Annotated in this window: 210 protein-coding genes, 2 tRNA genes, 1 other RNA gene and 1 pseudogene; 81 read left to right on the top strand and 133 right to left on the bottom strand. The window is 56.3% G+C overall.

What is annotated here, in order from left to right:
- On the top strand, positions 1-549 hold a 549-nt coding region (locus GJV78_RS04920; RefSeq protein WP_330998784.1), incomplete at its 5' end, for a DUF6622 family protein.
- 283 nt (positions 550-832) lie between these two features.
- Here the strand turns inward: GJV78_RS04920 and GJV78_RS24105 are convergent.
- From GJV78_RS24105 to GJV78_RS04885, 8 genes and pseudogenes are all read right to left on the bottom strand, one after another.
- Positions 833-910: pseudogene (locus GJV78_RS24105) on the bottom strand (TA system toxin CbtA family protein); the annotation flags it as partial.
- Positions 911-1,254: 344 nt separating this feature from the next.
- Positions 1,255-3,588, bottom strand: coding sequence for a primase-helicase zinc-binding domain-containing protein (locus tag GJV78_RS04915; protein ID WP_155107263.1), 2,334 nt, complete (start codon positions 3,586-3,588; stop codon positions 1,255-1,257).
- Positions 3,589-3,599: 11 nt separating this feature from the next.
- A complete protein-coding gene (locus GJV78_RS04910; RefSeq protein WP_016151192.1) occupies positions 3,600-3,920 on the bottom strand; it encodes a DUF5375 domain-containing protein in 321 nt (106 codons plus the stop codon).
- Positions 3,917-4,177 (bottom strand): hypothetical protein, encoded by a 261-nt coding sequence (locus tag GJV78_RS04905; RefSeq protein WP_052160487.1) that lies wholly within the window; start codon positions 4,175-4,177, stop codon positions 3,917-3,919. The genes GJV78_RS04910 and GJV78_RS04905 overlap by 4 nt, the downstream gene beginning before the upstream one ends.
- Before the next feature lie 72 nt (positions 4,178-4,249).
- Positions 4,250-4,699, bottom strand: coding sequence for a hypothetical protein (locus GJV78_RS04900; protein ID WP_155107262.1), 450 nt, complete (start codon positions 4,697-4,699; stop codon positions 4,250-4,252).
- Positions 4,692-4,991, bottom strand: coding sequence for a derepression protein (locus tag GJV78_RS04895; protein ID WP_096879244.1), 300 nt, complete (start codon positions 4,989-4,991; stop codon positions 4,692-4,694). Before GJV78_RS04895 ends, GJV78_RS04900 begins: the two co-directional genes overlap by 8 nt.
- Positions 4,984-5,583 (bottom strand): host cell division inhibitor Icd-like protein, encoded by a 600-nt coding sequence (locus tag GJV78_RS04890; RefSeq protein WP_096879243.1) that lies wholly within the window; start codon positions 5,581-5,583, stop codon positions 4,984-4,986. The genes GJV78_RS04895 and GJV78_RS04890 overlap by 8 nt, the downstream gene beginning before the upstream one ends.
- On the bottom strand, positions 5,580-5,846 hold the full coding sequence (locus GJV78_RS04885) for a helix-turn-helix transcriptional regulator (RefSeq protein ID WP_096879252.1): 267 nt from the start codon (positions 5,844-5,846) through the stop codon (positions 5,580-5,582). The genes GJV78_RS04890 and GJV78_RS04885 overlap by 4 nt, the downstream gene beginning before the upstream one ends.
- A gap of 548 nt (positions 5,847-6,394) precedes the next feature.
- On the opposite strand from GJV78_RS04885, the gene GJV78_RS04880 reads away from it, so the two are divergent.
- The 3 genes from GJV78_RS04880 to GJV78_RS04870 are packed head-to-tail and all read left to right on the top strand — an operon-like array spanning position 6,395 to position 8,030.
- Positions 6,395-7,198, top strand: coding sequence for a capsid protein (locus GJV78_RS04880; RefSeq protein WP_155107261.1), 804 nt, complete (start codon positions 6,395-6,397; stop codon positions 7,196-7,198).
- Positions 7,195-7,437, top strand: coding sequence for an ogr/Delta-like zinc finger family protein (locus GJV78_RS04875; RefSeq protein ID WP_000984214.1), 243 nt, complete (start codon positions 7,195-7,197; stop codon positions 7,435-7,437). The genes GJV78_RS04880 and GJV78_RS04875 overlap by 4 nt, the downstream gene beginning before the upstream one ends.
- A 17-nt stretch (positions 7,438-7,454) precedes the next feature.
- Positions 7,455-8,030: a phage polarity suppression protein gene (locus tag GJV78_RS04870; RefSeq protein WP_155107260.1), complete on the top strand. Its 576-nt coding sequence runs from the start codon at positions 7,455-7,457 to the stop codon at positions 8,028-8,030.
- Positions 8,031-8,403: 373 nt separating this feature from the next.
- Here GJV78_RS04870 and GJV78_RS04865 read toward each other — a convergent pair whose 3' ends face one another.
- The 6 genes from GJV78_RS04865 to GJV78_RS04840 all read right to left on the bottom strand — a co-directional run bounded on the left by GJV78_RS04865 (position 8,404) and on the right by GJV78_RS04840 (position 15,624).
- Positions 8,404-8,826 (bottom strand): hypothetical protein, encoded by a 423-nt coding sequence (locus GJV78_RS04865; RefSeq protein ID WP_155107259.1) that lies wholly within the window; start codon positions 8,824-8,826, stop codon positions 8,404-8,406.
- Positions 8,823-10,682: a DEAD/DEAH box helicase gene (locus GJV78_RS04860; protein ID WP_155107258.1), complete on the bottom strand. Its 1,860-nt coding sequence runs from the start codon at positions 10,680-10,682 to the stop codon at positions 8,823-8,825. The genes GJV78_RS04865 and GJV78_RS04860 overlap by 4 nt, the downstream gene beginning before the upstream one ends.
- A gap of 19 nt (positions 10,683-10,701) precedes the next feature.
- A complete protein-coding gene (locus tag GJV78_RS04855; RefSeq protein WP_155107257.1) occupies positions 10,702-11,880 on the bottom strand; it encodes a tyrosine-type recombinase/integrase in 1,179 nt (392 codons plus the stop codon).
- A gap of 161 nt (positions 11,881-12,041) precedes the next feature.
- A tRNA-Sec gene (locus GJV78_RS04850) sits at positions 12,042-12,136 on the bottom strand.
- A gap of 152 nt (positions 12,137-12,288) precedes the next feature.
- A complete protein-coding gene (locus GJV78_RS04845) occupies positions 12,289-14,022 on the bottom strand; it encodes an AsmA family protein (RefSeq protein WP_155107256.1) in 1,734 nt (577 codons plus the stop codon).
- Positions 14,023-14,232: 210 nt separating this feature from the next.
- The gene (locus GJV78_RS04840) at positions 14,233-15,624 is read right to left on the bottom strand and encodes a nucleobase:cation symporter-2 family protein (protein WP_155107255.1); all 1,392 of its coding nucleotides are present in this window, start codon (positions 15,622-15,624) and stop codon (positions 14,233-14,235) included.
- A 16-nt stretch (positions 15,625-15,640) separates the two neighbouring features.
- On the opposite strand from GJV78_RS04840, the gene GJV78_RS04835 reads away from it, so the two are divergent.
- Together GJV78_RS04835 and GJV78_RS04830 are read left to right on the top strand one after the other, a co-directional pair.
- Positions 15,641-15,922 (top strand): hypothetical protein, encoded by a 282-nt coding sequence (locus GJV78_RS04835; protein ID WP_155107254.1) that lies wholly within the window; start codon positions 15,641-15,643, stop codon positions 15,920-15,922.
- Between the two features lie 68 nt (positions 15,923-15,990).
- On the top strand, positions 15,991-16,866 hold the full coding sequence (locus GJV78_RS04830; RefSeq protein WP_155107253.1) for a hypothetical protein: 876 nt from the start codon (positions 15,991-15,993) through the stop codon (positions 16,864-16,866).
- Here the strand turns inward: GJV78_RS04830 and recG are convergent.
- The 5 genes from recG to gmk all read right to left on the bottom strand — a co-directional run bounded on the left by recG (position 16,851) and on the right by gmk (position 22,897).
- A complete protein-coding gene (gene recG / locus GJV78_RS04825; RefSeq protein ID WP_155107252.1) occupies positions 16,851-18,932 on the bottom strand; it encodes an ATP-dependent DNA helicase RecG in 2,082 nt (693 codons plus the stop codon). The two genes, GJV78_RS04830 and recG, sit on opposite strands and share 16 nt — an antisense overlap.
- A 5-nt stretch (positions 18,933-18,937) precedes the next feature.
- The gene (gene trmH, locus GJV78_RS04820; RefSeq protein WP_155107251.1) at positions 18,938-19,627 is read right to left on the bottom strand and encodes a tRNA (guanosine(18)-2'-O)-methyltransferase TrmH; all 690 of its coding nucleotides are present in this window, start codon (positions 19,625-19,627) and stop codon (positions 18,938-18,940) included.
- A 187-nt stretch (positions 19,628-19,814) separates the two neighbouring features.
- On the bottom strand, positions 19,815-21,926 hold the full coding sequence (gene spoT / locus GJV78_RS04815) for a bifunctional GTP diphosphokinase/guanosine-3',5'-bis pyrophosphate 3'-pyrophosphohydrolase (RefSeq protein WP_155107250.1): 2,112 nt from the start codon (positions 21,924-21,926) through the stop codon (positions 19,815-19,817).
- A gap of 18 nt (positions 21,927-21,944) precedes the next feature.
- Positions 21,945-22,220 (bottom strand): DNA-directed RNA polymerase subunit omega, encoded by a 276-nt coding sequence (gene rpoZ, locus GJV78_RS04810; RefSeq protein ID WP_000135058.1) that lies wholly within the window; start codon positions 22,218-22,220, stop codon positions 21,945-21,947.
- Between the two features lie 53 nt (positions 22,221-22,273).
- Entirely contained in the window at positions 22,274-22,897 is a 624-nt protein-coding gene (gene gmk / locus GJV78_RS04805; protein WP_155107249.1) for a guanylate kinase, read from the bottom strand.
- A 257-nt stretch (positions 22,898-23,154) separates the two neighbouring features.
- Between gmk and ligB the strand changes: the two genes are divergently transcribed.
- Positions 23,155-24,837: an NAD-dependent DNA ligase LigB gene (gene ligB / locus GJV78_RS04800; protein WP_155107248.1), complete on the top strand. Its 1,683-nt coding sequence runs from the start codon at positions 23,155-23,157 to the stop codon at positions 24,835-24,837.
- Here ligB and GJV78_RS04795 read toward each other — a convergent pair.
- On the bottom strand, positions 24,834-25,451 hold the full coding sequence (locus GJV78_RS04795) for a trimeric intracellular cation channel family protein (RefSeq protein WP_155107247.1): 618 nt from the start codon (positions 25,449-25,451) through the stop codon (positions 24,834-24,836). The two genes, ligB and GJV78_RS04795, sit on opposite strands and share 4 nt — an antisense overlap.
- A 1,233-nt stretch (positions 25,452-26,684) precedes the next feature.
- On the opposite strand from GJV78_RS04795, the gene GJV78_RS04790 reads away from it, so the two are divergent.
- Both GJV78_RS04790 and GJV78_RS04785 read left to right on the top strand, forming a co-directional pair.
- Positions 26,685-27,653 (top strand): winged helix-turn-helix domain-containing protein, encoded by a 969-nt coding sequence (locus GJV78_RS04790; protein ID WP_155107246.1) that lies wholly within the window; start codon positions 26,685-26,687, stop codon positions 27,651-27,653.
- A 10-nt stretch (positions 27,654-27,663) separates the two neighbouring features.
- The gene (locus GJV78_RS04785) at positions 27,664-28,107 is read left to right on the top strand and encodes a hypothetical protein (protein ID WP_167519374.1); all 444 of its coding nucleotides are present in this window, start codon (positions 27,664-27,666) and stop codon (positions 28,105-28,107) included.
- Between the two features lie 459 nt (positions 28,108-28,566).
- On the opposite strand, the gene GJV78_RS04780 is transcribed toward GJV78_RS04785, so the two are convergent.
- The 21 genes from GJV78_RS04780 to GJV78_RS04680 all read right to left on the bottom strand — a co-directional run bounded on the left by GJV78_RS04780 (position 28,567) and on the right by GJV78_RS04680 (position 46,331).
- Positions 28,567-29,073: a hypothetical protein gene (locus GJV78_RS04780; protein ID WP_155107244.1), complete on the bottom strand. Its 507-nt coding sequence runs from the start codon at positions 29,071-29,073 to the stop codon at positions 28,567-28,569.
- Positions 29,074-29,086: 13 nt separating this feature from the next.
- Positions 29,087-29,977, bottom strand: coding sequence for a hypothetical protein (locus GJV78_RS04775; RefSeq protein ID WP_155107243.1), 891 nt, complete (start codon positions 29,975-29,977; stop codon positions 29,087-29,089).
- Between the two features lie 3 nt (positions 29,978-29,980).
- Complete coding sequence (locus GJV78_RS04770) at positions 29,981-30,691, bottom strand: hypothetical protein (protein WP_230979069.1); 711 nt, start codon at positions 30,689-30,691, stop codon at positions 29,981-29,983.
- Positions 30,678-33,236, bottom strand: a complete 2,559-nt coding sequence (locus GJV78_RS04765; protein ID WP_155107242.1) for a TcfC E-set like domain-containing protein — start codon at positions 33,234-33,236, stop codon at positions 30,678-30,680. The genes GJV78_RS04770 and GJV78_RS04765 overlap by 14 nt, the downstream gene beginning before the upstream one ends.
- A gap of 16 nt (positions 33,237-33,252) precedes the next feature.
- The gene (locus GJV78_RS04760) at positions 33,253-33,765 is read right to left on the bottom strand and encodes a hypothetical protein (protein WP_155107241.1); all 513 of its coding nucleotides are present in this window, start codon (positions 33,763-33,765) and stop codon (positions 33,253-33,255) included.
- Positions 33,766-33,813: 48 nt separating this feature from the next.
- Positions 33,814-34,353, bottom strand: coding sequence for a hypothetical protein (locus GJV78_RS04755; RefSeq protein ID WP_155107240.1), 540 nt, complete (start codon positions 34,351-34,353; stop codon positions 33,814-33,816).
- Positions 34,354-34,615: 262 nt separating this feature from the next.
- On the bottom strand, positions 34,616-35,863 hold the full coding sequence (locus tag GJV78_RS04750; protein ID WP_155107239.1) for a TadE/TadG family type IV pilus assembly protein: 1,248 nt from the start codon (positions 35,861-35,863) through the stop codon (positions 34,616-34,618).
- A complete protein-coding gene (locus tag GJV78_RS04745) occupies positions 35,839-36,198 on the bottom strand; it encodes a hypothetical protein (RefSeq protein ID WP_155107238.1) in 360 nt (119 codons plus the stop codon). Before GJV78_RS04745 ends, GJV78_RS04750 begins: the two co-directional genes overlap by 25 nt.
- Before the next feature lie 3 nt (positions 36,199-36,201).
- Positions 36,202-36,780, bottom strand: a complete 579-nt coding sequence (gene tadF, locus GJV78_RS04740) for a tight adherence pilus pseudopilin TadF (protein WP_155107237.1) — start codon at positions 36,778-36,780, stop codon at positions 36,202-36,204.
- Positions 36,755-37,207 carry a TadE/TadG family type IV pilus assembly protein gene (locus GJV78_RS04735; RefSeq protein ID WP_330998783.1) on the bottom strand — a complete coding sequence of 151 codons (453 nt, stop codon included), beginning with the start codon at positions 37,205-37,207 and terminating at the stop codon, positions 36,755-36,757. Before GJV78_RS04735 ends, tadF begins: the two co-directional genes overlap by 26 nt.
- Before the next feature lie 49 nt (positions 37,208-37,256).
- Positions 37,257-37,997, bottom strand: a complete 741-nt coding sequence (locus tag GJV78_RS04730) for a tetratricopeptide repeat protein (protein ID WP_155107236.1) — start codon at positions 37,995-37,997, stop codon at positions 37,257-37,259.
- Positions 37,984-38,820 (bottom strand): type II secretion system F family protein, encoded by an 837-nt coding sequence (locus GJV78_RS04725; RefSeq protein ID WP_155107235.1) that lies wholly within the window; start codon positions 38,818-38,820, stop codon positions 37,984-37,986. The genes GJV78_RS04730 and GJV78_RS04725 overlap by 14 nt, the downstream gene beginning before the upstream one ends.
- Positions 38,820-39,692 carry a type II secretion system F family protein gene (locus tag GJV78_RS04720; RefSeq protein ID WP_155107234.1) on the bottom strand — a complete coding sequence of 291 codons (873 nt, stop codon included), beginning with the start codon at positions 39,690-39,692 and terminating at the stop codon, positions 38,820-38,822. Before GJV78_RS04720 ends, GJV78_RS04725 begins: the two co-directional genes overlap by 1 nt.
- A gap of 3 nt (positions 39,693-39,695) precedes the next feature.
- Positions 39,696-40,979 carry a CpaF family protein gene (locus GJV78_RS04715; RefSeq protein ID WP_155107233.1) on the bottom strand — a complete coding sequence of 428 codons (1,284 nt, stop codon included), beginning with the start codon at positions 40,977-40,979 and terminating at the stop codon, positions 39,696-39,698.
- A 6-nt stretch (positions 40,980-40,985) separates the two neighbouring features.
- A complete protein-coding gene (locus GJV78_RS04710) occupies positions 40,986-42,023 on the bottom strand; it encodes a tight adherance operon protein (protein ID WP_155107232.1) in 1,038 nt (345 codons plus the stop codon).
- Positions 42,024-42,092: 69 nt separating this feature from the next.
- Positions 42,093-42,581 carry a hypothetical protein gene (locus GJV78_RS04705; protein ID WP_155107231.1) on the bottom strand — a complete coding sequence of 163 codons (489 nt, stop codon included), beginning with the start codon at positions 42,579-42,581 and terminating at the stop codon, positions 42,093-42,095.
- Positions 42,578-43,987: a type II and III secretion system protein family protein gene (locus tag GJV78_RS04700; protein ID WP_330998782.1), complete on the bottom strand. Its 1,410-nt coding sequence runs from the start codon at positions 43,985-43,987 to the stop codon at positions 42,578-42,580. The genes GJV78_RS04705 and GJV78_RS04700 overlap by 4 nt, the downstream gene beginning before the upstream one ends.
- Complete coding sequence (locus tag GJV78_RS04695; protein ID WP_230979068.1) at positions 43,984-44,811, bottom strand: pilus assembly protein CpaB; 828 nt, start codon at positions 44,809-44,811, stop codon at positions 43,984-43,986. Before GJV78_RS04695 ends, GJV78_RS04700 begins: the two co-directional genes overlap by 4 nt.
- Positions 44,812-44,830: 19 nt before the next feature.
- Positions 44,831-45,271, bottom strand: a complete 441-nt coding sequence (locus GJV78_RS04690) for an A24 family peptidase (RefSeq protein ID WP_155107229.1) — start codon at positions 45,269-45,271, stop codon at positions 44,831-44,833.
- A gap of 91 nt (positions 45,272-45,362) precedes the next feature.
- Positions 45,363-45,599, bottom strand: coding sequence for a Flp family type IVb pilin (locus tag GJV78_RS04685; RefSeq protein WP_155107228.1), 237 nt, complete (start codon positions 45,597-45,599; stop codon positions 45,363-45,365).
- A 168-nt stretch (positions 45,600-45,767) separates the two neighbouring features.
- On the bottom strand, positions 45,768-46,331 hold the full coding sequence (locus GJV78_RS04680) for a winged helix-turn-helix domain-containing protein (RefSeq protein WP_155107227.1): 564 nt from the start codon (positions 46,329-46,331) through the stop codon (positions 45,768-45,770).
- Positions 46,332-46,734: 403 nt separating this feature from the next.
- On the opposite strand from GJV78_RS04680, the gene GJV78_RS23995 reads away from it, so the two are divergent.
- On the top strand, positions 46,735-47,307 hold the full coding sequence (locus GJV78_RS23995) for a LuxR C-terminal-related transcriptional regulator (protein ID WP_209439231.1): 573 nt from the start codon (positions 46,735-46,737) through the stop codon (positions 47,305-47,307).
- Positions 47,308-47,783: 476 nt separating this feature from the next.
- Here the strand turns inward: GJV78_RS23995 and GJV78_RS23490 are convergent, their stop codons facing one another.
- The 17 genes from GJV78_RS23490 to GJV78_RS23480 all read right to left on the bottom strand — a co-directional run bounded on the left by GJV78_RS23490 (position 47,784) and on the right by GJV78_RS23480 (position 59,324).
- Complete coding sequence (locus tag GJV78_RS23490; RefSeq protein WP_230979067.1) at positions 47,784-47,975, bottom strand: hypothetical protein; 192 nt, start codon at positions 47,973-47,975, stop codon at positions 47,784-47,786.
- 6 nt (positions 47,976-47,981) lie between these two features.
- Positions 47,982-48,581, bottom strand: coding sequence for a tail assembly protein (locus GJV78_RS04670; RefSeq protein ID WP_209439230.1), 600 nt, complete (start codon positions 48,579-48,581; stop codon positions 47,982-47,984).
- Positions 48,582-48,594: 13 nt separating this feature from the next.
- The gene (locus GJV78_RS04665; protein WP_155107225.1) at positions 48,595-50,256 is read right to left on the bottom strand and encodes a terminase large subunit; all 1,662 of its coding nucleotides are present in this window, start codon (positions 50,254-50,256) and stop codon (positions 48,595-48,597) included.
- Positions 50,240-50,596, bottom strand: a complete 357-nt coding sequence (locus GJV78_RS04660) for a phage terminase small subunit P27 family (protein WP_047351789.1) — start codon at positions 50,594-50,596, stop codon at positions 50,240-50,242. Before GJV78_RS04660 ends, GJV78_RS04665 begins: the two co-directional genes overlap by 17 nt.
- 128 nt (positions 50,597-50,724) lie before the next feature.
- Positions 50,725-50,877 carry a hypothetical protein gene (locus GJV78_RS23485; protein ID WP_224085195.1) on the bottom strand — a complete coding sequence of 51 codons (153 nt, stop codon included), beginning with the start codon at positions 50,875-50,877 and terminating at the stop codon, positions 50,725-50,727.
- Positions 50,870-51,313, bottom strand: a complete 444-nt coding sequence (locus tag GJV78_RS04655) for an HNH endonuclease signature motif containing protein (protein WP_108168748.1) — start codon at positions 51,311-51,313, stop codon at positions 50,870-50,872. Before GJV78_RS04655 ends, GJV78_RS23485 begins: the two co-directional genes overlap by 8 nt.
- Positions 51,313-51,606 (bottom strand): head-tail connector protein, encoded by a 294-nt coding sequence (locus tag GJV78_RS04650; RefSeq protein ID WP_155107224.1) that lies wholly within the window; start codon positions 51,604-51,606, stop codon positions 51,313-51,315. The genes GJV78_RS04655 and GJV78_RS04650 overlap by 1 nt, the downstream gene beginning before the upstream one ends.
- Positions 51,599-51,937, bottom strand: coding sequence for a phage head closure protein (locus GJV78_RS04645; RefSeq protein WP_155107223.1), 339 nt, complete (start codon positions 51,935-51,937; stop codon positions 51,599-51,601). Before GJV78_RS04645 ends, GJV78_RS04650 begins: the two co-directional genes overlap by 8 nt.
- Positions 51,934-53,169 carry a phage portal protein gene (locus GJV78_RS04640; protein ID WP_154054367.1) on the bottom strand — a complete coding sequence of 412 codons (1,236 nt, stop codon included), beginning with the start codon at positions 53,167-53,169 and terminating at the stop codon, positions 51,934-51,936. Before GJV78_RS04640 ends, GJV78_RS04645 begins: the two co-directional genes overlap by 4 nt.
- Position 53,170: 1 nt before the next feature.
- The gene (locus GJV78_RS04635; protein WP_155107222.1) at positions 53,171-53,731 is read right to left on the bottom strand and encodes an HK97 family phage prohead protease; all 561 of its coding nucleotides are present in this window, start codon (positions 53,729-53,731) and stop codon (positions 53,171-53,173) included.
- Positions 53,732-53,782: 51 nt separating this feature from the next.
- Positions 53,783-54,949, bottom strand: coding sequence for a phage major capsid protein (locus GJV78_RS04630; RefSeq protein WP_019077814.1), 1,167 nt, complete (start codon positions 54,947-54,949; stop codon positions 53,783-53,785).
- A 233-nt stretch (positions 54,950-55,182) separates the two neighbouring features.
- A complete protein-coding gene (locus tag GJV78_RS04625; protein WP_044245750.1) occupies positions 55,183-55,446 on the bottom strand; it encodes a hypothetical protein in 264 nt (87 codons plus the stop codon).
- A gap of 59 nt (positions 55,447-55,505) precedes the next feature.
- Positions 55,506-55,799: a hypothetical protein gene (locus GJV78_RS04620; RefSeq protein WP_063619706.1), complete on the bottom strand. Its 294-nt coding sequence runs from the start codon at positions 55,797-55,799 to the stop codon at positions 55,506-55,508.
- A 293-nt stretch (positions 55,800-56,092) separates the two neighbouring features.
- Positions 56,093-58,753 (bottom strand): DUF927 domain-containing protein, encoded by a 2,661-nt coding sequence (locus GJV78_RS04615; protein ID WP_167519373.1) that lies wholly within the window; start codon positions 58,751-58,753, stop codon positions 56,093-56,095.
- Positions 58,743-58,889 (bottom strand): hypothetical protein, encoded by a 147-nt coding sequence (locus GJV78_RS04610; protein ID WP_227794302.1) that lies wholly within the window; start codon positions 58,887-58,889, stop codon positions 58,743-58,745. Before GJV78_RS04610 ends, GJV78_RS04615 begins: the two co-directional genes overlap by 11 nt.
- A gap of 62 nt (positions 58,890-58,951) precedes the next feature.
- Positions 58,952-59,146, bottom strand: a complete 195-nt coding sequence (locus GJV78_RS04605) for a hypothetical protein (protein WP_155107221.1) — start codon at positions 59,144-59,146, stop codon at positions 58,952-58,954.
- The gene (locus GJV78_RS23480; RefSeq protein ID WP_230979066.1) at positions 59,139-59,324 is read right to left on the bottom strand and encodes a host cell division inhibitor Icd-like protein; all 186 of its coding nucleotides are present in this window, start codon (positions 59,322-59,324) and stop codon (positions 59,139-59,141) included. Before GJV78_RS23480 ends, GJV78_RS04605 begins: the two co-directional genes overlap by 8 nt.
- 190 nt (positions 59,325-59,514) lie before the next feature.
- Here GJV78_RS23480 and GJV78_RS23475 point away from each other — a divergent pair, with 190 nt between their 5' ends.
- Positions 59,515-59,700, top strand: coding sequence for a type II toxin-antitoxin system HicB family antitoxin (locus GJV78_RS23475; protein WP_230979065.1), 186 nt, complete (start codon positions 59,515-59,517; stop codon positions 59,698-59,700).
- Positions 59,701-60,136: 436 nt separating this feature from the next.
- Here the strand turns inward: GJV78_RS23475 and GJV78_RS23470 are convergent, their stop codons facing one another.
- From GJV78_RS23470 to GJV78_RS04565, 6 genes are all read right to left on the bottom strand, one after another.
- Positions 60,137-60,829 carry a hypothetical protein gene (locus GJV78_RS23470; RefSeq protein ID WP_224253882.1) on the bottom strand — a complete coding sequence of 231 codons (693 nt, stop codon included), beginning with the start codon at positions 60,827-60,829 and terminating at the stop codon, positions 60,137-60,139.
- A 20-nt stretch (positions 60,830-60,849) separates the two neighbouring features.
- A complete protein-coding gene (locus GJV78_RS04585; RefSeq protein WP_155107219.1) occupies positions 60,850-61,128 on the bottom strand; it encodes a helix-turn-helix transcriptional regulator in 279 nt (92 codons plus the stop codon).
- Positions 61,125-61,334, bottom strand: a complete 210-nt coding sequence (locus GJV78_RS04580; RefSeq protein WP_079911532.1) for a helix-turn-helix transcriptional regulator — start codon at positions 61,332-61,334, stop codon at positions 61,125-61,127. Before GJV78_RS04580 ends, GJV78_RS04585 begins: the two co-directional genes overlap by 4 nt.
- Positions 61,335-61,445: 111 nt before the next feature.
- Positions 61,446-62,402 carry a hypothetical protein gene (locus GJV78_RS23465; RefSeq protein WP_230979064.1) on the bottom strand — a complete coding sequence of 319 codons (957 nt, stop codon included), beginning with the start codon at positions 62,400-62,402 and terminating at the stop codon, positions 61,446-61,448.
- A 93-nt stretch (positions 62,403-62,495) separates the two neighbouring features.
- Positions 62,496-63,764, bottom strand: a complete 1,269-nt coding sequence (locus GJV78_RS04570) for a tyrosine-type recombinase/integrase (RefSeq protein ID WP_155107218.1) — start codon at positions 63,762-63,764, stop codon at positions 62,496-62,498.
- Positions 63,765-63,953: 189 nt separating this feature from the next.
- Positions 63,954-64,817, bottom strand: a complete 864-nt coding sequence (locus GJV78_RS04565; RefSeq protein WP_155107217.1) for a YicC/YloC family endoribonuclease — start codon at positions 64,815-64,817, stop codon at positions 63,954-63,956.
- Positions 64,818-64,944: 127 nt separating this feature from the next.
- Between GJV78_RS04565 and rph the strand changes: the two genes are divergently transcribed.
- Entirely contained in the window at positions 64,945-65,661 is a 717-nt protein-coding gene (rph, locus tag GJV78_RS04560) for a ribonuclease PH (RefSeq protein WP_155107216.1), read from the top strand.
- A gap of 78 nt (positions 65,662-65,739) precedes the next feature.
- Positions 65,740-66,381, top strand: a complete 642-nt coding sequence (gene pyrE, locus GJV78_RS04555) for an orotate phosphoribosyltransferase (RefSeq protein ID WP_155107215.1) — start codon at positions 65,740-65,742, stop codon at positions 66,379-66,381.
- 32 nt (positions 66,382-66,413) lie between these two features.
- On the opposite strand, the gene GJV78_RS04550 is transcribed toward pyrE, so the two are convergent.
- The 4 genes from GJV78_RS04550 to coaBC form a co-directional block, all read right to left on the bottom strand.
- Positions 66,414-67,430, bottom strand: coding sequence for an SMP-30/gluconolactonase/LRE family protein (locus tag GJV78_RS04550; RefSeq protein ID WP_155107214.1), 1,017 nt, complete (start codon positions 67,428-67,430; stop codon positions 66,414-66,416).
- 160 nt (positions 67,431-67,590) lie between these two features.
- The gene (gene slmA, locus GJV78_RS04545) at positions 67,591-68,187 is read right to left on the bottom strand and encodes a nucleoid occlusion factor SlmA (RefSeq protein ID WP_155107213.1); all 597 of its coding nucleotides are present in this window, start codon (positions 68,185-68,187) and stop codon (positions 67,591-67,593) included.
- A gap of 120 nt (positions 68,188-68,307) precedes the next feature.
- On the bottom strand, positions 68,308-68,766 hold the full coding sequence (gene dut / locus GJV78_RS04540) for a dUTP diphosphatase (RefSeq protein ID WP_167519372.1): 459 nt from the start codon (positions 68,764-68,766) through the stop codon (positions 68,308-68,310).
- On the bottom strand, positions 68,744-69,964 hold the full coding sequence (gene coaBC / locus GJV78_RS04535) for a bifunctional phosphopantothenoylcysteine decarboxylase/phosphopantothenate--cysteine ligase CoaBC (protein ID WP_155107212.1): 1,221 nt from the start codon (positions 69,962-69,964) through the stop codon (positions 68,744-68,746). Before coaBC ends, dut begins: the two co-directional genes overlap by 23 nt.
- A gap of 171 nt (positions 69,965-70,135) precedes the next feature.
- On the opposite strand from coaBC, the gene radC reads away from it, so the two are divergent.
- The 4 genes from radC to mutM all read left to right on the top strand — a co-directional run bounded on the left by radC (position 70,136) and on the right by mutM (position 72,614).
- The gene (gene radC, locus GJV78_RS04530) at positions 70,136-70,801 is read left to right on the top strand and encodes a RadC family protein (protein WP_155107211.1); all 666 of its coding nucleotides are present in this window, start codon (positions 70,136-70,138) and stop codon (positions 70,799-70,801) included.
- 217 nt (positions 70,802-71,018) lie between these two features.
- Positions 71,019-71,255: a 50S ribosomal protein L28 gene (gene rpmB / locus GJV78_RS04525; RefSeq protein WP_002436699.1), complete on the top strand. Its 237-nt coding sequence runs from the start codon at positions 71,019-71,021 to the stop codon at positions 71,253-71,255.
- Positions 71,256-71,275: 20 nt separating this feature from the next.
- A complete protein-coding gene (gene rpmG / locus GJV78_RS04520; RefSeq protein WP_155107210.1) occupies positions 71,276-71,443 on the top strand; it encodes a 50S ribosomal protein L33 in 168 nt (55 codons plus the stop codon).
- Positions 71,444-71,804: 361 nt separating this feature from the next.
- Positions 71,805-72,614, top strand: a complete 810-nt coding sequence (mutM, locus tag GJV78_RS04515) for a bifunctional DNA-formamidopyrimidine glycosylase/DNA-(apurinic or apyrimidinic site) lyase (protein ID WP_155107209.1) — start codon at positions 71,805-71,807, stop codon at positions 72,612-72,614.
- A gap of 9 nt (positions 72,615-72,623) precedes the next feature.
- Here the strand turns inward: mutM and coaD are convergent, their stop codons facing one another.
- Positions 72,624-73,103, bottom strand: coding sequence for a pantetheine-phosphate adenylyltransferase (gene coaD / locus GJV78_RS04510; RefSeq protein ID WP_155107208.1), 480 nt, complete (start codon positions 73,101-73,103; stop codon positions 72,624-72,626).
- Positions 73,104-73,110: 7 nt separating this feature from the next.
- Positions 73,111-74,388: a lipid IV(A) 3-deoxy-D-manno-octulosonic acid transferase gene (gene waaA, locus GJV78_RS04505; RefSeq protein WP_155107207.1), complete on the bottom strand. Its 1,278-nt coding sequence runs from the start codon at positions 74,386-74,388 to the stop codon at positions 73,111-73,113.
- Between the two features lie 410 nt (positions 74,389-74,798).
- Between waaA and rfaQ the strand changes: the two genes are divergently transcribed.
- The 9 genes from rfaQ to GJV78_RS04460 all read left to right on the top strand — a co-directional run bounded on the left by rfaQ (position 74,799) and on the right by GJV78_RS04460 (position 83,961).
- Entirely contained in the window at positions 74,799-75,869 is a 1,071-nt protein-coding gene (rfaQ, locus tag GJV78_RS04500; protein ID WP_167519371.1) for a lipopolysaccharide core heptosyltransferase RfaQ, read from the top strand.
- On the top strand, positions 75,866-76,990 hold the full coding sequence (locus GJV78_RS04495; RefSeq protein ID WP_155107206.1) for a glycosyltransferase family 4 protein: 1,125 nt from the start codon (positions 75,866-75,868) through the stop codon (positions 76,988-76,990). Before rfaQ ends, GJV78_RS04495 begins: the two co-directional genes overlap by 4 nt.
- Complete coding sequence (rfaP, locus tag GJV78_RS04490; RefSeq protein ID WP_155107205.1) at positions 76,983-77,780, top strand: lipopolysaccharide core heptose(I) kinase RfaP; 798 nt, start codon at positions 76,983-76,985, stop codon at positions 77,778-77,780. The genes GJV78_RS04495 and rfaP overlap by 8 nt, the downstream gene beginning before the upstream one ends.
- A 142-nt stretch (positions 77,781-77,922) precedes the next feature.
- On the top strand, positions 77,923-79,002 hold the full coding sequence (gene waaB, locus GJV78_RS04485; RefSeq protein WP_155107204.1) for a lipopolysaccharide 1,6-galactosyltransferase: 1,080 nt from the start codon (positions 77,923-77,925) through the stop codon (positions 79,000-79,002).
- Positions 79,003-79,007: 5 nt separating this feature from the next.
- A complete protein-coding gene (gene waaO / locus GJV78_RS04480) occupies positions 79,008-80,021 on the top strand; it encodes a lipopolysaccharide 3-alpha-galactosyltransferase (RefSeq protein ID WP_155107203.1) in 1,014 nt (337 codons plus the stop codon).
- Positions 80,022-80,041: 20 nt separating this feature from the next.
- Positions 80,042-81,055: a glycosyltransferase family 8 protein gene (locus GJV78_RS04475; protein ID WP_167519376.1), complete on the top strand. Its 1,014-nt coding sequence runs from the start codon at positions 80,042-80,044 to the stop codon at positions 81,053-81,055.
- A gap of 23 nt (positions 81,056-81,078) precedes the next feature.
- Entirely contained in the window at positions 81,079-81,777 is a 699-nt protein-coding gene (rfaY, locus tag GJV78_RS04470; protein WP_155107201.1) for a lipopolysaccharide core heptose(II) kinase RfaY, read from the top strand.
- 177 nt (positions 81,778-81,954) lie between these two features.
- Positions 81,955-82,809 (top strand): 3-deoxy-D-manno-oct-2-ulosonate III transferase WaaZ, encoded by an 855-nt coding sequence (waaZ, locus tag GJV78_RS04465; RefSeq protein ID WP_155107200.1) that lies wholly within the window; start codon positions 81,955-81,957, stop codon positions 82,807-82,809.
- A gap of 348 nt (positions 82,810-83,157) precedes the next feature.
- Positions 83,158-83,961, top strand: a complete 804-nt coding sequence (locus GJV78_RS04460) for a glycosyltransferase family 9 protein (protein ID WP_230979063.1) — start codon at positions 83,158-83,160, stop codon at positions 83,959-83,961.
- Between the two features lie 36 nt (positions 83,962-83,997).
- Here the strand turns inward: GJV78_RS04460 and GJV78_RS04455 are convergent, their stop codons facing one another.
- From GJV78_RS04455 to rfaD, 4 genes are all read right to left on the bottom strand, one after another.
- Positions 83,998-85,266: an O-antigen ligase family protein gene (locus GJV78_RS04455; protein WP_155107198.1), complete on the bottom strand. Its 1,269-nt coding sequence runs from the start codon at positions 85,264-85,266 to the stop codon at positions 83,998-84,000.
- Between the two features lie 10 nt (positions 85,267-85,276).
- Positions 85,277-86,236 (bottom strand): lipopolysaccharide heptosyltransferase RfaC, encoded by a 960-nt coding sequence (gene rfaC / locus GJV78_RS04450; RefSeq protein WP_155107197.1) that lies wholly within the window; start codon positions 86,234-86,236, stop codon positions 85,277-85,279.
- Between the two features lie 3 nt (positions 86,237-86,239).
- Positions 86,240-87,286, bottom strand: a complete 1,047-nt coding sequence (gene rfaF, locus GJV78_RS04445; protein WP_155107196.1) for an ADP-heptose--LPS heptosyltransferase RfaF — start codon at positions 87,284-87,286, stop codon at positions 86,240-86,242.
- Between the two features lie 145 nt (positions 87,287-87,431).
- The gene (gene rfaD / locus GJV78_RS04440) at positions 87,432-88,376 is read right to left on the bottom strand and encodes an ADP-glyceromanno-heptose 6-epimerase (RefSeq protein WP_155107195.1); all 945 of its coding nucleotides are present in this window, start codon (positions 88,374-88,376) and stop codon (positions 87,432-87,434) included.
- A 216-nt stretch (positions 88,377-88,592) separates the two neighbouring features.
- On the opposite strand from rfaD, the gene kbl reads away from it, so the two are divergent.
- Both kbl and tdh read left to right on the top strand, forming a co-directional pair.
- The gene (gene kbl, locus GJV78_RS04435; protein ID WP_155107194.1) at positions 88,593-89,789 is read left to right on the top strand and encodes a glycine C-acetyltransferase; all 1,197 of its coding nucleotides are present in this window, start codon (positions 88,593-88,595) and stop codon (positions 89,787-89,789) included.
- 9 nt (positions 89,790-89,798) lie between these two features.
- Positions 89,799-90,824: an L-threonine 3-dehydrogenase gene (gene tdh / locus GJV78_RS04430; RefSeq protein ID WP_155107193.1), complete on the top strand. Its 1,026-nt coding sequence runs from the start codon at positions 89,799-89,801 to the stop codon at positions 90,822-90,824.
- 65 nt (positions 90,825-90,889) lie between these two features.
- On the opposite strand, the gene GJV78_RS04425 is transcribed toward tdh, so the two are convergent.
- The 3 genes from GJV78_RS04425 to gpmM are packed head-to-tail and all read right to left on the bottom strand — an operon-like array spanning position 90,890 to position 94,705.
- The gene (locus GJV78_RS04425; RefSeq protein WP_155107192.1) at positions 90,890-91,864 is read right to left on the bottom strand and encodes a divergent polysaccharide deacetylase family protein; all 975 of its coding nucleotides are present in this window, start codon (positions 91,862-91,864) and stop codon (positions 90,890-90,892) included.
- 3 nt (positions 91,865-91,867) lie between these two features.
- Positions 91,868-93,127 carry a murein hydrolase activator EnvC gene (envC, locus tag GJV78_RS04420; RefSeq protein WP_330998781.1) on the bottom strand — a complete coding sequence of 420 codons (1,260 nt, stop codon included), beginning with the start codon at positions 93,125-93,127 and terminating at the stop codon, positions 91,868-91,870.
- A gap of 33 nt (positions 93,128-93,160) precedes the next feature.
- Entirely contained in the window at positions 93,161-94,705 is a 1,545-nt protein-coding gene (gene gpmM / locus GJV78_RS04415; protein WP_155107190.1) for a 2,3-bisphosphoglycerate-independent phosphoglycerate mutase, read from the bottom strand.
- Positions 94,706-94,952: 247 nt separating this feature from the next.
- Between gpmM and GJV78_RS04410 the strand changes: the two genes are divergently transcribed.
- The 5 genes from GJV78_RS04410 to cysE all read left to right on the top strand — a co-directional run bounded on the left by GJV78_RS04410 (position 94,953) and on the right by cysE (position 98,201).
- The gene (locus GJV78_RS04410; protein WP_155107189.1) at positions 94,953-95,384 is read left to right on the top strand and encodes a rhodanese-like domain-containing protein; all 432 of its coding nucleotides are present in this window, start codon (positions 94,953-94,955) and stop codon (positions 95,382-95,384) included.
- A gap of 135 nt (positions 95,385-95,519) precedes the next feature.
- Entirely contained in the window at positions 95,520-95,771 is a 252-nt protein-coding gene (gene grxC / locus GJV78_RS04405) for a glutaredoxin 3 (protein WP_155107188.1), read from the top strand.
- A 52-nt stretch (positions 95,772-95,823) separates the two neighbouring features.
- The gene (gene secB / locus GJV78_RS04400; RefSeq protein ID WP_155107187.1) at positions 95,824-96,291 is read left to right on the top strand and encodes a protein-export chaperone SecB; all 468 of its coding nucleotides are present in this window, start codon (positions 95,824-95,826) and stop codon (positions 96,289-96,291) included.
- The gene (gpsA, locus tag GJV78_RS04395; RefSeq protein WP_155107186.1) at positions 96,291-97,310 is read left to right on the top strand and encodes an NAD(P)H-dependent glycerol-3-phosphate dehydrogenase; all 1,020 of its coding nucleotides are present in this window, start codon (positions 96,291-96,293) and stop codon (positions 97,308-97,310) included. The genes secB and gpsA overlap by 1 nt, the downstream gene beginning before the upstream one ends.
- A 69-nt stretch (positions 97,311-97,379) precedes the next feature.
- Positions 97,380-98,201, top strand: coding sequence for a serine O-acetyltransferase (gene cysE / locus GJV78_RS04390; protein ID WP_155107185.1), 822 nt, complete (start codon positions 97,380-97,382; stop codon positions 98,199-98,201).
- Positions 98,202-98,232: 31 nt separating this feature from the next.
- On the opposite strand, the gene trmL is transcribed toward cysE, so the two are convergent.
- From trmL to lldP, 7 genes are all read right to left on the bottom strand, one after another.
- Complete coding sequence (gene trmL, locus GJV78_RS04385; RefSeq protein WP_155107184.1) at positions 98,233-98,706, bottom strand: tRNA (uridine(34)/cytosine(34)/5-carboxymethylaminomethyluridine(34)-2'-O)-methyltransferase TrmL; 474 nt, start codon at positions 98,704-98,706, stop codon at positions 98,233-98,235.
- A 233-nt stretch (positions 98,707-98,939) separates the two neighbouring features.
- A complete protein-coding gene (locus GJV78_RS04380) occupies positions 98,940-99,329 on the bottom strand; it encodes a hypothetical protein (protein WP_155107183.1) in 390 nt (129 codons plus the stop codon).
- 334 nt (positions 99,330-99,663) lie between these two features.
- Positions 99,664-99,876, bottom strand: a complete 213-nt coding sequence (locus GJV78_RS04375) for a helix-turn-helix domain-containing protein (protein ID WP_155107182.1) — start codon at positions 99,874-99,876, stop codon at positions 99,664-99,666.
- Between the two features lie 8 nt (positions 99,877-99,884).
- Positions 99,885-100,469 (bottom strand): hypothetical protein, encoded by a 585-nt coding sequence (locus tag GJV78_RS04370; protein WP_155107181.1) that lies wholly within the window; start codon positions 100,467-100,469, stop codon positions 99,885-99,887.
- Between the two features lie 238 nt (positions 100,470-100,707).
- On the bottom strand, positions 100,708-101,898 hold the full coding sequence (gene lldD / locus GJV78_RS04365) for an FMN-dependent L-lactate dehydrogenase LldD (protein ID WP_155107180.1): 1,191 nt from the start codon (positions 101,896-101,898) through the stop codon (positions 100,708-100,710).
- Positions 101,895-102,668, bottom strand: a complete 774-nt coding sequence (gene lldR, locus GJV78_RS04360; RefSeq protein ID WP_155107179.1) for a transcriptional regulator LldR — start codon at positions 102,666-102,668, stop codon at positions 101,895-101,897. The genes lldD and lldR overlap by 4 nt, the downstream gene beginning before the upstream one ends.
- Positions 102,668-104,314, bottom strand: coding sequence for an L-lactate permease (lldP, locus tag GJV78_RS04355; protein WP_155107178.1), 1,647 nt, complete (start codon positions 104,312-104,314; stop codon positions 102,668-102,670). Before lldP ends, lldR begins: the two co-directional genes overlap by 1 nt.
- A gap of 1,074 nt (positions 104,315-105,388) precedes the next feature.
- Here lldP and GJV78_RS04350 point away from each other — a divergent pair.
- The 4 genes from GJV78_RS04350 to GJV78_RS04335 all read left to right on the top strand — a co-directional run bounded on the left by GJV78_RS04350 (position 105,389) and on the right by GJV78_RS04335 (position 110,279).
- Positions 105,389-105,967, top strand: coding sequence for a fimbrial protein (locus tag GJV78_RS04350; protein ID WP_155107177.1), 579 nt, complete (start codon positions 105,389-105,391; stop codon positions 105,965-105,967).
- A gap of 33 nt (positions 105,968-106,000) precedes the next feature.
- Positions 106,001-106,675: a fimbrial biogenesis chaperone gene (locus tag GJV78_RS04345; protein ID WP_456237470.1), complete on the top strand. Its 675-nt coding sequence runs from the start codon at positions 106,001-106,003 to the stop codon at positions 106,673-106,675.
- A gap of 62 nt (positions 106,676-106,737) precedes the next feature.
- A complete protein-coding gene (locus tag GJV78_RS04340) occupies positions 106,738-109,176 on the top strand; it encodes a fimbria/pilus outer membrane usher protein (RefSeq protein ID WP_230979062.1) in 2,439 nt (812 codons plus the stop codon).
- An 8-nt stretch (positions 109,177-109,184) separates the two neighbouring features.
- Positions 109,185-110,279 (top strand): fimbrial protein, encoded by a 1,095-nt coding sequence (locus tag GJV78_RS04335; RefSeq protein ID WP_155107174.1) that lies wholly within the window; start codon positions 109,185-109,187, stop codon positions 110,277-110,279.
- Between the two features lie 158 nt (positions 110,280-110,437).
- On the opposite strand, the gene GJV78_RS04330 is transcribed toward GJV78_RS04335, so the two are convergent.
- Positions 110,438-110,800, bottom strand: a complete 363-nt coding sequence (locus GJV78_RS04330; RefSeq protein WP_155107173.1) for a YibL family ribosome-associated protein — start codon at positions 110,798-110,800, stop codon at positions 110,438-110,440.
- Positions 110,801-111,141: 341 nt separating this feature from the next.
- On the opposite strand from GJV78_RS04330, the gene GJV78_RS04325 reads away from it, so the two are divergent.
- The 4 genes from GJV78_RS04325 (at position 111,142) to yiaY (ending at position 116,408) form a co-directional block, all read left to right on the top strand.
- On the top strand, positions 111,142-111,759 hold the full coding sequence (locus tag GJV78_RS04325) for a glutathione S-transferase (RefSeq protein WP_155107172.1): 618 nt from the start codon (positions 111,142-111,144) through the stop codon (positions 111,757-111,759).
- A 78-nt stretch (positions 111,760-111,837) separates the two neighbouring features.
- Positions 111,838-113,229 (top strand): L-seryl-tRNA(Sec) selenium transferase, encoded by a 1,392-nt coding sequence (selA, locus tag GJV78_RS04320; protein ID WP_155107171.1) that lies wholly within the window; start codon positions 111,838-111,840, stop codon positions 113,227-113,229.
- Entirely contained in the window at positions 113,226-115,073 is a 1,848-nt protein-coding gene (selB, locus tag GJV78_RS04315) for a selenocysteine-specific translation elongation factor (protein ID WP_155107170.1), read from the top strand. Before selA ends, selB begins: the two co-directional genes overlap by 4 nt.
- A gap of 183 nt (positions 115,074-115,256) precedes the next feature.
- Positions 115,257-116,408 (top strand): L-threonine dehydrogenase, encoded by a 1,152-nt coding sequence (gene yiaY / locus GJV78_RS04310; RefSeq protein ID WP_155107169.1) that lies wholly within the window; start codon positions 115,257-115,259, stop codon positions 116,406-116,408.
- 40 nt (positions 116,409-116,448) lie between these two features.
- On the opposite strand, the gene GJV78_RS04305 is transcribed toward yiaY, so the two are convergent.
- Positions 116,449-116,895, bottom strand: coding sequence for a VOC family protein (locus GJV78_RS04305; protein WP_155107168.1), 447 nt, complete (start codon positions 116,893-116,895; stop codon positions 116,449-116,451).
- A gap of 308 nt (positions 116,896-117,203) precedes the next feature.
- Here GJV78_RS04305 and exaC point away from each other — a divergent pair, with 308 nt between their 5' ends.
- The 3 genes from exaC (at position 117,204) to GJV78_RS04290 (ending at position 120,531) form a co-directional block, all read left to right on the top strand.
- Positions 117,204-118,742 carry an acetaldehyde dehydrogenase ExaC gene (exaC, locus tag GJV78_RS04300; protein ID WP_155107167.1) on the top strand — a complete coding sequence of 513 codons (1,539 nt, stop codon included), beginning with the start codon at positions 117,204-117,206 and terminating at the stop codon, positions 118,740-118,742.
- A 382-nt stretch (positions 118,743-119,124) separates the two neighbouring features.
- Positions 119,125-119,952 carry an IclR family transcriptional regulator gene (locus GJV78_RS04295; protein ID WP_167519370.1) on the top strand — a complete coding sequence of 276 codons (828 nt, stop codon included), beginning with the start codon at positions 119,125-119,127 and terminating at the stop codon, positions 119,950-119,952.
- Positions 119,953-120,057: 105 nt separating this feature from the next.
- Positions 120,058-120,531: a 4Fe-4S binding protein gene (locus GJV78_RS04290; RefSeq protein WP_155107166.1), complete on the top strand. Its 474-nt coding sequence runs from the start codon at positions 120,058-120,060 to the stop codon at positions 120,529-120,531.
- Between the two features lie 19 nt (positions 120,532-120,550).
- Here GJV78_RS04290 and avtA read toward each other — a convergent pair whose 3' ends face one another.
- A complete protein-coding gene (gene avtA / locus GJV78_RS04285; RefSeq protein ID WP_155107165.1) occupies positions 120,551-121,804 on the bottom strand; it encodes a valine--pyruvate transaminase in 1,254 nt (417 codons plus the stop codon).
- A gap of 659 nt (positions 121,805-122,463) precedes the next feature.
- Here avtA and GJV78_RS04280 point away from each other — a divergent pair.
- Positions 122,464-123,288, top strand: coding sequence for a protein bax (locus tag GJV78_RS04280; RefSeq protein ID WP_155107164.1), 825 nt, complete (start codon positions 122,464-122,466; stop codon positions 123,286-123,288).
- A gap of 80 nt (positions 123,289-123,368) precedes the next feature.
- Here the strand turns inward: GJV78_RS04280 and xylR are convergent, their stop codons facing one another.
- A complete protein-coding gene (gene xylR / locus GJV78_RS04275; protein WP_155107163.1) occupies positions 123,369-124,547 on the bottom strand; it encodes a D-xylose utilization transcriptional activator XylR in 1,179 nt (392 codons plus the stop codon).
- A 308-nt stretch (positions 124,548-124,855) separates the two neighbouring features.
- On the opposite strand from xylR, the gene xylA reads away from it, so the two are divergent.
- From xylA to yiaA, 3 genes are all read left to right on the top strand, one after another.
- Positions 124,856-126,178: a xylose isomerase gene (gene xylA / locus GJV78_RS04270; RefSeq protein WP_155107162.1), complete on the top strand. Its 1,323-nt coding sequence runs from the start codon at positions 124,856-124,858 to the stop codon at positions 126,176-126,178.
- A gap of 71 nt (positions 126,179-126,249) precedes the next feature.
- The gene (gene xylB, locus GJV78_RS04265) at positions 126,250-127,704 is read left to right on the top strand and encodes a xylulokinase (protein ID WP_155107161.1); all 1,455 of its coding nucleotides are present in this window, start codon (positions 126,250-126,252) and stop codon (positions 127,702-127,704) included.
- Between the two features lie 371 nt (positions 127,705-128,075).
- Positions 128,076-128,519 (top strand): inner membrane protein YiaA, encoded by a 444-nt coding sequence (yiaA, locus tag GJV78_RS04260; protein ID WP_155107160.1) that lies wholly within the window; start codon positions 128,076-128,078, stop codon positions 128,517-128,519.
- 268 nt (positions 128,520-128,787) lie between these two features.
- Here the strand turns inward: yiaA and GJV78_RS04255 are convergent, their stop codons facing one another.
- Entirely contained in the window at positions 128,788-129,783 is a 996-nt protein-coding gene (locus tag GJV78_RS04255) for an acyltransferase (protein WP_155107159.1), read from the bottom strand.
- 369 nt (positions 129,784-130,152) lie between these two features.
- On the opposite strand from GJV78_RS04255, the gene glyQ reads away from it, so the two are divergent.
- Positions 130,153-131,064 (top strand): glycine--tRNA ligase subunit alpha, encoded by a 912-nt coding sequence (gene glyQ / locus GJV78_RS04250; protein ID WP_155107158.1) that lies wholly within the window; start codon positions 130,153-130,155, stop codon positions 131,062-131,064.
- Between the two features lie 9 nt (positions 131,065-131,073).
- On the top strand, positions 131,074-133,143 hold the full coding sequence (gene glyS, locus GJV78_RS04245; protein ID WP_155107157.1) for a glycine--tRNA ligase subunit beta: 2,070 nt from the start codon (positions 131,074-131,076) through the stop codon (positions 133,141-133,143).
- 110 nt (positions 133,144-133,253) lie between these two features.
- On the opposite strand, the gene cueP is transcribed toward glyS, so the two are convergent.
- The 4 genes from cueP to GJV78_RS04225 form a co-directional block, all read right to left on the bottom strand.
- Positions 133,254-133,793: a copper-binding periplasmic metallochaperone CueP gene (gene cueP, locus GJV78_RS04240; RefSeq protein WP_155107156.1), complete on the bottom strand. Its 540-nt coding sequence runs from the start codon at positions 133,791-133,793 to the stop codon at positions 133,254-133,256.
- 156 nt (positions 133,794-133,949) lie between these two features.
- A complete protein-coding gene (gene cspE, locus GJV78_RS04235) occupies positions 133,950-134,162 on the bottom strand; it encodes a transcription antiterminator/RNA stability regulator CspE (RefSeq protein ID WP_000014594.1) in 213 nt (70 codons plus the stop codon).
- Positions 134,163-134,435: 273 nt separating this feature from the next.
- On the bottom strand, positions 134,436-134,726 hold the full coding sequence (locus GJV78_RS04230) for an HTH-type transcriptional regulator (protein ID WP_155107155.1): 291 nt from the start codon (positions 134,724-134,726) through the stop codon (positions 134,436-134,438).
- A 248-nt stretch (positions 134,727-134,974) separates the two neighbouring features.
- Complete coding sequence (locus GJV78_RS04225) at positions 134,975-136,342, bottom strand: MFS transporter (protein ID WP_155107154.1); 1,368 nt, start codon at positions 136,340-136,342, stop codon at positions 134,975-134,977.
- Between the two features lie 439 nt (positions 136,343-136,781).
- Here GJV78_RS04225 and GJV78_RS04220 point away from each other — a divergent pair, with 439 nt between their 5' ends.
- Positions 136,782-137,492, top strand: a complete 711-nt coding sequence (locus tag GJV78_RS04220; protein ID WP_155107153.1) for a DUF3053 domain-containing protein — start codon at positions 136,782-136,784, stop codon at positions 137,490-137,492.
- Between the two features lie 85 nt (positions 137,493-137,577).
- Here the strand turns inward: GJV78_RS04220 and ghrB are convergent, their stop codons facing one another.
- The 4 genes from ghrB to tag form a co-directional block, all read right to left on the bottom strand.
- Positions 137,578-138,552, bottom strand: coding sequence for a glyoxylate/hydroxypyruvate reductase GhrB (gene ghrB / locus GJV78_RS04215; RefSeq protein ID WP_155107152.1), 975 nt, complete (start codon positions 138,550-138,552; stop codon positions 137,578-137,580).
- 102 nt (positions 138,553-138,654) lie between these two features.
- Positions 138,655-139,317, bottom strand: coding sequence for an OmpA family lipoprotein (locus GJV78_RS04210; protein WP_155107151.1), 663 nt, complete (start codon positions 139,315-139,317; stop codon positions 138,655-138,657).
- Between the two features lie 307 nt (positions 139,318-139,624).
- Positions 139,625-140,065 (bottom strand): N-acetyltransferase, encoded by a 441-nt coding sequence (locus GJV78_RS04205; protein ID WP_167519369.1) that lies wholly within the window; start codon positions 140,063-140,065, stop codon positions 139,625-139,627.
- Positions 140,046-140,624, bottom strand: coding sequence for a DNA-3-methyladenine glycosylase I (tag, locus tag GJV78_RS22915; protein ID WP_167519368.1), 579 nt, complete (start codon positions 140,622-140,624; stop codon positions 140,046-140,048). The genes GJV78_RS04205 and tag overlap by 20 nt, the downstream gene beginning before the upstream one ends.
- A 244-nt stretch (positions 140,625-140,868) precedes the next feature.
- Here tag and GJV78_RS04200 point away from each other — a divergent pair, with 244 nt between their 5' ends.
- The 9 genes from GJV78_RS04200 to dppF all read left to right on the top strand — a co-directional run bounded on the left by GJV78_RS04200 (position 140,869) and on the right by dppF (position 150,897).
- Entirely contained in the window at positions 140,869-142,071 is a 1,203-nt protein-coding gene (locus tag GJV78_RS04200) for an L-lactate MFS transporter (protein WP_155107149.1), read from the top strand.
- A 464-nt stretch (positions 142,072-142,535) separates the two neighbouring features.
- A complete protein-coding gene (gene eptB, locus GJV78_RS04195) occupies positions 142,536-144,227 on the top strand; it encodes a kdo(2)-lipid A phosphoethanolamine 7''-transferase (protein ID WP_155107148.1) in 1,692 nt (563 codons plus the stop codon).
- A 90-nt stretch (positions 144,228-144,317) separates the two neighbouring features.
- Positions 144,318-144,394, top strand: a tRNA-Pro gene (locus GJV78_RS04190).
- A 33-nt stretch (positions 144,395-144,427) separates the two neighbouring features.
- Positions 144,428-144,560: non-coding RNA, RtT sRNA (locus GJV78_RS04185), on the top strand.
- Between the two features lie 631 nt (positions 144,561-145,191).
- The gene (gene dppA, locus GJV78_RS04180) at positions 145,192-146,799 is read left to right on the top strand and encodes a dipeptide ABC transporter periplasmic-binding protein DppA (RefSeq protein WP_155107147.1); all 1,608 of its coding nucleotides are present in this window, start codon (positions 145,192-145,194) and stop codon (positions 146,797-146,799) included.
- Between the two features lie 162 nt (positions 146,800-146,961).
- Entirely contained in the window at positions 146,962-147,981 is a 1,020-nt protein-coding gene (gene dppB, locus GJV78_RS04175) for a dipeptide ABC transporter permease DppB (protein WP_155107146.1), read from the top strand.
- 9 nt (positions 147,982-147,990) lie between these two features.
- Complete coding sequence (gene dppC, locus GJV78_RS04170; RefSeq protein WP_155107145.1) at positions 147,991-148,893, top strand: dipeptide ABC transporter permease DppC; 903 nt, start codon at positions 147,991-147,993, stop codon at positions 148,891-148,893.
- 10 nt (positions 148,894-148,903) lie between these two features.
- Positions 148,904-149,887, top strand: a complete 984-nt coding sequence (gene dppD / locus GJV78_RS04165; protein WP_155107144.1) for a dipeptide ABC transporter ATP-binding protein — start codon at positions 148,904-148,906, stop codon at positions 149,885-149,887.
- A complete protein-coding gene (dppF, locus tag GJV78_RS04160) occupies positions 149,884-150,897 on the top strand; it encodes a dipeptide ABC transporter ATP-binding subunit DppF (protein WP_155107143.1) in 1,014 nt (337 codons plus the stop codon). Before dppD ends, dppF begins: the two co-directional genes overlap by 4 nt.
- A 32-nt stretch (positions 150,898-150,929) precedes the next feature.
- Here dppF and GJV78_RS04155 read toward each other — a convergent pair whose 3' ends face one another.
- From GJV78_RS04155 to GJV78_RS04145, 3 genes are all read right to left on the bottom strand, one after another.
- Positions 150,930-152,222: an aromatic amino acid transport family protein gene (locus GJV78_RS04155; protein WP_155107272.1), complete on the bottom strand. Its 1,293-nt coding sequence runs from the start codon at positions 152,220-152,222 to the stop codon at positions 150,930-150,932.
- A 481-nt stretch (positions 152,223-152,703) separates the two neighbouring features.
- Positions 152,704-153,909, bottom strand: a complete 1,206-nt coding sequence (locus GJV78_RS04150; protein ID WP_155107142.1) for an MFS transporter — start codon at positions 153,907-153,909, stop codon at positions 152,704-152,706.
- A gap of 178 nt (positions 153,910-154,087) precedes the next feature.
- The gene (locus GJV78_RS04145) at positions 154,088-154,855 is read right to left on the bottom strand and encodes an AraC family transcriptional regulator (protein ID WP_167519367.1); all 768 of its coding nucleotides are present in this window, start codon (positions 154,853-154,855) and stop codon (positions 154,088-154,090) included.
- A gap of 110 nt (positions 154,856-154,965) precedes the next feature.
- Here GJV78_RS04145 and GJV78_RS04140 point away from each other — a divergent pair, with 110 nt between their 5' ends.
- From GJV78_RS04140 to GJV78_RS04120, 5 genes are all read left to right on the top strand, one after another.
- Positions 154,966-155,754 (top strand): sulfite exporter TauE/SafE family protein, encoded by a 789-nt coding sequence (locus GJV78_RS04140; protein ID WP_155107141.1) that lies wholly within the window; start codon positions 154,966-154,968, stop codon positions 155,752-155,754.
- A 145-nt stretch (positions 155,755-155,899) separates the two neighbouring features.
- Positions 155,900-156,724 (top strand): alpha/beta hydrolase, encoded by an 825-nt coding sequence (locus tag GJV78_RS04135; RefSeq protein WP_209439229.1) that lies wholly within the window; start codon positions 155,900-155,902, stop codon positions 156,722-156,724.
- Positions 156,725-157,032: 308 nt separating this feature from the next.
- On the top strand, positions 157,033-159,015 hold the full coding sequence (gene hmsP / locus GJV78_RS04130; RefSeq protein WP_155107269.1) for a biofilm formation regulator HmsP: 1,983 nt from the start codon (positions 157,033-157,035) through the stop codon (positions 159,013-159,015).
- Positions 159,016-159,185: 170 nt separating this feature from the next.
- Positions 159,186-160,472, top strand: coding sequence for a dicarboxylate/amino acid:cation symporter (locus GJV78_RS04125; protein ID WP_155107140.1), 1,287 nt, complete (start codon positions 159,186-159,188; stop codon positions 160,470-160,472).
- A 217-nt stretch (positions 160,473-160,689) separates the two neighbouring features.
- Entirely contained in the window at positions 160,690-162,153 is a 1,464-nt protein-coding gene (locus tag GJV78_RS04120; protein ID WP_155107139.1) for a M16 family metallopeptidase, read from the top strand.
- Positions 162,154-162,194: 41 nt separating this feature from the next.
- Here GJV78_RS04120 and kdgK read toward each other — a convergent pair whose 3' ends face one another.
- A complete protein-coding gene (gene kdgK / locus GJV78_RS04115; protein WP_155107138.1) occupies positions 162,195-163,124 on the bottom strand; it encodes a 2-dehydro-3-deoxygluconokinase in 930 nt (309 codons plus the stop codon).
- Positions 163,125-163,362: 238 nt separating this feature from the next.
- Here kdgK and GJV78_RS04110 point away from each other — a divergent pair, with 238 nt between their 5' ends.
- Positions 163,363-165,423, top strand: a complete 2,061-nt coding sequence (locus GJV78_RS04110; RefSeq protein WP_155107137.1) for an AsmA family protein — start codon at positions 163,363-163,365, stop codon at positions 165,421-165,423.
- A 45-nt stretch (positions 165,424-165,468) separates the two neighbouring features.
- Here the strand turns inward: GJV78_RS04110 and GJV78_RS04105 are convergent, their stop codons facing one another.
- The 3 genes from GJV78_RS04105 to GJV78_RS04095 all read right to left on the bottom strand — a co-directional run bounded on the left by GJV78_RS04105 (position 165,469) and on the right by GJV78_RS04095 (position 169,196).
- On the bottom strand, positions 165,469-166,791 hold the full coding sequence (locus GJV78_RS04105) for an MFS transporter (RefSeq protein WP_155107136.1): 1,323 nt from the start codon (positions 166,789-166,791) through the stop codon (positions 165,469-165,471).
- 389 nt (positions 166,792-167,180) lie between these two features.
- A complete protein-coding gene (gene yhjD / locus GJV78_RS04100; RefSeq protein WP_155107135.1) occupies positions 167,181-168,215 on the bottom strand; it encodes an inner membrane protein YhjD in 1,035 nt (344 codons plus the stop codon).
- Positions 168,216-168,296: 81 nt separating this feature from the next.
- Positions 168,297-169,196 carry a LysR family transcriptional regulator gene (locus GJV78_RS04095; protein WP_155107134.1) on the bottom strand — a complete coding sequence of 300 codons (900 nt, stop codon included), beginning with the start codon at positions 169,194-169,196 and terminating at the stop codon, positions 168,297-168,299.
- An 898-nt stretch (positions 169,197-170,094) separates the two neighbouring features.
- Between GJV78_RS04095 and GJV78_RS04090 the strand changes: the two genes are divergently transcribed.
- Positions 170,095-170,697, top strand: a complete 603-nt coding sequence (locus tag GJV78_RS04090) for a response regulator transcription factor (protein ID WP_155107133.1) — start codon at positions 170,095-170,097, stop codon at positions 170,695-170,697.
- Between the two features lie 90 nt (positions 170,698-170,787).
- On the opposite strand, the gene GJV78_RS04085 is transcribed toward GJV78_RS04090, so the two are convergent.
- The 4 genes from GJV78_RS04085 to GJV78_RS04070 all read right to left on the bottom strand — a co-directional run bounded on the left by GJV78_RS04085 (position 170,788) and on the right by GJV78_RS04070 (position 175,417).
- Complete coding sequence (locus tag GJV78_RS04085) at positions 170,788-172,437, bottom strand: alpha,alpha-trehalase (protein WP_155107132.1); 1,650 nt, start codon at positions 172,435-172,437, stop codon at positions 170,788-170,790.
- A gap of 372 nt (positions 172,438-172,809) precedes the next feature.
- Positions 172,810-173,022: a hypothetical protein gene (locus GJV78_RS04080; protein WP_155107131.1), complete on the bottom strand. Its 213-nt coding sequence runs from the start codon at positions 173,020-173,022 to the stop codon at positions 172,810-172,812.
- Positions 173,023-173,048: 26 nt separating this feature from the next.
- The gene (gorA, locus tag GJV78_RS04075; protein ID WP_155107130.1) at positions 173,049-174,401 is read right to left on the bottom strand and encodes a glutathione-disulfide reductase; all 1,353 of its coding nucleotides are present in this window, start codon (positions 174,399-174,401) and stop codon (positions 173,049-173,051) included.
- Between the two features lie 173 nt (positions 174,402-174,574).
- Positions 174,575-175,417 (bottom strand): 23S rRNA (adenine(2030)-N(6))-methyltransferase RlmJ, encoded by an 843-nt coding sequence (locus GJV78_RS04070; RefSeq protein ID WP_155107129.1) that lies wholly within the window; start codon positions 175,415-175,417, stop codon positions 174,575-174,577.
- A 220-nt stretch (positions 175,418-175,637) separates the two neighbouring features.
- Between GJV78_RS04070 and prlC the strand changes: the two genes are divergently transcribed.
- Both prlC and rsmJ read left to right on the top strand, forming a co-directional pair.
- Entirely contained in the window at positions 175,638-177,683 is a 2,046-nt protein-coding gene (gene prlC, locus GJV78_RS04065) for an oligopeptidase A (protein WP_155107128.1), read from the top strand.
- A complete protein-coding gene (gene rsmJ, locus GJV78_RS04060; protein ID WP_167519366.1) occupies positions 177,680-178,432 on the top strand; it encodes a 16S rRNA (guanine(1516)-N(2))-methyltransferase RsmJ in 753 nt (250 codons plus the stop codon). Before prlC ends, rsmJ begins: the two co-directional genes overlap by 4 nt.
- A 360-nt stretch (positions 178,433-178,792) precedes the next feature.
- Here rsmJ and uspA read toward each other — a convergent pair whose 3' ends face one another.
- Complete coding sequence (gene uspA, locus GJV78_RS04055) at positions 178,793-179,230, bottom strand: universal stress protein UspA (protein ID WP_155107127.1); 438 nt, start codon at positions 179,228-179,230, stop codon at positions 178,793-178,795.
- A gap of 391 nt (positions 179,231-179,621) precedes the next feature.
- Between uspA and uspB the strand changes: the two genes are divergently transcribed.
- Positions 179,622-179,957, top strand: a complete 336-nt coding sequence (gene uspB / locus GJV78_RS04050; RefSeq protein WP_155107268.1) for a universal stress protein UspB — start codon at positions 179,622-179,624, stop codon at positions 179,955-179,957.
- Between the two features lie 81 nt (positions 179,958-180,038).
- Here the strand turns inward: uspB and pitA are convergent, their stop codons facing one another.
- Complete coding sequence (gene pitA, locus GJV78_RS04045; RefSeq protein WP_155107126.1) at positions 180,039-181,538, bottom strand: inorganic phosphate transporter PitA; 1,500 nt, start codon at positions 181,536-181,538, stop codon at positions 180,039-180,041.
- 230 nt (positions 181,539-181,768) lie between these two features.
- Between pitA and GJV78_RS04040 the strand changes: the two genes are divergently transcribed.
- Complete coding sequence (locus tag GJV78_RS04040) at positions 181,769-182,965, top strand: BaiN/RdsA family NAD(P)/FAD-dependent oxidoreductase (RefSeq protein WP_167519365.1); 1,197 nt, start codon at positions 181,769-181,771, stop codon at positions 182,963-182,965.
- 323 nt (positions 182,966-183,288) lie between these two features.
- On the opposite strand, the gene GJV78_RS04030 is transcribed toward GJV78_RS04040, so the two are convergent.
- From GJV78_RS04030 to GJV78_RS03960, 16 genes are all read right to left on the bottom strand, one after another.
- Entirely contained in the window at positions 183,289-183,657 is a 369-nt protein-coding gene (locus GJV78_RS04030; protein WP_155107266.1) for a hypothetical protein, read from the bottom strand.
- Positions 183,658-183,691: 34 nt separating this feature from the next.
- Positions 183,692-184,171 carry an RHS repeat-associated core domain-containing protein gene (locus GJV78_RS04025; protein ID WP_330998780.1) on the bottom strand — a complete coding sequence of 160 codons (480 nt, stop codon included), beginning with the start codon at positions 184,169-184,171 and terminating at the stop codon, positions 183,692-183,694.
- Positions 184,150-184,296, bottom strand: a complete 147-nt coding sequence (locus GJV78_RS23460; RefSeq protein ID WP_230979061.1) for a hypothetical protein — start codon at positions 184,294-184,296, stop codon at positions 184,150-184,152. The genes GJV78_RS04025 and GJV78_RS23460 overlap by 22 nt, the downstream gene beginning before the upstream one ends.
- An 87-nt stretch (positions 184,297-184,383) precedes the next feature.
- Entirely contained in the window at positions 184,384-186,267 is a 1,884-nt protein-coding gene (locus GJV78_RS04020; protein ID WP_155107124.1) for a sigma 54-interacting transcriptional regulator, read from the bottom strand.
- Between the two features lie 266 nt (positions 186,268-186,533).
- Positions 186,534-187,697, bottom strand: a complete 1,164-nt coding sequence (locus GJV78_RS04015; RefSeq protein ID WP_155107123.1) for a metallo-dependent hydrolase — start codon at positions 187,695-187,697, stop codon at positions 186,534-186,536.
- A gap of 10 nt (positions 187,698-187,707) precedes the next feature.
- Complete coding sequence (locus GJV78_RS04010; RefSeq protein ID WP_155107122.1) at positions 187,708-189,102, bottom strand: DASS family sodium-coupled anion symporter; 1,395 nt, start codon at positions 189,100-189,102, stop codon at positions 187,708-187,710.
- A gap of 66 nt (positions 189,103-189,168) precedes the next feature.
- Positions 189,169-189,867 (bottom strand): RraA family protein, encoded by a 699-nt coding sequence (locus GJV78_RS04005; protein ID WP_155107265.1) that lies wholly within the window; start codon positions 189,865-189,867, stop codon positions 189,169-189,171.
- Between the two features lie 2 nt (positions 189,868-189,869).
- Positions 189,870-190,832: a hydroxyacid dehydrogenase gene (locus GJV78_RS04000; RefSeq protein WP_155107121.1), complete on the bottom strand. Its 963-nt coding sequence runs from the start codon at positions 190,830-190,832 to the stop codon at positions 189,870-189,872.
- Between the two features lie 125 nt (positions 190,833-190,957).
- Entirely contained in the window at positions 190,958-191,110 is a 153-nt protein-coding gene (locus tag GJV78_RS03995; protein WP_155107120.1) for a hypothetical protein, read from the bottom strand.
- A 228-nt stretch (positions 191,111-191,338) separates the two neighbouring features.
- On the bottom strand, positions 191,339-191,740 hold the full coding sequence (nikR, locus tag GJV78_RS03990) for a nickel-responsive transcriptional regulator NikR (RefSeq protein ID WP_155107119.1): 402 nt from the start codon (positions 191,738-191,740) through the stop codon (positions 191,339-191,341).
- Positions 191,741-191,752: 12 nt separating this feature from the next.
- The gene (nikE, locus tag GJV78_RS03985) at positions 191,753-192,553 is read right to left on the bottom strand and encodes a nickel import ATP-binding protein NikE (RefSeq protein WP_155107118.1); all 801 of its coding nucleotides are present in this window, start codon (positions 192,551-192,553) and stop codon (positions 191,753-191,755) included.
- Positions 192,550-193,314, bottom strand: coding sequence for a nickel import ATP-binding protein NikD (nikD, locus tag GJV78_RS03980; protein WP_155107117.1), 765 nt, complete (start codon positions 193,312-193,314; stop codon positions 192,550-192,552). Before nikD ends, nikE begins: the two co-directional genes overlap by 4 nt.
- The gene (gene nikC, locus GJV78_RS03975) at positions 193,314-194,147 is read right to left on the bottom strand and encodes a nickel ABC transporter permease subunit NikC (RefSeq protein WP_167519364.1); all 834 of its coding nucleotides are present in this window, start codon (positions 194,145-194,147) and stop codon (positions 193,314-193,316) included. The genes nikD and nikC overlap by 1 nt, the downstream gene beginning before the upstream one ends.
- Positions 194,144-195,088 carry a nickel ABC transporter permease subunit NikB gene (gene nikB / locus GJV78_RS03970; RefSeq protein ID WP_155107115.1) on the bottom strand — a complete coding sequence of 315 codons (945 nt, stop codon included), beginning with the start codon at positions 195,086-195,088 and terminating at the stop codon, positions 194,144-194,146. Before nikB ends, nikC begins: the two co-directional genes overlap by 4 nt.
- The gene (nikA, locus tag GJV78_RS03965) at positions 195,088-196,662 is read right to left on the bottom strand and encodes a nickel ABC transporter substrate-binding protein (protein ID WP_155107114.1); all 1,575 of its coding nucleotides are present in this window, start codon (positions 196,660-196,662) and stop codon (positions 195,088-195,090) included. Before nikA ends, nikB begins: the two co-directional genes overlap by 1 nt.
- Positions 196,663-196,866: 204 nt before the next feature.
- A complete protein-coding gene (locus GJV78_RS03960; RefSeq protein ID WP_155107113.1) occupies positions 196,867-197,727 on the bottom strand; it encodes a LysR family transcriptional regulator in 861 nt (286 codons plus the stop codon).
- 96 nt (positions 197,728-197,823) lie between these two features.
- Here GJV78_RS03960 and GJV78_RS03955 point away from each other — a divergent pair, with 96 nt between their 5' ends.
- Complete coding sequence (locus GJV78_RS03955) at positions 197,824-198,333, top strand: phenolic acid decarboxylase (protein WP_167519375.1); 510 nt, start codon at positions 197,824-197,826, stop codon at positions 198,331-198,333.
- Positions 198,334-198,429: 96 nt separating this feature from the next.
- Here the strand turns inward: GJV78_RS03955 and GJV78_RS03950 are convergent, their stop codons facing one another.
- Positions 198,430-199,479 (bottom strand): AI-2E family transporter, encoded by a 1,050-nt coding sequence (locus tag GJV78_RS03950; protein WP_155107111.1) that lies wholly within the window; start codon positions 199,477-199,479, stop codon positions 198,430-198,432.
- Between the two features lie 219 nt (positions 199,480-199,698).
- Between GJV78_RS03950 and GJV78_RS03945 the strand changes: the two genes are divergently transcribed.
- Positions 199,699-200,913 carry an MFS transporter gene (locus tag GJV78_RS03945; protein ID WP_155107110.1) on the top strand — a complete coding sequence of 405 codons (1,215 nt, stop codon included), beginning with the start codon at positions 199,699-199,701 and terminating at the stop codon, positions 200,911-200,913.
- A gap of 62 nt (positions 200,914-200,975) precedes the next feature.
- Here GJV78_RS03945 and GJV78_RS03940 read toward each other — a convergent pair whose 3' ends face one another.
- Together GJV78_RS03940 and GJV78_RS03935 are read right to left on the bottom strand one after the other, a co-directional pair.
- Positions 200,976-201,533 (bottom strand): DcrB family lipoprotein, encoded by a 558-nt coding sequence (locus tag GJV78_RS03940; RefSeq protein WP_155107109.1) that lies wholly within the window; start codon positions 201,531-201,533, stop codon positions 200,976-200,978.
- Between the two features lie 72 nt (positions 201,534-201,605).
- Positions 201,606-202,271, bottom strand: coding sequence for a 7-cyano-7-deazaguanine/7-aminomethyl-7-deazaguanine transporter (locus GJV78_RS03935; RefSeq protein ID WP_155107108.1), 666 nt, complete (start codon positions 202,269-202,271; stop codon positions 201,606-201,608).
- A 292-nt stretch (positions 202,272-202,563) separates the two neighbouring features.
- On the opposite strand from GJV78_RS03935, the gene tusA reads away from it, so the two are divergent.
- Positions 202,564-202,809 carry a sulfurtransferase TusA gene (gene tusA / locus GJV78_RS03930; protein ID WP_155107107.1) on the top strand — a complete coding sequence of 82 codons (246 nt, stop codon included), beginning with the start codon at positions 202,564-202,566 and terminating at the stop codon, positions 202,807-202,809.
- 174 nt (positions 202,810-202,983) lie between these two features.
- Positions 202,984-203,967, top strand: coding sequence for a TRAP transporter substrate-binding protein (locus GJV78_RS03925; RefSeq protein ID WP_155107106.1), 984 nt, complete (start codon positions 202,984-202,986; stop codon positions 203,965-203,967).
- Positions 203,968-203,985: 18 nt separating this feature from the next.
- On the opposite strand, the gene zntA is transcribed toward GJV78_RS03925, so the two are convergent.
- Complete coding sequence (zntA, locus tag GJV78_RS03920) at positions 203,986-206,184, bottom strand: Zn(II)/Cd(II)/Pb(II) translocating P-type ATPase ZntA (RefSeq protein WP_155107105.1); 2,199 nt, start codon at positions 206,182-206,184, stop codon at positions 203,986-203,988.
- A 76-nt stretch (positions 206,185-206,260) separates the two neighbouring features.
- Entirely contained in the window at positions 206,261-206,887 is a 627-nt protein-coding gene (locus GJV78_RS03915; RefSeq protein ID WP_155107104.1) for a lysoplasmalogenase, read from the bottom strand.
- 141 nt (positions 206,888-207,028) lie between these two features.
- On the opposite strand from GJV78_RS03915, the gene GJV78_RS03910 reads away from it, so the two are divergent.
- Complete coding sequence (locus tag GJV78_RS03910) at positions 207,029-207,388, top strand: DUF2500 domain-containing protein (protein ID WP_155107103.1); 360 nt, start codon at positions 207,029-207,031, stop codon at positions 207,386-207,388.
- Between the two features lie 24 nt (positions 207,389-207,412).
- On the opposite strand, the gene GJV78_RS03905 is transcribed toward GJV78_RS03910, so the two are convergent.
- On the bottom strand, positions 207,413-207,682 hold the full coding sequence (locus GJV78_RS03905) for a DUF1145 family protein (protein WP_155107102.1): 270 nt from the start codon (positions 207,680-207,682) through the stop codon (positions 207,413-207,415).
- On the bottom strand, positions 207,672-208,268 hold the full coding sequence (gene rsmD, locus GJV78_RS03900) for a 16S rRNA (guanine(966)-N(2))-methyltransferase (RefSeq protein ID WP_155107101.1): 597 nt from the start codon (positions 208,266-208,268) through the stop codon (positions 207,672-207,674). The genes GJV78_RS03905 and rsmD overlap by 11 nt, the downstream gene beginning before the upstream one ends.
- A gap of 259 nt (positions 208,269-208,527) precedes the next feature.
- Between rsmD and ftsY the strand changes: the two genes are divergently transcribed.
- From ftsY to GJV78_RS03875, 5 genes are all read left to right on the top strand, one after another.
- A complete protein-coding gene (ftsY, locus tag GJV78_RS03895) occupies positions 208,528-209,985 on the top strand; it encodes a signal recognition particle-docking protein FtsY (protein ID WP_155107100.1) in 1,458 nt (485 codons plus the stop codon).
- A 2-nt stretch (positions 209,986-209,987) separates the two neighbouring features.
- Positions 209,988-210,656 carry a cell division ATP-binding protein FtsE gene (gene ftsE / locus GJV78_RS03890; RefSeq protein WP_155107099.1) on the top strand — a complete coding sequence of 223 codons (669 nt, stop codon included), beginning with the start codon at positions 209,988-209,990 and terminating at the stop codon, positions 210,654-210,656.
- Positions 210,649-211,689, top strand: a complete 1,041-nt coding sequence (ftsX, locus tag GJV78_RS03885; RefSeq protein ID WP_167519363.1) for a permease-like cell division protein FtsX — start codon at positions 210,649-210,651, stop codon at positions 211,687-211,689. The genes ftsE and ftsX overlap by 8 nt, the downstream gene beginning before the upstream one ends.
- 251 nt (positions 211,690-211,940) lie before the next feature.
- Positions 211,941-212,795: an RNA polymerase sigma factor RpoH gene (gene rpoH / locus GJV78_RS03880; RefSeq protein ID WP_155107097.1), complete on the top strand. Its 855-nt coding sequence runs from the start codon at positions 211,941-211,943 to the stop codon at positions 212,793-212,795.
- Between the two features lie 618 nt (positions 212,796-213,413).
- A complete protein-coding gene (locus GJV78_RS03875) occupies positions 213,414-214,517 on the top strand; it encodes a branched-chain amino acid ABC transporter substrate-binding protein (protein WP_155107096.1) in 1,104 nt (367 codons plus the stop codon).
- Positions 214,518-214,572 lie beyond the last annotated feature (55 nt).

Below are 214,572 nucleotides of genomic sequence, written 5' to 3'. Positions count from 1 at the left end.
AGCTTCACTTCGTCAATACGGTTCTCGCTGTACGCTTACGGACAACTTATGGATATTGCACACTTTTTAAGAAATACCCCCGTCTGGGTATGGGTCCTGCTGGCTTTTTTACTGCGACGCGGCTTTGCTGCTCTTTATGACCGGGAGATGACAATCGGGCGGTTATTTTTTCTCCCTGTGCTTTTTCTTGTCTGGGGGGCGTATGGTGTTATCACTGAGACAACACTTGCTGGCGCAGGCCTTTCAGTGATGGCAGCAGGTCTGCTCGCAGGCACAGCTCTTGGATACAGGTTGTGGCGCTCACAGCCACCACTGAGAAATTCAGATAATCCGGGCATGATTATCAGGGCCGGGACGCCGCTGACCCTGGGGCTGATTGTGATTACTTTTTGCATGAAGTTTATACTGACCTCAGCCATTTATCTGCAACCGGAATTACGGTCATCCGCAAGTTTTTGTATGTTGTTTGGCGGTGTGACAGGACTTGTTGATGGCGTATTCTGGGGGGGAACCCTGAGACTTTTCATACCCTGGTACAGCAGAAGATGATTAACTTTAACTACCTGTGATCGAAACCCCCACCGACTTGTTATCCATTGTTGTTGGCTCACGCCAGATGAAACTGAAATTTTCTCCTGTGGTAAGCGATGGTCGCACAATTAGGGTAATGATTAATCAGTACTACAGTGCATCCAGCGCTGCGTTCGGGGACATATGGAGTCGCATTTGTTGGTTAATCATGTTGAATTTATTGATTATTTCCATATGCGCTTTACTGACATGCCCCCGATTATGCCCCCACATATTTTTCCTTAATGATCAGTTGGCTGATTTATGAGCGTTTCAAGCCAAGGTTGAACTGTGCCCGATGAACATCCAAAGATGTTATCCAAGGTTCTTGATCCTGCCAGGGGATTTACTTGAGACAGTGGAGTTCAGTAGAGGCAAATTGGCGGAAGATCACAGGAGTCAAAAAACACGAGTAACGTAATGTTTTTATTGATTTAAAAATATATAACACATCAATAATATACACATCGCTATACACATGAGCGGATGTGCTCATTTTTCGCACAAGCTCAAACTACGAAAAAAACTTTTTTTACGGAAAACTGTTCACACTGTTCACTCGCCATTATTTGTGTTTATTTTCAATGCGATATACAGTGAACAGTCCGTGAACAGTGAACACTTTACTGTTCACTTTCCGGGATTTCAGGTAAAAAAAGACCGGCTGATGCCGGTCCGGGTAGGTTATGTCGCGGTGGTTTCATCACACCGGGGTAGCCAGTCGGCGTTGCTTTCCTCCCTGAGCGCAAGATTCGTCTGCATCCCCTGATTCGTTCGCCGCCTGGCGTAATTCAGCCCGTACTCTTTCAGCATCGATGACAGCCCTTTGCCGAACATGGTCAGGCTGAGTGTGTTCTTGTAGCCGTGTGCCTCCATGTACACCAGATAGGCGTGATACAGGTACAGACGCGGCTGTCGCGGGATGATATTCGCATTCCCCATATACATACCGTCAGGCTCGGGCAGCGCCTCCAGATAACCGCAAAAATCGAACGTAGGGTCGGCGTCGCGCTTGATGCTGAGTGCCTCGTCGGAGTTCTGCTGCGACTGGAGCAGTGCGCGCGCGGTCATCGGGTCGCTGAATGTCTGCATGAGCTGGCGCACGATGACGGCCAGCTCCCGGGCGATTTTATCTTTCAGCTTCGGGTCACGCTCTTCCGGCGCAATCTGTTCCGGGAAGTGCATTATCACCCGACGACGCGACACCCCGCCGCTGCGGTCGGTGAAGCGCATAGGGTTGTTGTTTACGGCCAGTATCACCGCCGGAATATGGGTGGAGTACGCATCGCGGTATTTCGGATCAACGGAGACCGCATCCCCGCCGGTAATGGCCTTGAGTCCTGCCCCGTCACCGCTCCATTTCTCCTGGTCAGGCAGACGTATCAGCGAGAAGCCAATCAGCGCCGCGCGTTCGCGGGGGGATTCCAGCGTCTCGATGGTCGCCGACGTGGCGTTATCTTCCCCGGCGAGCATCGTCGCAATTTCGGCCAGAATACTTTTCCCGCTGCCGCCGGGACCGGTCACTTCGAGGAAGAGCTGCCAGTCGTAACGGTTCGCCAGTACCATAAACAGCGCGGCGAGTATCACGTCACGTTTATCGGCACGTGAACCGGCGGCGCGGTCGAGCCAGCGCCAGAAATTCGGCGCGTGCGTCTCCAGCGTTTCCCCCTCCACCGGCGGGGTGAAATCCACATCGCACAGCGTGCGCAGCCAGTGCGCTTTGCTGTGCGGGCTGAATATACCGCTTTTGGTATCGAGCACGCCGTTGCGAAAGCCAATCAGCCGCCGCGCCGGGGCGTCCTGCTGGGGAATAATCAGTTTCAGGGTGTCCACCACCGAGGCAATTTTCCCCGATGAGAACGGGGCGCGCAGGCGCTGGAACAGCCCGGCCACGTCGCGCGCAAAGTCCGACGGCGGAATGATTTTCCAGATTCCCGCCTCATAGCGGGACAGGAGCTGGCCGTTCGCATCCACGGCCAGCGCTTCGCCGTAATGCTCATGCACCCGCATGGCTTTCTCACTGGTACTCATGGCGGTAAATTCCGCCTCGCTCATGGTAGAGAAAGGGCTGTCAGCCGGTGGCCGGATGGCGTCATACATGGCTTTACGCGTGGCCTCCCCGCCGTGCTGTGTATACGCATCATTCCAGTCACCGAACACCGGCGGCAGGGCGACCACGCCCTCACAGGACTCTGCGGCCGCAGACGCTTTGGTCTGGCCGTCGCCGTTAAGGTCACGGTCGGCGGCCAGCACAATCCGGCAGGCCGGATATTTGTGACGGGCAAGGCTCGCCAGAGAAAGGAGGTTCACCGACGACAGCGCCACCATGACGGTTTCGCCGGTCAGGTGATGCACGGTGAGCGCGGTCGCGTAGCCCTCCGCTATCCACAGCCGTTTTCCCGCCTCTTTTCTCCCGTCGAGAATATGACACGCCCCTTTCACCTGACCGCCTTTCAGGGTGCGCTTGAGACCGTCTGCATTAATGAGCTGGACGTTAACCAGTGCGCCGCTATCGTCATAAAGCGGGACAACCACATCACCGGCGCGGTACGTCACGCCGCCGGTTTTATGCAGGGTGGTGAGCGTCAGACATTCCCGACCGGGGAAGCCCTTGCGGGTGAGGTAGGCGTTGCCGGTGGCCGGGCGGGCTTTCTCCGTCAGTCTGGCGGCCAGCGCGGCCGCCGCTTTGCGGTCGGCCTCTGTTTCAGCGTCTGCGGCCACAGTCACCGCCGGGGAAACCGGCGGCAGGTTGCCGGTCACGGCGTTCACCTTTCCGGCCGCCTCTGACGGGGTCACGCCGAACACTTTCTCAACCAGTTTCAGACCGTCCCCCGCACCGCACTGGTTACAGAACCACGTCCCGCGCCCCTCTTTATCGTCAAAGCGGAAGCGGTCGGAGCCGCCACACACCGGACAGGCCTGATGGCGGTTTTTGATGACCGTTACCCCCAGCGCCGGGAGAATGCGCGGCCAGTGGCCGCACGCCTGTTTTACGGTGTCCGTTACGTTCATTTTCATGGTGCTTTCCCTCAGTGCAGTGCCGGTGCGGTGATATGACGGGCGCAGAGTTCATCCATCACAGCCAGCCCGAGAAAGGACAGCGACGGGGCGGCCTTGAGTGGTCCGGCTTCCATTAAATCTTCGAGCAGGGCGCATGCAATCTGACGGCCTTTTTCCTCGCCGTGCTGGCGCAGATAGAAGCCCTCCAGCTCGGCGGCAATGGCGCTTTCCAGCGTACTGAGCGTGAGCTGCGGGTAGCGGTGCTGACGTTCGCACAGGGTCAGCCAGGCACAGGCGACCGCCCGGCGGTAAAGTGCAGCGCGCAGAACGGGAGATAATGCGGTTTTCATACACTGCCCTCCCCGGTCAGCCAGCGCTGATTGCAGCGGTCGACCACGCCGTCGAGCCGGGCAGTCATGAGGTAAATCACCGAGGTGAGCTGTAGCTGCTGCGCCGGATTGTGGCGCAAAGAGGTGCAGCCCTGCACCTGCATCAGGTCGCCGACAAGCTGGCCGACATTGCGAAGATGTTCGAGACATTCAAGGTCTGCCCGGCTGATGGTGGGCTGGTTTATATTCTGCGGCCGTTCCGTACTGTTAACAGGCATTATTTCGTCTCCTGAGGACGTGCGTATCCCTGCGCAGATACGCACATTTTATTTTTTGGGTGTCATTTTTAATTACAGATAATGGCGGTAGCTGTTATCCGGTTTTATTTCCGTTTCCGGCCTGAAATTATTCCGCCATTTATGCGCCACCGGCGCCGGGCGTTTAACCGGGGGAATATCGTCAGGATAGTTATCGATATTCCGCGCCCGGTATTGCTGTAATGCCGGGTCAGCCGCTATTTCGCGTAATACGACGTGGCGGTTTTCAGGGTTGCGCTTAAATACATCGGGATGCTCACAGGTAAAGTCCCGCAAAAAACGACCGAGCGGAATTTCTGCCATACGGCCACCGGCAATTATACGAATGAGGATGGTGTAGGTGCGCCGGTACGGATTCCAGACCAGCCCCGGACAGCGGTACGGCATTTCCCACGGAATACCATCGGCCAGCACGCCCGACACCACCACATCAGGAAATCCTGTACAGCGATATGTTTCGCCCGGCTGAGGGAAATCAAACATGGTGCTCCCCTCCGTTTCCCGACGTCGTGGCGAGAAAGTCACGGCACAGGCCTTTGGCCTTGAGTTCTTCGAGCACATGGCTGATGTCCTCATGCACATAACTCAGGATTTGCGGGGTATAAAGCTGGCTGAGTCCGTTGATTTCATGGCGTCGTAAATCACTGCCGAAATACTGCAGGGTTTCACAGGCACGGTTGAGTTTATGGAATGATTCGAGGCTCAGGTGTTCACTGATGGCGTTGAGGTCATCACGACGCGCTGAGACGGTCTGAGGGGTGTTTTTATTATGCATGTGACACCTCCACAACCGGCAGACGGGCGGCAAGGGAAAGCACGTATTCGCGGACAAGGGTGCGGCGGGCGGCCAGTTCGTCACCGGCAACGGTGCGGAGCATACAGATACGGGGCTTACGGTCTGCGCGACGGACGGCGGCAAACACAAAGACAAACTGCGGGTGTGACGGGGTGAGGATCGTAGCCATAAGGCAACCTCCGATGGATAGCTGACAATTGCTATCGCCGGAGTTCTCACGCTCAGTGGCGATAGCCCAGACGGGGGTGAGAATACCGGCTCCATCGAGTACCGGCCAGCCCGAAGGCTGCCCCGCCTGAGCTACCATTGACATGACAGCATAATGTACGAATACGAACAGGGGACAAAGAGTCGCACCTGAACAAATGTTCGCACACCACACCATTATCTGGTGCTCTGTGGCGTTAATTGCGACACAAAAAAAGACGCATGGCGCGTCTGGTATCGCCGATGGATTGCTCGGGTTCTCACGCCCGGTTACCGATTTTGCGGCAACAGCAAAACTGTACCAGGAAACACACAACGGATGCAAGCCAGAAAAAGGGGCTTTGTGAAAACGGCTCTGATTCATGCGTCGTATTTCCGGTTGCGGTGCGCGACACGTTCTTCCATCCACGCCGTGATTTCAGACTGTAGCCAGGCGACATTTTTACCCCCGAGGGAAACCTGCGCCGGGAAAGCGTTACGGGCAATTAAATCGTAGAGCGTGGAGCGGGACAGGCCGCACTGATGAATGACTTCCGGGAGACGTAAAAAACGTTCCTGAGCCGGGGCTGAAACCGGCATCAGGTGCGCGGTGGTGGGGGACGATGGTACTGATGAAACTGTGTGCATAACGCTACCTCGTTAATATCCGCAGAGATCCGGACGTGTCCATCCGGTATCAGGTAGCGCTCTATTTTGTGAATATTTTTCTTCAATGCAACAGAGGCATGTTGTGTCGTGGAGCAGTTTTGTCTGTTATTTAAGCAGTGACCTGAAAATATGAAAAATAATTGCCACATGACGCGCTGAGAAGTTCATAAATCACAGTTAATTGATATCGCCTATCAATAGATAAAAATATAATTATTAAAACAATGATTCTCTAAAAGGAGCTTGCCGAAACCAGTGAACAGTAGTGAACAGTTGGTGAACACTTCACTCTCAACTGTTCACTCTTTAATTTATTGTTTTACTTAGATTTTTATACTGAGTGAACAGTAGTGAATAGTTATTAGTAAAAAAACAAACAGAGAGAGGGGTTTCCCTGCGACCTTTCTCTGGCCAGCCGGGTTTTGAAGTCCTGTTTGTGCCATGACTGCTACAACGGCAATGAATCGAGTTGTTGTCTGAGGGACGGCAGAATGGCGTCAGGTTGAAAACACAGAGAGAACCCGACGATGAAACCAGATTTGTTTACCGCAGTAATGAAAACCATTGGCAGCACGCAGGATGAGAACATCCGCACGGCCATTGACAGCGCACTGGATACCCTTAACGAGAAAGCAAACCAGAACGCAGAGGCCACGATAAATAACGCTCTTGATGCGTTCAGCAAGGCCAAATCCGCGCACACGGAAAATATGCTGAAACTGAATGATATTGATGCCGCCATTACCCGTAGCGAGAAAGAGCGTCAGAACGCCCTGAATGAAAGTGCCGAAGCCGAACAGAACTGGCGTACCCGTTTTCGCGAACTGCGCGGCATGATGACCCCGGAACTGAAAGCCGAACACAGTCAGCGAGTGGCCGGTCGGGAGCTGGCAGAGGAATTCACCGCCCTGATTGATGAACTCAACGATGATAAAGCCAGTACCATGCTGGCCGCCTGTACATCAGGAGATAAGTACGTCGGCACGCATTTTACGGTGTTCTCTGCCTACTCCCGGAATGAGTGGGCGACCGTGATGAAAGACATCCCTCCCTCACTGGTGCGCGCATTTGCGTTACGTCTGCGTGAACTCGAAATGAAAGGAGAAGAACACCCTCACAACGTTCTCATTCAGGAGCTGGGTGAGAATGTACTGGCGCAAAGCAGGTACTACACATTCAACATGGCGCAGGAGCCGGTAATTTCAAAAATTGGGCTTCACCGTCCGGCACTCACCGGCGTGGACATGAAGCTCTTTAAAAGCCCTGTTCTCAGAATGGCGCGGGCTAAGGAGCTGGCACAGAAGAAAAAATCGCGGGGGGTTAAGCCATGATGCGCTGCCCGTACTGCAAACAGGCTGCCCATGTCCGTACCAGCCGTTACCTGTCGGATAACGTCAAACAAAGCTACCTCCAGTGCGTGAATGTCTTTTGCTCCGCAACCTTTCGCACCACCGAGTCTATCGACGAGGTGATACGGCCACCGGCAGAAGAAAAGCCCGAACCACCACAGACAGTACCAGAAACACCACCCCGAATTCTGGACTGCGCCCGCTCATCGCTGCGCCACTGATTTCAGGAGAAAAGACAATGGCACGAGCACTACTGGAACAGGCCTTTGAAACCTGTCAGAAGAATAAATCGGACTGGATGAGCAGCAAGTCAGCACTGGCGCGGGCTGAAATGGCGCTGAAAGAGCTGGAGCTGACCTGCACCCGTTATGAACCGGAGGCCGCACAGGCGCTGCGGGATGATATTGACCTGAAAAAATGGGCGGTAAATCAGTCGGCCGGGCAGTACATCCGGTCACATGAGGCCGTGCAGCGTATCAGTATCCGGCGTCAGCTCCACGCTTTTATGCAGGTAAGCGGCGATGCGCTGGCCGCCGCTCTGGCACCGGAATTAATGCATCTCTGCGAACAACCTGACATCGTCAGAGAACGGGCTCTCGACCGGGCGGCCGCCAGTGTTCGCGAAGCGCTGTCCGTTCATGTAACCCGCGGAGGAAATATTGATTACGCAGAGGAAGATTGCGACATTCTGACAACCATCGGTTTCCGGCCTGACAGAGCATCGAGAGACGACAACCGGGCAAAATATACGCCTGAACAGAGTCAGATTTTCATGCGCCGACAGGCCGCGCAGACCCGCAAAAAATCCGCATAAAACGTCCCGAAAATACCCGTCTTTTTAATAAAAATAGCCATGCATGCCTACGCTGCATGGCTTTGCATGTAAAAACCTGAATTTTCCACACCCCGCCGCACCAGTACTGGCGCGGCCTGAGCCACTTCATGCACCTGCATTAAAAGCGCCCCGGGAAGCGGGCAGGCGTGGCGGGGAGAGCATTGCGCGCCAGCGGTGGTGTTTAATATTAAAAATTATCGTCTGAGAGCGTCGTAACGGTGCAGGCGGGGGGTGATGTTGGGCTGTTAGTGGTTGGGTGTGATCATGCGGGTGTGGTGCGTCTGAGGTGTGATGGTGGAGGGGTATGAAAAAGCCGCCTACTGGCGGCTTTGATATGAAGGAACTAGAACTATCAGGCAACTTTTAAAACTGGATAAAAAATAGTTTTAAAATCATCAGGAATCGCATCTCTAAGTTGACTGATAATCGAACTGTTCTGAGGCAACTGCGATGCTAAATTACTGAGCAGCGCATCAAGCTTTTCACTGCGATCCCATTGGATCTTATAGCTTGAGGAATCAATTTTTTGAGCAATCGATAGCAATTGTTGTCTATCGTTATAGACATATTTCATTTTAATTAAATTGACACCATCATCATGAATGTCTGAATAAGTTAAAATGAAATGAACTAGCTCACCTTTCTTATAAGTTTCGATGTGTTGATATTCACGCTCAAAAATAGATGTAACTAACTCATGAGGCTGTACACCTTTTACCATGCAAAAAGAAATTATTTTATTAATCTCTTTCATGATTTGAGTATAGTTTGTCATTTAATCATCCTCTCAACTTCTGCGAGAACCTTGTCTAAATCATTAATCGATTGGAGAAGGGCTTTGTTATCTCGCTTATCAACTGGGCCATAAGCTTTGGCTAGCTTTATAAAAACATATCTAACTAATATAGCATCATTAGCCTCAGTTGTCTTTATATATGGCATGTAACGGTTAAAAATCGCATAAAGCTCTGAGCTTTTCTCACCAATACCATTATCAATCAGTAAATTAGATACCGCATCTTGAGTGCGTTTTTTAAGAATATCCCTCATTAATTTTCTTGCTTGATGGGGTCTTTTATCAATTAACTCAGGATCAATGTATTCAGCAGCTTTCTGAACTTCTTTTTCTGCTAATTTCTGGCGTAACTCTTCTAATGTATCCTCTGGAAGGTCTAGGCCAGCCAGTCTAATTTTTTCTATTTGTTGGTTTACTGAGTCGCTTATCTCATGGCGTTTTTGTTCGAATAACGCATTGAAATCAATGTCATTTAAGTAAGAATCTTTATCGCTGACATAAGCGCTTTCACTTTCTACTCCTGCTAATTCGTTGCCTCTTTCGACATAGTCTCTGTCAGTGAACGTATACTCGCGTACAGTTGCTCTACGAGCTTTTTCTACCTCATTCTGGAAATTTTCCCACATTACATTTAGGCCTATTTCCTCATGAAATATCACTATGCCATTATTATCAATTTCGAAATGTGTTATTTCAGATGAAGGTATGGCTCGTAAGATCCTTCCAACTACTTGAGCGAAAGCGTTAAGACTTCTATAGGGGCGGAATATTGCTAGGATTGTGAGGTACTTATGGTCATAGCCTTCCATTAACATATTAACCGATATCACTACATCACATTGGTGATTATCTACTTTCATCAAAGCGTCAGAAAGATCACTAGGATCCATCTCACTGTGTACTATGACAGAAGTCATACCTCTTTCTTTATACCAACTGAATAAATCTTCTGCGTGAGCTATACTACAACCCACTGCTAAAATTTTATGCGGAACCTTTTGAGAGGTGTTCTTTAGTTCTTTAAGTTTTGAAATGCTATGGTCAATGACATCTAAAGAGCATTCTTTGGATAGAGCGATACTTTTTTCAATCCACTCTTTATCTTTGAGCATTAATATTTGCTCTTTAGAAAGCTTTGTTCCTGGTTGTTCCGGAGTTGTAAAAAACAGCTCATGCGCATTGACGGTTTCTTTTCTTAACCATTTTACATATTTATCTCTCATAACCTCAGATAAAGGTGTTTCATGGATTCTTATACCAGGAATTTCCTGATTATCTCCTCGGTAGGGCGTTCCTGTAACATGAAGTATTTTCGCATTAGAGAAATAACGGAGCGTGTCGCGCCAGCTTTGAGCAGGTGCATGATGAGCCTCATCAATGATAATTAAATCAAAGAAATCCGAAGGAACTCTATTGATTAATGCGTTATCTCTGCTTGACGCAACTTTTTGTATATTAGAATAAACAATGTGGCTACTTAGAAGATGTTCGTTTGACAAATCGGAGGAATATTCATTAACAATGGGTATGTCTTTACTGCTAAATACAATGTCGAAGTTTACCCAGAAATTATCAGCAAGAACCTCTTGGGTTTTTCTTATGCTATCTTTTGTAATAAGTCCTGGGGTGATAATTAGAACTTTTTTATGCGCAACACCAAACGGGGCTATTGAGATAAGACCACTCTTGCCTGTACCTGTTGGTAATACAACTAGAGCCTCTTTATTTTCTTCATCACTGAAAAAGTCTTTTATTTTTATATAGGCCTCAATCTGTGGAGCTCTAAGTTTAGTATTGCCTTCGATATTTACTGCCGTGTCAAAAAAATAAGACATAATGATCGCTCTTAATTAGTTAATAATTACTTTTGGGGTACAGTTGGTCGGCATAAAATTGAAGCATGCGAGCCCTGCCATCAAGATACTGAGCATGGTTATAGACACCACGTATACTGTTCTTATCCACATGGGCAAGCTGTGTTTCGATCCATGTACTATCGAAACCCTCTTCATGCAGTATCGTTGACATTGTGTGTCTGAAACCATGTCCAGTGGCTCTCCCTTTATAACCTAACAACTCAATCACTTGGTTGACGCTTTCCTTACTTATAGGCTTTTTACGGTTATTCCGTCCAATAAAAATGTAGGGATAGTGACCAGTGATGGGTTTTAGCTGTTGAAACAAATCGATTACCTGTTTTGAAAGCGGTACTAAATGAGGTCGGCGCATCTTCATTCGCTCCGCTGGTATCTCCCAAACCCCCTTATCCAAATCAACCTCTTCCCACGTAGCAAAGCGCATCTCCTGCGTTCTTACACCAGTTAGCATGACTATCTTTGTAGCATTTTTGGTGATTATGCTACCGGTGTAGGCTTCGAGATCCCGAATAAAATGAGGCAATTCTTCGGCAGATAGAAATGGATGATGTTTTTGCTTAGGAACGGCCAGAGCGATGGCTAAATCAGGCGCAGGATTGTATTCAGCGCGGCCAGTTATGATTGCGTAGCGATAAACCTCACCGCATCTCTGACGCACCTTACGTGTTTTCTCTAGTGCTCCACGCTTCTCTATTCGTCGCAATACTTCAAGTAGTTCTAACGGTTTGATTTCACTGATAGGACGTTTACCAATGAACGGGAAAATATCTTGCTCAAATGTTTTAATGATTTCTTCGCGGTAGGCCACTGTCCAGCGATCGGCTTTATTTGAGTGCCACTCCCGACATATAGCTTCGAATGAATTTTCTGTTGAGAGCTGCTGTGCCAGCTTTTGGGCTTTGCGTTCTTCCACTGGGTCTATGCCGTTTGCAACCTGCTTACGAGCCGTATCGCGTTTCTCACGTGCTTCTGCGAGGCTCACAAGGTCGTAGCTACCGAATGACATTAACCGCGCTTTCCCAGCAAAGCGGAAACGGAAACGCCAGCCCTTCGAACCATCGGGATTGATAAGCATTGACAGACCTTGCCCGTCGTTCAATGTGTACGGCTTGTCTTGGGGCTTTGCTCGTTTGATTTGTATGTCTGTAAGTGCCATGTGTATAAGCCAAAAATGTGTATAAAAAATCTATACACATCACTATACATATTTTTCACGGATTCAGGGAGATCTTGTCGGACGGTTACGGATGAGTTATTCACTATGAATATTGAAAATAAAGGATTTTTAGACTTTCTCGGACGGCTGCGGAGGGATTTTGGCGGAAGATCACAGGAGTCGAACCTGCCCGGGACCGCTGGCGGCCCCAACTGGATTTGAAGTCCAGCCGCCTCACCGGAGACGACGATCTTCCGCACCCGCACTGCTACATGGAGGCGGGCGCATTATAGCTACTTTCTGAAGCTTTCCCCATCCCCTGGCACACTTTTTTCCCTTCCGTGGGTGTTTCCTTTTATTCACGGCGATTAATTCGCCATTTTCTTCCGCCTAAGCGCCGGATGGACGTCAGGGGGGCGCGGCATCCTCCTGCTGTTCTGCCGGTTCGCCCGACGCCTCTTCCAGGGTTGATACCTCTCCCGCCTGCATCTTCTGCGTGAGCTGCTGTTTATCGGTATTGATCGCGTGCAGCTGGCCGTTAACCGTTGGTTTCAGCGGCGCTTCGGCCTGTATCAGCCCGCTGGCGGTCAGCTGGATGTTACCATCTCCGGAAAGAGGCAGAGCGGGCCAGCCCCAGCGCTGCAGAGCGTTCACCGGCACGCCGCGCCCGCTCAGGCTCACCTGCGCCCGATGCGGCGACTGCTGCGAAATGCTGGCGGTCGCCTCCAGCAGCCCTTTCTCCATAAAGGCGCTCAGTTCGCTGATGTTAATCTCGCTGGCGTCAGCCGCCAGCGCCAGCGAGGGTCGGCGTACGTCCATATGATTAAAGGTGGCGGCGGCGGCGTTTAGCCTGACGCTGCCGCCCCAGACACCCCACTGGCGATCCTGCACCAGTTGGAGATCGGCACCGTAGCCATCCAGCGCGGTAAGCTGCCACGGGAAGGCCGGGTCGATATCAATCAGCAGATTGCGGCTGGCGCTGAATTTCTTCAGCGTCAGGTCGCTGAGCCACGAGGGCAGCGGCTGTGTCCACCGCTGCTTCCAGTTTTCCGGCAGAGTGTACTCCAGCCCGACAATGGCGGTGTCGTCCAGAAGCAGCGCCCTGCTGCTACGTGACCAGCTGCCGGAGGTTCTGACCATCCCGCCTTCCCAGCGGGTGGTGAACTGGCGCAGGGCTATGCCCTCAGTTGAAAACCCGGCGTTGAGGATCGGATCGAAAAGGTGTAGCGAACCGTAAATAACTTCATTAGCGTTCATCGACAGCTTGCCATCCGCCGTTTGCCACTCTCCGTGGCTGAAGTTCAGATTGCGCAGGCTAAGATCGAGATCGGTTACCGCCCAGTCCGGACCCTGCAGATGGGCATCGGTTACTTCAAGGCGGCCAATTTGCAGCGAGGGGAGAGCCTTCAGCGGTGAGAAGAGGTCGGCCAGCGACCTGTCGCTTTGCAGACGAATATCGTTCAGGCGCAGCTCCTCTACCTCCCAGCAACCGTCAGCATGGCGTCTGACGACGCCGGTCAGCGCGCCGCGCGCAATATCTGCCCCGATGGTGCTTAGCGCTATCCTCTCTTTATCAATACTTCCCTCAATTAACACGTTGCTGGCGGGAATGTCGTTAAGCGTTAGCGAGCCTGCGCTAAGCCGGAGGTGGGCCTTGTCACCCAGTATCCTGCCCGCCTCCGGACGCCAGGGAATAATGCCGCCGTTAACGCGCCGGGCGCTCAGACGCCATTCGCTCTCAGGCGCGTTAAACGCCATCTCCTTTAGCTGCAGGCGATTGGCCTGAAAAGGGAAAGGGGCGGGCGGTGGAGAAACGTTCAGCGTACCGTCCTGCAGGAGAATGCTGTCGGCATGCAGCGGATCGACCAGCTGACGCGCGCTCAGGCCAATGTCCACCTTTTTTGCCACCAGCAGCGCGGGCCGGGCATCCCGGCCAAAGGTCACGTTCTCCAGCAGAATATGGGATGGAGAGGACCAGCGGTGCTCTATAACGTCAAAAGAGAGATGATAGCCGCTGTGATCCGTGATCCATCTGCTGATGTAATCCGCGCTCCAGCGGGTCTGCAGCAGAAAATAGAGGCCGAGCAGCGCCAGCAAAAGGGCAGTCAGCACATAGAGAAGTAGCTTTCCTGTAAGTTTCATGGTCCTCCCGTCCCGCAAAGTGTCTGGAAGAAATAGGGATCTTTTCATTAGCTGCGCATGCTTCCGTTAGCGCTGTTTGCGGAGCTTCTCAGGCTTGCCGCCTTGATGCAACTCAAATTATTTGAGATCCATGCCCGCGTTATGGACAGCCTTCAGGGCAGGTGGACCGGGTGGCGGCGGCGATAACAGGGCGTTAGCGCCGCCTGCGGCTTACTCTTTTTCCGGTGGGAAAATCAGATTCAGTACGATAGCGGTGATGCCGCCTGCGGCAATCCCGGAGGAGAGCAGATTTTTCACCCAGTCCGGCGCGAACTGCAGGATTTGAGGCTGCTGGGAGACGCCCAGGCCGACCGCCAGCGACAGGGCGATAATCAGGATCGCGCGGCGGTTGAGCGGTTCCCGTGACACGATGCGCACGCCGGAAGCGGCAATGGTGCCGAACATAACCAGCGTGGCACCGCCGAGCACCGGCTCCGGAATATGCTGCACAAAGCCGCTTACCGCCGGGAACAGGCCGAGCAGGATCAGCATCAGTGCCACCACAAAGCCGACGTAGCGGCTGGCCACGCCGGTCAGTTGGATCACCCCGTTGTTCTGCCCGAAGCAGGAGTTAGGGAAGGTGTTAAAAATGGCGGAGACGAATGAATTCAGGCCGTTAGCCAGCACGCCGCCCTTCAGGCGCTTCATATACAGCGGGCCGGAAACCGGCTGTTCGGAAACGTCGGAGGTGGCGGTGATGTCGCCGATGGTTTCCAGCGAGGTGATCATAAAGACCAGCATCAGCGGCAGCAGCAGGTTCCAGTCGATACCGAGGCCGTAGTAAAGTGGCGTCGGCACCATAATCAGGCTCTGGGGAGCGGGATCGCTGTTTTCCGGCAGCATGCCCATAGCCCAGGCCAGCGCATAGCCCGCCGCCATGGCGATCACCAGCGAGGCGATGCGCAGATAAGGGTTACGCTGGCGGTTAAGCAGAATAATCAGCCCCAGCACCACCCCGGCCAGCAGCAGGTTTTTCGGGGCACCAAAGGTGTGGCTGCTTATCGCCGCGTAGCCGCCGCCAATGGAGGTCAGCCCGACCTGGATCAGCGACAGGCCGATAATCATCACCACCACGCCGGAGACCAGCGGAGTAATAATGCGCCGTGCCAGATGCAGCACCCTGGAGAGCACCATCTCCGTACAGCTTGCCAGCATCAATGTGCCGAACAGCGCCGCCATCATCGTCGGCACGTCGGCACCGCCGGCTTTAAGCGCCGTGCCGCCCATAATCAGCGGCGCGACAAAGTTAAAGCTGGTGCCCTGAATGGATAACAGCCCTGAGCCGACCGGCCCCCACGCTTTAATCTGGATAATTGAGGCGACCCCGGAAGCAAACAGCGACATGCTGATAATGTGCTGCGTATCCTGAGCTGGCAGCCCCAGCGCCTGGCAGATCAGCAGCGCGGGCGTGATCACCGCGACGAACATGGCCAGCAGATGTTGAAAGGCGGCGAAAAGCGTCTGAGGAAGCGGCGGGCGATCTTCGAGGCGGTAAATCAGTTCGCTGTTTGAGGGGCGCGCAACCGGTTGCGCCTTCTCCGATTGCAGGGTGTTAACAGACATCTGAGGCAATCCCGTGGTGAAAAGCGGGCATTTTAACCGACCACCAGGTAAAAGCAAACGATTGCCGGTGAGGAAAAGAATATTTAAAACCGACAGGGCATGGTTTAAAGGTGATGAAGTTCAGAGAATGCCAGGGCGACGCACGCGCATCCCGCTTTACCTGGCGTGTCAGCGCGCCGACGGTGAATTTTCAGGAACAGCGCTGAATATTCGTTGTCTGCATATGATGCCTCCTTTCCTCGCAAAAGCTGTTTATGCCGGGACAAAGCAAAGCGCGCACACTCAAAAAGGAATTTGATATGTATTATCCCCATAGCACGATTAATATCAGCTTCTACGCCCGGTCTGGCGTTAAGCGCGTAACCGATGGTTAAGCGCCGCCGAAAGCCGGGACCACAGACCCTTCATGAGCGCTGCCGCCTTATTTTTAATGAGGAGCCTCCCGTGCAGCGCGTATGGGAGCCGGAGTTCGATTATGCTGACGATGAATTACGCGCTTTAGCGGCTACCGACTGGCGGCTGATTACGTCTCATCAGCTTAGCTGCTATTACGTGCTGAACCTTGTTTATCATGATTCGCTGCAGCCAGAGCTGTTTCGCTATCTGTTTCCGCTGTGCCTGGCGGAATGGCATGAAAGCGTGATGTTATCCAGCGAAAAAGGGGATTATTTAGCAGAAAACCTGCTTATGGCGCTGCGCCGACCATACTTATGGCGACAGATGATGGATGCCGGACAGCGGCGGCAGGTCCGGGCCTTTCTGACTGAGACGATGCTCTGCCGGATCGACAGCCAGCGCGGCTTTGATTCGCAAATGACGTGGTTGCCGGTGTGGAACGCGCTGGGGGGAACGGCTCCCATAATGCGCGCCCTCTGGCAGCAATGGTGGTCCTTGACCTCTCCGGGCAAAGCAATTTGCGCGCTCCAGTACGCCGCACATCTTATCTACCCGCCGGAGCATAACCCGCTGTGGCCCGCGGGAAGAGGTACTTTCTGCTATCCACTAAGCTGTAGCGAAGCGTGGACGGCGGAAAATCTGGAGTTTTTGCGCAAAGAGCTTGTGCCGGAGACGCTGCTGATAAACGTGCGGAAGGCAGCCCGTCTTCTCCATAACGAGCCGGAGGCCGGGCTGGCGGAGCGTATTGCGCGGGACGCAAAAGCGGCGGGCGAGATTATCGAAATTCAGGTCGAGGAGCTGCTTAACGGGCTGGCGTCGGATAGCCGGGGTCAGGCGTTAGAGTAGCGCTCTGTTTCCGGCATCCAGCGTTCGATCAGCGCCTGGGCCTGCTGTGGATATCTTTCATGAATGTGGCGGGCGATACGCTGAACTTCGGGAATTATCGCGCTATCGCGGAGCAAATCCGCCACTTTGAACTCCGCGTTGCCGGTCTGCCGCGTTCCCAGCAGCTCGCCAGGCCCGCGGATCTCCAGATCCTTTTGCGCAATCACAAAGCCGTCGCTGCTGTCGCGCAGCACCTGCAGGCGCTTCTGCGCTGTCTTTGACAGCGGTGATTTGTAGAGCAGCACGCAGTGGGAGGCGGTCGCGCCGCGGCCCACGCGCCCGCGCAGCTGGTGCAGCTGCGCCAGGCCCAGCCTTTCAGGGTTTTCGATAATCATCAGGCTGGCGTTTGGGACGTCCACCCCGACCTCAATCACCGTGGTGGCGACCAGCAGATGCAGCTCGCCCTGCTTAAAGGCGGCCATGACCGCCTGCTTTTCAGCGGGCTTCATTCTGCCGTGAACCAGGCCGACGTTCAGCTCCGGCAGGGCTAATTTCAGCTCTTCCCAGGTCGCTTCCGCCGCCTGGGCTTCTAATAAATCAGACTCTTCAATCAGCGTGCAGACCCAGTAGGCCTGGCGGCTCTCGGCGATGCAGGCGTTGCGCACGCGGTCAATAATATCGCTGCGGCGGGTGTCCGGAATGGCGACGGTAGTGACCGGCGTGCGGCCCGGCGGCAGCTCGTCGATAACCGACGTGTCCAGATCGGCATAGGCGGTCATCGCCAGGGTTCGCGGAATTGGCGTGGCGGTCATGATCAGCTGATGCGGATGAAAGCCCTGCTGCTGGCCCTTCTCCCACAGCGCCAGGCGCTGGTGGACGCCGAAGCGGTGCTGCTCGTCAATAATAACCAGCGCCAGGCCGCTAAACTGCACCTGCTCCTGGAAAATGGCGTGGGTGCCGACCACCATCTGCACCCGGCCGCTGGCGATGGCCTCCTGCTGCGCCAGCCGCGCTTTACCCTTCTGCTTACCCGCCAGCCAGCCAACCTCAATTCCCAGCGGAGCAAACCAGCTGCGGAAGTTATTCGCGTGCTGTTCGGCCAGCAGTTCGGTAGGGGCCATCATCGCCACCTGCCTGCCGTGGGCGATGGCGCGCAGCGCGGCAAGGGCGGCCACCAGGGTTTTCCCGGAGCCAACGTCGCCCTGGACCAGGCGCATCATCGGCACGTCCAGCGCCATATCGTGCTCAATTTCAGCCGTTACGCGCGCCTGGGCGTCGGTGGGCTTAAACGGCAGAGAGGCCAGCAGCTGATGCTTTAACGTATCGTCGGTGCCGAGGGGCAGGGCGCGATAGCGCTGTGCGCCGGCGCGCAGCGCCAGCATGCTCAGGTTATGGGCCAGCAGCTCTTCCAGAATAAGGCGTCGCTGCGCCGGATGCTGGCCGGTTTCCAGATCGCTTAACCGCAGCGTCGGTGGCGGGCGGTGCAGGGTACGCAGCGCCTCTGGCAGGCTCATCATTCCCTGCGCCAGCTCCGGCGGCAGCAGCTCGGCAATGGCGCAGGTATCCAGCAGATCCAGCGCCTGGTCGGTGAGTTTGCGTAGCGTCGCCTGCTTAACGCCTTCGGTGGTCGGGTAAACCGGAGTCAGGGTCTCCTGTAGCGCCGGCGCGCTGAGATCGCCCTGCACGCGGTATTCCGGATGGATCATCTCTGCGCCGTACTTCCCGCGCTTCGCTTCGCCATAGGCCAGCACCCGACGCCCGGCGGCGAGGCTGTTTTTCATCGCCGCGCTGAAGTTGAAAAAGCGCAGGGTGAGAATGCCGGAGCCGTCGCTTATCTGGCAGGTCATCATCCGGCGGCCGCCGAAGGTGATGTTGCTGTTCAGCACTTCGCCCTCGACGGTGGCGTAAATCCCCGGCAGCAGCTCGCCGATGGGGTAGAGCTGGGTGCGGTCCTCGTAGCGCAGGGGAAGGTGCAAAAGCAGATCCTGCACGGTGTGCAGGCCAATTTTTGCCAGCTTGCTGCTCTGCGCCGCGCCAACGCCAGTAAGTGAACTGAGCGGAACAGCGTCTAACAGGCGGCCCGACATCGACGTTACCCCGCGGCCTGCATGGTGGACCACCAGGCGGCATCGGCTTCGATTTCGCCCTGCTGATTGACGTGCGGAAAGGGCAGGCCTTTGCGCTTCGCCACCCTTGCCAGCACCGGATAGCCGCCCTCAAACAGCAGGCGCTGCTGCTCCTCTTCTGCCAGCATACTGTTTTCGCGCTGGTACATGCCGGCGTTCTGCCGCTGGCGCTGCGCTTCGTAGAGGATCAGCGCCGAGGCGACGGAGACATTTAACGACTGCACCATGCCGATCATCGGGATGATGATCTCCTGGTCCGCTAAATCCAGCGCCTCGCGGGTTATGCCGGTTTTTTCCTGCCCCATCAGGATGCAGGTCGGGCGCGTATAGTCGATCTCGCGGAAATCAACGGCGCTGTCCGAAAGGTGGGTGGCCAGAATCTGCATTCCCCGGCCCTTAAGCTGAGCGACCGCATCGCCAATGGCACGGTGGGTTTTCACCTGCACCCAGCTGTTGCTGCCCGCCGCCGCCGAGGCCATGGTGCGCATGCGGCTCCCCGGCCAGACGGCGTGAACTTCATGGACGCCAACGGCGTCCGCGGTTCGAATAATTGCCGAAACATTATGAGGTTTATGGACCTGTTCCATGCAGACGGTCAGATCGGGCTGACGTCTGGCAAGCATTTCGCAGATACGCGCATAACGCTGTGTATTCATACACACTTTATCCTTCAAATTACCCAGGCGTTGGCTGCTGGCTTTTCGGCGCATTCGCCAACGGGCTACCGCTCTGCGGCGTGTAAACCGGTTCCTGACCGATTTCCGCTTACCCTGGCCGCGCTTTCGCCTTTTTCGGGACTGGCGCAAGCGCCGGGCGTTTTATGGCGTAGCCTGAATGAGGTCGCTAGTTTCGGTTACGGGTGACTTTTATTACGTCCGGCATTACGCGGATTTTGCGCATGATATTCGCCAGATGCACCCGGTCCCGGGCGGTAAGACGAATAAAGGCGCTGTAGACGCGGCCGTCTCTTTCTTCCGTGTTCAGGCTCTGGATATTGGACGTGGTGTTGTTGATCGCCGCGGTCAGGTTCGCCAGCGCCCCCTGATGGTTGAACATATCAACCTTGATTTCGGTGATAAATTCCTGCTCCGTCTCTTTATCCCACTCCACGGCCATAAACTTCTCCGGCTCTTTCTGGTAGCCGCGAATGTTACGACAGGACTCATGGTGGATAACCAGCCCCTTGCCGGGGCTGATGTGTGCGATGATCGGATCGCCAGGGAGCGGACGACAGCATTTGGCAAAGGTAATCAGCACGCCGTCTGCGCCTTTAATCGGCAGGTGGCCGTGGCTCTGCGTTGTCGACGGCGCGGCGGACCCGTCCCCCTGCTGCAGATTCTTCGCCACCACGACGCTCATGGCGTTGCCGAGGCCGATTTCCGCCAGCAGATCGTCGAGCGTTGCTAGCTTCATGCGCTCAAGCTCGCGCTGGATGCTCTCCTGAGGGATTTCGGCCAGCCTGCGGCTGCCGCCTAAGGCGTGGTTGAGCAGGCGACGGCCCAGGCTGACGGAGTCGTCGCGCTTGAGATTCTTTAGCAGCTGGCGGATCTTGGCGCGCGCCTTCGAGCTGACGACAAAGTTCAGCCACGCGGCGTTCGGGCGTGCTCCCGGCGCGGTAATGATCTCCACCGTCTGACCGCTGGCGAGCGGTTGGGAAAGCGGGTAGGGCTGCCTGTCTACGCGCGCGCCGACGCAGGCGTGACCGATATCGGTATGCACCGCATAGGCGAAGTCGACGGGCGTAGCGCCGGCGGGCAGCTCGACGATGCGCCCCTCCGGCGTGAAAACGTAAATCTCATCCGGGAAAAGATCGGATTTAACGCTCTCGATAAATTCAAAGGAGCTGCCGGCGCTCTGCTGCAGCTCCAGCAGGCTCTGCATCCAGCGCTGGGCGCGGATCTGCGCGGTGGTGCTGGTTTCACCGTGCTCTTTATACGCCCAGTGCGCGGCGACCCCCATTTCGGCCATCTGATCCATGTCCTCGGTGCGGATCTGCACCTCGACCGGCACGCCGTGCGGGCCGATCATTGAGGTGTGCAGGGACTGGTAGCCGTTCGCCTTCGGAATGGCGATATAATCTTTCACTCGGCCCGGACGCGGCTTATAGAGGCTGTGCATCTGGCCGAGCACCCGGTAGCAGGTGTCGGAATCATGAACGATGACCCGAAAGGCGTAAATGTCCATGATCGAGTGAAAACGCTGCTCTTTCAGCACCATCTTGCAGTAGATAGAGTAGAGGTGCTTTTCGCGACCGCTGACGCGACACGGAATTCCCGCCTCCTGCAGACGCCCTTCGATTTCAGAGAGGATCTTCTGGATCATCTCCTTACGGTTGCCGCGCGCGGCTTTTACCACCTCTTTGATCACCCGGTAGCGGTTCGGATACAGCGCCTCAAAACCCAGCTCTTCCAGCTCGGTTTTAATGTGATGGATGCCTAAACGGTGCGCCAGCGGGCTGTAGATTTCGAGGGTTTCACGGGCGATGCGCCGCCGCTTATCCGGGCGCAGAGAGCCCAGCGTGCGCATGTTGTGGGTGCGGTCGGCGAGCTTGATGAGGATAACGCGAATATCCTGCACCATCGCCATAATCATCTTGCGAAAGTTTTCGGCCTGCGCCTCTTTCTTATCGCGGAATTTAAGCTTATCAAGCTTTGACACCCCCTCCACCAGCTCGGCAACGCTTTTGCCAAACAGCTGCTCCATGTCCTGGTAGGTGGCGGGGGTATCTTCAATCACGTCGTGCAGCAGCGCGGCCATTAGCGTTTCATGGTCGAGCTTCATCTCGGCCAGGATGCAGGCCACCGCAACCGGGTGCGTGATATAAGGTTCACCGCTTGAACGTGTCTGGCCCTCGTGAGCGTCACGTGCAACGAGATACGCCTGCCGAAGACGTTTAATCTGTTCTTCCGGCAGGTAGTGTTGAATCAGCTGATTCAGGCTTTCAAACAGATACAAGGGCGACCCGCTCTGTCATTAACGACGACCTTCAGCAATGGCGGTAACGGCCTGTAACTCAGCGGCTTCCTGCTCTTGCTGCTCCTGGCGTTCGCGCACGTCGAGGATCTGATTATTAATCAGGCCTTCTTCGATTTCGCGCAGCGCGATTACGGTAGTTTTATCGTTTTCTTCCGGTACAAGCGGATCCTTGCCGCCTACCTGCATCTGACGAGCGCGACGCGCGGCGACCAGCACCAGGTCAAAACGGTTACCAATTTTCTCTACAGCGTCCTGAACAGTTACGCGTGCCATACTTAAAATGCTCCACAGGTGATGATGGACTGGGCATGATACTGAAAGTGGATTCAGTCTGCCAACAGTTTGCTGATTAAAGCGTCATGTCGCTGCTTCTGGCGGCGCATGCGCAGACGTTCGGCGCGGATGATGGTCTTCAGATCCCCAAGGGCGGTATTGAAGTCGTCATTCACAATAAGATAATCATACTCGGCGTAATGGCTCATTTCCGCAACGGCCTGAGCCATACGTTTAGCAATAACCTCTTCGCTGTCCTGGCCGCGGCCGCGCAGGCGGCGGTCAAGCTCCTCCTTCGACGGCGGCAGAATAAAGATGCTGCGCGCCTGCGGCATTTTTTGACGGATCTGCTGCGCGCCCTGCCAGTCGATGTCCAGAAAAACATCCACGCCGGAGGCGAGCACCTGCTCAATGGCTTCGCGCGAGGTGCCGTAGTAATTGCCGAAAACCTCCGCGTGCTCCAGAAACGCATCGTTGCCGATCATGATTCTGAATTCATCATGGTTAACAAAGAAATAGTGTTCGCCATGCACCTCGCCCGGACGCGGGGCGCGGGTGGTGTGTGAAACAGAAACCTGGGTGTCGTACAACGGTTGGGTTTTTAATAACGCCTGAATCAGGCTGGATTTACCCGCGCCACTGGGGGCTGAAACAATATAAAGCGTGCCTTGAGCCATGAGTATCTTTGTGTATGTGATTATCGAAAGAGAACTTACATACGGGCTTATTATACACATCCCCGCATTGTGACGTAGACCTCCGCCGTACTTTTTGCGCAAATTATTGCGTTTTGCGTACCTGATTCCCGTTTAATCGGACATTTTCTGCAACGGAAGCGATTCTCTGGAACCCTGTTCGCAGGCCGTTAATTTTCCGCTCGGCTTTGCTAAGGCGACGCGCTATTTCTGCAAGGCAACGTACAGCGGAGGTGGCGATGAGAAAGTGGTCGGGAGTGTGGTTAGGGCTATGGCTGTGGCACGCCCAGGTCGGCGCGGTGTGCCCGGTCTGGCCGCCGGCAAGAGCGGATGAAGAGATTGCCCGGCTTCGCCAGCAGATTGCGCGCTGGAATGAGGACTACTGGCGGCAGGGCGTCAGTACGGTGGAGGATGAGGTCTACGATCGGCTCAGCGCGCGGCTGGCGCAGTGGCAGCGCTGCTTTGGCCACGCAGAGTCCGATCTCGCCGCGCCGCCGGTAAGCGGCGCGGCGCGTCATCCGGTTGCCCATACCGGTGTACGCAAGCTGGCGGATAAACGGGCGCTACAGGCGTGGATGCAAGGGCGTAGCGATCTGTGGGTGCAGCCAAAGGTTGACGGCGTGGCGGTTACGTTGGTCTATCGGGAGGGCAGGCTGGCGCAGGCGATCAGCCGCGGCAACGGCCTGCAGGGAGAGGAGTGGACGCACAAGGTTCGCCGGATCCCCGCAGTGCCGCAGAGGACCACCGGGGCGCTGGCTAACGCCGTCCTGCAGGGGGAGCTTTTCTGGCGGCTGGCGGGGCATATTCAGCGGCAGCAGGGGGGCGTTAACGCCCGCTCAAAGGCGGCGGGCGTGATGATGCGGCACGAGAATCCCGGAACCCTTGACGCCCTTGACGTATTCATCTGGGGCTGGCCGGACGGTCCGGCGACCCAGACGGCAAGGCTGGAACTGCTCGCCGCCGCCGGGTTTTCCCATATCCGTGAGTATACCCGGCCGGTGAAAAGCGCAGAGGAGGTGGCGAAGGCCCGCGAGCGGTGGTGGCGATCGGAACTGCCGTTTGCCACGGACGGCGTGGTGATACGAAGCGGCAGGGAGCCGGCGTCGCGCTACTGGCTACCGGGGCAGGGGGAGTGGCTGGCTGCGTGGAAATATCCGCCGGTGGCGCAGGTAGCGGAGGTTGCCGGCATACATTTTACCGTGGGAAAGAGCGGTAAAATTGCCGTGGTGGCCTCGCTCGAGCCGGTGATGGTGGATGATAAACGGGTGCGGCGGGTAAACGTTGGCTCTGTCAGGCGCTGGGAGGAGTGGGATATTGCGCCGGGCGATCAGATCCAGGTAAGCCTGGCCGGCCAGGGGATCCCGCGTATTGATAACGTTGTCTGGCGGGGAACGGAGCGCACGAAGCCTGAGCCGCCCCCGGACCGGTTTACTCCCCTGACCTGCTATTTCGCCTCGCCGGCCTGTCAGGAACAGTTTATCTCCCGGTTAGTCTGGCTGAGTTCGAAATCCGTACTGGGACTGGAGGGGATCGGAGAAGCGGGATGGCGGGCGCTGCATCAGACCCATCATCTGGAGCATATCTTCGCCTGGCTGACCCTGAGCGAGGAACAGCTGCGCAGCATCCCCGGCTTTGCCGGGGAGAAGAGTGCGCGGCTGTGGCATCAGTTTAACCTGGCGCGCCGCCAGCCGTTCACCCGCTGGCTGATGGCGATGGGGATCCCGCTGACGCAGGCGGCCCTGAATGCCAGCGGCAGCGGAGGCTGGCAGCAACTACAGGCCATGAACGAGCAGGAATGGCTGCGGCTGCCGGCCACCGGGCCTCGGCGCGTCAGGCAGATCGCCGAATGGCTGAATAATCCGCAGATCCAGGCGCTGAGCCGCTGGCTTGCCGCTCAGCGGATTGCGGGATTCGTTCCCTAGTGGCTTTCATGGCGGTAGTAAAAGACCGGCAGGCCCAGCTTAAGGCGCAGCGCCATCAGCCGGGCGGTAAAGCCAAACAGCAGGGTGGAGATCACGACGACGTCGTGGCTGGAGACATAATACTGCAGGGCGATGTACAGCACGGCGGAGGCAAATGAAACGCCGGCATACAGCTCTTTTTGAAAGACCAGCGGGATGCGCTTGCAGAATATGTCGCGCAGTACGCCACCAAAGACGCCGGTGATCACCGCCGCTACTGTCGCGATAACTGGGCTGTGTCCCATATCAAGGGCGACCTGTGCGCCGATAATAGAAAAAACCACCAGGCCCAGCGCGTCGAGTACCAGGAACAGCCTGCGTAAATAGGGCATAACGGGAGCAACGAGGGTCGTCAGTACCGCCGCAGTAGCGACAATAACCACATATTCCGGATGCTTCACCCAGCCGAGAGGATAGTGCCCAAGAAGCATATCGCGCACCGAACCGCCGCCGATGGCCGTTGCGGTGGCGATAATAATCACGCCAAAGGTATCCATCCGCCGACGGCCCGCCGCCAGCGCGCCGGTCATCGCTTCAGCAGTGATTCCGATTAAATACAGAGCCTGTAACAGCATAATCTTCCCCTTAAATAAGTTGGCGCAGAGAGTAGCGATTTGCTGATAGCGTCACGATTGAGATTTTCTAAGGTGAGCGGTTTCGGATGAATTAATTTCATGCGAAGTTTAACACCTTACCTGGTTGATACCCTAAATCAATCGGGTTGCAGGAGGGCGGCGACACAGTGACAAATTGGTCAGAAACGAATTTGAACAACCGCCGGCTGCCTCTGGTGAGAGACAGGGATGTCTCTCATTAACCCCCGGCCGCTTACTGTAGTCAGTGACCGGGATAAGTGAGGGCAAGCCGGCCTGGCCGATTTGAACGCCGCTGGCGGCGGCCCTTCAGGGTGAGGCGCTCAGGGCCGGGTAAAGTCAACGCATATGCAATTTGTAGTATGGCGGGTATAGGGGGTAATAGAATTTAAATTAATAATCACAACACGCATAATTAACATTTATAGTATTATTCTTTTGAATTTTAATCCTGTGCCATTTATTTATTGCGATATAAAACTCTAAAATGATTTATGTTTACAGATTTGAATGGTATTAAAATCGTTAAATATCAATGGGTTGCTTTTTTGGGTTGTTAATTGTTTGTTTTTATCCATAGAAAACAGAGTGTTAAATATAATAAATGCAAAAATATTATAGATTTGACTGCGATCATTTTTTTTATAAAATGAGCGACTTAAGAATACCTGTGTGTAAAAATAGCTAAACAGGTAGTTTACTATTTTTTTATAAGTTAAGGAGCCATAACCGACTGGTGACGTTAATCACATCAAGGATAAATTGTTATACGGTAATAAATTATAATTCCTAAGGAATATAGCTTAATGGGGGGGCTTCCGGCATCATTGTAGCTATCATAATAAGAATTATATACCCTAAATAATTTGAGTTGCAGGACAAAACGCAGTGCGTTTTGAACAGTCCCAGGGCTGGCCCCGAAGGGGGGAGGCCCTCAGGCCGAATCATGCGGCGACGCTTGTTCGTGCCGGTCACATCGTTTGCTATGCTTCTGGAGATAAAGTCAGGGATATCTTTTTGTTGCTCAACAAAGACAGCCTGCAGCTGGGCGAAATCATGCCTGGTTAATTTGCCGGTTGCTTGCTGCCTGCATGTGACTCAAATTATTTAGAGTGTGGTCTATTTTTTATTTTTATTTGCTTATTTTGATTTGTGCGTATTTTCAGGATGTGTGAGTCGGTATTTATAATATTTCTATGATTAAGGATTGAGCTAATGATTCAGCAATATTTTTTAGATGAACGCATTAAATTTATACCTGCTGACAGTAGTCTTACTTATAGTCATGAGATGGACGACAGGCAGCGTTGTTTTTCACTTCCAGTACCAGCCTCCAGGCTTTTACAGGTATTGCTCGAACGAAGCCCGGAGATTATTTCCAGAGATGAGCTTCTGCTGGTGGTGTGGGAAAAGTATGGAATGAAAGGTTCTAAGCATAATCTTGCCCATTATACGATGATTCTGCGTAAAGTATTTAAGAGTATGCATATGCAAAAACAGGTGATCGTAACCGTGCATAAGCAAGGACTGAAGATTAATCCACTTGTTAACGTGAGGATGGCGGACACAGATACTGAAGGCTGTTTGCATAGCGCTCCCTCTTTGGTTACCAGTCGTCCGCCATATGCCGCTATTAAAGAAGCTTTTTCGCCATCGGATGCTTCTTTAAGGATAAGTTTTTCTAATATGAGGTCATGTAAACCTCATGACAAGCCAGGAGATAACGATCAGTTAGTACAAAAAAACACTTCATCGCCTCATCATCGGTCCTTTTGCCGTGCGATTCAGTATCGTTGTAACCGATGGTATATTTTAATCCTCATTATTGCGGCGATATTCTTGATAGCTGGTACAATCATGGGATTCAATCACTCAGGATATCCTGGCAGGTATTCAGAAAATAATTTGCGTCTGCTTACCGACCTCGAGCGTTGTAAGATATATACATTTAACTCCCGGAATAATGACGATCTGCTTATTAAAGATGTTCTTGGTAAGGTGAGATATTTTAGCTCGTCGACGCAAAAAGTTAATTGTAAGGAAGATCGGGTGCTTATTTACTCAACCGATGTGGTGTCTGAGGTTAATATAAATGATAAAAAGGAACATGCCAGCCTGACGTTGTGTACACCGTCCAGCAGCCTGGATGATCTTAATTCCTGCATTTCTCATTATTTTAACTAAGGAATGGAAAATGAAGATTCTATTATTGCTGTTGCTCTTAATAAAAGCATGCTGCGCTCAGTCGACAGAACTCGTTGGGCACTGCCGGGCTAAACTTCGTGTAAACAAAGAGGCGATGGATAAGCGAGAGGATACGCTGGCTCTGGATATTGCTATCGAATTTCTGGATGGGCAGCAGATGTTGTTTTTTATTGAAGGAATGACCGCCGTAGAAGGAAAAGAATATACCATATCACGTTACATTAATTTTAATTATAAAAGGGTGGGGGCTGATTTTTACCTGCTTCACAGAAGGGCAAGTGAGAAACTTAATTCTGATACTTATCCCGATAATGGTCTCATTGATTATTTTGGCGTTGAGTTTGAAAACCCTAAATACCATATATTAAAGTTTTATAATGGCTATCTTTTTGCTAATGTGTTCTCTCCGCTTTTTATATGTCAGAATTTATAACTTAATATCACCACGTAAGTCGGATCTGGATGGCCGGGAGCGTTTATACCCGTCATACTTCAAGCTGCATGTGTGTTGGCTGCGCTTGCTCACCCCGGTCACATAGTTCGCTATGCTCTCGGGGATTCGCTAGCTTGCCGCCTTCATGCAACTTGAATTATTTAGGGTATATACTCGTCATACTCCAGGTTGTATGTGCGTTGGCTTTATTTNTATACTCGTCATACTCCAGGTTGTATGTGCGTTGGCTTTATTTACCCTGAAGGGCCGCCGCCAGCGGCGTTCAAATCGGCCAGGCCGGCTTGTCCTCACTTATCCCGGTCATTGGCGACAGTAAACGTCCGGGAATTAATGAGGGGATACAGGAATGGTCGGTCAAAAATAACCCTCGCCGATGTGGATATACCTGGCCTGGGGAACGTCAACGGCTGATAATTCCCCTCCAGAGGAGGGGACGGGTCATACCTTAGGCCTTACGGTAATGGTATAGGTTCCGCTATATGTCCCTAAAGGAAAGGTTTCACTTCTGGCCGCTGATTTGAAGTTTAGCTTGACCCCTTTTTGCATATCCGGCACATCCTGTAAGGTCGGGTAAACCACATCGCTGAAGGGGTAAGAAGTTGAAACCTCGCCGCCGGTCTTGGGATTATACCAGGAGGTATTCAGCGCCATTACCGTATTATCCGGGCCGGTTAAACCTTTGGCAGGCGGTTCGCTAAGCGAGAGATCGACGGAGCTGGCATTTCCTATAAAATGGATTGGCGGCGTGCTGCCCTGCATATAGCCCGAGGCTTCCTGCATGGTTACGCCAATGGATTTGTTCGTTACATCGTGCCCATTTATATAAACGCTAACGACAGTGCTGATTTCTGCCTGCACATCAATAGAGGTTGTCACCGATACAGCGGCGTGTGCCTGGCTACAGAATGTCGCTATCAGCAGAGAGGGTAATATCGCTGTTTTCATTTTTTTCTCCAGTTTAACTTTCCGGGGTTACTACTGCCGTCACCGTATCTAATAAATGTGCTCCGGCGGTTAAACCGCGAACGGCCCTGCCCGGCAGGCTAAATTTCACGGTAAGCAGCTGCGAGGTTGCTATCCCTTCCGGTAATTCGCCCTGATAAGGCTGTGAAGGCGTAACTTCTACGTCTGACACATAGATTTGATAGGGAATAAACTTCCGATCGATTGAGGAAAGTAGCCGATAGCGATTCTCCTGTCGCTGGGAGGATTCAAAGGCGACTTTATACAGTATTGCCTCTTTACCTGCCTGTTGCGTTTTGCCTATGCGTAAATTTGCCGTGGCCGTCGTGTCGCGATGGGGGTCCACCATGCCGAGCTGCAGCGTTGGTTTGTCAAAGGCGGCGGTAATCGTTACCGCCTGCTGTTGTAAAAGCAGCAGATCCAGATAGACGGGAATAATACTGCTCTCGCTTCCCTGCCGACTAAAACGCACGCTACCTATTTGCTGGCGTACCGCGCCTGTTTGCCGCATCAATGACGAAAAATTATGAGCCGACGCGGCGTTTTTAAACTGCAGCCGGACGCGGCCGCTATCGGCAAGGTCTTCGATAACCTGCGGAATAGCGCAGGATAACGATTGGTTTTCCGGTAGGAGATTAACGGAGAGCTTAAGTTCTTCCAGCGCCAGAAATCCATTTTCACAACGGCCATTTCCGGCGGGCGTTAGTAAAACGGTCAAGGGCTTATCTGCGCGATATGGCGCGGTAATGATATCGTTTCCGCCCGAATTTAGCCCCTGAGTGTAAAAGCGGAGGGTGCCATTAGCCTGCGGTTGAACAATCAGCTCACCTTCGGCGAGCGCCGCGCAGGGGAGGAGTAAAATCAATAGAGATATCCATGAACGCATAGCTTACTCCTTACGCTGACACTGTTCATAAACCTGCATTTTGCCATCCATCTCGAAGGCGAGGCGATGATTGACCTTGAGCGTTCTGCTGTGCTCCGGGTAGACGTTGAAGCTGCCGGTCTGTATGCGGCCATCAATAACCATTTTACGCAGCTCGCTTCTGACATTACCGGTAGCCTTCAGGTGCCATTGATTTTTATCGCAGCTAATCTCGAGTTTTTGAGTATGTTTGCCCGCTGGCAGGTAACGAATTAATACATCATAACCAATCGCAAAACGGACCTTTCCTTTTTCAAGAGCCTGCTCCGGATAGCTTGGGCGAACGCGCAGCCGATAAACAGTCTCATGATCGACAGAACGCATAGGCATAATGCGTATCTTGCGTTCTTCGCCGTAAGGAATAATTAACTTAGTTGGTGAAAATACCAGCTCCGGATTCTCTGCGGCCAATACTTTCTCCATATCCTCTTTTGCTTCGCCAGGGTTTTTAATATGAAAAAGATCGATGGTGACAAATTCATATTGCTGGCTTTCTGAGCTGTTGTCCTCAGCGCGATCGTCATGGTGAAACATCGACTTAACTGTAATATAATTGTCCCGGGGCGTTTCTTCCTTAATGTCTTTAATAATTGGGAAAACCTCAATAGCTCTTGCAATGGTGGAATAGCCTGCTGTAATGCTGAGTAATAATACTAACCATTTACTGAATTTCACAATTAACCTCACGAATTTGCATAATGCCTTTAGTGACTTTTATGTTTTGTTGTAACAGCGGACAGGTAAAATCTTGTCCCTCTTTTTTAACCGTCAATGAAGTTAAATGCTCATTTGTTTGCAGCGTAAAGTCTGCGACAAATAAACCATCTTCATCTGACATTGAGTTACCGCCCACCACTCTGGCATTACTCAGCGGCTGGCCGTCAGAATAGAGACGTCCTGTGACGGTTTGATTTTGGGTGGCTGAGAGTTTGACCTGATATACCTGGCCGGGTTTGGCCCAGGTGGAGGTTGACTGAGTCTTAAGGTTATAGAATGCATCCGTTTTGTCGCTAAATACCTGTTCGGCTTCTGGCGCTATTTTTTGATAGGGCTGCATTGATAAGGTCGTTTTCTGGCCGCCTTTTACGATAGTTGGTGCCGAACTGCGGTTACGGATCTCAAAGTATTGATCTTTCGGCAGGTCGGTAGCGTCGACAATGAGTGCGGCATCATTATCCATTCGCCCCCACGCCGCGCCGTCAGCGCCAATAGCGAACCCGCTGCGCTGAGATAAATACTGCTGCTGATATTTGGCATCGCCAAATGATTTTGCTATGCCCGCTGAGGTATAGCCCAGGGCGTTATCAACGGTAATGGATGCGCCAGCGTTGTTTTCCTTTTGAGGCCCGTGCGCCATATCGGCTGTAACAGTATATTTTCCGCTCCGATCGAAATCCGGATTATCAAGATTTAACGCATAGTTTGCCGCATATGTATTATTCTGTAAGCCATCATCGCCGGACCGGGCGCGTAAATAGAGGGACTGTGAGTGGTTATAGCTACGCTCATGCATACCGAGGGTCATCTGAGCAAACAGCCGATCCTCGGTTATACTATAGGAATTTTTTGCATATGAAGTTTCACTAACGCCTCGATGATAGCCGAGATCGATTCGCATATTCAGCATATCGGAAAGGGTAAAATCACGGCTCAGGTTAATATCCCAGGTATTAAACTGGCTCTTATTACTGTGGCCGTAATCCTGATAAACCGTATTCAGACCATAGTTAACGCCCAGACCCACGTTCCAGGGGAGAAAAGTATTAAGCCCAAGCTGGAGGTAGTTAAAGTCATACGCAGGAACGATACCGAAGTGACGATAGTTTTTTTTATCGCCCCGGTAGCGGTTATCGCGATAGCTCAGGTTGAGGCCAACGGAGGCAAGATTTTTCATCAGGCCAATCTGATAGCCGCTGCTGCCATCCCGTCCATAGATGCCGTCGGCAAACAGGCGTTCAGCAATCCAGCTGTTAACGGGAATATCCAGACTGGTATTGGCGTATAACTGGGTATTATCAAGAAGCGCGCCGGCACCCGCTGATAGTGCGGATTCGGTTGTGTAGGCGAGCGAGGCGCTGGCGAGGTTATTATCGCGGGCCGTATTGAACGTATCGCTGTTGCACTGTGAACAACTCTTGCTGTTGGTGCGTAACTTAATGTCGTCCCGGCGGGGATCGTAGCGGCCCAGCTGCAGTAAGTATTCTATGTCTCCGGAGTGGAAGGTCCCGGTACGCTTAAAAAACGGTTGCGTTTTCTCCTCACGGCTGCCGTTGGTGAGTTTGGTAACCAGCTGGACGTCATAGCCGCCCGTTGGCCAGCTCTGGGTGTCAAGGGTCTGGAGACCGGCGGAGAGTTGTTGAATGTCTAATAATCGCCCGTTACGGTAAATTTCCACCGTTCCCGCCATCGGCATATAAAGGGTCACAGGGGATGCCGCACCTGTACCGGGAGCAATATAGTTATCCGTCATATAACCCAGCGATATACCGTCGAAACTCATGGCGTTATAAAAGCTATAGGCCATTGAGGGCGTGCTTCCCGACAGATTGTCGTGCAGGCGCTGACGACCTAATTTGAACCGGTTACTATTTTCTTCAAGATAGAAGGCCAGCTCATCAAGTTCAAAATTAATTGTGTCGGCATAGCTCCATGTCCCTTTCACATAGCTGCTACCGGTAAGATTTAAGGTCTCAGTGGAATAAACGCTAAGGCTGTTGCCATATGTATCATCCAGATAATTTATATTATGGCTGTGGACAAAGCCGCTATTATTTTTAAATGGAATGTATTTTCTGGCGGCCTTTTTACTGTCGTTATTAAATAGTGCGGCCGGAAATAAAAGCTGTAGCGTGGTGTTTGACTCATCAAGGTAGACAACGATTTTCTGTTTGGCAAAGCCTGCCTTATTAACGCGCGGTAAAGGAGATGAAAGTTGTGACAGCAGCGCCTGTCTGGAAATGTTCAGGGCCGGCATATCCGGAGCGGTAAGTCGATCCACAATAACCCGCGGTGAAAGCAGTTTGGCTTCATGTTGATCATATTCAATGCCGATGGAGCCTAACGATTCATCATCGAAAAGGATGTCATAAATAGCATTTTGTTTAGCATTAAAGATGTCCTCAAAACCTGCCGGTAAAAATGGCTCAGAAGCCATTAGTGGTGAAATACTGCCAACCCCAATTCCGAGCATAATCATGCTGATTTTTATTTTTGAGTTCATGATTTCCCTTAACTTTTTAAATGACAGGTGCAACGGTCAGCGTAAACGTATTGGCATAGTCGCCTTTTTTATAGAAGCCGGCAGTTTTTTGGGAAATAAATTTTATTTTTATACCGTTGCGTATAGTTCCCTGTGAGATATTATTGATAACCGGAATGCGTAGCGGTGTCGTTGCATCACTCTCTTTTTGGTTAAAAATAAAACTACCTGTTAGTATGATTTTATCATCGCCGCCAATCGTTTGCGGAAGTACAAATTGGTTATCACTAAATACGATATTAGCCTGGGGAACATTTCCTACAACATAGAAAAATGTGGAGGTTTTCTCAAATTTTTGAGAATTCCCGTTGATCGGTAATGGGAAATCTATCTGATCGCCATCAACCGGTTTCCCTTCATAGTAAAGCGCGACCCTGGCTACAGATTCGGCAGCGATATCTAACGAGACCTGAGAATTAGGAATGCAGAACGCCATCTGACTCCATAACAGAACGACCATACCGCTACCGACAATAAAGTTATTCTTCATAGTCTATTTAACGGGGCTACCGGAGTAGCCCCTTCCGATTAAAGAGTATTAAACTTTAGCAACCACATTGGCGTAGACAACGCCGGTGTAATTACCCTGACCAATATCGGTATAATTGGCGTCAGAGACAAATTTAAAGCGTACCGGCATTTCACCGTGAGTGCCGTTTGCTTTCAGCGAGAAGTCTTTGCTATCGCCGGATTTAGTAAACTGCTGGGCACCATCAGCGGTAATGCTGCTGATTTGATAAGTCATGTTATTAAGAACATCGCCCTGAGTGCTGTAAAGCGTGAAGGGGCTACCTGTTGCAACGGCGCTATCATCCAGCGTCAGTGAGACGTCCAGTTTGCTGACATCGTTATTCCACAGCGCCAGCTGTTCAGTCTGGGCCTCCATTTTTCCACTGGCTGCCGGCGTCAGGACTACATCAAGATCGGTGATTGGACGGCCGCTTGGATCGGTAATCATCGCGCTGTCCGGTACATTTGCGCTGACGTTGAATTTCGTATCATAGTTTGACGGCGAGGCTGCCAGCGCCGATGCGGAAACAGCCATCACTGCGATTGCGGATAATACTTTTGCTTTCATTGATTAAAAATTCCTATGTGCTGCTACAACTTGTAAAGAGAAGCGCTATATATTAGTAACTTCTCCTCTCTTTTATAGTTTAGTCACATGATTGCCTATAAAAGTTTCTCTGGCCGGCCCTTTAATAGGTTGAGTCTAAACTATACCGCCAAGAGTACCTGCTGAGGATAATGAAATCTTCAACCGTAGTCTCACTTAGTCTCAAGAAAACTTATAATAATACATTTGTTATTATCGCTATCTCAAGAGTGGCGTTTTCCGCTTATTTATCTTTTAAAATATTATGTCCCACTTCCTCAAATACCGCTCTGCGCAAGTCATCCTCCAGCTCTTTGATATTTTGTGGGAGGTAGAAATTTTTCTCGCCAACGCAGCGTTTCCAGTCGAAGGTGGGATTATAATTAATGCCGATAAAAGATATTTTACCTACGGAATCTTTAGTGGTAATAACTTCACGAATCTTATCACACATGCCTGCGTTAATAAGATTAGGCGTGAGGCGAATAGTTTCAGGATCGTCCGTACCATCAGAAACAATCACCATCACTTTACGCGATGCCGTACCTGAGGCCAGATAAGGAACGCCAAGCAGCACGCCGGAACTGACCAGCGTGCCACCGTTGGCGGTCATGGATGCTATCTGATTAATGGCGGCAGGAGAATCGGTAAGCGGCACTTTGTGAGAGCCACTGGTTTTCAGACAGGTGCTATCATTGACATTTTCCAGCGGGATCTGGATATCGCTGACTTTATTAGGGATGGCGGCAATCGTGCCGGCAATATCAACATAATGTTCCAGGTTACTATAGTCACCGCCGGCAAGAATATCTGGAGGAACAACGGTGGAACTGGCAAATGGAAAATCACAGGAGTCGCCTTCTTTACCCCCCCAGCCAAAAGGGACGAATCCTACCTTATTATCTATATTGTAAGAAAATAGCTCATCGGAAAGTTGAAGTACGATTCGCTTTAGCTCAGCAAGCTTAGTGCTGCCGCCAAAACTCTCATTCATAGAGCCGGAAAAGTCGGTGACAAAGATAACGTCCATGTTAGAGCGGTATTTCCGCGCCGCGCCGTTGTCGCCAATCGTCACCTCTTTGCCAAAACCGGGGAACAGTCCTGAGGAAAACCAGGAGTTTTGTTCAGTGCGATCGCTGACCCGATATTCCACATAGGTCAGGTTTTTATTGTCGGGCGAAACGCCGTGCAATATCTTAACCGTAGGCGTCGCCACCGCGGTGGCATGGCGCATATAGGCCGCGAAATAGGCTTTTGAAAGTTCTTCGTTGCGCGGTGAGGGGCCATTATCCTCGGCCGTCAGGGCCAGCGCCGCCTGCTCCATTGAATCGGATAATCGGGCACGTTCAGTAATATAGCGCGATCCTTCCAGACCGAAGGCTGCCATACCGAGCAGAAAACCGGACATCATAACGAAGCTAATGGCAAAAGCTCCGCGCCTGTCGGTGCAAAAACGCACCCATGGCCTCAGCATTTTTTGACACACAGACATAGTTGCTCCTTATTTTTTAATGCGATACGCAGCTGCTCTGTTTTTTCATTCAGGCAAATAAGATAGGGAAGCCCCTGGGGACGATATTGCGATATCGCCTTGCCGGCGCTGTCGCGCACGTAGCGGAGTGTTCCTGAAAAAGGAAAGCTCTGCTTATTAATGTCAAATACCTGAACGCTTAAATCCGCACGAAGCGTGGGGCTAAAAAACAGCATCTTATTAACGTCTGCTACCAGGCGAGCCTGGAGAGGCTGTGAGGAATCAATAAAGATCACAGCCTGTGATTGCGCTGCCAGGAGTTGGGACCAGAACAGCAGTAGAATTAACCAACGCATCGTTCAGCGCAGCATCACGATGGCAAAAGACGACATTGTCGGCGTTTGCTCAGTGGAGGTCAGACGGGTAAACCAGCTGATCGTCGGCAGGCAGACCGTAACCTGATACAGAGGCACCCAGCGTCCATAGCTGCCCTTGGGGGTTAGCTGCGTCAGCTGATTGAGCGGCTGCGGCGGAGAGCATTGGGCCTTACCGCTGCCGCTTCTCCAGCTTTTATATATTTTGATGACCTTACTGGTGTCTCCCAGGCGAACAGGATCGTCAAAATGCAGCTCCTCAACCACCATCTGGAGCTGGCTCAGGTCGGCGCTCTCCGTCATATCCTTTAACATGCGTTTCGCGAGGCCGAGTGCGGCATCAATATCGTTTTGCTGAAGCTCCTCCCGCCCCTCAAAAAGCTGAATTCGCTCGCGAAGTACCCCGGAGACAGAGTAAGAAACCCTGTCCAGCTTCCCGATCATCGCCTGGCGCAGCACCAGATCGCTCAGGAAAAAGAGAAATAAAAATAGCGCGATAGAAATCAGGACAAACTCAACGGCGACGGCAGCTTTGCGGTCAGTCCATAAATTTTGAACGTTCATATTCCTGAACAAAGATCACCTCACGATTCAAAAAGTTATTAGCCCAAAAGCCGGGGAAGGGAAAAAACATCGGGTGGTAGTGATACTTAACCTGATAGCGGGCAAGGGGCATATTGGTAACGTTCGCGGTTTGACCTCCGCTGGCCGTCATATCGGCGATCGTAGGCGCGAATGAAATGTTTATTTCAGTCGCATCAGCGCGCGTCAGAAATGACCAGAGGTGGCCGCCCTGATTCAGTAAACGTGTCTCAAAGCGGGTGCGATAATCCTGTAAGCCGCTATCCGCTGGGGCATTTTTCGCCTCTTTTGCGGCTTCTGAAGTGGCCAGATCGAGAACCGAGGAGATATAGGCCAGGCGCGCTGTCTCCGCAACGAAGAGCACCAGAAAAATAAATATGATAACGGTCAGAGCAAATTCTACCGTCACCGCGCCGCTGCGGCAGCGACGCAGACGATGGATAAGGCGAGCAGAGGTTTTAAGCATTAATATCCTCTCCGGTAGCGGTGATGCGTGCCAGGGCATCAATAAGTTCATCCGGATGGCTGGAGAGGTTTTCACTTTGAATAATGCTTCTGGCGTAGCGAATATCACCAACCTTGACCAAAGAAAAAACTAAGTTGCGCAGCAACTGCGCCTGTTTTCTGCCGCGCAAATATTGCGGTAATAAAATACCTACCGCATCCTGGTAACGCTTATCAAGCAGGTTGATCATCGCCTGATTATTTAAGGCGACATCGTCGGCAATAAACAGGGTGCGTGATTGATCAATCGCCGCGGTGGCCTCAGATAATTTTCCGGATAGCGCCAGCGCAATGCCTTTCAGGTTATAGGCTTCAGCGCTTTGCGGCTGGGTCTGCAGTATCCTGTCGGTCACTCTGATCGCCGGAGCGTAGTCGCCAAGAGCAATCATATTTTGCGCCTGCAGAGTATAAACGCGGATATCCGCTTTTTTATATAAGGGCTGTAGATAATAGAGGGATGATTTATAGTCACCGGCCTGATAATAAAAGCGTGATAATTTTAATCGTGCCTCTGGATCCTCCTTCTTGCGTAACCAGCTGCGATAGAGGCTGATTAAGCCGCTATAATTTTTAGCTTTAAGTAGGATATCTTCCCGGTAGTTCATTTCGGCCGTCGTCGCGGGAGCCCGGGCAGCGCATCCGATGAGTACCGTGGAGCAAAGTACAATTATACAGCCTGCTTTAAAAAATCGCATTTTTCATTATCCTCAAAATACCCGGTGCGGCAATTAATATGGTGATAGGAAACATAATAAACAGGATCAGCGGTACGCTCATTTTCGCGGACAGCTTGCCGATTTTTTCTTCTGATTCCAGAAGCTGCATCATGCGAATATCTTTTGATAGCTCCATTAAATTTTCATACAGGGAGGTTCCGTAATGGACGCTCTGCTGCAGGGTCGAACAGAACATGCGTAATTCCGTTTGATCCATGGAGCGATATATTTCCATTAACGCATCTTCAAGGCCGCTTACCTCCGCGCGTTTTATTAAATGACGCATCAGGCTGCCCAGGTTAATATCCAGTTCATCCGATCTTTCGGCAATAAATTTTATGGCGCTTTCAACGGTCATCCCTGCCTGTACGCATACCGCAGTCAGGTCAACGAAATAGGGCAGCGCATCCAGCATAAGCTTGATTTTTGTTTTGATTACCGGTCCTGTCAGCAGGGCCGGCAGAACAATTATCGCAACCAGAAACAGCATGGTACATACGGCGACAGAGGGCAGACTAATCGACAGTAAATGGGTAAAGCTGCCCACCAGCAGGCCGCCAGCAAAAAAGGCGCAAATGCGCAGCTTCAACGTTAAATCTTCATCAAGCCGTCGAAGAAACCGCAACCATTGGCTGTTATCGATAATCATCTCCCGGTAGTCCAACTGCGTCTGGATAACCTGGGAATCATTCGTTTCTGAAGAAATAAACTGCTGATTTTTCTTCCACAGCAGCAGCTGGCGAACAGCCAGAGCAATAAGAATGACGCCCAATAATAGCAGACTCAAATAAAATAAATTCATCAGGTTGCCTTTCTGAGTAGATACCAGATAATCGCCATGCCTATAAGCTCGCTGGCGATGACATAGTAAAGAATTAACCTGCCAATGCTGTCGTGAATAATAAAATCAAAATTTTCCGGACTAAAATACTTCATGCCACAAAAAAATAGTAGCGGAATCGCTGCGACAATCTTTGCCGAGGTTCGCGCTTCGGACGTCAGCGCGGCTTTTCTGCGGGCCATATTTTTACTGTTTGTAATAATCCTTGACAGGCGTCCAATCAGAACCCGAAGTTGTCCTCCCAGCTGCATACTGACCAGCATAACAATATTAAAAAAGTAAAATTCACGGTATTGATACTCTTTCCAGGCGTCGTTAAAAACACGTTCAGGCTCCTCGCCGAGATTAAGCCGCTGATTAATGCGTTTAAATACCAGGCCGATATCGCCATCAATACCGGAACCGCATCGGTGGAGCGCCTGATGAATACTGTTGCCTGCTGAGACTGCGGAGTTCATTACTGATAACACTTCCGGAAAACTTGCTTCGAAATACCTTCGACGAAGACTTCTGCCAATTCTGATCTGCAGAATAAATGCGCTCGCCATTAGCATGACTAAGAACATTGGCCAGTTAAACTTAAACCAGTTACCGTTGACGACCAGTAAAGCCACAATGAGAACCGCAGTGATAATCGCCCCTTTCATCCCTTTAAGGCTGTAGTCGCCAAAAGCGTACTGTTGCCACTCGTTCCAGTACGCTCTGGCATAGACATAGGGGAGAAAATCTTTTTTTAATGAGGTTTCTGACGCTACGCTGCGAATTATTTTGTGCCACCGCAGATAGTTCATTATCAATAGTGCGGCACCAATAGAAATGATGATGTAGAACATAGATCACTCCTTCAAGCCAAATATCTGCTTAAGCTCATCGACAAGATCAAACATAACCGCGTTATGCATAACTGCGGAACGCATCAGAATACCGTGATTGATAAAATCTCCTTTGATTTTACCATCCTCACCGCGTTCGCTCTGGCTGGCGAATGAGAAAATATCTTGCAGGATGACGCGATCGCCTTCAATGCCCATAACCTCACTAATGTTCATTATTTTACGGCTACCATCATTAAGTCTCGAAACCTGAACGACGATATTAATCGCGGAAACGATATTACGCCTGATGGATTCCATAGGAATATTCATCCCGGCCATCATGACCATATTCTCAAGACGAGAAATGGCGTCTCGCGGGCTGTTGGCGTGAAGCGTTGACATGGAGCCGTCATGGCCGGTATTCATCGCCTGGAGCATTTCAAACGCTTCTTCGCCGCGACATTCCCCAACGATGATACGGTCAGGACGCATACGCAATGAGTTAATGAGTAATGAGCGCATGGTGATTTGCCCGGTATTTTCTACGCCGGCCAGCCGTGTTTCCATACGCAGGACGTGGGGCTGCATCAGCCGTAGCTCGGCGGCGTCCTCCATGGTAATAATACGCTCGGTAGGATCGATATATTTGGACAGAGCGTTAAGCAGCGTTGTTTTCCCGGAGCCGGTCCCGCCGGAGATAATAATATTAAGACGCACGCGGGCGGCGATGATCAGGAAGTTTGCCATCTGGCCGCTTAGCGCGCCAAAGTGAATGAGATCCTGCAGCTCAATATTACTTTTACCAAATTTTCGAATGGATATTGCCGTGCCGTCCAGAGAGACAGGAGGAATCGCCACGTTCAGTCGGCTGCCGTCAGGCAGACGGGCGTCGACCAGCGGTTGTCCTTCATCCAGCCGGCGACCTACCCGCTGGACGAGACGTTTCGCAATATCCGTTAATTGGGCGTTGTTAATAAATTTCTGCTCGGTCAGCTCCAGCTTACCGCGGCGTTCGATAAATATTTTATAAGGCCCGTTAACCAAAATATCATTGACGCTATCATCCTCCAGCAGAGGTCTGAGCGGACCATAACCGATAATTTCATCGGCCATAATTTCAGCCATCTGGCGTTGGGCATGGCTGTTCAAATAAATATTTTGCTGCTCAATAACCTTTTCGATCAGTCGGCCCATTTCAATCAGCAGCAGTGAACGATCGTTAATAAGCCCCTCGATCTTGTTAATCTCAATGGTCTTAAGAACATCATCACGAATTTTTTCTTGCAGAGCGGTATTCATATCCATTTATCGTTACGATTTCTGAGTCAGGCGGATGAGAAAACGTGAAGAAGCTGGCGCGGGAGCGCCTAATACACGTTGAGTAAGTAAATCAATAGGCGATAAGCTCTTGCGCAGCTTAAAGGCCGGCAGGCCGGTCGATTTTTTATAGGGAAAGACGATATCTAACTGGCGTTCGAGCAGGGATTGCAGCTCCTCAATGCTTAACATGCCCGGCATAACGGGACGGCTGTCGCTAAGGCACAGGATCAACCGCCGCGGCGTGGACTGAGAACGGTTCAGCGAGTCGAGAATGCCTGTTATGGTGTGCACAATACGCACCGATGCCATCGATCTGTCGAGGACGAGGATCAGGCAGGTTGTATTTTCGACCAGCTGGCGCAGCGTTTCTTTGCTGGAAGCGTTAATCGTCTCTTCGAATAGCACAAAATTGTACTTATCGTAGGTATTTTGCTTGAGGTCGGGCAGGCTTTCCGCATCCAGCTGCATGGCATCCAGGTGCTTATTGACCGGGGTGATATCCTGTACCAGTTTTTTACCTATAAGCAGATCCAGATCGTGTGAACCCGTCAGCCCCTGAATAAACAGGGTTGGCATCGATCGGCGTTGGACCATTTGCTGCGCCAGCTGCCAGGCAATTTGTGTATTGCCGATACCGCCTTTACAGCCGAGTACGCTGATACAGACCGTATTACGCGGAGAGTGTGCCAATGTGCCGGCTGTTGCCGCGGCGATCAGCGCTTCTGACTGCGCCTTCAGGTTGAAGTAGAAGATGCCCTGACGGGAAAAAGATTGAGCGAGCGTAATAGAGTCGCTGTCGCCGACGACACAGCACCAGATATCGCGGGGAATAACCGTCTGGATTCGGGTAATCACAGCCTCTGGATCGACACATTGACCAATATCGAAGATAACGCCGGCAGCGTTAGCCGGAAGCGAGAGTTCGCTATGAGTCATCAGATCCTGCGAAAATGAGCCAACGTCGCTAAAACCCGCCGTGCGCAGCATCTCGCTCAGCGATGTATTAACGCTCTCCCTTGCGGAGTACACTAAGAATATTCTCTCTTGAACAATATTCTTATCGTCTTTTTGCGGAAAGAGTAACATTACTGTTAAGCCTTAAAAATTAAAATGATAGGGATTAATTATTGAGGAGCTACGTGTATTATTAATGGCACAGCCCATCTCATCATGGTAATCAAAGTTATAACGCTGAGCGCGGTAACTACATTCAGGTAGCCGGAGAATTATTTCCTGAATGATAACTTTGATGCCATTGACCGCGTTGTTTGTAAAACCTCCGCTGGCATACTCAATCTGGATCCGCTCAGGCGCAACGCCTCCGGTTATTAATCGTTGGCGCAAGATTTTGCTTATATCTGAGAATTCATCATTAGCCCAGTATATCTTTATGGTGCCCGTAAAGTTTGCATTTACTTTGGATAAAAGTTCTCCCACCAGAACTTCAGTTTCTATTTTTCCTGGATCGTTTAAAGTAAATTGTTGTTCGCGTATTTCAGGTTGACCATAGGTTTCTGCACGGCACAGGCCGGGAATAAACAGCATCACGCACAATAATGTACTGAATATTTTGTTAGGTAAACTCATTTGATAAACCCTCCCTGCTCCATAAAATCCAGGGCCTGTTTGCGGTTGTGAGAATCGCTAATATTGCTAAAGTTGAGAAAACGCGCCCAGGTCGACGTCCGCTGAAAATCAGGGATCACGACGTCATGAATACCAACCGGCTTCACCAGGTTTACCGTCGCGACGACCATCAGTTCGCCGCGGGTGCGTTCGGTGGTGGCATTGCGAAATAACGCGCCGAGGATGGGGACATCGCCAATAAAGGGGATTTTGGCCAGCGCCTCTCGCTCGTTATTACTGATTAAACCGCCCAGCAGGAAACTTTCGCCGTCGGCAAGCTCTACGGTCGTGCGCGCCCGCCGCGTCTGGAAGGTGGGGAAGCTATCGCCGCTTGTGGTATCGAATTTATCATCCACATTGCTTACCTCTTCGCCGAGGGTAATGCGAATTTTTTTGGTGCTGTTCACCTTGGCACCCACGTTCAGCTTAATGCCGAACTCCTTATACTGGACGTTGGTGCCGTTATTGCCTGAGCTGGTCACCACGGGAACTTCGCCGCCGACGAGAAACTCTGCGGTTTCACCGGAGAGGACGGAAAGATTGGGTTCGGCTAATACTCTGGCAACGGAATCATTACTGATGGCATGTACCAGCCCGGTGAGCGTATCGGCATCAAACTTGATAAAGCGGAACGTGCCCGGCGAGGCCCCAACGGAACCCCAGTCGATACCCACGTTGTCGGTAAATGTCTTCGTCACCTCAACCACAGAGAGTTTGACGTTAACCTGATTAGTGACGGGCAGCTGAAGTTTATTAATGACGTTTTCATAGATAACTTCATCAAGCCACGAGGCGCTGTTATTTTGTCCCCCACCGCTGTCGCTTCCACCGCCGGAGCCTCCTAACGAGGCGATCTGTTTTTTATTGACGACCTTTTTAGCGCCGGTTCCTTCGCCTACGAGCTGATAGATCCTGTCCCGGTCATCCTCTGTGGGAACGGTGCCGCTGATAATATAAGTTTCGCCCATTTTCTGAATCGAAACATGGCTGTCAGGAGAGATCTGCGCAATTTGCTTCTGGACGGCGCTAAGCGTCGGGTCAACGATAATTGTACTCTTAATAAGCCGATCGCCATTTTTATCAAATGCAATCAGGTCGGTACGTCCAGGATCGCGCGCGTAAACCATCACGCTGCGATTGCTGATGATTTCATAATCAGCAACTTCAGGTGCTGAAATAAACACGGTATCAATATCGCCCTGCGTCTGGATGACTTCGGAATCGCCCGTATTCATATACAGCTCTGCTGCGAACGCATTCGCGCAGAAGCTTAATCCGATGACCCAAAGCAGGAATCGGATAGTGATACGCAGATTCCGATATCGTTGAAATAAAATGAGCAATTTTGAGCCGGAATGCTTAATCACTTGCCACCTCTCAATTCTTTAACGGAGCGGAGTTGGGGTAAAACTTCATCCATTTTTACCGTTACGTTGTCTTGATCGCGGGTAACGGGAAACAGCAAAATGTCCCCGGCTTTTTCAACTACGCGCAGGTTTGCTAATTGTTTTCGATTCATACGCAGCACTATCGTACCTACTATATTTTTTTGTCCGTACGCGCGACCTGCGGTTGACAGTTTCTTTTGTTCATTGACTTGCAAAATACTTATGGGGTCGGAGATTCTGTTCAGCGTATATTTTTTCATCTGAGCGTCTGGATTAATACTCCCTTCAGGAACAAGGCCAATTTTATCTTTCTTATCTTTTTCAACTTCAATGAGTCTGATATATAAGGAGACGCGATCGCCGACTGCGAGTGAGGAGAGGAGATAGGCATCGTCCTCGCCTACCTGATATCCATAGGGCAGTTCATCCGCTTTCAGGCTATGAATTACAAACGTTTTACTGGTCGGTGCCTCAATGAACGTGGGCAAAATAGATGAATCCTGAGATATATTGTTGCGTACCAGATAACCTGTGAGATTCTTTGTACCTAATAAAGAAATGTCGCGAATATCTTTTTGATTATCATCGATCTCGATTGTTCTTAATTTATAGTCTTCTGCCCGTAAGATCTCTCTGGGAGTAAGGCTGTGCGTTGCCTCAGCGATAACAATGGTCTTTTTTGCAGCCTTTGTTTGTTTGATTGAGGTTTCATGAGGTGTTGCAGTATTCTTTTGAGTAATAATGCCTATAACCCCAACAGCTATCACAATAATTGAAAGAAAAAAAAGCATTCTATGATTCATTCATTCTGTCCTTTTAAGTTCAAAAAGTGAGCAGGGATATAGGATATGTAAAAAGAAAAGCCAATGAAATCGGTACGGCATAAGGCACACCGCTTTGGCGTATAGCGGTACGAAAAAAAATAAGGCCGATCAATACGACAAATCCTCCCCAAAAAGCCATCGTAATAAAGAAATTAACCAGAATATGGCTATTCATTGACAGCGAAAGAACGGTCAGCAGCTTTACGTCACCGCCGCCGATAGCGCCAAGCGAAAAAAATAAAAAACCAGAGAGCAGCACCGTTCCCGCAGCAGCAAAGTTAGGCATTTTATGCTGTAATAATATAAAAGGGATCAGGAGGCCGAGCAGTATCAACAGGGTTCGATGTGAAATGAGGCGCAGCAGAATATCCTCCCACGCAATAAATACGAGGAGTAGAGTTATCAATAAAAAATCAATTCTTAGCACCCATGTCGCCATTATCTTTCCAGCCTGCCGTTTATAGAAATCATAAATGCTGTAAGAACATAATCCATTACGCCCTTACAGCCTCTAGAGAGTAATCGTTTTATTATGGATTCGACGAAGAGATCGTTACCTGAGAAATCGCCTGCGCAATTGCATCAAAGGCTTTTTTCAGTTCGCCCAGGAAGCCGCTGTTTTGATCGCCTAAAATATAGGCCAGCAGGGTAGCCATTGCGACCCCAATCAGGGCATATTCAATTGCCGTTACGCCGCGACGATCCTTTCCAAACTGCTCAAGACGAATGAGAGTCGCAACATAGCATTTGGTAATTAAGTTATTCATGTTTTTCCTTTCAATGATATATGTAACCCAGTATCCCGTGTTTCATTAGGCTACTTGCGGATGATTAATTGTCTGTAATTTAATGTCTCAGTTGCTCTGAGACGTCGCTATAGTTGCCGTATTTTAAATTTTTGTCCTCATTCGTATCATAGTTACTATCAGATTTTCTCAATGAAGAAGTATAAAGAGCATCACAATCAACGTTATTAACCAGCACATCGCTAAAGCGGCAAGGATACTTATAAAAAGATTCCATTGTTTTGTTTTGTACCATTCTATATGAGTATCGTCGTGATCTATCAGCGTCTGTAACTCGCCTTCGGTTGAATCTGATAAGCGTTCCTCAAGCTCAAACATATGGATATCAGCGCTCCGAACTTCTGTATTCTTGCTAATGTCGCTACTATGCTTTTCAATTTTTCCCATATATTTAACGCCCTTGCGTGGGATAGTTTTGATTAGCGAACCGGGCAAACCAGCCATATCGAGAGCCTTTCTTAGCATATAAATTTGACCATAATAGCTGCTATCACTTACCGAGCCGCGCTGTTCTCGCCAGACCTGGTTTATGATATTCTGCTTATCGGTTTCACCCTGCAAGAGCAGTAACAAGAAGCGATAGCTATTTTCTGACAAGCTGATTGTGCTGCCTGTGGCTGTGATAATGCATCGTAACTCCGGGAGGAATCTAACTCCTTGATCTAAAGAGAAAAATATATTTTCATCGCTCATTTGCTAAACTCCAGTTCCTGTTTACATACTACCCAAATAAGCGTATGAGGCCAGTCAGTTAGCACTATATAATAGTTACCGCGAATATAAACCAGGTCTTATAAGAAAAGAAAGTGTTTTACTCTCTTTTTCTCTTTTTATTTTCACTAAACTTCTTAGTGAGAATTTTTATAAATTTATATTTTGCCGATAAATATAAAACTAAGATCTATAATGTAGATACACTTATACTAAACAGGGCGTGATTTATGTATTTTTCTGAATAATATTTATAAATTTGTATTTTTATTCCAATGAGTTTTTTTGAGAGTTGTTATTGTATTTATGAGGACATTGTTTAATGTGATGTTTTAACTTTATAGCTGAGGGTGGTGTCTTTTAGAGTGAGAGGTGGAGTATGATCGTGAGGAACTTCTTTTATATAGGGGATAATGCTTTTTGTAAACTATCGATTGAGTATCTGCTTCATAAAATTACGTGGGGAACTTATATTGGTGAAGCTATTTTTGTGATTGAAAGCCATAAATTTCAGACCTTATCTGTTTTGCAACATAAACTTCTTTTAATCAAAAAAATCTATCCAGCGGCAAACGTCTTGTTTATCAATACCAGGCGTAATTTTCTCCCGCTGGATGCAAAATACTGCATTAACATTGAGGCGTCTTTACTGCTCTGGAAGAACAAGCTGAGCCGCTTTTTTATGAGTAAAAGTAATATTGATGAAGTTATCGGAATCTGTTCGCTTAGCTATTATGTATCAACCTTATCTCCGATGGCCCTTAGAGTGACGATTCTCCTGGCGAAAGGATACACGGTATCTGATATTGCAAAATATATCTCAGTTACTGAGAAATCAATTTACGCCTACGCGACCAAGATCCGCTATAAGCTCAATCTGGCCTCATTGGTACAACTCTGTTTTTATCTTGAGAAAGAGTTCGATGCCGAAAACCCTGCGCTTTGCCTGCCTGAGTGATTGCGACAGCCCATCGTTAACAAAACATATGGCAGGATTGTCTGCTGGCGCTGGAACCACTATACACAAACACGCGCTGTAGCGATGCCTCATGAGACTCTGTAAAAAGAAAAAGGCCATTAATTTACAATGGCCTCAGGTTGATGACAAAGAGGGAAAAAACGTGGTTTTTCCCTCTTTGTGGTTAGCAGCCGAAAATCAATGAATTGCTTTTCCTTGTTTATTTTTGTGGTGATTATGGCCGAACGAGTTCGGCCTGGGGTTTGTCATCAGTCTCAGGCCATTAATGTACAATGGCCTTTTTATCCTGATAAGACTTAGTGAGACTACGCGAGATCGCGTGAAACCTGAATCTGCTCATTGAGTATCATATTTATCATCATGATTTATAATATTATTTTATTTTTGATTTTTTCAATGGGTACACCCTTGTGTACACACAATTTAAAGGTGTTACGTAGAGCATCTCATAACGATCAACGGCGTACCCGTTCCGGCTTTCTCCATTGATACGGTTCGGCATCCATCCTTTGCCGGTGACGTTCTTTCGCAGCCAGGCAAGCGGCAACGCGATTGCGCACCATAAGACGATCACGCCCGTTAAGTTCATGGCCTTGCAGACTGGCCATTTCTGTTATTACCGCCTCGATAGTCTCTCGCTTCATCATGCATACTTACAGCTGGTCTTCGACGTAAATCCCGGCAGAAATGATTGCACCACCAATTCGGCGCTTACCGTAAAGCAACGGTACCGGGTAGCCTTGGGCGGCAGTGTTGGTGACACCTCCAAACGCATACGAGGCTTTATTATCGGCACTTTGCTTGCTGGCAAGGCCTTGCACCTGCGGAGATATCATTTGCATTACACCGCCTACTGCCATTGCTGAACCAGCAGCAAACATCATGTTACTGGCTGCAATGCCAATGCCAGGCATCCAGATTGACGCCGCCACCAGCACCGCGCCGAGAATAGTTTGCATCACCCCCTGCTTTTTGCTCCCGATTATGACGGGAACAATTCGAATCGTCCTGTTGCCGTTCGGAAAATCGAGATCATCCTGAGTTACGTTCTTTTTGTCCACGAATACAGCGAACGTAAGTCCTCGGGCTTTGCTGGTATTCATGAATTTCTGAAAGCCGGGAATGGTGGCGGATAACGCAGTAAACGCCTCACGTGTCGGGCCAATAAGCCGCTGGTGAGTACGGCCAAAAAGTTTAGCCAGCGAGCCGCTCAGAAGGATCGTGCTCATGGTTTCATGGTTTGCTGTATTCATAGTTTTACTCCAGTCAGATACCGTTAAATGTCGCCAGCCGTTGTTTGTGGCTGTCGCTCATATCGAAAGCAAAATCCTCATGCTCAGCCTGGAAGGTGCCGAACGCCATCAGCGCAGATACCGCAGGGTCTATCTTGTTAGAGGATTTCTTTTTATTGGGCTTAATGTTGGCGTTGGCATCCGTCTCCATCACCACGTTACCAATCGCCCAGGACAAAACAGGATCGCCGCGATGGCGCACTACCTTACGGTTAACGAACACCTCAAAGGATTTCGCCACCGGACTGAACTTGAGATAGGTTTGCGGGAAAGGCTCCACATCAAGCCCTGCTCCCTGTAACTGGGTGCGCAGGTGCGTGGCGTTCCACGTATCGAAACCCACCAGCCGGATATTGAAGGTTTCAGCGTCGCGCAGAATATCGTCACGGATGCGGTCATAGTCGATGCAGTCGCCGGGTGTGGTGCGTATCCATCCCGCTTTTACCCACTGTCGGTAGATGGCGCGGTTTTTGTTGGCGACGTTAAGTAGCTGCGCTTCCGGCAGATAATGACGGGTAAGGAGTCTGATCTCCCTGTCTAACGGGAACGCATAGCTTACGCTGGTGATGTCGCTGGTAGAGGACAGGTCAAACCCGGCATAACACTCCATTCCGGCCAGATCGTCTTCGGTATAGTCGAGCGCACAGGCATCCCATGCCCCGGCACCCATCCACGGCGTGGAGCCCTGACACCAGATATTGAAACGCTTGGTCAGCATCTCCACCCACTGCGACGGTATGCCCCGCGCTTTCTGGATGGTGGACTCCAGTTTCGCCGCGTCAACGGACACATGCAGGTTAGGGTTGGCCTTGATCCACATTTCAGGCTGCTCAACCTCGCTTTCGTCGTCCAGCTCGTAGATCAGGACAAACAGCGAATCGTTGCTCTCTTCCCCGGCAAGAATCTGGCAGCAGTAGTCGTAATGCTGTTTACAGGCGGAGACAACGTTACTCCCGGCGGTCGTGATGGCGAACAGAATCGCCTCAGGACGTGCGCCCATACCCAGCTCAAGCGCGGAATAAACGCCGTTATCCGGGTGAAGGTGGTATTCATCGACAATTGCCAGGCTGGGGTTAGTCCCCTCAATGGTGGCCGCTTTCGCCGCCAGCGGCTTTAACAGGCTGTTGCTCTTCGGGAAAATGACCTTATGCGCCTGGATATTGACGCGCTTTTTCAGCGGTTTTGACAGCAGGCACATCTGGCGGGCATCGTCGAACACGATTCGGGCCTGATCCCGGCTTACCGCCGCCGTGTAGATATCCTGCTGGCCCTTCTCCATTACCAGAAACCAGTTAGCCAGCATGGCGGCCACGGTGGATTTTGCATTCTTGCGCGGCACTTCAATAAAGGCACTGCTGTACTTCCGGCGGCCTGACTCCCTGACCTTAAAGCCCAGCAGGTTAGCAAAGGCGAACTGCTGCCAGGGCTCAAGCTCGATAGGCTGGCCCCGCAGCGGGCCTTTGACGTGTGGACAGAGCCGGGAGAAGGCAATAAACCGCTCCACGGTCGCCGTATCGAACTCATAACGGGGGTCATTCAGGTCTGAAAAGTACCTCTCTACGGCCTGTTTTACGCGCTTACAGGCCGGAATTTCACCCGATTTAATGGCGTTTGCGTAATCATTCCAGACGGTCAAGCTCGTCCTCCTCTTCCGTTTCTACCGGATTGCGGCGGCGGCTTACCGGATCAAAGCCCAGTAGCGACGACATTTTTATGAGAATTTTTTCGGCATCCGATTTTGCGCTCAGTGCCGGGTTACGGCTCTCACCGCCCTGGCTGTTCACTATGCTAAATCCCCGCGTGGCAAGGTCTTCCACGGCTTTGCGGTACATCGAGTAATTGACGCAATATAGCTCAAGGTTGTTCCAGTCGGCAGGCGTCAGATCCCCGCGCTCCGCCAGCTGCTTCGCCTTTGCTTTCCACTGCTGCGCCGCGATTTCATCAAGGTAGGCGGGCGGTTTGGGTGGTCTTGCCATAACTTACTGTTTTCCTGTCTGTTTTATTTTCAAAAAAATCACCGTGCGTAAAAATTTGAGGGGGCAGGCGGTGCCTTGCAGCAGGGGGTTTGTCTTTAAAACCTCCCCCACCCCGTCCATGCGGCCTGTCAGCGGTTGCGGAAGCATTCCATAAGCTCCCGGTCACGCTGGCTCATGCGCTTTGCTACGGGCTTCGTGTGCGCTCTCTGTCTGGATGGTTGCCATGCCTCGCGCTGCTTTATCAGCCCACTTATCAGCCGCTGCTGTTCCTGCTCAGTCATTGTCAGCCTCATACATCCAGTCATTGCGATGGGCTGCACGATCTTCCTGCTCACGGTACAGCCCTGCTTTGCGCTTCGCTTTGGTGGTTGGGTCTTGCTGTGTGGTCTTCTGGTTATGATGCGCCTGGCATAACGGTTGGTGATTCCACTCAGGCCAGAACAGAACATCATCACCGCCATTGATAGGGATGATGTGATCGACAATCTTTGCAGGGACGTAGAGGCCCAGCTTCTGGCACTCAATGCACAACGGATAGCGCTTAAGGTACTGAGCGCGATACTTCTCCCATGAGGCTGAATAACCACGGGCGCGACGGTGACCGCGTCTGGCATCCTCTGCCCGCCACGCTTCCCGCTTATGCTCGTCACACTTGCCAGACTTCACCCGTTTATTGCATCCCGGCTCTGTGCACCGGCGTAGTGGTTGCCACGGCATCAGTACACCCCCACATCTCGGTAGACAGACCACAACGCAGAGACAGCCATCGGTATCTCTTTGGCGTCGGTGTCACCAATCATCGTGCGATACTCGTACAACTGAGAAACGTACATCAGACAGCCAATCTTGATGGCGGCGGTAAACTCCAGACCGTTATCAAAGCGCTTGCCTATGTGCTTCTGGCAGACCTCCAGCGCCGCTTCGATGTACGCCTGAATCAACGTATCTTCGTAATCATCGTCAATTCGACAATGCAGCTTTGCTTCTTCCAGACCGATTAGCTCACTCATTGAAAATGCCTCCCTTGCACAGCAGCTCAAGCCGGGTGTGATCAACGTCAGGAATGACGGCCACAAGGGTGTATACCTGCCCCCGGACATTCGATGAACGGTACAGAATGCGGTTGCCGGTGGTGATATCGTCGCGGTAGCGCGTCCAGATACGCACGGTGGCCTCAGAGTAAATGGCACCCGACGACATACGCTCGCGCCCGCTGATAGTCCGAATCTCAGCCCAGACGGTGGCGAGATCAGACCATTCATAAATAATCTCGCCGGTAGGGCCACGATGAGATTCTGACTTCTGGAAGGTAACGCGGCGTTTCATCTTTCCGGCTCTCATGCGTCACCTTCCTTGCCGTCCTTACTGATCTTCACTTCCTGCTTCCATGCCTGGCTAAATTCGTCACCACCTTCACGCGGCGGCATCCCCTCACGTTCACGGGCTTCGTTCGGGTTCATGATCCCGTTCTTAATGCCGCGCTCATAAGTGGCATAACGTTCGGTTGGCGTGGCGCGGAGAAGGTCAGCAGAGTCAAATTCCACCTGATAGCGGGTTCCCGGAACCGGAGAGGCCACCAGCAGCGCAGATTTGATTTGTTGTTCGAAGTTTGCCAGCCACGGGCGCATCGTCATGGTGAGAAAGGCGCGGCTCGCTTCGCTGAAATTGCTGTAGGTGCTGTTGCTGTATTCCTGCAGGAAGATAGGCGACACGTTGAACATGCGGGCAATGTCTTCAATGGTGAAGCGACGGGAGGCCAGCCATTCGGCATCCTGATTGCTCATACCCAGTTGCTTGTAGTCCATGCCACCTTCAAGGATCGGCGTTTTCCCGGCGTTTCTGGCACCTTTGTAGCGCTCCAGTGCGTCCAGAGCCTGTTTGCCCTTCACGCTGTCGAGCCACTCAGCAGTAGTGACCACGCCAGCCGCCATCATGCCATCTTTCATAATGCTGGCACCGTGGCGCTGCTGGGCCAGACCTAACCCCAGAGCCTCACGGCAGGTGGTGATCGGCGAGCGCCCCAGAAAACCATCATCGGTCGAGTAACGCAGGTGCAGGATCTCTTCTTGCAAGTAGGTGCGCACAGCCCCGGTAAACGGTTCAGTAATGGTGTATTTGTATTTATGCTGGCCGATACGCTCAGGAACAACCGCTCCCGGCGCATACGGGTGCAGGGATTGCGGCTGGCCGTCGCGGCCCCACTGGATCACCGCATAGGCGTTACCATTCAGCAGACAATGGCGCATCATCGTGCGTTTGAACTGGTAAGGTGTCTGGCAGTCGTTCGGCTGCTCGTTCAGCAGAAAATCCACCGGGTGATTGCTCAGCCATTCCCGCGCCTCTCGCCCGTTATCGTTGCGCACGCGGTAGAGATAGCAGGGCATTGTTGCCACCGCCTCACTGATAACTGATACGGCGTTCATGACCGCCGGCAGAGATTCCGCAGTACCCGCAGACACATACTCGCCTGATCCGGTATTTGGAATCCCTGCCATCGCCAGCCACTCATCAATGGTCATACTGCGCTGTTCGGAGGGTTCAGACTTACGGCCAAACGGCCAGATATTCCACATATCAAAGCCCCGCTAATTCAGCCCAGCGGCGGCGGTTATCGCCAGCGCGGCGCAGTTCAGGATGTTGGGAGAAAAGCGAACGATGCGCGATTTCCACGCCAGACTCAGGATAAGCAGGCATAGAGGTAACGGTAATCTCCCGCAGTTCGGCAGCGGTAACAGTGCGCAGATATGGAGACTGAGCAATATCCCACGCCTCTTTCAGCGCACGGAAACCAAAGCTCATGCCGGAGATATCCCCGCGCTCCACCAGCTCCAGCACATCGTTGCCAAGCTGGGTATTCGGCGGGCTAAGCTCGAAGCGCAGCCCGGTATCGTCTTCGGACAGCACCAGCGTGCCGGATTTAGTGCGGCCCAGCAGCTGGGTATAGTTATGCTCGTACAGCGCACGCACATCGCTACCGGATGCCAGGCTGTCTTTAAACGCCCCCGGCGCGAATTGCTCGCGGAACTCATCCCAGATAACTTCTGACAGACTGTTCCAGCGCACGGCATAGCCCACCAGCTTTTTGTCGCTGGCGCTCACTTCGGAGGTACGGATTTCAAAATCGATTGTTTTCATTACTGGACTCCACAGAGGGCAAAAAGGGGCCGCAGCCCCTTAAACGTCAAATCAGGAACCGGAGCCGGAAAGCTCAAGCACCTTGATGGCGTTGGAGTCCACCACGCCGCCGCCCAGGTATTTATCGGTATGCACCTTGTAGAAACCCGGTTCGGTGATGTTGTCAGGGCGGGTACGCACGCCAGTGGTGTGATCAACGATGAAATAGCCGCGCTTGAAGTCGCCTACCGCGAGGAATGCTTTACCTGCCTCCGCATCCGGCATGGTTTCCAGATACTGAACAGGACGGCCCAGCAGCGTATCGGGAGAACCGGCAACCAGACGATCGCGCCAGATGTAATCCCCGTTGCCGTTTTTCAGCTTTTGCAGTTTGGCTGCGGTGTTGGAGTTCATCACCCATACGGCGTTTTTGCGGTATTTGGCTTTCAGCTTATACAGCAGGTCGATCAGGCCATCAGAGGAAACGTCAGCCGCTTCCATCTTCTCCAGCGTACCGAACGGACGGGTTTTGTCGGCAGTGGCCGCGCGAGGGTAAGAAAGGAAGCCTTTGGATTTTTTATCACCGTCGCCGTTCACAAAGTCGCTTTCTTCGGTAGCGGTGAAGGTGTCTGCAATTTCAGAAGACAGCCAGCCCAGAATATCCACCTCGGAGAAGTCGAGAATCTCCTGAGTGGTTTTCGGGTAGGCGTAGATCGGGTTGAGTTTGATATCAACGCGCTCCATCTTCGGCGTACTGGTTTCGGTACGTGCCTCTCCTTCGGTACCACGATTAACGGTAGTGCCGCCCACAGATACCAGCTTCTGGTATTCGTTGGTTTTGGTGGTCTTCACCGTTGCGATGGAGCGCATCACGCTATCATCCTGCAACTGGCGCATAATCTCTTTGTCCAGCTCAGGGATAACGGTATAGCCGCCGTCAGCCTGCACCAGCGTGGAGAGAGAACGGGTATCACCTGTCATGATGTAGTGGCGCAGCTCGTCGTTGCTTACTGGCTCACCTTCGACGGAAGTACCAGGCAGATTGCGCTGATCGTCGGCGACGGCTTCAAGACGGGTGATTTCAACTTCAAGCGCATCAGCCTGGGCGCGGAGTTCGTCGAACTTTTTGCCCTCTTCTTCGTTCAGGCTGCGCTTTTCAGTATCGGCCTTGTCCAGCATGGAACGCATCTGAGTTTTGAGTGCGGCTTTCTGCTGGCGTAATTCGAGTAGTTTCTTCATGGAGTGGTTTCCGTATCAATTAACGTAGAGACGTGAAACCAGCGCTTGGAGGGGAGGCCGTTAAATCTTTTTCTGCCTCTCGCAGGCTGTACTCGCTACAGCTTGACTTAACGGCCAGTGGCGGCTCACGTCTGAGTGCCACTCTTCAAGATATACATGAAAAATATAAAGAAAACCCCCGTCAGAGACAGGGGCAATCACGGGTAAACATGAGTACGAATAATTTACAAAATTTATTTATTCAGCAAATCCCGCATGTTCTTTTCCGGCATATCCTTACGCATTTTCTCCAGATGCGCTATGAGGAGGTCCAACTGTTCGCCATCAGCAGCCAGAGCCATTCCCGTGAACGAATCCACAATGAAGCCGTGAGAATCAATCATCACCACCGCATCTTTATCAAGCGCAGCAGCGTACTCATTAACTCCCATATCCTGTACGGCATTCTCAATGCCATGCACCTTGCGATGTTCCAGAACATCCTTATAAGTAAACATTTTCTTTGCTCCTGTCAGTCAGAAATCATCTTCATTTTGCTGGCCGTCGTATGCTGAATTTAAAAATTCCTGTCACGAAAAGTGCCATCGCCATTCGGGCTTAACCACTCGTGAAAAACAAACATCACATCCCCGCCAATCTCGGATGATGCTTTCCCCGTCATTCCGCAAGGAAGCACAGGAACCAATACTCCATCAGACAACAACCCCGTTCCGGCACACTCCCGCCAAGCCATCACCGGATGATAAACATTCTCACCTGCACTATTCTGTTCACGCAAATACCAGCCAGGCGATGCGGGTACATATCCACCCAGACTGGCATTGAATTTATCGGTCAACTTCTCACTCATTACTTTCATCCTTCTGATTGTATATATGCAAAAAACGAAAAATCTTTGGGATAACGGGATAAGTTGTATATTTTTCAATTAAATCAAGTAACTGCATAACCCAAATGCTAACCAAACTTATCCCAAGCCCGTTATTTTTGGGATAAGTTGTACAATTCATTAACAATTGTCTGGGATAACTTGGGTTAAGTTGGGATAAGAATGTATATATTAATATAATGATTTATATATGTTTTTTATTACTTATCCCGTTATCCCGCTTAACCCAGCGATTTTAACTCATCACGGAAAAATCAGTCTTCGCCATCAATAAGAACGATAAAGCGCTGCTGGCTGCCATTAACAGAAATGGTCTTTCCGTCGATTCTTCCGGGTTCCCGCCTTACCAGCATTCCTACCTCTTCTAGTGCTTCAGCACCGAGTTTCTTCTGAATCCCGCACAGGATTTCACTCTCAAATACCGAAGGGATGATGTGATACTCATTACATCCGTCTTCACGTCTGCCACTGACAAGATACCCCGCCAGATTGGTGATGCGGGAAGCGCTCAGATTATCCATGTCGCCATTGCGCTTACCGAACGTGTAAGGTTGGAAACGGTTGAGCGCATAGCGCTGGATAAAGTCTCTGGCACGGCTGACAACCTGATATTTCTCCCTGTTCCCGGTGCCGTAGTTATCAAGCCACTCATCAAAGCTGCTTTTGATATGCGCTCTGGTTTCTTCCAGGCTCCATCCGGTAAGGGGCATGGAAAGTTCTGCTGCTGCATCGAGCAGGGCAAAGCGAATTGCCACGCGCTTTGCCTGTGGGGATAAATCCTCTGGCAGGTTTGACAGCCAGGCGTTTTCCCGTTCGCTGACCTTCTGGCAGGCTGATTCACGGTCTGCGGCCAGCATTGCAATCCACTCCCGGCCCACTGCGCCACAGTATTTCGATGAAGCCCGCTTGATGGCGCGGGAATGCTGATCGCCATCGTCCAGATCGTGAAACTCTGTCGTGTCTGAGAATGGCACACTCACCAGGCGCACCAGTTGCCCGGCCTTGGGCGTCAGTCCGTTTCTCAGCAGGTAGGTTTCAAAATCTTCTTCGCCCGTAGACAGCGCCACAATCGCCCAGCGGAGCACGGCGCGGTTCCCTCCGTCTTTGTGACCCTGAATGCGCCCGGTGCCGTTAAACAGGCTATAGGCGCTGCCTGCCACGTCTTTGGCGTTATTACCCTGCCCGATCTCATCAATCGGCATAAATCCATCGTTGCGTGAAGCCGCCTCAATGGTAAGCCCGTACTTTGTCGCATCCCATGTCAGTTTAAGCTCATCGGGCACGCCGTAGATGCTGGATGCAGCCTCGACAGTGGTTGTCTTACCCGCCGATGACTGAGCGAACAGATGAATACCGAAACAGCTACCACCTGCCAGAGAATTCAGCGGTGCGGCAAAAGCCACCAGCGCCCCAAGCACCATTGATTTGTTGCCACGCATCAGTGAGGCCACATTACTGCGCCATTCTGCCGCCGTTCCGCGAACAACATAGCCGGTTACAGCAGACGTGCCGCCACAGAAAGCCACAGGCCGCTCAGGTTTGCCGATAATATGCCCGTCTGGCATAACGTAAGCTCCCTCGTGCCAGCCAGCGGTATGCGTGATCGTCCACTGTTCACGGTCTCCGTGAAGTTGCAGGTGATTGGTCAGCAAGTCAAGGTGTGCCCGTCTGGCGGTAATATTTACCCCCCTTGAACGGAGACGGCCCCAGCCCTGCGGCGAGCCCAGCTCACGGCGCGGCATGGCTTCATAAAGCAAAGTGCCGGTGCCCTCTTGTCTCATGCGGATCACAATGTAACCGTCCTTCCCATCGCTGCCGATCCCAACGGTTTCCATTTCGTCAGAAACCCACGTTTCCCGCTCATCAACCGCGCCGGTGTCCTGATTCTGTTTCCTCTCGATGTAATACAGTCCACCTTTGCGCTTGTCGAAGTAAGGCTTGAGGTCTTCTCCGCCGTCACTGGCAGTCTGTTTCCCGCCCTCGATGGCTTTAAGCTGAACAGGCATATTTCCCCCTGGCTGATAAAGTGAATCATTAAATGCTGCTGCCGCTGCTTCCGGCCCGTGTTGCTGGTGAAAATCATTCCAGTCGGCCTTTTCCTCAGACTGAGGTAAAGCCACCCGGCCAGAGACAGCTTTAGCGGCTTTTTCTGCGGCTGATTTACCCGTGTTTGGTTCGCCAGGCTTAATATCGTTATCAGCAGCGATGATGATCTGCGCATCCGGGTAACGCTGTCGCATCACCTGCGCAACTGGCAGCAGGTTCCCGGCGTCAATCGCTGCGATAATTATCGCATCAGGGCGGAACTGCTGAACTGAAAGCGCCGTTGCCAGCCCTTCGGCGATAATCACCGTCTCCGGCGTTTCACCGGAATTAACCACGCAAAAAGAGCCTTTCTTCACCGTTCCGGCCACCAGCCGCTTACTGCCATCTGGCTTAATCACCTGTGCGCCTGTCGTCGCGCCAGCACCGTTTTTCAGCACCAGCAGCAGCGACCCATCGGACAGCATCGGGAAGGGGCATTGAAGCCCCTTTGATCCAAGGTAAGCAGACTGCCCCGGAGAGGCTTTAGCAGCCAACGCCGCAACTTTCCCGGCGATATCCGTCTGAGGCTTCTCTCTGGCTGGCTTCGGTTCCGGCATAGGCAGCGCCATCGCTTCGGCCACCAGCTCAGCCGCTTCTCTCGCACCGCACTGATTGACCTTCATCACCAGATCCAGCCCGGTACCCGCGCCACAGTGCGAACAGAAATAGGTTCCCCGGTTATCTTTATTGTCGAACCGGTAGCGGGTTTTGCCGCCGCACGCCGGACACGGCCCCTCACCGCGATTCGTCGGAATCGCCAGGCGCTCCAGTATTGACGGCCAGTAGCCGTTTGCCTTGCTGCGTACATCGCTTACAAAGTCATTTTGCACTGTAAGCCTCCCGCGCTTTCACCAGCTCGCCGATAGATTTATGCAGCAGAGACATAATCGCCCCGACACGGCAGGCTTCTTCACGGTGTTCGTCACCGTCGGGAATGCTGTCAATCCACATGCTCAGTACAGACATTGCGCACTCACTCTCTGAAAGTGCATTTTCAGCGTGCATCAGGACTTCAAAAGGAACCTGTCTCATTTTGTCTCTCCCATGTGCAGCTCGGCGATTAATGCCCGGTGAATTTCCTGATTAAAATCACACGCAATAGAAATCAGATTCAGCAGGGTTTCAGAACACTCAGCACAGGCTTTTTCCAAAATGGTTTCGAAGAGTGAAGCGGCCAGCGCTGATTTGTATTCTGCCTGGTCTAAGCTGATTGGCTCACGCATGGCGCACCTCCACAGGCAGACGGCCAGCGAATACCATCACGCATCCAGCCGGTGATTGCTCACGGGCTTCGCACTCAGTGCTAGCGGTGATGTGAATGACGATGCGCCCGATGGCGCTCAGCGCGAGAAAACGATACTGATATTTGGGGCGAGTTTGGGTATGCTGTAATTCAGCCATAATGTTACTCCATCTAACGTTGTGGTTAGACGCCTCGGTAGTGTTCCCGCACTCCGGGGCGTTGCCATTTTTGTACCTTGAATCAATCAAGGTGCTATTCACCTTATTACTAGGTGCATAGCACGTCAAGTATTGAATCTGTTTTTTTTTCGCGTATAGTGAATAGCACCAAGCGCATGGAGACTCAGTAATGGCAACAGGTTCAGTAAACAACAAATCAAAACAAGTAAATGTTCGAGTTCCACATGAAGTATTAGAAGAAATTGAATCTGTAAAAAATAATGGTGAGAGCACGGCTGGTTTTCTTATCACCGCGGCCATAGGCGAGATCAAACGCCGCCAGCGCAAGAAAGCCAGATCGGAACCTGAAAGCTGAACAGGGTTACTCCCCGTAATGCTGTGAACTGCCCCTCTTAAAGAGGGGTTGTTTTGCGAGTGACTTTTAGTTACCTGCAAATTTTGCGCAGGACGTAATGACCCGCACAAACGCTGAGCCTCCCCTCTTAAAGAGGGTTGGTTATCTTCGCAGCTCTCTACGTTATTCGTCGGAACCTCTGAACCACGTTTAACGTTGTTTTGCCATGAACCCGAATACTGTTCGTGTTTGTTGCCAGCCGATTCTAACGATTCGTTATAATCAAGTTCCTTCAATGGATTGCGATGTCCGTACGTTAAACGTACGCGGTTAATTTGTGCGTACGGATTTCGTTGGCTCAAGGTTTGACCACCAGCGGCAAGCCTGGTAATCTGGCGATGTTTCAGTAAAGCGTTGAGACTCAGGCGGCCCGGCATGGCCGCCTTTGTTTTGCCTGTCATACAATAGCCTCCACTTTCAGCCCGCCAGCGGTATACCCCTGAACCCGAACACCATCGACGCGATGACGCTTTTTAGTCAGAAAGCGGATGTGATCTGCGTAGACGTACTGCCATTTACCATCGAGTGCCACACGCTTAAACCACGGATGAGGCTTAGATATGGTCTGGACAACTGGCGCGCAAGCCTTGTGTGGCGCGGATTCTGCTGCGACAACCCCCTTATCATTGCCCGTTACACGGTACAGCCAAAAACGAGCATCCTTTCCGGTCAGTTTGCGAGTGCGCACCGGAACATAACCAGCCTCACGCATTGCCTTACTGAATGCGGCATCGTCCGGGTAATACTGGCGCCGTAGTTCCGTAGATACTGAAACGGCAAAGCTGCGTTTAGTCGGGTATTCCTGCCACTGGCCGACAAATTCAAAAGGAAGGCCGTTAACCCTTCCTTTGGTCTTGTCCTTGCCGCTTATCCCTGCATCATGGTCTGCCTCATGCACGGACACGCCGGAACGCAGCCACACCAGCCCGTTACCGTTGTGGCGCAACCCCAGATCGGCAAGCGTAAATTCACCGCGATTAATGGGCGACCAGTCACCGGAAATAACCTGTTTACGGTTCGCTGAAATATCGTGCTGGCTGGCTACAGGGTGAGCGAATCCCTGCCCGTGGAGGGCATTAATCTTTTTCATCTCAGATTACCTGTGGTTAATTAAGCAGATTTACGGCTGTATGGGTTATTGACGTTCTCTACTGCTGGCGGATTACGAACCCACCAGAGCACATCCGAAAGAAGCCAAGCACAGCTATTGCGGCCAAAGTGACAGCGCGGAGGGAAGCGCCCCTGCTGTTCCATCTTCCAGCGGCTGGAACGGGAAAGACTGGTGATCTCGCTGCATTCTTCTTCACGGATTCGACGGTCGAACTTGAAGCCGTACTCCTCCAGAATCAAGCGACGTTGCTCTGGTGTTGGTTGGGTAAATTTTGTCATTGCGCAGCATCTCCACGACGTTTTGCCAGCCAGTGGTTAATCTCCACGGCATCAAATGCAGTAACGTTATTGGTGAGTTTAACTGGACGCGGCAATGTGCCATTTTTAACCCAGCGATCTATGGTTGGCATTGAGACACCCAACAGCCCCGGCAGCCGGAAGCGGCGGATATACCCAGTAGTAGGAATTGTTGATTGTTCAGTCATGTTCCCGTAACTCCTGTTGATAGCGGTTGACGTTACGGGAACAAAGTTAGCGATTTGATAGGTGATGGATAAGGCACAGTAGTTCTACTGTACCTGTACAGTTAAGTTACTCTACACCTTGCCGTTAGCGGCGGATCTTAAGTGTTTTAGAATTACGTCTTCGTTAGTAATGGTTAGCGGTGGTATCTCATCTTTATGAGCGAGAATACAATCCCGCCACTTCTCAGGACTTATCTCTTTGCGTTCACCCCGGCACTCATCTGGGTATTTTGATAGCAAGCATATTGCAGATTTAAATAGCTTTTCTCTGTTAGTTGCGTGGTGCTCAGCAATGTGATTAACCTTTTTTATTTCCTGCATCAAGTCAGGATTGGAGGAAATACCACGTCGAGCGCTATCTGGGAGGTCGCTGTAATCACCATTATATTTTAGCAATTCTCTTACTTGGTCAGAGGTTATCCATAAATCATTTTCAGTTATTTCGATGTCTGGATATTTCTCTTCATAATGTTCGTCATCTTCTTCGCTATCGCAAATATCATCATGATTTAGCGATAAAGGAATTAAACATAGAGCGGGCGTGCTTTCGTCAGTACGATAAAGACCCAAAGACCCCCATAAAAGAGAAGATTTCCCATAGTTCAAAACCGAGTTTATTACTGGCAGTTGGGGAACCCATAAGCCAAAGGCTCTGCCTTGATGGCTTTGTGATTTTTCACTAGAGGTACTCCCGTCAGCCAGCTGAGACTGATAGAACCACGGATGAAAAATGGTGTCATCGTTTTCTTCATCGTAAGAAACTCGATCAATAGCGAATGATGTATATTTTGATATATTGTGGGCAAATGCCAGAGCGCTATTGTTAGTGCTTAAAGATAAATACCAATCGCTAAGTTCAGTTGCGTTACCTTCAATCCATAGGACTGATTTTAATCCATCTAACCTAACGCATAGAGTTATTTTCTCAGAGACAGCAAGGCTTAGTAAATCATCAGTGCTAACACCTAAAAAATCAGCAGCCCTTTTTATGCGGCAAAATGAAAATGGTATTTTTGTAGTGTCAGACATATGCCACCTTTAAGCATTTCACCTTAAAAAATGAATGAGCCAGGCGGTAAGGTTTTCCACTCTTCACCCCGTCGGGCTAGGCTCAGTCTGTTCCTATGATAGCTTATGCGCTTTCTTGATTGGCGTCACGTTGTAATCTTCGCCCTGTTCCAGAGTGAGCAGTAGATCAGCCCAAAGGTTCAGTGCCGCTTTGCGCTCATTGAAATACTGGTGACGATTATAAATACCCTCGACGCCCTTTATCTTATGATTGAGGCATCGTTCAGCAACAACTGGATCAACACCTAGAGCCGCTAAATGAGTTCGCGCTGTTCGCCTAAAATCGTGGATTGTGAAGTTTGGCACGTCTGGCATTTCAGCCCTTACTTTTGCCAGCGCTACTGGTAATGTGCTTTCCTGAATGTGGGGGATCATCCGATGTTGCATTTTTCTGGCAGGTAGCACCCATGCACTGTTACATGAAAATGTGAGTAACTCCTTCAACCATTCCACTGCGGCCAGTGGGAGCGGTATGTCAATGGCATCGCCGTTCTTGCTGCGTTCTTCTGGCAAGTGCCAGATGGCAGCATCCAAATCAAACTCTTCCCAGCGAGCGGCGCATAGCTCCATTTTTCGAACACACAACGCCAGCAATAACTTAAATGTAAGCTCGTTCTGTCGACTGAACCCTTTTGCTTTACGCATGGCCTGAAATAGCTTGATGAGTTCGCTACGGTTTAACCAGCGATCACGGGCAATTTCTTTCCCGCCGGCGTCTGATACCTCAAAAGCGGAACACGGATTTATCTCCAGTGCGTGGCGTTTAATTCCATAGTCAAAGATCCGGCGAGTCCAGCGCAGCACATCGGTTGCTATAGTTGGCGCTCCACGGTCAACAATACCTTTCAGCATGTCATCAATATGGCGGGGTTTTACATCTTCGACTCTCATTCGACCAATGCAGGGGTTTATGTCTTTATCAATGCGTCTGCGTAGTATGTCTGGGTGTTTCCATCGGGGGAGTATCTGGCGTTCAAAATATTCAGCAGCGAGCTCAGACACATACAGAGCGCTTTTTTTTGCCTCTATTTTTGCTAATGCTTCGGCTTTTCGCTCCTGCTTTTCTCCTGCCACATCGTACCCTAGCGCAACACGAGCAGAGAGTTCCTTCGCTGTCTCTCTGGCTCTCGCCAATGATAGTTCTGCATACGAGCCAATCAACATAACCCGTGACTTTCCCGCGAATTTATATCTAAAGCGCCAGACAGGTGTTTTGTAGTTTTCACGGTAGGAGAGATAAAGTCCGTTTCCATCTGAACGGCCCTCGAATCGCTCACCAGCCTTAATCCACGCCCGGATCTGCATGTCTGTTAGTTTTGGCATTAGGAAAGTCCATATGTTTATTGGTGCATGTACACCTAGCGTGTGTACATCTTACCGCAGAGGTACACCTCTGTGTACACGGTAAAGGTGCGCTTTGTTGATTTCCTATGATAGTCGATAATAACAAAAAAGCCCGCAATAAAGCGGGCTTGGAGGTTGTTTTGATAGTGCGTGATATCTTGTGATTATTTACTCGATATTCTGAATCTGCTCGCGCATCTGTTCGATCAGAACCTTCAGCTCAATGGCGGAATTGGTCACGTCGGCATTAATGGATTTAGATGCCAGGGTATTCGACTCGCGGTTAAACTCCTGCATCATAAAGTCCAGGCGACGGCCGACCGCCTCTTTTTTCTTCAGTATGTTCCAGGTCTCTTTAACGTGCGCTTCCAGCCGGTCCAGCTCCTCTGCGACGTCGATACGCTGCGCCATCAGCACCAGCTCCTGCTCCAGACGGTTGTTTTCCAGCTGCACCTGGGCATCTTCCAGTTTGGCGATCAGGCGCTCGCGCTGCCACTGCAGGATTTCCGGCATATGGGCGCGAACCTTTGCCACTTCGGCGCTGACGCCTTCCAGACGCTGCTCGATCAGGGTTTTCAGCGCCTGGCCTTCGGTTTCGCGGGCGATGATAAAGTCGGTCAGCGTATCGTCGAGGGCGGCGAGGATCTCCGCGGCGATGGCGTCCAGATCCTGCTCCTGGGCGGCCATGACGCCCGGCCAGCGCAGAATATCAACCGGGTTGATTTCCCCCTCGTCGCTCTGCATTTTGACCCAGTTGGCGGCGTTTACCAGCTGCTTCGCCAGCTTCTCGTTCAGGATCAGCTCGCCCTGGACGCTGGCGTCAGGCTCGAAACGCAGCGAGCATTCGACTTTGCCGCGCGTCAGGCGGGCGCGGATGCGCTCGCGGACCACCGGCTCGAGGCTGCGGAACTGTTCCGGCAGGCGGAAATAGGTTTCCAGATAACGCTGGTTTACCGAGCGCATTTCCCATGTGGCGCTACCCCATTCACCCTTGATTTCACGCCGGGCGTAGGCGGTCATGCTGCGGATCATAGACGTTCCCGTTTTGAAAGGAGAGATCGGTCGATTATAGCCACCCGCTCCCCGTCAGGATAGGAATAACCGCGGGAAGTCCGTATAATGCGCAGCCACATTCTCGTTTTAAGCCGGAGATCTCAATATGCGTCCAGCAGGCCGTAGCGCTAATCAGGTGCGTCCCGTAACCCTGACTCGTCATTATACAAAACACGCTGAAGGCTCGGTGCTGGTGGAATTTGGCGATACCAAAGTGCTGTGCACCGCCTCTATTGATGAAGGCGTGCCGCGCTTTCTGAAAGGGCAGGGCCAGGGCTGGATCACCGCCGAGTACGGTATGCTGCCGAGAGCGACCCACACCCGCAACGCGCGCGAGGCGGCGAAAGGCAAGCAGGGTGGGCGTACCATGGAAATTCAGCGGCTGATTGCCCGGGCCCTGCGCGCGGCGGTGGATCTGAAAGCGCTGGGTGAATTTACCATCACCCTGGACTGCGACGTTATCCAGGCCGACGGCGGCACGCGGACGGCATCCATTACCGGAGCCTGCGTGGCCCTGGCCGACGCGCTGAGAAAGCTGGTGGCCAGCGGCAAGCTGAAAACCAACCCGCTGAAGGGCATGGTGGCGGCGGTCTCCGTCGGGATCGTCAACGGTGAAGCGCTCTGCGATCTTGAATATGTGGAAGACTCCGCGGCCGAAACCGATATGAACGTGGTGATGACCGAAGACGGGCGCATGATTGAAGTTCAGGGAACGGCGGAGGGCGAGCCGTTCAGCCATGAGGAGCTTCTCACCCTGCTGGCGCTGGCCAGGGGGGGCATCGAATCCATTGTCGCGTCGCAGAAGGCGGCGTTAGAAAACTAGTTTTAAGGCGACTGAGAGGTCGCCTTTTTTTTGTCTGTAAATGTTGTACATAATGAAAATGCCATAAGGAGCGAATCCATGAAGCCGTATCAGCGCCAGTTTATTGAGTTTGCGCTTAACAAGCAGGTACTTAAGTTTGGCGAATTCACCCTGAAATCCGGGCGTAAAAGCCCCTATTTCTTCAACGCCGGGCTGTTTAATACCGGGCGCGACCTGGCGCTGTTAGGCCGGTTCTATGCCGAAGCGCTGGTGGATTCCGCAATCGCGTTCGATCTGCTGTTTGGCCCGGCCTACAAGGGCATTCCTATCGCTACTACCACCGCGGTTGCCTTGGCGGAACATCACGATCGGGACCTTCCGTACTGCTTCAACCGCAAAGAGGCGAAGGATCACGGCGAGGGGGGCAGCCTGGTCGGCAGCCCGCTGCAGGGCCGCGTGATGCTGGTGGATGACGTGATCACCGCAGGCACCGCGATTCGTGAATCGATGGAGATTATTCAGGCCAACGGGGCATCCCTCGCCGGCGTGCTGATCTCTCTGGATCGGCAGGAGCGCGGGCGCAACGAAATCTCCGCGATTCAGGAAGTGGAGCGCGACTACGGCTGCAAAGTGATTTCCATCATCACCCTGACGGATCTGATCGCTTATCTTGAGGAGAAGCCCGATATGGCGGATCGCCTGGCGGCGGTGCGCGCCTACCGGGAGGCGTACGGCGTATAATGGTTCGCCCGGCCTTCGCTGCCGGGCATCTGTCAGACGAGGCTGGCACCCTGCGTATTCACGTACAGTGAATAGACAGAGGTGCTGGAGGCCATAAACAGCCGGTTGCGCTGTTCGCCGCCGAAGCAGAGATTGGCGCAGCGCTCCGGCAGATGAATCACGCCGATGTTTTTTCCCTGCGGATTGAATATCCGCACGCCGTCAAGCTCTTCGCTGCCGCTTCCCCAGCCGCACCACAGGTTGCCGTCCACGTCGCAGGCAATGCCGTCCGCCGTGCCGCTGCCGCAGTCAATATGCACCCGCCTGTTGGTCAGCGTAGTGTTCACCACGTCCCAGGCCAGAATCAGGCGATTCGGCGTCGCGCGGCTCTCCACCACGTAGAGAATTTTTTCATCAGGCGAGAAGCACAGGCCGTTCGGCCCCTTAATGTCGCCCAGCGCCACGCTCAGTTCGCGGCTTTCCGGATCAAGGCGATAGACGTTCTGCGGCAGCTCCGGCGTCGCTTTATGTCCCTCATAAAAGCCGCTGATGCCGAAGGGGGGATCGGTAAACCAGATGGAGCCGTCCGCTTTGACCACGATATCGTTGGGCGAATTAAGCGGTTTGCCGGCAAAGCGGTCGGCCAGCACGGTAATGCTGCCGTCGTACTCTGTGCGCGTGACGCGCCGGGTATCGTGTTCGCAGCTGATAAGACGCCCCTGGCGATCGCGGGCGTGGCCGTTTGCATAATGGGCGGGATGGCGAAATACGCGGGTTTCGCCAGTAGATTCATCCCAGCGCATCACGGCGTTGTTAGGAATATCGCTCCATAACAGCATACCCATGTCGCCAAACCAGACCGGCCCTTCCGCCCAGCGAAAGCCGGTGGCGATCTGCTCCACCTTCGCGCTGGCCAGCATATAGCGGCGAAAGCTCTCGTCCAGCGCCACGATGCGCGGATCGGGATAGCGCTCAGACGGTGCCCATGCCGCCGCGCTGGTTTTGCTCAACAGCAGTGATGCAGCCGTCAGGCCGCCCAGTTTTAACAGCTCCCGCCGTGATGTCGCCATGTGCTCTCTCCTTTGCTGAAATTATGACCTGATGGAGGGATGGTAGGGGAGCGGGCGGAGGGGAACATCTGGCAAAGTAACGAATTGCCCTGGGCTTTTTAACAGATCGCGCTACCGGCAATCTTAAAAAGGCGCACCGCCTGGTGCGCCAGGATAGCCATTACCGCAGCTGAGCGAGCAGCAGCGGCCAGCGGGCGTCGAAGTCGTCGGTCGGGCGATATCTGAACTCGCTGCGCACAAAGCGCGACAGCATCCCCTCGCAGAAAGCTAACAGCTGACCCGCCAGCAGCGTCTCATCCGTGGCGTAGCCTTCGCCTTCGCGCATTCGCTTTTCCCGCAATACCTGGCGCAGCTGGGCTTCGATACGTTCGAAAAGCTGATTGATGCGCCCCTGCAGGCGGTCCTGTTCAAACATCAGCGCGTGGCCGGTGAGAATGCGCGTCAGCCCGGGATTGCGCTCGCCGAAGCCGAGGATCAGCAGCACGATCAGGCGCAGGCGCGCGGCGGTGTCTTTTTCATCGCTCAGGATCAGATTAATACGGGAGGTAAGGCTGTCTTCGATAAATTCGATCAGGCTATCGAACATTTTGGTTTTGCTGGGAAAGTGGCGATACAGCGCCGCTTCGGAAACGCCGACGGAGGCCGCCAGCTTTGCTGTGGTAATTCGCTGGCTCCCGTCGCTGGATTCAAGCATCAGCGCCAGAGACTGAAGTATTTCTTCGCGACGGTTCCTTTTCGCAGTTTGTTTTTCTGCCATGTTACAAAATACTCCTGAAAATAAGCACTTGCCGGGCTAACATCCACGCTACGGCCGCAAACGTCGCGTTTGCGGCAATGTTATAGCGTTATGACGAGGCGTGGAATGCGGTAACGGTTCTTATCGACGGCCGGAATGGCCAAAACCGCCTTCGCCACGGTCGGTGGCGTCAAAGGTTTCCACCAGGTTAAATTCGGCCTGAACTACCGGCACAAAGACCATCTGGGCGACGCGCTCGCCGGGTTCGATGGTGAAGCTCTGCTGGCCGCGGTTCCAGACGGATACCATCAGCTGGCCCTGGTAGTCAGAGTCGATCAGGCCGACCAGATTACCCAGCACGATGCCGTGTTTATGGCCAAGGCCGGAGCGTGGCAGAATCACCGCCGCCAGCGAGGGATCGGCGATGTGAACGGCAATGCCGGTTGGCAGCAGCGTCGTGGTGCCCGGCGCAAGCTCTACGGCGTCATCAAGACAGGCGCGCAGGTCAAGCCCGGCGGAGCCGGCGGTGGCATAGGTCGGCAGCGGAAACTGGTTGCCGACACGCGGGTCCAGAATTTTAACGTCGATTTTTTTCATCATAACGGGCTACGATCTCGTCGAGTAATAATTGGCCAAGGAGTGCTTTTCGCTCAAGCGGTAAGACTTTATCTCCATCCTGCCAGAAAAGGTGTAAAGCGTTGCTGTCGCTGTTAAAACCCTGCGTCGAAAGCGAAACGTCGTTTGCGCAGATCAGATCGAGGTTTTTACGGATACGCTTTTGCCGGGCGTATTCTTCCACATTATTTGTTTCCGCAGCAAACCCAACGACGTAGGGCCGGTTGTCCGTAAGCGCGGCGACGCCGGCGATAATGTCCGGGTTTTTGACCATTTTTACTGTTAATTCATCGCCCTGGGTCGCCTGTTTTTTTATTTTTTCACCGGCGACGGCGGCCGCGCGGTAGTCCGCCACCGCCGCGCAGCCGATAAAAATATGCTGCTGCTGAACGGCGGATCGCACCGCCGCTTCCATCTCCAGCGCTGTCATCACGTCGATACGCCGCACGGCGGGCGGAGTCGGCAGCGCTACCGGACCGGAGACCAGCGTGACGCTGGCACCGCGCCGGGCGGCGGCGGCGGCAATGGCGAAGCCCATTTTGCCCGAGCTGTGGTTGGAGATATAGCGTACCGGATCGAGCGGTTCCCGGGTGGGGCCTGCGGTAATCATGATGTTGAGGTGCTGCAAATCGTTGACAGAGGTGAAATGTGCCACCGCCCTGTCCACGATCGTTAAGGGATCCAGCATACGGCCGGGGCCAATATCGCCGCACGCCTGGCTGCCGCTGTCCGGCCCCCAGATAAGCAGCCCACGAGAGGCCAGCACGCTAAGGTTGTGCTGCGTCGCGGCGGCGCGGTACATCTGCTGGTTCATGGCCGGCAGCACCGCGACCGGAGCGGGCGTCGCCAGGCAGATCGTCGAAACCAGATCGTTGGCCATGCCGGCGGCGACGCGGGCGATCAGGTCCGCCGTGGCGGGGGCGAGAATAACCAGATCGGCCCATTTCCCCAGCTCGATGTGGCCCATGGCGGCTTCGGCCGCCGGGTCAAGCAGGCTGTCGGCAACGGGATAACCCGACACTGCCTGCAGGCTCAGAGGGGTAATAAACGCTTTTGCCGCTTCGGTCATTGCCACGCGGACGTCGGCACCGCGTTCGCGCAGGCGACGTACCAGCTCGGGGGTCTTGTAGGCGGCAATGCCGCCGCTGACGCCGAGAACGATTTTTTTACCGGCCAGGCTCATGTTGATCTTTCCTGTTGGGGGACACCAGAAGGCGGCTATTTTATCACAATCCGTCCTTTGTCGTGCTTTTGCCCGGCCCCGTTTTGCGAGGCGCTACGCAGGCGCGACGGCCGGGCGTCGCGCCTTGTGCCGGGCTGTGCCACTATGCGCTCTGCATAAGGAGGTGACCTGATGGACAAAACGGAGCATTTGCTACCGAGGGAAAAAATGCTGGCCCAGGGGATCGACGCGCTGTCCGACGTCGAGCTGCTGGCGCTGTTTTTGCGCACCGGGTCGCGGGGCAAAGATGTCTTTACCCTGGCCCGGGAGCTGCTGGCGCATTTCGGCTCCCTTTACGGCCTGCTGACGGCGGATTTTTCGCAGTTTGTCTCGCTGCCCGGCATCGGCGTGGCGAAGTACGCGCAGATTAAGGGGATCGCCGAGCTGGCCAGGCGCTACTATGACGTGCGAATCATGGAGGAAAGCCCGCTGCTGAGTCCGGAAATGACCCGGGCTTTTCTGCGCAGCCAGTTTGCCGGCGAGGAGCGGGAGATCTTTCTGGTGATCTTTCTGGATGCGCAGCATCGGGTTATCCGACACAGCCGGCTTTTTTCCGGCACGCTCAGCCACGTTGAGGTGCATCCGCGTGAAATCGTCCGGGAGGCGATAAAAATGAACGCCTCGGCGCTGATCCTTGCCCATAATCACCCCTCGGGGTGTGCAGAGCCGAGCAAAGCGGATAAACTCATCACCGAGCGTGTGGTGAAATGCTGTCAGTTCATGGATGTCCGGGTGCTCGACCACCTCGTGATTGGCCGGGGCGAATACGTTTCTTTTGCCGAGCGCGGCTGGATTTAGCCTGATTTGCGCGATCCACCGGGATCTTTGTCTGTTCGGGACTTGAGCACATCGCCGACACAGCGTATACTACGCCACCTTTGAGAATCTCGGGTTTGGCATTTGGGCCTGGCAATCGGGAGTTCACACTGAACTAGCGACAACCAGGCTGAGAAGCCTGACGAGGCGCCAATACCCCATACGAAGCTCGAGCTAATTTGATTTTTGGAGAATAGACATGTCCCGAGTCTGCCAAGTTACTGGCAAGCGTCCGGTGACCGGTAACAACCGTTCCCACGCACTGAACGCGACTAAACGCCGTTTCCTGCCTAACCTGCACTCTCACCGTTTCTGGGTTGAGAGCGAGAAGCGTTTTGTCACCCTGCGCGTATCTGCTAAAGGTATGCGTGTTATTGATAAGAAAGGCATCGATACAGTTCTGTCCGAACTGCGTGCCCGTGGCGAAAAGTACTAAGTACTTAGAGGAAATAAATCATGGCTAAAGGTATTCGTGAGAAAATCAAGCTGGTTTCTTCTGCTGGTACTGGTCACTTCTATACCACCACGAAGAACAAGCGTACTAAGCCGGAAAAACTGGAACTGAAAAAGTTCGATCCGGTTATCCGTCAGCACGTACTCTACAAAGAAGCGAAAATTAAATAATTGTCGCTTTGATGTAACAAAAACCCTGCCCCGGCGGGGTTTTTTGTTTTCTGGCCGTCCCCATATTAGGCTGTGTCCCTTAACCGTTCGTGAGCGTCGCTGGCGGTCATTCAGGTCCGGGGCAAGGCGCGAGCCGTAAAGTCTGGTTATTCCAGATGCACGGCGAGCAACGCAGCAGCGGAGCTGAATGGCCCCAGCCCTGCGGGACGCGAGCCAGAAGCGCGTACTCTGTGTTGTCGGGCTTGAACGTAGTTCACTACGTCCTGCGCCCTCCGCCTTGATTACGCGCTTGTGGCTCAGCGTCGACGCCACGCCCGGTTAAGGGACACAGCCTTGAGAGAGTTCACACCCCGGAGACGCTATGCCAGAATTACCTGAAGTTGAAACCAGCCGCCGCGGCATTGAGCCGCACCTGGCTGGCGCAACCATCCTCCATGCCGTCGTGCGCAACGGTCGCCTGCGCTGGCCGGTTTCCGAAGAGATCTACCGCCTGAGCGATGTGCCGGTGCTGAGCGTGCGCCGCCGCGCCAAGTACCTGCTGCTGGAGCTGCCGGACGGCTGGATCATTATTCATCTGGGCATGTCGGGCAGCCTGCGCATCCTGACGGAGGAGCTGCCGGCGGAAAAGCACGACCACGTCGATCTGGTGATGAGCAACGGCAAGGTGCTGCGCTATACCGATCCCCGCCGCTTCGGTGCCTGGCTGTGGACGGCCTCGCTGGAAGGGCACAACGTGCTGGCGCATCTTGGCCCAGAGCCGCTGGACGATGCTTTTAACGGCGCTTACCTGCAGCAGAAATGCGCAAAGAAGAAGACGGCGATCAAGCCCTGGCTGATGGATAACCGGCTGGTGGTGGGCGTCGGGAATATCTACGCCAGCGAGTCGCTGTTTGCGGCGGGTATCCACCCCGATCGTCTGGCCTCGTCGCTGTCGCTGGCCGAATGCGAACTGCTGGCGCGCGTGATTAAGGCGGTGCTGCTGCGCTCCATCGAGCAGGGCGGCACCACCCTGAAGGACTTTCTGCAAAGCGACGGCAGGCCGGGCTACTTTGCCCAGCAGCTGCAGGTGTACGGGCGGAAAGGCGAGCCGTGTCGGGTCTGCGGGACGCCGATAAGCGCGGCGAAGCACGCCCAGCGGGCGACGTTTTACTGTCGGCAGTGCCAGAAGTAGCGGTCCGGATTAGCCGAGCTTCTTCAGCAGCGCCTGGTGTACATTCGCGGGCAGAAAGTGAGAGACATCGCCCTGATGGCGCGCCACCTCTTTCACCAGCGAGGAGGAGATAAACGACCACTCTTGGGAGGGCATCAGAAAAACGCTTTCCAGCTCCGGCATCAGGTGGCGGTTCATATGCGCCAGCTGCATTTCGTATTCAAAGTCGGCCACCGCCCGCAGGCCGCGTATCAGGATATTCACCCGCTGGGCGCGGGCAAAGTTCGCCATCAGATCGCTGAAGCCCAGCACCTCCACGTTATCCAGATGCGCCGTTGCGCGCCGGGCCAGCGCAACGCGCTCCTCCAGGGGAAACAGCGGTTTTTTGCCGGGGCTGGCGGCAATGGCCAGAATGATGCTGTCGAACATCGTCGCGGCGCGGCTGACAATATCCATATGACCATTGGTAATGGGATCGAAGGTTCCCGGATAAATCGCCCGTTTTTGCATAGCGGCCTCAATGCGTTTTCGGTGGCAGGTAGGGTTCCAGCAGCTGTAGCAGACGCTGCAGCGCGCCCTGATTCTGGTAGAGCACTTCAACAGCATGACGGCCGTAGAAGTTACGATAGTCGGCGTCGGTGAGCAGGGAGGCCACTTCTTTTGACAGGGAACCGGCGTCGGTAATGGTAATCAGCCCGTTCGCCTGCTCCAGACGGGTGCAGATATCCTTAAAGTTAAAGGTGTGCGGACCCATCAATACCGGAATGGCATGCGCCGCGGCCTCCAGTGGGTTATGTCCGCCGCGCTCGACCAGCGAGCCGCCGACAAAGGCGAGGTCCGCAATACCGTACAGCAGCATCAGTTCGCCCATCGTATCGCCGACCACCACCTGGGTGTCGGCGGTGGGCACCGCGCCGGAGGAGCGTGTTGTATAGCTTAGCCCCGCCGCGCGCACAAGGTTAATGGCGTCCGGGAAGCGTTCGGGATGGCGGGGCACCAGAATCAGCAGCAGATCCGGGAACTGTTGCAGCAGCGTCTGGTGGGCGCTGATAACCTCGCTCTCTTCGCCGTCGTGGGTGCTGGTGGCGATCCACACCGGGCGATGCGGAGCCCACTGACGACGCAGAGTCACCGCTTTCGCCGCCAGCTGGGGCGTTACCGAGATGTCGAACTTTAGGCTGCCGGTGATGGTAACCTGGCCGTTCTTCGCGCCCAGCGTCACAAAGCGCGCGCCATCCTCTTCATTTTGCGCCGCGATCAGCGTAATACGTTGCAGCAGGCGGCGAACAAACTTACCCAGCTTTGCGTAACCGGCCGCCGAGCGGGCGGAAAGCCGCGCGTTGGCGATAACCAACGGGATGCGGCGCTGGTGCAGCGCGGCGATCAGGTTCGGCCACAGCTCGGTTTCCATAATTAGCACCAGCTTCGGATCAACCTTATTCAGGAAGCGATGAAGGGCGTCGGGAAGATCGTAAGGCAGATAAACATGCTGGACGTCATTGCCGAACGCTGACTGTACGCGCTCAGAGCCGGTGGGCGTCATGGTGGTGACCGTAATCGGCAGATCCGGATAGCGGTGGCGCAGCGCGCGAACTAAAGGAATGGCCGCCAGCGTTTCCCCGACCGAAACGGAGTGCAGCATAATCCCGCCGGGCTTCAGGGGATGGCGATAAAATCCGTAGCGCTCGCCCCAGCGTTTTCGGTAGGCCGGGGCCTTACGTCCGCGCACCCAAAGCCGTATCCAGATCAGAGGCTGAATAAGGTAGAGAAGGGCGGTGTAAAGCAATTCGAGCATAGTAAATAGCTGTCTTATGGACGTGCTGGGGATTCTATGTATTTAGTCAGGGCTTTACCATTACTTTTCCTGTTTTTGACTCAAATCGCCCCTGATACCGCTACGCCAGGCGGATAGTTATCGTTTTTTTGTATTTTTATGCGATCTATTGAAACTTGCCGGCCCAATCGCCGCAAATGGGAAGGCGACGGCGCGGAAAAAAAGAGAATGTAATTTTATTTGTTTGATTTTAAAGGTTAAAAAATTGGTTTTGTTTGAAATTTATTCGGATCGGATCGCGACGAAAGAAGTGATACACTAGCGCGTCAAAGTCAGTGCGGTATCAGTATTCAGGTAGCTGTAGAGCCTGGGGCGGTAGCGTGCTTTTTTCTGCTTATTGTTACCGGACCAACACACTAAAAGAGCCGCTTGTGGAAAAGCCATTTCGAAAAATTCTGGTCATTAAGATGCGCTTTCACGGGGATATGTTATTAACCACCCCTGTTATCAGTACGCTAAAGCAGAATTACCCGGACGCCGATATCGATCTGCTGCTTTATCAGGATACGATCCCTATTTTATCCGAAAACCCTGAAATTAATGCCCTTTATGGCATCAGCAATAAACGTGTCGGCGTGCTGGAGAAAATAAAAAACGCCTTTTCGCTGATCGGAACGCTGCGCGCTAACCGCTACGACCTGGTGATTAATCTGACCGACCAGTGGATTGTCGCTTTTATCGTGCGCTGTCTCGGCGCGCGGATGAAAATTTCGCAGGATTTCGCTAACCGGCAGTCGGCGTTCTGGAAAAAGAGTTTTACCCATCTGGTGCCTTATTCCGGAGAGCACGTCGTGGAGCGAACCCTCTCTGCGCTGCAGCCGCTGGGGCTTCAACGCTATGTGACCGAAACGACCATGAGCTATCTTCCCGAACACCGGGAGAAAATGCGTCAGCAGCTGCGTCAGCTCGGCGTAACCCGCCAGTACGTGGTGATTCAACCCACCGCAAGGCAGCCGTTTAAGTGCTGGGATAATGATAAGTTTTCTCGCGTTATTGATGCACTGGAAAGCCGCGGCTATCAGGTCGTGCTGACTTCCGGCCCCTCGGCGGAAGATCTGGCCTGCGTTGACGATATCGCCCGTGGTTGTAAAAGCCGGCCGGTTACGGGTCTGGCCGGAAAAACCCGTTTCCCGGAGCTGGCGGCGCTGATCGATCGCGCCGCGCTCTTTATCGGCGTTGATTCCGCCCCGGGTCATATCGCCGCGGCGGTGAAAACGCCGGTGATCTGCCTGTTTGGCGCTACCGACCATGTGTTCTGGCGTCCCTGGACCGATGATATTATTCAGTTTTGGGCGGGTGACTATCAGCCGATGCCAAAGCGGCATGAGCGCGATCGCAGCAAGAAATACCTTTCCGTTATTCCCGCTGAGGATGTGATTGCCGCGACGGAAAAAATGCTGCCGCAGGCGGCGCAGGTGATAGATATGGGTGCGCCGCAATGATCGTTGCTTTCTGTTTGTATAAATATTTTCCGTTTGGCGGCCTGCAGCGAGATTTTATGCGCATCGCGCAAACGGTCGCCGGGCGGGGGCATCAGGTCCGGGTCTATACCCAGTCCTGGGAAGGCGAATGTCCCGATATTTTTGAACTGATCCGGGTTCCGGTAAGGTCGCGTACCAACCACGGGCGTAACGCCGAGTATCACGCCTGGGTTCAGGCGCACCTGCGCGAACATCCCGTCGATCGGGTAGTCGGCTTCAACAAGATGCCGGGGCTGGATGTCTACTATGCCGCCGACGTCTGCTACGCCGAAAAGGTGGCGCAGGAGAAAGGCTTCTTTTATCGCCTGACGTCGCGTTATCGCCATTACGCGGCCTTTGAGCGCGCAACCTTCGAACAGGGTCAATCAACGCAGCTGCTGATGCTGACGGATAAGCAGATCGCTGATTTCCAGAAGCATTATCAGACGGAGGCCGGGCGTTTTCATATTCTGCCGCCGGGCATCTATCCGGACCGCAAATACAGCCAGCAGATCCCCAACGCCCGGGCGATCTTTCGCCAGAAAAACGGTATCGGCGAGCAGCAAAATCTGCTGCTGCAGGTTGGTTCAGACTTTACCCGCAAAGGCGTGGATCGTTCGATCGAGGCGCTGGCGTCGCTGCCGGAAGCCCTGCGTCATAATACGCTGCTGTTTGTGGTGGGGCAGGATCGGCCGAAAAAGTTTGCCGCGCTGGCGGAAAAGCGCGGCGTGCGCGCAAACGTGCAGTTCTTTTCCGGACGGAACGATGTCGCGGAGCTAATGGCTGCCGCAGATTTACTGCTGCATCCCGCTTACCAGGAGGCGGCGGGTATCGTGCTGCTGGAGGCGATTGTTGCAGGTTTACCCGTCCTGACCACCGCCGTCTGCGGCTATGCTCACTATATTGTCAGCGCCAACGGCGGCGCGGCGCTGGCGGAGCCCTTCCGCCAGGAAGCGCTGAATGAGATTTTACGCAAGGCGCTGGCGCAGCCCTCCCTGCGCTCCGCGTGGGCGGAAAACGCGCGGCATTATGCGGATACCCAGGACTTGTACAGTTTGCCGGAGAAAGCGGCGGACATCATAACAGGTGGTTTGGATGGTTGAGCTGAAAGAGCCGTTGGCCACGCTATGGCGCGGTAAGGATGCGTTTGCAGAAGTGAAAACGCTGCAGGGCGAAGTATTTCGCGAGCTGGAAACCCGCCGCACGCTGCGTTTTGAGCTGGCCGATAAGAGCTACTTCCTGAAATGGCATCGCGGTACGTCGCTTAAAGAGATCGTAAAAAACCTGCTCTCTTTACGCATGCCCGTGCTGGGGGCCGATCGGGAGTGGAACGCGATTCACCGGCTCCATGAGCTGGGCGTGGATACGATGCGCGGGGTTGGGTTTGGTGAAAAGGGGCTGAATCCGCTGACCAGGACATCCTTTATTATCACCGAAGATCTGACGCCGACCGTCAGTCTGGAAGAGTATTGTGCGGACTGGGCGAGCCGGCCGCCGGAAGTAAAAGCGAAGCGGGCGATCGTAAAGCGCGTGGCGACGATGGTGCGTAATATGCACGCCGGGGGCGTTAACCACCGCGACTGCTATATCTGCCACTTTCTGCTGCATCTGCCCTTTTCGGGCCGGGAAGACGATCTGAAAATTTCCGTTATCGACCTGCATCGGGCGCAGATCCGTGCAAAAGTGCCGCGCCGCTGGAGAGATAAGGATCTGATCGGCCTCTATTTCTCTTCGATGAATATCGGCCTGACGCAGCGGGATATATGGCGGTTTATGCGGGTCTATTTTGCCCTGCCTCTGCATGAAATTATGCGCAGGGAAGAGCAGCTTATTGCGCAGGCGGCAGATAAAGCAGAGAAAATTAAAGCGCGAACCCTGCGGAAAAATCTCTGATGACTGAAGGCGGTCTTGCCGGCTGCCAGCCCTGCCGTCGGCCGGCGCTGTGAGCGGTGACCCGAACCCATCCGGCTGCTGGCCGGGCGATCGGCTGAAGCCCGAAGGGTATTAAAAAATTTCTCTGGAAAGGTTTTTCTCTATGAAAATAGCGTTTATTGGTGAAGCGCTTTCGGGTTTTGGCGGCATGGAGACCGTGATCGGCGACGTGATAGATAAGCTGCGCGCCGATCCGCGGCAGATCCAGTGCGAGATGTTCTTTTTTTGCCGTAATGACAGCATGGATAAGGCCTGGCTCAGGGATATCCGCTATACGTGCTCTTTTTCTAATATTAAGCTGACGCCGCTACGCAGGGCCAGACATGTTCATGCGTTCAGCAAATGGCTGAAGCAGAACGGTCCCGATATTATCATCTGCATTGACGTTATTTCCTGCTGGTATGCCCATAAAGCGCGGCAGAAATCGGGAGTTAATAGCGTTATTTTTGCCTGGCCGCATTTCTCTCTGGAGCATAAAAAACATGCGGAATGTGTTACCTGGGCGGATTATCATCTGGCTATCAGCAGCGGCATTGCCCGGCAGATGGCCGCGCGCGGCGTGGATGAACAACGCATTAGCCTGGTCTATAATCCCGTTGCGGTGAAATCAACGATAATTCCCGCACCTGCGCCCGGCGAGCCTGCCGTTTTCCTTTACGTTGGCCGCATGAAGTTTGAGGGGCAGAAGAGAATTAAAGATCTTCTCGATGGCGTATCCCGGTTAAAAGGGGAGTGGCGGCTGCACGTTATTGGCGATGGTTCGGATTTCGAAAAATGCCGGCACTATGGGCAGACGCTGGGCATTGCGCGCAATATTACCTGGCACGGCTGGCAGGCAGCGCCCTGGCAGGTTGTGGAAAATGATATCCGCAACGTCTCTGCGCTGCTGCTAACCTCCTCGTTTGAAGGGTTTGGGATGGCGATACTGGAGGCCATGTCGTATGGCATCCCCTGCGTCAGCTCAGACTGTGTCTCCGGGCCGCGGGATATGATTCAGCCGGGGGTGAACGGCGAACTCTACCCTCCCGGCGATGTCGGGCGCTTTGCCGCGCGACTTAATGCGATTAGCGCGGGTGAGCTGACCTTTGATCATCGTCAGATACCGAAAACCATTACTAAATTTTACGACGATAACTATTTTCAAAATTTGCAGGCCGCGATTTTTTCTAAAATTGAAAAGTGAATGCTATGACCCAGAAATACTTTGATGAGAAAGTTATTTGCCAGACGTTGGACTATAACTATAGCGCAGGGGGGGATAGCGAAAAATTTCACATAGCCTTCGGTATTGATAAAAATTTCCTTTTTGGCTGCGGCGTCTCTGTTGCCTCAATACTGCTGGCTAACCCCGACGCGGCCCTGGCCTTTCACGTTTTTACCGACTACTTTAGCGATGAAGACAGGGGGCGCTTTGAGGCGCTGGCTAAGCAATATCGTACGCAGATCGTTGTCTATTTAGTGGATTGCGAGCAGCTTAAATCGCTGCCCAGTACGAAAAACTGGTCCTATGCTACCTATTTTCGCTTTATCATCGCGGATTACTTTGCCGGAAAAACGACCAAAGTGCTCTACCTGGATGCGGATATCGCCTGTAAAGGAAGCATTGAGGCGCTTATTGAACTGACGTTTTCCGACACTGAAATCGCGGCGGTGGTGGCGGAAGGTGAAGCCGGCTGGTGGGAGAAGCGCGCGGTGAGTCTGGCGACCCCCGGTCTGTCAAAAGGCTATTTTAATGCCGGCTTTTTATTGATCAATATTCCTCAGTGGGCCGCAGAAAATATCTCCGGAAAGGCGATAGACATGCTGCGGGATCCGCAGGCGATGCGCCGTATTACGCATCTTGACCAGGATGTATTAAATATTCTACTGGTGGGCAAGTCCCGGTTCATAGATAAAAAATATAATACGCAGTTCAGTATTAACTATGAGTTAAAAAAAGATACGGTTAATCCCGTTAATAATAATACCGTCTTTATTCACTACATCGGGCCGACGAAGCCCTGGCACAGCTGGGGCCTGTACCCCATCGCCCAAAGCTTTTTACAGGCGAAAAAAGGGTCTCCCTGGCATGACGTTGCGCTTCTGACGCCAAAAAACAGCCATCAGCTGCGCTACGCGGCAAAACATATGTTTAATCAAAACAGATACTTTTCTGGCATACTTACTTATTTAAAATATTTTTTAAGTAAAATCTTTAAATAAGAATAATGATAGGTGATGTAGTGGACTCATTTCCTGAAATAGAGATAACCGAGTACAGCATTTTTGACGGACGCGATAGCGACTGTGGCAACACCTTAAATATCTCTTACGGGATCGATGAAAATTATCTCGACGGCGTGGGCGTGTCAATTGCCTCCGTGCTTTTGCATAATAATATCGACGTCGCGTTCCACGTTATCTGCGATCGCTATAGCCAGGATTTTATTAAGAAAGTTGCCGAACTGGCCGTTCAGTTTCACGTAAAAATCTCTCTGTATACGATTAACGTTACCTGTCTGGCGGTGCTTCCCCGCACCGAAGTCTGGTCACGGGCCATGTATTTCAGGCTGTTTGCTTTCGATTATCTCAGCAGTAAAATTGAACGCCTGCTTTATTTAGATGCCGATGTTATTTGTAAAGGCCCGCTGGATCTTTTACTCCAGCTTGATTTGACGGATAACGTTGCGGCGGTGGTGAAAGATGTCGAGTCTATTCAGAATAGGGTTGACGACAGATTAAGCGCCTATCATCTTCAGGGACGCTATTTTAACTCCGGCGTGGTTCTGGTGAACCTGAGCGCATGGAAAAAGGATGCCTTAACGGCGAAGGCTCTGGCATTGCTGACCGCGGATAATAGCTCACTTACTTTTAAATATCCGGATCAGGATGTGCTGAATATCCTGTTGAGCGAGCGGGTCATTTATTTACCCCGCGAGTATAATACGATTTATACGTTAAAAAGCGAACTAAGGGACAAAACTCACCGAAAGTATCTGGAACTGATTAACGACGAGACGAAACTTATTCATTATACCGGTGCGACGAAGCCCTGGCACGCCTGGGCGATCTATCCCTCTGCGGTGTATTATAAAAAGGCTTTACAGCAGTCGCCGTGGCGAGCGTGCCCTGCTAAACAAGCAAAAACGCTCGTTGAGTTTAAAAAGCGATATAAGCATCTCCTGGTTCAACGCCGGTATATTGCCGGACTGGCCGCCGGCCTGGCTTATCTCCGCCGGAAACTGTTCTCTCACTAATCGTGCTTTCTGTACTTAACATTATGATCATTAAAAAGAAAATTAATCGCTTTACCGTTTTTGTAAAAGATGACGGTGAAAAATATATTGAAATATTTAATAACTTTTTAAATAATAGCCTGAAGGTGCTGAAGGTATTTCGTAATATCGATGATACCAGGGTGGTGCTAATTGATACGGCCTATGGGAAATTTATTTTAAAGGTGTTTCACCCACGGGTTAAAAACACGGAGCGTTTTCTGAAGTCGATGGTAAAAGGGGATTACTATGAAAACCTTTTTTATCAGACCCATCGCGTGCGGCAGGAGGGATTCGACGCCTTAAACGACTTCTATCTGCTTGCGGAGATAAAAACGCTCCGCTACGTGCATACCTATATCATGCTGATTGAATATATCGAAGGCGTAGAGCTTGCCGACATGGCGGAAATTGGGCCTGAGGTGAAAGAGAAGCTGCATCAGTCAATCCTTTCTTTGCACCGACACGGGATGGTATCCGGGGATCCACATAAAGGTAACTTTATATTACAGGGCGATAAAATACGCATCATTGATTTGTCCGGAAAACGACCTTCACGGCAACGGATGGCAAAGGACAGATTGGATCTGGAACGCCATTATGGTATTGAAAATTCAACAAAAGATTTAGGTTTCTGGCTGCTGATTTATAAGAAAAAATTGCGTAATTTCTTGCGGCGTCTTAAGGGTAAAAACGTGCGCTAGTCTGGCTTACCGCGGTGAAGGCATTGCTATTGTTAGTGAATGATGCAAGAATGTTTTTGCCTGTTTTTTAGTCAGTTTGGCGCTATCAATTTGTTTCCCGTCAAAAATGTAAACATGAATAATACCCTCAAAAATTGCACATGATGTTAAGTTGCATGACAAACATACAGGTTTTATATGAGTGACGTGAACTTTATAACTCGCTCCGGTGTTCAGCAACTTATTGCAAACCGAACATCTGATAACGCGATTATCTTTTTGTCGGGGCCCACGTCCCGCAATACTCCGCTTTCGCTGCTGCGCAGTAATGACGTTTTGACCGTAAACGGAGCGGCCGAGTACCTGCTGGACCACGGTATTACCCCCTTTATCTATGTGCTCACCGACGCGCGTTTTCTGCTTCAGCGCCGGGAAGATTTCTACCGCTTCAGCCGCAGCAGTAAATATACTTTTGTAAATACAGACGTTTACGAGGCGGCGTCCGAAGAAGATAAGCAGTACCTGCGCACCCATTGCTCTATTCTTCGTGCCTTTTATAAGCGTGAAAAGGGCGGTGTCTTTAAGAAGCTGAGGCTGGAACTGTTATCCAGATGGCATAAGAAGCTGCTGATTCAGGTTCCGCTCTCGAGGCGCGGCAGGCTGGTCGGTTTTTGTAAGGACATCAGTCTGGGCTATTGTTCATGCCATACTGTAGCCTATACCGCTATGCAAATTGCCTATTCGCTGGAGTATGACAATATCATCTGCTCCGGGCTGGACATTACCGGAAGCTGCTCGCGTTTTTACGATGAGAGCAATAATCCTATGCCCTCTGAGCTAAGTAAGGATCTGGTTAAAATTCTTCCCTTCTTTAAATTTATGCGCGATCGGGTTGAAGACCTGCGTATTTATAATTTATCCGATGATACCGCCATTAGCTACGATATTATTCCGCATATTAAGGTTAAGGACGTGGCAAATCTTGCGCGAAAAAGAGATGTGTTAACCAATACGCTGGATCTCCGCGATCGGGCAGACTATTTTATTGGCTAATTCATTTGAAAGTTATTCTATCCGGTAATCAGTATGCGCTTAGGCTCGTTCCACAAGAAAAAAAGATATTATATAAATAAAATCAAAACCAATGTGTTGTCTTTATTTCTTAGAAAAAGAGAAGTCAGCGAACTTCATTCTCCGCTCATTAAAACCTGCCTGCTTGTACATAATAACGGCAAAATCGGTGACTTAATTGTTTTAAGCTCGCTGTATCGGGAGCTGGAGCAGCGTGGCGTAAAACTTTCCATTGTTACCAACGGGGCGGGCAGAGCATTTCTGTCAGGCAACAAGAAAATCCACCAGTTTTATATAAAAAAATCCAATAAATTAAGAGATATCATAGCGTTGTGCGCTCAGCTGCGCGCCCAGCCGTTCGATCTGGTGCTGGATCCTTTTGAGACCATGCCCTCCTTTGTTCACAGCCTGCTGTTATTCAGCGTGCGGGCGCAGCATATTCTTGGCTTCGATAAGTGCTACAGGCGATATTATACAACCTATCATCCCCATGATGAGGGCCTGACCAGACATATGTGTACCCGGGCAAATGAGATTTTCAGCCAGCTGTACGGTGCCGCCGGGTCTACGTTTGATAATCGCTACTATGTTCCCTTACCGGAAGAGGTTGAGGCGAAAATTATCGACTTTTTAGGCGAGTCGCAGGTGATTATTATTAATCCTCTGGGGGCCAAGAAAATTTGTCGGTTAACGTCAGCGCAGATCTCCGCTATCTATGATCAGGTAAAAGAGAGTATGCCGGGCTACCGTATTCTCTTCACCGGGCTGCCGGCCGATCTGCGGTCAATCGATCTTCCGCATATTGAAACGCTGCCGTTTGGCGAATTTAATTACACCGTTGCGCTGACCAAACATAGCCGGTTTGTCATTTCGGTGGATACCGCTCTGGTGCATATTGCCTCCGCTTTTGAAATTCCTACCCTTGCGTTATATCCCAACGCACGTCATCCCACCTATCCCTCTCATTTAATCTGGTCGCCAAATAATCGTCATGCCATTCAAATTGTCTCCCCAGGCTGTACCGTTAAAGATATCAGCCCGGAGGTTCTGCGCGACGCCGTTGACGCGCTGTTCAGCAAGTCGGTGAAGCCGTCTCCTTCCGCTTCGCGCGGCGCTGAGTCAGAGGCGGGTTAACGACAAGGCTGCCCGCGAGCAGCCTGCGCCTGAACGTCACGATATGGCCCTGTCGGTCCTGTTTGTCTTGATAAACAGTATCAGCACGATGCCGGTGATCATAATAATGGGAATGCTGCGCGACCAGATGATGACATCGCTCAACCCGGTGCCAATCACGGCCAGCGTAAGGGCAAAAAGCCCCAGCGAACGGTGGCGGTAAACGGTAAAGAACAGCGCGATATAAAATAACAGGGTGGACAGAATACCGGCCAGCCCCTTCAGGGACGCCGCCTCAATAAATTCATTGTGCAGATGAACATTACTGAACTCCAGCGCGCCCTGCAGATAGGGGTGCTCGGTGGCCAGCGCCTGCATACGCGCGCCGCGCTCATCGGCGGAGCGAAAAGCCAGCGGAGCTTCCCTGAAAATATCAAAGCCAATCTCGTACATTGCCAGCCGGGCACCCAGAGAGCTGTGGCTGTTATTGTTACTGCTGTAGTTGGTGAAATCCGCAAGACCTTCGTGATAGCGATGATAAATGGGCTTGCTGAACAGGGCGACAAGCGCAACCAGCAGAATAAAAAAGCCGACAACCGAAAAGAAAAGCTTCTTCGGGGACTTTAAATAGCTGCTGGTTAAGGCGATCGCGCAAATAATCGGGAACATCAGCAGGGTGGAGCGCGTCTGGGTCAGCATCAGCGCATAATAGACGGCAATAATGTTCAGCAGAAAGAGAAGGGGATGGTTGCGCCGGGTATAGAGGATTGACACCGCGCTGATAATGCCCACCAGCATGATCGAATAGGCGGCACCGGTGGCGCTACCGATACCAAAGTCGATGCGCTCTAACCCCGTGGCGGTTTTAACAGAGTAAGCGTAGCCGGCGATAATAAATGAGACCGCGTACAGAATATAAAACGGCGTCTCTCTGTTTAGCCTGATCTTTGAACTCAGCACCAGCAGGGTTAAAAAAGTGCCAAACAGAAAAATCTTTGCCGTATTCAGATAGCCATGGTACGTCGCCCGGAAAGGGGAGTGATCCACCTTGAATGCGGAATACCATATAAGATCCACCGCGCCAACGATCAGTATGGCGAGGGGCAGCAGCCAGTGCTGGCTACTGAAGCTTCGGGGCTTTCCGCGTAGCAGCAGCGCCAGCAGACCCGCAATGGCGGTAATAGTATACAGCTTCATCGCGAGATTATTATCTATCAGGGCGACGAGCATCGTGGCGAAGCAGAGAACGTAGGTCACCATCTCCAGCGCGGTCGATGATTTTTGGCAATATAACGTCCAGGGTTCAGAGCGGTGTAAGGCGGGCATGGATTTACCTTCAGGATAATGATGATAATACGTTGTGGACCGAATCAGCCGATAACAGGGCTAATTTATTCTCCGGCGAACGACACGCTATCTGGTTATTCCCGTAACCGCCAATCAGCCCCGGATCCGTGGGACCATATAACGTAATATTTGGCCGATCGAGTGCGGCGGTCAGATGGCTTAAGCCGGTGTCAACCGACACCACGAATTTTGCCCCGGCGAGCACCCGGGCCACCTCTTCAAGAGTCATACGCGGCAGGACATCAACATAATCGAAACCTTCCGCCAGCCTTCTGGCTCTCGCCTCTTCATGGGGCGCTCCCCAGGGGAGGGCAATCCGTAGCCCTGATTCGCCCAGCAGGCCGATTAGCTGCCGCCAGTTTGCCTCCGGCCAGTGCTTATCGTCCCGGGTGGTGGCGTGCAAAAATACCGCGTACTCACCGGCGGCTGGACGCTGATGCAAAAAATGTCGGGCGATAGCGTAATCACCCGGCGTCTGCGGTTTAGCGTAGCCCAGGCTTTTGGCAAACAGCTCCCGGGTTCGCTCGACGGCGTGCTGCTGCCGGGCAATATGGTGCCGACGATTATAGAACAGGGTCGCCAGCGGCTCACGGGCGGTTTGCCAGTCCATGCCGTGCTTGACGCCCCGCGCATGGCGCGTTACCAGCGCGGCGCTTTTTACCAGCCCCTGCGCGTCGATAACGGCATCATAGCGCTCTGCCCGCACGGCCTGACGAAACGCCCTGCGTTCCGCTTTCACCGGCGCAGAAAACCAGGCCCTGCGCCAGCGGCGGATCGCTACCGGGATCGTCCGGGCGACCGCTTCATGCCATGAGGGGATCTGGGCAAAGCCTTCCTCAACCACCCAGTCAAAGCGAATACCCGGCACCGCCTGCTGCGCGTCGGTGAGGGCGGGCAGCGTATGCAGGACGTCGCCCATCGAGGAGGTTTTCACGATCAGTACCCGCATGCGTTATCCTTCTTCGCTCAGCAGCAGCTCATGAAGCTCCTGCAGCACGCGCTGCGGCGTTATGTCGATCAGGCTCTGATGATACCCCTCCGCCCCGTCGCCCTTGCGCACCTTATGATAGCCGCTAATCAGGCGAATCACGCGCGCCTTATGGGAAAGGGGCGGTGTAAAGTCAGGGCTGCTCGGGCCGTAAAGAGCGATCAGCGGGCGGTGCAGCGCGGCGGCAATGTGCATCAGGCCGGAATCATTGGTGACGATGGCCCGGCAGGCGGCGATGAGAATTACCGCCTGATCGAGCTGGGTTTCGCCCGCCAGATTGCGGCACCACGCCTGCTGCTCGTCGCTCAGCGCGGCCAGAATCTCATTGCCGGCCTCGCGATCCTTCGCCGAGCCAAACAGCACGATCTGGTGGCCCTCGTCGATAAGCTGCTTTGCCAGCTCCGCGTAGTGGTAGTGCGGCCAGCGCTTGGCCGGGCCAAACTCAGCGCCGGGGCAGAAGCCGATTGTCGGCCGTTCATCGCTCAGGGAGAAGGCGTGGCGGGTCAGCGATTTTTCGCCTTCGCTCACCTGCAACTGGGGCCAGAGCAGCGGCTGGGGCAGATCTTTTGCCGAGCGCATGACCCCTTTGTCCCAGGCCAGCGCCACGTAACGCTCGACCATTAGCGGCCAGGCGGACTTGTCGAGCACCCGGACGTCGTTAAGCAGGCCATAGCGCATCTCGCCGCGCCAGCCGGTACGATGTGGGATCGCGGCAAAGAAGGGTACCAGCGCGGATTTAAAGGAGTTAGGCAGCACCAGGGCACGGTCGTAGCGCTTTTCACGCAGGCTGCGGCCCAGCCTGCGGCGCTCGCCGATCTGCAACGCTCCGTGGCCCAGCGGCATAGGGATCGCCTCGTTGACCTCCGGCATTCGCGACAGCAGCGGACGGCACCATGCGGGGGCCATGACGTCGATTATCGCCTGGGGATAGCGCGCCCTGAGCGTGCGGTACAGGCTTTGCGACATCATCATGTCACCCACCCACGACGGGCCGATCACCAAAATTCTCATTCACTTCATCCTTCAGGCTGTCTCTGTATTGGCTGCGAAATATCGGGCCTGTCTCCAGGCCGCGTTAAGCGATTGCCGACAGGCTGGCGACTCCGGCGGCATACTGTGGCTGCCGCAGAGGCCTCTGGCTGTGGTCTGGATAAGATTAAGCTTTTACCGCGCCGTCGCGGTTCAGCCAGGCCATGTACTCCGCCACCCCTTCGGCCACGGTCCTGAACGGCTTGTCATAGCCCGCGGCGCGCAGCCGGGTCAAATCCGCCTGGGTAAACGCCTGATAGCGGCCCTTTAGCTTTTCCGGGAACGGGATATATTCAATTTCGCTTTTATTGTGGTAGGCCAGCGCGGCGTCCGCCACGGCCTGGAAGGACTCGGCGCGGCCGGTTCCGAGGTTAAAGATGCCGGAAACCCCGTTCTCCATAAACCACAGGTTTACTGCCGCCACGTCGCCGACGTAGACAAAATCGCGCTTAAAGTTTTCGCTGCCTTCGAACAGCTTCGGCGTCTCGCCGTTGTTAAGCTGGGTGTTGAGATGGAAAGCGACGCTCGCCATGCTGCCCTTGTGGCCTTCACGCGGCCCATAGACGTTGAAGTAGCGGAAGCCGACCACCTGCGAGTTGGCTTCCGGCAGGATCTGGCGTACATATTCATCAAACAGGAACTTTGAGTAGCCGTAAACATTCAGCGGCTTTTCATATTCGCGGGACTCGATAAAGTCCGCGGTGCGTCCACCGTAGGTGGCGGCGGAAGAGGCATACAGGAACGGAATTTCGCGCTCCAGGCAGTAGTGCAGCAGCTCTTTGGAGTACTGATAGTTGTTTTCCATCATGTACTTGCCGTCCCACTCGGTTGTGGAAGAGCACGCGCCTTCATGGAAGATCGCGTCGATATCGCCGAACTCTTCCCCGGCCATAATCTGGATCAGGAAGTCTTCCTTATCCATATAGTCGGCGATATTCAGGTCCACCAGGTTGACGAACTTGGTGCCGTCTTTCAGGTTGTCCACCACCAGAATATCGGTAATGCCTTTATCATTCAGGGACTTAACGATATTGCTGCCGATAAAGCCCGCGCCGCCGGTAACGATGATCATAACTGTAACCTTCGAATTATGGAGTCAGAGACAATCTCAGACACGAATGCCTCTTATCATATCACTACCTGCGGCGGGCTTCAGCCATTCACCGGATGCGCCCCGTAGGTACACGTGATTTATCCTGCATTTTGGAGAAGTGGTAATGCGTCATCTCGTATCGGCGCGTAGGGTTAGGTAAGATGTGCTGAAATTTGCCCAGTCTGGAGAATCGCAATGCGTGGGGATTTTTATAAGCAGTTAACCAACGATCTGGAAACCGCCCGGGCGGAAGGGTTGTTCAAGGAAGAGCGCATTATCACATCCGCCCAGCAGGCGGATATTACCGTGGCCGATGGAAGCCAGGTTATCAACTTTTGCGCCAACAACTATCTGGGCCTGGCGAACCACCCCGAGCTGATCGCGGCGGCGAAGGCGGGAATGGATTCTCACGGTTTTGGTATGGCTTCGGTGCGCTTTATCTGCGGCACCCAGGACAGCCATAAGCGGCTGGAGCAGAAGCTGGCGGCGTTTCTCGGTATGGAAGACGCCATTCTTTACTCCTCCTGCTTTGACGCCAACGGCGGCCTGTTCGAAACGCTGCTGGGGGCTGAGGATGCGATTATTTCCGATGCCCTGAACCACGCCTCCATTATCGACGGGGTGCGGCTGTGTAAAGCGAAGCGCTTCCGCTACGCCAACAACGATATGCAAGAGCTGGAGGCGCGCCTGAAGGAGGCGCGGACCGCGGGTGCCCGCCACGTGCTGATCGCCACCGACGGCGTGTTCTCGATGGACGGCGTTATCGCCAACCTTAAGGGCGTCTGCGATCTGGCCGATAAGTATGACGCGCTGGTGATGGTTGATGACTCCCACGCCGTCGGCTTTGTCGGGGAAAACGGTCGCGGCTCCCATGAATATTGTGAGGTGATGGGGCGCGTGGACATTATCACCGGTACGCTGGGCAAAGCGCTGGGTGGTGCCTCCGGCGGCTATACCGCCGCGCGTAAAGAGGTGGTGGAGTGGCTGCGCCAGCGCTCCCGCCCCTACCTGTTCTCTAACTCTCTGGCACCGGCCATAGTGGCGGCCTCCCTCCGGGTGCTGGAGATGGTGGAGGCGGGCGGCGAGCTGCGCGATCGCCTGTGGGCCAACGCGCGTCAGTTTCGCGAGCAGATGTCGGCGGCGGGCTTCACCCTCGCAGGTGCCGATCACGCCATTATTCCGGTGATGCTGGGTGACGCGGTGGTTGCGCAGGACTTCGCCCGCGAGCTGCAGAAAGCGGGCATTTATGTTACCGGCTTCTTCTATCCGGTGGTGCCGAAAGGCCAGGCGCGTATCCGCACCCAGATGTCCGCGGCGCACACCCCTGAGCAGATTACACGGGCGGTTGCGGCTTTCGTGCGTATTGGTAAACAACTTGGCGTCATTGCCTGAGGACGTAAGATGAAAGCGTTATCCAAACTGAAAGCGGAAGAAGGCATCTGGATGACCGACGTACCGGAACCGGAGGTTGGTCACAACGATCTGCTGATTAAAATCCGTAAAACGGCCATCTGCGGCACTGACGTACATATTTACAACTGGGATGAGTGGTCGCAAAAAACCATTCCGGTGCCGATGGTGGTTGGACACGAATATGTGGGCGAGGTGGTCGGTATTGGCCAGGAGGTCAAAGGTTTTAAAATCGGTGACCGGGTTTCTGGCGAAGGCCACATCACCTGCGGGTACTGCCGCAACTGCCGGGCCGGGCGTACTCATCTGTGCCGCAATACCACGGGCGTGGGCGTTAACCGGCCGGGCTGCTTTGCCGAGTATTTAGTCATTCCGGCCTTTAACGCCTTTAAGATCCCGGACAATATCCCCGACGATTTAGCCTCTATTTTCGACCCGTTCGGCAACGCGGTGCATACCGCGCTGTCGTTCGATCTGGTCGGGGAAGATGTGCTGGTTTCCGGTGCCGGTCCGATCGGCATCATGGCGGCGGCGGTGGCGAAGCACGTCGGTGCCCGCAACGTGGTGATCACCGACGTTAACGAATACCGGCTCGACCTGGCGCGAAAAATGGGCGTTACCCGCGCGGTTAACGTGGCTAACGAGAGCCTGAGCGAGGTGATGCATGCGCTGGGCATGACCGAAGGGTTTGACGTGGGGCTGGAGATGTCCGGCGCGCCGCCGGCGTTTCGCACCATGCTGGACACCATGAACCACGGCGGCCGTATTGCGATGCTTGGCATTCCGCCGTCGGATATGGCCATCGACTGGACGAAGGTGATCTTCAAGGGGCTGTTTATTAAAGGTATCTATGGTCGTGAGATGTTTGAGACCTGGTACAAAATGGCGGCGCTGATCCAGTCCGGACTGGATCTGTCGCCGATAATCACCCACCGCTTCTCCATCGATGAGTTCCAGAAGGGCTTTGACGCTATGCGTTCAGGCCAGTCGGGCAAGGTGATTCTGAGCTGGGATTAACCCTAAAACGGGGCGGATTTTCCGGCCCGTTTAACCCGGAGGTCGCGGGCCGACTCCGGCGGCGCTTACTCTTTGCCGGTGCGCGTGGTCTGCGACGCGCCGGCGTTGCCCCAGCCCTGCCACTGCTGGCGGAACCAGACGACCAGCGCGCTCTGCCCGACGCTGTCGCTCAGGACGCTGAAGACGCGGTCGGCGTAAACCGGCTCCGGCGGTTTCTTCGCTTTGCACATCTTCACCCCGCGGAACGGTTTGCGCGGCGTACTGCCGGCGGTAGCGCTTTTTGGCGGCGTCTGGTCTGGCCGGGAGGTATCAATCTGCGGCTCGTTGAGCAGGCTCCCCGGGCGCACCAGCGTAATATCCGGCGGCAGGTTATAGAGCATCTGCTGCAGCACGCGCACCGTTGAAGGATGGGGATGACCGATAGCAATGGCGGAGCCGTTGCGGCGCGCAAGATCGACCGCCCGGTTAAACTGACGGCGAATATCCGCGTCGTTTTGCGTATCGTCGAGAAACACTTTGCGCTTGATGACCTTTACGCCGGTGCCCGAGGCCGCGCGCATCGACTGGCTGTTGCCGATGGTCATGCTGTCCAGAAACCAGAGGTCGTAATGGACCAGCGCCTGCATCACCTTCTGCATACCGAACAGGCTGGAGGTCATTGCGCTGCCCATATGGTTATTCAGGCCGACGGCGTACGGCACCTTGTCGACCGCTTCGCGAATAATCCGCTCGATCTCGCTGCTGCTCATTTCCGGGCGCAGGGTGTCTTTTTCCAGCGGCTGCTTGCTCAGGGGGGCCATCGGCAGATGGATCAGCACCTCGTGCCCGCCGCTATGGGCTTTCGTTGCCATTTCACGGGCGTGGGGAGCGTTGGGCAGGACGGCGACGGCGACGGCGGACGGCATCGCCAGCACCTGGTTTTCATTGTGCGGCCGGTAGCCGAAGTCGTCGATAACGATGGCCAGCCTGCCGGCGAAAACGGGAGCGGTGAGCGTCAGCAGGCTGGCCAGCAGCAGGAGGAGGCGACGGGACTGAGGCAAAACTTATCTTCCCAACCACGGCTGTGGATTAACGGCCTGTCCCTGGCGACGAATTTCGAAATAGAGCGAAGGTCTGCCCTGACCGCCGCTGCTGCCGACCAGCGCGATGGGCTGCCCGGCGCGAACCTGGGTGCCGACGCTGACCAGCGCGCTCTGATTATAGCCGTAAAGGCTCATATCGCCTTTTCCGTGCTCCACCACCACCACCAGCCCGTAGCCCTGCAGCCAGTCGGCGAGGATCACCCGGCCGTCGGCGATGGCCCTGACCTCGGTGCCTTCGGAGGCACCGATAACCATCCCCTTCCAACGTAGTTCACCCTGCAGCTGTTCGCCATAGCGATGCAGAGTCGGGCCGCGGACCGGCCAGTACGCCTGGCCGCGGGGGGAGCCCAGCCCGCCGGTGCGCGACATCAGCGACTTCTCGCTTTCGGTCGGCTTATAAGTCGTACCTTTGCGGCTGGCCTCTTTCTGACGTTCGCGCACGGCTTCCGCCTCGCGCGCTTCGCGTTCGGCCCGGGCCTTAGCGGCGGCCTCGGCGCGGGCGATGCTGTTGCGCAGCCGGGATTCGTTGGCGCGCAGCTCGCTCAACTGCTGCTGGCCTTCGGAAATGGAGGATTCGAGCCGGGTAAGGGTTTTCTTGCGTTCGCTGCGCGCCTGCTCCAGCTTCTCCTGCTGGGCCTTTTGCTCGTAGAGCAGCGTCTGCTGCTGGCTCTGCTTCTCTTCCAGATCGGCCCGGCGGGTGGCGACCTCTTCGCGGGTCTGCCGCAGCTCGGTAATCGCCTGCTGGCGGGCCTGGTTCAGATAGCCGAAGTAGGCCTGCAGACGCTGGCCGCGCTGGCTCTCTTCACCGCTGAGGATCAGCTGGATACCGGTATGTTCGCCCTGACGAAACGCCGCGTCCAGCTGCGCGGCGAGGCTGCGCTCCTGGCTGGCCTTCTGCTGCTCCAGCCTGGCGATGGCGGCGTTCATTTCATCGATCTGCTTATTCAACTGGGCGAGGGTGTTCTGGGTTTCACGAAGCTGGCGCGCCGCGGCGGAGATTGCCACCTCCTGCGCCTTAAGCTGCACAAGCAGTTCGGCCCGCTGCCGCTGCTGCTGGCGCACCGCGCGCTCTTTGGCGGCGATATCCGCCTGAATGGATTTGAGCCGATCGCGCTCGTCCGCGTGGCTGGAGAAGGCGCACAGCAATACGCCAGCGCTGACCACGCTGGCGTAAATTAAGGGCCTGACTGAAAACCTGCGCGGTTTCACGGCCCGTGTCACGCTATTTTTCGCCTTTCCCCTCATGGGGAGGGATTATTTCACGATGAACAGCGGCTGACCAGTCATCTCTTGCGGGATTTCCATCCCCATCAGCGACAGCATGGTCGGTGCGATATCGGAAAGCTTGCCGCCCTCGACCGCCTGCACTTTTTTATCGCCGACGTAGATCAGCGGCACCGGGAGGTTGGTGTGGGCGGTGTGCGCCTGGCCGGTGGCCGGATCGCGCATCTGCTCGGCGTTGCCGTGATCGGCGGTGATCAGCAGCTGTCCGCCTACGGACTCTACCGCCCGGGTGACCTGCTCAACGCAGCGATCCAGCGCCTCAACCGCCCTGACGGCCGCGTCCATCACGCCGGTGTGGCCAACCATGTCACCGTTCGGGTAGTTACAGATAATGGTGTCGTATTTGCCGCTGACGATTGCCGCAACCAGCTTCTCGGTCAGCTCGGCGGAGCTCATCTCCGGCTGCAGGTCGTAGGTGGCGACCTTCGGTGAGTCGATCAGGATACGATCTTCGCCGGTGAACGGCTCTTCCACGCCGCCGTTAAAGAAGAAGGTCACGTGGGCATATTTTTCGGTTTCGGAGATGCGCAGCTGGGTTTTATCGTTTTTCGCCATCCACTCGCCGAAGGTGTTGGCCAGCGATGCGGGCGGCCAGGCGACGGCGGTTTTAATGTCGGCGGCGTATTCGGTCAGCATGATGAAGTTCAGGTTAACCACCTTCTTACGGGCAAAGCCGTCGAAGTCGGCGTTAACGAAGGCGCGGGTGATTTCACGGGCGCGGTCGGCGCGGAAGTTCATGAAAATCAGCGTGTCGCCATCCTCCATTGCCGCGTCGGCCTCGCCTGCGGCGCGGATGACGGTAGCCTGGACGAACTCGTCGTTTTCATCGCGCGCGTAGGCCGCCTGCAGGCCGGCAACGGCGGTGTCGGCCTGGAATGCGCCCTGCGCCAGGGTCATCAGGTCGTAGGCTTTTTCAACGCGATCCCAGCGGTTGTCGCGGTCCATGGCGTAGTAGCGGCCAATAATGGAGGCGATGCGGCCCTTGCCCAGCGCGGCGAATTTGTCGGCAAATTTTTTCAGCGAAGCCTCGGCGCTGCGCGGCGGCGTATCGCGGCCGTCGAGGAAGGCGTGCAGATAGATTTTTTCCGCGCCGCGTTCGGCGGCCAGCTCAACCATTGCCATAATATGGTCTTCATGGCTATGCACGCCGCCTGCGGAGAGCAGACCCATAATGTGAACCGCCTTGCCGGCGTTTTTCGCCTGGTCTACCGCGCCGGTCAGCACCGGATTAGCAAAGAACGTGCGGTCCTTAATTTCAACGTCCAGGCGCGTCAGATCCTGATAGACGATGCGCCCTGCGCCCAGGTTAACGTGGCCGACCTCCGAGTTGCCCATCTGGCGGTCCGGCAGGCCCACTTCCAGGCCGGAAGCGTCGATCAGGGTATGGGGGCGATTTGCCCACAGGGCGTCCATTACCGGCGTTCTGGCGCTAAAAATGGCGTTATCCTGCTGCTCTTCCCGATAGCCATAGCCATCCAGAATCACCAGTACCATAGGTTTTTTAGTAACCGACATTGCGACAACCTCACACTCAAGAGTCAAAATAATTGCGTAATTTTACTACAGCTGAATCGATAAAACAGCCGCAGAAGATCAAATAAAAGGGATGGGCCAGCCCGGAGGCGGCGCTTACTTTGCGCTTTTTTTTCGCCGCGCCCCGCAAAAATGCAATCCGATGCACGCGCTGGCTGTATTTGCGCCATCGCGCAGGTATACTCCTTCCCTGGTTTTTTAATTACTCAGTCGGGAGTTGTTACCCCCCATGCAAGAAATAATGCAATTTGTTGGCCGCCATCCGATACTGTGTATTGCCTGGATTGCGCTACTGGCGGCGGTATTGTTTACCACGTTTAAGGGCCTGACCTCGAAGGTTAGGGTTATCACGCGCGGCGAAGCGACGCGCCTTATCAACAAAGAAGACGCCGTGGTCGTGGATTTACGCCAGCGTGACGACTTCCGCAGGGGTCATATTGCCGGTGCCACTAACCTGCTGCCGGCCGATGTTAAAGCCAATAACCTGGGTGAACTCGATAAGCATAAAAACAAGCCGATTATCGTCGTCGACGGCTCCGGCATGCAGTGCCAGGAGTCGGCGAGCGCGCTGTTTAAAGCGGGATATGAAAGGGTTTTTGTGCTGAAAGATGGCATAGCCGGCTGGAGCGGAGAGAATCTGCCGCTGGTGCGCGGTAAATAATTTACCCGCCGTTTTTCACGCTCAGAGGCGCAGGCTACGGCGAACCCTCCCGGTGGCTAAGTCTCCGGGAAGGGGCCAATATGCTGCTCGTTCGCAGCATGAAATTCATCGGGTAAAGAATAGGGGAGCAAAGTCATGGCCAACATCGAGATCTACACCAAAGCGACCTGTCCGTTTTGCCATCGCGCGAAGGCGCTGTTAAACAGCAAGGGCGTCAGCTTTCAGGAGCTGCCCATCGACGGCGACGCCGCAAAACGCGAAGAGATGATCAGGCGCAGCGGCCGTACCACGGTTCCGCAAATTTTTATTGATGCGCAGCATATTGGCGGCTGTGACGATCTGCATGCATTGGACGCGCGTGGTGAGTTGGATCCTCTGCTGAACTGACGTCGCGCCGGCATTACGTTTTACTTAAGGACAACACTAAAGGGTTTTATACATGTCAGAACAAAACAACACCGAAATGGCTTTCCAGATCCAGCGTATTTATACCAAGGATGTCTCTTTCGAAGCGCCGAACGCGCCGCACGTTTTTCAGAAAGACTGGCAGCCAGAGGTTAAACTTGATCTGGATACGGCGTCCACCCAGCTGGCGGACGGCGTATTCGAAGTGGTGCTGCGCGTAACCGTAACGGCTTCGCTGGATGAAGAGACGGCGTTCCTGTGCGAAGTTCAGCAGGGCGGTATTTTCTCTATCAGCGGTATTGAAGGAACCCAGATGGCGCACTGCCTCGGCGCATACTGCCCGAACATTCTGTTCCCGTATGCCCGCGAGTGCATCACCAGCCTGGTTTCACGCGGCACGTTCCCACAGCTGAACCTGGCACCGGTTAATTTTGATGCGCTGTTTATGAACTACTTACAGCAGCAGGCTGGCGAAGGTACTGAAGAACATCAGGATGCCTGATGACCCCACGTAATGCGTCAATGACTGTGATCGGTGCCGGCTCGTACGGCACCGCTCTTGCCATCACCTTGGCGAGAAACGGCCACCAGGTTGTCCTCTGGGGCCACGATCCGCACCATATTGCAACCCTTGAGCGCGACCGCTGCAACGTTGCGTTTCTTCCGGATGCCCCTTTTCCCGATTCGCTCTCTCTGGAGAGCGACCTTGCCAGCGCGCTGGCGGCCAGCCGCAATATTCTGGTGGTGGTGCCAAGCCATGTGTTTGGCGACGTGCTGCGTCAAATCAGGCCGCTGATGCGCGCCGATGCGCGTCTGGTGTGGGCGACCAAAGGGCTGGAGGCCGAAACCGGCCGCCTGCTGCAGGACGTGGCCCGCGAAGCGCTGGGCGACGCGATTCCGCTGGCGGTTATTTCCGGCCCTACCTTTGCCAAAGAGCTGGCGGCGGGTCTGCCGACGGCGATCTCGCTGGCCTCTCCCGATGAAACCTTTGCCGACGATCTGCAGCAGCTGCTGCACTGCGGGAAGAGTTTTCGCGTCTACAGCAACCCCGACTTTATCGGCGTCCAGCTGGGCGGTGCGGTAAAGAACGTTATTGCGATTGGCGCGGGTATGTCCGACGGCATCGGCTTTGGGGCCAACGCGCGTACCGCGCTGATTACCCGCGGACTGACCGAAATGTCACGCCTGGGGGCGGCGCTGGGTGCCGATCCGACCACCTTTATGGGCATGGCAGGGCTTGGCGATCTGGTGCTGACCTGTACCGATAACCAGTCGCGCAACCGCCGTTTCGGCATGATGCTCGGCCAGGGGATGGACGTGCAGGGCGCGCAGGACAAGATAGGCCAGGTGGTGGAAGGTTACCGCAATACCAAAGAGGTTCGTGAGCTGGCGCACCGTTACGGCGTTGAAATGCCCATTACCGAGGAAATTTATCAGGTATTGTATTGCGGAAAAAATGCGCGCGAGGCAGCATTAACCCTGTTGGGACGCGCTCGCAGGGATGAGCTGAGCCGTGGTTAATCGCAGGGAGCGATCTGAATAAAGCGCCGGTCCGCAAAGAACGGGCCGGCTATAAGTCTGGAGTCAGCAATGCCGTGTCAGGAACTGGATCTCGTCTGGAACAATATTAAAGCCGAAGCTCGCGCGCTGGCAGAGTGTGAGCCTATGCTGGCCAGTTTTTATCACGCAACGCTGCTTAAGCATGAAAATCTCGGCAGTGCGCTGAGCTACATGCTGGCCAATAAGCTGGCCTCGCCGATCATGCCCGCTATCGCTATTCGGGAAGTGGTGGAGGAGGCCTACGCCGCCGACCCGGAGATGATCGCCTCGGCCGCCTGCGATATTCAGGCGGTGCGTACCCGCGATCCGGCGGTGGATAAATACTCCACTCCGCTTCTCTATCTGAAGGGGTTCCACGCCCTGCAGGCCTATCGCATCGGCCACTGGCTGTGGAACCAGGGCCGCCGCGCGCTGGCTATTTTCCTGCAGAACCAGGTTTCCGTCAGCTTCCAGGTGGATATCCACCCGGCGGCGAAGATTGGCCGCGGGATCATGCTCGATCACGCTACCGGCATCGTGGTCGGTGAAACGGCGGTGATCGAAAACGATGTCTCGATTCTGCAGTCGGTCACCCTTGGCGGCACCGGCAAAACCGGCGGCGATCGCCATCCGAAAATTCGTGAAGGGGTGATGATTGGCGCAGGCGCAAAGATCCTCGGCAATATTGAGGTCGGGCGCGGCGCGAAGATTGGCGCAGGTTCGGTGGTACTGCAGCCCGTTCCGCCCCATACGACCGCCGCGGGCGTGCCGGCGCGAATCGTCGGCAAGCCCGACAGCGAGAAGCCGTCAATGGATATGGATCAGCATTTCAACGGTATTCGCCATACGTTTGAGTGCGGCGACGGGATCTAATCTGCACCAGGGCGCTGCCCTCCGACAAACCTCAGCCACGTAATAAGGCACCAGCGTAGCCCAGCTGACGCCAGGCCTCGTACACCACCACCGACACCGCGTTAGATAAATTCATGCTGCGGCTGTCCGGCATCATCGGGATGCGAATTTTCTGCCCGGCGGGCAGGGCGTCAAGGATGGCGGGCGGCAGACCGCGCGTTTCCGGGCCAAATATCAGATAATCCCCCTGCTGATAGCTTACCGCGCTGTGGGCGGGGGTTCCCTTGGTGGTCAGGGCGAACAGGCGCGGCGGATTTTCCGCGGCGAGGAAGGCGGCGTAGTCCTCATGGCGCTGCACGGCGGCAAATTCGTGATAGTCCAGCCCCGCGCGCCGCAGGCGTTTATCGTCCCAGGCAAAGCCCATCGGCTCAATGATGTGCAGGCGAAAGCCGGTATTGGCGCAAAGGCGAATAATATTGCCGGTATTCGGCGGAATTTCAGGTTCGAATAAAACAATGTTAAGCATACTGCCCCCTTAGTGCGGGGCAGAATAACAGAAAGCGGCGGGATAATGCGACGTTCAGCGTTGCCGGCGGGGGGCGGCTCACGCCGCCGCCTGCCTTTACCCACAGCCTGAAGAATTAAGCCGTTAAGGGGCTTCGCTGTGGCAGAGATCTATTGCGAGGCGCGCGACAGCGATCCGCGGAGCTGGCGCGAACGGCTTTTCAATAGGCGTTTTATTATGAGACAGAGAGTTGCTTATTTTTGCCAAAGAAAGATATTTTTCTTTTCCCAGCCTTTCTGCTGCATACACCAGCGATAATAGTTTTCGCGGCTCTCTTCATTAACGTCCAGAACATAGCTACGAGTTTTTTGCCCCTGCAACTGCCAGCCGTAGGAATCGATATAGCATTTTTTATGTGCCTTCTTTTTATTTTTTTTATTATCCTCATCGTCACAGATTAAATTCGGCCGCTCATAGGTGGTCTCGGTGGCGATTTCATTTTTTATCGGTAGCTTTCTCAGGGCCTCGGTGTAGCATATTTCTTCGGCTTCCTGAAGGGTATAGTCACTCTTGCCAGCGGCCGGGATCCACTTTGATGTACAGCCGGAAAGCATGACCGCAAGAAGTAATAAATAAACTTTCATGGTGGTCTCTAATTCGTTTTTTTGCCGTAACCTTTAAAAGGTTAACGGGAAGGAAACTCGTCTGTAATCCGGATCGGGCCGCATCGCTCTGTCGGAACATCTGGCGCGCTCTGACGGATGCTCTGGCTTCCTGCTGCCTGCGAGGCAGTCCTGGTATCGCTCCAGCCTGCTGCGCTCATCGCCATGAATTTGCGGGCCTGAGGATATGGCCCCGGTATGACCCCCGTCGCCCGGAAACGGCGGACTGGTTGACGAGGTAAGATTTCCGCTGCCGCACCCCGCCAGCAACACGGTAAAAATAAGCGATAAGGGCGCTCTCATTCATATCTCCTTTTTATTGATCGTCATCTTCATAGCTTAAAATATCGCCAGGCTGACACCCTAAATGTTTGCAAAGCTGGTTGAGCGTCTCCAGACGAATCCCCTTGATTTTACCATTCTTCAGAAGAGACAGATTTTGTTCATTAATACCAACAAGCCTGGATAACTCTTTTGAGGTTATCCCTTTACGGGCAATCAGAACGGACAGGTTAACGGTTATTGTCATTCGCTGCTCTATATAATTAATTTATGATCGTCTGCCAGCTCTTTTGCACTGTTGAGGATGGCTGAAAAGGTATAAATCGCCAGGCCAATAATAAACGATCTTACCCCTTCTGCGCTGATACCGTACGACAGCGTCAATATTATTTTCCCCGCCGCCGTGAAGCTTAGCATCTGTAGCGTATCCTTAATCGATGGGAAGCAGGCATCGAATAAAATAAGAAAACTGTTTATCTTCAGGAGCGTTATATTGACTGTGTCCCAGAAGATTCCGCATTTGAAACGATAAAATATTACTGCTGCCAGTATTAACGCCCCATAGTAGGGAATGAAGCCCAGCAGATCAAGGAACAGGGTGGCGGCGTAAACCTTCCAGCCGCTGACGGAGTAGCCGTCCAGCTCCGGATAAAACTGGCGATAGCCAGCGTAAATATTCGGTAAAGCCTCGCCGGAAAACCATCCTTCCAGCTCTATCCATAGCTCAACCAGAGCGCTGGCGGCCAACAATATACAGACCAGCATGCACAGGTAACGAATACGAGCCGGTAGGGGTTTGCCGCTGCTTTCGAACGGCCATTGAAGTGGGGCGTTTTTCATCGTCTTTTCATTCCCTTTTGGTTGATGAAAATTATCGTATTACGATAATTTTTTATCGTCAAGCGATAATGCTGTGTGTAGAAAGCCCACGGATTTTACCGGCTTTTTTGGGGGATTTGATTTTTTATTGACTAACTCTTTGTATTTTAATGGAAATTTTAAGCTGTGCGCGGCTAAAACAAAAATGGCCGATTTGTCAGACAGATCGGCCATCAGGCGGGGAAGAGGCGGGCGTAAATTACGCCGCGTCGCCGTGGGACAGCGGTGCCAGCGCGGCGGGCAGGCTTTTGCCCAGCTCCTGTACCAGCGAGTCGCGGCTGATTTCGCTAATGGACTTCGCGCCGGTCAGGGTCATCGCCACCTTCATCTCTTTTTCAATCAGGTTCAGCAGGTTTGCCACCCCGGCCTGTCCCGCCGTCGCCAGCGCATAGAGATAAGCGCGGCCCAGCAGAACGGTGTCCGCGCCCAGGGCGATCATGCGTACCACGTCCAGGCCGTTGCGAATGCCGCTGTCCGCCAGAATAGCGATATCGCCTTTTACCGCGTCGGCAATGGCGGGCAGGGCGCGGGCCGAGGAGAGCACGCCGTCAAGCTGGCGGCCGCCGTGGTTGGAAACCACGATGCCATCCGCGCCGAAGCGCACCGCGTCCCGGGCGTCCTGCGGATCGAGTATCCCTTTGATAACCATTGGGCCGTCCCAGAATTCGCGGATCCACTCCAGGTCCTTCCAGGCGATGGAGGGATCGAAGTTGTTCGCCAGCCAGCCGATATAATCCTCCAGCCCGGTCGGCTTGCCAAGGTAAGCAGAGATATTGCCCAGATCGTGCGGGCGGCCGTTCAGGCCAACGTCCCACGCCCACTGGGGATGGGTTACCGCCTGCCAGTAGCGGCGCAGCGCCGCGTTTGGGCCGCTCATGCCGGAGTGGGCGTCGCGATAACGCGCGCCCGGGGTTGGCATATCGACGGTAAAGACCAGCGTCGAACAGCCCGCCGCCTTCGCCCGCTCCAGCGCGTTGCGCATAAAACCCCGGTCGCGCAGCACGTACAGCTGGAACCACATCGGGCGGCGGAGGGCGGGGGCCACCTCTTCAATGGGGCAGACGGAGACGGTGGAAAGCGTAAACGGGATGCCTTTCGCATCGGCGGCGGCCGCCGCCTGCACCTCACCGCGGCGGGCGTACATGCCGCACAGACCGACCGGAGCGAGGGCCACCGGCATCGACAGCTTCTCTTTAAACAGGGTGGTTTCCAGGCTCAGATCGGACATATTTTTCAGAACGCGCTGGCGCAGCGCCACTTCTGACAGATCCTCCACGTTGCGGCGCAGAGTATATTCCGCGTATGCCCCGCCGTCGATGTAGTGAAACAGGAAGGGGGGCAGGATGCGCCGGGCGGCGGCGCGATAATCGCTGGCTGCTGAAATAATCATGAGTTGTTCTCCCGGGGAAAATCGTCATGGTCGCCGGGCAGACGGGTGATACGCGCCTGGCGGGCCCGATCTTCATCAAATTGTTTAATGGTGGCGTGAACGAAGCTGAGGTGCGCCATCATCGCCCTGCGCGCGCCGTCGGCATTACCGCTCAGAATGGCCTCTATCACCGTCTGGTGCTGTTCCGTCAGCTTAGAAAATACCGGCGGAACGAGGTACATCCGCTGGCGGCTCTGCTTTACTGAAGACTGTAGCAGATCGAAAAAACCGCGCATGGTCTGCAGCAACACCACGTTGTGCGAGGCTTCGGCGATGGCCAGGTGAAGGCGGACATCGGCCTGCGAGGCGAGATCGGGGTCGTCGCTCAGCGTGGCGTCGAAGCAGAGCTTAATTTTTTCTTTATCGGCCCGGGAGGCGCGCATCGCGGCGTGCCAGGCGGTGCTGGCCTCAATGGCGTGGCGGGCTTCCAGAATATCGAAGCCATAGTCCGGGTCATCGGCCATCAGCGCCTTCAGGGGCTGGATGATATTCAGTTCGGACCACGCTTCATGCTGCCAGCGAACAAAGGTACCGCCGCCGCGGCGGCTTAACAGCAGGCCTTCGCTCACCAGCTTCGCCAGCGCCTCGCGCAGCGAGTTGCGCGAAACGCCAAGCTGTATCGCCAGCTGCCGCTCGGCGGGCAGCCTCATGCCCGCCTCCAGCCGCTGCTCTTTAATCAACGTCCGTATGCGGCAGGCAATCTCGTCGCAGAGGCGTCCGGGCATGGCCATTAAGGGATCATCCAGGTGAAAACCCTGGCCTGCAGGGTGGCAAGTGCTCCCACCATGCAGGTAAAAATCAGGCTGTGCTTAACGGTAAAGCGGAACAGGTCCGACTCCCTGCCGACCAGCCCCACCGCCGCGCTGGCGATGGCGATGGACTGGGGAGAGATCATCTTGCCGGTTACGCCGCCGGTGGTGTTTGTCGCCACCATCAGCACGTCGGAGACGCCGATTTGCTGGGCGGCCGTCGCCTGCAGCGCGGCAAACAGCGCGTTTGACGAGGTGTCCGAGCCGGTCAGGAATACGCCCAGCCAGCCGAGGAACGGTGAGAAAAAGGTGAAGGCGCTGCCGGTGTGCGCCAGCGCCAGGGCCAGCGTTGAGGAAAGCCCGGAATAGTTAGAGATAAAGGCGAACGCCAGCACCATGCCGATAGAGTAAATGGGCAGCGCCAGCTCCTTTAGCGTGTCGCCGAAGGTCCTGAGCGCCGCCGCGGGCCGCATTTTCAGCCAGATGACGGAGAGCAGCGCGGCAAACAGGATGGCGGTGCCGGTGGCGGAGAGCCAGTCGAATTTATACACCGCCGCCCAGGCCGTTGCTTGATTCACCACCGGCGGCATCCGGGCGACCAGCCCATCGAGAAACGGCACCGGTATGTTAACCACCGCGTCGTACAGCGCGCCGCCGGGAGCGAACAGCGCCTTAAAGGGCGGAACGCTCCACAGGGTGACGGTGGCGGTGAGAAACAGGAACGGTGACCAGGCGCGAATTATCTGCCCCGGCGTATAGCGCGCCTGCGTCAGCGGCTGGTTGGTATCCTTATCGGCAAAGCGGAAGATTCGCGTCGGCTGCCAGCGCTTCAGAAACAGGGTCAGGCAGACCAGTGATACCAGCGAGGAGATAATATCCGGCAGCTCCGGCCCGATAAAGTTAGCGCTGAGGTACTGCGTAACGGCAAATGAACCGCCGGCCACCAGCACGGCGGGCCAGGTCTCTTTAATGCCTCGCCAGCCGTCCATAATCGCCATGATCCAGAACAGCACGACAGGGGTCAGAAACGGCAGCTGGCGGCCCACCATCTGGCCGATAGTAAAGCTGTCCAGCCCGGTGACCTGCCCGGCGACCAGAATCGGAATGCCCATTGCGCCGAACGCCACCGGGGCGGTGTTGACGATCAGGCACAGGCCCGCGGCGTACAGCGGGTTGAAGCCCAGCCCCACCAGCAGCGCGGCGGTAATCGCCACCGGCGCGCCAAAGCCCGCGGCCCCTTCGAGAAAGGCTCCAAAGGAGAAGCCGACGATCAGCATCTGCAGGCGCTGGTCGGGGGTAATGGAAAGTATCGACGAGCGGATGATGTCAAACTGGCCGGTTTTCACCGAGATTTTATAGACGAATACCGCGGTGATAATAATCCAGGCGATCGGCCACAGCCCGTAAAAGAAGCCATACACCGCCGAGGCGAGGGCGCGATCCAGCGGCATTTTATAGAACATCAGGGCAACGGCCAGGGCGATCGCTACCGTCCATGAGGCGGCAACATAGCCCTTCAGCCGGAGCTTAATCAGCGCGAAGAAGAAGAAGAGAATCGGAAGCGAGGCGATCAGGCTGGAAAGCCAGATATTACCGGCCGGATCGTAGTGCTGTTGCCAGAGATGCATTGCAGGTCTCCTGAGGATCACCCGCTTCAGCGCGCGTTAGGCCTGCGCCCGACACAGCCTGGTTATGTAAAGGTGGTCCTGCCAATGAGTTGTTGTAGTGATAATGACAATGAATGGTTAATTAATTGTTGCATTGTGGCAAGCGCCTTGCGCTGGAAAACGCACGAACTGTGAACGGAAATTCAATTTTTATCATGTTTGGTAGGGCCAATTCATAAGCAGCGGTTAACCCATTGCGCCACCCCGACTGCAGAAAAATGGCTACCGCTCCGGCGTTTTCAGGGGAAAAAACGGGCAGGTTATCGATATATCGACCGGTAAAGACGGCCTTTTTGTATGCAAAACATTGCGGTTATGTTTATTTTTATTTGGTTTTATGTTTATGTAGTGTTTCAAATATCAAATTAATTCCATTGATTAAAAATTTTTTAGTTAAAACCGCGCATCTTATTTCGTAGCAAAAATTTTCTATTATGTTAATTTATGCGCATATCGTTTAACAGAAGATTACAAACGATCATTCGCTGATCAATAAATATTTCTACTGTATTTTTGCTTTTAGATGAGAAATTATTCTTAATAGCCTGGTTTAATTTAAACTTTATGCTGTGGCCAGCGCGATAACAATTGATCAATGTTTGATCGATTGATGATGGTGTGATTGAGTAAGTAAACTAATAGGTGACTAATTATATCGCTATCACCTAAAACAGGTTAAATTTGTTGATTTTATGTAAATAAAAATACAGCTTCAGAAAGTGCGCTTCTCCTGCAGGTTATGGACGTTAAATTGCAAATGCTTTACTATTTATTTCGCATCAGGCGAATTGATGCGGTGAAAGTTCCTGGTTCAGGGGCAAGCGTAGCGGTTATCTGTTTATTCAAACGCATCTAACTTTTTATATTCCTTACACCGCGTAAGGGATCTGGATTGTCATCATCGGGATGGACCCCCTTAATTAATGAGGTCACCTGTCCCGCCTCAGGTTATTCTTTTGACGGTATCTCGTGTCCTCATAAATTTTCTGAAGATTTATCTGTCAGTTATAAATTTAAAAGTGGAGTCATTTTCGAATGAAAATAAACAATGTGGCAAAAGCAATATTGGCGGCAAGCCTGGTTTTTTCTGCGCCAATGGTTTTCGCCGACGGCTCAGGCGTAAATACGTCTCTGGACAGCAGTGAGGGTACGCAAGGCTCCGGCGGCGTGGTAACCTTTCAGGGGAAAATAACGGAAGTTTCTTGCAACGTGACCACCGACTCCAAAAGTAAGCTGGTTGACCTCGGTGCCTGGGCGAAAAGTTATTTCGACGACCATGACGAAACGACCCGCCGCCAGTTCAAGATTAACGTTGAGGATTGCCCGGAGTCCGTTACCTCCGTCGCCGTGCTGTTTGACGGCACCAAAGACGCTCAGGACAGCACGCTTCTGAAGGTCACGCCCGGCGCGGATTCCGCAAGCGGCGTCGGCGTTAAGCTGCTGGAAGACGACGGCAGCACGCAGATTAAAATTGGTTCGGTCTCTAAATCTGTAGCGCCGGAAGCGGGCGGTACGGCCGAGCTGGCCTTTTATGCCGATTACACCAAAAATGGCGATGCTATTAAAGCGGGTGACGCCAGCGCGGTGTCCAACTTTTTAATGGTTTATAACTAATACTTTTCTCATTTGCCACCTCCAGGAATCATGATAATGAAATGCTTAACGGGTTTAGTGCTCTCATTTTTAATGATTGCTTCCTCCCCGGTATTAGCCGGGGTTGTTATGGGCGGAACGCGCGTCATCTATCCGCAAAATACCAGGGAGGTGGCGTTTTCCGTCACGAATATGGAAAATTCCACGCCTTATCTTATTCAGTCGTGGGTAGAAAATTACGATCGGCGGAATAAATCGCAGCCGCCTTTTATCGTTACTCCGCCGCTGTTCAGACTCGATCCGGAGCAAACCAATACGCTGCGTATTCGTTATACCGGGGCACCTTTACCCACCGATCGGGAATCAGTTTTTTGGCTCAACGTTAAATCCATATCGCCAAAGCCGAAGGACGGAAATAACGAACTGCAAATCAATATTAAGTCAAAGTTTAAAATATTTTTCCGTCCGACGGGGCTGGGTAACGGCGCGGAGACGGCCTGGAAAAAGCTGACCGTCTCGCGGACGGGTTCCGGGGTTACAATCAATAACCCTACCCCCTGGTACGTCTCTTTCCATAGCCTGAAGGTGGCGGGGAAATCCATTCCTGAGCCGGGCATGATTGGACCGGGAGAGCGTCGCGAGCTGCCAGGCCCGGCGACGGGTAACGTCACCTGGACTGCGATCAACGACTTTGGCGGCATCACGCCCTCCTTCTCACAGCACTACTGACGGTTATTTTTGCCCGGGTTTAGATGATGACTTTTCGATTACATCGTGAGGTCTCCGTCGGCATGCTGCTCATCTTATGCTATGCCCGGCCGGGGCTGACCGAAGATTATTTTGACCCCGCCGCGCTTGAGCTCTCTTCGTCTGCCCAGGAGAGGGCCGACCTGCGCTATTTTTCAGAGCAGGGTGGCCAGATGCCCGGAACCTGGGCGGTCACGATAGAGCTGAACGGGCACGAAGAGGGGACGGAAACGCTGACCTTCGTTGCCGTAAACGGCGACCTGCAGCCGGAGCTGAGCGTCGATCTGCTGGCGAAGCTGGGCGTTAACGTCGGCGTGGTGCCGGCCTTTTCGCGGCTGCATAAGGGCGAAACCTTTACCCGGATTGGCGACTTTATTCCTGCCGCCAAAGTGAAATACGATTTTTCGCAGCAGCGCCTGGCGCTGAGCATTCCCCAGGCGGCGATGAAAAATCGCTCCCGCGGCTACGTTCCCTCCTCCCAGTGGGACGATGGCATCACGGCCGGGTTTATCGACTATAACCTGACGGGAGCCACTGCCCACCGGCAGAGCGGCGACGGCACCTCCGCCTATCTGAGCCTGCGTAACGGCATCAACATCGGCCCGTGGCGGCTGCGCAATACCTCATCATTGAACTATAGCGAAACGGGCGGCAGCCGCTGGCAGTCGCAAAGCAGCTGGCTTTCTCGCGATCTGCGTGGGCTGAAAAGCCAGCTGCGGGTGGGGGATGCGTGGACGCCCGGTGAGATCTTCGACAGCGTAGGGTTTCGCGGCCTGCAGGTAGCCACAAGTGAAAGTATGCTGCCTGACAGCCAGCGCGGCTACGCGCCGACCGTGCGCGGCGTGGCGCACAGCTTTGCCCGGGTATCCGTTTCGCAGCATGGCTACGTCATTTATGAAACCTGGGTGGCCGCCGGCCCTTTTGTCATTAACGATCTGTTTCCCGGGGCCCAGAGCGGCGACCTGGAGGTGACCATCACCGAAAGCGACGGCACAAAGCGCACGTTCACCCAGCCCTATTCGGCGATCCCGTTTATGCTGCGCGAGGGGCGGTTCAAGTACAGCGTTAGCGTCGGGCGCTACCATTCCGGTGAGAGCGATGTGCATAACCCCAACTTCGTCGAGACTACCTTTTTTTACGGCCTGCCGGGCCAGATGACGCTCTACGGCGGCGGGCGCGGGGCAGATAACTATCAGGCGATAGCGCTGGGACTGGGCCGCAGCTTTGGCGAATTCGGCTCCATCGGCATCGATGACACGCTGGCCAAAAGCCGCCTGCCGGACGGCGATAAGGCCCTCGGCCAGGCGTGGCGTCTGCAGTACCAGAAAGATTTTACCTCTACCGGCACCGCCTTCAGCCTGGCCAGCTACCGCTACGCCACGCGCAATTTCTATGAGTTCGGTGAGCTTAATCAGGCGGATGACAGCCAGCTGCGCAGAAATAACCGGCGCAGCCGATCGCAACTGACGATGACCCAGTCATTAGGTGATATGGGGAGCCTCAGCGTGTCGGCGTGGATGCAGGACTACTGGCATACCGCCGGTGAGGACAAAACTATCCACCTCGGCTGGTATACCAGCTGGCGTGGCGTTACGGTGGGGCTGGGCTATTACTATACCGATTCGGCGGTAACACGGGACCCTGAGCGAACCGTCTCGTTCAATGTCAATATTCCGCTGGGTAAATGGCTGCCTGACAGCTCCGTCAGCTATTTTTTCAACCAGAGCAACCGTGGGATCGCCACCCAGCAGGTGTCGCTTAACGGCACGGCGCTGGCGGATCGTAGCCTGAGCTATAACCTCCAGCAGGGCCTCTCCGGCGGGGGCCAGCAGCAGAGCACCAGCCTGGGCGTGCAGTACAGCGGCGGCTACGGCAACGCCAGCGTCGGTTACGACCAGAGCGGCGGCACCCGTAATATCAGCCTCGGCCTGTCCGGAGGGGTACTGGCGACGCGGTATGGCGTGACCTTTAGCCAGCCGCTCAGCGATACGGTGGCGCTGCTGCGCGTGCCGGGGGCGAAGAACGTATCGCCGGAGGGCTTCAGCAGCATCCATACCGACAGCCGGGGCTACGCGGTGATCCCCTCTGTCTCCGCGTATCGCAAAAATACGCTGACGCTGAATACGGAAACGCTCTCTGAAAACGCCGACGTCGAGCAGAGCGGGAGGATCGTGATCCCCACCAGCGGCGCGGTGGTGCTGGCCGATTACAAAACGCATATCGGCTATCGCGTGCTGTTCTCATTACGCTATAAGGGGGCGCCGCTACCCTTTGGCGCAACGGCCGGAGTAATCGAAAACCCCGGTAGCGAAGGAATGGTCGCCGACGGCGGCGAGGCCTACCTGAGCGGCGTGCCGGAGCGCGGTACGCTGCGCGTGCGCTGGAATAAGAATGGGATGAAGATCGTCTGCCAGGCACCCTTTACCCTTTCCGCCGCCCATACCGCACCGGGGATAGCCACCCTCTCCCTGGACTGCCAATAAGGAATCATATGCGTAACTTATTCAATCGGGTTGTTCAAAGCGGTCTGCTGGCGCTGCTGGGCGTACTGAGCTTTCACGCTCATGCGGAGAGTGCATCCTGCCGGGTTACCCGCGATCAGTGGGTGGTTCAGGTGCCCTATACCTTAGGCTACGCGCCTGGAGCCGCCGACTGGAGCCAGATTACCGCCCCGTTTTTATCCACCGGCGCAGACTTTTTCAGCTGCAGCGGCGGGCGTGACGGCTATCGCAGCCTCGGTTTTATCAGTGCCGACGGCGCGGTCGGCAGCGTGGCGGCGGAGGATGGCTCGACGCGCTACGTTTATAAAACGCAGGTAGACGGCATCGGCTATGCGCTGGGGATACGGGAGCAACAGTACTGCGGCGGCGACGGCCCGCGCTATATCGACGGCAGCAACAGCGTCAATGCGAAAGATTCACGGCGTATCTGTGATTCCACCCGCAACGCTGACTTTGCCAGCGCCTCGCAGTATGCGCTGCAGTTTTATGTAATCTTTTATAAGATCCCCACGTCCCATCCGATGCAGGGCGATAACACCAATACGCAGGAGCAGAACGCCGGTTCGCTGGTGCTTCAGGCCGGCGATACGCCGACCAGCGCGACCAACGTGGCGGCCCCGGTGCAGATCCGCCTGGCCAGCTTCACCGTTCGCCGCAGCAGCTGTCTGGTGGGCACGAAAAGCATTAACGTGCCGATGGGCAGCGTAAATAAGCTTGAATTCCACGGCGTCAACTCCACGGCCGGGGGGGCATCCTTTTCCATTCCGGTCACCTGCGCCCAGAGCACCGCCGTTAAGATCGGCTTTTTTGGCGACACCTCGCCGTCCAATGCCTCGGCGCTGGCCCTGACCCACCAGCCGGACAGCGCCAGCGGCGTGGGGATTCAGCTGCGCTACGGCGGTAATACCGGCGCGTCGCAAGGGCAGGTGGTGCCGTTCAATACGCCGCAGGTTCCGGCGCTGGGCCAGGGGGGCAACGGCGAAACGCAGGTTTACTCGTTTGATGCGCGCTATATTCAGACGGACGAGAAGATAACGGCGGGCAAGGCGGACGCGATGGCGACCTTTAATTTGATCTATAACTAAATCGTTGGTGAGCGTCGCTGGCGGTCATTCAGCTCCGGGTAAGGCGTGTGTTATCGGGTTGGATTGTGCTTCCGGCTCCGCGTCGACGCCACGCCCGGTTAAGTAACAAGCCCGGGCGTGGCGCGAACTCTCCCTGCCAGGGCGGCAGGGGCGGCGGTTCAGAATTCGGTTTTCGAAAAACCCGTCATCTCTTTGAGGCCCATTTCGCGCCCCAGGGCGGTCATCGGATGAACCACCACCAGGCCGCGCACGCTTTTCTTCAGTTTGCCCATATCCGCCTGTTCTTTTTTGGCGATCGCGCGGCGAAACGGCAGGGCCAACAGCTTCTGCGCCTCTTTGCTCAGCTTCTGGCTATGGCGTTCGCGCAGGCGGACGATTTCCGCTTCCAGCGTCGCCTTTTCTTTTTCCAGCTCCGCGTATTTATCGGCGGCTTCCACCAGGGAGAGGCCCGCCTGCTGATGGCGGATGGCGTCGAGACGATCGCTCAGACGTTTAATTTCGTTTTTTTCGATTTCTTTCATGCTATGGCTTCTGACAGAAACGGGGGGATACAGCCCTATAGTATGCGCGCAGCGCGGGTTTCTTCACAGCGAATTGCGTAAAAATAATCAAAAGGGGCGGGCTGAGTAAAGTTATCTGTTTTTTAACACGTTGAAAAAAATCTATTTTTCTGTGAAGTTGCGTGGAGAATCGCTTTTTATCCCCTTCGCCGCAGGTAACCTCTCTTTCCTTAAGGCGTCTGCACCCCTCCCTGGCGCAGCGGGAAGGGCCGTTTGTAAAGGCTCGCCTGCCCCGAAGGCAACCTGCCTTTTATCGTCGCCTGAACCATACTTATCCCTTGGTCGGCAAATAAGGAAAGAGTATGAAACTCATCGGCAACTATACCAGCCCGTTTGTACGCAAGATTTCCATCCTCCTCTTAGAAAAGGGCATCACCTTTGAATTTGTCAACGAGCAGCCCTGGAGTGCGGAAAGCAGTGTGCCGCAGTACAACCCGCTGGGCAAGGTTCCCGCGCTGGTGGACGATAACGGTGACTGCTGGTTCGACTCGCCGGTGATCGCGGGCTATATCGAGCTGCTGGATGTCGCCCCGGCGATGATCCCCCGCGAACCGCGGGCGGCGCTGCGGGTGCGCCAGCTTGAAGCCCTGGCGGACGGCATTATGGAGGCCGGGCTGGTTTCGGTGCGCGAGCAGGCCCGGCCGGCGGCGCAGCAGTCGGAGATGGAGCTGTTGCGCCAGCGGGAGAAGATTAACCGCGGCCTTGACGCGCTGGAGAGCGGCCTGGCGAGCGGCGCAATGGATGGCGAGGCGGTGAATCTGGCAACCATCGCTATCGCCTGCGCCGTAGGTTACCTTAACTTCCGCCACATCGCGCCGGGCTGGTGCGTGGAGCGGCCGAACCTGGTCAGGCTGGCGGAAACGCTCTTCAGCCGCGAAAGCTTTGCCCGCACGGAACCGCCAAAGCCTATGTCCGCCTGAGCGATCTCACGTTACAATCCCCCTCAAAGTCCGATGCCTCTCCGTCGTGGAGAGGATCACCAACAGCCAGGTTTTTTCATGACAACCGAAAAGCGTTCGCTCTACAGCCAGCTTCCCGCTATCGATCGCCTGTTGCGCGATAGCGCCTTTCTTTCTCTGCTCGACGTCTGGGGGCACACCCGCGTCGTCGATCTGCTGCGTCAGATGCTGGAGGAGGCCAGGCAGGCGATCCGTGAATCACAGACGCTGCCCGGGTGGTGCGAAAACTGGGGGCAGGAGGCGCGCGCCAGGCTGGTGGAGGCGGCCCGGGGCGCGCTGCGTCCGGTTATCAACCTGACGGGAACGGTGCTGCACACTAACCTCGGGCGGGCGTTGCAGGCGGAGGAGGCCATCGCTGCGGTGGCCCAGGCGATGCGCTCGCCGGTGACGCTGGAGTATGCGCTGGAAGACGCCGGACGCGGGCATCGCGATCGCGCGCTGGCGGCGCTGCTGTGCCGGCTTACCGGTGCGGAAGACGCCTGCATTGTCAATAACAACGCGGCGGCGGTGCTGCTGATGCTGGCGGCTACCGCCAGCGGCAAAGAGGTGGTCGTTTCGCGGGGCGAGCTGGTGGAGATTGGCGGCGCGTTCCGTATTCCTGACGTCATGCGCCAGGCGGGCTGCGTTCTGCATGAGGTGGGGGCCACCAACCGGACGCACCTGAAAGACTATCGCCAGGCGGTGAATGACAATACCGGCCTGCTGATGAAGGTACACACCAGCAACTACAGCATTGAAGGCTTTACCAGCGCCGTCGACGAGGCCGAACTGGCGGCGCTGGGCCAGGAGCTGGGCGTGCCGGTGGTGTCGGATCTGGGCAGCGGTTCGCTTATCGATCTCAGCCAGTATGGCCTGCCGAAGGAGCCGATGCCGCAGGCGCTTATCGCCGCAGGCGTCAGCCTGGTCAGCTTCTCCGGCGATAAACTGCTGGGCGGGCCGCAGGCGGGAATTATCGTTGGTAAAAAAGCGCTAATCGATCGGCTGCAAAGCCATCCGCTGAAGCGGGCGCTACGGGCGGATAAAATGACCCTTGCGGCGCTGGAGGCGACGCTGCGCCTCTATCTGCACCCGGAGGCGCTGGCTGAGAGGCTGCCGACCCTGCGGCTGCTGGTCCGCGACGAGGCGGAGATTGCCGCCCAGGCCCGGCGGATGCAGGCGGCCCTTACCGGGCGCTACGAGGCGGAATTCGCTATTGACGTGCAGCCCTGCCTGTCGCAGATCGGCAGCGGTTCGCTGCCCGTCGACCGGCTGCCCAGCGCGGCGCTGACTTTTACCCCCCGTGACGGACGCGGCAGTCGTCTGGAGGCGCTGGCCGCCCGTTGGCGCGCGCTGCCCGTGCCGGTGATTGGACGGATTTACGACGGGCGGCTGTGGCTGGATCTGCGCTGCCTTGAGGATGAGAACCGGTTTCTGGAGATGATGTTGAGATGATTATTGCGACCGCCGGACACGTTGACCACGGAAAAACCACGCTGCTGCAGGCGCTGACCGGCGTTAACGCCGACCGCCTGCCGGAAGAGAAAAAGCGCGGTATGACCATTGATTTGGGCTATGCCTACTGGCCGCAGCCGGACGGTCGCGTGCTGGGCTTTATCGACGTGCCCGGTCATGAAAAGTTTCTTTCCAACATGCTGGCGGGGGTGGGCGGCATCGACCACGCGCTGCTGGTGGTAGCCTGCGACGACGGCGTGATGGCCCAGACCCGCGAGCATCTGGCGATTTTACAGCTGACCGGCAGCCCAACCCTGACGGTGGCGCTGACCAAGGCCGACCGCGTTGACGAGGCGCGGATACAGGAGGTGGAGCGGCAGGTGCGAAGGGAGCTGGCCGGGTACGGGTTTACCGACGCCGGGCTGTTTATCACCGCCGCCAGCGAGGGGCGCGGCGTTGAGGCGTTGCGCGACCATCTGCGACAGCTGCCCGCCCGCGAGCGGGCCGGAAATCAACGCTTTCGCCTGGCCATTGACCGGGCGTTCACCGTGAAGGGGGCCGGGCTGGTGGTGACCGGCACGGCGCTCAGCGGCGAAGTGCGCGTTGGCGATACCCTGTGGCTGACCGGGGTCAATAAGCCGATGCGCGTGCGCGGGCTTCACGCCCAGAACCAGGCGACGGAACGCGCCCAGGCCGGGCAGCGTATCGCCCTTAATATCGTCGGCGATGCGGAAAAAGAGCAGCTTAACCGCGGCGACTGGCTGCTCTCCGCCGCGCCGCCGGAGCCGTTCTCGCGCGTTATCGTCGCCCTGGAAAGCCACATTCCGTTAACCCAGTGGCAGCCGCTGCATATCCACCACGCCGCCAGCCACGTTACCGGGCGCGTGTCGCTGCTGGAAGGCGCTCTGGCGGAGCTGGTTTTTGATGCCCCGCTGTGGCTGGCCGATAACGACCGGCTGGTACTGCGCGATATCTCCGCGCGCGCCACGCTGGCCGGAGCGCGCATCGTCACGCTCAGTCCGCCGCGGCGGGGCAAGCGGAAGCCGGAGTATTTACAGTGGCTGGCGGCGCTCGCCGCCGCGCAGGACGACGGCGAAGCGCTGGCGACGCACCTTGAGCGCGGAGCGGTAAACCTTCCCGACTTCGCCTGGGCGCGGCAGCTCAGCGGCGATGGCCTGCACCAGCTCACCCGCCAGCCGGGATTTATCCAGGCCGGCGACAGCCTGCTGAACGCCCCGGTTGCCGCCCGCTGGCAGCGCAAGATCCTCGACACGCTGGCCACCTATCACCAACAGCATCACGACGAGCCGGGACCGGGGCGCGAGCGGCTGCGCCGCATGGCGCTGCCGATGGAGGATGAGGCGCTGGTGCTGCTGCTGATCGAGCGAATGCGCGAAAGCGGCGATATCCACAGCCATCACGGCTGGCTGCATCTGCCGGAGCATAAGGCGGGCTTCAGCGAGGAGCAGCGGACCATCTGGCAAAAGGTGGAGCCGCTGTTCAAAGGCGAGCCCTGGTGGGTGCGCGATCTGGCGCGGGAGACCGGCGACGATGAGCAGGCCATGCGCCAGACGCTGCGGCAGGCGGCGCAGCAGGGAATGATTACCGCGATCGTCAAGGATCGCTATTATCGCAACGATCGGATCGTCGATTTTGCCAGCATGATCCGCGAACTGGATGGGGAAAGAGGCTCCGCCTGCGCGGCGGACTTCCGCGATCGCCTGGGCGTAGGGCGCAAGCTCGCCATTCAGATCCTCGAATATTTCGATCGGATCGGCTTTACCCGCCGTCGTGGAAACGATCATCTGTTGCGCGATGCGCTATTATTTCCGGCCAAAGAATAATGCGAATTATTTAAATACAGGATCAATTAACGCCACCGCGGCGAAAACAAAAAAGCGCATCAGAATGTGATGCTGGTGTGCTTTTTCTCAGTTTGTTGGTAATAAATAGCCACATCGATCGTGTTTTTCATAAACAATCATTCGTATGCTGTCTCTCCTGTTTGGATAAATAAGGATATGGCAATGGCTGCTTCTACATTTTTCATCCCTTCCGTAAATATTATTGGCGCTGACTCATTAACCGAGGCACTGAATGCCATGGCGGGATATGGCTTCCGCCGCGCCTTAATCGTTACGGACGTCACCCTGTCCCAGCTGGGGATGGCGGGAAATATCCAGAAGGCGCTTAAAGAACATAATATTGACAGCGTTATCTATGATGGCACGCACCCTAATCCAACCACGGAAAATGTCGCGGCGGGCCTGAAGCTGCTGCAGGAAAATAAGTGTGACAGCGTTATTTCCCTCGGCGGCGGTTCTCCCCACGACTGCGCGAAGGGAATTGCGCTGGTGGCGTCCAACGGCGGCGATATTCGTGATTATGAGGGCCTTGATCGCTCCGCAAAGCCGCAGCTGCCGATGATTGCGATTAACACCACGGCGGGCACCGCCTCTGAAATGACCCGCTTCTGTATTATTACCGACGCCGAGCGGCATATTAAAATGGCGATTGTGGATAAACACGTCACCCCGCTGTTCTCGGTCAATGACTCCTCGCTGATGCTTGGTATGCCGAAGTCGCTGACGGCGGCAACCGGCATGGACGCCTTAACCCACGCGATTGAAGCGTACGTTTCCACGGCGGCGACGCCCATTACCGACGCCTGCGCGCTCAAAGCTATCACCATGATTGCCGAAAACCTGCCGGTTGTTGTGGAGGACGGCAGCAACGCCCGCTCCCGTGAGGCGATGGCCTATGCGCAGTTCCTGGCGGGGATGGCGTTTAACAATGCCTCGCTGGGCTATGTACACGCGATGGCGCATCAGCTGGGCGGCTTCTATGACCTGCCCCACGGCGTCTGCAATGCGGTGCTGCTGCCGCACGTTCAGGCGTTTAACAGCCCTGCTGCCTCGGCGCGCCTGCGCGACTGCGCTGCGGCAATGGGGATCGACGTGGCGGAGATGTCCGACATCGAAGGCGCTAACGCCTGCGTTGAGGCGATCCGCGAGCTGGCGCTGCGGGTCAATATTCCGGCGGGGCTGCGCGGTCTCGGCGTGAAAGAGGAGGATATTCCGGTTCTGGCCACCAACGCCCTGAAGGACGTTTGCGGCCTGACCAACCCAATCCAGGCTAGCCACGAAGAGATTATGGCAATCTATCGCGCGGCGATGTGATCTACCACGGCCGGCGGCTGGTGAAGGCGTCGGCCGTTTTTTATTCGACGTCGCGACGCATCCAGGGCGTGATTGTCAGGCCGGTCAGCAGCCCTTCCGGGCTAAGCAGGCGGGTCACCGCCTGCCCCCAGGGTTCTGTGCGGTTGGCAATCAATAAACGATAGCCCTGCTTGACCAGCGCATCGGTCGCCGCCCCGAGATCCCGCACCTCGAATTCAATCCACGCCTGCGGTAGCGGAATATGCTCCGGCCAGCGGGGGGTGTTAAAGCAGGATTCCGCCGCCTGGGCCAGCGGCCACAGAGAGAAATGTTTTGCGCCAGGCAGCCCCTCGCCGTCGGCAGTCAGGTACTCCTCATTGCCCGGCATGGCGCTAAGCGGCAGGCCCAGCAGTTTTTGATAGAAAGCGGCGCTGGCGGCGGTATCGCGCGTAATCGGGCCGAATCCGGCAATAAACAGGATGTCGATAGCGGGGATATCTGGTGGCATGTTCATTCCCTGAAGAAAGTTTCTGGATGACGCCTTGTTGTACAGGGGCGTCGGTGTTTAAACCGTGATCGGGGTCGTAAAGGCGATCGTCGTCTGGCGAAAAAATAGCCAGTGGCGTGTACCCTTCCTGTCGTATGTACCCCACTAGTAAGAGCCGGCCCACCAGGCGTGACTGGCGCAGCCAGTCTGGACAAGGACAGCGCACGGCAACCGGAGCGTACGCGGAGTACGTGAGGATTTCCAGCGCTGCCCGGGTCCGGAATGGCGGGTGAAAGAGTCCTGATGGGCCGCTCTCTAAGGAGACAACAATGACCAATAATACCTCTTCCGTACGCATTCAGCCCGGCGAGTATGGTTTTCCTCTGAAGCTAAAGGCCCGCTACGACAACTTTATCGGCGGTGAATGGGTCGCGCCCGTTAGCGGCGAATACTACCAGAACCTGACGCCGGTAACCGGCCAGCCGCTGTGCGAGGTGGCCTCTTCCGGCAGGGGCGATATCGATCTGGCGCTGGACGCGGCGCATAAGGTCAAAGCGCAGTGGGCGCACACGTCGGTGCAGGAGCGGGCGGCCCTGCTGTTGAAAATTGCCGATCGCATGGAACAAAACCTGGAGCTGCTGGCGGCGGCCGAGACCTGGGATAACGGCAAACCCATTCGCGAAACCCGCGCCGCCGACGTGCCGCTGGCGATCGATCACTTCCGCTATTTCGCCTCCTGTATTCGCGCTCAGGAGGGCGGCATTAGCGAGGTGGACAGTGAAACCGTGGCCTATCACTTCCACGAGCCGCTTGGCGTGGTGGGGCAAATCACCCCGTGGAACTTCCCGCTGCTGATGGCCAGCTGGAAGATGGCCCCGGCGCTGGCGGCGGGCAACTGCGTGGTGCTTAAACCCGCCCGTCTGACGCCTCTCTCCGTCCTGCTGCTGATGGAGATCGTCGGCGATCTGCTGCCGCCGGGCGTGATCAACGTGGTCAACGGCGCGGGAGGCGAGATTGGTGAATATCTGGCGACCTCCCCGCGCATTGCGAAGGTGGCCTTTACCGGCTCGACGGAGGTGGGCCGGCAGATTATGCAGTACGCCACGCAGAATATTATTCCGGTTACCCTCGAGCTGGGCGGTAAATCACCGAACATCTTTTTCGCCGACGTGATGGATGAAGACGATGCTTTCTTCGACAAGGCGCTGGAGGGCTTTGCGCTGTTTGCCTTTAACCAGGGCGAGGTGTGCACCTGCCCAAGCCGGGCGCTGGTGCAGGAGTCCATCTATGAGCGCTTTATGGAGCGGGCGGTTCGCCGGGTGGAGCGTATCCGCAGCGGCAACCCGCTCGACGGTACGACCCAGATGGGGGCGCAGGTCTCGCAGGGCCAGCTGGAAACCATTCTGAACTACATCGATATCGGCAGGAAGGAGGGGGCGGACGTGTTGACCGGCGGTCAGCGTCGGCGGCTGGAGGGCGATCTGAAGGAGGGGTACTACCTTGAGCCGACGATCCTTGCCGGTAACAACAGCATGCGCGTCTTCCAGGAGGAGATTTTTGGGCCGGTGCTGGCGGTGACCACCTTTAAAACGATGGAGGAGGCGCTGGAAATAGCCAACGACACCCAGTACGGCCTTGGTGCCGGAGTCTGGAGCCGCAACGGCAGCGTGGCTTACAAAATGGGCCGCGGTATCCAGGCGGGGCGCGTCTGGACCAACTGTTATCACGCCTATCCGGCCCACGCCGCGTTTGGCGGCTACAAGCAGTCGGGTATCGGTCGCGAAACCCATAAAATGATGCTGGAGCACTATCAGCAGACCAAGTGCCTGCTGGTCAGCTATTCCGACAAACCGCTGGGGCTGTTTTAACGAATAATCCTGCCGGGCCGGAGCGTCCGGCAGGATGGCCGGAAGGGGCAAACGTCCGTTTGTCTCTTTTACCCCGTCGGCGTCACACTCATGAATAAAACAGGCGGCGTCTGCAGAAGCGTTGTCTGTCATTGATACTGACCCCCCATCGGCAGGCCTGGCGCTCAAACTTCCTCTCTGGCGACGCCCGTATCAGCGTTCGTAAGACGCCGCCCCGGGCGTTCAGCTCCGTTGATTATTGATTAAAGGCCGCGCCTGCGCTTTAGCGATGGCGTTGATTAAATTTTTTGAAAATCAACTGGTTGAGGTTTTAGTTTAGATCGTGAACTAAAATACACTTTACGCTACCATCAGAGCGTGATGAATATGAAGGGCGAGGCCGATGGACAATAACGCGAGCAACGTAATGCAGGAAAAAGAGAGACCGGCGGGGAGCCAGAGCCTGTTTCGCGGGCTGCTGCTGATTGAGATCCTCAGCAACTATCCGAACGGCTGTCCGCTGGCGCATCTGTCGACGCTGGCGGGGCTGAATAAAAGCACCGTCCACCGGCTGCTGCAGGGGCTGCACTCCTGCGGCTACGTTACGCCCGCGCCCGCCGCCGGCAGCTATCGCCTGACCACCAAATTTGTCGCCGTGGGACAAAAAGTGCTGTCGTCCCTGAATATTATTCACGTTGCCGCGCCGCACCTTGAGGCGCTGAATATTGCCACCGGGGAAACCATTAACTTTTCCAGCCGTGAGGATGACCACGCCATTCTGATTTATAAGCTGGAGCCGACCACCGGTATGCTGCGCACTCGCGCCTACATCGGTCAGCATATGCCGCTGTACTCTTCGGCGATGGGCAAAATCTATATGGCATTCGGCCACCCGGACTACGTGAAAACCTACTGGGAGAACCACCGGGAGCAGCTCCTGCCGCTGACCTGCAACACCATTACCGAGCTTCCGGCAATGTATGACGAGCTGGCGCAGATTCGCGAAAGCAGGGTGGCGATGGATCGCGAAGAGAATGAGCTGGGGGTCTCCTGCATTGCGGCACCGGTCTTTGATATTCATGGTCGGGTGAGCTACGCCGTCTCTATCTCGCTCTCCACCTCCCGGCTTGGGCAGATCGGCGAAAACAATCTGATCGAACCGCTACGTGAAACCGCGCTGGCGATTTCCAGTGAGTTGGGCTTTATCGAATCCGATCGGGCAATTTCCTGAATAATAACGGACATTTGACAAAATTTAAGCGTTTCCCTTGTTCGATCAAGGCAACGGCGCTTTTTTTTCTGGCACTCTGAGGTTTTACGGCAGGTGGAGCAATCAATGAACCGGTTTATCATGGCGGATGCGGCGAAGTGTATCGGCTGTCGGACCTGCGAAGTGGCGTGCGTGGTCTCGCATCAGGAAAATCAGGACTGCGCGGCGGTATCGTCAGGCGAGTTTGCTTCACGTATTCGGGTTATTAAGGACAGCACCTTTACCACGGCGGTATCCTGCCGCCAGTGCGAAGACGCCTCCTGCGCCAGGGTCTGCCCAACCCAGGCCATTCGCCGGGAACGTGGGCATCTCTATGTGGAACAGGAGCGCTGCATCGGCTGCAAGAGCTGCGTGCTGGCCTGTCCGTTTGGCGCGATGAACGTGGTGGCGCGGGCCTCGCAGATTCGGGCGTTGAAATGCGACCTCTGCTGGCATCGGGCAGCCGGCCCGGCCTGCGTGGAGGCCTGCCCGACCCGGGCGCTACGCTGCGTTGACGCGGAGCAGGAGCAGCGCCAGCGGCTCTACGCGCAGCCGCTTTAAGGGCGCTTTCCGGCGAATATCACGCGGATTCGGACCACGCCCGCTCAACCTCTTCCGCCAGAATTTTCACTCCGGCCTCGATTTTTTCCGGCTCCGGCACATAGTTCATCCTCATGCACTGATGGGTATGCGGCCAGGGCTTATCCAGCCCGGGGAAGAAGAAGTGGCCCGGCACCATCAGCACTCCCCGCGCTTTCAGCCGCTGATACAGCAGCTCGGTGGAGATAGGCAGATCTTTAAACCACAGCCAGAGAAAAATAGCCCCTTCTGGCTTGTGAATAAGGCAGCGCTGCGCCGGCAAATAGCGGCGGATAATCGCGATAGTCTGCTGCACGCGCTGATAATAAAAGGGCTTAATCACCGTATCCGCCAGGCGCAGCAGGTCGTTACGCTTAATCATCTCGCACATCATCGCCGGGCCAATTCCGCCGGGCGCGAGGCTGATAATGCCGTTCATATTGGCGATTGCGGTGATGACTTTTTCGTTGGCGATAATAATGCCGCAGCGGGAGCCGGGCAGCCCCAGCTTGGAAAGGCTCATGCACAGCACAATATTCGGATTCCACAGCGGGCGCGCGTCGCTGAAGATAATTCCCGGAAACGGCACGCCGTAGGCGTTGTCAATGACCAGCGGGATACCGTGCTGACTGGCCAGCGCGTCGAGCTTTATCAGCTCTTCGTCGGTAATGACGTTACCCGTCGGGTTGGTCGGGCGCGACACGCAGATCATCCCCGTCTCTTCGCCGATATGCAGGTGCTCAAAATCGACGTGGTACTTGAACTGCCCTTCCGGCAACAGCTCAATATTCGGCCGGGTGGAGGCGAACAGATCGTCTTCCAGCCCGGAATCCGCATAGCCGATGTATTCCGGTGCCAGCGGGAACAGCACTTTTTTCGTTGACCCGTCGGCGCGGCGTCCGGCGAAGAGGTTAAATAAGTAGAAAAATGCGCTCTGGCTGCCGTTTGTTAGCGCAATATTCTGTGGCCCCAGATCCCATCCCAGCGTTTTACGCAGCAGCGCGGCGAGGGCCTCCAGCAGCTCGGTTTTACCCTGCGGGCCGTCGTAGTTGCACAGGGCGTCGGTCGCCTGGCCGTTTTTAAGCATCTCCGCCAACAGGCCGTGGAAGTAGTCCTGCATCGCCGGGATTTGTGCCGGATTGCCGCCGCCGAGCATGATAACGCCCGGGGTGCGCAAGCCGTCGTTAAGATCCTCCATCAGGCGCGTAATGCCTGAATGGCGGGTAAATTTGTCGCCAAAAAGTGAAAATGTCATAGCCGCCGGTCTGTCTAACGCTGTATCAGAGGGGATAACCATAACGCGGCGTCCGGCGGGGTGCAAATCTGGCGCGAAGGGGGTGATTGCTGTTTTGTGTTGAAAATTTACGTTACCCTGGAATTTTGTCCTGATAAAGCATCCGGCCTTCCCGCTGCGCCAGAGATCCGTTGCCCTCCCGGCGTCCGCCTGAGCCTCCTGCCACGCGCAGGGAGAGCGGCTCCGGCAAGATGGCCGCCCTGATAAAACCGGCGGGCGTCGCGCGAGGCGCTCAGGATGCGAAAGGTCTGCCAGACAGGTTTGCGCGTCGCGTCAACGGCGCGTCGACCCTAACCCGCGAATTCTGCAGGGAAATACTATTCAGGGTATAAATTACAGGTGACGTAGAGCCTATCCCATTAGGACTATTTCACTTGCCATTTTGGACCTGGGCAGTGCTCGAAATCCTCACGTACTGCGTGTACGCTCCGGTTTCTGTGCGCTGTCCGTGTCCAAACTGGCTGCGCCAATAACGCCTAATGGGATAGGCTCGTAGTTTCGGAAATAGACTATTTCTTAAGGTGCTTATAGCGGCTATTTTTGCTATCATTTGTGACCCGGTTCGCAATTTTTCTGCAAAAATAAGGTGTTGGAATGTTTATATCCGACCAGGAGACCTGATGATATTGACGCCCATTCGACGATATGGGGCAGTGATTCTGATGTTGCTCACCGTGGTTTTTTCCGGTGAGGCGCTGGCAAAAACGCACACGGCGACAGCGGATCATCCATCCCATTTATTAAAGACAGGTAATAAGCAGGTAAGCAGTAAAAAAGAGTATTCTCGCAATAGTGCAAAGAGTCGTTCACTTCCTGATTTGCGAAAATACCCTTCCGGAACCCCAAGGAAAAAAGCGTTTCTCCGGACCGTCATGCCTTATATTACCAGCCTGAATGCGGAAATTACCGCCGAGCGCAACTGGCTGATTGAAAAACAGTATCAGAACCGCTGGTCGCCCTCCGAGCTTGCACGTATACACGACATCGCGAAGCGCTATAAGGTATCGTGGTCCGGCAATACGCGCAGGATCCCGTGGAACACGCTGCTGGAGCGCGTGGACATCATCCCCACCAGCATGGTGGCGACGATGGCGGCGGCCGAGAGCGGCTGGGGCACCTCTAAGCTGGCGCGCAGTAATAACAATCTCTTTGGTATGAAGTGCACGAAGGGGCGCTGCGTCAACGCGCCGGGCAAGGTGAAAGGCTACTCGCAGTTTGCCTCGGTGAAAGAATCGGTAAGCGCCTACGTTGCCAACCTGAACACGCATCCGGCTTACGCCTCGTTCCGCAAATCCCGCGCCCAGCTGCGCAAGGCGGATCGGGAAATCACCGCCACGGCGATGATCCATAAGCTGAAGGGCTATTCGACCCGGGGGCAGAGCTACAATAACTATCTTTTCGCGATGTATCAGAATAACCAGCGTCTGATCGCCGCCCACATGTAATACCTCTGCCGCCTCCTTCGCGGGGCGCGCATTTCGCTTAGGCGGCAGAACGCCGCCGCTCCCCGCACCTTTGCCAGCGGTTACAGCCGCGCCTCGCTGTTTCCGATACGGTACGCTTTCGGCGTGGCGGCGTACGCTTTCCTGAACACGGAGTAGAAATATTGTAGCGAGGGATAGCCGCACATTTGCGAAATTTCGCCGATCGGCAGGGTGGTGGAAACCAGCAGGCTGCGCGCTTTTTCAAGCTTTTCCGCATGGATAACCGCATGGATGGTTTCGCCCACCTCCTCCCTGAAGCGCTTCTCCAGGTTAGTGCGGGAGATCCCCACCGCGTCCAGCACCTGTTCAACCTTAATGCCCTTGCAGGCGTGGTTACGGATAAAGTGCATCGCCTGTATTACCGCCGGATCGGTCAGCGAGCGGTAGTCCGTTGAGCGGCGCGCCACCACGCGCACCGGAGGCACCAGTATACGCTGCAGCGGCATCGCTTCGTTATCCAGCAGGCGGTGCAGCAGCTTGGCCGCCTGATAGCCCATCTGCCGCGCGCCCTGGGCAACGGATGACAGAGCGACCCGCGACAGATAGCGGGTCAGCTCCTCGTTATCAATGCCGATCACGCACAGCTTTTCGGGGACCGGAATGTGCAGGTGTTCGCAAACCTGCAGGATGTGCCGTGCGCGGGCGTCGGTGACCGCGATAATGCCGGTCTGGGGCGGCAGCGTCTGGAGCCAGTCCGCCAGCCGGTTCTGCGCGTGCTGCCAGTTTTCCGGTGCCGTCTCCAGCCCCTGGAACACCACGCCGCGATACTTCTCTTCCGCCACCAGCTGGCGAAACGCATACTCACGCTCGGTCGCCCAGCGCTTGCCGCTGGAAGCGGGTAGCCCATAAAAGGCGAAGCGGTTGATCCCTTTTTCCTTCAGATGCAGAAATGCGCTTTCCACCAGCGCAAAGTTATCGGTGGCGATATAGTGCACCTGCGGATAATGTTCTTCACGATGGTAGGAGCCGCCGACGCCGACAATGGGGACACCGACGTCGAACAATAATTGTTCAATTTCTTCATCGTCGTAATCAGCAATAACACCGTCGCCCAGCCACGCTTTGATATTATCAATGCGGGCGCGAAAATCTTCCTCAATAAATATATCCCATTCCGATTGTGAAGCCTGTAGATATTCGCCGACGCCCTCCACAACCTGGCGGTCATAAGCTTTATTAGCGTTAAATAACAGCGTGATACGGTGACGTTTCTCAACCATAGAAGCGATCCTGTAATGATTAGACCGGAGTTCCTGACGCCTGAGCGCAGACTACAGGCAATTCAGTGTGGACAGATTATGAAAGCAATTGTCATTCTTTATTTGTCTGTTATGGTTTTTTGTTTAGCATTTTCCGGCGCGAATTGCGCCTTTTATTTTACCGTTTTCAGGCTGCTTTTTGGGAGCCAGCGCACGTTTGGGTATTCTCTCAACGTCGGTGTGAAATAACATAATTGAGCAATATAACGGGAGCTTCCACTATTAAGTCAGCGCAGTTATCACCGTATTAGCCGATTATGGAGCGTACTATGCAGGCTTATTTTGACCAACTCGATCGCGTTCGCTATGAAGGCAGCCAGTCCACAAATCCGTTAGCATTCCGCCACTACAACCCGGACGAGCTGGTGCTGGGCAAGCGTATGGAAGATCACCTGCGCTTTGCCGCCTGCTACTGGCACACCTTCTGCTGGAACGGCGCGGATATGTTTGGCGTCGGGGCCTTCGATCGTCCCTGGCAGCAGCCGGGCGAAGCCCTGGAACGGGCAAAGCGCAAGGCAGACGTGGCGTTTGAATTTTTCCACAAGCTAAACGTGCCGTTCTACTGCTTCCATGACGTCGACGTCTCTCCGGAAGGCGCGTCTCTGAAGGAGTATAAAAACAACTTTGCGCAGATGGTCGACGTGTTGGCCGCGAAGCAGGAGCAGAGCGGCGTCAGGCTGCTGTGGGGAACGGCAAACTGCTTTACCAACCCGCGCTACGGTGCCGGTGCCGCCACTAACCCGGACCCGGAAGTCTTCAGCTGGGCGGCCACCCAGGTAGTCACCGCTATGGACGCCACCTATAAGCTGGGCGGCGAAAACTACGTGCTGTGGGGCGGCCGCGAAGGTTATGAAACTCTGCTGAATACCGATCTGCGCCAGGAGCGCGAGCAGATCGGCCGCTTTATGCAGATGGTCGTTGAGCACAAGCATAAAATCGGTTTTCAGGGTACTTTGCTGATCGAACCGAAGCCCCAGGAGCCGACCAAACATCAGTACGACTACGATGCGGCGACGGTGTACGGCTTCCTCAAACAGTTCGGCCTGGAAAAAGAGATTAAGCTGAACATCGAGGCCAACCACGCCACCCTGGCGGGCCACTCCTTCCATCATGAAATCGCCACCGCCATTGCGCTGGGCCTGTTCGGCTCGGTCGATGCCAACCGCGGCGACGCGCAGCTGGGCTGGGATACCGACCAGTTCCCCAACAGCGTGGAAGAGAACGCGCTGGTGATGTATGAAATCCTTAAGGCGGGCGGCTTCACCACCGGCGGCCTGAACTTTGACGCCAAGGTGCGCCGTCAGAGCACCGATAAGTACGATCTGTTCTACGGCCATATCGGCGCGATGGACACCATGGCGCTGGCGCTGAAAATTGCCGCCCGGATGGTGGAAGAGGGCGAGCTGGATAAGCGCGTGGCGAAGCGCTATGCCGGCTGGAACGGCGAGCTGGGTCAGCAGATCCTCAAAGGGCAGTTATCCCTGAGCGAGCTGGCGCAGTATGCTGAACAGCATAACTTTGCGCCGGCGCATCAAAGCGGACATCAGGAGCTGCTGGAAAACCTGGTAAATCGTTACCTGTTCGATAAATAACCGGCAGCGAACAACGTTCACAGGCCCGGTAAGCGCTACGCCACCGGGCATTTTTGTAAGGAGCCATCGCGATGTATATCGGGATAGATCTTGGCACCTCCGGGGTGAAGGCCATTCTGCTTAGCGAAGAGGGGGAGGTGCTGGCCTCGCAGACGGAAAAGCTGACCGTCTCGCGCCCGCACCCGCTCTGGTCGGAACAGGATCCGGAGCAGTGGTGGCTGGCGACGGATCGGGCCGTTAAAGGGCTGGGAAGCCAGCATTCGCTGGGTGAAGTTAACGCTATCGGCATCGCCGGGCAGATGCACGGTGCCACGCTGCTTGACGCCCGCCAGCAGGTGCTGCGCCCGGCTATTTTATGGAACGACGGGCGCTGCGCCGAAGAGTGCGCCCTGCTGGAGCAGCGGGTGCCGCACTCCCGGGCGGTGACCGGCAATCTGATGATGCCCGGCTTCACCGCGCCGAAGCTGCTGTGGGTGCAGCGCCATGAGCCGGAGATTTTCCGCCAGGTCGCGAAGGTGCTGCTGCCAAAAGATTTTCTGCGCCTGCGCATGACCGGAGCGTTCGCCAGCGACATGTCGGACGCCGCGGGGACCCTGTGGCTGGACGTGGAAAAGCGCGACTGGAGTGAGGTCATGCTGAGCGCCTGCGGGCTGACCCGTGACCAGATGCCCGCGTTGTTTGAGGGCTGCGAGGTGACCGGCACCCTGCTGCCGGCGGTGGCGAAGGCGTGGAATATGCCCGCCGTCGCGGTAGTGGCCGGCGGCGGTGATAACGCGGCCGGGGCGGTGGGCGTAGGGATGGCCAACGCCGGCCAGGCGATGCTCTCCCTCGGCACCTCCGGGGTCTATTTTGCCGTCAGCGAGGGCTTTCTCAGCAGGCCGGAAAGCGCGGTGCACAGCTTTTGTCACGCCCTGCCGGAGCGCTGGCATCTGATGTCGGTAATGCTCAGCGCGGCGTCCTGCCTCGACTGGACGGCAAAGCTGACCGGGCTGGGGACGGTTGTGGCGCTGATTGACGCGGCGCAGCGGGCGGATGAACGCGCTGCGCCGATCTGGTTTTTGCCCTATCTCTCCGGCGAGCGTACCCCGCACAACAACCCGCAGGCCAAGGGCGTCTTTTTCGGCCTGACCCACCAGCACGGCCCGGCGGAGCTGGCGCGCGCGGTGCTGGAAGGCGTCGGCTATGCGCTGGCGGACGGCATGGATGTGGTGCACGCCTGCGGCGTCAGGCCCCAGAGCATAACCCTGATTGGCGGCGGCGCGCGCAGCGCATGGTGGCGGCAGATGCTGGCGGATATCAGCGGACAGCGGCTGGACTATCGGACCGGCGGCGACGTCGGGCCTGCGCTGGGGGCCGCGCGGCTGGCGCAGATCGCCATGAATGCCGACCGGCCGCTGGCCGACTTCCTGCCGCAGCCGCCGCTGGAGCAGATGCACGTTCCGGACGAGCAGCGCCATGCCCTGTACCAGGCGCGCCGTGAAACCTTCCGCCGTCTCTATCAGCAGCTGCTGCCTCTGATGGCGTAACGCGGTACTCTCCCCCGCCCGGCGGGGGAGGTTTATTAAATTTATATCAACTGAAAATATATAATCCTTGCATTTATTCGTGTAGGGAATGTTTTTAATTGCGATTGTTTTGACCTTTTTTATCGGTGCGCTTTATTTTCGCAATACCGAACTTTTCTTATCGGCTGCGCCTGCCGGAGTACTATCCGACGCCATCTTTCCTTCGCGGGTCGGAGGTGGCTTAGCGCCTGGCCGCGGACAACCACAATGAAAGCTGGAACTGAAATAATTTTTTAATCTATTATTTTGCATGATAGTCTAACCGCAACAGGGCTAAACTTTCGGCGCGTTATGGTGATTACGCCGTTTTCTCAATGGAAAAGGAAAATTATATGGATAGTAAAAGTTCAACCTACTCACCGGCATTTAGTATTGTTTCATGGATCGCGCTGGTTGGTGGTATTGGGACTTATCTGCTGGGGCTGTGGAATGCCGAAATGCAGTTAAATGAAAAGGGATACTACTTTGCTGTTTTAGTGCTGGGGCTTTTTTCTTCCGCGTCATATCAAAAGACGGTGCGGGACAAATATGAAGGCATCCCAACCACTCCCATTTATTACATCACCTGTCTTGCCGCTTTTATTATCTCCGTCGCACTGCTGATTGTCGGCTTATGGAATGCCACCCTCCTGCTAAGTGAAAAAGGATTTTACGGGCTGGCCTTCTTCTTAAGCCTGTTTGGCACGGTAGCCGTACAGAAAAATATTCGCGATGGCGGCATTGAGCGGACAAAAGAGCCTGCGGAGGTTGCGAACGCTGAAGATCTGCCTGAATAAGCCGAAAAGCCCGGCATATACCCTAAATAATTCGGGTTGCAGGACAAAACGCAGCGCGTTTTGAACAGCCGCAGGCTGTCTCTCATTAATCCCCTGGAGCTTACTGGAGTAAGTGACCGGGGTGAGCGACAAATCTGCCCGGAGCAGATTTGAACGCCGCGCAGCGGCGGCCCGTCAGGGCGAGTCTCATGGATGAGACGAGTAACCCGAAGCCAACGCACATGCAACCTGAAGTATGACGGGCATAAGCTGCCGGGCGTCGTCCCTCTCAGCTGACCAGCCCGCGCCTGTCAATGCGCCGTAACATTATCGAAAGCAGCAAGCTTATTATGAGCGTGATGCTGAATATCCAGGCGATATCCAGAGCAGGCCACGCCTTAATATCGAAACCGTGCGTGCGCAGGGCGTGAATAATCAGCGCATGAAAGCCATAAATACCCAGCGAGTGGCGGGAAATAACGCCCAGCCCCGGGACCACGCGGTCGCTGAGGCTATTTTTTACCAGCGTCAGCAGCGAAACGGCGCAGATAAACACCAGCGGGCCGCAGTAGAGATACCAGGTGTCGGCGAAATTGCCGCGCCAGAGCAGCTCGTGGCGGGTGCCCCAGGCAATTCCTCCCACCGCAAAAACCAACAGCGCGGCGCTGAGCCAGGTCAGCGTGCTTTTTCGGGTTTCCATAATGCCAAGCGCCCGGCCGAGCATACCGTACAGGAGGTAATAGAAGGTATCGCCGTTAATATATAAATTTACCGGTAGCCACGTCACGTCGTCGATTTTTTGCGTGAGGGTGTTCGGGTTGGCAACGATGCCAAGGATGACCGTCAGCGCCAGCAGCATTTTGCCGCTGACGTTTTTTACCTGAATCAGCGGCGATACGAGGTAGATAACGGCGATGGCGAAGAAAAACCACAGGTGATAGAACACCGGCCTGTGCAGCAGGTTCTGCAGGGCCAGCTTTGCGCTAATGGGAGTAAACAGCGCGATGTAGGCCAGCGCGACGGCGCTGTAGAACAGCAGGCAGAGCGCAATGCGCAGAAAATGACGCGGCCGCGCGCCGCGCTCGCCGAAAAACAGGTAGCCGGAAATCATAAAGAACAGCGGCACGCTGACGCGGGAGGCCGAGTTCAGCACGTTAGCCAGCTCCCAGCTGAGCGGGCTGATGCTCCGGGCGTTGGTGATATACCAGGCGGTGGTATGAATCATCACCACCATAAGACAGGCGATCCCTCGCAGATTATCAATCCACAAAATTTTTGGCTGCATTGGTTCCTCAGACGCCATAGTAAACAGGGGTCGCCCGACGCTGCGCCAGGTTCCGCCATTCAGGTAAACCCGTGGCGATACGCAGCTTCGCTCCTCGTACGGACAATAATAGGGAGATTAACGGTTTTTTCCCGTGTTGCCTGCCGCAGATCGTAAAAGGGCGCTATCGGTTTGGCGCGATAATATCGACGTACGGCGGGGTAATCTCATCGTAAAGGGCGTTTTGTCTGCGCTTTCGGCGCGGATGGCCAGTTTTTACCCCTTTCCATACGCAAAAACCCGCTTTTTCCCGTTATATACTGTATATCTTGCAGCCAGCGGGTATACTGAACCCTTCCTTAAATCCACACGTATCCAGCACGAAATATTATGCAAAAGTTTGATACCAGGACCTTCCAGGGCCTGATCCTGACCTTACAGGATTACTGGGCTCGCCAGGGCTGCACCATCGTACAACCATTAGATATGGAGGTCGGTGCGGGCACCTCTCATCCGATGACCTGTCTGCGCGCCCTCGGGCCGGAGCCAATGGCTACCGCCTACGTTCAGCCCTCCCGTCGTCCTACCGACGGCCGCTACGGCGAAAACCCGAACCGCCTGCAGCACTACTATCAGTTCCAGGTGGTGATTAAACCTTCTCCGGACAATATTCAGGAGCTGTACCTGGGTTCATTAAAAGAGCTGGGTATGGACCCGACCATCCACGATATCCGTTTTGTGGAAGACAACTGGGAAAACCCGACGCTGGGTGCCTGGGGCCTCGGCTGGGAAGTATGGCTGAACGGGATGGAAGTCACCCAGTTTACCTATTTCCAGCAGGTTGGCGGCCTGGAGTGTAAGCCGGTTACCGGTGAAATCACCTACGGGCTGGAGCGCCTGGCGATGTATATTCAGGGCGTGGACAGCGTATACGACCTGGTCTGGAGCGACGGCCCGCTTGGGAAAACCACCTACGGCGACGTGTTTCATCAGAATGAGGTGGAGCAGTCCACCTACAACTTTGAATACGCCGACGTCGACTTCCTGTTCACCTGCTTCGGGCAGTACGAAAAAGAGGCGCAGCAGCTGCTGGCGCTGGAAAACCCGCTGCCGCTGCCCGCCTACGAGCGTATTCTGAAGGCCGCGCACAGCTTTAACCTGCTGGACGCGCGTAAAGCCATCTCCGTTACCGAGCGTCAGCGCTATATTCTGCGCATTCGCACCCTGACCAAAGCCGTGGCGGAAGCCTATTATGCTTCCCGCGAAGCCCTTGGCTTCCCGATGTGCAATAAAGAGAAATAAGAGGCGGCCATGTCTGAAAAAACTTTTCTGGTGGAAATTGGCACTGAAGAGCTGCCACCAAAAGCCCTGCGCAGCCTGGCGGAGTCCTTCGCTGCGAACGTTACCGCGGAGCTGGATAGCGCCGGCCTCGCCCACGGCAACGTTGAGTGGTTCGCCGCGCCGCGCCGCCTGGCGCTGAAGATTGCGGCGCTTGCCGACTCGCAGCCCGATCGCGAAGTCGAAAAGCGCGGTCCGGCCATCGCTCAGGCGTTTGACGCTGAGGGCAAGCCGAGCAAGGCGGCCGAAGGCTGGGCGCGGGGCTGCGGTATCAGCGTGGAACAGGCCGAGCGCCTGACCACTGACAAGGGCGAGTGGCTGCTCTACCGCGCCCACGTCAAAGGCGAAAGCGCTGAAGCGCTGCTGCCGGAGATGATCGCCACCGCCCTGGCGAAGCTGCCGATCCCGAAACTGATGCGCTGGGGGAACTCTGACGTCCACTTCGTGCGTCCGGTGCACACCGTAACCCTGCTGCTGGGTGACAAAGTCATTCCGGCAACCATTCTGGGTATTCAGTCCGATCGTGTAATTCGCGGCCACCGCTTTATGGGCGAGCCGGAGTTCACCATCGATAATGCCGACCAGTACCCGCAGATCCTGCTGGAGCGCGGCAAGGTGATCGCCGACTACGAAGCGCGGAAGGCGAAAATCAAGGCCGATGCCGAAGCGGCGGCGCGTAAAATTGGCGGCAACGCCGATCTGAGCGAAAGCCTGCTGGAAGAGGTGGCCTCGCTGGTCGAATGGCCGGTGGTGCTGACGGCGAAGTTCGAGGAGAAGTTCCTCGCGGTGCCGTCCGAAGCGCTGGTGTACACCATGAAGGGCGACCAGAAGTATTTCCCGGTTTACGATGACGCGGGCCGGCTGCTGCCGAACTTCATCTTCGTCGCCAACATCGAATCGAAAGATCCACAGCAGATCGTCGCCGGTAACGAAAAGGTGGTGCGCCCGCGCCTGGCGGACGCCGAGTTCTTCTTTAACACTGACCGCAAAAAGCGACTTGAAGATCATCTGCCGCGCCTGCAGAGCGTGCTGTTCCAGCAGCAGCTGGGCACGCTGCGCGACAAAACCGACCGTATTCAGGGGCTGGCGGGCTGGATTGCCGGGCAGATCGGCGCTGACGTGAATCACGCCACCCGGGCAGGTCTGCTCTCCAAGTGCGACCTGATGACCAACATGGTCTTCGAGTTTACCGACACCCAGGGCGTGATGGGAATGCACTACGCGCGCCACGACGGCGAAGCGGAAGACGTGGCGGTGGCGCTCAACGAGCAGTATCAGCCACGCTTTGCCGGTGATGACCTGCCGTCTAACCCGGTAGCCTGCGCGGTTGCGATTGCCGATAAGATGGACACCCTGGCGGGCATCTTTGGTATCGGCCAGCATCCGAAAGGCGATAAAGATCCGTTTGCCCTGCGCCGCGCCGCGCTCGGGGTGCTGCGCATTATCGTTGAGAAGAACCTCAATCTGGATCTGCAGACCCTCACCGAAGAGGCGGTGCGTCTGTACGGCGACAAGCTGACCAACAGCAACGTAGTTGATGATGTTATCGACTTTATGCTCGGCCGCTTCCGCGCCTGGTATCAGGACGAAGGCTACACCGTGGACACCATTCAGGCGGTGCTGGCGCGTCGTCCGACCCGTCCGGCGGACTTCGATGCCCGGATGAAGGCGGTATCGCACTTCCGCACCCTGGAAGAGGCTGCCGCGCTGGCGGCGGCGAACAAGCGCGTCTCCAACATCCTGGCGAAATCCAGCGAAACGCTGAACGATATCGTTCACGCCTCGGTGCTGAAAGAGGCCGCTGAGATCAAGCTGGCGGGCAATCTGGTGGTGCTGCGCGACAAGCTGCAGCCCTACTTTGCCGAAGGCCGCTACCAGGATGCGCTGATTGAGCTGGCGTCCCTGCGTGAGCCGGTGGATGAGTTCTTCGAGAACGTGATGGTTAACGCTGAAGACCAGAGCGTGCGGGTGAACCGTCTGACCCTGCTCTCTAAACTGCGCGAGCTGTTCCTGCAGGTGGCGGATATTTCGCTGCTGCAGTAACCCGCCGCTGCGGCTGAAAAACCTGCCTTCGGGCAGGTTTTTTTATGGCTAATGGAAGCCGCGTCCGCAGGCGCGGCTTTCCATCGTTATTCTACTTTCGCGCATCCGGCCTACAGCAGCTGCAGCCCGGTCAGGCAGGTCTGGCTGTCATCCCGGGTTTCTATCGGCAACACGGCCTTCCTGCCGTTGTAGCGCACCTCGACCGCGCCTTCCATATTGCGCGGTAGCCACAGGCCGATAAAACCATTCTGATAGCTTGTCATCGCTTTCTGCAGGACGACCTGCCCCTTGCTGTCGGTGACCTTAACGTCAAAGGTGGCGTTCGGCATCTCTCCCTGGCAGCCGGAAAGGCTGTGGTTAAAACAGGGGTGCGTCTGATGCTGGTAAGGGGCAATGGAGAGGTAGAACTTATCGCCCAGCGGCAGGGTATAGGCGCGCTCTCCGTCCGAGAGCTTCAGCCCGGTGCCGGTAACGGAGGCGGAATAGGCCAGCGGGCGGGGCTGCGGCGTCTGGTCAATGGCGTCGATAATCTGCTCAACGGATTTCCCGGCAAGCCCGTGCTCCGCCAGAAAGGCGGACTCCGGCGCTGCGGCGAAGGCGTTGCCGCCGATCGCCAGCCCCAGAAGTAGCGGCAATGAAAATTTTGGCATAGCTGCAATTCCATATGAAAAAAAGGGGGATAACGATAAAGCTTACCCTAAGGGGAGAGTCAAAGCGGGGGTGGGTAAAGTAATGCAAAGACAAAAAAAACATAAAAAAATCCCCGCCGAACGGCAGGGATGTCTTATTCTGAGCTTTTTTAGAGCTTACAGGCTGGTTACGTTGCCAGCTGCCGGGCCTTTGGCACCGCTTTCGATGGTGAAGGACACTTTCTGACCTTCGTCCAGAGATTTGTAGCCATCGTTCTGGATAGCAGAGAAGTGTACGAACACGTCTTTAGAGCCATCGTCAGGAGTAATGAAGCCGAAGCCTTTGTCAGCGTTGAACCATTTTACGATACCAGTCATTTTACCGGACATAGTGTATTACCTTTAAAAAATAAGTGTGCCTTTCGGCGTATTGGCGTGCTTTACAGATTTTTTAAGCGTTAAGGAAATGCTCACTACGAGGGTATCAACGATAACTCTTGAAGGGACTGCCTTACTAAACTGCTTTAATGGTCTGTACGTCAAACCGTTGATACGCATTAACTCATGTAACGCCAGGTGATGCAACTTTTATTTTACTTTTTTCCTTTTCTGAGGGCGGAGAACGGTCCTGCGACAGGACCGTCCGGGTATAAATGTAAAAACTTAATCCATCAGTTGTTTGCTTAATGCCGGATTCGCCTGGAGCAGGCGCATTAGCTTCAGCTCAGTGCTGGAGGGCTTCACGCGCCTGGACTCCCACTCCTGAACCGTCGAAACTGTCACGCCCATCACGCGGGCAAAATCGGCGGTTCTCAGCCCTGTACCTCGGCGTAGCTGTTCAAACTCGGTGAAGGCGTTAGGCTTAAGCGTCAGGGTAGCTCTGGGCGTTTCATCTTTAAAAACAATTTTTTCCAGGCTGCTCAGCAGCTCAAACATCGGATCTTTATATTCCATTGAGAACTCCTGTACATCACACAGCGGGATCGTAAATTTATCAAAGCAAAGTAAGAATAGTCATAAATCATGATTTCGGGCGACGGAAACAGGCCGCCGGCCCCGTCAGCCCGCGCCGTTTGCCGGGAGAAGCTGATTTTTAGCCTGCTAACGATCTGATAAAAGACGCTTTATCCGGCTGTTAAATAAAATGTAAATATGTTAGGCAGAGTACGTTTTCCGGCGGGAAAGGTCCCGCCGGAAAGGCGTCAGGCTTTTTGTGCCGCGCTGTCGGGGGCCTCCGCGGGCGGGGCGCTGAGCGTCTGCCGTCTTGCCGCCCGGTATTTCACCATCAGCGCCAGGGCGGAGACGAATGCCGGAATCGCCAGCAGAGTGAAGATCGTTTCAAAAGCGAGCTGCGCCTGCATCAGGAAGGCACCGCTGAACGCCCCGAGAATACCGCCGAAGCGGCCCAGGCCCAGCATCCAGGCGACGCCGGTGGCGCGGCCCTGAGTCGGGTAAAATCCGGCGGCCAGCGCGGGCATTGAGGACTGCGCGCCGTTCATGATGGTTCCGGCAATAAACACCATGACGCCCATCAGCACCAGGCTGCTGGTCGAAAAGCCCACCAGGCAGACGAAGAGGCCGGTCAGCAGCCAGCCTACCGCCACCACTTTATTGGGGTCCATTTTGTCCATCAGCGCGCCCAGCGCCAGCACGCCGATACCGCCGCCGAGCGGGAACAGCGCGGTGATGATCGAGGCCTGGCTCAGCGTGGCTCCCGTTTCGCGGATCAGCAGCGGCAGCCAGCTGGTCAGGAGATAGAAAATCAGCAGCCCCATAAAGTAGGTCAGGCACAGCATCACGGTGCCGACGGCGTAGCGTCGGGAAAAGATCACCCCCAGCGCCGATTTCTCTTTGACCTGACCCGCCTCATGCAGAACGAAGCGTGCGCCTTCCGCCAGCGGGGCGATACGGCGCAGAATGGCGGCGATCTGCTGCTGAGGGCGGTTTTTTACCACCAGGTAGCGGGCCGACTCCGGCAGCAGGAAAACCAGCACCACGGCCAGCGCCAGCGGCATTGCTCCGCCGAGAATCAGCACGCTTTGCCAGCCGTAGTGGGGGATTAGCCAGGCGGAGATAAAGCCGCCCAGCGACGAGCCGATGGGAAAGCCGACGAACATCAGGTTTACCAGCAGGGCGCGACGCCGCTCCGGCGCATATTCGCTCATCAGCGTGGCGGCGTTAGGCATGGCGGCACCCAGCCCCAGCCCGGTAAGGAAGCGCAGCGCGGTCAGCTGATTCAGCGTATCGGCAAAGGCCGTCAACAGGCTGAATCCGCCAAAGACGACAATCGACACGATCAGCACCGTTTTGCGGCCAATTTTGTCCGCCAGCGGGCCTGCGGTCAGCGCACCCGCCGCCAGACCGACCAGCGCGGCGCTCATAACCGGGCCGAGCGCCGATTTCTCAACGCCCCACTCCTGCACCAGGTCGGAGGCGATAAAGCCAATAATGGCGGTATCAAAGCCATCCATCGCGACGGTGATAAAGCACAGCACGAGGATCAGCCACTGATATTTCGAAAAGGGGTGTTCATTGATAAACACCTGAATATCCGTTTTTTTATTTGTCATGCGGTTATTCCTGCTAAAGCACGGCGGGGACGGAGGCGATGAGTATTTTCCACCGCAGGCGCTGATTAAATGTGCGATTACCGAACAGTTATTCGTTTATCGTTCACTTAATCAAAACATTGAAGGTGCGGGCGGGCAATCATCCCGCCGCCGTTAGCGTGCGATAATCGTACGATTTAGCGAGGTAAAGGGGCGGTGACACGAAAAAAGTTTGGTTAATCAGAAGCTTTATAACGCCAGGCGGCGGTGCAGAGATGCCGTTAAATGTGATGTGATTAACAATGTAATAACATTTGTGCGCAGGTCCGCTGCTGGCGATGGCGCACTGCGACAAGAAACGCGGATAAGGGTATCCTGAGAAGCGGTCCTGGACTATTCTTATCGGCGTCAGGCACGCAGGTGCCGTTGTGCGCATTTTTTGGCTGAAAGGAGTATTAAAATGGCGACAGGTAAGTCCTGCTCTCGCTGGTTTGCGCCTCTGGTGGCGCTATTAATGGTGGTTAGCCTGAGCGGGTGTTTTGATAAAGAAGGCGATCAGCGTAAAGCGTTTATCGATTTCCTGCAAAATACGGCGATGCGCAGCGGTGAACGGCTGCCGGCATTGACCACCGATCAGAAAAAACAGTTTGGCCCGTTTGTTTCCGACTATGCGATTTTGTACGGCTATTCGCAGCAGGTGAACCAGGCGATGGATTCGGGCCTGCGGCCGGTGGTGGACAGCGTGAACGCGATCCGTACGCCACGGGATTACGTCACGCAATATGAGCCGCTGCGTCAGATGAACGGTTCGCTGGGGGTGCTGGCGCAACAGCTGCAGAACGCGAAGCAGCAGGCCGATGCGGCCCACGGCGCGCTGAAGCAGGCCGACGATCTGAAGCCGGTTTTCGATCGCGTTTACAGCAAGGTGGTCACCGTACCGGCACAGGCGCTGCAGCCGCTCATCCCGGCGGCGCAAACCTTCACTCAGCAGCTGGTGCAGGTTGGTGAATTCGTGGCCCGGCAGGATACCCGGGTGAGCTTTGTGGCGAACGGCATTCAGTTTCCAACCTCCCAGCAGGCAAGCCAGTACAACGCGCTTATCGGCCCGCTGGCCGCCCAGCACCAGGCGTTTACCCAGGCCTGGACCGCCGCAGTGAATGCGATGCGCTAAACGTGGGTGCCGAAGGGCGGTTACCCTTCGGCACCGGCGTTATCCGTTAACCCTGCCCTGTACGGCGCAGGGCCGTCGTCCGCTCTTACTTCGCCGCCTGCGGATTAACGCAGTTCTTCTCTGGCTTACCCCGCAGAGCATCAATCAGATTATCCACCGCGCAGGCGGCCATATTGTATCGCGTCTCGTGGGTGGCCGAGCCGATGTGCGGCACTGCCACCACGTTGGGCAGCGACAGCAGCGGTGAATCAACCGGCAGCGGCTCCTGGTCGAAAACGTCCAGCCCCGCCGCCTGGATCTCGCCGCGCTGCAGCGCCGCAATCAGCGCAGCCTCGTCCACCACCGGCCCGCGCCCGGCGTTAACAAATATTGCCGATTTTTTCATTGTGGCGAACTGCGCGGTGCCGAACATCCGGTGCGTCTCTTTGGTGAGCGGCAGGATCAGACAGACAAAATCCGCCTCCTGCAGCAGGGCGTCGAGCTCGCAGTAGCGGGCGTTGAAGCGTGACTCCGCCTCCGGATGGCGGCTGCGGGCGTTGTAGAGAATCGGCATATTGAAGCCGAAGTGGGCGCGCTGCGCCACCGCGAGGCCGATGCGACCCATGCCAACAATGCCCAGCGTCTTATGATGCACGTCGCAGCCGAACCAGTCCGGCCCGATGCTTGTCGTCCACTCGCCGGCCCTGACACGTTCGGCCACCTCCACCACGCGACGGGCGGCGCTTAACATCAGCGCGATGACGGTATCGGCCACGGTTTCCGTCAGCACGGTCGGGGTATGCATCAGCAGCACGCCGCGGGCGTTAAGGGCATCTACATCGACATTGTCATAGCCAACGGAGATGGTCGACGCGGCGCGCAGCCGGGGCATTTTCTCCAGCAGCGCCTGGTCAACGGCGTCGCCGGACCCTAACAGGCCAACGGCGGAGGCAAAGATCTGCGCGTGCTGCGCCACCGTTTCCGGCCGCAGATCCGGCAGTCTGTGCACGGTGAAATGGCTCTCCAGGCGGTGCAGTAAATCGTCAGGTAACGCTTTATAGAGAATAATGGACGGCTTCATGCGGCTCTCCGTAGGTAACGGTTAAAGGACACAGCCTAAAGTTAGCCATACTGAGGCAAAAAGCGCCACCCCTGCGCAAACCGGGGCGGCGCTGGACGCCCGTTACTGAATCGGGCTGAGGGTGATTTCAACGCGACGGTTCTGCGCCTTGCCCGCTTCGGTGCTGTTGCTGGCGATGGGATTCGCCGGACCCATGCCGCTGGTACGGATGCGTTCGGCGGCCACGCCCTGGACGATCAGGGCGCTGGCCACGCTGTCGGCGCGCTGCTGCGAAAGGCGCATGTTCAGCGCCTGGCCGCCGGTGCTGTCGGTATAGCCCGACACGTTAACCGCCGTTTTAGGATACTCTTTCAGCACCATCGCCACGCCGGTCAGGGTGTTGGCACCCGCCGGTTTCAGGGTGGCGCTGCTGCTATCAAAGGTGACGTTATTCGGCATGTTGAGGATGATGTTATCGCCGCTGCGGGTAACGCTGACGCCGGTGCCCTGCATTTTCTCGCGCAGCCTGGCTTCCTGGACGTCCATATAATAACCAGCACCGCCGCCGAGGGCCGCGCCGGCCGCCGCGCCGATCAGCGCGCCCTTGCCGCGATCTTTCTTCGACGAGGAGAGCGCGCCGATACCCGCGCCGACCAGCGTGCCGATGCCCGCTCCGATGCCGGATTTACCCGCTTCGCGCTCGCCGGTGTAAGGATTAGTGGTGCAGCCGGATACCGCCAGAGCGCCGCTGACCAGAACAGCAATCGCTAAAACACGTTTTTTCATTTTATTTCCTTTATGATTTTTTATTTTCGCCACGGCGAGGTGGCGACTGATTATGCCCTCTTAAGTTGAAGAATATTCCAGGGATATCTCTGAAATTTGCCAGTAATATTGTCTGCTAAAAAAATAAAGATGATTCATCTGCCGGAGCGCGTAATTTGTCAACAAAAGGCCCAATCTTAACCGCCGCCCACTGGGCACCCATTCTGGTGGAAACCGATGGCGAACGCATATTTTCTTCCCGCGGGGCGCTGCCCGGTTCCATCCGCTGCATGAGGCGGTGCGCGATCGGGCGCACCGCCCCTGCCGCTTACGGCGTTTGATCCGCCTGCCAGCACATGATCCAGGTGGGCTGGCGGGTCTCTTCCTGCCAGGCGGCGTCCTCGATTTGAAAGCCTCTGGCGTGGTAAAAATGCACGGCGGTGCGGTTTTTCTGGTACACCTCAAGGCTGAGGGTGGAAAAGCGCCGCTGAGTATGCTGGACCAGCGCGGTGCCGACGCCGCTTCTGAGCGCCAGCGGTGCCACGAACAGCGCCCCCAGAAAGCGCGCGTCGATAACGCTGGCGAAGCCCAGCAGCCTGTCGTCCTCTTCATAGAGCCAGGTTTGCGCGGCGGGCAGGTATGTGTCGCGTACGACCTCCTCGCTCTCGCGCCAGTAGCGCTGTGGAATAAAGGGGTGGCCGTAAATGGTGCTTTCCAGCCACAGCGCCAGAACGGCCGCCGTGTCGCTACTACGGGATTTGCGAATCACGTTGCGCTCCGGGGTAACAGATACAGCCGGTGATATGATCGTTAACCAGCCCGCACGCCTGCATAAAGGAGTAGCAGATGGTGGTGCCGATAAACTTAAAGCCGCGTTTTTTGAGCGCTTTTGACAGCGCGTCGGACGCCGGTGTGGAGGTGGGAATTTCGCTAAGGCTGGCGGCCCGGCTGATGACCGGCTGGTTATCCACAAAGGACCAGACGAAGTCAGCGAATGGCTCGCCGTTTTCCTCCATGGCCAGCCAGGCCCTGGCGTTGCCGATAATGGCCTCGATCTTACCCCGGTGGCGGATAATGCCGGGTTCCAGCAGCAGGCGCTGTACGTCCTCTTCCCCCATGGCCGCCACGCGAACGGGATCGAAGCGGTGGAAATGGGTGCGATAGTTCTCGCGCTTTTTCAGTACGGTTATCCAGGACAATCCGGCCTGCTGTCCCTCCAGGCAAAGCATCTCGAACAGCTTTCGGCCGTCGGTTTCGGGGACGCCCCACTCCTTGTCATGGTAGGCGATATAAAGGGGATCCTGACTAACCCAGCCGCAACGTTCCATATTTGTCCTCTGCCGTATCTATCTTCATCTGGCCCGCCTTGACGAGCCGGCTTAAAAAAGAACATTTAGGCTGTCTCTCTTAACCGATGTCAAGCGCCAGCGCCGTCCGTCTCGTCATTCATTCCGTAATTCTGGCATTTCATTCCGCTCTGATGGCATTTCATGCCATTTTCCCCTGGCGCTCAGCGCGCTTCGCTATGGTAGTCCACAGAGAAAGTTCCTTTATTTATACAGGAAGACGGCCATGACAACTTCACACTATCAGCGTACCCGGTGGCTGACGCTACTCGGCACGATTATCACTCAGTTTGCCCTCGGTTCGGTTTACACCTGGAGCCTGTTTAACGGCGCGCTCTCCGCGAAGCTGGACGCGCCGGTCAGCCAGGTGGCGTTTTCCTTCGGCCTGTTGAGCCTCGGCCTTGCGCTCTCCTCCTCCATCGCCGGGAAGCTGCAGGAGCGTTTCGGCGTCAGGCGCGTCACCATGGCATCGGGGATTTTACTGGGTGTCGGTTTCTTTTTAACCGCCCACTCCGGCAGCCTGCTGATGCTGTGGCTGAGCGCCGGGGTGCTGGTCGGCCTGGCCGACGGCGCGGGCTACCTGTTAACGCTCTCCAACTGCGTGAAGTGGTTCCCGGAGCGTAAGGGGCTGATCTCCGCCTTTGCGATTGGCTCCTATGGCCTGGGCAGCCTTGGCTTTAAGTTTATCGACAGCCAGCTGCTGGCCTCTGTCGGTCTGGAAAAAACCTTCCTGATCTGGGGCGCGATCGTGCTGGTGATGATTGTCTTTGGGGCGACGCTGATGAAAGACGCGCCGCATCAGGAGGTTAAAACGACCAACGGCGTGGTGGAGAACGACTACTCCCTGGCGGAATCGATGCGCAAACCCCAGTACTGGATGCTGGCGGTGATGTTCCTGACCGCCTGTATGAGCGGCCTGTACGTGATCGGCGTGGCGAAAGATATTGCCCAGGGGCTGGCGCATCTGGATGCGATAACCGCCGCGAACGCCGTTACGGTTATCTCGGTGGCTAACCTCTCCGGCCGTCTGGTGCTGGGGATCCTGTCCGATAAAATCGCCCGTATTCGCGTTATCACGCTCGGCCAGGCGATCTCCCTGATCGGTATGGCGGCGCTGCTTTTTGCACCGCTGAACGAGCTGACCTTCTTTGCCGCCATCGCCTGCGTTGCCTTTAACTTCGGCGGTACTATTACGGTATTCCCGTCGCTGGTCAGCGAGTTCTTCGGTCTGAACAACCTGGCGAAAAACTACGGCGTGATTTACCTGGGCTTCGGTATCGGCAGCATCTGCGGCTCGATTATCGCCTCGCTGTTCGGCGGCTTTTACATCACCTTCTGCGTGATTTTTGCCCTGCTTATTCTCTCCCTGGCGCTGTCCACCACCATCCGCCAGCCGAAGCGTGAGGCGCTGAACGCCGCCCACGCCTGATCTCTTCGCGGGACGGGCATTATGATAAAAGCCAGCGGTAACGCTGGCTTGAGACTGATGACAAATCCCAGGCCGAACTCGTTCGGCCATAATCACCACAAAAATAAACAAGGAAAATCAATTCATTGATTTTCGGCTGCTAACCACAAAGAGGGAAAAACCACATTTTTTCCCTCTTTGTCCCCAACCTGAAGCCAGCGGTAACGCTGGCTTTAGCGTGCCGCCCTCTCTGAGATTAACCGCCTTGCAGGGTGACCCGCTGGCGCTGCTTTCTGTATCCGGAGCAGCGTTTTGTAAAAATCATTCGTGACCGCCAACTTTATCGACACTTTTTAGTTCGGCTGTGGTCTACTTCTTCGCACTTGTCGGATTTCTCACATATGCTGTTGCCACTTTAATCCCGCTGCCAGGCCTTTTTGTCGCCGCGCAGTGCGTTTTCACCCCGATCTCCAGGGTCTGTTTGCATGAGATATATCAAATCGATGACGCAGCAAAAGCTCAGCTTATTGCTTGCGCTCTATATCGGCCTTTTTATGAACTGCGCGGTTTTTTATCGTCGTTTCGGCAGCTACGCGCAGGAATTTACCGTCTGGAAAGGGATTTCTGCGGTTGTTGAGCTGGGGGCCACCGTGCTGGTGACCTTCTTTTTATTGCGCCTTCTGTCGCTGTTCGGACGGCGCGTCTGGCGTATTTTAGCCACCCTGCTGGTCCTCTTTTCCGCGGGTGCCAGCTATTACATGACCTTCCTGAACGTGGTGATTGGCTATGGCATTATCGCCTCAGTGATGACCACCGATATTGATTTATCCAAAGAGGTTATCGGCCTGCATTTCATACTGTGGCTGGTGGCGGTGAGCGCCCTGCCGCTCATTTTTATCTGGAGCAACCGCTGCCGTTACACCCTGCTGCGCCAGCTGCGCACTCCCGGCCAGCGCTTTCGCAGCATCCTGGTGGTCGGCCTTGCCGGCCTGATGGTCTGGGCACCCATTCGCCTGCTTGACGTGCAGCAAAAAAGCGTTGAACGGGCGACGGGCGTCGATCTGCCCAGCTACGGCGGCGTTGTCGCCAACTCTTATCTGCCCTCGAACTGGCTTTCTGCGTTAGGGCTTTATGCCTGGGCGCAGGTGGATGAGTCCTCAGATAATAAGTCGCTGATGAATCCCGCGAAGAAGTTCACCTACGTTGCCCCGAAGGACGGTGAAGAGACCCTTGTCGTGTTTATTATCGGTGAGACAACCCGCTGGGATCATATGGGACTTTTCGGCTACGGACGCGATACGACGCCGGAACTGGCAAAGGAGAAAAACCTGGCGGCGTTCCGCGGTGAATCCTGTGATACCGCCACTAAGCTCTCCCTGCGCTGTATGTTTGTCCGGCAGGGGGGGGCGGAAGAGAACCCGCAGCGCACACTGAAAGAGCAGAATATCTTTGCGGTGCTGAAACAGCTGGGCTTTAGCTCCGATCTCTACGCCATGCAGAGTGAGATGTGGTTTTATAGCAATACGATGGCGGACAGTATCTCTTATCGTGAGCAAATCGGTGCCGAGCCGCGTAACCGCGGCAAAACCGTTGACGATATGCTGCTGGTTGATGAAATGCAGAAGTCGCTGGAGAGCCACCCTGAGGGTAAGCACTTAATTATTATGCATACGAAAGGTTCGCATTTTAACTATACCCAGCGCTATCCGCGCAGCTATGCGCGGTGGACGCCTGAATGTATCGGGGTTGACAGCGGATGTAGCAAGGCGAAAATGATCAACTCCTATGACAATTCGGTGGCGTATGTGGACCACTTTATCGCCAGCGTGATTGACCAGGTGCGCGATAAGAAGGCGATTGTGTTTTACGCCGCCGACCACGGCGAATCGATCAACGAGCGGGAACACCTGCACGGCACGCCGCGCCTGATGGCTCCGCCGGAGCAGTTCCGGGTGCCGATGATGGTCTGGATGTCCGATAAGTATCTGGAAAATCCGCGTAACGCCAGCGCCTTCGCCCGCCTGAAGCAGGCGGCGGATAAGAACGTCATGCGCCGCCACGTGGAGCTGTACGACACCATTATGGGCTGCCTGGGCTATACGTCGCCGGACGGCGGCATTAACGAGAACAACAACTGGTGTTATGTTCCGGAGGGGCAGAAAGCGGCGGTTGAGTAAGTGGAGTGCTGACTTTCTCACCGATTAAGCTGCTTTTTGCAATAAGGGATTGACGGGGGCATGGCTGAGCAGTAAGATGCGCCCCGCATTCGGTGATTGGCGCAGCCTGGTAGCGCACTTCGTTCGGGACGAAGGGGTCGGAGGTTCGAATCCTCTATCACCGACCAGATTCGAAAAGCCCGCTCTCAGAGCGGGTTTTTTTGCATCCGGCGTTCGGGAGGATGAGAAGCTCCGGGGGAGGAGGTTCGACCCGAGCGCCGCGAGGGAACGTTGCGCCAGCAACGGCCCGCAGGGCGAGCCGCGCAGCGGTGAGTCATCCTCTGGCACCGACCAGATTCGAAAAGCCCGCTCTCAGAGCGGGCTTTTTTGCATCCGGCGTTCGGGAGGATGAGAAGCTCCGGGGGAGGAGGTTCGACCCGAGCGCCTTATTCCACTTCCCTCTCCATGCGCAGCGCTGCAGGATAGCGCGCAATAAAATTAGCTCGTTTTTGTGCGATAGCGGCAGGTTTTGCGGGAGTGGGCAGTAGAACCACACGTGCCCGAAAATACATGCGATCGCTAACAGTCGCTCACTTATGCAGCGCTTAGTCAGAAATTCCTTATCAGATGCATAAAAATTAATCACCATGACCGATTCCATATCCAGCGTTTTATTCTGGGTTTAAGCGGGTAGCATAAATTTCTCCGCTGAGAATAAGCTCATGCTGTTTTTTTAATCTTTGCCTGGGATTTCGCACTGTTGTTGCAAAACATCGTTAGTTGTATTGACCTTTTCACATTCTGTTGACAGATTGATGCCCATAAGGGGCGAGTTTCAGGGAAGAACCGGACAGCAGCTCAGCCGTTTATACGCACGGCGTCCCATCTCTTAATGCCGACCCGACCGGGTAGAAATAAAAAAGGTCAGGCGGCGTAAGCCCGCTGCAACGGGTAAAACAACACACATCACATCTGGAGCAGAAGAATGAATATTTCCTTGAAAACGTCAGGGATGCTGAAGCTTGGCCTGAGCCTGGTGGCCCTGGCCTGCGCCGCAGGCGTTCAGGCCAAAACGCTGGTCTACTGTTCAGAAGGCTCGCCGGAGGGGTTTAACCCGCAGCTGTTTACCTCCGGTACGACCTATGACGCCAGCTCGGTGCCGATTTATAACCGGCTGGTTGAATTTAAAATCGGCACCACCGAAGTGCTTCCCGGCCTCGCGGAAAAATGGGACATCAGCGAAGACGGCAAAATCTACACCTTCCACCTGCGCAAGGGCGTGAAGTGGCAGAGCAATAAAGCGTTTAAACCGACGCGCGAGATGAACGCCGACGACGTGGTGTTCACCTTCGACCGGCAGAAAAATACGCAAAACCCGTACCACCAGGTGTCCGGCGGCAACTATGAATACTTTGAGGGGATGGGCCTGTCGGAGCTGATAAGCGAAGTGAAAAAAGTAGATGACTACACCGTCCAGTTCGTGCTGACGCGCCCGGAAGCACCGTTCCTCGCCGATCTGGCGATGGATTTCGCCTCTATTATGTCCAAAGAGTACGCCGACGCCATGCTGAAGGCGGGCACTCCGGAGAAAATCGATCTCAACCCCATCGGCACCGGTCCGTTCCAGCTGCAGCAGTATCAGAAAGACTCCCGTATTCTCTATAAAGCCTTCCCGGGCTACTGGGGCACTAAGCCGCAGATTGACCAGCTGGTCTTCTCCATCACGCCTGATGCCTCCGTGCGTTACGCCAAGCTGCAGAAGAACGAGTGCCAGGTGATGCCGTATCCGAACCCGGCGGATATTGCGCGCATGAAGCAGGACAAGAGCATCAACCTGATGGAACAGGCGGGCCTGAACGTCGGCTACCTCGCCTTTAACACCGAGAAGAAGCCGTTTGACGACCTGAAGGTGCGTCAGGCGCTGATCCTGGCGGTGAATAAAGAGGCGATTATCAAGGCGGTTTACCAGGGGGCGGGCGTCGCCGCGAAGAACCTGATCCCGCCCACCATGTGGGGCTATAACGACGAGGTGAAGGACTATCCCTGGGACCCGGAAAAGGCCAAAGCGCTGCTGAAGGAGGCGGGCCAGGAGAAGGGCTTCACCGTTGAGCTGTGGGCGATGCCGGTACAGCGTCCGTACAACCCGAACGCGCGGCGGATGGCGGAGATGATTCAGGCGGACTGGGCGAAGATCGGCGTGCAGGCCAAAATCGTTACCTGGGAGTGGGGCGAGTACCTGAAGCGCGCTAAGGCGGGGGAGCACCAGGCGGTGATGATGGGCTGGACCGGCGACAACGGGGACCCGGATAACTTCTTCGCCACCCTGTTCAGCTGCGCGGCGGCGAAGGATGGCTCCAACTACTCCCGCTGGTGCTACAAGCCGTTTGAGGATCTGATCCAGCCGGCGCGCGCCGCTGACGATCACAATAAGCGTATTGCGCTCTATCAGCAGGCTCAGGTGATGATGCACGACCAGGCACCGGCGCTGATCGTGGCCCACTCCACCGTCTATGAGCCGGTGCGTAAAGAGGTTAAAGGCTACGTGGTCGATCCATTAGGCAAGCACCATTTCGAAAACGTCTCTATCGAATAATAAGTAATCCGCCCCCTCTCCCATGAGGGAGAGGGCCGGGGTGAGGGTGGAAAAGCCGCTCCTCACCCTAACCCCTTTCCCAATGGGAGGAGGGCGTTTGCTTTTGTGAGCAATACAGACGTCCTGCCACCAGGCCGGGCGTCATGAGAGAGAGTCCGGGCTATGTTGCAGTTCATTCTCCGCCGTCTGGGGCTGGTTATCCCCACGTTTATCGGTATTACCCTTCTCACCTTTGCCTTTATCCATATGATCCCCGGCGATCCGGTGATGATCATGGCGGGCGAGCGCGGGATCTCCCCTGAACGCCACGCCCAGCTGCTGGCCGGGCTGGGTCTGGACAAGCCGATGTGGCGGCAGTACCTCCACTACATCTGGGGGGTGATGCACGGCGATCTCGGCATCTCCCTGAAAAGCCGCCTGCCGGTGTGGGAGGAGTTCGTGCCGCGCTTTAAGGCCACCCTGGAGCTGGGGGTCTGCGCGATGATTTTCGCCACCGCGGTCGGCATTCCGGTGGGCGTGCTGGCCGCGGTAAAGCGCGGCTCTGTTTTCGATCACACCGCGGTGGGCCTGGCGTTGACCGGCTACTCGATGCCGATCTTCTGGTGGGGCATGATGCTTATCATGCTGGTTTCGGTGCACTGGAACCTGACGCCGGTCTCCGGGCGGGTGAGCGACATCGTATTCCTTGACGACAGCAACCCGCTGACCGGCTTTATGCTGATCGACACCGCCATCTGGGGCGAAGAGGGCAACTTTACCGACGCGCTGGCGCATATGATCCTGCCGGCGATGGTGCTTGGCACTATTCCGCTGGCGGTTATCGTGCGTATGACCCGTTCGTCGATGCTCGAAGTGCTGGGCGAGGATTACATCCGCACCGCGCGCGCCAAGGGGCTGGCGCGGATGCGGGTGATCGTGGTTCATGCTCTGCGCAACGCCATGCTGCCGGTGGTCACCGTTATCGGCCTGCAGGTGGGCACGCTGCTGGCCGGGGCGATCCTCACCGAAACCATCTTCTCGTGGCCCGGCCTGGGGCGCTGGCTAATCGACGCGCTGCAGCGCCGCGACTATCCGGTGGTGCAGGGCGGGGTGCTGCTGGTGGCGACGATGATTATCTTCGTCAACCTGCTGGTGGATCTGCTGTACGGCGTGATCAATCCGCGCATCCGGCATAAGAAGTAAGGGGGTAACATGTCACAGATTACTGAAAACAAAGCGATTGCCGCGCCGGTGCCGATGACCCCGCTGCAGGAGTTCTGGCACTATTTTAAGCGCAATAAGGGAGCGGTGATCGGGCTGGCGTACGTGGTCGTAATGATCCTGATTGCGCTCTTCGCCAGCCTTCTCGCCCCGTACAACCCGGCGGAACAGTTCCGCGATATGCTGCTGGCACCGCCCGCGTGGCAGGAGGGCGGCAGTATGGCGCACCTGCTGGGCACCGACGACGTGGGCCGCGACGTGCTGTCGCGCCTGATGTACGGCGCGCGCCTGTCGCTGCTGGTGGGCTGCCTGGTGGTGGTACTGTCGCTGGTGATGGGTATTGTGCTCGGGCTGATTGCCGGCTACTTCGGCGGCATTATCGACAGCGTGATTATGCGCCTCGTCGACATCATGCTGGCGCTGCCGAGCCTGCTGCTGGCGCTGGTGCTGGTGGCGATTTTTGGCCCCTCTATCGGCAATGCCGCCCTGGCGCTGACCTTCGTGGCGCTGCCGCACTATGTGCGCTTAACCCGCGCCGCGGTGCTGGTGGAAGTCAACCGCGACTACGTTACCGCCTCGCGCGTGGCGGGAGCCGGGGCGATACGCCAGATGTTCGTCAATATCTTCCCGAACTGCCTTGCGCCGCTGATCGTGCAGGCGTCCCTCGGCTTTTCCAACGCCATTCTCGACATGGCCGCGCTGGGCTTTCTCGGCATGGGCGCGCAGCCGCCGACGCCGGAGTGGGGCACCATGCTCTCCGACGTGCTGCAGTTTGCGCAAAGCGCCTGGTGGGTGGTGACCTTTCCTGGCCTGGCGATCCTGCTGACGGTGCTGGCATTTAACCTGATGGGTGACGGTCTGCGTGACGCGCTCGATCCCAAACTGAAGCAGTAAGGAGCGGGAGATGGCGTTATTAAACATCGATCAATTATCGGTGCACTTCGGCGACGAAGCGGCACCGTTTCGCGCCGTAGACCGCATTAGCTACAGCGTGGACCAGGGAGAGGTGATCGGCATCGTCGGCGAGTCCGGCTCCGGCAAATCGGTCAGCTCGCTGGCGATTATGGGGCTAATTGACTATCCGGGGCGGGTGATGGCGGACCGGCTGGCGTTCAACGGCCAGGATCTGCAGCGCATCTCTGAAAAAGCGCGCCGCCAGCTGGTGGGTGCCGAAGTGGCGATGATCTTCCAGGACCCGATGACCAGCCTGAACCCCTGCTACACCGTTGGCTTTCAGATTATGGAGGCCATTAAGGTGCACCAGGGCGGCAACAGGCAGACCCGCCGCCAGCGGGCCATCGACCTGCTCAACCAGGTGGGCATTCCCGATGCGGCCTCGCGCCTTGACGTCTATCCGCATCAGCTCTCCGGCGGGATGAGCCAGCGGGTGATGATCGCCATGGCCATCGCCTGCCGCCCGAAGCTGCTGATCGCCGATGAGCCGACGACGGCGCTGGACGTCACCATCCAGGCGCAGATTATCGAGCTGCTGCTGGCCCTGCAGCAGAAGGAGAATATGGCGCTGGTGCTGATCACCCATGACCTGGCGCTGGTGGCCGGAGCGGCGCATAAGATCATCGTGATGTACGCCGGGCAGGTGGTGGAAACCGGCGGCGCGGGCGATATCTTCCGCGCCCCGCGTCACCCCTATACTCAGGCGCTGCTGCGGGCGCTGCCGGAGTTCGCCCAGGCCAAAGCGCGGCTGGCCTCGCTGCCGGGCGTGGTGCCGGGGAAATACGATCGACCGGCCGGCTGCCTGCTGAATCCGCGCTGCCCCTATGCCACCGGGCGCTGCCGCAGCGAGGAGCCAGCGCTGAACCCGCTGGAGGAGGGCCGCCGGTCAAAATGTCACTACCCACTTGATGATGCCGGGAGGCCCACACGATGAGCGCACACGAGGCCGCCATGCCACAACCGCTGTTGCAGGCTATCGATCTGAAAAAACACTATCCGGTGAGGCAGGGGCCGTTCTCGTCAGAGCGGCTGGTGAAGGCGCTGGACGGCGTTTCATTCACCCTGGAGCGGGGTAAAACCCTGGCGGTGGTGGGGGAGTCGGGCTGCGGTAAATCCACGCTCGGCCGCCTGCTGACGATGATCGAAGTCCCGACCGGCGGCGAGCTGTACTATCAGGGCCAGGATCTGCTGAAGCCCGACCCGCAGGCGCAGAAGCTGCGTCGGCAGAAGATTCAGATCGTTTTCCAGAACCCGTACGGCTCGCTGAACCCGCGTAAAAAGGTGGGGCAGATTCTGGAGGAGCCGCTGCTGATTAACAGCGGCCTGAGCAGAGCGGAGCGCCGGGAGAAGGCGCTGGCGATGATGGCGAAGGTGGGCCTGAAAACCGAACATTACGATCGCTATCCGCATATGTTCTCCGGCGGCCAGCGGCAGCGCATCGCCATTGCCCGCGGGCTGATGCTCGATCCGGACGTGGTGATCGCCGACGAGCCTGTTTCGGCGCTGGACGTCTCGGTGCGCGCCCAGGTGCTGAACCTGATGATGGATCTGCAGCAGGAGCTGGGGCTGTCCTACGTTTTTATTTCCCACGACCTGTCGGTGGTGGAGCACATCGCCGATGAGGTAATGGTGATGTATCTGGGCCGCTGCGTGGAGAAGGGGACGAAAGCGCAGATCTTTACTGACCCGCGCCATCCTTACACCCAGGCGCTGCTCTCCGCCACGCCGCGCCTGCGCCCGGACGAGCGCCGGGAGCGCATCAAGCTGACCGGCGAGCTGCCCAGCCCGCTCAACCCGCCGCCGGGCTGCGCCTTCAACGCCCGCTGCCGCCGCCGTTTTCAACCCTGCCCGCAGCTGCAGCCACAGCTGAAGTCGTACGACGGCCAGCTGGTGGCCTGCTTCGCGGTGGACGAGGATGAAAATCGGCAGAAAAGCCCGGCGTAGCCCTCATATCGGGACCGGCGCGGCGACCGGTCCTATCCCATCAACGTCAGCAGCGGCGACAGGCACAGCAGGATCCCGTACAGCAAAATCAGCCAGATCTTCAGGCCGCGCAGTTTCTCCAGCTGCCTGACCTTATAGATCAGGAAAAAAGGGATCAGGCACGACACAATGCCGTACAGCGGGCTGCCCAGCTGGAAGAACTCCAGCACCGAGACGCGGAACGACACCCAAATCACCAGCGTAATAACGATAAAGACGCAGATCCCCAGGGTCAGCAGCCGGGCATCGATTTTCTCCGGGTCCATAACCCGCTTCAGCAGGTTTAGCACAATGCCCTTAAGGGCCTCGTGAAACCCCAGATAGATCCCGAAGAAGGCGGTCAGCACGGCGAAAATATTCAGCACCGTCGAGGTCAGATGAATAATTTTGCCGGGGATCACCTGCGCGGCCAGCGCCAGGGCGGAGATATTCTGCTCGAAGGCGGAGACCGCCTCTTCGTGGCTGATTGAAAAGGTAAAGGAGAAGGAGAAAAAGAGGATTATCGCAATCAGCGTAATATAGCTGATGCGGTGGGTGCGGACCGCCATCCGGGTGGCCAGCAGGCGGTCCGGCTCTCGTTTACGGTAGGCGATATTCATCGGGTTAAGCACCTGAACGAACACCGCCGAGAAGAAGCAGAACGGCACGGTAAGCAGCACGTCGCGAAAGAAAACGGCGACCGGCGGGAAAGCGGTGATGTTATTGAAGTTCCAGTGCGGAACCATCGCAAAGCCGAAGACCAGGATGATGCCCACCTTGACCACCACCATTGGCCCGGAAATTTTGAACAGCAGCTTTTCGCCGCCGGAGGCGATGGCCACCAGTACGGCGAAGATAGCCGCCTTATAGACTATAGACTGTGACAGATCGGCGTCGGTGAGGCCAAAGGTTTTAATATACGAGGCGCTGTCGAACACCACCGACAGGGAATAGATAAAGATGCCGTGGACGATCATTAAAAAATAGACCACGCCGAGGAAGATACCCCAGTTTTTCCCCAGATAGTGGCTGATGATATCGGTGTAGTTGTCGCAGGTTTCGCTCTCTGAGAGCGTCTTTAAATAGATATCCTGCACCATCCAGGTGGCGGGCCAGGCAATAATAAAGGCGGTAATAAATACCCAAATGCCCTTCAGCCCGATCTGTACCGGCATCAGCACCGTTCCGGCACCGATGGCCATGCCGATGCACAGGAGCACCCAGCCGAAGTCGTAGCGGGTAAACGGCAGCTTGTCGGCGGCGGCCGCGCGGGTGGTGTTGCTGGAGTGTAGGTTATTGCCCTGCATAAAATCCTCTGCCTGAAAGGCGATCGAAGGATCGCCCATAGTGCCAGGCCGTTGAACCCTGATGCGCAACAGCCGGCGTCGACGCAGGTCGGTTCCGGCTGATATCGGCGAAAGGTTGCTTTTTAAACGGCGTATTCAAGGTTGTTAGTCATGTTTTTCCGGAGCGCCAGGACCCGCAGAAAGATGGTAAACCCGACGGCAGCCGTTCCTCTGGCGCAACGGGCGAATGGATTATCAACGCGGGTGCTGAATGAGGGCGGTATGACCGGGGCTGACCGCGAGGAGGCAAGATTCTACAGAATAGATCGTTCATCTGCCAGCCTGCGGCACGCTCCGGGTGCCGCTTTTGCAGCAGAGCGCGCCGCGCGAGCCGTGGCTGCCGGGCGTCAGCCTGCCCCGGCTCGGGCAGTGAGTCACTAACCGGGAAATAAACCTCCCCCGGCTAGCGTTGAATGAGGTGAAGGAGCCTAAAGCGAAAGTCTTATTGCCAGGGAGCGGTCTGTACAGTCTTTTCCGGGGCAAAGTGAGTCAGCAGTAGCGTCAACACACAAATAACCGCCCCCGCAAAGAACGTTGAAGCAGAACCCCGGAGGTCCCATAATAGCCCCGCGCCCAGGCTGGCAATCAGCAATCCCGCTCCGCTCAGCAAACTGAAAAAGCCAAACGCCGTACCGCGAAGATCGTCTGGTGCTGTGCGGGCAATCATGCTATTCAGCAAGCCCTGAGTCATTCCCATGTGTACACCCCACAGCGCAACACCGGCTATAATGCCTCCCCAGTTATTACTGAGGGCGAGCACTAAATCCGCCGCGATTAGCACAATCAGCCCCATCTGAAGCAAGCGCCTGTGGCTGATGCTGTCTGATAAGCGTCCGAATGGATAGGCTGTAAAAGAAAAGACCATATTCATGGCGACCATCACGAGGGGAATTAAAGCCAGTGGGATATTAACTTCCTGAGCCCTAAGAACAAGGAAAGCTTCACTGAACCTGGCGAGAGTAAATACTCCGCCCAGTCCTATAACCCACCAACACTCCACGCCCAGCCTTTTGAGATTTTCCTTCTTAATTGGGTTAGTTCTGACCTTAGAAACGGGGGCGCGTGGTTCATGTAATCCGAAAAACAACAGAGCTACGGCCAGAAATGCAGGTATGACGGCAACCCAGTAAACAGCGCGGAAATCGTTGCTCCATAACAGCATTAGTCCTACGGCCAGCAGCGGCCCAAGAAATGCTCCCATCGTGTCCAGCGTTTGGCGTAGGCCATAAGCCGCCCCCCGGATACCGGGCGGCGTAACGTCGGCAATAAGTGCATCTCGTGGTGCACCTCGTATCCCTTTTCCAATGCGGTCAATGATGCGTGCGCTGAATATCATCCCTGATGTTGAAGCCAGCGCAAACAGCGGCTTGCTGAGTGCACCAAGACCATAACCAAGGATGGCGAGCCCTTTACGCTTGCCAATGTAATCACTGATAACGCCTGAAAATACTTTGACGCACAGCGCAGTAGCTTCAGCCAGCCCCTCAATAAGTCCAATAATCACTATTGGTGTTCCTAAAGCTGTGGCCATAAATAGTGGAAGGAGGCTGTGGATCATTTCAGAAGAAATATCCATCAACAGGCTGACAAAACCAATAATCCAAACGCCACCGGGAATGCGCCGCAATGTTGAAAATTGAATGCCCATTTCACATCCTATGAAAGCGAAAAGGCTATTAGACATCATATAGCGTCACATGTTAATGAGAATCATTATTCATGAGTGGGTCAAGGCATTCAGGTCTGCGCGCGTAAGTTGTTTTATTTCGTTTAGACAGCCCTGCCCGCTTTCCGCATATAGCGGAGTATTCCCGATACCGTTGAGATCAAGCCGGGTGATAATAAGACGGTGGCTGACCTGTTACCCGGCGGAACATCGTGGCGAAGGATGAAGCGTTGTCGTAGCCGAGCGTCAGCGCCACCTGATTCACCGGTTTACCTTCCGTCAGCAGCGCCAGCGCCTTGACCACGCAGGCCCGCTGACGCCAGGCGGAAAACGTCATACCGGTCTGCTGCAGGAAGTGACGGCGAAAAGTGCTGGCGCTCATAAACAGCGTCCTGGCCCAGCGCTCAGCCGGTTCATGAACAGAGGGGGCGAGTAAACATGCCTGGCAAAGCGCCCGCAAAGCCGGATGCTGCGGTAGCGGAATATCGAATTCGCGAACCGGCATGGCCGCCAGCTCCAGTAATATCAACTGTATCAGCGCACGATCGCGCGCGCTTTCATACAGCGGCGGCAAATCCACCGCCTCAAGCAATAACTGACGTAACAAGGGCGATACGCCAATCACTTCACAGCGATGATGCTTAACCGAATCCGCCGCGCATTTGGGTTCGATATACAAGCTGCGGGTGGTGACTCCCACAAACCTGACGGCGTGCAAGGTCTCGGGTGGGATCCATACGGCATGCTGTGGCGGAACAATCCACTCTCCGCTATGGGTTGAGACATACATCAATCCGGTGGCACCGTACAGCAGCTGTGCCCGGCGATGCCGATGCTGCGGCAGAATAAATCCCTGCTCATAGTCATTGCCTAACGCCACAACCTCTCGATGAAGGTGATCCACATCATCAATTTTTACGTTGCGCACTTCTGCCTCCGTTTGACCGATTTACAAGGGTAAATGAGCGCTGCGCAAATGGGAAGCCGGCGGCTTCCGGTATAAGCTTCTGGCTCATTTTCAGGTCGGGGGCGTTTCTCTTGTACGATATCGCGATTATTGCGCTGGCAGGTTTTACTACCGGTATAACCACGGTGCTGTTTGGCTTTGGGGGCGGCTTCGTCGTGGTGCCCTTTGTGTATCAACTGATGCTACGGCAGCCCGGGCTGGCAGGAAATGCCATGCATATTGCGGTGGCCACCTCAACGGCGGTGATGATATTCAACGCGGGCTGGGTCAGCTATCGAAACTGGCGCGATGCCAGGCTGTCCTCACAGACGTTGTTTCCATTGCTATGGTTTATCGCCATCGGGGCCGTCGTCGGCTCCTGTCTGGCGGGCTTATTGAGTGAAGGACTCGTTCGTACACTGTTTATACTTTATATGCTGGCGACCATTAGCGATTGTGTGCTGCGTAAAGGTTTCTTCAGCGGTAGCGCGCCGCGTCGATTATCGTTTTTCAGGGTAACCGGCGGCGGGATAACGATCGGCATGGTCGCGGCATTGCTGGGCGTCGGCGGCAGCGTGATGACGGTGCCGCTATTGCGGCGTCACGGCTATGCGATGCGTGATTGCATCAGCGCCTCCAACCCGCTTTCGCTCCCTGTCGCGCTATGCGGTGCCGTAACCTATGCCGTCGTCGGTTGGCACACTATTCCGGCTGGCGGATTTATCGGCTTTATCAGCCTGAAAATTCTGGGCGTGCTGGTTCTGACAGGCTGGGTTGGGATAGTTTTCAGCCGTAGCGCGATCCCTGCGGTTCCGGACAGATGGCACGCACGAATCTATGTCCTGCTGCTGTGTCTGGTGCTGCTGACTATGCTGCTCTAACCGCGCCAATAGCAAACCCGTACGAATAACCCTGGCTGCCACAAGGCGGGCAGAATAAAGCACCCTCAGGCCGGAACACAAATTTACTACTGCCGTTTATGGCTATAAGCTAAAACGTCGTTCATGACGTAAAGAGGGATTTTCAATGAAAAAGATCATATATAAAGGTATGGATCGCAGCGAACTTGACGCGGCGTATAATAATACGAAGGCGGTCAGTAACTTCCCTGAATTACTGAGCCAGCTGCGGAAGAGAAGCTGTCAGACCTATGCCGCTCATCCGTGGCAGCGAAATATACCCTATGGCACAAAAGAACGTGAGCGCTACGATTTTGTTTCATGCGGACAGGCCGCTGTAGCGACCTATGTATTCATTCACGGGGGTTACTGGAGCAACTGCGTCAAAGAAGATTTCGCCTTTATTGCCGATGCCTTTCTAAAACACAATATTAATATCGTCCTCGCTGAATATACCCTGGCTCCGGAAGCCTCAATGACAGAAATTGTGGCGCAGACGGGAAAACTTATCGATCGTCTGGCCGCCGATCGGGACGGGCTGGGTATCGCGGAACACCCTTTATATCTGGGAGGACACTCCGCAGGCGGACATTTAGCGCTTATGCACCGTGCGCATCCTGCGGCAGCGAAAGTTCACGCCATCAGCGCGCTGGTGGATCTTGAACCTATCGGATTGTGCTGGCTTCAGGATACGTTAAACCTGACTTCACAGGAGATTGAAAACTACAGCCCGATACGACATATCGGGAAAGGCGCGCCGACGCTGATTACCGTGGGTGCCAGTGAGCTGACGGGGCTGCGCCAGCAGTCAACGGAGTATGCGCTTGCGTGCGAAGACGCGGGTGAAGGGGTCGCCCTGATACATCTGCCCGGCAGCACCCATTTCTCCATACTGGACGATCTCTCTGACCCCGAAGGCTGGCAGCTCAGGGCGCTCCTCAGCCTCACGTAACTGAAAGGGAGAGGGGAAAATCACTCTTCCCGATTCCGCAACGATTGTCGGTAATATGTCTGAATTGAGACTTTCCCTAATTTCAGCCTTCCCCTCCGCGTAAAGCCGCCAGTGAAGATTGCCAGCCCGGCCACAAAACGATCTACCCGTATCGCCGCGACGCCGGGGAGACGGGGATTTCCCGCCGCAGCCGCTGACCTCCCGCACCGGCCGCCGGACCTGCACCTGTCCTTTTCAGATACCGCCACGCATTGCCGCTGCGATGGGGTATACTCAGACGGCAGAGAGGGATTTTGTGGAGAGACAATTTGCGCGTCAGCCGCTCGTTAACAATTAAGCAGATGGCAATGGTCGCGGCCGTTGTCCTGGCCTTTGTGTTTATTTTCTGCACCGTTTTGCTGTTTCATCTGGTACAACAGAATCGTTATAACACGGCGACCCAGCTGGAGAGCATCGCGCGCTCCGTGCGTGAACCTCTGTCTGCGGCTATTCTGAAAGCCGATATTCCCGAAGCGGATGCGATCCTCGCCAGCATCCGGCCCGCCGGGGTGGTCAGCCGCGCCGATGTGGTATTGCCGAACCAGTTCCAGGCGCTGCGGAGGCGCTTTATCCCCGAGCGTCCGGTGCCGGTGATGATTACCCGCCTGTTTGAACTGCCGGTGCAGATCTCGCTGCCAATCTACTCCCTTGAACGCCCGGCCAACCCGCAGCCGCTGGCCTATCTGGTGCTGCAGGCGGACTCGTATCGTATGTACAAGTTCGTGATGAGTACCCTCTCCACGTTAGTAACGATTTACTTACTATTATCGCTGATGCTGACGGTCGCCATCAGCTGGTGCGTGAACCGCCTGATTATCCACCCGCTGCGTAAAATCGCCCGCACGCTGAACGACATCCCGCAGCAGGAGCTGATCGGCTACCAGCTGCCGCTGCCGCGCCTGCATCAGGATGATGAGATAGGTCTGCTGGTGCGCAGCTATAACCTCAACCAGCAGCTGCTGCAGCGGCAGATCAAAGAGCAAACCGCCGGCGCGATGCGCTATCCGGTTTCCAGGCTCCCCAACAAGGCCTTTTTAATGGGGCTGCTGGAGCAGGTGGCGGCGCGGCGACAGACCACCGCGCTGATGGTGGTCACCTGCGAAACCCTGCGCGATACCGCGGGCGTGCTGCAGGAAACGCAGCGCGAAATCGTGCTGCTGACGCTGGTGGAAAAGCTGAAGACGGTGCTGTCGCCGCGTATGGCGCTGGCCCAGGTCAGCGGCTATGAGTTTGTGATTATCGCCCATGGGGTGGAGGAGCCGTGGCAGGCTGTTACCTTAGGTCAGCAAGTGCTCACCCTGGTTAACGAGCGGCTGCCGCTGCAGGGCATTCAGCTGCTGCCCGCCTGCAGCATCGGGGTGGCGATGTTTTACGGCGATCTGAGCGCCGACGCGCTGTACGCACGCGCCTTCTCCGCCGCCTCAACCGCCCGGCGCAAGGGCCGAAATCAGATCGCGTTCTACGATCCGGCGCAGATGGAGGCCGCCCGGCGTCGCCTCTCCGAAGAGAGCGATATTCTTACCGCGCTGGAGGAGCATCGTTTCGCCCTCTGGCTGCAGCCGCAGGTGGAGATGCGCAGCGGCAGGGTGGTCGGCGCGGAGGTGCTGCTGCGTATGCAGCAGCCCTCCGGCGAGTGGGCGCTGCCGGAAGGGCTGATTGAGCGCATTGAGTCCTGCGGGCTGATGATCGCCGTCGGCAACTGGGTGCTGGAGGAGAGCTGCCGTCAGCTCGCCGCCTGGCAGGAGCGCGGCATTATGCTGCCGCTGTCGGTCAATCTCTCGGCTCTGCAGTTGATGCACCCGAACAGGGTAACGGAGATGCTGGCGCTGCTCAGCCGCTACCGTATCAGGCCGGGAACGCTGACCCTGGAGGTGACGGAGAGCCGGCGCATCGACGATCCGCACGCCGCCGTGGCGATCCTGCGCCCGTTGCGCAACGCCGGGGTGCGCATTGCGCTGGATGATTTCGGCATGGGCTATGCGGGGCTGCGCCAGCTGCAGCATATGAAGTCCCTGCCGGTGGATGTGCTGAAGATCGATAAGATGTTTATCGACGGGCTGCCGGAGGATAACAGCCTGGCGACGGCGATAATTCAGCTGGCGCGCAGCCTGAATCTGCAGATGGTTGCCGAAGGCGTGGAGAGCGAAGCACAGCGCCAATGGCTGACCCAGGCGGGGGTGGAGCTTGCCCAGGGCTTCCTTTTTTCCCCTCCGGTGCCGACAGAACGCTTCGAAGCGCGCTATCTGCAGTGATTACAAAACTTTAAAAAGGTCGTACTTGTGCGAGCTAGTTCAAATTTTTTAACATTTTTGTATCACTCCGGATCCCCGTGCATTTGTGTCGTGTTGGTGGGGTGTTATTTTAAAACCGCAGGTGAACCAAAACCCTATAATGCCTGTGGTTTTTACTCCAAGGACACCCTATGAAAACCTCTCTTTTTAAAAGCCTCTATTTTCAGGTTCTGACGGCAATCGCTATTGGTATTCTCCTTGGCCATTTCTATCCTGAACTGGGCGCACAGATGAAACCGCTTGGCGACGCTTTCGTTAAGCTGATTAAGATGGTCATTGCACCCGTCATCTTTTGTACCGTGGTTACCGGCATCGCCGGAATGGAAAGTATGAAGGCGGTGGGCCGCACCGGCGCGGTGGCGCTGCTCTACTTTGAGGTGGTGAGCACCATTGCGCTGATCATCGGGATTATTATCGTCAACGTCGTCCAGCCGGGTGCCGGAATGAACGTCGATCCGTCCACGCTGGATGCCCAGGCGGTGGCGGTTTACGCCGAGCAGGCGAAAGAGCAGGGGATGGTCGCCTTCCTGATGGATGTGATCCCCGGCAGCGTCATCGGTGCCTTCGCCAGCGGTAATATCCTGCAGGTTCTGCTGTTCGCCGTGCTGTTTGGCTTTGCCCTGCATCGCCTGGGTAGCAAGGGACAGCTGATTTTCAACGTTATTGAAAGCTTTTCGCAGGTGATTTTCGGCATCATCAATATGATTATGCGGCTGGCCCCCATCGGTGCCTTCGGCGCGATGGCCTTTACTATCGGCAAGTACGGCGTCGGCACGCTGCTGCAGCTGGGGCAACTGATCGTCTGCTTCTACATTACCTGCATTCTGTTCGTGGTGCTGGTGCTCGGCTCCATTGCCCGCGCCACCGGCTTCAGCATCTTTAAGTTTATCCGCTATATCCGTGAGGAGCTGCTGATCGTGCTGGGCACCTCCTCTTCCGAGTCGGCGCTGCCGCGGATGATCGACAAAATGGAAAAGCTGGGCTGCCGTAAGTCGGTGGTCGGGCTGGTGATCCCCACCGGCTACTCGTTTAACCTCGACGGCACCTCGATTTATCTGACGATGGCGGCGGTATTTATCGCCCAGGCCACCAACAGCCATATGGATATTTTCCATCAGATCACCCTGCTGGTGGTGCTGCTGCTCTCCTCGAAGGGGGCCGCCGGGGTGACCGGCAGCGGCTTTATCGTGCTGGCAGCGACCATCTCCGCCGTTGGCCATCTGCCGGTGGCGGGGCTGGCGCTGATCCTCGGCATTGACCGCTTTATGTCGGAGGCCCGCGCCCTGACCAACCTGATTGGCAACGGCGTGGCGACCATCGTGGTGGCGAAGTGGGTGAAGGAGCTGGACGCTAAACAGCTGGACGATGTGCTAAATAATCGCTCGCCGGATGACAAATCTCACGAAATAATCTCCTGACGGCCATGCAAATGCTCGTAGTCCCTTCCAGGACTGCGGGCATTTGCGCATAATTGACCCCTGTTCCCGAAACCGCCGTCCCGGCGGTGCGGGTTTATTTCACTTCCTGCGTGACTTTTACCGGTTCTCGCGGTCTAACACGAAGTGTTTTTCAACGTCATATTCAGACCGGCTGCGGCCAACTTTTTATTACCAGGATTGTTGATCAGGGGTTCACATGCAGGGCACAAAAATACGACTTTTAGCGGGCGGTTTGCTGATGATGGCCGCCGTCGGCTATGCGCAGGCCGATGCGCTCCAGCCTGACCCGGCATGGCAACAGGGTACGCTGGCGAACGGTTTGCAGTGGCAGGTGCTGGCGACGCCCCAGCGGCCCAGCGATCGAATCGAAGTACGCCTGCTGATCAATACCGGTTCGCTCGCCGAGAACACACAGCAGAGCGGATTTAGCTACGTTATCCCCCGCATTGCGCTGACCCAGAGCGGCGGCCTTAAGGTGGCCCAGGCGCGCTCCCTGTGGCAGCAGGGCATCGATCCCCAGCGGCCCCTGCCGCCCGTTATCGTCTCTTACGACGCCACGCAGTTTAACCTCAGCCTGCCCAACAGCCGTAGCGACCTGCTAAAGGCGTCGCTCGCCTGGCTGGCCAACAGCATGGGCCAGCTCGCCATTACGCCGGAAACCGTCGACCACGCGCTGAAGAGTGAAGATATGGTCGCCACCCTGCCGGTGGACACCAAAGAGGGCTGGTGGCGCTATCGCCTGAAAGGCTCCGCCCTGCTGGGCCACGATCCTGCTGAACCGCTGAAGACGCCGGTGGACGCAGAGGAAATCCATGATTTTTATCAGAAGTGGTATACCCCGGATGCGATGACCCTGATCGTGGTGGGCAATCTTGACGCCCGCGCCGTCGCCGAGCAGATCGATAAAACCTTCGGCGAGCTGAAGGGTAATCGCGAAACCCCGATGCCGGTGCCGACGCTCTCCCCGCTGCGCGCGGAGGCGGTTAGCATCATGACCCACGCGGTGCGTCAGGATCGTCTCGCCATTATGTGGGATACGCCGTGGCTGCCGATCCGCGAATCCGCCGCGCTGCAGCGCTACTGGCGCGCGGATCTCGCCCGTGAGGCGCTGTTCTGGCACCTGCAGCAGACGCTGAATAAAAATAACGTTAAGGATATTGGCCTTGGCTTCGACTGCCGGGTACTGTACCTGCGCGCCCAGTGCGCCATCAATATTGAGTCCCCCCACGACAAGCTGAACGGTAATCTGGGCATCGTGGCGCGCGAGCTGGCCAGGGTGCGCGACGGCGGCCTGCCGGAGGAGGAGTTCCAGCTGCTGTTGACCCGGAAGCACCTTGAGCTGCAGAAGCTGTTCGCCACCTACGCCCGCACCGATACCGGCATCCTGATGGGCCAGCGCCTGCGCTCGCTGCAAAACCAGGTGGTGGATATCGCGCCGGAGCAGTATCAGCGCCTGCGGCAGAACTTCCTCAATGACCTGAAGCCGGGGATGATCAACCAGGAGCTGCGTCAGCAGCTGAACCAGGAGATGGCGCTGATTCTGCTGCAGCCCACGGGCGAGCCGGAGTTCAATATGCAGGCGCTGCAGGCGTCGTGGGATGCGATCGTGAAGCCCGCGGCGGCGCGTCAGGAGGGCACCGCGACGCCGCCGTCGCAATAGCGGCGGAAAGCTCCCTCTCCCGGCGGGAGAGGGAAAAGGGATTACTGCGGCATCGCCTCGCGCGGGATAATCGCCCCGCGGTGCTGAATCACCGTGCTGGCGGTGAGATGGCCGCGTCTGGCCGCGTCGGCGGCGTTGCCGCCGGTTAAGCGCACGGCCAGATAGCCGGCGCTGAAGGAGTCGCCCGCGGCGGTGGTGTCGATCACCTTTTCCTTCGGCAGCTTCACCGCCGGAACGTCGATAAGCGCTTCGCCTTTGATGGAGACCAGGCAGGAGTCAGCGCCGCGTTTGACCACCACTTCCTCTACGCCCGCCGCGTGGGTGCGCGCGATAACCTCTTCAACTGGCTTCGCTCCCCACAGCGCGTCTTCATCGTCAAGGGTCAGGAAGGCGATGTCGGTATACTCCAGCATCTGCTGATAGACCCGCTGCGTCTCTTCCTGGCTTGCCCACAGGCGCGGGCGGTAGTTATTGTCAAAAATCACCTTCCCGCCGTTGGCGCGGCATTTGCGCAGCAGAGAGAGCAGCTTATCGCGGCTGCTCTGGCTGAGGATGGCGAGGCTGATGCCGCTCAGGTAGAGGTAGTCAAAGGTCGCCAGCGCTTCGCAGATGGAGGCCGACTGCTCGCTCTCCAGCCAGAATTTCGCCGCCGCTTCGTTGCGCCAGTAGTAGAAGGTGCGTTCGCCGGTGCTGTCGGTTTCGATGTAGTAAAGCCCGGGCAGGCGGTTTTCCATGCGCTGCGTCAGGGACGTATCGACGTTTTCACCGTGCCATGCGTCCAGCATCTGCTGGCTGAAGCTGTCGGTGCCCAGCGCCGTGACGTAGTGAACGGACAGCGCGGAGGCATCAGCCTGGCGGGCGATGTAAACGGAAGTATTCAGCGTATCGCCACCGAATCCGCGCTTAACGTCAGCACCTTTCTGTGACAGCTCAATCATGCATTCGCCAATCACGGCAATCTTTTTGGACATAGTCGTGAACCTGCTCTGAAAAATTTAGCGCTAGTGTGCGCTGTGGGTGTTTAGCGGTCAACTATCTTAAAACAACGTTCCATTATTTTTTTGAGCCAGTACGTGTTCTCTGCTGATTTTTTCGCGCTCCGTTTTCGGACACCGGCGGGAGCCGCAGGCCCGATGGCCCCGTCCCGCGCCTTTTCCGCCGACTGGACTATCTTTAGGACAGGCAAGGAAAGATGTGGGGAAACAGAATATGACCAGAGCAGGAAAAATAACCGCCGTGATTTCAGGGACCTTCTTGTTGCTGATCGTGGTGCTTATCGTACTGATCGCGACGTTCGACTGGAACCGGCTCAAGCCGACCATCAACCAGAAGGTCTCCGCCGAGCTTAACCGGCCGTTCGCCATTCGCGGCGATCTCGGGGTGGTGTGGGAGCGCCAGAAGCAGGAGACCGGCTGGCGCAGCTGGGTGCCGTGGCCGCACGTTCACGCTGAGGATGTGGTTCTCGGCAACCCGCCGGAGATCCCGGCGTTGACGATGGTACATCTGCCGCGGGTTGAGGCCACTCTCGCGCCGCTGGCGCTGCTGTCCCGGACCGTCTGGCTGCCGTGGATCAAGCTGGTGCAGCCCGACGCGCGGCTGATCCGCCTGTCAGAGAAAAATAACAACTGGACCTTTAACCTGGCCGGCGACGAGAAAAAAGATCCTAACGCCAAACCCTCCGCCTGGTCCTTCCGGCTGGATAATATCCTCTTCGATCGCGGGCGGGTGGCCATTGACGACAAGGTCAGCAAAGCCAACATCGAGATCTTCATCGATCCGCTGGGTAAGCCGCTTCCCTTCAGCGAGGTGACGGGCAGCAAAGGTAAAAACGATAAATCGGCGGTGGGGGATTATGTGTTTGGCCTGCGGGCTAAGGGGCGCTACAACGGTGAGCCGCTCAGCGGAACGGGCAAAATCGGCGGTATGCTGGCGCTGCGCAGCGAAGGCACGCCGTTCCCGGTGCAGGCCGACTTCCGCTCGGGCAATACCCGGGTGGCCTTTAACGGCGTGGTCAACGACCCGATGAAAATGGGCGGGGTGGATCTGCGGCTGAAGTTTTCCGGCAACTCGCTGGGAGAACTGTATGACCTGACCGGGGTGCTATTGCCGGATACGCCGCCGTTTGAAACCGACGGTCGGCTGGTGGCGAAGATCGATGGTGAAAAGTCGTCGGTCTATCACTATCGCGGCTTTAACGGGCGCATTGGTGACAGCGATATTCACGGCTCGCTGACCTATACCACCGGCAGGCCGCGGCCGAAGCTGGAGGGGGAGGTGGAGTCCCGGCAGCTGCGTCTTGCCGATCTCGGGCCGCTGATTGGCGTTGATTCCGGAAAAGGTGCGGAAAAGAGCAGGCGTTCCGGGCAGCGTAAGGGGGAAAAGAGCGCACAGCCCGCGGATAAAGTGCTGCCCTACGATCGCTTCGAAACCGACAAGTGGGACGTGATGGACGCCGATGTGCGCTTTAAAGGGCGGCGCATCGAGCATGGCAGCAGCCTGCCGATCAGCGATCTCTCCACCCATATCATCCTCAAAAATGCCGATTTGCGCCTGCAGCCGCTGAAGTTTGGCCTTGCGGGGGGCACCATTCAGGCGAATATTCACCTGGAGGGGGATAAAAAGCCGATGCAGGGGCGGGCGGATATTCAGGCGCGCCGCCTGAAGCTGAAGGCGCTTATGCCGGACGTGGAGCTGATGCAGAAAACCCTGGGTGAAATGAACGGCGACGCCGAGCTGCGCGGTGCCGGTAACTCGGTGGCGGCGCTGCTTGGCAACAGCAACGGCAACCTGAAGCTGCTGATGAACGACGGGCTGATCAGCCGTAACCTGATGGAGATCGTCGGGCTGAACGTCGGCAACTTTATCGTCGGGCAGATCTTTGGCGACGATGAGGTGCGGGTCAACTGCGCGGCGGCGAACCTCAACATCGCCAACGGGGTGGCGCGTCCGCAAATCTTTGCTTTCGATACTGAAAACGCGCTGGTAAACGTCACCGGCACGGCGAGTTTCGCTTCAGAGCAGCTGGATTTAACTATCGATCCGGAGAGTAAAGGAATACGCATTATTACCCTGCGCTCGCCGCTCTACGTGCGCGGCTCGTTCAAGAACCCCCGGGCCGGGGTGAAGGCCGGGCCGCTGATCGCCCGCGGCGCGGTGGCGGCGGCGCTGGCCACCTTAGTGACCCCTGCCGCCGCGCTGCTGGCGCTGATTTCGCCGTCGGAGGACGACGCCAACCAGTGCCGGGTAATTCTGTCGCAGCTGAAGAAGTAAGCCTGCGCGCCGGAGAGCGGGGGCGCTGTCCGGCGGCAAAGGGGGCTACAGCGACCTATGCCGCGTCTCATGGGTGAGCAGCAGCGCGATCAGCGTCAGGGTCGCCATTGAGGCCAGGTAGATCCCCACCGCCGGCAGGCCGTAGTTGCCCTGCAGCCACGCGGCGATATAGGGCGCGACCGACGCGCCGAGAATGGACGCAACGTTATAGGAGAACGACGCGCCGGTGTAGCGCACCTCGGTCGGAAACAGCTCCGGCAGCAGGGCACCCATTGGGCCGAAGGTCAGCCCCATCAGGCTTAAGCCCAGCAGCAGAAAGGCGAAAACCAGCGCCGGGCTGCCGGAGCCGAGCAGCGGCTTAAAGGCGAACAGCGCAAAGAGGATAATCAGAACGGTGATAATCACCATGCTCTTGCGGCGGCCGAAGGCGTCGGCAAGCAGGCCCGCGACCGGCACCATCACCCCGAAGCCAATCACCGCCATCATCAGCATCCACAGCACCTCGTTGCGCGGCAGGCCAAGCCCGACCGGCGCGGCGGCGGTGCTGAAGGTCATGGAGTAGACGGTCATAATATAAAACAGAGTATAGGTCGCCAGCATAATAAAGGTGCCGAGAATGGTGACGCGCATATGCTTCGTCAGCAGGGTGCCGAGTGGGATCTTCACCTGCTTTTTCGCCGCGGCCACTTTGGCGAACACCGGCGTTTCATGCAGCGAAACGCGCACGTACAGGCCGATAATCACCAGCACCGCCGAGAAGATAAACGGCACCCGCCAGCCCCAGGTCATGAACTGTTCATCGCTCAGCAGCCAGGAGAGCAGCAGAAAAGTGCCGTTGGCGAAAAAGAAGCCGATTGGCGCGCCGAGCTGCGGGAACGATCCGTACAGGGCGCGTTTGCGCGGCGGGGCGTTTTCGGTCGCCAGCAGCGCCGCCCCGCCCCATTCGCCGCCCAGACCCAGCCCCTGGCCGAAGCGCGCCAGCGCCAGCAGCAGCGGGGCGAAAATGCCGATGGTGGCGTAGCCCGGCAGCAGGCCGATAATTACCGTGGAGATCCCCATCGTCAGCAGCGAGGCCACCAGCGTGACCTTGCGCCCCACGCGGTCGCCGAAGTGGCCAAACAGCGCCGAGCCGATGGGCCGCGCCACGAAGGCGATGGCAAAGGTGGCGAGAGACTGCAGCGTCGCCGCGGTCGGGTCCCCCTGGGGGAAAAAGATGTGCGGAAAAACGATAACCGCGGCGGTGGCGTAAATATAGAAGTCAAAGAACTCGATGGCGGTGCCGATGAGCGAGGCGACGACGACCTTATTGCGCGAGTTGACCGGCGCGTGGTCCTGCTGGCCGTCGAGAGTAGTGGCGGTTGCTTGCATAATGTTTTCTTATAATCTGGCGAACGAAAGATCATATTACGCACAGCAAAAGCGACATTTCAATCAGCTACAGGTTGCCAGACTGGGCAAAAAACGCGCAAAAAGGGGATAATTTTTAAGCCAGCAAATTCACGTCTACGAAATGCTTCACACAATTAATAAACTGGTGAATAAAACTGGTTTTCGGTTAAATAAAAGTTACTGGCTGGATTTATATGCTGAAATTATGGGTCGGCACAGGCGGTCGTGGCGCAATAGCGAATACGCGCCTCTGGCCGTGACGCTCACCCGCGGGGAGGCGCTACCGTCTGATAGCTTCGGGGCGTTATCGGTTTGCCGGAGTCTTACGCCGCCGGGCCAGCCGGCGGGTCGGTGCAAAGCGCGGCGCGCTAGCGGTGGGTTTTACCCGGCATCTGCGGGTCGTCTTTATATTCGGCGGTGGCGATCCACGCCGCGCAGAACAGGGTCAGGCGGGCGAAGAAATAGAAGAACGCCATCAGGCCGAGCACTGAGCCAAAGGCCGCGCCCGAGGGCGAGGTCATCAGCGACGGCAGGGTCCAGGTCATGACGATCTTAATGACCTCAAAGCCGATGGCGGCAATAAAGGTGCCGCGGATCAGCGCCCGCCGGCGCGGCCGGTGGCGCGGCAGCCGCCAGAAAATCCAGAAGAACAGCAGATAGTTGGCGAAGATGGAAATTGCCAGCCCAATCAGCCGCCAGGCCGGCTTCAGCCACTCGATGTTGTCCAGATAGAGCGCCGAAATAATCATCTGCTGGGCCGAACCGGCCACGGAGGTGATCGACAGCGTGACGATCAGCGCCACCAGCAGGCCAATCAGCGAGATAAAATCGCGCAGATATTTGATCCAGATTTTCTCCTGGTCCTGCGGGGTGCGCTCCCACACGTCGCGCGACTGGGCGCGGATCGCCTCGCGCAGGTTGCCCATCCAGTTGATACCGGAGTAGAGCGCCACCGCCAGACCGACCAGGCCGACGGTGGTGCGCTGCTGAACGGCGGTATTGATGGTGTTTTTCAGCGTTCCGGCCAGCGTCGGATCGCTGACGTTCTGTAAAATTTTGCCAAAGATATCCTGCAGCAGCGTCGGGTGCGACGCCAGCACAAAGCCGGCGGCGGCAAACGAGACCATCAGGATCGGGATCATCGACAGAAACGAGAAGTAGGTGATAGCGGCACCGAACTGATTCCCCAGCCGATCGTTAAAGCGCTCGGTGGCGCGGAGCAGGTGCGCGACCATCGGCTGTTGCTGGATCCTCTCTATCGTGGTGGCGACGCGCTTTAGCGCCGGGCTGGCCTCCGGGTCGGTCTCCGTTTTTGCCCCGGCAGGCTGCCGGGTTTCAACCCGGATCACGGGCTCCAGCGCCAGATCCTGGACAGGGCGTTTTACGTCGTTTTCCTCGGTCATCCTATCGGTATTCCTTGTTGAGTTAACACTCAGGACAGTATAGCCTGGCGGTGCCCGCTACCTGAACGGGCGCGTCCGGGGCTAAGCGATATCGCGCTTTATCACCCCGGTCAGCCACTCCATAAACAGATTGACGCGGCGGGAGAGGCTGCGGCGATGGGGCCAGAGCAGGGAGAGCAGCACCGGCGCGGCCCGGTCGCCGGGGAGAATTTCAATAAGCCGCCCGTCGCGCAGCGCTTCGCGTACCAGCGCCCGCGGCGTCTGAATAATGCCCAGCCCCGCCAGGCAGGCCGCTCGCCAGGTTTCGCTATTATTCACCGTCAGCATACCGCCGGTTTTAACCCAGCGGACGCCGTCGGTATCGGCAACGGCAAAGCCGGGCGGCCGGGCACCCGGATGAAGCGAATAGTGCACCACCGCATGGGAGGCGAGATCGTCAGGCGTCTTTGGGTGACCAAAGCGCGCCAGATAGCCGGGGCTGGCGCAGTTAATGACCGTCAGCGTGCCCAGCGGACGCGCTATCAGCCCGGTGTCCGTCGGCGTGCCAATGCGCACCACGCAGTCATAGCCTTCGCGCAGCGGGTCCACCTGACGATCGCTGCTGCTCAGCTCCAGTTCGACGCCGGGGTACTGCTGTAAAAAGGTGGGGAGCCTGGGTAAAACCAGATACTTCGCTACACCCACCGGCATATCGATCCGCAGCCTGCCGCTGATGCTGGCCGGGTCGTGCTGAAACAGCCCGTCCAGCTCGTTCAGATTGCTCAGCAGATCTCTGGCGCGTTCATAGTAGATCATGCCGTCATGGGTCAGCCGCACCCGGCGGGTGGTGCGCTCCAGCAGGCGGATACCGAGATGATTTTCCAGCAGCTGAACCTGGCGCGAAACGCTGCCTTTAGGCAGGCCAAGAACGTTCGCCGCCCGCGTAAAGCTTTCCAGCTCGGCCACGCGGACAAAAAGCTGCATTGCGTGAATTTTATCCATCCCGACAGCCTATTGTTGTTATGAGTGATACAGTGATGCCAAAGGGTAAATGTTTAGTAATTTTTTAACATCTAATAAGCTACTTCTCAATGCCAGAGATTCTGAAAGCGGCAATTACGGGCCTCAGCCCTGCGCATAAGGGGTCCGGTTCAGCGAAAAAGCGGCAAACCAGGCCGGTATGTCCGCTATTCTTTAGATAAAGATGTAGGGCTGACCTCTCCCTGAGACTGGCCTGATGTGCTGTTGCACGGCAATAGAATAATAAACGTACCGCATGGGCGAGGCTAACCGGCGAAAAATACGCCAGCAGAGCAATATAATCGGGTCGGGCGAGGGGGAGTATAAAGACGGTTTGCGAACCGTTATTTAGAAATAACCCGCGGGGATAGCTGGCGGAGCGTAGGAGCAGGAGATGAGAATTTTCGCTATGCCGCCCCTTCGGAGCCGTTACGGACGGCAAGAACCCGATTTAAAATGGCCGGAAAATAACCTGATGGAATAGCTCTTTTATCCGCCGCCGCCGGATCGGCGTGCCGGGCACAGGCTTTGTGGTCGCGGGCAAAAAAAGGGCAACGCTTGAACGCAACGTGCTATATTTAATTCTGTAACAAATTAAATGCGCCTAAAAATTCCATTTCTGCAAGAAAAACGGTAAGTTAAAAAATAATATTTACTAAAGCGACAGCTGTAAAATATAACATACGCCGCGTTTTTGTCGTTATTTTAAACTAATTATCCTGTACTTTCTGCGGCTTGTCTATATTGTGCGCTTTGTGCTTCTCTCTGCCGTCACTATCTGTAAAATGGCCCTGGCCACATGGCAAATTCTTATTTTACTCCCTGGGTAATACCCTTCCACTACTTCAATCACTTACCCTATTAAGGTGGAGAGAAAGTAATGCGGATTGTAATGTTTGACAGGCAGTCAATATTTATTCATGGAATGAAAGTCAGCCTCCAGCAGCGGATTCCAGGTATAAGTATTCAGAGTGTCGGTCAGGCAGATGAACTCTGGCAAAGGCTGGAACAAATTCCGGATGCGCTGCTTATGCTGGATGGCGATCTCGACGGCGACTTTTGCCGCTGGCTGTTAAAAAAAAAGCAGCAGCAGTTTGCTGAGGTAAAGGTATTAATTACCGCTACGGACTGCAGCAAGAAGTGGCTGCAGGAGGCTCGCCATTATAACGTCCTGGCGGTGGTGCCGCGCGACAGCGGTCCGGAGACCTTTGCCCTGGCGCTGAATACTGTGGCGATGGGTATGCAGTTTTTACCCGGCGACTGGCTAAGCGCGCCGGGGTCGGAATCCCGCGATATTCAGTCGTTGAGCGCGCGTCAGCGTGAGATCCTGACCATGCTGGCGGCGGGAGAGACAAATAAAGAGATTGGCCGGGCGCTTAATATCAGCGCCGGGACGGTAAAAGCGCATCTGGAATCGCTTTACCGACGGCTGGATGTGAAAAACCGCACCCAGGCGGCCATGATGCTTAACGAGCAGCGCTGAACCTTCGGCCGGTATACTGCACCTTTCCTGGCCGTCCACCGGCCTGGGCCGAATATCAACAGGCCGGGCTGCCCGCTTTGGGCAACGCGGCTAAGGCTCTCCGTACAGGCTAATCAGACGACGGATCACGCCGTTGCTCCAGCCAAAGCCGTCCTGCAGGGGATACTCCCCGCCGCCGCCTTCGCGCGGAGTGCCGCCGGCGATATGGTATTTTTCTATCAGCTTGTGGTGCTGCTGATAAAACTGATTCACCGTCTGCAGCCAGCTGTGGGCGATTTCATCGCCGAGCGCGTCATCACCGTACATTTTGAAGCCCTGGATGGCCATCCACTGTAGCGGTGCCCAGCCGTTGGGCTTATCCCACTGTTCGCCGGTCTCATATTCTGTCGCCATGATTCCGCCGGGGGTGAGCAGGCGTTTGCGTACCGCATCGCCCAGACGATCGGCCTGCTCAGGCGACGCCATGCCGACGTACAGCGGTACGATAGCGGCGGCGGAAAAGAGCGCCGGCTGTTCGCGTCGCCAGTCGTAGTCGCGGTAGCAGCCGCTCTCCTCATCCCACAGGTAGCGGTTCACGGCGTTGCGGCGCGCATCGGCCTTCTGGCGAAACAGCGCTTCGGTATCACGTTCGCCCTTCAGCGCCGAAATATTGGCGATCGCGCTTTCCAGCTTAAACAGGAAGGCGTTGAGATCGACCGGAATAAACTGGGTGGTGCGGATGCTGGCCAGCCGCCCGGCGTCGCGCAGCCAGCGGGAGGAGTAGTCCCAGCCGGAGGCGGCTCCGGCGCGCAGATCGCGATAGACCTCGCCCGCCGGGCGGCCCGAATGTCTGGCCGTTTCCACATCCTCCAGCCACGATTCATCGCGGGGGGTGTCGCGGTCATCCCAGTAGCGGTTGAGCAGCGAGCCGTCCGGCATCCTCACCGCGTGGCGGTAGGCCTGGTTAAGCACCAGCGACTCCGCGCCGTCCATCCAGAAGGCGTACTCCATCTTCAGATGGTCAAGGTAGCGTCGCGCCCCGCGTACCCCGTCCTCTTCAAACAGCTCCACCATCAGCGCAAACACTGGCGGCTGGGAGCGGCTCAGGTAGTAGGTGCGGTTGCCGTTGGGAATGTGGCCGTAGTTTTCAATCATCCAGGCGAAGTTGTCCGCCATGCACTTAAGCAGATCGCCACGGCCGCTCTCCGCCAGGCCCAGCATGGTGAAGTAGGAGTCCCAGTAGTAGGTTTCGCTAAACCGGCCCCCCGGCACAATGTACGACTGCGGCAGCGCCAGCAGGGAGGACCACGGAATATGATCCTGCGGCTCGCGGGTCAGCACCGGCCAGAGCTGGTCGATGTGCTCCTTCAGCGAATTCTGCGGGTTGGAGACATACTCACTGGCGTTGACTTCCGGCATCCAGAAGTGGTTTTCGACGAACTGCCGCAGATCAAAATCCCGGTGGCGTCTTACCTTCCGGTAGCGGATCAGGATATCGATCGGGTCCATCTTCGGCGCACAGTCGGGAAAGGTTTTGCTGTCGGCGAAAATTCTCGCCGTCTGAACGTGCTCGAACAGCTCGAGATAGCGGTCGGCCGGGGTAAGGGCGTCGGAGGCGGGCAGCCCCTCGATCATCTCCGGCTCCGGCTCTGCCTCGAGCATTTCATCCAGCTTTAACTCGCACGGATCCGTTTCATAGTTCAGATCGACGTCGATCGTCAATTCTTCCGGCGGGATCGGTTGTCGTTTCTGGTTGAGCATAGTGAGAAGAACCTCCGGATTGCGTCGTAAACGATACGGGTGTTGCCCGGCTGTCTATTAAGCGTAGACATTCGCTTCGCTGCCTGGCGCACAAAGTGTGCGGTAGATCACATTTTTCCCCAGGCTTCTCAGAAGTGGAAAATCTATCTTACTGATTATCTTGTCGATTTATTAACGCTTCGCGGAACCGAAGCGCACCTGTTTTCGGATAATTCGATTGCAACACGTTATGAATAAGCGCAACCATTGCCCGGCACGCGCCGCTTATCCATAGCCAGTTATCGGGTAATTATTTGATTATTATAAAAAGAGTGATGATGAAATGAGCAGAAGCCCTGTTTATTAACGATGACTTCTGACGCCCTTTTACGGCTATTGTGCAACGCTCCAGCTGGAGCTGCCCTTCACCCCGAACGCCAGCGTTGGCACCGCCGAAGCTCTGCGCAGCCTGAAGTATAGTTCGGCTGTCTGGTGATTGCCGCCAACCCGCTGCGGCGGCGCTCTGCTGCCGTAGCGGGTTGGAAACCACGCGACCAGGCGGCGGCCGTCCGGCGCGCAAAGCGCGATACCGGCGACATCAGCCACCCGCCTGCGCGCCGGGAGCCTGCGGCCTAGCGCATGGTGACAAACTCTTCGGCCGCCGTCGGGTGGATCGCCACGGTGTTGTCGAAGTCCTTCTTGGTGGCTCCCATCTTCAGCGCGACCGCAAAGCCCTGCAGCATCTCATCCATACCGAAGCCGATGCCGTGGATGCCGACGATCTTCTCCTCCGGCCCGACGCAGACCAGCTTCATGCGGCACGGCTGGCGGTGAGAAGTGACCGCCGTGTACATGGCGGTAAATGATGATTTATAGACCTTAACCTGGTCCTCGCCGTACTGCTCGCGCGCCTGGGGTTCGGTCAGGCCGACGGTGCCGACAGGCGGGTGGCTGAAGACCACGGTCGGCACGTTGCTGTAGTCCAGATGCTCGTCCGGCCTGTTATTGAACAGGCGCTCCGAGAGGCGGCGGCCCGCGGCAACCGCGACCGGGGTCAGCTCTGGCGCGCCGGTGTTATCGCCCACCGCATAAATCCCTTCCACGCTGGTGTTCTGGTATTTATCAACGACGATGTAGCCTTTTTCATTGGTCTTCACCCCGGCGGCCTGCAGATTTAACCCGTCGGTTGCCGGCTCGCGGCCGATAGCCCAAATCAGGCAGTCCACCGTTTCGCGACGTCCGTCCTGCAGCTCAAGGGTCAGGCTGCCGTCGGCGTTTTTAACCACCGCCTGCGGAATAGCCTGGGTATGCAGGGACGGACCTTCGGCGTTCATCACCTCAACCAGGGTTTCGGTAATCATCGGATCAAAGCTGCGCAGCGGCGCGTGCTTGCGCACGAACAGGTGCGTCTGCGCGCCCAAGCCGTTAATCACGCCCGCCAGCTCAACGGCGATATAGCCCGCGCCCACCACCGCCACCCGCTCCGGCAGCGCGGGCAGGGCAAAGAAGCCGTCGGAGTCGATACCGTACTCAGCGCCCGGAATCGCCGGATGGCTCGGCCGACCGCCGGTGGCGATAAGAATGTGGTCGGCGGTAAGGGTTTCGCCGTTCACTTCGAGGGTTTTCGCATCGATAAAGCGGGCGAAGCCTCTGATTACGTCGACATTATTTTTACCCAGCACGTTGTCGTAGGAGGTATGGATACGGTCGATATAGGCGGTACGGCTGGCGATCAGGGTCGGCCAGCTGAACTGGTTGATGGTGGTGTCGAAGCCGTAGTCCGGCCCGTACAGCTGGATTGCCTCGCGGATCTGCGCGGCGTGCCACATCACCTTCTTCGGCACGCAGCCGACGTTCACGCAGGTGCCGCCCAGCTCTTTGGCCTCAATCAGCGCACATTTCTGGCCGTACATCGCGGCACGGTTAATGGAGGCGATACCGCCGCTGCCGCCGCCGATGGCGACGTAGTCATAATGTTTGCTCATGCGTTTTATCCTTCGTTGCTGATGGCGCTATGGTGTCTCTGTATACGGGCTGAGTCCCCGGACCGGGCTTCGCATCCCGGGCGGTTATTCCGACCCCCGGCGGCTTTCTGCAGCAGCGTCGATGCTACGCGCGGTCGGGGCGTCAGCCTAAAAGGTTCCGTCGATAGCTGCAATTATTCCGGCACGATCCAGTTTACCAGGGTATGGCCGGTGCCCGCCGGAACCAGCTTGCCGTGCAGCCACGGCAGAACGTTGTTCATCTGTTGTTCCAGCTTCCACGGCGGATTAATCACTATCATGCCGGAAGCGGTCATGCCCCGGCGATCGCTGTCCGGCAGGACCGCCAGCTCAATCTGCAGGATCTTGCGGATGCCGGTGGCCTCCAGATCGTGCACCATGCGCTTAATCTGTTGGCGCAGTACCACCGGATACCACAGGGCGTAGGTGCCGGTGGCGAAGCGCTTATAGCCTTCGCTGATGCCGGCGACCACCGCCTGATAGTCAGTTTTGAGTTCGTAAGGCGGATCGATCAGCACCAGGCCGCGGCGGGAGACCGGCGGCAGCCTGGCCTTCAGCTGCCGGTAGCCGTCGGCTCGTTCCACGCGGGCGCGGCTGTCCTTCTGAAACTCGGCCCGCAGCAGCGGATAGTCGCTGGGGTGCAGCTCGGTGAGCTGGATGCTGTCCTGCTCGCGCAGCAGCTGACGGGCGATGAGCGGAGAGCCGGGATAGTAGCGCAGCTGGCCGCTGCGGTTAAAGTGTTGAACCACGCCGATATAAGGCTCCAGTTCGACGGGCAGGTCGTCCTGCTGCCAGATCCGCGCGATGCCTTCCAGATATTCGCCGGTGCGTTCGGCGTGTTCGCTGCTCAGCTGATAGCGGCCCGCGCCCGCGTGGGTGTCCAGATAGAGAAAGGGTTTCTCTTTTTCTTTGAGCGACTCGATGATCAGGCTCTGAACGGTGTGTTTAAGGACGTCGGCATGGTTGCCCGCGTGAAAGCTGTGGCGATAACTGAGCATGGAGAAATGATATCCGGAGTAGAAAAGAGGGTGGCCGCAGTTTACCGTAGATTACGGCGGAATGCGCGTTTGCCGCGCCCGCCCCGCCCTGAATAGCGCAGCGCCGGGGCGCGCAAACCGGCCGGGATTGAAATCCACTACACTTACCCCCATTCTGGAACGATATTGCACAGCGCCGGACGCGCGCTTCATTCACCCTCTTCCTAAAAGGACAGCGCTTATGACCAATCCCTTACTGACTCCCTTTGAGCTTCCGCCGTTTTCCGCAATACGGCCAGAGCATGTGGTTCCGGCGGTGACGAAAGCGCTGAACGACTGCCGGGAATGCGTTGAGCGCGTGGTGGCGCAGGGAGCACCCTACAGCTGGGAAAACCTCTGCCAGCCGCTGGCGGAGGCGGACGATGCGCTGGGACGCCTCTTTTCGCCGGTCAGCCATCTGAACGCGGTTAAAAACAGCCCGGAGCTGCGCGAAGCCTATGAGCAGACGCTGCCGCTGCTGTCCGAATACAGCACCTGGGTCGGCCAGCATGAAGGACTGTACCGGGCCTGGCGCGATCTGCGCGACGGCGATCGCTACGCCGCGCTGAATATCGCCCAGAAAAAAGCGGTGGATAACGCCCTGCGCGATTTCGAGCTTTCCGGCATCGGCCTGCCGAAAGAGAAGCAGCAGCGCTATGGCGAGATCGCCGCCCGCCTGTCCGAGCTGGGCAACCAGTACAGCAACAACGTCCTCGATGCCACGATGGGCTGGACGAAACTGATTACCGACGAAAGCGAGCTGGCGGGAATGCCGGAAAGCGCCCTGGCGGCGGCCAAAGCCCAGGCGGAGGCCAAAGAGCAGCAGGGCTGGCTGCTGACGCTGGATATGCCGAGCTATCTGCCGGTGATGACCTGGTGCGACAACCAGGGGCTGCGCGAAGAGATGTACCGCGCCTACGTGACCCGCGCCTCCGACCAGGGGCCGAACGCGGGACGGTGGGACAACGGCCCGATCATGGCCGAAATCCTCGCCCTGCGCCACGAGCTGGCGCAACTGCTGGGCTTTGACAGCTACGCCGATAAGTCGCTGGCCACTAAAATGGCGGAAACCCCGCAGCAGGTGCTGGTCTTCTTAACCGATCTGGCGCAGCGCGCCCGCCCGCAGGGCGAGAAGGAGCTGGCCCAACTGCGCGCCTTTGCGAAAGCGGAGTTTGGCGTCGAGGAGCTGCAGCCGTGGGATATCCCGTACTACAGCGAAAAGCAGAAGCAGCATCTCTACAGCATCAACGACGAGCAGCTGCGCCCGTTCTTTCCGGAAAACCGGGCGGTTAACGGCCTGTTTGAGGTGGTGAAGCGCATTTACGGCATCACCGCCAAAGAGCGTCACGACGTTGACGTCTGGCATCCGGACGTGCGCTTCTTCGAGCTGTACGACGAAAGCGGCGAGCTGCGCGGCAGCTTCTATCTCGATCTCTACGCGCGCGAGAACAAACGCGGCGGAGCCTGGATGGACGACTGCGTCGGCCAGATGCGCAAAGCCGACGGCACGCTGCAAAAGCCGGTGGCTTACCTGACCTGCAACTTTAACCGTCCGGTTAACGGCAAGCCGGCGCTGTTCACCCATGACGAGGTGATCACCCTGTTTCACGAGTTCGGGCACGGCCTGCACCATATGCTGACCCGCATTGAAACGGCGGGCGTCTCCGGCATCAACGGGGTGCCGTGGGACGCGGTGGAGCTGCCGAGCCAGTTTATGGAGAACTGGTGCTGGGAGCCGGAGGCGCTGGCTTTTATCTCCGGCCATTTTGAGACCGGCGAGCCGCTGCCGAAAGCGCTGCTGGATAAGATGCTGGCGGCGAAGAACTATCAGGCGGCGCTGTTTATCCTGCGTCAGCTGGAGTTTGGCCTGTTTGACTTCCGACTGCACGCCGATTTCGACCCGCAGCAGGGGGCGAAGATCCTGGAGACCCTGGCGGAGATTAAAAAGCAGGTCGCCGTGGTGCCGGGGCCGACCTGGGGCCGCTTCCCGCATGCCTTCAGCCATATTTTCGCCGGCGGCTACGCGGCGGGCTACTACAGCTACCTGTGGGCCGACGTGCTGGCGGCGGACGCCTTCTCCCGCTTTGAGGAGGAGGGGATTTTCAACCGCGAAACCGGACGGTCGTTCCTTGACAACGTTCTGACCCGCGGCGGCTCCGAGGAGCCGATGGCGCTGTTCAAGCGCTTCCGCGGCCGGGAGCCGCAGCTGGACGCCATGCTGGACCACTACGGAATCCAGCGTCAGTGAAAATCTGCTTAGTGGATGAAAAGGGTGCCGGAGACGGTGCCTTATCCGCTTTTGCCGCCCGCTGGGGGCTGGAGCATGATGAGGACAGCCCGCTGGCGCTGGCGCTGACCGCCCGGCACCTGGAGCTGCGCAAGCGTGACGAGCCGAAGCTCGGCGGTATCTTCGTCGATTTTGCCGGCGGGGCGATGGCCCACCGGCGAAAGTTCGGCGGCGGCCGCGGCGAGGCGGTGGTGAAAGCGGTGGGCGTAAAGGGCGACTATCTGCCGGAGGTGGTGGACGCCACGGCGGGGCTGGGGCGCGACGCCTTTGTGCTGGCCTGCGTCGGCTGCCGGGTGCGGATGCTGGAGCGCAACCCGGCGGTGGCGGCGCTGCTTGACGACGGCCTGGCGCGCGGCTACGCCGACCCGGAGATCGGCCCGTGGCTGCGGGAGCGGCTGCAGCTTATTCACGCCTCCAGCCTGACGGCGCTCGGCGATATCACGCCGCGTCCGCAGGTGGTCTATCTCGATCCGATGTTTCCGCACCGGCAGAAAAGCGCGCTGGTGAAAAAAGAGATGCGGGTATTTCAGGCGCTGGTGGGTCCGGATACAGACGCCGACGGGCTGCTGGCTCCGGCGCGACGGCTGGCGACGAAGCGGGTGGTGGTTAAGCGCCCGGACTACGCGCCGCCGCTGGCGGGGGAGGCCACCGCCAACGCGGTGGTGACCAAAGGGCACCGCTTCGATATTTACGCCGGAACGCCGGAATAGCACCGCGCGCTTTGGCGGGGTAATTTCGCGTCGCCCGGGGTCGGATGCCTCATTCCGGCATCGTTATTCACCGCACTCCGAACGGACGGCGGGTATAAAAACACCCGCGGCAGCGGGCCCGAGACTGATGACAAACCCCAGACCGAACTCGTTCGGCCATAATCACCACAAAAATAAACAAGGAAAATCAATCCATTGATTTTCGGCTGCTAACCACAAAGAGGGAAAAACCACGTTTTTTCCCTCTTTGTCAGCAATCTGACGCCCGCGGCAGCGGGCGCGAGAGTAAGGTGACGGATAGAGAGAAAGCAAAAGGGGGCAAAAGGCTTCCCCCTTCGCCCGTTTGCCCGTCGGGGCCGGTTACTCCTCTTCGTCGTCGCGCAGCGGCACGATCAGCATATCGACGTGAACGGTGTTGATCAGCTGGCGCGCGGAGGACATCAGCTTGCTCCAGAAGTCCTGATGGTGGCCGCAGACCACCAGATCCATGTCATATTTCTTAATGGCGTCAACCAGCACCTGGCCCAGATCGCCGCTGCCGCTCAGGGTTTCGGTGATCGGATAGCCCGCGTTGCTGGACAGCTCGGTCAGCGCGTGGTGGGTCTCTTCAGAGATACGCTTCTGCATATCGCCCAGGTTTACGTCGATCAGGCCGGTGTACAGATCGGAGTAATTAACGTCAACGTGAATCAGCGAGATCTTCGCATTATAGGGACGCGCCATGGAGACTGCTTTTTCAACCAGAACTTTGCTTTCCGGTGAGAGATCAACCGCGATAAGTATGTGTTTGTAAGCCATAGTGGTACTCCTTCCATAAGCTGTCGATGACCGATGAGCCACGGGCATGTTCTATGCCGCCGCATCGCCCTCGCGTCCCGTGAATCACCGGCGCGAGGCAGGCCCGTACGTTGCAAATTAAGAATATCCTTACATTATAGCCGGCTGAATAATCCGTCAATTCACCTTGCTTATTCGCCAGTTAAATAAAATTTCCAGATTATTACTTTGATAGCGGTTAACCTTCTGGAAAAAAAATTAACTCATCTCCTACACTATTTAGGGAGCCGCCCGGATGCAGCGCACCCACGCGAGCGGCTCGGTTCCTGATTTTACGCTGAACTGTCTGGCAGGATATCGCAGAGCGATCGTCCCGGAGCGCATCTCCGTGAGCGAATCGCCGGGAGGTTGTATGATAAGCACCGTCGCATTGTTCTGGGCTTTGTGTGTGGTTTGCATTGTTAATATGGTGCGCTATTTCTCATCGCTGCGCGCGCTGTTGGTGGTACTTCGCGGGTGCGATCCCTTGCTCTATCAGTATGTGGACGGCGGGGGCTTTTTCACCGCCCACGGTCAGCCCAATAAGCAGGTGCGGCTGGTGCGGTACATCTACGCCCGGCGCTACCTCGATCATCATGATGAAGAGTTTATCCGCCGCTGCGAACGGGTGCGCCGCCAGTTTATCCTGACCAGCGCCCTGTGCGGGCTGGTGGCGATCAGCCTGCTGGCCCTGATCGTCTGGCAATAGGCCGTGTCCCTTAGAGGGCTACAGCCTAATAAAAAAGCGGGCCAGTTTCCTGACCCGCCCGCATACTGCGTCGTGACCCGCTTAGATGATCTGCAGGGAGAGCCAGTACAGCGCGCCTGACAGAATAATCGCCGCGGGCAGGGTGAACACCCAGGCCATCAGAATGCTGGTGACCGTCTTGCGCTGCAGGCCACTGCCGTCAACCACCATCGTTCCCGCCACCGAGGAGGAGAGCACGTGGGTGGTGGATACCGGCATCCCGGTATAGCTGGCAAGGCCGATGGAGACCGCCGCGGTCATCTGTGCCGACATCCCCTGGGCGTAGGTCATGCCCTTTTTACCGATCTTTTCGCCGATGGTGGTCGCCACGCGACGCCAGCCGATCATGGTGCCGATCCCCAGCGCCAGCGCTACCGCCATAATGATCCACACCGGCGCGTACTCGATGGTGCTCAGCATATCGGTTTTCAGGTTCTTCAGCAGACGTCGATCGTCAGCGCTTACGCCGGGCAGCTTCACCACCTTATCGGTGGTATCGGAGATGCACAGCATAATGCGGCGCAGCTGGCCGCGCTGCCCGACGCTCAGCCTGTCGTAGCTCTCCAGGCTGTTGTCCAGCATCCCTTTCGCGCGGTTCAGCGCGTGCAGGGTATTCGCCGGATGGCAGTGGAACTCCGTTTGCTCCGCTACGCCCGGTTCAGTAGAGGGGATTAGCTGCTCCGTGCCGGTAACCTTTTTGAGCAGTTCGGGATGCTGCTGGAAATAGAGGCTGACGTTGTTGACGGCGTCGCGGGTGCGGGTGATTTCGTAGCCGGAAGCGTTCATATTGACCACGAAGCCTGCGGGCGCGACGCCGATCAGCACCAGCATAACCAGGCCGATGCCTTTCTGGCCGTCGTTGGCCCCGTGAGAGAACGCCACGCCGATGGCGGAGAGGATCAGCGCGATACGGGTCCAGAACGGCGGTTTTTTCTTGCCGTCTTTCTTTTCACGCTCGGCCGGCGTCAGGTGAATGCGGGCGCGCTTCCTGGTGCCGCTCCAGTAGCGGCGCAGCAGGAAGATCAGGCCGCCTGCGAAGACCAGGCCAACGATCGGGGAGACAATCAGGGAGCCGAAGATATTGATTACTTTCGGGATATTCAGCGCATCCACCACCGAGGTGCCGGACATCATCGCATTGGTTAAACCGATGCCGATAATCGCGCCAATCAGGGTGTGGGAGCTGGAGGCCGGCAGGCCGAAGTACCAGGTGCCAAGGTTCCAGATGATAGCCGCCAGCAGCATGGAGAAAACCATCGCCAGGCCGTGGGCGGAGCTCATGTTGAGCAGCAGATCGGTCGGCAGCATATGCACGATAGCATAGGCCACGCTGAGGCCACCCAGCAGTACGCCGAAGAAGTTGAACAGCGCGGCCATAACCACCGCAAGCTGCGAACGCATCGCGCGGGTATAAATTACGGTCGCCACCGCGTTAGCTGTATCATGAAAGCCGTTAATCGCTTCATAAAGCAGCACAAAAGCCAGAGCAAGCAATAATAAAAGCCCGGTATGCAGATCCAGGCCAGCAAACAAATGTAGCATAGGACGTTACGCCATTTTGAGGACATGAACGCGGCGCATTATCAGTGACTTTCGCGGCGCGGGCAAAGTGAAATATAGACTTTTTTTGATTTATCTCGCGCTTCGCTCACGGCGACTAAAGAATTATCTTATATAATTCAGCAAAATAGTTATTCCTGACCCTTTTGCCACTGGTGCGACCACTAAGGAAACTTTACAATTCCCGCCCGCTTTTAACTGAGGATCGCAACGTGGAAAGGTTTGATGTCGTTATTATCGGTGCCGGAGCAGCGGGCATGTTCTGCGCCGCGCAGGCCGGGCAGGCGGGCTGCCGGGTGCTGCTTATCGATAACGGTAAAAAGCCGGGGCGTAAAATCCTCATGTCCGGCGGGGGGCGCTGTAACTTTACCAACCTTTATATCGATCCCGCCGCCTATCTGAGCCGGAACCCGCATTTTTGTAAATCGGCGCTGGCGCGCTACGGCCAGTGGGATTTTATCGGCCTGGTGGATCGGTACGGCATCGCCTGGCATGAAAAGACGCTTGGCCAGCTGTTTTGTGATGACTCCGCCCAGCAGATTGTCGATATGCTGGTGGCCGAGTGCGAAAAGGGCGGCGTGACGATGCGTCTGCGCAGCGAGGTGCTGAGCGTAGGGCGCGACGACGACGGCTTTGCGCTGGCGCTGAACGGCGCGAGCGTTGGTGCGAAAAAGCTGGTTATCGCCTCCGGCGGCCTCTCGATGCCCGGCCTGGGCGCTTCGCCGTTCGGTTATAAAATCGCCGAACAGTTTGGCCTGAAGGTGCTGCCCACCCGCGCTGGGCTGGTGCCTTTTACTCTGCATAAGCCGCTGCTGGAGGCGCTGCAGGCGCTGGCAGGGGTCTCCGTACCGGCGGTTATCACCGCCGCCGACGGCACCCGCTTTCGCGAAAACCTGCTCTTTACCCACCGCGGGCTGTCCGGCCCGGCGGTGCTGCAGATCTCCAGCTACTGGCAGCCCGGTGAGTTCGTCAGCATTAACCTGCTGCCGGACAGCGATCTGGCCGCCTTCCTTAATGAGCAGCGCGGCGCTCACCCGAACCAGAGCCTGAAGAATACTCTGGCGATGCAGCTGCCGAAGCGGCTGGTGGAGCGCCTGCAGCAGCTCGGGCAGATCCCTGACGTTTCGCTGAAGCAGCTGAACCCGCGCGAGCAGCAGGCGCTGGTGGCGACGCTGACCGAATGGCGGGTACAGCCTAACGGCACCGAGGGCTACCGCACCGCGGAGGTGACGCTCGGCGGCGTGGATACCGACGAGCTTTCTTCACGCACCATGGAGGCGCGTCGGGTGCCGGGCCTCTATTTTATCGGCGAGGTGATGGACGTCACCGGCTGGCTGGGCGGCTATAATTTCCAGTGGGCCTGGTCGAGCGCCTGGGCCTGCGCGCAGGATCTGGCGGAGAGTAAATAAGCGGGGAAACAAATTCGTTCAGCCGGTAGCCGCCCTCCTGCCGCTCCGCCTGGCCAGGGGGCTATCGCCGCCTTTGTTATACAACCAGAGCGTGCCGGTTTCGGCCTGTTTCAGTGCAAATGCAATCTGTTTTTCGGTATAACGGCTCTTTTTCATGGCAATGCGCCTCTCTGTGAGGTGAAAGAAAGACCGGATATTTCAGTTTAGACTGGTACTGTTTTCAGGGATGAGATCACGGGACGGGGTGTTTAAGGTGCTGAACGAAAGTTAAATAATAAAAAAGCCGGGAAGATTTAATTTTTTTCCCGGCTTTGTCTAATTAATTATTCAGGAAATTCTCCTTTTTTATATGATGACCATAAATGGTTGATAGACCAAGAGTTTTCCTTTCCTAGAACAAAACTTTTGGATATTATTTCAATATCATCAGATATACGCGAAGATATTTCAGAATTATTAATTATCCTGAATGAGTATTTAAATGCCTTTTCCCTCAACGAATCAATAAACTCAATATCATCATCCTGAATAATTTCTTTGTTTAATGAATTAAACTCACTCATCCAGCGATCATCAAACTCCGGTTCATCTCTTGAATCTAATGTACTATCGACATTTAATGATTTAAGAAAATCAAAAAATGACGGGGTGGATAAATAGTTATCAATTTCAATTAACTTATGATTAATCATCACGTTAACTCTTGTTCTTTAAGCAAAATATATATTAAATCAACAGTTTTGGAAGGTGTCGCATTAGTGCCTGGCGTATGATTTCCATTTGGAGAGTTAACATCACTCTGATGTCACCTAATTTCGAATACGCTTTTCTGTAAGCATTAAATAGCATTTTATACGAACCAGGTAAATCATCTTTTCTTGGACCTATCACATCTCGTTCCGCATCATGTAATCGCCAGCGATCATGCTCTGGATTTTTTCCTATAGGGAATAACGTTGGCCGAATTTTATGGGATCGGAAAACTTCAAACGAACGTCCTTTAGATTTACGGACCGCAGGAACATGATGTTCAGATTCACTCACGCCCATACACTTCTTCGTTAATCCAAGCTGATCGATCCAACTTAACGGATTCGGCGCATAAGCGTAGAGATTCAGGCCGCCATTTAGCCCTATCGGATCCGGCGTAATATATCGCCCCAGCTCCGGCTGGTTGTACCGGTTCAGATTGTAAAAGAACCCCACTCCTCGTCCTGTCCCTGAAAACGCAGCGGGCTGCGGAACGTCAGCAGTGCCTTGCCCGTATCATAATCGCTTAAAATCCCTTCGTCACTCACCCGGCCGAAGGCGTCATATTCGCAGATGTACATCCGCCTGCCGTTGATGTCCGTCAGGCTGTGCGGCGTGCCGGGGGGGGCCGCGACAGGAATGCGTAATGTGTGCGGATCGCGCGGCGCTCAACCGCTGATGCGGTGCTCCTTAAGCTTGCGCCAGAGGGTGGTGGGGCTGATCCCCAGCATTATTGAGGCTTTCGTCCGGTCGCCATGGGTTTTGTCGAGTACCTGAGCGATCAGCCGTTTCTCCTGTTTTTTCAACAGCATCGTTTCGTCTGAAGAAATATTGGCGTCGGCGGCTGGCGGCGCGCCCTCTTCGGATACGGAGGCAATGCCGGCAATTTGCTGAAGCAGCGCTTTATCGACCATGCCGGCCTCCAGCAGCGCCGCCAGCCGCCAGACGACGGCCTGCAGCTCGCGGACGTTGCCGGGCCAGGCGTGGCGGGAGAGCGCCTCCAGCGCGTCGGGGACAAAAACCAGCGTTTTGCCCTGCCGGGACAGCAGGTGCTGAACAATCAGCGGAATATCCGCCGCCCGTTCGCGCAGCGCCGGAAGCTTCAGCTCCAGCACGTTGATGCGGTAGTAAAGATCCTGACGAAAAGCGCCGCTTTTCACCAGCGCGCTGAGATCTTTATTGCTGGCGGTAATCAGCCGAAAGTCGGCGGTAAGCAGCGCGTCGCCGCCGAGCCGGGTGAACTGCTGCTCCTGGAGCACGCGCAGCAGCTTAATTTGTACCGACAGCGGCGCTTCGCTGATCTCATCAATAAAAACGCTGCCGCCCATCGCCATCTCAAAGACGCCCGGCTTTCCCCCCTTGCGCGCGCCGGTGAACGCCCCGTCGGCGTAGCCGAACAGCTCGCTCTCCAGTATGTTTTCCGGAATTGCCGCGCAGTTAATGGCGATAAACGGCCGCTGGCTGCGGTCGCCGTGATGATGAATGCTCTGGGCGAACAGCTCTTTACCGGTTCCCGTCTCGCCGAGAATAGTCACCGGCAGCGCGTTCCCGGCGTACAGCCTGGCCCTGGCGATAGTCGCCGATATTGCCTCAGACCGGCCGATGATATCGGCAAAGGTGTAGCGGGTGGTAAAGCCGCGCAGCCGGCCCTTTTTATTTCCGACGGACTGCCACAGCGCGCTATCCTGCGCGACGCCGGTGACGATCGACCAGCAGGCCTGGCGATGGGTGAAATTTTTCACCGAGATATAAATAAGGCTACCGTTAATTTCCACAGGCTGCGCCTGCAGATCCTGCTCATTAATAATGCTGGCATAGATCTCTCTGAACGCCTCTTTTGTAACGATTTTATCGCCGACGTGGCACTGGAACAGGCGGCTGCCGGCAGCGTTAATGGTAAGCACCTGGCCGAGATGATCGACGCACATGATGCCCTCCCGGGCCTGGTTCAGCGCCGCGTGGCTTATGGTCGCCCTGGTGTGCTGCTGGTTGATATATTTCAGCAGGCTGAAGGCTTCGTTAATGGCCTGCTCAATGGAAATGGTATCGGTATCGCCCATCACCGCGTTGAGCCGGTACTTTTTCGCCATTTCGGCCACCGTCAGGCCGCCGATCACCAGCTGATAATGGCTTTCCGAAAGGCTTTTTACGACGCTTTCAATATCATAATGGTTATAGACCTGGCAGATTTTAAAATCTTCATTGGTCATATTCTGATAGTGGCGCAGGGCGTTGCAAAACGACGGAAAGCCGACGGCGGCAATTTTTTGCGATCGGTTTTTCGCCTCCTGCAGAATGCGGTAAACGCCGTGGAAGTCGTGGGCGATCTCAATCACCGGAATGGTCAGGTTGCTGCGTAATAGCGCCGCGGTGCCGCCCCGGCTAATAATAATTTTGCTGCCGCTGGTAATCATTTCGCTGGCTTTATCCAGCACCTCAGAATAATGAAATTCATAGACCGGGATCTCCAGCTGCCTTTCGATTAAGACATTGGCGATGCGCTGGGTTATTGTCCGGGATACGGAAAAAATGACGATTTCATTACTCTTCATGCCAGGCTCGTGACTTTTACTTTAGCGATTGATGATGCCCACAATAATGTGAGCCGCAGGGGGAAACGCCAAGCGTTTTATGCCCGTCATACTTCAGGTTGCATGTGCGTTGGCTTTATTCGGCCCAGGGACCTCAGCCCTTCGGGGCCAGCCTGGGGGCTATTCAAAACGCGCTGCGTTTTGTCCTGCAACTCGCATTATTTAGGGTATACACAGCGCAAGGGAAGCGCCTCAGGCGTTAGCCGCCCGAGGCGCGGAGTGCGAAATTAAAAGCGCAGACGGCGATAAACAATTTCCCCGTTGCACAGCGTGGCGCAGTTATCAAGGTAGCGATCGCCTTCGATCTTCACGCCGCGGGTATCTTCAAAGACGATACGCTCTTTGCGCATCTTGACGATGGCGATATCGGCAAAGGCACCCGGCGCGAGGGTGCCGATTTGCCCGGCCATTTTCATCAGCCGTGCCGGGGTGGTGGTCACCGCGCGCAGCACGTCAAAAAACGACATGCCCATATTCAGGTATTTCGACATGACGTGCAGCAGGCTGTAGACCTTATCGGTACGCAGGCTGTTGCGCCGGGTAAGATCGGTGCTGATGATGTCCGGGTAGAATCCCTGTTCCAGCGCCCTGCTGGCGATGTGGAAGTCAAAATGCGCCACGCCGTTCGAGCAGTCAAAAATCACCCCTCTGGCCTGCGCCGCCTTCACGGCGGCAAACACTTCGCCCTGCGGGTTGAGGATCGCGTGTCCCGTTCCGTGGAAGCAGTGGGCCCAGACGTCGTCGGCGGCGAAATGGTGGATCAGCTCGTCCGCGGGCTGCAGCGCGTCGGTCACGTGGACGCAGAGTGAGGTGTTAAGCTGGCGTGCCAGCGCCACCGTCGCCTGGAAGGGGTCGCTGGCGTACTGTTTTCCTTTCGCGATATCCTGGCTGTAGCGCAGCTTCAGCCCCAGAATATTGTCGGCGTTTTCACGCAGCGTGCGGGCGATCTGCTCAACGTTATAGTTGGCGGGATTGGTATTTTCCAGATAGCCCGTTGGCCCGCCGCCCAGCGTGGCAAGCCCCACGTTGACCACGTTGAGGTAGCTTTTCATTCTCACCGTCGAGGAGGCGACCACCGCCTGGCGAAACAGCGGATAGTTCACCCAGCCGCTGCTGCCCGCGTCCACAAAGCCGGTCACCCCGTTGGGCAGGCCCACCACGTCAGGATTGACGCTAATCGCCGTGCCGCCGTGAAACACGTGGGCGTGAAAGTCGATAAGCCCCGGCAGAACGATGCAGCCCGCGGCGTCAATAACGGTTTCCGCCTGCGAGGCGTCGGCGTCGCTCAGATCCACGATCCGGTTCCCGACGACGCCGATACTGCGGTTGACGTAGTCGTTGCCGTCGGTGTCGGCGACGAGGCCGTTTTTAATCAGAATATCCAGTTTCATCGTTAACTCCTTAAATGCCGATCAGCTTCCAGTAAGGAATGCCAATCAGGAAGTAAACCAGCACGTTAATCAGCACCATCACGGTGCCCAGCAGCCAGAAGGTTTTTTGCGGCACATAGCCGCTGGAGAAGGTGAACACGCCCGCGCCGTTGCCGTAGTGGGTCAGCAGCGCGCCGTAGCCTGCGGAGAAGGCCAGCGACAGGGCGATATACATCGGATGCGCCTGGGTGGTCATCCCCAGGGTGAACAGCACCGGATAGAACGACACCACGAAGGCGCTGTTGGAGACGAAGAAGTAGCGCACCGCGAGGCTGATAAACACCAGCACGCCGATGGCGCTGATTTCACTAAGGTGCGACAGGTCGAGATAGTTCTTAATCACCTCCACGAGGTAGACATAAAACCCGCCCTTCGACAGCGCGATGGCGCAGCCGTAAAAGGCCCCGTACCAGACAAAGGTCTGCCAGGCCGCCTTTTCGCTGACCACGTCGTTCCAGCTCAGCACGCGGAACAGCAGCAGGCAGGCGAGGAAAGCAAGGCCGACCGGAATAAAGGCGATCCCGGTCAGGGAGCCGGTCATCCAGCCCAGCACGCCGAGAATAAAGAAGACGATCAGCAGCTTCTCTTCGCGCTTAACCGGACCCAGCTCCTGCAGCCCTTTTTCGGCGATGTCGTTGACGTTGCTGATGGTCTTCAGCTCCGGGGCATAAATTTTATAGAGGATCCACGGTGCCAGCAGCAGGACCAGCCCCGCCGGCAGCACGGCCGCTGTAAACCAGGTCATCCATTCGAGATTGACCTTCATGATCTCGTTAGCCAGCGAGACGGTGATGGAGTTGGTCGCCATCCCGGTCATAAACAGGCTGGAGGTGCCCATCGAAACCACGTACATCAGGATGGTCAGGTAAGCGCCGATTTTGCGGCTGCCCTCTTCGGGCTTTGAGCCAAGCGCCTCGGCGATATTGCGGAAAATAGGGTAGGTGATGCCGCCGGAGCGGGACATATTCGAGCCGGTGGCGGGGGCCAGCACGGTGTCGGTGACCATCATCAGATAGCCGAGCGTCAGGGTATTTTTGCCGTAGCGTTTTAACAGGAGATAGGCGATGCGCTTACCCAGTCCGGTGATGACGAACGCCTTGCAGATAATAAAGGCGCTGATGATAAACCAGACCATCGGGCTGCCGAAGCCGGCGAACAGCGGCGCAGGGTCCAGCACCAGCGCGGCGAATCCCAGAATAATCAGCATAATCACGGCGTCGGTAAAGGGGCGCAGCACCAGGCCGCACAGCATCGCCAGGTAGATACCGACCATATGCCACGTCGGTGCCGCAACGCTTTCAGGATGGGGAATTATCCAGAATAAAACCGGGAAAAAGATAATGGGTAAGAGTTTTAAATAAAGCATTTTTTATTACCTTTGCTTTAACGGCCGCGGCCGGAACAACGCCGCAGCCGTTATGATTCCTTCAGGTCAGCGCCAGCTGTCGTCGATAAACTCAACGCCTTTCGCTTCCAGCGATTTTTTGACCCACTGGCGGTTGGCGGAGCCGTTCTTCGCGGCTTCCACTTTTCCGGCGTCGAATGCCGAGTAGGCCTGCGCTTTTTCCAGCTGCGCCCGCGCGTCGCCGAGCGGTATAACAATGGCACCATCGGCATCGCCGACGATCAGATCGCCGGGGCAGACGGCGACGCCGCCGACGGCAATCGGCGTATTCACCTCGCCCGGCCCCTCTTTAAACGGCCCGGCCGGATTGGCACCGGTGGCGAAAATAGGGAAGTCGAGCACCGAAAGCGCGTCGATATCGCGCACCGGGCCGTCCAGCACGATGCCGGCGATTTTTCTGCTGCAGTGGGCGTAGGCGACCATGATTTCGCCCATCAGCGCGCGGGAGCGGTCGCCCTCGTTGGAGACCACGATAACGTCATTCTCCGTCGCCATATCCAGCGCGGCGTGCAGCATCAGGTTATCCCCGGCGCGCGCCTTCACGGTGATGGCAAAGCCGGCCATGATCGGTTTTTTCGGCGAGGAGAGAAGCCTGATGCCGTTGCCCAGCACCGCAATACGGTTCATGGTGTCGGCAATATTCGCCACCGGAATCTGCTCATATTCTTTACGCAGCGCGGCGTCAAACGCCGGGCGTTTTAAATAAACGCGGTTGCCAATAGTCATCATTATTCTCCTTCAAAACCCGGAACCGGCCAGGAGGGTTTCTTCCCGGACAGGACTTCGTCGATACCGATAGCAGAGTGCAGGGAGGCCCGGTCGGTGGCCTCAATGGTGGCGGCACCGATATGCGGGCCGATAACGATATTGCTTAATGAGAAAATCGGGTCGCTGGCGTCAAACGGCTCTTTTTTCAGAACGTCGACGCCCGCCCCGGCGATAATGTTGTGGGTTAAGGCGTGATACAGCGCTTTTTCATCCACCAGCCTGCCGCGGGCGGTATTAATAAAATAGGCCGTTGGTTTCATCAGGGAGAACTGTTTTTCGCCGACAAAATCGGTGGTTTCCGCCGTGGTGGGGCAGTGCAGAGAGACAAAGTCGCTCTCTTTAAAGATGCGGTCGAAGTCGTCCGTACGCTCAACGCCTGCCGGCATTTGCTGCTGGGTTTTATAGGGATCGTAGGCGATGACCTTCATATTAAAACCGTGCAGCGCCTTGAGCGCCACCCGCGAGCCAATATTCCCCACGCCGATCAGCCCCAGGGTTTTACCGTCCAGCTCCACCTTCGGGGTGCGCAATTTGGCCCAGTAATAGTCTTCGAGCATCTTCTCTTCAACCAGCTTAAAGTTGCGCGAGCAGTGCAGCATGTAGAAAATAGCCAGCTCGGCGACCGACATGCTGTTGGCGATGGGGGCGTTCAGCACCACCACGCCGTGACGCTTAGCGGACTCCAGATCGACGGTGTCATAGCCAGCACCGTGGCGGGCGACAACCTTTAGCTTCTTCGCCGCTTCAAATACGCGGTCGGACATTTTAGACAGGCGCACGATAATACCGTCGCAGTCCGGGATATCGCGGATAATATCCTCTTCTTCCATTCCGGAACCGGTAATCAGCTCGTAACCGCGGCTTTCCAGATATTCTCTTCCTTCAGCCATAATTTCTTGTGGAAGTAAAATTTTCCAGGTCATGTAACGCTCTCCAGTGTTGATTGCACTGGATAAATTGCAGGAGCTGTGCCACAAGCAATAAAAGGCCGCGGAGTGATTTCTAATGCATTGAAAAAACTCACTAACTTATTTTTGTTTTAACGGCGTTAAGCGCCCGCCGGGTGATGTTCTTCACACTCTTTTAGCGGCGTGACGTTATTTTTATTGCGAAATGAAAGGGGATGAAATGCATTATTAAATAGGCGGTCGATGGCGATCACATTAAGAGCCCATCCCATTAGGGCTATTTCACTTGCCATTTTGGACCTGGGCAGTGCTCGAAATCCTCACGTACTGCGTGTACGCTCCGGTTTCTGTGCGCTGTCCGTGTCCAAACTGGCTGCGCCAATAACGCCTAATGGGATAGGCTCTAAGCGCCAGGCGCTAAGCGCGGCAGGAAAGGGTGAATATCTTTATCGCCAGTGGATAAAGGCAGAAGAAGTGAATCGACTTTCCGACAGCGATCCGCAGGATGACGTGCGGGCCGCCTAATCCTCCGTCGGCAAACAGTGCAGGTGGCCGTGGCGCACCCCGCGCTGGGTGATAATATCGTCGGCAAAATGCTGCACGTCGCCCATGTCGCCCTTCAGCACGGCAATCTCCAGACAGTCGTCGTGGTTGATGTGCACGTGCAGGGTGGCGACGGAGAGATCGTGATGGTGGTGCTGGGTGGAGACGATGCGGCTGGCCAGATCGCGCTTATCGTGCTCATAGACCCAGGAGAGCACCGCAAAGCCCTGGGTGCCGTGCTGCTGGGTGGACTCCTGGGAGAGCGCGTCGCGCAGAATATCGCGAATCGCCTCCGAGCGGTTGTTGTAGCCGCGGCGCTGGCTGAGGTCGTCAAGGGTGGCCAGTAAATCGTCGTCGAGCGTAATGGTGACTCGTTGCATCTGATTTCTACCTTATAGCTGGGCGCGTCGGCGCACCGGACGGGCAGGAAGTACCGCTTTCTGGAGCATACGACCCGCGTCGGAGGAAAAGGCCAGCGTCTCGCCAACCCGCTGGGTTTCAACGATTTGCCCGGCGTCCATCACCATGACGCGCTGACAAAAGCGCTCCACAAGGCGCAGATCGTGGGTGATGAACAGGCAGGCGGTGCCGGTCTGCCGCTGCAATTTTTTCAGCAGGCGAATAACCCCCGCCTGCAGCACCAGGTCGAGGCTGGAGACCGCCTCGTCGAGGATCAGCAGCTTCGGCTCCACCGCCAGCGCCCGCGCCAGGCAGACGCGCTGCAGCTGGCCGCCGCTGAGCTGCGGCGGACGCCGGTCGAGGAGGGGTTCGTCCAGCTCCACCGCGTGGAGCAGATCGCGGGCGCGGGCCAGCTGCTCCGCCTTCGATAGCGAGAGCAGATGGCGCATCGGCTCGCGCAGGATCTCGCGCACCGTTTTGCGCGGGTTGACCGCGCTGATGGCGTCCTGGAAGACCATCTGCACCTCGCGACGAAACGCCTTCTGCCCGGCCCGGTTCAGCCGGGAGAGCGGCTGGCCGCGCCAGCAGACGCTGCCTTTGGTCGGCGGCTCCAGCCCCACCAGCAGCCGCGCGAGGGTGCTTTTGCCGCAGCCGCTGCGCCCCAGCAGGGCGACGGTTTCGCCGCTCTGCAGGCTTAATGAAATATCCTGTAGCACCGCCTGGTGCTGATGTTTGCCGCTCAGGTTCGCGTGGGCGTAGCGGTGCGAAAGGGCGGACACGGTGAGCAATGTCATGGGGTTAACTCCATGCCGTAGAGGGCGAGATGGGCGGAGATCAGGGCGCGGGTTACGGCGTGCTGCGGCGCGTGGAACAGGGTTTCCACCTCGCCCTGCTCCACGATGCGCCCGTTATCCATCACCGCCACGTCGTCCGCCAGCCGCGCCACCACGCCCATATCGTGGGTCACCAGCAGCATTCCGGGAGCGTGGCGCTGCATCAGGCTCTCCAGCAGGTCGAGAATGCGCGCCTGGGCGACCGCGTCGAGATCGGTGGTCGGCTCGTCGGCGATGATAAACGGTGCCTCGCACAGGACCGCCAGGGCGATCATCATCCGCTGTAGCATCCCGCCGCTCATCTCGAACGGATAAAGCCTCAGCACCCGCCGCGCCTGCTCCAGCCCGACCGCCTCCAGCCCCTTGATAAGCGTGGCTTCGTCCGCCGGTTTTCCCAGCGCCAGGCAGGTTTCCCGGGCGTGGGTCGCCATGGTGTGCAGCGGATTAAAGGCGCTGCGCGGATTCTGCATGATGGTGGCGATGCTGGTGCCGCGCAGGCTGTGCGCCGCCACCGGCGCGCCGTCCGCCAGGATCGCTCCCGCCGTCTGGCGAACCCCCGGCGGCAGCACCCCGAGAGCGGCGGCGCAGGTTAGCGACTTCCCGCTGCCGCTGCCGCCGACCAGCGCCAGCACCCGGCCGCGCCTGAGGGTTAAAGAGAGGTCGTGGACCAGCGGGCGTCCGGCCTGCAGGGCGATGTTGCGTAGTTCTATCCGCTGCGGCATCAGTGGTTGTGCTCCGCGATCAGATGAGGGTCCAGGCGATCGCGCAGGGCGTCGCCCACCAGGTTAAAGGCCATCACGCTGATAAACAGCGCCAGCCCCGGCCAGAACATCTGCAGCGGCTGGGTCCAGATATACTGGCGGGCGTCGTTGATCATCACCCCCCACTCCGCGGTCGGCGCGGCAACGCCGAGGCCGAGAAACGACATCCCGGCGACGTGCAGCATCATATGGCCAATGTCCAGCGATGCCAGCACCAGCAGCGAGGGGATCACCGCCCCCGCCAGATGATCGATAAATACCCGCACATGGCCGGCACCGGAGAGCCGGGCGGCGAGAATAAACTCGCGCTGGCGCAGGGAGATGGTCAGGCTGCGCACCATTCGCGCATACCACGCCCAGTGCGACAGGGCGATGGCGAGGATCACATTGCCCAGCCCGGCACCCAGCACCCCGACCATAAAGAACGAAAGAATGGAGGTCGGGAAGGTCATAAACAGATCCGCCACGCGCATGGTGATGCGATCGACGCGGCCGCCAATCAGCCCGGCGCTGCCGCCGACCGCCAGCCCCAGCCCCAGTACCAGCAGCAGGCAGGCCGCCACCGATCCCAGCGATACCCGGGTGGCCGCCAGCAGGCGCGAGAAAATATCGCGGCCCAGATGATCGGTGCCCAGCCAGTGCTGGCCGTTCGGCGACAGCAGGCGCGACGGCAGATCGATGGCCTGCGGATCGTAGGGCAGCCACCACTGGCCGCTCAGGGCAATCAGCGCCAGCAGCGCGATGGTGAGGAGCGCCAGGCGCACGGGCCAGCGTGAAGAGAGGAAAAAATTCACCAATGCGCTCCTTCATGGCGGCGAATGCGCGGGTCCAGCGCGGCGTTGATCAGGTCGACGATCAGGTTACAGAGTACGAAAACCACCACCATCATCAGGGTGAAGCACTGAATCACCGGGTAGTCGCGGTTAAAAATGGCCGACACGGCGTAGCGCCCGACGCCGGGCCAGGCGAAGATATTTTCGATAATCATCGTTCCGCCGATCAGCTCGCCGATGTGCATCCCGACGGCGGTGATCATCGGCAGCGAGGCGTTGCGCAGAATGTGGCGGCGCTCGGTCTGTTTGTCGCTCAGGCCGCGCAGCCGCGCCCAGGTGACGTGGCGCTGCCCGGCGACCTCCAGCATACTGGCGCGCAGCAGGCGGGCGTTAATCGCCAGCGACATAAAGGCGATCGATACCGCCGGCAGAATGAGGTGCTGCCAGCCGCCGTAGCCCATGGCGGGCAGCCATTGCAGGTAAACTGAGAAGAACATCACCAGCAGGAAAGCGAGCCAGAAGTTGGGCATCGATACGCCGAGAAAGGCGATCAGGCGCACCGCAAAGTCCGGCAGGCGGTCGCGATGCCGCGCCGCCAGGATACCCAGCGGCACCGAGGTGAGCAGGATCAGCACCAGCGCCGCCCCCGCCAGCTGCAGGGTGGCGGGCAGGAAGGTCAGCATATCGTCGAGCACCGGGCGCTGGGTGGCGTACGAGACGCCGAAGTCGAGCCGCAGCGCCCGCCACAGCCAGCTGGCGTACTGGAGTGCGAGCGGCCGATCCAGCCCCAGCATCTCCCGGGTGGAGGCGACCATATCCGGGGTGGGTGGCAGGCTGGAGAGCCGCAGATAGTCCAGGGCCGGATCGCCGGTGCCCAGACGTAGCATCAGAAAAATAATCACCGAGGCGGCGAAAATCATCGGGATCAGCAGCGCAACGCGCCGCGCAATGTAGCGCCACATCAGGGTTTCACCGGTTTAATCTGCTCAAAAGGGATGTCCGAGACGATGGGGGCGAAGGGGATCTCGCCCAGCTCAGGCTTCGATACCGCCATCAGCGAAACGTAGCTTATCGGCAGGTAGACCGCGTCGTTGTGCAGGCGGGTCAGGACATCGCGATACAGCGCCTGGCGGCGGGCGTCGTCGGTGGTGCTCAGCGCTTCGCCAATCTCCTTGTCGATAAGCGGCTTGTCGGCCAGCCCCTCCTGCGCCCGGAAGTCGGCGTGGGAAGGCACGCGCATCGCGCTCATAAAGGCGTGGGGATCGTAAGGCGCGCCCCAGGTGCGGTTGAAGATCATGCCGAAGCGGCCGTCGCGCTGGCGGGCGAAAACGCTGCTCTCCTCCTCGCCAACCAGCGTCACGTCGACGCCCACCTGGCGCATATCGGCCTGAATCACCTCCGCCATCGATTTGCTCAGGGCGTCGGTGCCGACAAAGGCCAGCTCAACGCGCAGCGGCCGGCCGTTTTTCTCGCGGATTGTTTTGCCCGCCGGCAGCGTCCAGCCCGCCTTTTCCAGCAGGGCTTTCGCCTGCTGCGGATCGTAGCGGCGCGGCTGCAGGCCGATGCGGGTCCAGGGAACGGAGGGGGCGAACAGGGTATCCGCCACCTGCTGGGTGCCGTACAGCACGTTGTCGATCAACGATTTTTTGTTTACCGCGTGGTTCAGCGCCTCGCGTACCGCCAGCTCGTCGGTGGGCGCTCTGGTTGAGTTCAGCGCCAGCATTATCGTCTCCGCCGGCGGCGAAAGCCGGGTGCGGTAGCCGGGGGTGTGGCTGAAGCGGGCGAAGGTGTCGAGAGGCAGCAGCCCTTCGTTGCCGTACAGCAGATCGATTTCGCCGGTTTCAAACGCCACCGCGCGGCTGGTGGGATCGGGGATCACCTTCACGGTCACCTGCTTAAGCTGCGGCTTTTCGCCCCAGTAGCGCTCGTTGCGCACCAGCACGTCGTACTGGTTGAGCTTCGACGCCTTCAGCACCCACGGGCCGGTGCCGATGGGGGCCTTAATGCCGTTCATCGTCTCATTATTTTTAAACTGCGACGGGGCGATAAAGCGGAACGGGCGCGGCAGGGACAGCTCCTGCAGGAAGGGGAACCAGGGGCTTTTCAGGGTAATGCGCAGGGTGGTTTTATCGAGCGCCTGGACCCCGCTAATCTGATTGACCAGCTCCAGCCAGGCGTGGCGCTGGCGGTTATCAAGCACCGCGCGGAAGTTCTCCTCGGCGGCAAAGGCGTCAAAGGCTTCGCCGTTGGAGAAGGTTACGTCGTCGCGCAGGATGAAGGTCCAGACCTTGCCGTCCGCCGAGCGGGACCAGCTTTTCGCCAGCCAGGGCGTCACCGTGCCGTCCGCCTGGTACTTCACCAGCGGCTCATAGATCATGCTCTGGGCGAACAGCTGGTTTGGCGTGTAGAGGTGCGGGTTGAGCGGCCCGACGTTCACCGGCCAGGCGGTGGTTAATTCATCAGGCGCGGCGGCGTGCGCGAAAAAGGATGCGCAGGCCAGCAGCGCAGGCAGCGTGCAGCGTAGTCTGGACAACATGGGTGGCCCCGAAAGAACGTAAAAAAGGTGGTAGACCCGACAAACTTTGGCCGCGCGGGCGTGGGCGTTGCCCGGCCGGCGGCCTGAGTCAGGCAGGCGTACAACTTATTGGGTATGACGATTTTAAGGATTCATCATACTTTTGGCCTGTTCTGGATCAATAGTTGGGCGGTCTGCGGGCCACAGACCGGCGAAAGCGGTGCCTCAGCCCGCGCGGAGCAGGTGGAGCAGGGTGGTGACCTGGGCGTCCAGCGGCGCGAGGGAGGTCTTAACAATCAGGTGCAGCGGGGTGGCACGCCGTGCGCCGTGGGTCAACGGCAGCGGGCGTAGCGTGCCCTGCTCCAGCAGCGGCCGGATGCGCTCCTCCGGCAGCCATCCGTAGCCCACCTGGTACATCACCGCGTCGATGGCGGCATCCACGGTGGAGAAGGTCCACGCATCGTGCGCCGGCTGCGGCGGCGTGTCGCGGTCGGCAATGCAGATTAGCGGCCAGGGGCGCAGGGCCTCTTCGCTCAGCGGCGCAGGAAGGGCGCAGAGCGGATGATCGCAATGGGCAACGGCGATGAAATCGATATTCATCAGCCACTCCCCGCGCCCGGTGACGTCCTGGCGGCGGGTCAGCACCATCACGTCGGCATCGGCGTAAGCCGACGGCTGGCCGGAGCCGCTCTCCAGCACCTCCGTCAGCCGCACCTGGGTCTGGGGCCAGGCCTGCTGAAACTGTTTCAGAATGGCGAACAGGCGGCGGCGCGGGAAGATGCTGTCCACCACCAGATCCAGCCGCGTGCGCGCGCCGTCGTGCAGGGTGGAGGCGCGGGTCTCCACCCAGGTGAACGCCCTCAGCAGCGGCGCGACCTGGCCAAGCAGCAGCTCCCCGGCGGGAGTCAGCACCGCCCGGCGTCCGGCCGGGGTCAGCAGCGTCACGCCGAGCCGCTCCTGCAGCAGCGCAAGGTTATAGCTGACCGAAGACTGGCTGCGGTTCGTCTGCGCCGCCGCCTTCGCAAAGCTTCCCAGTTCCACTACCTTTTCCAGTAAGGCCCACTGCTCCAGGGTTGTTTTATGCATAACTCATCTAAAAATTGAATGAATATGATGCAAACATAGCGTTATTCATCCAGGTTTTAAAGGGATAACATCCCCTCATCGAACATCAGGAGAAACATTATGGCGACCTTTGATAAACATGATTTGAGCGGTTTTGTGGGCAAACATCTGGTCTATACCTATGACAACGGCTGGAACTACGAGATTTACGTCAAAAACGCCCGGACGCTCGACTACCGCATCCACAGCGGCATCGTCGGCAACCGTTGGGTAAAAGATCAGCACGCCTGGATCGTGCGGGTAGGGGAGAGCATCTACAAAATCTCCTGGACCGAACCGACCGGCACCGACGTCAGCCTGATCGTCAACCTGGGGGATCGGCTGTTCCACGGCACCATATTCTTCCCGCGCTGGGTGATCAACAACCCGGAAAAAACGGTCTGCTTCCAGAACGACCATATTCCGCTGATGGAGTCGTATCGCGAGGCGGGACCGGCTTACCCGACGGAGGTTATCGACGAGTTCGCCACCATCACCTTTGTGCGCGACTGCGGGGCGGATAACGACAGCGTTATTGACTGCGCGGCCAGCGAGCTGCCGGCCAACTTCCCGGAAAACTTACGTTAAGCGCCCGGACGCTCCACCGCTCCGGCGGTGAGCGTAAACGGCGTGGGGGTGCAGATGGCGAGGCTGAGCACTGCATTCGCCAGGCCGGCGCGGGGGCTAGCCGGGTAGCCGGCTCTTTGGCCGCCCCGGTCCCAGCAGTATCGCCAGCTTGCTGCCGCCTTTGGTGGTCTCCATCCAGATTTTGCACACGCTGGTTAAGGGCACCGACAGCAGCATACCCACCGGCCCCAGCAGCCAGCCCCAGACCAGTAACGACAGGAACACCACCAGCGTCGACATGCCCAGGCGATGGCCCATCATGCGCGGCTCCACCATATTGCCCAGCACCATATGGACCACCAGAAATAGCGCCCCCACCATCACGCACTCATAAAACCCGTTGAACAGCAGCGCCTGGATCATTGGCGGCACGGCGGAAATGACTGAGCCGATATTCGGTACATAGTTAAGCAGGAACGCCAGCACGCCCCACATCAGCGCAAACTGGATATCCATCAGCGTCAGCCCCAGCCAGACGATAACCCCGGTCCACAGGCTGAGCAGCGTTTTTAACGCCAGGTAGTGGGAGACGCCCTTCAGCGCCCGGTGCAGGCCCGCAATGTGGATCTGCGGATTGTTGAGGGCGAAACGCAGCTTGTAGGGAACGTGGCGAACCTCGAACAGCATAAAAACGACCGTCATGACCAGCAGCACGACGCTGGCCATCGCCCCGGACAGCCCCGTCATCAGAGTGGTGGTGTATCCCATCAGCTTTTCAGAGTCCATCCGCTGCAGTATCCGCTCCGGCGACTGGTGCAGGTTAAGGAAGGGCATCGTTTGCTGGAGGTGCAGCAGCTTGTGCGTCAGCTCTTTATTGTACTTCGGCAGCATGGCGATAAATTCGTTAATCGAGGCGGCCAGCACCCCGATCAGGGCGGTGAGCGCGATCAGCATCACCGCCACCACAATGGCGATCGCCATCGGGCGTTTAACCCCCCGACGAATAAACCAGGTAACCAGCGGATTGAGCACAATGGCGAAAAAGAGCGCCAGCAGGAGCTGTACGATAATATCCGCCGCGGCGTGGAGCCCGGCCAGGATAATGACCAGCGAGGCCAGCTTAAGCAGGATATGCATGCCCGTTTTATCGGGCTGGGGGGTCGTCATCGGTTTTTCCTTTTCACGTTGCCGTTGGGCTGACGCCGCCGCAGAGGCCGCCCATCAGCTATTTTGAACCGGGCGGAGCTTAACGGCCCTGGAGCGACGTCGCCCGCCGGAGTTAAGTGTAGCGGCTGGTCCGCCGCCGTTACTCCTAATCTTGCGGCTGATTTTCTTGATGCGGCGTGGTAGAAATAAAACCTTGTTGTAAAAACGGGAAAATCTCTCATGCCCGAACCCGTCGCTGAACCAGCGCTAAGCGGATTACGCCTTAACCTGCGCATTGTCTCCGTGGTGATGTTTAACTTCGCCAGCTATCTGACCATCGGCCTGCCGCTTGCGGTGCTGCCGGGCTATGTCCATGACGTTATGGGCTTCAGCGCCTTCTGGGCAGGGCTGGTTATCAGCCTGCAATATTTCGCTACCCTGCTGAGCCGCCCCCACGCCGGGCGCTATGCCGATCTGCTGGGGCCGAAAAAGATCGTCATTTTCGGCCTGTGCGGCTGTTTTCTCAGCGGAGCAGGCTACTTCCTGGCGGCTGGTGCCAGCGGCTGGCCGGCGGCAAGCCTGCTGCTGCTGTGCCTGGGGCGGGTGATCCTCGGCATCGGGCAGAGCTTCGCCGGCACCGGTTCGACGCTGTGGGGCGTCGGGGCGGTTGGTTCGCTGCACATCGGCCGGGTGATCTCCTGGAACGGTATAGTTACTTACGGAGCGATGGCGATGGGGGCGCCGCTCGGCGTGCTGTTTTACGCCTGGGGCGGCCTGCGCGGGCTGGCGCTAATGATTATGGGCGTGGCGCTGCTGGCGGTGCTGCTGGCGCTTCCGCGCCCGGCGGTGAAGGCCAGTAACGGGAAGCCGTTGCCGTTTCGTGCGGTGCTGGGGCGCGTCTGGCCCTACGGCATGGCGCTGGCCCTTGCCTCGTCCGGATTTGGCGTGATTGCCACTTTTATCACGCTATTTTATGACGCCAGGGGCTGGGGCGGCGCTGCCTTTGCGCTGACGCTGTTCAGCTGTGCTTTTGTCGGCACCCGGCTGCTGTTTCCGGGCGGTATTAACCGTTTTGGCGGCCTTAACGTCGCGATAGTCTGTTTTGTGGTGGAGAGCGTTGGCCTGCTGCTGGTGGGGATGGCGGTGATGCCGTGGATGGCGAAAATCGGTGTGCTGCTGGCGGGAATGGGCTTCTCGATGGTCTTCCCGGCGCTCGGCGTGGTGGCGGTAAAAGCGGTGCCGCAGCAGAATCAGGGGGCGGCGCTGGCGACCTATACGGTGTTTATGGATCTGTCTCTTGGGATCGTCGGGCCTCTGGCGGGGCTGGTGATGAGCCGGGCGGGGGTATCGGCCATCTATCTGGCGGCGGCGGGGCTGGTGGCGATTGCGCTGCTGTTGACCTGGCGGCTAAAACGCTCCCTCTTTACGCCGCCCGCGGTGAACGAAGGGGAGTAAACGAAAGAGCGGCGGTTCACCGCAAAAAGGGAAAGGCGCGCTTTCCCTCTTCGTTGTTATCGTTACTGGATAACCAGCGTATTAATAATGTTTTCCGCGCCGGTCTGCGCCTTCTGCTGATCGGTGGCCGGCAGGGTGATCTGCAGGGTCAGCAGCTGATTGTCAATCTTGCCCAGCAGGACCGAGGACCAGGCGGTCTGGCCCTTCGCGGAAATAATGCTGTCCAGCTGCTGCAGCGTATGGCCCTTCAGCTCAATGGATTTGTTGGTCACCACCTGCAGCTGCGGGTCCCGGCTGCGCTGCTGCTGCTCCAGGCGCTTCGCCAGCACCGCGAGGTCTTCATCGGTATTGTCGCCCACGATGACGATGACCGCTTTCTGACCGGAGGCGTCTGAGTAGACGTGCATGTTGTTCGCCTGGGTGCCCAGCTTACCGCTCCGATCGGCCATGTCCGCCGGCAGAGAGAAGCTCAGCTTACCGTCCAGCAGGCTGACGGTCTGGCCGGTGGCCTGGCCGTCGCTGGCGGCGTTCGCCGACGGGGCTGTCGTCTCATTGTTATCACAGGCCGCAAGCCCCATAACCAGCAGGCCAATACCGACATATTTAACCAGTTTGCGCATTGACTTCTTCCTTTCGATAAACGGCCATAACGGCACATTTGTTCATCTTATCACAACCGCAAAAATGAACCTTTAACTCGGCTGTATTGCCGGGATTTCAGATTTATCTGCCAGTCTTTTCAGCAACATATTCAGCAGTATGCCGTACATCGGCAGGAAGAAGATAAGGCTGATAAGCACCTTAAAGGCGTAGTCGACGAGGGCGATTTCCATCCAGTGGGCGGCCATAAAGGGGTCCGGGCTGCGCCAGAAGGCGATAAAGAAAAAGGCGAGGGTGTCGCTGACGTTGCCGAACAGGGTGGAGGCCGTCGGTGCCAGCCACCAGCGGCGGTGCTGGCGCAGGCGGTTAAAGACGTGTACGTCCAGAATCTGCCCCAGCGCGTAGGCCATAAAGCTGGCGGCGGCGATGCGGGCGACGAATAAATTGAAATGCAGCAGCGCTCCTGGGCCCTGCCACGAGCCCATATAGAACAGCGACGAAATGACGTATGAGACCAGCAGCGCCGGAAGCATCGCCGCAAAGATAATCCGTCGCGCCAGCGGCGCGCCAAAAATACGCACGGTCAGATCGGTGGCGAGAAAAATAAAGGGAAAGCTGAATGCTCCCCAGGTGGTATGGAAGCCGAACACCGAGACCGGAAGCTGGACCAGATAGTTGCTGGAGGTGATCACCAGCAGGTGAAATAGCGATAGCCAGAACAGCGCCTTCGGGCGCTGAGTTTGAGAAAGCGAAGTCATAATGTGCCTTTTTCAGACGCTGTCTTTTAACCGACCGCGGCGTTAACGCTCGCGGGCGATGACGGAAAAGCGCCTCTGTTTGGGGTGAGGGAACCCATTTTGCGCCGGGCGTTGTTACCTGCCGTTGTTCCAACGGCCAGGTCAGCGGCGCGCCTTAACCATTTCAGGCCGCCGCATAATACTGCTTTGCAACGATATTGCAATGGCCAGTTTTCACGCAATCGTTAACCCGGTTGGCCTGACGGCGATCCGGGCGTAAACTAGGGCCGTTTTTTGGCTGAACGAGATAACGATGAGCGATCTGTTTTCCTCCCCCGACCATACCCTGGACGCGCTGGGGCTGCGCTGTCCGGAACCGGTGATGATGGTGCGTAAAACCGTGCGCGGTATGCAAAGCGGTGAAACGCTGCTGATTATTGCCGACGATCCGGCCACCACCCGCGACATCCCCGGCTTTTGTACCTTTATGGAGCACGAGCTGGTGGCGAAACAGACGGATACCCTGCCGTACCGTTACCTGGTGCGTAAAGGACGATAGGGGCCGCCCGCCGCCCCTCCGCGATACGTCCGGCGTCGCAGTTCTGAACCGCCGTTTTATCTTTTCCCGCTTTTGTGAGCCGCTTCACCTACGCTCTGCAGACCGTCGACTACGTTTTAAGCGTAAAACTAAAACAATGTTTTAACGCTACCCGTTGACCTCTGGAGCTAACCCATGAACGTAACAATAAAGCCGCTCGCGGCCTCGCTGTGCCTGGCTACGGCCACCCTGCTGTATTCCCACACGCTTTTTGCCCAGGTCATCAAGGCGGCCGACGTTCATCCGGTGGGCTACCCTAACGTGGTGGCGGTACAGCATATGGGCGAAAAGCTGAAGCAGCAAACTGACGGCAAGCTGGAGATTAAAACCTTCCCCGGCGGCGTGCTGGGCGATGAGAAGCAGATGATCGAACAGGCGCAGATTGGCGCTATCGACATGATCCGCGTATCGATGGCTCCGGTGGCCGCCATTCTGCCGGACATTGAGGTCTTTACGCTGCCCTACGTCTTCCGCGATGAGGCGCATATGCATAAGGTTATCGACGGGGAGATTGGCCAGAGCATCGGCGATAAGCTGACCAACAACCCGAAGTCGCGGCTGGTGTTCCTCGGCTGGATGGATTCCGGCACCCGAAATCTGATCACCAAGAATCCGGTCGTTAAGCCGGAGGATCTTCGCGGCATGAAAATTCGCGTGCAGGGCAGCCCGGTAGCGCTGGATACCCTGAAGGCGATGGGAGCCAACTCGGTGGCGATGGGGGTGAGCGAGGTCTTCAGCGGTATGCAGACCGGGGTGATCGACGGGGCGGAGAATAACCCGCCGACCTTCGTGGCCCATAACTACATGCCGGTGGCGAAGCACTACACCCTTAGCGGACACTTCATTACCCCGGAGGTGCTGCTCTATTCAAAAGTGAAGTGGGATAAGCTGAGCGCCGGGGAGCAGCAGCGGATTAAAACCCTGGCGCGCGAGGCGCAGCTTGAACAGCGCAAGCTCTGGGAGGCCTATACCCAGGATGCGCTGGCGAAGATGAAGGCGGGCGGCGTGCAGTTCCATGACATCGACAAAAGCTATTTTATTAAAGCCACCGAGCCGGTGCGCGCCCGATACGGCGATAAGCACCAGGAGCTGATGAAGGCGATTGCTGACGTTCAGTAGCCGTAAGCCGCCGACCCGTTACGCTTTACGCAGCAGGCGCAGCGCGTTGGCGGTGACCAGCACCGTCGCCCCGGTGTCCGCCAGCACCGCCAGCCACAGCCCGGTTATCCCCAGCAGGGTGGTGACAAGGAAGAGCCCCTTCAGCCCCAGCGCGATGGCGATATTCTGGCGGATGTTGGCGTGAGCGGCGCGCGCCAGCCGAATCATCTGCGCCAGGCCGCGCAGCCGGTTGTGGGTCAGCGCCGCGTCGGCGGTCTCCAGCGCCACGTCGGTGCCGCTGCCCATGGCGATACCGATGGCGGCGGCCTTCATGGCGGGGGCGTCGTTAATGCCGTCTCCGACCATCGCCAGCGGCGAGCGGGCGTTCAGGGCGGTTACCGCCCCGACCTTATCCTCCGGCAGCAGCCCGGCGCGGAATTCCAGCCCCAGCGCGTCGGCGATGGCCGCCGCCGCGCGCGGATTATCGCCGGTGAGGATCACCCCGCTCACCCCGAGGGCGTGCAGCTCGTCGACGGCGACGCGGGCGTCCTCGCGCAGGGTATCCTGCAGCGCGATAACGCCGAGCGGGCGATCGTTACGCAGCACCAGCACCACCGTCTGTCCGGCGCTTTCCAGCGCCTCGATTTTAGCCGCGAACGCATCGGCAGGCCGTTTACCCGCCGCGCAGATCAGCACCCGCTCGCCGTCAACCTGCGCCTCGATGCCGACGCCGACCAGCGTCTGCTGCGCGTCGGCGGGCGCAATCGCCAGCCCGCGCGTCTGGGCTTCCTGCACGATGGCCTGGGCCAGCGGATGCGTCGCCCCCTGCTCAACCGCCGCCGCCAGCGCCAGCAGCGCCGTCTCGTCAACCTCCTCCGCCGGGCAAAGTGCGGTAATGCGCGGTTTGCCGACGGTCAGGGTGCCGGTCTTATCGAACGCCACCTGGGTGATACGGCCCAACTGCTCCAGCGCCGCTCCGCCCTTAATCAGCGCGCCGCGCCGGGCCGCCGCCGCCAGCCCGGAGGTGATGGCCGCCGGCGTGGAGATCACCAGCGCGCAGGGGCAGCCGATCAGCAGCAGCGTCAGCCCCTTGTAGATCCACGCCTGCCAGGGGGCGGCGAACAGCAGCGGCGGCAGCACCGCTGTCAGCAGGGCGATGGCCATAATCGCCGGGGTGTAGATCCGGCTGAAGCGGTCGATAAAGCGCTCGACGGGAGCCCGGCGCTCGTCGGCCTCTTCAATCAGCCGCAGAATGCGGTCGATGGCGCTGGCTCCCGGTTCAGAAAGCACCTCAAGGGTGACCAGCCGGTCGACGCTGGTGGCTCCAGCCGGAACTCTGTCGCCCGCCGCGCGCTCAGCGGGCAGCGATTCGCCGGTCAGGGCGCTCTCGTCGAAGCTGGCGAAGGCGGAGACCAGCCGGGCGTCCGCGGGCAGGCGTCCGCCCGCCGCCACCTCGATAATGTCGCCCGGCCGTAAGGCGTCGATGGCGACCGCTTCGCGCTCGCCGCCGCGCAGGCGGGTGGCGGTTTCCGGCCTGAGCGCCATCAGCGCGCTGACCCCCTTGCGGGCGCGGCTGGCGGCCCATCCCTCCAGACGCTCGCCGATCGTAAACAGCAGCAGCACCATCGCCGCCTCCGCCGTTGCGCCAATAAACAGCGCGCCGACGGCGGCAATGCTCATCAGCGTTTCAATGGTAAAGAGGCTGCCGCTCCTCAGCAGGCGCAGCGCCTGACGGCCGATCGGATACAGGCCCACAAGGGTGGTGACGATAAAGGCCAGCTGGCCGGGGCGGGGCGCGAACTGCTCCAGCCCCCAGCTGACGGCCATCATCACCATCAGTATTAAAAGCGGCAGGTTCTCTTTCAGCCGGGACTCGGGCGCAACTGCCATAGCCTGTTCATCGCGCAGCGTGTAGCCCGCCCTGCGCACCGCGCTTTCGACGCGCTGACGGACGTCGCTTTCGGTATCCACCACCAGCCTTTCGGTGGCGAATAGCACCTGTACGCGGTTGACGCCGCTGACCTGGCGCACCGCGTTTTCAACCTTGCGGGCGCAGGCGGCGCAGTCCATTCCGACGACCTTCCAGGCGTAGCGCGTGCCGCTTTCCGCGTCGGCGATGGTTTCCGGCGTTGCGCACGCTTTTTCACAGCAGCAGGCGTCGGCCTTCTGCGGCGCGGGAGCCGGCCTGAAGGATGAAAACTGTGGGGGTTTTTTACCGTGGTTAGCGGGCGATGGCATGGCATCCTCCGGTTGATGACAATTTACTCATTAACCGGAGGATACACTCTGGAGTAGACTCCAGAGTCAAGTGATATTACAGATAAAGCGAGCGGACGATCAGGAAGTGCCCGGCGAAGTAGCAGGCGGCGGCAATGGCGCTATCGGCGCGGAAGCGGCGGCGATAGTGGCTGCCCAGCCAGACGATATTGCCAAGGAACAGCAGCGATGCGCCGATAAACGCGGAGAGCGCCGGGGCGGTGGGGCGGAAGAACCACAGCTCCCCGGCCAGCCATACCATCACCAGCGTCATAGCGATGAAGGTGCACACCGGCCAGCGCAGCTCATCCAGCCGCGTCCAGATCGTCGCCACCAGCAGCGCGCCGAGCACCAGCAGCGCCAGCGGCAGCGGCCAGAAAAAGGAGAGCGTCATCTGGCTGGCGAAGTAGATGGTATAAAGCAGGTGCGAGAGGAAAAACGCGCCGATGGCGTACAGCAGGCGCTGGCGGGGCAGCAGCGTCAGCGCGTCGCCCAGCAGCGAGGCGCACAGACCGGCCAGCACCAGGTAGCTGATGGCGTTAAACATGGGGGCCTGCCAGGCCAGTAAAAGCAGGAGTAACAGCGTGACGGGTTTAAAGACCCAGCGTTGCCACGCCGGTCCACGGTATGATGCGTCTACAAATAACCATGCGGAAAGGCAGACGGCGATAAACGACCAAAGCATTTTAGTTCCTTGAATTCGTTATTTTTTCGCAAGCGGAATGCTCGCGGCCCTGACGTTCAGTGTAGAGGCCGACGGTGTCTGATGACAACTTTATTCCCGGCGGGGTATGCTTCATTTCACTTTATCAGAGCGGGGCAACGGATGAGTAAACCACCTGTTTTATTGATTATTATCATAGGCTTAATTGTGATTGCCGCCTCCCTGCGCCTGGTTGCACAGCGGCGGGAAAAAGCCGTGAATGACGCCGCGCCGCTGCAACAAAAGCAGGTGACGGTCAGCGGCAAGCGGGAAAAGCCGGTTAACGACAGGCGCTCGCGCCAGCAGGAGGTGACGCCGGCGGGCAGCAGTATGCGCTATGAGGCGAGCTTTAAGCCGCTGGCGGGCGGCCTGCCGCAGACTTTCCGCCTGGAGGCGCAGCAGTACCACGCCCTGACGGTGGGGGAGAAGGGGACGTTGAGCTACAAAGGATCGCGCTTTGTCGACTTTGCGACGGAACGGTAAGACGGCCGCCCGCCGCGAGCGGGCCTATTTTTTAAGGCCGGGCTTCTTCTGCCAGGCCAGCAGTTCGAAGACGCCGAACAGAAAAATACGGATCTTCTCACCGGCGGTGAGCTGAGGCCCCTCTTTTGGCACGGTAGCCTTCAGCAGGGCCAGCTGCAGGCCGTGCATCAGCACCATAAACACCAGCGCGACGTTTACAAAGATATTTAGCGGGCGAGGGAACGGCTGCATCAGGTTGAGCAGCAAAAACGCCCAGACGCACAGCATCAGCAAACGCCCCAGGTTAATCAACATCGTTTTCTCCTTGCGCCTCACGCCGATAGAGCCGGCAGGCGACCTGGCCGGCAACCTTTTCGCGATGCAGCGACCAGCCTGCGGGAACGGGCGGCGGACCGTTTTCCACTTCGCTTTCAACGTAGATCCAGGCCTCTTCCGTCAGCCAGCCGTGGGTTTCCAGCAGATTCAGCGTTTCACCCAGCAGCCCCTTGCGAAACGGTGGATCGACGAATGCCACGCTGTGCGGCGTGCCCGGCTGGGCCAGCCAGGTCAACGTATCGGCGTTGACGACCCGGGCGTTGCCTGCTTTTAGCGTAGCAAGGTTTTTTTGCAGCTGCTGCGAGACGCCGCGATCCCTCTCCAGCAGCGTGGCGCTGGCGGCGTAGCGGGAGAGCGCCTCCAGCCCCAGCGCGCCGCTGCCGGCAAAGCAGTCCAGACAGTGGGCGTCCACCATCACCGGTGCCAGCCAGTTGAACAGCGTTTCGCGTATTCGATCGGTGGTAGGGCGCAGGCCGGGGCTGTCCGGAACCGGAAGTTTGCGGCCCCGCCACTGTCCGCCGATGATGCGGATCTGGCCGCTGCCTGAGTGATTTGCTTTTTTCATTTTCCATGCTCAAACCGCCGTTACGCCGGGCGGTGATATAAATTAAGTTAACCCGCTGCGTTTTCGGTTGCCTGAGCCGACGCGCTATGCTGGCCGTTTCGTCGGAAGACTGACCCGCCCGTATAAATTCGTTGCGCACAGGCTTACCGTTGATTGCGTCGTCCTGACGCAACTCGAAATTCATTGGGTATCAGTGATAGACTATTTCATCATTTTTTAGGCTTCCATGTATATAGCGCCGCGAGGGGTGTAGTCGCAGATGGCAAAACAAAAAAAACGTGGCTTCTTTTCCTGGCTGGGCTTCGGTGAAAAAGAGCAGCAGCCGGAACAAAAAACCGAAGATCGGCAGGGTATTGAAGAGCAGCAGCTGCCGGAAACGCCTGTTGAAACGGCCGCTGACGTAGAAGCGGAAGCGCCCGCGCACGATAAGCAAGAAACGGAAGCCTTTGCCGAACGGCTGGTAGAGGTCACTGAACAGGTTCAGGAGAGTGAAAAACCGCAGCCCGTCACAGCGGAGCGGCAGGCGGAAGAGACGGAGATCCTTGACGCGCCGCCGGTGGCGGCCTGGCCAGAGGAGCCGGCGGCAGCGGAAGCCGTGAGCACCGTCGACGCACCGCAGCCTGCACCGGAAGCGGAAGTAGAGCCAACGGAAACGCTGGCCGTTGAGGCCGCGGCTGACCTTGCCGACGAAGAAGAAGAGGCACCGGCCGCTGAGGCGGCGCAGGCGCAGGAAACGGTGGCTCACCTTGCCGATGACGAAGCAGAGGCACCGCAGCGGGAGCAGGAAAAGCCGACCAAAGAGGGATTTTTCGCGCGGCTTAAGCGCAGTCTCCTGAAAACCAAAGAAAATCTCGGTTCCGGATTTATCAGCCTGTTCCGCGGTAAGAAAATCGACGACGATCTGTTCGAGGAGCTGGAAGAGCAGCTGCTTATCGCCGACGTTGGGGTGGAGACCACGCGCAAGATCGTCGCGAACCTGACGGAAAGCGCCAGCCGTAAGCAGCTCAAGGACGCCGAGGCGCTGTACGGCCTGATGAAAGAGGAGATGGGCGAGATTCTGGCGAAAGTCGATGCTCCGCTGAACGTCGAAGGCAGGACGCCGTTTGTTATTCTGATGGTCGGGGTCAACGGGGTGGGGAAAACCACCACCATCGGCAAGCTGGCGCGCCAGTTCGAACAGCAGGGCAAATCGGTGATGCTGGCGGCGGGCGATACCTTCCGCGCGGCGGCGGTGGAGCAGCTGCAGGTGTGGGGCGAGCGTAACGCGATTCCGGTTATCGCCCAGCATACCGGCGCTGATTCCGCCTCGGTGATTTTCGACGCCATTCAGGCGGCGAAGGTGCGCGGCATCGACGTGCTGATCGCCGATACCGCGGGTCGCCTGCAGAATAAAGCGCACCTGATGGAAGAGCTGAAGAAAATCGTTCGCGTCATGAAGAAGCTGGACGAGGATGCGCCCCATGAAATTATGCTGACTATCGACGCCAGCACCGGGCAGAATGCGATAAGCCAGGCCAAACTGTTCCATGAAGCGGTTGGCCTGACCGGCATTACCCTCACCAAGCTGGACGGCACGGCGAAGGGCGGGGTGATCTTCTCGGTGGCCGATCGGTTCGGCATTCCTATCCGCTATATCGGCGTAGGCGAGCGTATCGAGGATTTACGTCCGTTTAAGGCGGACGATTTTATAGAGGCACTTTTTGCCCGAGAGGATTAACAATGATTCGCTTTGAACATGTCAGCAAGGCCTATCTCGGCGGGAGACAAGCGCTGCAGGGCGTTACCTTCCATATGCAGCCGGGCGAGATGGCGTTTCTGACCGGCCATTCCGGCGCGGGGAAAAGTACCCTGCTGAAGCTTATCTGTGGAATTGAGCGGCCAAGCGCCGGGAAAATTATCTTCAGCGGGCATGATATTACCCGCCTGAAGAACCGGGAGGTGCCGTTTCTGCGTCGCCAGATCGGGATGATTTTCCAGGATCACCATCTGCTGATGGACCGCACCGTCTACGATAATGTGGCGATCCCGCTGATCATCGCCGGTGCCAGCGGTGAGGATATCCGGCGTCGCGTTTCGGCGGCGCTGGATAAGGTCGGGCTGCTGGACAAAGCGAGAAATTTCCCTATTCAACTTTCCGGCGGCGAACAGCAGCGCGTGGGCATCGCCCGTGCGGTGGTCAATAAGCCAGCGGTACTGTTAGCGGATGAACCAACCGGCAATCTGGACGAAGCGCTGTCGGAAGGCATTTTGCGCCTGTTTGAAGAGTTTAACCGCGTCGGGGTGACGGTACTGATGGCAACGCACGACATGGGGCTGATCTCAAGCCGATCGTACCGCATGCTCACCCTGAGCGATGGTCATTTGCACGGAGGCGTGGTCAGTGAATAAGCGCGACGCAGTAAACTCTGTCAGACAGCCTGGTGGCCGGCTGGATCGCCTGCGCAAATCGGGCGGCAGCGGCGGACCAAAACGCGCGAAGCCCGCGCCGGGACCGAACTCGCGAAAGAGCAATGTATTTAACGAGCAGGTGCGCTACGCCTTTCACGGCGCGCTGCAGGATCTGAAAAGCAAGCCGCTGGCCACCTTCCTGACGATAATGGTGATCGCCATCTCCCTGACGCTGCCGAGCGTCTGCTACATGGTCTACAAGAATGTCGATCAGGCGGCCTCCCAGTACTACCCGACGCCGCAAATTACCGTCTATCTGCAAAAGACGCTGGACGATGACGCGGCGGCCGGGGTGGTGGCGCAGCTGCAGGCGGAGCAGGGAGTGGATAAGGTGAACTATCTTTCCCGCGATGACGCTCTCGGCGAGTTCCGCAACTGGTCCGGCTTCGGCGGTGCGCTGGATATGCTGGAGGAGAACCCGCTGCCGGCGGTGGCGGTGGTCGTTCCTAAGCTGGATTTCCAGGGCACCGAGTCGCTCACTACCCTGCGCGATCGCATTGCGCGAATCAACGGTATTGACGAAGTGCGTATGGACGACAGCTGGTTCGCCCGCCTGTCGACGCTGACCGGGCTGGTTGGCCGCGTGTCGGCGATGATCGGGGTGCTGATGGTGGCGGCGGTGTTCCTTGTAATCGGCAACAGCGTGCGTCTGAGCATCTTTGCCCGCCGGGATACCATTAACGTGCAGAAGCTGATCGGCGCGACCGACGGCTTTATTCTGCGTCCGTTCCTCTACGGCGGCGCGCTGCTGGGCTTTTCCGGCGCATTTCTTTCATTGATATTGTCAGAAATCCTGGTGATGCGCCTCTCCTCAGCGGTCGCCGAGGTGGCGCAGGTTTTTGGGACCCGGTTCGATCTCAACGGGTTATCCTTCGAAGAGTGCCTGCTGCTGCTGCTGGTCTGCTCGATGATCGGCTGGGTGGCGGCATGGCTTGCCACGGTTCAACATTTACGCCACTTTACTCCAGAGTAAAAAAAGCGTGATATACTCTTTCCCTGCAATGGATTCCGTTCGCAGGGAAAGAGCGCTCGCTGGCGCTTGCCTCTATTTCGATTTCATATCACAATTTGTGCGTAATTTATTCACAGCGCCGTCGGGAACTTGTGGATAAGCCCACTGTCTGATAAAAGAACGGATGATATTTTTATTGCTCGTTAACGCCGGCACGCCTGTTGCTGAGCATCGTCATCAGGTGTCGGCCGCAATAAACTGAGAGGATTTGAATGACCAAAGAAATGCAAAATTTAGCTTTAGCCCCTGTTGGTAACCTGGAATCCTATATCCGGGCTGCGAACGCGTGGCCGATGTTGTCGGCTGACGAAGAGCGGGCGCTGGCTGAAAGGCTGCATTACCAGGGCGATCTGGAAGCAGCTAAGACGCTGATCCTGTCTCACCTGCGCTTTGTTGTTCACGTTGCTCGTAACTACGCGGGCTACGGCCTGCCGCAGGCAGATCTGATTCAGGAAGGCAACATCGGCCTGATGAAAGCCGTACGCCGTTTTAATCCGGAAGTGGGCGTGCGCCTGGTTTCCTTCGCGGTACACTGGATCAAAGCTGAGATCCACGAGTACGTCCTGCGTAACTGGCGTATCGTTAAGGTCGCTACCACCAAGGCGCAGCGTAAGCTGTTCTTTAACCTGCGTAAAACCAAGCAGCGTCTGGGCTGGTTTAACCAAGATGAGGTGGAGATGGTGGCGCGTGAGCTGGGGGTGACCAGCAAAGACGTGCGCGAGATGGAATCGCGGATGGCGGCCCAGGATATGACCTTTGATATGTCCTCCGACGACGAATCCGACAGCCAGCCGATGGCCCCGGTGCTCTATCTGCAGGATAAAACGTCTAACTTTGCCGACGGCATTGAAGACGACAACTGGGAGGAGCAGGCGGCAAACCGTCTGACCGATGCGATGCAGGGCCTGGACGAGCGTAGCCAGGAGATCATTCGCGCCCGCTGGCTGGACGAAGACAACAAGTCCACGCTGCAGGAGCTGGCCTCTCGTTACGGCGTTTCAGCGGAGCGTGTGCGTCAGCTTGAAAAGAACGCCATGAAGAAGCTGCGGGCCGCGATCGAAGCATAACGGCGCAGTGCACCGAAGCCGTTCTGATCCCGTGACGTAAACCGTCAGCCAGATGGCACTGAGAGCACCGAACGAGCATATCGTGGGTGCTCTTTTTTATGCGCTGAAATGAATACCTTCGCCTTTTCTCTTATCGCTTTTCGCGGCTTACCACTTTTTCCACCGCGCCGGTTCTGCCTGAAATCCCCGGCTATTTAATACGCACACCCACCTTCTGCACCAGGCTGTGTCCCCTAACCGGGCGTGACGTCGACGCTGAGCCAGAAGCGCGTAATCAAGGCGGAGGGCGCAGGACGTAGTGAACTACGTTCAAGCCAGCCTATTTCTTTGACGTGCCCGGAGACGGGGCGGGCCAGAATCTGCGGTGGCTTAAAATCCTGACACCGCGCATACGGAGAGATAGCCATCTGCTGGTTCTGAATTACCTCTCCTTAATCCATCATTTACTCTTTCCAAAGCCGGTGGAATAACGGTATGTTTAGCATAGTGTGCTGAAAAAGCGCGGTAACAAGGCCGTGATATAGCAGTAATATGCTATTCGTGAGCTTTAGTTCAAAGCTATATGCTAAAAAACAACATCATAACAAATGCAATAACCACAATAATGGGAGCCTCAGGATGAATATAAAGGGTAAAGCGTTACTGGCAGGATGTATTGCCTTAATCGTGAGCGGGTCGGCGCTGGCGGAAGAGATCAAAATCGCTGTGGTTGGCGCAATGTCCGGACCGGTGGCGCAGTATGGTGACCAGGAGTTTACCGGCGCTGAGCAGGCTATCGCTGATATTAACGCGAAGGGCGGAATTAAGGGCAATAAGCTGCAGATGGTCAAATATGACGATGCCTGCGATCCGAAGCAGGCGGTGGCGGTGGCAAACAAAGTGGTTAACGACGGCATTAAGTATGTAATTGGCCATCTCTGCTCCTCTTCCACCCAGCCGGCCTCCGATATTTACGAAGATGAGGGCATCCTGATGATCACCCCGGCGGCGACGGCACCGGAGCTGACCTCGCGCGGCTACAATCTGGTTCTGCGCACCACCGGGCTGGATTCGGATCAGGGACCCACGGCGGCGAAATTTATCCTTGAAAGCGTAAAGCCGCAGCGTATTGCCATTATTCATGATAAGCAGCAGTACGGCGAAGGGCTGGCGCGTGCGGTGCAGGACGGCCTGAAAAAAGGCAGCGCCAACGTCGTTTTCTTTGACGGGATCACCGCCGGAGAAAAAGACTTCTCTACCCTGGTGGCGCGCCTGAAGAAAGAGAATATCGATTTTGTTTACTACGGCGGCTACCATCCGGAAATGGGGCAGATCCTGCGTCAGTCCCGCGCCGCGGGCCTGCAAACCCGGTTTATGGGGCCGGAAGGAGTGGCGAATGTGTCGCTGTCCAATATCGCCGGTGAATCCGCCGAGGGAATGCTGGTGACGAAGCCGAAGAATTACGATCAGATTCCGGCGAACAAACCGATCGTTGACGCCATTAAGGCGAAGAAGCAGGACGCGAGCGGGGCCTTCGTCTGGACCACCTACGCCGCGCTGCAATCCCTGGAGGCCGGACTGAACCAGTCTGACGATCCAGCGGAAATCGCAAAGTACCTGAAGGCGAATCAGGTGGAAACCGTAATGGGGCCGCTCTCCTGGAATGAGAAAGGCGACCTGAAGGGCTTTGAGTTCGGCGTCTTTAGCTGGCATGCTGATGGAACGGCAACCGACGCAAAGTAATTTAACCTGCGCCTTTCACGCCGCAGGTTCGTTGGCTGCGTCCCTCAACCCCGGT

The sequence above is a fragment of the Intestinirhabdus alba genome (assembly GCF_009711095.1).
GTDB lineage: Bacteria > Pseudomonadota > Gammaproteobacteria > Enterobacterales > Enterobacteriaceae > Intestinirhabdus > Intestinirhabdus alba.
Note: the sequence above shows the minus strand (reverse complement) of the source record. Positions and strands in the feature narration are given on the sequence as shown.

What these genes read in the sequence shown, in the direction of transcription:
- GJV78_RS04795 (WP_155107247.1), bottom strand. Translation starts at nt 25,451, where the DNA reads ATGCTGTTACAGGCTCTGTATTTAATCGGAATCACTGCTGAAGCGATG.
- lldP (WP_155107178.1), bottom strand. Translation starts at nt 104,314, where the DNA reads ATGCATCTCTGGCAACAGCACTACGATCCGGCCGGTAATATCTGGCTT.
- lldR (WP_155107179.1), bottom strand. Translation starts at nt 102,668, where the DNA reads ATGGCCATGCCCGGACGCCTCTGCGACGAGATTGCCTGCCGCATACGG.
- GJV78_RS04020 (WP_155107124.1), bottom strand. Translation starts at nt 186,267, where the DNA reads ATGAAGAGTAATGAAATCGTCATTTTTTCCGTATCCCGGACAATAACC.
- GJV78_RS04125 (WP_155107140.1), top strand. Translation starts at nt 159,186, where the DNA reads ATGAAAACCTCTCTTTTTAAAAGCCTCTATTTTCAGGTTCTGACGGCA.
- GJV78_RS04670 (WP_209439230.1), bottom strand. Translation starts at nt 48,581, where the DNA reads ATGAATACAGCAAACCATGAAACCATGAGCACGATCCTTCTGAGCGGC.
- GJV78_RS04895 (WP_096879244.1), bottom strand. Translation starts at nt 4,991, where the DNA reads ATGCATAATAAAAACACCCCTCAGACCGTCTCAGCGCGTCGTGATGAC.
- GJV78_RS04830 (WP_155107253.1), top strand. Translation starts at nt 15,991, where the DNA reads ATGGTTAAGCGCCGCCGAAAGCCGGGACCACAGACCCTTCATGAGCGC.
- rpoH (WP_155107097.1), top strand. Translation starts at nt 211,941, where the DNA reads ATGACCAAAGAAATGCAAAATTTAGCTTTAGCCCCTGTTGGTAACCTG.
- GJV78_RS04255 (WP_155107159.1), bottom strand. Translation starts at nt 129,783, where the DNA reads ATGCAGCCAAAAATTTTGTGGATTGATAATCTGCGAGGGATCGCCTGT.
- GJV78_RS04695 (WP_230979068.1), bottom strand. Translation starts at nt 44,811, where the DNA reads ATGAATCATAGAATGCTTTTTTTTCTTTCAATTATTGTGATAGCTGTT.
- GJV78_RS04705 (WP_155107231.1), bottom strand. Translation starts at nt 42,581, where the DNA reads ATGAGTTTACCTAACAAAATATTCAGTACATTATTGTGCGTGATGCTG.
- GJV78_RS03960 (WP_155107113.1), bottom strand. Translation starts at nt 197,727, where the DNA reads ATGCATAAAACAACCCTGGAGCAGTGGGCCTTACTGGAAAAGGTAGTG.
- GJV78_RS23485 (WP_224085195.1), bottom strand. Translation starts at nt 50,877, where the DNA reads ATGACTGAGCAGGAACAGCAGCGGCTGATAAGTGGGCTGATAAAGCAG.
- tusA (WP_155107107.1), top strand. Translation starts at nt 202,564, where the DNA reads ATGAGCGATCTGTTTTCCTCCCCCGACCATACCCTGGACGCGCTGGGG.
- rpmB (WP_002436699.1), top strand. Translation starts at nt 71,019, where the DNA reads ATGTCCCGAGTCTGCCAAGTTACTGGCAAGCGTCCGGTGACCGGTAAC.
- grxC (WP_155107188.1), top strand. Translation starts at nt 95,520, where the DNA reads ATGGCCAACATCGAGATCTACACCAAAGCGACCTGTCCGTTTTGCCAT.
- tadF (WP_155107237.1), bottom strand. Translation starts at nt 36,780, where the DNA reads ATGAACGTTCAAAATTTATGGACTGACCGCAAAGCTGCCGTCGCCGTT.
- GJV78_RS03875 (WP_155107096.1), top strand. Translation starts at nt 213,414, where the DNA reads ATGAATATAAAGGGTAAAGCGTTACTGGCAGGATGTATTGCCTTAATC.
- gorA (WP_155107130.1), bottom strand. Translation starts at nt 174,401, where the DNA reads ATGAGCAAACATTATGACTACGTCGCCATCGGCGGCGGCAGCGGCGGT.
- nikD (WP_155107117.1), bottom strand. Translation starts at nt 193,314, where the DNA reads ATGCCGCAGCGGATAGAACTACGCAACATCGCCCTGCAGGCCGGACGC.
- GJV78_RS04715 (WP_155107233.1), bottom strand. Translation starts at nt 40,979, where the DNA reads ATGGATATGAATACCGCTCTGCAAGAAAAAATTCGTGATGATGTTCTT.
- GJV78_RS04105 (WP_155107136.1), bottom strand. Translation starts at nt 166,791, where the DNA reads ATGCAAGCAACCGCCACTACTCTCGACGGCCAGCAGGACCACGCGCCG.
- rfaC (WP_155107197.1), bottom strand. Translation starts at nt 86,236, where the DNA reads ATGCGGGTACTGATCGTGAAAACCTCCTCGATGGGCGACGTCCTGCAT.
- ligB (WP_155107248.1), top strand. Translation starts at nt 23,155, where the DNA reads ATGAGAAAGTGGTCGGGAGTGTGGTTAGGGCTATGGCTGTGGCACGCC.
- coaD (WP_155107208.1), bottom strand. Translation starts at nt 73,103, where the DNA reads ATGCAAAAACGGGCGATTTATCCGGGAACCTTCGATCCCATTACCAAT.
- GJV78_RS04110 (WP_155107137.1), top strand. Translation starts at nt 163,363, where the DNA reads ATGACCAGAGCAGGAAAAATAACCGCCGTGATTTCAGGGACCTTCTTG.
- GJV78_RS03945 (WP_155107110.1), top strand. Translation starts at nt 199,699, where the DNA reads ATGCCCGAACCCGTCGCTGAACCAGCGCTAAGCGGATTACGCCTTAAC.
- nikR (WP_155107119.1), bottom strand. Translation starts at nt 191,740, where the DNA reads ATGCAACGAGTCACCATTACGCTCGACGACGATTTACTGGCCACCCTT.
- GJV78_RS04750 (WP_155107239.1), bottom strand. Translation starts at nt 35,863, where the DNA reads ATGTCTGTGTGTCAAAAAATGCTGAGGCCATGGGTGCGTTTTTGCACC.
- GJV78_RS04015 (WP_155107123.1), bottom strand. Translation starts at nt 187,697, where the DNA reads ATGAAACTGGATATTCTGATTAAAAACGGCCTCGTCGCCGACACCGAC.
- GJV78_RS04630 (WP_019077814.1), bottom strand. Translation starts at nt 54,949, where the DNA reads ATGAAGAAACTACTCGAATTACGCCAGCAGAAAGCCGCACTCAAAACT.
- GJV78_RS04030 (WP_155107266.1), bottom strand. Translation starts at nt 183,657, where the DNA reads ATGATTAATCATAAGTTAATTGAAATTGATAACTATTTATCCACCCCG.
- GJV78_RS03915 (WP_155107104.1), bottom strand. Translation starts at nt 206,887, where the DNA reads ATGCTTTGGTCGTTTATCGCCGTCTGCCTTTCCGCATGGTTATTTGTA.
- prlC (WP_155107128.1), top strand. Translation starts at nt 175,638, where the DNA reads ATGACCAATCCCTTACTGACTCCCTTTGAGCTTCCGCCGTTTTCCGCA.
- pyrE (WP_155107215.1), top strand. Translation starts at nt 65,740, where the DNA reads ATGAAGCCGTATCAGCGCCAGTTTATTGAGTTTGCGCTTAACAAGCAG.
- GJV78_RS04565 (WP_155107217.1), bottom strand. Translation starts at nt 64,817, where the DNA reads ATGATCCGCAGCATGACCGCCTACGCCCGGCGTGAAATCAAGGGTGAA.
- yhjD (WP_155107135.1), bottom strand. Translation starts at nt 168,215, where the DNA reads ATGACCGAGGAAAACGACGTAAAACGCCCTGTCCAGGATCTGGCGCTG.
- dppD (WP_155107144.1), top strand. Translation starts at nt 148,904, where the DNA reads ATGGCGTTATTAAACATCGATCAATTATCGGTGCACTTCGGCGACGAA.
- GJV78_RS03905 (WP_155107102.1), bottom strand. Translation starts at nt 207,682, where the DNA reads ATGTTGATTAACCTGGGGCGTTTGCTGATGCTGTGCGTCTGGGCGTTT.
- dppF (WP_155107143.1), top strand. Translation starts at nt 149,884, where the DNA reads ATGAGCGCACACGAGGCCGCCATGCCACAACCGCTGTTGCAGGCTATC.
- gmk (WP_155107249.1), bottom strand. Translation starts at nt 22,897, where the DNA reads ATGGCTCAAGGCACGCTTTATATTGTTTCAGCCCCCAGTGGCGCGGGT.
- nikB (WP_155107115.1), bottom strand. Translation starts at nt 195,088, where the DNA reads ATGTGGCGCTACATTGCGCGGCGCGTTGCGCTGCTGATCCCGATGATT.
- GJV78_RS04645 (WP_155107223.1), bottom strand. Translation starts at nt 51,937, where the DNA reads ATGAGAGCCGGAAAGATGAAACGCCGCGTTACCTTCCAGAAGTCAGAA.
- GJV78_RS04685 (WP_155107228.1), bottom strand. Translation starts at nt 45,599, where the DNA reads ATGAATAACTTAATTACCAAATGCTATGTTGCGACTCTCATTCGTCTT.
- GJV78_RS04090 (WP_155107133.1), top strand. Translation starts at nt 170,095, where the DNA reads ATGCGGATTGTAATGTTTGACAGGCAGTCAATATTTATTCATGGAATG.
- gpsA (WP_155107186.1), top strand. Translation starts at nt 96,291, where the DNA reads ATGACCCCACGTAATGCGTCAATGACTGTGATCGGTGCCGGCTCGTAC.
- coaBC (WP_155107212.1), bottom strand. Translation starts at nt 69,964, where the DNA reads ATGAGCCTGGCCGGTAAAAAAATCGTTCTCGGCGTCAGCGGCGGCATT.
- GJV78_RS04910 (WP_016151192.1), bottom strand. Translation starts at nt 3,920, where the DNA reads ATGAAAACCGCATTATCTCCCGTTCTGCGCGCTGCACTTTACCGCCGG.
- GJV78_RS04875 (WP_000984214.1), top strand. Translation starts at nt 7,195, where the DNA reads ATGATGCGCTGCCCGTACTGCAAACAGGCTGCCCATGTCCGTACCAGC.
- GJV78_RS04890 (WP_096879243.1), bottom strand. Translation starts at nt 5,583, where the DNA reads ATGAATCAGAGCCGTTTTCACAAAGCCCCTTTTTCTGGCTTGCATCCG.
- GJV78_RS04620 (WP_063619706.1), bottom strand. Translation starts at nt 55,799, where the DNA reads ATGAGTGAGAAGTTGACCGATAAATTCAATGCCAGTCTGGGTGGATAT.
- GJV78_RS04550 (WP_155107214.1), bottom strand. Translation starts at nt 67,430, where the DNA reads ATGGCGACATCACGGCGGGAGCTGTTAAAACTGGGCGGCCTGACGGCT.
- GJV78_RS04730 (WP_155107236.1), bottom strand. Translation starts at nt 37,997, where the DNA reads ATGCGATTTTTTAAAGCAGGCTGTATAATTGTACTTTGCTCCACGGTA.
- GJV78_RS23465 (WP_230979064.1), bottom strand. Translation starts at nt 62,402, where the DNA reads ATGTCTGACACTACAAAAATACCATTTTCATTTTGCCGCATAAAAAGG.
- GJV78_RS04660 (WP_047351789.1), bottom strand. Translation starts at nt 50,596, where the DNA reads ATGGCAAGACCACCCAAACCGCCCGCCTACCTTGATGAAATCGCGGCG.
- dppB (WP_155107146.1), top strand. Translation starts at nt 146,962, where the DNA reads ATGTTGCAGTTCATTCTCCGCCGTCTGGGGCTGGTTATCCCCACGTTT.
- trmL (WP_155107184.1), bottom strand. Translation starts at nt 98,706, where the DNA reads ATGCTTAACATTGTTTTATTCGAACCTGAAATTCCGCCGAATACCGGC.
- GJV78_RS23460 (WP_230979061.1), bottom strand. Translation starts at nt 184,296, where the DNA reads ATGTACATCTGCGAATATGACGCCTTCGGCCGGGTGAGTGACGAAGGG.
- rpoZ (WP_000135058.1), bottom strand. Translation starts at nt 22,220, where the DNA reads ATGGCACGCGTAACTGTTCAGGACGCTGTAGAGAAAATTGGTAACCGT.
- GJV78_RS04900 (WP_155107262.1), bottom strand. Translation starts at nt 4,699, where the DNA reads ATGTTTGATTTCCCTCAGCCGGGCGAAACATATCGCTGTACAGGATTT.
- GJV78_RS04870 (WP_155107260.1), top strand. Translation starts at nt 7,455, where the DNA reads ATGGCACGAGCACTACTGGAACAGGCCTTTGAAACCTGTCAGAAGAAT.
- GJV78_RS04880 (WP_155107261.1), top strand. Translation starts at nt 6,395, where the DNA reads ATGAAACCAGATTTGTTTACCGCAGTAATGAAAACCATTGGCAGCACG.
- rph (WP_155107216.1), top strand. Translation starts at nt 64,945, where the DNA reads ATGCGTCCAGCAGGCCGTAGCGCTAATCAGGTGCGTCCCGTAACCCTG.
- waaB (WP_155107204.1), top strand. Translation starts at nt 77,923, where the DNA reads ATGAAAATAGCGTTTATTGGTGAAGCGCTTTCGGGTTTTGGCGGCATG.
- mutM (WP_155107209.1), top strand. Translation starts at nt 71,805, where the DNA reads ATGCCAGAATTACCTGAAGTTGAAACCAGCCGCCGCGGCATTGAGCCG.
- uspB (WP_155107268.1), top strand. Translation starts at nt 179,622, where the DNA reads ATGATAAGCACCGTCGCATTGTTCTGGGCTTTGTGTGTGGTTTGCATT.
- GJV78_RS04410 (WP_155107189.1), top strand. Translation starts at nt 94,953, where the DNA reads ATGCAAGAAATAATGCAATTTGTTGGCCGCCATCCGATACTGTGTATT.
- rfaD (WP_155107195.1), bottom strand. Translation starts at nt 88,376, where the DNA reads ATGATCATCGTTACCGGCGGCGCGGGCTTTATCGGCAGCAATATCGTT.
- GJV78_RS04650 (WP_155107224.1), bottom strand. Translation starts at nt 51,606, where the DNA reads ATGAGTGAGCTAATCGGTCTGGAAGAAGCAAAGCTGCATTGTCGAATT.
- dut (WP_167519372.1), bottom strand. Translation starts at nt 68,766, where the DNA reads ATGATGAAAAAAATCGACGTTAAAATTCTGGACCCGCGTGTCGGCAAC.
- GJV78_RS03950 (WP_155107111.1), bottom strand. Translation starts at nt 199,479, where the DNA reads ATGACGACCCCCCAGCCCGATAAAACGGGCATGCATATCCTGCTTAAG.
- GJV78_RS04225 (WP_155107154.1), bottom strand. Translation starts at nt 136,342, where the DNA reads ATGACAAATAAAAAAACGGATATTCAGGTGTTTATCAATGAACACCCC.
- GJV78_RS23490 (WP_230979067.1), bottom strand. Translation starts at nt 47,975, where the DNA reads ATGATGAAGCGAGAGACTATCGAGGCGGTAATAACAGAAATGGCCAGT.
- GJV78_RS04580 (WP_079911532.1), bottom strand. Translation starts at nt 61,334, where the DNA reads ATGACTGAACAATCAACAATTCCTACTACTGGGTATATCCGCCGCTTC.
- selA (WP_155107171.1), top strand. Translation starts at nt 111,838, where the DNA reads ATGACAACCGAAAAGCGTTCGCTCTACAGCCAGCTTCCCGCTATCGAT.
- waaA (WP_155107207.1), bottom strand. Translation starts at nt 74,388, where the DNA reads ATGCTCGAATTGCTTTACACCGCCCTTCTCTACCTTATTCAGCCTCTG.
- recG (WP_155107252.1), bottom strand. Translation starts at nt 18,932, where the DNA reads ATGTCGGGCCGCCTGTTAGACGCTGTTCCGCTCAGTTCACTTACTGGC.
- slmA (WP_155107213.1), bottom strand. Translation starts at nt 68,187, where the DNA reads ATGGCAGAAAAACAAACTGCGAAAAGGAACCGTCGCGAAGAAATACTT.
- GJV78_RS03940 (WP_155107109.1), bottom strand. Translation starts at nt 201,533, where the DNA reads ATGCGCAAACTGGTTAAATATGTCGGTATTGGCCTGCTGGTTATGGGG.
- glyS (WP_155107157.1), top strand. Translation starts at nt 131,074, where the DNA reads ATGTCTGAAAAAACTTTTCTGGTGGAAATTGGCACTGAAGAGCTGCCA.
- GJV78_RS04625 (WP_044245750.1), bottom strand. Translation starts at nt 55,446, where the DNA reads ATGTTTACTTATAAGGATGTTCTGGAACATCGCAAGGTGCATGGCATT.
- exaC (WP_155107167.1), top strand. Translation starts at nt 117,204, where the DNA reads ATGACCAATAATACCTCTTCCGTACGCATTCAGCCCGGCGAGTATGGT.
- ghrB (WP_155107152.1), bottom strand. Translation starts at nt 138,552, where the DNA reads ATGAAGCCGTCCATTATTCTCTATAAAGCGTTACCTGACGATTTACTG.
- GJV78_RS04905 (WP_052160487.1), bottom strand. Translation starts at nt 4,177, where the DNA reads ATGCCTGTTAACAGTACGGAACGGCCGCAGAATATAAACCAGCCCACC.
- GJV78_RS04325 (WP_155107172.1), top strand. Translation starts at nt 111,142, where the DNA reads ATGAAACTCATCGGCAACTATACCAGCCCGTTTGTACGCAAGATTTCC.
- GJV78_RS04295 (WP_167519370.1), top strand. Translation starts at nt 119,125, where the DNA reads ATGGACAATAACGCGAGCAACGTAATGCAGGAAAAAGAGAGACCGGCG.
- GJV78_RS04855 (WP_155107257.1), bottom strand. Translation starts at nt 11,880, where the DNA reads ATGGCACTTACAGACATACAAATCAAACGAGCAAAGCCCCAAGACAAG.
- GJV78_RS04860 (WP_155107258.1), bottom strand. Translation starts at nt 10,682, where the DNA reads ATGTCTTATTTTTTTGACACGGCAGTAAATATCGAAGGCAATACTAAA.
- cueP (WP_155107156.1), bottom strand. Translation starts at nt 133,793, where the DNA reads ATGCCAAAATTTTCATTGCCGCTACTTCTGGGGCTGGCGATCGGCGGC.
- cysE (WP_155107185.1), top strand. Translation starts at nt 97,380, where the DNA reads ATGCCGTGTCAGGAACTGGATCTCGTCTGGAACAATATTAAAGCCGAA.
- rfaY (WP_155107201.1), top strand. Translation starts at nt 81,079, where the DNA reads ATGATCATTAAAAAGAAAATTAATCGCTTTACCGTTTTTGTAAAAGAT.
- kbl (WP_155107194.1), top strand. Translation starts at nt 88,593, where the DNA reads ATGCGTGGGGATTTTTATAAGCAGTTAACCAACGATCTGGAAACCGCC.
- xylA (WP_155107162.1), top strand. Translation starts at nt 124,856, where the DNA reads ATGCAGGCTTATTTTGACCAACTCGATCGCGTTCGCTATGAAGGCAGC.
- tdh (WP_155107193.1), top strand. Translation starts at nt 89,799, where the DNA reads ATGAAAGCGTTATCCAAACTGAAAGCGGAAGAAGGCATCTGGATGACC.
- glyQ (WP_155107158.1), top strand. Translation starts at nt 130,153, where the DNA reads ATGCAAAAGTTTGATACCAGGACCTTCCAGGGCCTGATCCTGACCTTA.
- waaZ (WP_155107200.1), top strand. Translation starts at nt 81,955, where the DNA reads ATGAGTGACGTGAACTTTATAACTCGCTCCGGTGTTCAGCAACTTATT.
- uspA (WP_155107127.1), bottom strand. Translation starts at nt 179,230, where the DNA reads ATGGCTTACAAACACATACTTATCGCGGTTGATCTCTCACCGGAAAGC.
- GJV78_RS23470 (WP_224253882.1), bottom strand. Translation starts at nt 60,829, where the DNA reads ATGAAAAAGATTAATGCCCTCCACGGGCAGGGATTCGCTCACCCTGTA.
- GJV78_RS03935 (WP_155107108.1), bottom strand. Translation starts at nt 202,271, where the DNA reads ATGACTTCGCTTTCTCAAACTCAGCGCCCGAAGGCGCTGTTCTGGCTA.
- GJV78_RS04335 (WP_155107174.1), top strand. Translation starts at nt 109,185, where the DNA reads ATGCGTAACTTATTCAATCGGGTTGTTCAAAGCGGTCTGCTGGCGCTG.
- dppC (WP_155107145.1), top strand. Translation starts at nt 147,991, where the DNA reads ATGTCACAGATTACTGAAAACAAAGCGATTGCCGCGCCGGTGCCGATG.
- eptB (WP_155107148.1), top strand. Translation starts at nt 142,536, where the DNA reads ATGAGATATATCAAATCGATGACGCAGCAAAAGCTCAGCTTATTGCTT.
- GJV78_RS04350 (WP_155107177.1), top strand. Translation starts at nt 105,389, where the DNA reads ATGAAAATAAACAATGTGGCAAAAGCAATATTGGCGGCAAGCCTGGTT.
- cspE (WP_000014594.1), bottom strand. Translation starts at nt 134,162, where the DNA reads ATGTCCGGTAAAATGACTGGTATCGTAAAATGGTTCAACGCTGACAAA.
- GJV78_RS04760 (WP_155107241.1), bottom strand. Translation starts at nt 33,765, where the DNA reads ATGAAGAATAACTTTATTGTCGGTAGCGGTATGGTCGTTCTGTTATGG.
- GJV78_RS03995 (WP_155107120.1), bottom strand. Translation starts at nt 191,110, where the DNA reads ATGGCAAGTGAAATAGCCCTAATGGGATGGGCTCTTAATGTGATCGCC.
- pitA (WP_155107126.1), bottom strand. Translation starts at nt 181,538, where the DNA reads ATGCTACATTTGTTTGCTGGCCTGGATCTGCATACCGGGCTTTTATTA.
- rpmG (WP_155107210.1), top strand. Translation starts at nt 71,276, where the DNA reads ATGGCTAAAGGTATTCGTGAGAAAATCAAGCTGGTTTCTTCTGCTGGT.
- GJV78_RS04885 (WP_096879252.1), bottom strand. Translation starts at nt 5,846, where the DNA reads ATGCACACAGTTTCATCAGTACCATCGTCCCCCACCACCGCGCACCTG.
- GJV78_RS04290 (WP_155107166.1), top strand. Translation starts at nt 120,058, where the DNA reads ATGAACCGGTTTATCATGGCGGATGCGGCGAAGTGTATCGGCTGTCGG.
- GJV78_RS04230 (WP_155107155.1), bottom strand. Translation starts at nt 134,726, where the DNA reads ATGGAATATAAAGATCCGATGTTTGAGCTGCTGAGCAGCCTGGAAAAA.
- ftsE (WP_155107099.1), top strand. Translation starts at nt 209,988, where the DNA reads ATGATTCGCTTTGAACATGTCAGCAAGGCCTATCTCGGCGGGAGACAA.
- avtA (WP_155107165.1), bottom strand. Translation starts at nt 121,804, where the DNA reads ATGACATTTTCACTTTTTGGCGACAAATTTACCCGCCATTCAGGCATT.
- GJV78_RS04640 (WP_154054367.1), bottom strand. Translation starts at nt 53,169, where the DNA reads ATGTGGAATATCTGGCCGTTTGGCCGTAAGTCTGAACCCTCCGAACAG.
- xylB (WP_155107161.1), top strand. Translation starts at nt 126,250, where the DNA reads ATGTATATCGGGATAGATCTTGGCACCTCCGGGGTGAAGGCCATTCTG.
- GJV78_RS04305 (WP_155107168.1), bottom strand. Translation starts at nt 116,895, where the DNA reads ATGCCACCAGATATCCCCGCTATCGACATCCTGTTTATTGCCGGATTC.
- trmH (WP_155107251.1), bottom strand. Translation starts at nt 19,627, where the DNA reads ATGAATACACAGCGTTATGCGCGTATCTGCGAAATGCTTGCCAGACGT.
- GJV78_RS04095 (WP_155107134.1), bottom strand. Translation starts at nt 169,196, where the DNA reads ATGGATAAAATTCACGCAATGCAGCTTTTTGTCCGCGTGGCCGAGCTG.
- GJV78_RS04845 (WP_155107256.1), bottom strand. Translation starts at nt 14,022, where the DNA reads ATGAAACTTACAGGAAAGCTACTTCTCTATGTGCTGACTGCCCTTTTG.
- kdgK (WP_155107138.1), bottom strand. Translation starts at nt 163,124, where the DNA reads ATGTCCAAAAAGATTGCCGTGATTGGCGAATGCATGATTGAGCTGTCA.
- GJV78_RS04610 (WP_227794302.1), bottom strand. Translation starts at nt 58,889, where the DNA reads ATGTCTGTACTGAGCATGTGGATTGACAGCATTCCCGACGGTGACGAA.
- yiaY (WP_155107169.1), top strand. Translation starts at nt 115,257, where the DNA reads ATGGCTGCTTCTACATTTTTCATCCCTTCCGTAAATATTATTGGCGCT.
- GJV78_RS04010 (WP_155107122.1), bottom strand. Translation starts at nt 189,102, where the DNA reads ATGCTTTATTTAAAACTCTTACCCATTATCTTTTTCCCGGTTTTATTC.
- GJV78_RS04220 (WP_155107153.1), top strand. Translation starts at nt 136,782, where the DNA reads ATGGCGACAGGTAAGTCCTGCTCTCGCTGGTTTGCGCCTCTGGTGGCG.
- GJV78_RS04005 (WP_155107265.1), bottom strand. Translation starts at nt 189,867, where the DNA reads ATGACTATTGGCAACCGCGTTTATTTAAAACGCCCGGCGTTTGACGCC.
- GJV78_RS04455 (WP_155107198.1), bottom strand. Translation starts at nt 85,266, where the DNA reads ATGCCCGCCTTACACCGCTCTGAACCCTGGACGTTATATTGCCAAAAA.
- GJV78_RS23480 (WP_230979066.1), bottom strand. Translation starts at nt 59,324, where the DNA reads ATGGCTGAATTACAGCATACCCAAACTCGCCCCAAATATCAGTATCGT.
- GJV78_RS04840 (WP_155107255.1), bottom strand. Translation starts at nt 15,624, where the DNA reads ATGTCTGTTAACACCCTGCAATCGGAGAAGGCGCAACCGGTTGCGCGC.
- GJV78_RS04000 (WP_155107121.1), bottom strand. Translation starts at nt 190,832, where the DNA reads ATGACCTGGAAAATTTTACTTCCACAAGAAATTATGGCTGAAGGAAGA.
- GJV78_RS04155 (WP_155107272.1), bottom strand. Translation starts at nt 152,222, where the DNA reads ATGCAGGGCAATAACCTACACTCCAGCAACACCACCCGCGCGGCCGCC.
- gpmM (WP_155107190.1), bottom strand. Translation starts at nt 94,705, where the DNA reads ATGTCGGTTACTAAAAAACCTATGGTACTGGTGATTCTGGATGGCTAT.
- GJV78_RS04120 (WP_155107139.1), top strand. Translation starts at nt 160,690, where the DNA reads ATGCAGGGCACAAAAATACGACTTTTAGCGGGCGGTTTGCTGATGATG.
- GJV78_RS03910 (WP_155107103.1), top strand. Translation starts at nt 207,029, where the DNA reads ATGAGTAAACCACCTGTTTTATTGATTATTATCATAGGCTTAATTGTG.
- GJV78_RS04690 (WP_155107229.1), bottom strand. Translation starts at nt 45,271, where the DNA reads ATGGCGACATGGGTGCTAAGAATTGATTTTTTATTGATAACTCTACTC.
- GJV78_RS04745 (WP_155107238.1), bottom strand. Translation starts at nt 36,198, where the DNA reads ATGCGTTGGTTAATTCTACTGCTGTTCTGGTCCCAACTCCTGGCAGCG.
- GJV78_RS04585 (WP_155107219.1), bottom strand. Translation starts at nt 61,128, where the DNA reads ATGACAAAATTTACCCAACCAACACCAGAGCAACGTCGCTTGATTCTG.
- GJV78_RS04915 (WP_155107263.1), bottom strand. Translation starts at nt 3,588, where the DNA reads ATGAAAATGAACGTAACGGACACCGTAAAACAGGCGTGCGGCCACTGG.
- GJV78_RS04755 (WP_155107240.1), bottom strand. Translation starts at nt 34,353, where the DNA reads ATGAAAGCAAAAGTATTATCCGCAATCGCAGTGATGGCTGTTTCCGCA.
- GJV78_RS04375 (WP_155107182.1), bottom strand. Translation starts at nt 99,876, where the DNA reads ATGACAATAACCGTTAACCTGTCCGTTCTGATTGCCCGTAAAGGGATA.
- GJV78_RS04765 (WP_155107242.1), bottom strand. Translation starts at nt 33,236, where the DNA reads ATGAACTCAAAAATAAAAATCAGCATGATTATGCTCGGAATTGGGGTT.
- GJV78_RS04070 (WP_155107129.1), bottom strand. Translation starts at nt 175,417, where the DNA reads ATGCTCAGTTATCGCCACAGCTTTCACGCGGGCAACCATGCCGACGTC.
- GJV78_RS04780 (WP_155107244.1), bottom strand. Translation starts at nt 29,073, where the DNA reads ATGAAAACAGCGATATTACCCTCTCTGCTGATAGCGACATTCTGTAGC.
- GJV78_RS04720 (WP_155107234.1), bottom strand. Translation starts at nt 39,692, where the DNA reads ATGTTCTACATCATCATTTCTATTGGTGCCGCACTATTGATAATGAAC.
- GJV78_RS04135 (WP_209439229.1), top strand. Translation starts at nt 155,900, where the DNA reads ATGAAAAAGATCATATATAAAGGTATGGATCGCAGCGAACTTGACGCG.
- GJV78_RS04280 (WP_155107164.1), top strand. Translation starts at nt 122,464, where the DNA reads ATGATATTGACGCCCATTCGACGATATGGGGCAGTGATTCTGATGTTG.
- GJV78_RS04775 (WP_155107243.1), bottom strand. Translation starts at nt 29,977, where the DNA reads ATGCGTTCATGGATATCTCTATTGATTTTACTCCTCCCCTGCGCGGCG.
- zntA (WP_155107105.1), bottom strand. Translation starts at nt 206,184, where the DNA reads ATGCCATCGCCCGCTAACCACGGTAAAAAACCCCCACAGTTTTCATCC.
- GJV78_RS04085 (WP_155107132.1), bottom strand. Translation starts at nt 172,437, where the DNA reads ATGCTCAACCAGAAACGACAACCGATCCCGCCGGAAGAATTGACGATC.
- GJV78_RS04380 (WP_155107183.1), bottom strand. Translation starts at nt 99,329, where the DNA reads ATGAAAGTTTATTTATTACTTCTTGCGGTCATGCTTTCCGGCTGTACA.
- GJV78_RS04200 (WP_155107149.1), top strand. Translation starts at nt 140,869, where the DNA reads ATGACAACTTCACACTATCAGCGTACCCGGTGGCTGACGCTACTCGGC.
- radC (WP_155107211.1), top strand. Translation starts at nt 70,136, where the DNA reads ATGGACAAAACGGAGCATTTGCTACCGAGGGAAAAAATGCTGGCCCAG.
- GJV78_RS23475 (WP_230979065.1), top strand. Translation starts at nt 59,515, where the DNA reads ATGGCAACAGGTTCAGTAAACAACAAATCAAAACAAGTAAATGTTCGA.
- ftsY (WP_155107100.1), top strand. Translation starts at nt 208,528, where the DNA reads ATGGCAAAACAAAAAAAACGTGGCTTCTTTTCCTGGCTGGGCTTCGGT.
- rfaF (WP_155107196.1), bottom strand. Translation starts at nt 87,286, where the DNA reads ATGAGAATTTTGGTGATCGGCCCGTCGTGGGTGGGTGACATGATGATG.
- rfaP (WP_155107205.1), top strand. Translation starts at nt 76,983, where the DNA reads ATGGTTGAGCTGAAAGAGCCGTTGGCCACGCTATGGCGCGGTAAGGAT.
- GJV78_RS04655 (WP_108168748.1), bottom strand. Translation starts at nt 51,313, where the DNA reads ATGCCGTGGCAACCACTACGCCGGTGCACAGAGCCGGGATGCAATAAA.
- dppA (WP_155107147.1), top strand. Translation starts at nt 145,192, where the DNA reads ATGAATATTTCCTTGAAAACGTCAGGGATGCTGAAGCTTGGCCTGAGC.
- GJV78_RS04210 (WP_155107151.1), bottom strand. Translation starts at nt 139,317, where the DNA reads ATGAAAAAACGTGTTTTAGCGATTGCTGTTCTGGTCAGCGGCGCTCTG.
- GJV78_RS04150 (WP_155107142.1), bottom strand. Translation starts at nt 153,909, where the DNA reads ATGGGCATTCAATTTTCAACATTGCGGCGCATTCCCGGTGGCGTTTGG.
- selB (WP_155107170.1), top strand. Translation starts at nt 113,226, where the DNA reads ATGATTATTGCGACCGCCGGACACGTTGACCACGGAAAAACCACGCTG.
- GJV78_RS04790 (WP_155107246.1), top strand. Translation starts at nt 26,685, where the DNA reads ATGATTCAGCAATATTTTTTAGATGAACGCATTAAATTTATACCTGCT.
- GJV78_RS04330 (WP_155107173.1), bottom strand. Translation starts at nt 110,800, where the DNA reads ATGAAAGAAATCGAAAAAAACGAAATTAAACGTCTGAGCGATCGTCTC.
- GJV78_RS04680 (WP_155107227.1), bottom strand. Translation starts at nt 46,331, where the DNA reads ATGAGCGATGAAAATATATTTTTCTCTTTAGATCAAGGAGTTAGATTC.
- GJV78_RS04725 (WP_155107235.1), bottom strand. Translation starts at nt 38,820, where the DNA reads ATGAATTTATTTTATTTGAGTCTGCTATTATTGGGCGTCATTCTTATT.
- xylR (WP_155107163.1), bottom strand. Translation starts at nt 124,547, where the DNA reads ATGGTTGAGAAACGTCACCGTATCACGCTGTTATTTAACGCTAATAAA.
- GJV78_RS04570 (WP_155107218.1), bottom strand. Translation starts at nt 63,764, where the DNA reads ATGCCAAAACTAACAGACATGCAGATCCGGGCGTGGATTAAGGCTGGT.
- nikE (WP_155107118.1), bottom strand. Translation starts at nt 192,553, where the DNA reads ATGACATTGCTCACCGTGTCCGCCCTTTCGCACCGCTACGCCCACGCG.
- yiaA (WP_155107160.1), top strand. Translation starts at nt 128,076, where the DNA reads ATGGATAGTAAAAGTTCAACCTACTCACCGGCATTTAGTATTGTTTCA.
- secB (WP_155107187.1), top strand. Translation starts at nt 95,824, where the DNA reads ATGTCAGAACAAAACAACACCGAAATGGCTTTCCAGATCCAGCGTATT.
- GJV78_RS04785 (WP_167519374.1), top strand. Translation starts at nt 27,664, where the DNA reads ATGAAGATTCTATTATTGCTGTTGCTCTTAATAAAAGCATGCTGCGCT.
- GJV78_RS04370 (WP_155107181.1), bottom strand. Translation starts at nt 100,469, where the DNA reads ATGAAAAACGCCCCACTTCAATGGCCGTTCGAAAGCAGCGGCAAACCC.
- GJV78_RS04865 (WP_155107259.1), bottom strand. Translation starts at nt 8,826, where the DNA reads ATGACAAACTATACTCAAATCATGAAAGAGATTAATAAAATAATTTCT.
- GJV78_RS04340 (WP_230979062.1), top strand. Translation starts at nt 106,738, where the DNA reads ATGCTGCTCATCTTATGCTATGCCCGGCCGGGGCTGACCGAAGATTAT.
- waaO (WP_155107203.1), top strand. Translation starts at nt 79,008, where the DNA reads ATGACCCAGAAATACTTTGATGAGAAAGTTATTTGCCAGACGTTGGAC.
- nikA (WP_155107114.1), bottom strand. Translation starts at nt 196,662, where the DNA reads ATGTTGTCCAGACTACGCTGCACGCTGCCTGCGCTGCTGGCCTGCGCA.
- GJV78_RS03925 (WP_155107106.1), top strand. Translation starts at nt 202,984, where the DNA reads ATGAACGTAACAATAAAGCCGCTCGCGGCCTCGCTGTGCCTGGCTACG.
- lldD (WP_155107180.1), bottom strand. Translation starts at nt 101,898, where the DNA reads ATGATTATTTCAGCAGCCAGCGATTATCGCGCCGCCGCCCGGCGCATC.
- rsmD (WP_155107101.1), bottom strand. Translation starts at nt 208,268, where the DNA reads ATGAAAAAAGCAAATCACTCAGGCAGCGGCCAGATCCGCATCATCGGC.
- GJV78_RS04635 (WP_155107222.1), bottom strand. Translation starts at nt 53,731, where the DNA reads ATGAAAACAATCGATTTTGAAATCCGTACCTCCGAAGTGAGCGCCAGC.
- tag (WP_167519368.1), bottom strand. Translation starts at nt 140,624, where the DNA reads ATGGAACGTTGCGGCTGGGTTAGTCAGGATCCCCTTTATATCGCCTAC.
- GJV78_RS04605 (WP_155107221.1), bottom strand. Translation starts at nt 59,146, where the DNA reads ATGCGTGAGCCAATCAGCTTAGACCAGGCAGAATACAAATCAGCGCTG.
- GJV78_RS04495 (WP_155107206.1), top strand. Translation starts at nt 75,866, where the DNA reads ATGATCGTTGCTTTCTGTTTGTATAAATATTTTCCGTTTGGCGGCCTG.